The organism is Sphaerisporangium rhizosphaerae (assembly GCF_042665155.1).
GTDB lineage: Bacteria > Actinomycetota > Actinomycetes > Streptosporangiales > Streptosporangiaceae > Sphaerisporangium > Sphaerisporangium rhizosphaerae.
Genome location: NZ_JBHTCG010000001.1, coordinates 225,606 through 456,291, shown reverse-complemented (window position 1 = coordinate 456,291; position 230,686 = coordinate 225,606). Strand labels below are relative to the sequence as shown.

At 70.2% G+C, this 230,686-nt stretch carries 203 protein-coding genes (1 of these 203 running past the window's edge); 94 read left to right on the top strand and 109 right to left on the bottom strand.

The window, feature by feature from the left end; translation table 11 throughout:
* The 3 genes from recA to ACFQSB_RS01980 form a co-directional block, all read left to right on the top strand.
* Positions 1-540, top strand: the end of a protein-coding gene (gene recA, locus ACFQSB_RS01990; RefSeq protein ID WP_380823935.1) for a recombinase RecA. 552 nt of this gene lie to the left of the window's left edge; only the last 540 of its 1,092 coding nucleotides appear in the window; its start codon lies off the left edge, out of view; the stop codon is at positions 538-540.
* Between the two features lie 105 nt (positions 541-645).
* Positions 646-1,521 carry a recombination regulator RecX gene (recX, locus tag ACFQSB_RS01985; protein ID WP_380823934.1) on the top strand — a complete coding sequence of 292 codons (876 nt, stop codon included), beginning with the start codon at positions 646-648 and terminating at the stop codon, positions 1,519-1,521.
* Between the two features lie 79 nt (positions 1,522-1,600).
* Complete coding sequence (locus ACFQSB_RS01980; protein WP_380823933.1) at positions 1,601-2,206, top strand: Uma2 family endonuclease; 606 nt, start codon at positions 1,601-1,603, stop codon at positions 2,204-2,206.
* On the opposite strand, the gene ACFQSB_RS01975 is transcribed toward ACFQSB_RS01980, so the two are convergent.
* Entirely contained in the window at positions 2,199-3,167 is a 969-nt protein-coding gene (locus tag ACFQSB_RS01975; protein WP_380823932.1) for a TIGR03557 family F420-dependent LLM class oxidoreductase, read from the bottom strand. The two genes, ACFQSB_RS01980 and ACFQSB_RS01975, sit on opposite strands and share 8 nt — an antisense overlap.
* Before the next feature lie 455 nt (positions 3,168-3,622).
* On the opposite strand from ACFQSB_RS01975, the gene rny reads away from it, so the two are divergent.
* Positions 3,623-5,242: a ribonuclease Y gene (rny, locus tag ACFQSB_RS01970; RefSeq protein WP_354835143.1), complete on the top strand. Its 1,620-nt coding sequence runs from the start codon at positions 3,623-3,625 to the stop codon at positions 5,240-5,242.
* A 157-nt stretch (positions 5,243-5,399) separates the two neighbouring features.
* On the opposite strand, the gene ACFQSB_RS01965 is transcribed toward rny, so the two are convergent.
* The 5 genes from ACFQSB_RS01965 to ACFQSB_RS01945 form a co-directional block, all read right to left on the bottom strand.
* A complete protein-coding gene (locus ACFQSB_RS01965) occupies positions 5,400-7,304 on the bottom strand; it encodes a S9 family peptidase (protein ID WP_380823931.1) in 1,905 nt (634 codons plus the stop codon).
* 174 nt (positions 7,305-7,478) lie between these two features.
* Entirely contained in the window at positions 7,479-8,357 is an 879-nt protein-coding gene (locus tag ACFQSB_RS01960) for an amino acid ABC transporter permease (protein WP_380823930.1), read from the bottom strand.
* Complete coding sequence (locus ACFQSB_RS01955; protein ID WP_354915475.1) at positions 8,354-9,037, bottom strand: amino acid ABC transporter permease; 684 nt, start codon at positions 9,035-9,037, stop codon at positions 8,354-8,356. The genes ACFQSB_RS01960 and ACFQSB_RS01955 overlap by 4 nt, the downstream gene beginning before the upstream one ends.
* Before the next feature lie 61 nt (positions 9,038-9,098).
* A complete protein-coding gene (locus tag ACFQSB_RS01950; RefSeq protein ID WP_380823929.1) occupies positions 9,099-9,956 on the bottom strand; it encodes a glutamate ABC transporter substrate-binding protein in 858 nt (285 codons plus the stop codon).
* A gap of 326 nt (positions 9,957-10,282) precedes the next feature.
* Complete coding sequence (locus ACFQSB_RS01945) at positions 10,283-11,038, bottom strand: amino acid ABC transporter ATP-binding protein (protein WP_354835133.1); 756 nt, start codon at positions 11,036-11,038, stop codon at positions 10,283-10,285.
* Positions 11,039-11,232: 194 nt separating this feature from the next.
* On the opposite strand from ACFQSB_RS01945, the gene miaB reads away from it, so the two are divergent.
* Positions 11,233-12,729 (top strand): tRNA (N6-isopentenyl adenosine(37)-C2)-methylthiotransferase MiaB, encoded by a 1,497-nt coding sequence (gene miaB / locus ACFQSB_RS01940; RefSeq protein WP_380823928.1) that lies wholly within the window; start codon positions 11,233-11,235, stop codon positions 12,727-12,729.
* A gap of 10 nt (positions 12,730-12,739) precedes the next feature.
* On the opposite strand, the gene ACFQSB_RS01935 is transcribed toward miaB, so the two are convergent.
* The gene (locus tag ACFQSB_RS01935) at positions 12,740-13,003 is read right to left on the bottom strand and encodes a hypothetical protein (RefSeq protein ID WP_380823927.1); all 264 of its coding nucleotides are present in this window, start codon (positions 13,001-13,003) and stop codon (positions 12,740-12,742) included.
* An 891-nt stretch (positions 13,004-13,894) separates the two neighbouring features.
* On the opposite strand from ACFQSB_RS01935, the gene ACFQSB_RS01930 reads away from it, so the two are divergent.
* From ACFQSB_RS01930 to ACFQSB_RS01900, 7 genes are all read left to right on the top strand, one after another.
* Complete coding sequence (locus tag ACFQSB_RS01930; RefSeq protein WP_380823926.1) at positions 13,895-15,070, top strand: CAP domain-containing protein; 1,176 nt, start codon at positions 13,895-13,897, stop codon at positions 15,068-15,070.
* Between the two features lie 230 nt (positions 15,071-15,300).
* Positions 15,301-15,999, top strand: a complete 699-nt coding sequence (locus ACFQSB_RS01925; protein ID WP_380823925.1) for a class III extradiol ring-cleavage dioxygenase family protein — start codon at positions 15,301-15,303, stop codon at positions 15,997-15,999.
* Between the two features lie 106 nt (positions 16,000-16,105).
* Positions 16,106-16,633 (top strand): methylated-DNA--[protein]-cysteine S-methyltransferase, encoded by a 528-nt coding sequence (locus ACFQSB_RS01920; RefSeq protein WP_380823924.1) that lies wholly within the window; start codon positions 16,106-16,108, stop codon positions 16,631-16,633.
* Entirely contained in the window at positions 16,633-17,556 is a 924-nt protein-coding gene (miaA, locus tag ACFQSB_RS01915; protein WP_380823923.1) for a tRNA (adenosine(37)-N6)-dimethylallyltransferase MiaA, read from the top strand. Before ACFQSB_RS01920 ends, miaA begins: the two co-directional genes overlap by 1 nt.
* A gap of 11 nt (positions 17,557-17,567) precedes the next feature.
* Positions 17,568-18,416, top strand: coding sequence for a diaminopimelate epimerase (dapF, locus tag ACFQSB_RS01910; protein WP_354915461.1), 849 nt, complete (start codon positions 17,568-17,570; stop codon positions 18,414-18,416).
* A 97-nt stretch (positions 18,417-18,513) separates the two neighbouring features.
* The gene (locus ACFQSB_RS01905) at positions 18,514-20,802 is read left to right on the top strand and encodes a tetratricopeptide repeat protein (RefSeq protein ID WP_380823922.1); all 2,289 of its coding nucleotides are present in this window, start codon (positions 18,514-18,516) and stop codon (positions 20,800-20,802) included.
* 571 nt (positions 20,803-21,373) lie between these two features.
* Positions 21,374-22,090 (top strand): HNH endonuclease family protein, encoded by a 717-nt coding sequence (locus ACFQSB_RS01900; RefSeq protein ID WP_380823921.1) that lies wholly within the window; start codon positions 21,374-21,376, stop codon positions 22,088-22,090.
* Positions 22,091-22,369: 279 nt separating this feature from the next.
* On the opposite strand, the gene ACFQSB_RS01895 is transcribed toward ACFQSB_RS01900, so the two are convergent.
* The 3 genes from ACFQSB_RS01895 to ACFQSB_RS01885 form a co-directional block, all read right to left on the bottom strand.
* The gene (locus ACFQSB_RS01895; protein ID WP_380823920.1) at positions 22,370-22,828 is read right to left on the bottom strand and encodes a PepSY domain-containing protein; all 459 of its coding nucleotides are present in this window, start codon (positions 22,826-22,828) and stop codon (positions 22,370-22,372) included.
* A 201-nt stretch (positions 22,829-23,029) separates the two neighbouring features.
* Positions 23,030-24,325 carry a sensor histidine kinase gene (locus tag ACFQSB_RS01890; RefSeq protein WP_380823919.1) on the bottom strand — a complete coding sequence of 432 codons (1,296 nt, stop codon included), beginning with the start codon at positions 24,323-24,325 and terminating at the stop codon, positions 23,030-23,032.
* Complete coding sequence (locus tag ACFQSB_RS01885) at positions 24,322-25,002, bottom strand: response regulator transcription factor (RefSeq protein WP_354835111.1); 681 nt, start codon at positions 25,000-25,002, stop codon at positions 24,322-24,324. The genes ACFQSB_RS01890 and ACFQSB_RS01885 overlap by 4 nt, the downstream gene beginning before the upstream one ends.
* Before the next feature lie 176 nt (positions 25,003-25,178).
* On the opposite strand from ACFQSB_RS01885, the gene ACFQSB_RS01880 reads away from it, so the two are divergent.
* From ACFQSB_RS01880 to ACFQSB_RS01850, 7 genes are all read left to right on the top strand, one after another.
* Positions 25,179-25,775, top strand: coding sequence for a hypothetical protein (locus ACFQSB_RS01880; RefSeq protein ID WP_380823918.1), 597 nt, complete (start codon positions 25,179-25,181; stop codon positions 25,773-25,775).
* 150 nt (positions 25,776-25,925) lie between these two features.
* Positions 25,926-26,876 (top strand): SPFH domain-containing protein, encoded by a 951-nt coding sequence (locus tag ACFQSB_RS01875; RefSeq protein ID WP_380823917.1) that lies wholly within the window; start codon positions 25,926-25,928, stop codon positions 26,874-26,876.
* A 135-nt stretch (positions 26,877-27,011) separates the two neighbouring features.
* Complete coding sequence (locus ACFQSB_RS01870) at positions 27,012-27,824, top strand: VOC family protein (protein WP_380823916.1); 813 nt, start codon at positions 27,012-27,014, stop codon at positions 27,822-27,824.
* Positions 27,825-28,535: 711 nt separating this feature from the next.
* Complete coding sequence (locus ACFQSB_RS01865; RefSeq protein WP_380823915.1) at positions 28,536-29,129, top strand: CHRD domain-containing protein; 594 nt, start codon at positions 28,536-28,538, stop codon at positions 29,127-29,129.
* Positions 29,130-29,559: 430 nt separating this feature from the next.
* Positions 29,560-30,099, top strand: a complete 540-nt coding sequence (locus ACFQSB_RS01860) for a QcrA and Rieske domain-containing protein (RefSeq protein WP_380823914.1) — start codon at positions 29,560-29,562, stop codon at positions 30,097-30,099.
* A gap of 243 nt (positions 30,100-30,342) precedes the next feature.
* The gene (locus ACFQSB_RS01855; protein WP_380823913.1) at positions 30,343-31,212 is read left to right on the top strand and encodes an RNA polymerase sigma factor; all 870 of its coding nucleotides are present in this window, start codon (positions 30,343-30,345) and stop codon (positions 31,210-31,212) included.
* A gap of 71 nt (positions 31,213-31,283) precedes the next feature.
* The gene (locus ACFQSB_RS01850) at positions 31,284-31,973 is read left to right on the top strand and encodes an IS3 family transposase (RefSeq protein ID WP_380823912.1); all 690 of its coding nucleotides are present in this window, start codon (positions 31,284-31,286) and stop codon (positions 31,971-31,973) included.
* 43 nt (positions 31,974-32,016) lie between these two features.
* On the opposite strand, the gene ACFQSB_RS01845 is transcribed toward ACFQSB_RS01850, so the two are convergent.
* Genes ACFQSB_RS01845 through aceB form a run of 5 tightly spaced genes read right to left on the bottom strand, consistent with a single transcriptional unit; the run spans position 32,017 to position 38,377 of the window.
* Positions 32,017-32,757 (bottom strand): IclR family transcriptional regulator, encoded by a 741-nt coding sequence (locus ACFQSB_RS01845; protein ID WP_354915424.1) that lies wholly within the window; start codon positions 32,755-32,757, stop codon positions 32,017-32,019.
* Complete coding sequence (locus tag ACFQSB_RS01840; RefSeq protein WP_354835093.1) at positions 32,754-34,013, bottom strand: (Fe-S)-binding protein; 1,260 nt, start codon at positions 34,011-34,013, stop codon at positions 32,754-32,756. The genes ACFQSB_RS01845 and ACFQSB_RS01840 overlap by 4 nt, the downstream gene beginning before the upstream one ends.
* Positions 34,014-34,026: 13 nt before the next feature.
* Positions 34,027-35,310 carry an FAD-binding oxidoreductase gene (locus tag ACFQSB_RS01835; RefSeq protein ID WP_380823911.1) on the bottom strand — a complete coding sequence of 428 codons (1,284 nt, stop codon included), beginning with the start codon at positions 35,308-35,310 and terminating at the stop codon, positions 34,027-34,029.
* Positions 35,310-36,785 (bottom strand): FAD-linked oxidase C-terminal domain-containing protein, encoded by a 1,476-nt coding sequence (locus ACFQSB_RS01830; protein WP_380823910.1) that lies wholly within the window; start codon positions 36,783-36,785, stop codon positions 35,310-35,312. Before ACFQSB_RS01830 ends, ACFQSB_RS01835 begins: the two co-directional genes overlap by 1 nt.
* Complete coding sequence (gene aceB, locus ACFQSB_RS01825) at positions 36,782-38,377, bottom strand: malate synthase A (RefSeq protein ID WP_380823909.1); 1,596 nt, start codon at positions 38,375-38,377, stop codon at positions 36,782-36,784. The genes ACFQSB_RS01830 and aceB overlap by 4 nt, the downstream gene beginning before the upstream one ends.
* Before the next feature lie 158 nt (positions 38,378-38,535).
* Here aceB and ACFQSB_RS01820 point away from each other — a divergent pair, with 158 nt between their 5' ends.
* From ACFQSB_RS01820 to ACFQSB_RS01780, 9 genes are all read left to right on the top strand, one after another.
* On the top strand, positions 38,536-39,291 hold the full coding sequence (locus tag ACFQSB_RS01820) for a DUF4097 family beta strand repeat-containing protein (protein WP_380823908.1): 756 nt from the start codon (positions 38,536-38,538) through the stop codon (positions 39,289-39,291).
* Between the two features lie 178 nt (positions 39,292-39,469).
* The gene (gene hflX / locus ACFQSB_RS01815) at positions 39,470-40,876 is read left to right on the top strand and encodes a GTPase HflX (protein WP_354915410.1); all 1,407 of its coding nucleotides are present in this window, start codon (positions 39,470-39,472) and stop codon (positions 40,874-40,876) included.
* Between the two features lie 816 nt (positions 40,877-41,692).
* Positions 41,693-42,901, top strand: coding sequence for an amidohydrolase family protein (locus tag ACFQSB_RS01810; protein ID WP_354915407.1), 1,209 nt, complete (start codon positions 41,693-41,695; stop codon positions 42,899-42,901).
* Between the two features lie 383 nt (positions 42,902-43,284).
* Complete coding sequence (locus ACFQSB_RS01805) at positions 43,285-44,139, top strand: DegV family protein (RefSeq protein WP_380823907.1); 855 nt, start codon at positions 43,285-43,287, stop codon at positions 44,137-44,139.
* 191 nt (positions 44,140-44,330) lie between these two features.
* Positions 44,331-44,936 carry a TIGR03086 family metal-binding protein gene (locus ACFQSB_RS01800; protein ID WP_380823906.1) on the top strand — a complete coding sequence of 202 codons (606 nt, stop codon included), beginning with the start codon at positions 44,331-44,333 and terminating at the stop codon, positions 44,934-44,936.
* A 457-nt stretch (positions 44,937-45,393) separates the two neighbouring features.
* Positions 45,394-46,518, top strand: a complete 1,125-nt coding sequence (locus tag ACFQSB_RS01795) for a helix-hairpin-helix domain-containing protein (protein WP_380823905.1) — start codon at positions 45,394-45,396, stop codon at positions 46,516-46,518.
* A gap of 345 nt (positions 46,519-46,863) precedes the next feature.
* Positions 46,864-48,966, top strand: coding sequence for a ComEC/Rec2 family competence protein (locus ACFQSB_RS01790; protein ID WP_380823904.1), 2,103 nt, complete (start codon positions 46,864-46,866; stop codon positions 48,964-48,966).
* A gap of 83 nt (positions 48,967-49,049) precedes the next feature.
* A complete protein-coding gene (locus ACFQSB_RS01785) occupies positions 49,050-50,153 on the top strand; it encodes a DUF2637 domain-containing protein (RefSeq protein ID WP_380823903.1) in 1,104 nt (367 codons plus the stop codon).
* A gap of 284 nt (positions 50,154-50,437) precedes the next feature.
* Entirely contained in the window at positions 50,438-50,740 is a 303-nt protein-coding gene (locus tag ACFQSB_RS01780; protein WP_380823902.1) for a hypothetical protein, read from the top strand.
* A gap of 59 nt (positions 50,741-50,799) precedes the next feature.
* Here ACFQSB_RS01780 and ACFQSB_RS01775 read toward each other — a convergent pair whose 3' ends face one another.
* Entirely contained in the window at positions 50,800-50,958 is a 159-nt protein-coding gene (locus ACFQSB_RS01775) for a hypothetical protein (protein ID WP_380823901.1), read from the bottom strand.
* Positions 50,959-51,368: 410 nt separating this feature from the next.
* Here ACFQSB_RS01775 and ACFQSB_RS01770 point away from each other — a divergent pair, with 410 nt between their 5' ends.
* A complete protein-coding gene (locus ACFQSB_RS01770) occupies positions 51,369-51,704 on the top strand; it encodes a helix-turn-helix transcriptional regulator (RefSeq protein ID WP_380823900.1) in 336 nt (111 codons plus the stop codon).
* A complete protein-coding gene (locus ACFQSB_RS01765; protein ID WP_380823899.1) occupies positions 51,701-52,810 on the top strand; it encodes a hypothetical protein in 1,110 nt (369 codons plus the stop codon). The genes ACFQSB_RS01770 and ACFQSB_RS01765 overlap by 4 nt, the downstream gene beginning before the upstream one ends.
* Before the next feature lie 875 nt (positions 52,811-53,685).
* Here the strand turns inward: ACFQSB_RS01765 and ACFQSB_RS01760 are convergent.
* The 7 genes from ACFQSB_RS01760 to ACFQSB_RS01730 all read right to left on the bottom strand — a co-directional run bounded on the left by ACFQSB_RS01760 (position 53,686) and on the right by ACFQSB_RS01730 (position 57,992).
* Positions 53,686-54,651 (bottom strand): hypothetical protein, encoded by a 966-nt coding sequence (locus tag ACFQSB_RS01760; protein ID WP_380823898.1) that lies wholly within the window; start codon positions 54,649-54,651, stop codon positions 53,686-53,688.
* A 36-nt stretch (positions 54,652-54,687) separates the two neighbouring features.
* Positions 54,688-55,470: a hypothetical protein gene (locus ACFQSB_RS01755; RefSeq protein WP_380823897.1), complete on the bottom strand. Its 783-nt coding sequence runs from the start codon at positions 55,468-55,470 to the stop codon at positions 54,688-54,690.
* 86 nt (positions 55,471-55,556) lie between these two features.
* On the bottom strand, positions 55,557-55,739 hold the full coding sequence (locus ACFQSB_RS01750; RefSeq protein WP_380823896.1) for a hypothetical protein: 183 nt from the start codon (positions 55,737-55,739) through the stop codon (positions 55,557-55,559).
* Positions 55,740-56,037: 298 nt separating this feature from the next.
* Positions 56,038-56,286, bottom strand: a complete 249-nt coding sequence (locus ACFQSB_RS01745) for a hypothetical protein (protein ID WP_380823895.1) — start codon at positions 56,284-56,286, stop codon at positions 56,038-56,040.
* 117 nt (positions 56,287-56,403) lie between these two features.
* Positions 56,404-57,252, bottom strand: a complete 849-nt coding sequence (locus ACFQSB_RS01740; RefSeq protein WP_380823894.1) for a helix-turn-helix domain-containing protein — start codon at positions 57,250-57,252, stop codon at positions 56,404-56,406.
* A complete protein-coding gene (locus ACFQSB_RS01735; protein WP_380823893.1) occupies positions 57,249-57,773 on the bottom strand; it encodes a DUF6879 family protein in 525 nt (174 codons plus the stop codon). Before ACFQSB_RS01735 ends, ACFQSB_RS01740 begins: the two co-directional genes overlap by 4 nt.
* A 3-nt stretch (positions 57,774-57,776) precedes the next feature.
* A complete protein-coding gene (locus tag ACFQSB_RS01730; protein ID WP_380823892.1) occupies positions 57,777-57,992 on the bottom strand; it encodes a hypothetical protein in 216 nt (71 codons plus the stop codon).
* Positions 57,993-58,260: 268 nt separating this feature from the next.
* Here ACFQSB_RS01730 and ACFQSB_RS01725 point away from each other — a divergent pair, with 268 nt between their 5' ends.
* From ACFQSB_RS01725 to ACFQSB_RS01710, 4 genes are all read left to right on the top strand, one after another.
* Positions 58,261-59,070, top strand: coding sequence for a hypothetical protein (locus ACFQSB_RS01725; RefSeq protein ID WP_380823891.1), 810 nt, complete (start codon positions 58,261-58,263; stop codon positions 59,068-59,070).
* 122 nt (positions 59,071-59,192) lie between these two features.
* Positions 59,193-59,504 (top strand): hypothetical protein, encoded by a 312-nt coding sequence (locus tag ACFQSB_RS01720; RefSeq protein WP_380823890.1) that lies wholly within the window; start codon positions 59,193-59,195, stop codon positions 59,502-59,504.
* 83 nt (positions 59,505-59,587) lie between these two features.
* Positions 59,588-60,202, top strand: coding sequence for a hypothetical protein (locus ACFQSB_RS01715; RefSeq protein WP_380823889.1), 615 nt, complete (start codon positions 59,588-59,590; stop codon positions 60,200-60,202).
* Positions 60,203-60,553: 351 nt separating this feature from the next.
* A complete protein-coding gene (locus ACFQSB_RS01710; protein ID WP_380823888.1) occupies positions 60,554-61,195 on the top strand; it encodes a hypothetical protein in 642 nt (213 codons plus the stop codon).
* Here the strand turns inward: ACFQSB_RS01710 and ACFQSB_RS01705 are convergent.
* From ACFQSB_RS01705 to ACFQSB_RS01620, 18 genes are all read right to left on the bottom strand, one after another.
* Positions 61,173-61,496 carry a hypothetical protein gene (locus ACFQSB_RS01705; protein ID WP_380823887.1) on the bottom strand — a complete coding sequence of 108 codons (324 nt, stop codon included), beginning with the start codon at positions 61,494-61,496 and terminating at the stop codon, positions 61,173-61,175. The two genes, ACFQSB_RS01710 and ACFQSB_RS01705, sit on opposite strands and share 23 nt — an antisense overlap.
* A 34-nt stretch (positions 61,497-61,530) precedes the next feature.
* Positions 61,531-61,998 carry a hypothetical protein gene (locus tag ACFQSB_RS01700; protein WP_380823886.1) on the bottom strand — a complete coding sequence of 156 codons (468 nt, stop codon included), beginning with the start codon at positions 61,996-61,998 and terminating at the stop codon, positions 61,531-61,533.
* Entirely contained in the window at positions 61,995-62,453 is a 459-nt protein-coding gene (locus ACFQSB_RS01695; protein ID WP_380823885.1) for a hypothetical protein, read from the bottom strand. Before ACFQSB_RS01695 ends, ACFQSB_RS01700 begins: the two co-directional genes overlap by 4 nt.
* Positions 62,450-62,896 carry a hypothetical protein gene (locus ACFQSB_RS01690; protein ID WP_380823884.1) on the bottom strand — a complete coding sequence of 149 codons (447 nt, stop codon included), beginning with the start codon at positions 62,894-62,896 and terminating at the stop codon, positions 62,450-62,452. The genes ACFQSB_RS01695 and ACFQSB_RS01690 overlap by 4 nt, the downstream gene beginning before the upstream one ends.
* Positions 62,897-62,906: 10 nt before the next feature.
* A complete protein-coding gene (locus tag ACFQSB_RS01685) occupies positions 62,907-65,003 on the bottom strand; it encodes a hypothetical protein (RefSeq protein ID WP_380823883.1) in 2,097 nt (698 codons plus the stop codon).
* Positions 65,004-65,005: 2 nt separating this feature from the next.
* Entirely contained in the window at positions 65,006-67,891 is a 2,886-nt protein-coding gene (locus ACFQSB_RS01680) for a phage tail protein (RefSeq protein ID WP_380823882.1), read from the bottom strand.
* Between the two features lie 192 nt (positions 67,892-68,083).
* Positions 68,084-68,506 carry a hypothetical protein gene (locus tag ACFQSB_RS01675; RefSeq protein WP_380823881.1) on the bottom strand — a complete coding sequence of 141 codons (423 nt, stop codon included), beginning with the start codon at positions 68,504-68,506 and terminating at the stop codon, positions 68,084-68,086.
* A gap of 21 nt (positions 68,507-68,527) precedes the next feature.
* Positions 68,528-69,025: a hypothetical protein gene (locus ACFQSB_RS01670; RefSeq protein ID WP_380823880.1), complete on the bottom strand. Its 498-nt coding sequence runs from the start codon at positions 69,023-69,025 to the stop codon at positions 68,528-68,530.
* The gene (locus ACFQSB_RS01665; RefSeq protein WP_380823879.1) at positions 69,025-69,441 is read right to left on the bottom strand and encodes a hypothetical protein; all 417 of its coding nucleotides are present in this window, start codon (positions 69,439-69,441) and stop codon (positions 69,025-69,027) included. The genes ACFQSB_RS01670 and ACFQSB_RS01665 overlap by 1 nt, the downstream gene beginning before the upstream one ends.
* A 13-nt stretch (positions 69,442-69,454) precedes the next feature.
* Positions 69,455-70,219, bottom strand: a complete 765-nt coding sequence (locus tag ACFQSB_RS01660) for a hypothetical protein (RefSeq protein ID WP_380823878.1) — start codon at positions 70,217-70,219, stop codon at positions 69,455-69,457.
* A 2-nt stretch (positions 70,220-70,221) separates the two neighbouring features.
* Entirely contained in the window at positions 70,222-70,650 is a 429-nt protein-coding gene (locus tag ACFQSB_RS01655; protein WP_380823877.1) for a hypothetical protein, read from the bottom strand.
* Complete coding sequence (locus ACFQSB_RS01650; RefSeq protein ID WP_380823876.1) at positions 70,650-71,261, bottom strand: phage head-tail connector protein; 612 nt, start codon at positions 71,259-71,261, stop codon at positions 70,650-70,652. Before ACFQSB_RS01650 ends, ACFQSB_RS01655 begins: the two co-directional genes overlap by 1 nt.
* 9 nt (positions 71,262-71,270) lie before the next feature.
* Complete coding sequence (locus ACFQSB_RS01645) at positions 71,271-71,510, bottom strand: hypothetical protein (RefSeq protein WP_380823875.1); 240 nt, start codon at positions 71,508-71,510, stop codon at positions 71,271-71,273.
* 72 nt (positions 71,511-71,582) lie between these two features.
* Positions 71,583-72,989: a phage major capsid protein gene (locus tag ACFQSB_RS01640; protein ID WP_380823874.1), complete on the bottom strand. Its 1,407-nt coding sequence runs from the start codon at positions 72,987-72,989 to the stop codon at positions 71,583-71,585.
* The gene (locus tag ACFQSB_RS01635) at positions 72,986-73,780 is read right to left on the bottom strand and encodes an HK97 family phage prohead protease (RefSeq protein ID WP_380823873.1); all 795 of its coding nucleotides are present in this window, start codon (positions 73,778-73,780) and stop codon (positions 72,986-72,988) included. Before ACFQSB_RS01635 ends, ACFQSB_RS01640 begins: the two co-directional genes overlap by 4 nt.
* Complete coding sequence (locus ACFQSB_RS01630) at positions 73,780-74,943, bottom strand: phage portal protein (protein WP_380823872.1); 1,164 nt, start codon at positions 74,941-74,943, stop codon at positions 73,780-73,782. Before ACFQSB_RS01630 ends, ACFQSB_RS01635 begins: the two co-directional genes overlap by 1 nt.
* Positions 74,943-75,125: a hypothetical protein gene (locus ACFQSB_RS01625; protein ID WP_380823871.1), complete on the bottom strand. Its 183-nt coding sequence runs from the start codon at positions 75,123-75,125 to the stop codon at positions 74,943-74,945. Before ACFQSB_RS01625 ends, ACFQSB_RS01630 begins: the two co-directional genes overlap by 1 nt.
* 10 nt (positions 75,126-75,135) lie before the next feature.
* The gene (locus ACFQSB_RS01620) at positions 75,136-76,635 is read right to left on the bottom strand and encodes a hypothetical protein (protein ID WP_380823870.1); all 1,500 of its coding nucleotides are present in this window, start codon (positions 76,633-76,635) and stop codon (positions 75,136-75,138) included.
* 435 nt (positions 76,636-77,070) lie between these two features.
* On the opposite strand from ACFQSB_RS01620, the gene ACFQSB_RS01615 reads away from it, so the two are divergent.
* The 3 genes from ACFQSB_RS01615 (at position 77,071) to ACFQSB_RS01605 (ending at position 79,055) form a co-directional block, all read left to right on the top strand.
* Positions 77,071-77,604, top strand: a complete 534-nt coding sequence (locus tag ACFQSB_RS01615) for a hypothetical protein (RefSeq protein WP_380823869.1) — start codon at positions 77,071-77,073, stop codon at positions 77,602-77,604.
* Between the two features lie 813 nt (positions 77,605-78,417).
* Positions 78,418-78,714, top strand: a complete 297-nt coding sequence (locus tag ACFQSB_RS01610) for a hypothetical protein (RefSeq protein ID WP_380823868.1) — start codon at positions 78,418-78,420, stop codon at positions 78,712-78,714.
* Between the two features lie 119 nt (positions 78,715-78,833).
* Entirely contained in the window at positions 78,834-79,055 is a 222-nt protein-coding gene (locus ACFQSB_RS01605) for a hypothetical protein (protein WP_380823867.1), read from the top strand.
* Positions 79,056-79,134: 79 nt separating this feature from the next.
* On the opposite strand, the gene ACFQSB_RS01600 is transcribed toward ACFQSB_RS01605, so the two are convergent.
* The 5 genes from ACFQSB_RS01600 to ACFQSB_RS01580 are packed head-to-tail and all read right to left on the bottom strand — an operon-like array spanning position 79,135 to position 81,246.
* Complete coding sequence (locus tag ACFQSB_RS01600) at positions 79,135-79,338, bottom strand: helix-turn-helix domain-containing protein (RefSeq protein WP_380823866.1); 204 nt, start codon at positions 79,336-79,338, stop codon at positions 79,135-79,137.
* The gene (locus ACFQSB_RS01595) at positions 79,335-80,009 is read right to left on the bottom strand and encodes a hypothetical protein (protein WP_380823865.1); all 675 of its coding nucleotides are present in this window, start codon (positions 80,007-80,009) and stop codon (positions 79,335-79,337) included. The genes ACFQSB_RS01600 and ACFQSB_RS01595 overlap by 4 nt, the downstream gene beginning before the upstream one ends.
* Complete coding sequence (locus ACFQSB_RS01590) at positions 80,006-80,182, bottom strand: hypothetical protein (RefSeq protein WP_380823864.1); 177 nt, start codon at positions 80,180-80,182, stop codon at positions 80,006-80,008. The genes ACFQSB_RS01595 and ACFQSB_RS01590 overlap by 4 nt, the downstream gene beginning before the upstream one ends.
* A gap of 15 nt (positions 80,183-80,197) precedes the next feature.
* Positions 80,198-80,701 carry a bifunctional DNA primase/polymerase gene (locus tag ACFQSB_RS01585; RefSeq protein ID WP_380823863.1) on the bottom strand — a complete coding sequence of 168 codons (504 nt, stop codon included), beginning with the start codon at positions 80,699-80,701 and terminating at the stop codon, positions 80,198-80,200.
* Positions 80,702-80,721: 20 nt separating this feature from the next.
* Positions 80,722-81,246: an HNH endonuclease signature motif containing protein gene (locus tag ACFQSB_RS01580; RefSeq protein WP_380823862.1), complete on the bottom strand. Its 525-nt coding sequence runs from the start codon at positions 81,244-81,246 to the stop codon at positions 80,722-80,724.
* A 1,048-nt stretch (positions 81,247-82,294) separates the two neighbouring features.
* Here ACFQSB_RS01580 and ACFQSB_RS01575 point away from each other — a divergent pair.
* The 4 genes from ACFQSB_RS01575 to ACFQSB_RS01560 all read left to right on the top strand — a co-directional run bounded on the left by ACFQSB_RS01575 (position 82,295) and on the right by ACFQSB_RS01560 (position 84,635).
* Entirely contained in the window at positions 82,295-83,368 is a 1,074-nt protein-coding gene (locus ACFQSB_RS01575; RefSeq protein WP_380823861.1) for a hypothetical protein, read from the top strand.
* Between the two features lie 495 nt (positions 83,369-83,863).
* Positions 83,864-84,097 carry a hypothetical protein gene (locus ACFQSB_RS01570; protein ID WP_380823860.1) on the top strand — a complete coding sequence of 78 codons (234 nt, stop codon included), beginning with the start codon at positions 83,864-83,866 and terminating at the stop codon, positions 84,095-84,097.
* Between the two features lie 41 nt (positions 84,098-84,138).
* Entirely contained in the window at positions 84,139-84,327 is a 189-nt protein-coding gene (locus tag ACFQSB_RS01565; protein WP_380823859.1) for a hypothetical protein, read from the top strand.
* Positions 84,328-84,446: 119 nt separating this feature from the next.
* Entirely contained in the window at positions 84,447-84,635 is a 189-nt protein-coding gene (locus ACFQSB_RS01560; RefSeq protein WP_380823858.1) for a hypothetical protein, read from the top strand.
* Here ACFQSB_RS01560 and ACFQSB_RS01555 read toward each other — a convergent pair.
* Positions 84,614-86,089, bottom strand: a complete 1,476-nt coding sequence (locus ACFQSB_RS01555; RefSeq protein ID WP_380823857.1) for a recombinase family protein — start codon at positions 86,087-86,089, stop codon at positions 84,614-84,616. The two genes, ACFQSB_RS01560 and ACFQSB_RS01555, sit on opposite strands and share 22 nt — an antisense overlap.
* Before the next feature lie 113 nt (positions 86,090-86,202).
* On the opposite strand from ACFQSB_RS01555, the gene ACFQSB_RS01550 reads away from it, so the two are divergent.
* Entirely contained in the window at positions 86,203-86,364 is a 162-nt protein-coding gene (locus ACFQSB_RS01550) for a hypothetical protein (protein WP_380823856.1), read from the top strand.
* A 779-nt stretch (positions 86,365-87,143) separates the two neighbouring features.
* On the opposite strand, the gene ACFQSB_RS01545 is transcribed toward ACFQSB_RS01550, so the two are convergent.
* Positions 87,144-87,875: a hypothetical protein gene (locus ACFQSB_RS01545; protein ID WP_380823855.1), complete on the bottom strand. Its 732-nt coding sequence runs from the start codon at positions 87,873-87,875 to the stop codon at positions 87,144-87,146.
* Positions 87,876-88,203: 328 nt separating this feature from the next.
* Between ACFQSB_RS01545 and holA the strand changes: the two genes are divergently transcribed.
* Complete coding sequence (holA, locus tag ACFQSB_RS01540) at positions 88,204-89,172, top strand: DNA polymerase III subunit delta (RefSeq protein WP_380823854.1); 969 nt, start codon at positions 88,204-88,206, stop codon at positions 89,170-89,172.
* A 22-nt stretch (positions 89,173-89,194) separates the two neighbouring features.
* On the opposite strand, the gene ACFQSB_RS01535 is transcribed toward holA, so the two are convergent.
* The 5 genes from ACFQSB_RS01535 to rpsT form a co-directional block, all read right to left on the bottom strand.
* The gene (locus ACFQSB_RS01535) at positions 89,195-90,247 is read right to left on the bottom strand and encodes an ABC transporter ATP-binding protein (RefSeq protein ID WP_380823853.1); all 1,053 of its coding nucleotides are present in this window, start codon (positions 90,245-90,247) and stop codon (positions 89,195-89,197) included.
* Entirely contained in the window at positions 90,244-91,224 is a 981-nt protein-coding gene (locus ACFQSB_RS01530; RefSeq protein WP_354915385.1) for an ABC transporter ATP-binding protein, read from the bottom strand. The genes ACFQSB_RS01535 and ACFQSB_RS01530 overlap by 4 nt, the downstream gene beginning before the upstream one ends.
* A gap of 34 nt (positions 91,225-91,258) precedes the next feature.
* On the bottom strand, positions 91,259-93,958 hold the full coding sequence (locus tag ACFQSB_RS01525; protein WP_380823852.1) for an FtsX-like permease family protein: 2,700 nt from the start codon (positions 93,956-93,958) through the stop codon (positions 91,259-91,261).
* A complete protein-coding gene (locus ACFQSB_RS01520) occupies positions 93,955-97,275 on the bottom strand; it encodes an ABC transporter permease (protein WP_380823851.1) in 3,321 nt (1,106 codons plus the stop codon). Before ACFQSB_RS01520 ends, ACFQSB_RS01525 begins: the two co-directional genes overlap by 4 nt.
* A gap of 315 nt (positions 97,276-97,590) precedes the next feature.
* Entirely contained in the window at positions 97,591-97,863 is a 273-nt protein-coding gene (gene rpsT / locus ACFQSB_RS01515) for a 30S ribosomal protein S20 (protein ID WP_380823850.1), read from the bottom strand.
* Between the two features lie 369 nt (positions 97,864-98,232).
* Here rpsT and lepA point away from each other — a divergent pair, with 369 nt between their 5' ends.
* Together lepA and hemW are read left to right on the top strand one after the other, a co-directional pair.
* Positions 98,233-100,065: a translation elongation factor 4 gene (gene lepA / locus ACFQSB_RS01510; protein ID WP_380823849.1), complete on the top strand. Its 1,833-nt coding sequence runs from the start codon at positions 98,233-98,235 to the stop codon at positions 100,063-100,065.
* Between the two features lie 174 nt (positions 100,066-100,239).
* Positions 100,240-101,457, top strand: coding sequence for a radical SAM family heme chaperone HemW (gene hemW / locus ACFQSB_RS01505; RefSeq protein WP_380823848.1), 1,218 nt, complete (start codon positions 100,240-100,242; stop codon positions 101,455-101,457).
* Positions 101,458-101,528: 71 nt separating this feature from the next.
* Here the strand turns inward: hemW and ACFQSB_RS01500 are convergent, their stop codons facing one another.
* The 3 genes from ACFQSB_RS01500 to ACFQSB_RS01490 are packed head-to-tail and all read right to left on the bottom strand — an operon-like array spanning position 101,529 to position 104,314.
* Positions 101,529-102,461, bottom strand: coding sequence for a DUF4870 domain-containing protein (locus tag ACFQSB_RS01500; protein WP_380823847.1), 933 nt, complete (start codon positions 102,459-102,461; stop codon positions 101,529-101,531).
* On the bottom strand, positions 102,458-103,282 hold the full coding sequence (locus tag ACFQSB_RS01495; RefSeq protein WP_380823846.1) for a DUF3097 domain-containing protein: 825 nt from the start codon (positions 103,280-103,282) through the stop codon (positions 102,458-102,460). Before ACFQSB_RS01495 ends, ACFQSB_RS01500 begins: the two co-directional genes overlap by 4 nt.
* A 21-nt stretch (positions 103,283-103,303) precedes the next feature.
* Entirely contained in the window at positions 103,304-104,314 is a 1,011-nt protein-coding gene (locus tag ACFQSB_RS01490; RefSeq protein ID WP_380823845.1) for a hypothetical protein, read from the bottom strand.
* A 275-nt stretch (positions 104,315-104,589) separates the two neighbouring features.
* Between ACFQSB_RS01490 and hrcA the strand changes: the two genes are divergently transcribed.
* Genes hrcA through ACFQSB_RS01475 form a run of 3 tightly spaced genes read left to right on the top strand, consistent with a single transcriptional unit; the run spans position 104,590 to position 107,462 of the window.
* Positions 104,590-105,600 carry a heat-inducible transcriptional repressor HrcA gene (gene hrcA, locus ACFQSB_RS01485; protein WP_354835049.1) on the top strand — a complete coding sequence of 337 codons (1,011 nt, stop codon included), beginning with the start codon at positions 104,590-104,592 and terminating at the stop codon, positions 105,598-105,600.
* A complete protein-coding gene (dnaJ, locus tag ACFQSB_RS01480; RefSeq protein ID WP_354835047.1) occupies positions 105,601-106,740 on the top strand; it encodes a molecular chaperone DnaJ in 1,140 nt (379 codons plus the stop codon). It begins immediately after the preceding gene.
* Entirely contained in the window at positions 106,737-107,462 is a 726-nt protein-coding gene (locus ACFQSB_RS01475) for a 16S rRNA (uracil(1498)-N(3))-methyltransferase (RefSeq protein WP_380823844.1), read from the top strand. Before dnaJ ends, ACFQSB_RS01475 begins: the two co-directional genes overlap by 4 nt.
* A gap of 191 nt (positions 107,463-107,653) precedes the next feature.
* Here the strand turns inward: ACFQSB_RS01475 and ACFQSB_RS01470 are convergent, their stop codons facing one another.
* Both ACFQSB_RS01470 and ACFQSB_RS01465 read right to left on the bottom strand, forming a co-directional pair.
* Complete coding sequence (locus ACFQSB_RS01470; RefSeq protein WP_380823843.1) at positions 107,654-108,379, bottom strand: hypothetical protein; 726 nt, start codon at positions 108,377-108,379, stop codon at positions 107,654-107,656.
* Entirely contained in the window at positions 108,376-108,855 is a 480-nt protein-coding gene (locus ACFQSB_RS01465; protein ID WP_354835444.1) for a SigE family RNA polymerase sigma factor, read from the bottom strand. Before ACFQSB_RS01465 ends, ACFQSB_RS01470 begins: the two co-directional genes overlap by 4 nt.
* A 273-nt stretch (positions 108,856-109,128) precedes the next feature.
* Here ACFQSB_RS01465 and ACFQSB_RS01460 point away from each other — a divergent pair, with 273 nt between their 5' ends.
* From ACFQSB_RS01460 to ACFQSB_RS01445, 4 genes are all read left to right on the top strand, one after another.
* The gene (locus tag ACFQSB_RS01460) at positions 109,129-109,473 is read left to right on the top strand and encodes a histidine triad nucleotide-binding protein (RefSeq protein ID WP_354915359.1); all 345 of its coding nucleotides are present in this window, start codon (positions 109,129-109,131) and stop codon (positions 109,471-109,473) included.
* Positions 109,474-109,596: 123 nt separating this feature from the next.
* Positions 109,597-110,673 (top strand): PhoH family protein, encoded by a 1,077-nt coding sequence (locus ACFQSB_RS01455; protein ID WP_380823842.1) that lies wholly within the window; start codon positions 109,597-109,599, stop codon positions 110,671-110,673.
* Between the two features lie 8 nt (positions 110,674-110,681).
* Positions 110,682-111,161, top strand: coding sequence for an rRNA maturation RNase YbeY (gene ybeY, locus ACFQSB_RS01450; protein WP_354835039.1), 480 nt, complete (start codon positions 110,682-110,684; stop codon positions 111,159-111,161).
* On the top strand, positions 111,158-112,474 hold the full coding sequence (locus tag ACFQSB_RS01445; RefSeq protein WP_380823841.1) for a hemolysin family protein: 1,317 nt from the start codon (positions 111,158-111,160) through the stop codon (positions 112,472-112,474). The genes ybeY and ACFQSB_RS01445 overlap by 4 nt, the downstream gene beginning before the upstream one ends.
* A gap of 210 nt (positions 112,475-112,684) precedes the next feature.
* On the opposite strand, the gene ACFQSB_RS01440 is transcribed toward ACFQSB_RS01445, so the two are convergent.
* Positions 112,685-115,975, bottom strand: a complete 3,291-nt coding sequence (locus tag ACFQSB_RS01440) for an AfsR/SARP family transcriptional regulator (RefSeq protein WP_380823840.1) — start codon at positions 115,973-115,975, stop codon at positions 112,685-112,687.
* A gap of 119 nt (positions 115,976-116,094) precedes the next feature.
* Here ACFQSB_RS01440 and ACFQSB_RS01435 point away from each other — a divergent pair, with 119 nt between their 5' ends.
* The 4 genes from ACFQSB_RS01435 (at position 116,095) to ACFQSB_RS01420 (ending at position 119,297) form a co-directional block, all read left to right on the top strand.
* On the top strand, positions 116,095-116,268 hold the full coding sequence (locus ACFQSB_RS01435; RefSeq protein WP_354835033.1) for a hypothetical protein: 174 nt from the start codon (positions 116,095-116,097) through the stop codon (positions 116,266-116,268).
* A 169-nt stretch (positions 116,269-116,437) separates the two neighbouring features.
* Positions 116,438-116,917 (top strand): TlpA disulfide reductase family protein, encoded by a 480-nt coding sequence (locus ACFQSB_RS01430; protein ID WP_380824050.1) that lies wholly within the window; start codon positions 116,438-116,440, stop codon positions 116,915-116,917.
* Complete coding sequence (locus ACFQSB_RS01425) at positions 116,914-118,881, top strand: ABC transporter ATP-binding protein (protein ID WP_380823839.1); 1,968 nt, start codon at positions 116,914-116,916, stop codon at positions 118,879-118,881. The genes ACFQSB_RS01430 and ACFQSB_RS01425 overlap by 4 nt, the downstream gene beginning before the upstream one ends.
* Complete coding sequence (locus ACFQSB_RS01420; protein ID WP_380823838.1) at positions 118,878-119,297, top strand: S26 family signal peptidase; 420 nt, start codon at positions 118,878-118,880, stop codon at positions 119,295-119,297. The genes ACFQSB_RS01425 and ACFQSB_RS01420 overlap by 4 nt, the downstream gene beginning before the upstream one ends.
* A gap of 396 nt (positions 119,298-119,693) precedes the next feature.
* On the opposite strand, the gene ACFQSB_RS01415 is transcribed toward ACFQSB_RS01420, so the two are convergent.
* The 5 genes from ACFQSB_RS01415 to eccB form a co-directional block, all read right to left on the bottom strand.
* On the bottom strand, positions 119,694-121,085 hold the full coding sequence (locus tag ACFQSB_RS01415) for a WXG100 family type VII secretion target (protein ID WP_380823837.1): 1,392 nt from the start codon (positions 121,083-121,085) through the stop codon (positions 119,694-119,696).
* 25 nt (positions 121,086-121,110) lie between these two features.
* The gene (locus ACFQSB_RS01410; protein ID WP_354915340.1) at positions 121,111-121,497 is read right to left on the bottom strand and encodes a substrate-binding domain-containing protein; all 387 of its coding nucleotides are present in this window, start codon (positions 121,495-121,497) and stop codon (positions 121,111-121,113) included.
* Between the two features lie 95 nt (positions 121,498-121,592).
* Positions 121,593-121,907, bottom strand: a complete 315-nt coding sequence (locus ACFQSB_RS01405; RefSeq protein WP_380823836.1) for a WXG100 family type VII secretion target — start codon at positions 121,905-121,907, stop codon at positions 121,593-121,595.
* Between the two features lie 30 nt (positions 121,908-121,937).
* Entirely contained in the window at positions 121,938-122,267 is a 330-nt protein-coding gene (locus ACFQSB_RS01400; protein WP_380823835.1) for a WXG100 family type VII secretion target, read from the bottom strand.
* A gap of 195 nt (positions 122,268-122,462) precedes the next feature.
* Complete coding sequence (eccB, locus tag ACFQSB_RS01395; RefSeq protein ID WP_380823834.1) at positions 122,463-123,899, bottom strand: type VII secretion protein EccB; 1,437 nt, start codon at positions 123,897-123,899, stop codon at positions 122,463-122,465.
* A gap of 197 nt (positions 123,900-124,096) precedes the next feature.
* Between eccB and ACFQSB_RS01390 the strand changes: the two genes are divergently transcribed.
* Together ACFQSB_RS01390 and ACFQSB_RS01385 are read left to right on the top strand one after the other, a co-directional pair.
* Positions 124,097-125,644 carry a hypothetical protein gene (locus ACFQSB_RS01390; protein ID WP_380823833.1) on the top strand — a complete coding sequence of 516 codons (1,548 nt, stop codon included), beginning with the start codon at positions 124,097-124,099 and terminating at the stop codon, positions 125,642-125,644.
* Complete coding sequence (locus ACFQSB_RS01385) at positions 125,641-126,396, top strand: hypothetical protein (protein ID WP_380823832.1); 756 nt, start codon at positions 125,641-125,643, stop codon at positions 126,394-126,396. Before ACFQSB_RS01390 ends, ACFQSB_RS01385 begins: the two co-directional genes overlap by 4 nt.
* A 113-nt stretch (positions 126,397-126,509) precedes the next feature.
* Here ACFQSB_RS01385 and ACFQSB_RS01380 read toward each other — a convergent pair whose 3' ends face one another.
* Positions 126,510-126,950, bottom strand: coding sequence for a YbaB/EbfC family nucleoid-associated protein (locus ACFQSB_RS01380; protein ID WP_354835011.1), 441 nt, complete (start codon positions 126,948-126,950; stop codon positions 126,510-126,512).
* A 205-nt stretch (positions 126,951-127,155) separates the two neighbouring features.
* Between ACFQSB_RS01380 and ACFQSB_RS01375 the strand changes: the two genes are divergently transcribed.
* The 5 genes from ACFQSB_RS01375 to ACFQSB_RS01355 all read left to right on the top strand — a co-directional run bounded on the left by ACFQSB_RS01375 (position 127,156) and on the right by ACFQSB_RS01355 (position 130,286).
* On the top strand, positions 127,156-127,458 hold the full coding sequence (locus ACFQSB_RS01375; protein ID WP_354835009.1) for a hypothetical protein: 303 nt from the start codon (positions 127,156-127,158) through the stop codon (positions 127,456-127,458).
* A 70-nt stretch (positions 127,459-127,528) separates the two neighbouring features.
* Positions 127,529-128,320 (top strand): hypothetical protein, encoded by a 792-nt coding sequence (locus ACFQSB_RS01370; protein WP_380823831.1) that lies wholly within the window; start codon positions 127,529-127,531, stop codon positions 128,318-128,320.
* 115 nt (positions 128,321-128,435) lie between these two features.
* A complete protein-coding gene (locus ACFQSB_RS01365; protein ID WP_354915326.1) occupies positions 128,436-128,837 on the top strand; it encodes a YbaB/EbfC family nucleoid-associated protein in 402 nt (133 codons plus the stop codon).
* 136 nt (positions 128,838-128,973) lie between these two features.
* Positions 128,974-129,357 (top strand): hypothetical protein, encoded by a 384-nt coding sequence (locus ACFQSB_RS01360; protein ID WP_354835003.1) that lies wholly within the window; start codon positions 128,974-128,976, stop codon positions 129,355-129,357.
* The gene (locus tag ACFQSB_RS01355; RefSeq protein ID WP_380823830.1) at positions 129,354-130,286 is read left to right on the top strand and encodes a WXG100-like domain-containing protein; all 933 of its coding nucleotides are present in this window, start codon (positions 129,354-129,356) and stop codon (positions 130,284-130,286) included. Before ACFQSB_RS01360 ends, ACFQSB_RS01355 begins: the two co-directional genes overlap by 4 nt.
* A gap of 510 nt (positions 130,287-130,796) precedes the next feature.
* Here ACFQSB_RS01355 and eccD read toward each other — a convergent pair.
* A complete protein-coding gene (gene eccD, locus ACFQSB_RS01350; RefSeq protein WP_380823829.1) occupies positions 130,797-132,299 on the bottom strand; it encodes a type VII secretion integral membrane protein EccD in 1,503 nt (500 codons plus the stop codon).
* A gap of 225 nt (positions 132,300-132,524) precedes the next feature.
* Between eccD and eccCa the strand changes: the two genes are divergently transcribed.
* The 6 genes from eccCa (at position 132,525) to ACFQSB_RS01320 (ending at position 140,801) form a co-directional block, all read left to right on the top strand.
* A complete protein-coding gene (eccCa, locus tag ACFQSB_RS01345) occupies positions 132,525-136,511 on the top strand; it encodes a type VII secretion protein EccCa (protein WP_380823828.1) in 3,987 nt (1,328 codons plus the stop codon).
* Positions 136,512-136,651: 140 nt separating this feature from the next.
* A complete protein-coding gene (locus ACFQSB_RS01340; RefSeq protein ID WP_354915317.1) occupies positions 136,652-136,957 on the top strand; it encodes a hypothetical protein in 306 nt (101 codons plus the stop codon).
* Positions 136,954-138,078 (top strand): bifunctional WXG100 family type VII secretion target/C40 family peptidase, encoded by a 1,125-nt coding sequence (locus ACFQSB_RS01335; protein ID WP_380823827.1) that lies wholly within the window; start codon positions 136,954-136,956, stop codon positions 138,076-138,078. Before ACFQSB_RS01340 ends, ACFQSB_RS01335 begins: the two co-directional genes overlap by 4 nt.
* A gap of 25 nt (positions 138,079-138,103) precedes the next feature.
* Positions 138,104-139,195: a transglycosylase SLT domain-containing protein gene (locus ACFQSB_RS01330; protein WP_380823826.1), complete on the top strand. Its 1,092-nt coding sequence runs from the start codon at positions 138,104-138,106 to the stop codon at positions 139,193-139,195.
* A 212-nt stretch (positions 139,196-139,407) separates the two neighbouring features.
* The gene (locus ACFQSB_RS01325) at positions 139,408-139,818 is read left to right on the top strand and encodes a hypothetical protein (RefSeq protein ID WP_380823825.1); all 411 of its coding nucleotides are present in this window, start codon (positions 139,408-139,410) and stop codon (positions 139,816-139,818) included.
* Entirely contained in the window at positions 139,815-140,801 is a 987-nt protein-coding gene (locus ACFQSB_RS01320) for a WXG100-like domain-containing protein (protein WP_380823824.1), read from the top strand. Before ACFQSB_RS01325 ends, ACFQSB_RS01320 begins: the two co-directional genes overlap by 4 nt.
* 218 nt (positions 140,802-141,019) lie before the next feature.
* Here the strand turns inward: ACFQSB_RS01320 and ACFQSB_RS01315 are convergent, their stop codons facing one another.
* The 10 genes from ACFQSB_RS01315 to mycP form a co-directional block, all read right to left on the bottom strand.
* Positions 141,020-141,622 (bottom strand): hypothetical protein, encoded by a 603-nt coding sequence (locus tag ACFQSB_RS01315; RefSeq protein ID WP_380823823.1) that lies wholly within the window; start codon positions 141,620-141,622, stop codon positions 141,020-141,022.
* 81 nt (positions 141,623-141,703) lie between these two features.
* Entirely contained in the window at positions 141,704-142,222 is a 519-nt protein-coding gene (locus ACFQSB_RS01310) for a hypothetical protein (protein ID WP_380823822.1), read from the bottom strand.
* Positions 142,219-153,651: a WXG100-like domain-containing protein gene (locus tag ACFQSB_RS01305; RefSeq protein WP_380823821.1), complete on the bottom strand. Its 11,433-nt coding sequence runs from the start codon at positions 153,649-153,651 to the stop codon at positions 142,219-142,221. The genes ACFQSB_RS01310 and ACFQSB_RS01305 overlap by 4 nt, the downstream gene beginning before the upstream one ends.
* 24 nt (positions 153,652-153,675) lie before the next feature.
* On the bottom strand, positions 153,676-153,999 hold the full coding sequence (locus ACFQSB_RS01300) for a hypothetical protein (RefSeq protein WP_354834975.1): 324 nt from the start codon (positions 153,997-153,999) through the stop codon (positions 153,676-153,678).
* 6 nt (positions 154,000-154,005) lie between these two features.
* Complete coding sequence (locus tag ACFQSB_RS01295) at positions 154,006-154,410, bottom strand: YbaB/EbfC family nucleoid-associated protein (protein ID WP_354834973.1); 405 nt, start codon at positions 154,408-154,410, stop codon at positions 154,006-154,008.
* A 231-nt stretch (positions 154,411-154,641) separates the two neighbouring features.
* Positions 154,642-155,031 (bottom strand): hypothetical protein, encoded by a 390-nt coding sequence (locus ACFQSB_RS01290; RefSeq protein WP_380823820.1) that lies wholly within the window; start codon positions 155,029-155,031, stop codon positions 154,642-154,644.
* The gene (locus ACFQSB_RS01285) at positions 155,028-156,074 is read right to left on the bottom strand and encodes an SseB family protein (protein WP_380823819.1); all 1,047 of its coding nucleotides are present in this window, start codon (positions 156,072-156,074) and stop codon (positions 155,028-155,030) included. Before ACFQSB_RS01285 ends, ACFQSB_RS01290 begins: the two co-directional genes overlap by 4 nt.
* A 34-nt stretch (positions 156,075-156,108) precedes the next feature.
* Complete coding sequence (locus tag ACFQSB_RS01280; RefSeq protein WP_354834967.1) at positions 156,109-156,462, bottom strand: YbaB/EbfC family nucleoid-associated protein; 354 nt, start codon at positions 156,460-156,462, stop codon at positions 156,109-156,111.
* Between the two features lie 86 nt (positions 156,463-156,548).
* Positions 156,549-158,969 carry a serine/threonine protein kinase gene (locus ACFQSB_RS01275; protein WP_380823818.1) on the bottom strand — a complete coding sequence of 807 codons (2,421 nt, stop codon included), beginning with the start codon at positions 158,967-158,969 and terminating at the stop codon, positions 156,549-156,551.
* Between the two features lie 293 nt (positions 158,970-159,262).
* Entirely contained in the window at positions 159,263-160,441 is a 1,179-nt protein-coding gene (mycP, locus tag ACFQSB_RS01270; RefSeq protein WP_380823817.1) for a type VII secretion-associated serine protease mycosin, read from the bottom strand.
* Positions 160,442-160,803: 362 nt separating this feature from the next.
* Here mycP and ACFQSB_RS01265 point away from each other — a divergent pair, with 362 nt between their 5' ends.
* Both ACFQSB_RS01265 and era read left to right on the top strand, forming a co-directional pair.
* Entirely contained in the window at positions 160,804-161,142 is a 339-nt protein-coding gene (locus tag ACFQSB_RS01265) for a cytidine deaminase (protein WP_380823816.1), read from the top strand.
* A 137-nt stretch (positions 161,143-161,279) separates the two neighbouring features.
* The gene (gene era, locus ACFQSB_RS01260) at positions 161,280-162,200 is read left to right on the top strand and encodes a GTPase Era (protein ID WP_380823815.1); all 921 of its coding nucleotides are present in this window, start codon (positions 161,280-161,282) and stop codon (positions 162,198-162,200) included.
* 67 nt (positions 162,201-162,267) lie between these two features.
* On the opposite strand, the gene ACFQSB_RS01255 is transcribed toward era, so the two are convergent.
* Genes ACFQSB_RS01255 through ACFQSB_RS01230 form a run of 6 tightly spaced genes read right to left on the bottom strand, consistent with a single transcriptional unit; the run spans position 162,268 to position 167,218 of the window.
* Positions 162,268-163,326 carry an urease accessory protein UreD gene (locus ACFQSB_RS01255; RefSeq protein ID WP_380823814.1) on the bottom strand — a complete coding sequence of 353 codons (1,059 nt, stop codon included), beginning with the start codon at positions 163,324-163,326 and terminating at the stop codon, positions 162,268-162,270.
* An 11-nt stretch (positions 163,327-163,337) separates the two neighbouring features.
* Complete coding sequence (gene ureG, locus ACFQSB_RS01250) at positions 163,338-164,036, bottom strand: urease accessory protein UreG (protein ID WP_354834955.1); 699 nt, start codon at positions 164,034-164,036, stop codon at positions 163,338-163,340.
* On the bottom strand, positions 164,026-164,757 hold the full coding sequence (locus ACFQSB_RS01245; protein WP_380823813.1) for an urease accessory protein UreF: 732 nt from the start codon (positions 164,755-164,757) through the stop codon (positions 164,026-164,028). Before ACFQSB_RS01245 ends, ureG begins: the two co-directional genes overlap by 11 nt.
* Positions 164,758-164,770: 13 nt before the next feature.
* Positions 164,771-166,501: an urease subunit alpha gene (locus ACFQSB_RS01240; RefSeq protein WP_354834951.1), complete on the bottom strand. Its 1,731-nt coding sequence runs from the start codon at positions 166,499-166,501 to the stop codon at positions 164,771-164,773.
* Positions 166,494-166,904: an urease subunit beta gene (locus ACFQSB_RS01235; protein WP_380823812.1), complete on the bottom strand. Its 411-nt coding sequence runs from the start codon at positions 166,902-166,904 to the stop codon at positions 166,494-166,496. Before ACFQSB_RS01235 ends, ACFQSB_RS01240 begins: the two co-directional genes overlap by 8 nt.
* A gap of 11 nt (positions 166,905-166,915) precedes the next feature.
* Positions 166,916-167,218, bottom strand: a complete 303-nt coding sequence (locus ACFQSB_RS01230) for an urease subunit gamma (protein ID WP_380823811.1) — start codon at positions 167,216-167,218, stop codon at positions 166,916-166,918.
* Between the two features lie 327 nt (positions 167,219-167,545).
* On the opposite strand from ACFQSB_RS01230, the gene urtA reads away from it, so the two are divergent.
* From urtA to urtE, 5 genes are all read left to right on the top strand, one after another.
* On the top strand, positions 167,546-168,775 hold the full coding sequence (gene urtA / locus ACFQSB_RS01225) for an urea ABC transporter substrate-binding protein (protein ID WP_354915269.1): 1,230 nt from the start codon (positions 167,546-167,548) through the stop codon (positions 168,773-168,775).
* Positions 168,776-168,961: 186 nt separating this feature from the next.
* Positions 168,962-169,828 (top strand): urea ABC transporter permease subunit UrtB, encoded by an 867-nt coding sequence (gene urtB / locus ACFQSB_RS01220; protein ID WP_380823810.1) that lies wholly within the window; start codon positions 168,962-168,964, stop codon positions 169,826-169,828.
* Between the two features lie 70 nt (positions 169,829-169,898).
* On the top strand, positions 169,899-171,086 hold the full coding sequence (gene urtC / locus ACFQSB_RS01215; RefSeq protein ID WP_380823809.1) for an urea ABC transporter permease subunit UrtC: 1,188 nt from the start codon (positions 169,899-169,901) through the stop codon (positions 171,084-171,086).
* Positions 171,083-171,865 (top strand): urea ABC transporter ATP-binding protein UrtD, encoded by a 783-nt coding sequence (gene urtD, locus ACFQSB_RS01210; protein WP_380823808.1) that lies wholly within the window; start codon positions 171,083-171,085, stop codon positions 171,863-171,865. Before urtC ends, urtD begins: the two co-directional genes overlap by 4 nt.
* On the top strand, positions 171,865-172,557 hold the full coding sequence (urtE, locus tag ACFQSB_RS01205) for an urea ABC transporter ATP-binding subunit UrtE (RefSeq protein WP_380823807.1): 693 nt from the start codon (positions 171,865-171,867) through the stop codon (positions 172,555-172,557). Before urtD ends, urtE begins: the two co-directional genes overlap by 1 nt.
* A gap of 32 nt (positions 172,558-172,589) precedes the next feature.
* Here urtE and ctaD read toward each other — a convergent pair whose 3' ends face one another.
* The 3 genes from ctaD to ACFQSB_RS01190 form a co-directional block, all read right to left on the bottom strand.
* Entirely contained in the window at positions 172,590-174,218 is a 1,629-nt protein-coding gene (gene ctaD, locus ACFQSB_RS01200; protein WP_380824048.1) for an aa3-type cytochrome oxidase subunit I, read from the bottom strand.
* A 334-nt stretch (positions 174,219-174,552) separates the two neighbouring features.
* A complete protein-coding gene (locus ACFQSB_RS01195) occupies positions 174,553-174,798 on the bottom strand; it encodes a DUF2630 family protein (RefSeq protein ID WP_354915251.1) in 246 nt (81 codons plus the stop codon).
* Between the two features lie 30 nt (positions 174,799-174,828).
* The gene (locus ACFQSB_RS01190; RefSeq protein ID WP_380823806.1) at positions 174,829-175,827 is read right to left on the bottom strand and encodes an ArsR/SmtB family transcription factor; all 999 of its coding nucleotides are present in this window, start codon (positions 175,825-175,827) and stop codon (positions 174,829-174,831) included.
* Between the two features lie 272 nt (positions 175,828-176,099).
* On the opposite strand from ACFQSB_RS01190, the gene ACFQSB_RS01185 reads away from it, so the two are divergent.
* The 4 genes from ACFQSB_RS01185 to leuA all read left to right on the top strand — a co-directional run bounded on the left by ACFQSB_RS01185 (position 176,100) and on the right by leuA (position 189,118).
* Positions 176,100-179,567 (top strand): LamG-like jellyroll fold domain-containing protein, encoded by a 3,468-nt coding sequence (locus ACFQSB_RS01185; RefSeq protein ID WP_380823805.1) that lies wholly within the window; start codon positions 176,100-176,102, stop codon positions 179,565-179,567.
* A gap of 114 nt (positions 179,568-179,681) precedes the next feature.
* On the top strand, positions 179,682-186,749 hold the full coding sequence (locus ACFQSB_RS01180; protein ID WP_380823804.1) for a polymorphic toxin type 30 domain-containing protein: 7,068 nt from the start codon (positions 179,682-179,684) through the stop codon (positions 186,747-186,749).
* Complete coding sequence (locus ACFQSB_RS01175) at positions 186,749-187,081, top strand: hypothetical protein (protein WP_380823803.1); 333 nt, start codon at positions 186,749-186,751, stop codon at positions 187,079-187,081. The genes ACFQSB_RS01180 and ACFQSB_RS01175 overlap by 1 nt, the downstream gene beginning before the upstream one ends.
* 324 nt (positions 187,082-187,405) lie before the next feature.
* Entirely contained in the window at positions 187,406-189,118 is a 1,713-nt protein-coding gene (gene leuA, locus ACFQSB_RS01170; RefSeq protein ID WP_380823802.1) for a 2-isopropylmalate synthase, read from the top strand.
* A 177-nt stretch (positions 189,119-189,295) separates the two neighbouring features.
* Here leuA and ACFQSB_RS01165 read toward each other — a convergent pair whose 3' ends face one another.
* Positions 189,296-189,706: a hypothetical protein gene (locus ACFQSB_RS01165; protein ID WP_380823801.1), complete on the bottom strand. Its 411-nt coding sequence runs from the start codon at positions 189,704-189,706 to the stop codon at positions 189,296-189,298.
* A gap of 97 nt (positions 189,707-189,803) precedes the next feature.
* Here ACFQSB_RS01165 and ACFQSB_RS01160 point away from each other — a divergent pair, with 97 nt between their 5' ends.
* On the top strand, positions 189,804-190,817 hold the full coding sequence (locus ACFQSB_RS01160) for a GlxA family transcriptional regulator (RefSeq protein ID WP_380823800.1): 1,014 nt from the start codon (positions 189,804-189,806) through the stop codon (positions 190,815-190,817).
* Positions 190,818-190,844: 27 nt separating this feature from the next.
* Here ACFQSB_RS01160 and bla read toward each other — a convergent pair whose 3' ends face one another.
* Positions 190,845-191,819 (bottom strand): class A beta-lactamase, encoded by a 975-nt coding sequence (gene bla / locus ACFQSB_RS01155; protein ID WP_380823799.1) that lies wholly within the window; start codon positions 191,817-191,819, stop codon positions 190,845-190,847.
* A gap of 340 nt (positions 191,820-192,159) precedes the next feature.
* Between bla and ACFQSB_RS01150 the strand changes: the two genes are divergently transcribed.
* Positions 192,160-192,933 carry a hemerythrin domain-containing protein gene (locus ACFQSB_RS01150; RefSeq protein WP_380823798.1) on the top strand — a complete coding sequence of 258 codons (774 nt, stop codon included), beginning with the start codon at positions 192,160-192,162 and terminating at the stop codon, positions 192,931-192,933.
* Between the two features lie 230 nt (positions 192,934-193,163).
* On the opposite strand, the gene ACFQSB_RS01145 is transcribed toward ACFQSB_RS01150, so the two are convergent.
* Entirely contained in the window at positions 193,164-194,168 is a 1,005-nt protein-coding gene (locus ACFQSB_RS01145) for a sigma-70 family RNA polymerase sigma factor (protein WP_380823797.1), read from the bottom strand.
* Positions 194,169-194,307: 139 nt separating this feature from the next.
* Here ACFQSB_RS01145 and ACFQSB_RS01140 point away from each other — a divergent pair, with 139 nt between their 5' ends.
* Complete coding sequence (locus tag ACFQSB_RS01140; protein WP_380823796.1) at positions 194,308-194,931, top strand: maleylpyruvate isomerase family mycothiol-dependent enzyme; 624 nt, start codon at positions 194,308-194,310, stop codon at positions 194,929-194,931.
* Positions 194,932-195,072: 141 nt separating this feature from the next.
* Here the strand turns inward: ACFQSB_RS01140 and ACFQSB_RS01135 are convergent, their stop codons facing one another.
* The 5 genes from ACFQSB_RS01135 to ACFQSB_RS01115 form a co-directional block, all read right to left on the bottom strand.
* Positions 195,073-196,116: a hypothetical protein gene (locus ACFQSB_RS01135; RefSeq protein ID WP_380823795.1), complete on the bottom strand. Its 1,044-nt coding sequence runs from the start codon at positions 196,114-196,116 to the stop codon at positions 195,073-195,075.
* On the bottom strand, positions 196,113-196,946 hold the full coding sequence (locus tag ACFQSB_RS01130; protein WP_380823794.1) for a hypothetical protein: 834 nt from the start codon (positions 196,944-196,946) through the stop codon (positions 196,113-196,115). Before ACFQSB_RS01130 ends, ACFQSB_RS01135 begins: the two co-directional genes overlap by 4 nt.
* Before the next feature lie 633 nt (positions 196,947-197,579).
* On the bottom strand, positions 197,580-198,293 hold the full coding sequence (locus tag ACFQSB_RS01125; RefSeq protein ID WP_380823793.1) for a TetR/AcrR family transcriptional regulator: 714 nt from the start codon (positions 198,291-198,293) through the stop codon (positions 197,580-197,582).
* Positions 198,294-198,617: 324 nt separating this feature from the next.
* Positions 198,618-199,031: a VOC family protein gene (locus ACFQSB_RS01120; RefSeq protein ID WP_380823792.1), complete on the bottom strand. Its 414-nt coding sequence runs from the start codon at positions 199,029-199,031 to the stop codon at positions 198,618-198,620.
* A gap of 129 nt (positions 199,032-199,160) precedes the next feature.
* Positions 199,161-199,742 carry a TIGR03086 family metal-binding protein gene (locus ACFQSB_RS01115; protein WP_380823791.1) on the bottom strand — a complete coding sequence of 194 codons (582 nt, stop codon included), beginning with the start codon at positions 199,740-199,742 and terminating at the stop codon, positions 199,161-199,163.
* 99 nt (positions 199,743-199,841) lie between these two features.
* On the opposite strand from ACFQSB_RS01115, the gene ACFQSB_RS01110 reads away from it, so the two are divergent.
* Positions 199,842-200,279 carry a MarR family winged helix-turn-helix transcriptional regulator gene (locus tag ACFQSB_RS01110; RefSeq protein ID WP_354915199.1) on the top strand — a complete coding sequence of 146 codons (438 nt, stop codon included), beginning with the start codon at positions 199,842-199,844 and terminating at the stop codon, positions 200,277-200,279.
* Positions 200,280-200,399: 120 nt separating this feature from the next.
* On the top strand, positions 200,400-200,852 hold the full coding sequence (locus ACFQSB_RS01105) for a MarR family winged helix-turn-helix transcriptional regulator (protein ID WP_380823790.1): 453 nt from the start codon (positions 200,400-200,402) through the stop codon (positions 200,850-200,852).
* A gap of 116 nt (positions 200,853-200,968) precedes the next feature.
* Here ACFQSB_RS01105 and ACFQSB_RS01100 read toward each other — a convergent pair whose 3' ends face one another.
* Both ACFQSB_RS01100 and ACFQSB_RS01095 read right to left on the bottom strand, forming a co-directional pair.
* The gene (locus ACFQSB_RS01100; protein WP_380823789.1) at positions 200,969-201,874 is read right to left on the bottom strand and encodes an NAD(P)H-binding protein; all 906 of its coding nucleotides are present in this window, start codon (positions 201,872-201,874) and stop codon (positions 200,969-200,971) included.
* A gap of 371 nt (positions 201,875-202,245) precedes the next feature.
* Positions 202,246-203,073, bottom strand: coding sequence for a DUF6597 domain-containing transcriptional factor (locus ACFQSB_RS01095; protein ID WP_380823788.1), 828 nt, complete (start codon positions 203,071-203,073; stop codon positions 202,246-202,248).
* Here ACFQSB_RS01095 and ACFQSB_RS01090 point away from each other — a divergent pair.
* Positions 203,072-203,611 (top strand): TIGR03086 family metal-binding protein, encoded by a 540-nt coding sequence (locus ACFQSB_RS01090; protein WP_380823787.1) that lies wholly within the window; start codon positions 203,072-203,074, stop codon positions 203,609-203,611. The genes ACFQSB_RS01095 and ACFQSB_RS01090 overlap by 2 nt on opposite strands.
* 83 nt (positions 203,612-203,694) lie before the next feature.
* Here the strand turns inward: ACFQSB_RS01090 and ACFQSB_RS01085 are convergent, their stop codons facing one another.
* The 10 genes from ACFQSB_RS01085 to ACFQSB_RS01040 form a co-directional block, all read right to left on the bottom strand.
* The gene (locus ACFQSB_RS01085) at positions 203,695-204,171 is read right to left on the bottom strand and encodes a DUF5980 family protein (RefSeq protein WP_380823786.1); all 477 of its coding nucleotides are present in this window, start codon (positions 204,169-204,171) and stop codon (positions 203,695-203,697) included.
* A 207-nt stretch (positions 204,172-204,378) separates the two neighbouring features.
* Positions 204,379-205,416, bottom strand: a complete 1,038-nt coding sequence (locus ACFQSB_RS01080) for an acyltransferase domain-containing protein (protein ID WP_380823785.1) — start codon at positions 205,414-205,416, stop codon at positions 204,379-204,381.
* Positions 205,413-206,138: a malonate decarboxylase holo-ACP synthase gene (locus tag ACFQSB_RS01075; RefSeq protein ID WP_380823784.1), complete on the bottom strand. Its 726-nt coding sequence runs from the start codon at positions 206,136-206,138 to the stop codon at positions 205,413-205,415. Before ACFQSB_RS01075 ends, ACFQSB_RS01080 begins: the two co-directional genes overlap by 4 nt.
* Complete coding sequence (locus ACFQSB_RS01070) at positions 206,135-208,039, bottom strand: biotin-independent malonate decarboxylase subunit beta (protein WP_380823783.1); 1,905 nt, start codon at positions 208,037-208,039, stop codon at positions 206,135-206,137. Before ACFQSB_RS01070 ends, ACFQSB_RS01075 begins: the two co-directional genes overlap by 4 nt.
* Complete coding sequence (locus tag ACFQSB_RS01065) at positions 208,036-208,329, bottom strand: malonate decarboxylase subunit delta (protein ID WP_354834869.1); 294 nt, start codon at positions 208,327-208,329, stop codon at positions 208,036-208,038. Before ACFQSB_RS01065 ends, ACFQSB_RS01070 begins: the two co-directional genes overlap by 4 nt.
* Positions 208,317-209,318 (bottom strand): triphosphoribosyl-dephospho-CoA synthase, encoded by a 1,002-nt coding sequence (locus ACFQSB_RS01060; RefSeq protein WP_380823782.1) that lies wholly within the window; start codon positions 209,316-209,318, stop codon positions 208,317-208,319. Before ACFQSB_RS01060 ends, ACFQSB_RS01065 begins: the two co-directional genes overlap by 13 nt.
* 6 nt (positions 209,319-209,324) lie before the next feature.
* Positions 209,325-211,001, bottom strand: coding sequence for a malonate decarboxylase subunit alpha (gene mdcA / locus ACFQSB_RS01055; protein WP_380823781.1), 1,677 nt, complete (start codon positions 210,999-211,001; stop codon positions 209,325-209,327).
* 35 nt (positions 211,002-211,036) lie between these two features.
* The gene (locus tag ACFQSB_RS01050; protein ID WP_380823780.1) at positions 211,037-211,261 is read right to left on the bottom strand and encodes a DUF397 domain-containing protein; all 225 of its coding nucleotides are present in this window, start codon (positions 211,259-211,261) and stop codon (positions 211,037-211,039) included.
* Positions 211,258-211,494, bottom strand: a complete 237-nt coding sequence (locus ACFQSB_RS01045; protein ID WP_380823779.1) for a DUF397 domain-containing protein — start codon at positions 211,492-211,494, stop codon at positions 211,258-211,260. The genes ACFQSB_RS01050 and ACFQSB_RS01045 overlap by 4 nt, the downstream gene beginning before the upstream one ends.
* Positions 211,482-212,390 carry a helix-turn-helix domain-containing protein gene (locus ACFQSB_RS01040; RefSeq protein WP_380823778.1) on the bottom strand — a complete coding sequence of 303 codons (909 nt, stop codon included), beginning with the start codon at positions 212,388-212,390 and terminating at the stop codon, positions 211,482-211,484. The genes ACFQSB_RS01045 and ACFQSB_RS01040 overlap by 13 nt, the downstream gene beginning before the upstream one ends.
* Positions 212,391-212,459: 69 nt before the next feature.
* Here ACFQSB_RS01040 and ACFQSB_RS01035 point away from each other — a divergent pair, with 69 nt between their 5' ends.
* Positions 212,460-212,915: an ATP-binding protein gene (locus ACFQSB_RS01035; protein ID WP_380824047.1), complete on the top strand. Its 456-nt coding sequence runs from the start codon at positions 212,460-212,462 to the stop codon at positions 212,913-212,915.
* Here ACFQSB_RS01035 and ACFQSB_RS01030 read toward each other — a convergent pair.
* Both ACFQSB_RS01030 and ACFQSB_RS01025 read right to left on the bottom strand, forming a co-directional pair.
* Positions 212,878-219,159 (bottom strand): trypsin-like peptidase domain-containing protein, encoded by a 6,282-nt coding sequence (locus tag ACFQSB_RS01030; RefSeq protein WP_380823777.1) that lies wholly within the window; start codon positions 219,157-219,159, stop codon positions 212,878-212,880. The two genes, ACFQSB_RS01035 and ACFQSB_RS01030, sit on opposite strands and share 38 nt — an antisense overlap.
* 1 nt (position 219,160) lies before the next feature.
* Entirely contained in the window at positions 219,161-219,481 is a 321-nt protein-coding gene (locus ACFQSB_RS01025) for a CU044_2847 family protein (protein WP_380823776.1), read from the bottom strand.
* Positions 219,482-219,982: 501 nt separating this feature from the next.
* Between ACFQSB_RS01025 and ACFQSB_RS01020 the strand changes: the two genes are divergently transcribed.
* The 6 genes from ACFQSB_RS01020 (at position 219,983) to ACFQSB_RS00995 (ending at position 228,718) form a co-directional block, all read left to right on the top strand.
* Positions 219,983-223,654 (top strand): S8 family serine peptidase, encoded by a 3,672-nt coding sequence (locus ACFQSB_RS01020; protein ID WP_380823775.1) that lies wholly within the window; start codon positions 219,983-219,985, stop codon positions 223,652-223,654.
* Between the two features lie 186 nt (positions 223,655-223,840).
* On the top strand, positions 223,841-224,317 hold the full coding sequence (locus ACFQSB_RS01015; protein ID WP_380823774.1) for a hypothetical protein: 477 nt from the start codon (positions 223,841-223,843) through the stop codon (positions 224,315-224,317).
* Complete coding sequence (locus ACFQSB_RS01010; protein WP_380823773.1) at positions 224,314-225,657, top strand: KGGVGR-motif variant AAA ATPase; 1,344 nt, start codon at positions 224,314-224,316, stop codon at positions 225,655-225,657. The genes ACFQSB_RS01015 and ACFQSB_RS01010 overlap by 4 nt, the downstream gene beginning before the upstream one ends.
* 86 nt (positions 225,658-225,743) lie before the next feature.
* Positions 225,744-227,111, top strand: a complete 1,368-nt coding sequence (locus ACFQSB_RS01005) for a hypothetical protein (protein ID WP_380823772.1) — start codon at positions 225,744-225,746, stop codon at positions 227,109-227,111.
* A gap of 294 nt (positions 227,112-227,405) precedes the next feature.
* Positions 227,406-227,750, top strand: a complete 345-nt coding sequence (locus ACFQSB_RS01000) for a YrdB family protein (RefSeq protein WP_380823771.1) — start codon at positions 227,406-227,408, stop codon at positions 227,748-227,750.
* A 38-nt stretch (positions 227,751-227,788) separates the two neighbouring features.
* A complete protein-coding gene (locus ACFQSB_RS00995) occupies positions 227,789-228,718 on the top strand; it encodes an NAD-dependent epimerase/dehydratase family protein (RefSeq protein ID WP_380823770.1) in 930 nt (309 codons plus the stop codon).
* Positions 228,719-228,725: 7 nt separating this feature from the next.
* Here the strand turns inward: ACFQSB_RS00995 and ACFQSB_RS00990 are convergent, their stop codons facing one another.
* Both ACFQSB_RS00990 and ACFQSB_RS00985 read right to left on the bottom strand, forming a co-directional pair.
* Entirely contained in the window at positions 228,726-229,589 is an 864-nt protein-coding gene (locus ACFQSB_RS00990) for a hypothetical protein (RefSeq protein WP_380823769.1), read from the bottom strand.
* Positions 229,586-229,924 (bottom strand): PadR family transcriptional regulator, encoded by a 339-nt coding sequence (locus ACFQSB_RS00985; protein ID WP_380823768.1) that lies wholly within the window; start codon positions 229,922-229,924, stop codon positions 229,586-229,588. Before ACFQSB_RS00985 ends, ACFQSB_RS00990 begins: the two co-directional genes overlap by 4 nt.
* A 125-nt stretch (positions 229,925-230,049) precedes the next feature.
* Between ACFQSB_RS00985 and ACFQSB_RS00980 the strand changes: the two genes are divergently transcribed.
* Positions 230,050-230,562 (top strand): GNAT family N-acetyltransferase, encoded by a 513-nt coding sequence (locus tag ACFQSB_RS00980; RefSeq protein ID WP_380823767.1) that lies wholly within the window; start codon positions 230,050-230,052, stop codon positions 230,560-230,562.
* The last annotated feature ends 124 nt before the right edge of the window (positions 230,563-230,686 follow it).

Below are 230,686 nucleotides of genomic sequence, written 5' to 3'. Positions count from 1 at the left end.
ACCAGCACGACCGCCATCTTCATCAACCAGCTCCGCGAGAAGATCGGCGTCATGTTCGGCTCGCCCGAGACCACGACCGGCGGCAAGGCGCTGAAGTTCTACGCCTCCATCCGCCTGGACGTCCGCCGCATCGAGACGCTCAAGGACGGCACCGAGCCGGTCGGCAACCGCACCCGGGTCAAGGTCGTCAAGAACAAGATGGCCCCGCCCTTCCGGGTGGCCGACTTCGACATCCTCTACGGCTTCGGCGTCTCCCGCGAGGGCGGCCTGATCGACATGGGCGTCGAGCACGGCTTCGTCCGCAAGGCCGGCGCCTGGTACACCTACGAGGGCGACCAGCTCGGCCAGGGCAAGGAGAACGCCCGCAACTTCCTGAAGAACAACCCCGACATCGCCAACGAGATCGAGAAGAAGATCAAGGAGAAGCTCGGCGTCGGTCCTCGCCTCGACACCCCGGTCGAGCCCGCGGCGCCTCCGGCCCCCGCCGCTGCCGCCCCGTCCGGGCGCGGCTCCAAGGCGCCCAAGCCGGGCGACGTCTGATCGAGCCGATCCGCCATGCCGATGCCTGATCCGAACCGTCTTGCCATGCCAATGCCTGTTTCGAGCCGATCCGCCACGTCGATGTTCGATCCGAGCTGATCCGCCATGCCCGAGCGCGACGACGAACCCGGCCGGCTACGGCCGGGAGACTGGGGTGCCTGGGTCGAAGACGAGGCGGCCGGCAAGCCCGCCCGCCGTCGCCGCCGAGGCGGCCGAGGCGACCAAGGCGACTTCCCGGCCGGTGACACCGGCGCCCCCCTCTGGGCGCCGGATCCCCACGACGGCTTCCCGTCTCACGGGGGTACCGGTCTCCATGACGGTTCTTCGTCCCATGGGGCACCGGAGAGTGAGGTGTTCGGCGGCCGTCCGGGTGGGCGTTCGGCCCGGGGGCGGGAGGGCTTACGGCGGGACAGGGGGTCGGCTCGGTGGAAGGGGTTCGACGGGCCGGTCGAGGGGTCGCCGGCCGCTGAGGGGCCGGCGGCGGATCCGCAGGCGGTTGCCCGGGCGGTCTGTCTGCGGCTGCTGACGCTGGCGCCCCGCACACGCGCTCAACTCGCCGACGCGCTGCGCAAGCGCGACATTCCCGACGAGGCGGCTGAGGCCGTCCTCGCCCGCTTCTCCGACGTCGGCCTGATCGACGACGAGGCGTTCGCGGAGGCGTGGGTCACCTCACGGCATGCCGGGCGGGGGCTGGCCCGGCGAGCGCTCGCCGCCGAGCTGCGCACCCGGGGCGTGGACGAAGAGACCGTGCGTGACGCCGTCGACCAGCTCGACCCCGACCAGGAGCTGGAGACCGCGCGCCGGCTCGTCGCCCGCAAGCTCTCCGGCACCCGTCACCTCGAACCGGCCGCGCGGGTGCGGCGGCTCGCCGGCATGCTCGCCCGCAAGGGCTATTCCGGCGGCCTCGCCTACCGCGTCGTCCGTGAGGCCCTTGAAGGGGAAGGCCACCCCACGGACGACCTCCCCGACGCCTTCGAGTGACCCGCTGTGGCGGCGGGTGACCTCTCGGGTGTCTTCGAGTGACCCGCTGTCACGATCCGTGGCAGGATGGTAGTGCCACGTGATCGCGCAGGTGGGGAGGAACCAGATGTCGACGGCGCTTCCCGACTGGTTCTATCCGGGGCCGCCCGGCGGCTGGACGGCCGACATGCTCGATCATCTTCCTCCCGGCGCGCCCCGGCACGTCGAACTGATCGATGGATCACTCATCATGATGTCGCCGCAGAGCGCCTTCCACATGCTCATGCTCCGGCTTCTCGAGCGTGAGCTCGACCCGCCCGACGATCTGGTCGTGGCCCGGGAGATGAGCGTGACCCTTGGTCTCCGGCAACGTCCGGAGCCTGACATCCTCCTGGTCAAGCGCACGGCGATGACGAGCCTCGCGACGACGTCGTTCAGGCCGGAGGACGTTCACCTGGTGGTCGAGGTGGTGTCGCCGGAGTCCGCCGAGCGAGACCGCACGACCAAACCGATCAAATACTCCAACGCCGGCATCCGCTTCCTCTGGCGGATCGAGCAGGAAGATGAGGCGCCGGTCGTCTACACCTTCGAGCTGGAGCCGGCCGTGCGGGCTTATGTCCCGACGGGTATCCATCGCAAGCGGCTGCGGACCTCTATCGGGTTCGAGGTGGATGTCGACCTCGATCTCGGGCGGGTGATCAGCTGAGGTCGCGGAGGGCTGGGAGGAGTTCTTTCTCGGCCCAGGCGAGGAACTCGTGCTGGTGGTCCGCGCCGATCTGCACCAGGGCCACGTGGGTGAAGCCGGCGTCGGTGAACTCCTTGACGGCGCGGACGACCGCGTCGACGTCGGAGCCGCACGGGACGTTCTTGGTCACGTCCTCCGGGCGGACGAACTGCGCATAGGCCTCGAAATTCACCGGACCGGGCAGCTCTGACAGCACTTTCCACCCGGCTGAGAACCACTTCCAGAGCCGGTGGGCCCGTTCGGTGGCGGCCTGGACGTCGGTGTCGTAGGAGACCGCGAGCTGGCCGTACACGGGCTTGCCGGCGCCGCCGGTGGCGTGGAAGCGGGACACCAGGTCGGCGTCGGGCTGGACGGCGATGAGCGCGTCGCCGTACTCGGCCGCGAGGTCCACCGACTGCGCCCCCGAGGCGGCGATGCCGACGGGCACCGGCTCGGCGGGCAGGTCGTACAGCTTGGCGGAGTCGATCGTGAAGTGGTCGCCGCGGTAGCTGACGTACTCGCCGCCGAACAGGGCCTGGATGATCTCGATGGCCTCGCCGAACATCTCGTGGCGGATGTTGACCGGCGGCCAGCCCCGCCCGACGACGTGCTCGTTGAGGTGCTCGCCCGCGCCGAGGCCGAGGGTGAACCGCTCGTCCGACAGCGCGCCCATCGTCGCGGCCTTCTGTGCCACCACGGCGGGGTGGTAGCGCATGATCGGGCAGGTGACGTAGGTCATGAAGGGGATGTGCTCGGTGGCGTTCGCCACCGCTCCCAGCACCGACCAGGCGTAAGGGGAGTGGCCCATGTCCTCCAGCCACGGGAAGTAGTGGTCGGAGATGGTCTCGTAGTCGAACCCCGCGCGCTCGGCGGCGACGGCGTCCTCGACGAGCCGCTTGGGCGGTGTCTGCTCGCACATCAGCGAGTAACCGATCTGTACCATGGCCGCCCCATACCCCGGCGTCCCCGGATCGTGCCGGACGCCCGGAAAATCTCCCGAATCGGGTCGAGGACCAGACGGACCACCAAGGAGACCTCCGTCACTCGACAGAAGATCGTTTTCACAACTTACCGCTGCATATCGGGATAAATCCGGCGCAGCGCCGTCGAGCGCCCGTTCCTGTGAGAGGACAAAACTGGCTTGACGGGCGGACTTTGCTTGCTCGTTACCTCTCTGACGCTTAATCTCGACCACAGTGAGGAGTTACTCCGCGCAGTGCGGATTGCCATAACGGTGCACGACGGACGATCAAGACCGATCACACCCAGCGGACCGGCGCCTTGGCGCCGACGCGTTGGACATATTCGTCTGACCAGGATCGCCCGGTCGGGCTGGTCCGTGCTGTGCGTGTAACCCTCGCGTGCTGAAGCTCGCGACGCGAGGAGGGGTGGGCGCGCATGGGTTCGACAGTCGTGATCATGCTGGCGATAGCCGTTGTCCTGCTGGCGCTTGTCGCGATTGTCACGCTCGTCGTGCTGATACGCCGCACCGGTGCCGGCCGGTCCGGCACGCGGGGGCCCACCGCCGAGGAGATCGCCGACGTCCAGTCCGAGCTGGAGCAGGCCCGCCGCGAAGGCGTCGAGATCCGTGTGAAGGCCGAGTCGGACGCCGGGGAGATGCTCCGCCGGGCCGAGGCCGCCGCCGAGGGCGCCCTGCGGATGCGCAAGGAGGTCGAAGATGAGACCCGTTCCCTCAAGCACGAGCTGAAGGAGCTCAGGTCCGACCTCGAGCGCCGCGAGAACCGCCTGGCCGAGCGCGAGCAGCGTCTGGACGAGGAGGCCCGCAGGCAGGCCGAGCGCGGCAGGGAGCTCGCCGAGACCGAGTCCCAGCTCGCCGACCGCCGCGCCGAGCTCGACCACGTCGAGGACAAGCGCCGCGAGGTGCTCGAGCGGGTCGCCGGGCTGACCGCCGATCAGGCCAAGGCCGAGCTGGTGATGACCATCGAGAACCAGGCCAAGCGCGAGGCGGCGCTGATCGTCCGAGAGATCGAGGGCGAGGCCCGCAAAGAGGGCGAGAAGCGCGCCTGCAAGATCGTCACGTTGGCCGTGCAGCGGGTGGCCACCGAGCAGACCGCCGAGTCGGTGGTCAGCGTGCTGCACCTGCCCGGCGACGAGATGAAGGGCCGCATCATCGGCCGCGAGGGTCGCAACATCCGGGCCTTCGAGTCCACCACCGGCGTCAACCTGATCATCGACGACACTCCCGAGGCCGTGCTGCTGTCCTGCTTCGACCCGGTGCGGCGCGAGACGGCGCGGCTCACGCTGGAGAAGCTCGTCCTGGACGGCCGCATCCATCCCCAGCGCATCGAGGAGGCCTACGAGCGCAGCAAGGAGGAGGTCAAGGACCTGTGCGTCCGGGCCGGCGAGGACGCGCTGGTCGAGCTCGGCATCACCGACATGCATCCCGAGCTCATCACCTTGCTCGGCCAGCTCCGCTACCGCACCTCCTACGGGCAGAACGTCCTCAAGCACCTCATCGAGTCGGCGCACATCGCCGGCATCATGGCCTCCGAGCTGCGTCTGGACCCGATGCTGCTCAAGCGGTGCACGGTGCTGCACGACATCGGCAAGGCGCTCACCCACGAGGTCGAGGGCAGCCACGCCCTCATCGGCGCCGAGATCGCCCGGCGCTACGGCGAGCACGAGGACGTCGTGCACGCCATCGAGGCGCACCACAACGAGGTCGAGGTCCGCACGGTCGAGGCGGTGCTGACCCAGGCCGCCGACGCGATCAGCGGCAGCCGTCCCGGCGCGCGCAGGGAGTCGCTGGAGGCCTACGTCAAGCGCCTGGAGCGCCTGGAGGAGATCGCGCAGTCCTACGACGGGGTCGAGAAGGTCTTCGCGATGCAGGCCGGCCGCGAGATCAGGGTCATGGTGCGCCCGGAGGCCATCGACGACATCCAGGCGCAGGTGATCGCCCGCGACGTCGCCAAGCAGGTGGAGGAGGAGCTGACCTACCCGGGTCAGATCCGCATCACCGTCGTCCGCGAGTCGCGCGCCACCGAGTTCGCCCGCTGACCTCGACCGCGCCGGCCTCGACCGCGCCGGCTTTCGCCCGCCGGCCGGGCCGCGGTGATCTGGGCAGTGCCGGCCTCGTGCCCGCTGGCTCCGTGCCCGCCGAACCGGCTCCGCTCACGTGGAGGCCCTGAGACGGGGACGGGCACCGCCGGGAAGGTCAGAGGCGGAACAGGCGCTGATAGAAGGACAGCTCGGCGGCGAGCGCGGCGCTCTTGGTCTCGGCTCTGCGGAACTCGTGCCCCTCGCCCTCGAAGGCCAGGTAGACGCACGGTACCCCGCGCTCGTTCAGCGCGGCCACGAACGCCTCCGACTGCGCCGGCGGCACCACGGGGTCGTCCTGGCCCTGCAGCAGCAGCATCGGGCAGTCGATCTGACCGCTCCGTGCCAGCGGCTCGCGCGAGGCGTAGAGCAGAGGGTCCGCCGGGCCGACGAGCCACTCGGTGTACCGCGACTCGAAGTCGTGCGTCGAGGCGGACAGCGGCCCCAGGGTGCTGACGCCGGCGATCGCCACGCCGCCGCAGAACAGCCCGGAGGAGCAGCAGGCCGCCATGGTGGTCCAGCCGCCCGCGCCGACGCCCCTGACGGCGATGCGGGCCGGGTCGGCGTGCCCGTCCGACAGGAGCCACTCGGCGGCGGCGATGGTGTCCTCCACGTCGATGACGCCCCAGTGGCCCCGCAGCCGGTCGCGGTAGGCGCGGCCGTACCCGGTGGAGCCGCCGTGGTTGACGTCGATGATGCCGATGCCCCTGCTGGTGAAGAACGCCTTGCGCAGGTCCAGGGCCGAGGTGGCGTGGGAGGCGGGGCCCGCGTGGACGAACACCACGTACGGCGGCGCGGCCTCCCCGGCGCTCACCGTGGGGTTGGCGGGCGGGTACACGTAGGCGTGCACCCGCCGTCCCGAACGGCCGCGGATCTCCACCGGCCGGCAGGACGGCAGGTAGGCGGGGTCGGGAAGCGCGCCGGTGTCGCTGCGCACGCTCTCGGCGCGGCCCGTGGCGGTGTCGACCCGCACCACCGACCGGGGCACCCGAGCCCCGTAGGCGACGCCGCACACGGTGGCGCCGTCGGCGCTGAGGCACGGCACCCAGCCGTCGTAGGGCAGGTCGAGGTCGGTGAGGACGCCGCTGCGCGGGTCGAGCACACCGAGCCGCAGGTCGGGCCTGCCGTGTAGAACGGCGAGCCTGCCGTCGGCCAGCACGGCGTACGGGGCGCCGCCGAGCTCGGCGGGCGCCCACGCGAACTCCTCCTCGGCCGGGTAGAGCGGGCGCGGCGCGCCGCCGCCGATCTCGTACAGGTTCCACCACCCCGACCGGTCGGACAGGGCGTACAGCGTGGAGGCGTCCTTCCAGCGGGGGGCGAGCACGGACTCCGCGGCGCCGCCCATGATCTGACGCGAGGCGCCGTCGGCGAGCCGGGTGACCCGCAGCTCGGTGCCGGTCCAGGGCATGCGGGGGTGGTCCCAGCAGATGTAGGCGAGGTGCTCGCCGTCGGGCGAGATGGAGGGAGAGGCGTAGAAGTCGCTGCCCGTGACGCGCTGCCGGGGCTCACCGCCGTCGCGCAGGGGGATCGAGACGATGGACCGCACGACCTTCCCGCCGCCGGCGTGGCGCTCCTGGACGCACCACACCTCGTCGCCGTGCACGGTGAGGTCGGCGTAGCGCAGGGCGGCGGGCGCGTCCGGCTCGGGGGTGATCGCCACCGGCCCGCGCGCCGGCCCGGACTCGTCGTCGCGGACCAGGTAGAGCCGCTGGTCGGCGTGGCCGGCGAACACGACGCCGACCCCGGGCGCCACGGCGTAGGAACGTCCGCCGTACTCGTGGACGCGGGTGCGGGCGTCCCAGGGAGGGCTGAGCAGCTCGCGCCGGGCGCCGCCCGCCGCGTGGTGGACCAGGGTGCGCCGCCCGCCTTCTGTGGGGCGGTCCTCCTCCCACCAGATCTGTCCGGAGTGCGCGGTGGGGTATCCGGGACGCAGTCCGTAGCGGACGACGTCGGCGGTGGAGATCGGCGAGGGCCAGGCACCGAACGGCGACCGCGGGTGCCCGGACGTGCGATCGGGGGGCATAGCCGCATCCTGCCGGAAAACCCCGCTCCGCGTGGCGGCTACGCCACTGATCGTGTTTCACGTATCACCGCAAAGCACGCCGAGGCGGGATGTTTTCCTCCTCCGACGTACCTGGGGCGGAGGAACGCGAACGGCCGGGGTCCGCAGGGGACCCCGGCCGTCGGCGAAGGCGGGTCAGACTCCGGTCTCGACCCCGACGCCGACCGCCGCCGGAGCGGTGACGACGCCCGCGCTCGTACGGCGGCTACGCCTGCTGCGCCGCTCGAGCACGTTGGCGAGGTAGCTCAGCGCCAGGTTGATCGCGATGTACACCAGCGAGATGACGATCGCGCTCGGGATGAGGTTGCCGAAGTTGGCCGGGATCTGCTTGAGCCCGAAGTTGAGCAGTTCCTCGTAGGCGATCACCCAGCCGAGCGCGGTGTCCTTGAGCAGGACGACCATCTGGCTGACGATGGCCGGCATCATCGCCGTGGTGGCCTGCGGCAGCAGGATGAGCCGCATGACGCCGCCCTTGCGCAGCCCGAGGGCGTACCCGGCCTCCGACTGGCCCTTCGGCACGGCCTGGATGCCCGCGCGGAACACCTCGGCCAGCACCGACCCGTTGTACAGCGTCAGGCCGACGACCACGGCGGCGAACGCCGGCACGCTGAGGGTGTAGCCGCTCATGGTCGCCGGCCCGGCCTGGGCGAAGAAGATGAGCAGCAGCAGCGGGATGGCGCGGAAGAACTCCACGACCGCGCCCGCCGGCCTGCGGATCCAGGCATGGTCGGACAGCCTGCCGAGCCCGAAGACGACGCCGAAGACCAGCGCGAGCACGGCCGAGACGATCGCGGCCTGGAGCGTGGCGAGCAGGCCGGGGAGGATCTGCCCGGTCCACACGTCCAGTCGCAGGAACGGCTCCCACAGCCGCCCGGCGAACTGTCCCTTGTCGGCCAGTCCCTTGATCAGCAGGTGAGCGATGCCGAGCACCACGACGGCCGACAGGAGGGTCAGGACGTTGTTGCGCAGCCGGGCCCGGGGGCCGGGGACGTCGAACAGGACGCTCGTGCTCATCGGGCCACCGCCATCCGCTTGGCCAGCCAGCCGAAGAAGAACCCGGTGGGCAGGGTGAGGACCATGTACCCGGCGGCGAACCCGAGGAAGATCGGCAGCGTGCCCCCGTAGTCGTCGAACATCTGCTTCATGACCGCCGACGCCTCGATGTAGCCGGCGACGATCACGATGGTGGTGTTCTTGGTGAGCGCGATCAGGATGCTGCCGAGCGGCGCGATCACCGAGCGGAACGCCTGCGGGAGCACGACCATGCGCAGCGACTGGGTGAAGGTCAGCCCGATGGCGCGGGCGGCCTCCGCCTGGCCGGAGGGCACGGTGTTGATGCCGGCCCGCAGCGCCTCGCAGACGAAAGCGGCGGTGTAGGCCGACAGGCCGAGCGTCGCCCACCAGTAGTAGTTGGTGGCCGAGTCACCCGACAGCGACAGTTGCAGGGTGTCGCTCAGGCCGAGCGCGCACAGCAGCAGCACCAGCGTGAGAGGGGTGTTGCGCAGGGTGTTGACGTAGATCGTCCCGGCGGCGCGGAGCACGGGCGTGGGGGACACCCGCATCGCGACCAGGACCGTGCCGAGGATCAGCGCCAAAATCGCGCTCATCAGGGTCAGGCGGATCGTCGACCAGAAACCGGTGAGGATCGTGCCGAACTGTTCGACGAGGGGGCTGAAGTCGAGAATCGATTCCATCGGGCTCCACCGGAGACGGGGAGCGCCGGTGAGGTGACCTCACCGGCGCGTGGACAGGGGATCAGCTGCAGCCCTCGGCAGGCGGCGCGCCGGTCGCGGTGAACTTCAGACCGGTGCCCGAGAAGTGCTTGTCGAACAGCTTCTGGATCGTCCCGTCGGAGTACATCTCGGTGATGGCTTTGTTGACGGCCTCGCAGGTCTCCTTGTCGCCCTTCTTCAGGCCGACGCCGTACTTCTCGTCGGTGAACGGGGCGCCGGTGACCTTGAGCGAGGAGCCCTCGCGCTTGGCGTAGCCGGCGAGGATCATGTCGTCGGTGGTCACCGCGTCGATCGCGTTGCCCTTGAGCTTGGTGATGCACTCGTCGTAGGCGCCGGCCGGGACGAGCTGGACGTCGACCTTCTTGTTCTCCTTGTTGGTGCCCTCGGCGATGTTCTTCCAGGAGTTGGAGCCGCTGACCTGGCAGATGCGCTTGCCCTTGAGGGTGTCCAGGGAGTTGATCGAGGAGTCGTCGGCGCGCACCAGCGTGTCCTGGTGGGCGACGTAGAACGGGCCGGCGAAGGTCACCTTGGGCTTGCGCGCCTCGGTGATCGAGTAGGTGGCGACGATCAGGTCGACCTGGCCCTGCTGCAGGAAGGTCTCGCGGTTGGCCGAACGCGCCTCCTTCCAGGTGATGCCCTCCGGCGGGACGCCGAGCTTGCCGGCCAGGTAGGTGGCCACGTCGACGTCGAAGCCCTCGACCGTGCCGTCCGGCTTCTTCAGGCCCATGCCCGGCTGGTCGTACTTGACGCCGATGGTGAGCTTCTTGTCGTCCTTGGCCTTCTGGAGAGCCGTCGTCGGGCCGCTGTTGCCGCAGGCGGCGAGGCTGCCGGCCAGTGCCGCGGCGGACAGGAGCAGGGCCCCGAACCGTCGTGAACGCATATGCGTGTACCTCAGCTTTCTTGGTGACGTGCGTAACAGCGTGACGAGCGCGACGTGCGACGTGCGACGTGCGTGACCTGCGAAGAGCGTGACGTGCGAACAGCGTGACCTGCGGTGTTCCAGGTGCGGAACGGCGTGACCGGCGGTGCGTGCGGACGAGCGGTTCTCGCACGGGCGACGTGCGGACGGACGGCCTTCCTCGCCCCACCTTGCCGACCCGTGATCGCGAGACGTTAGGTGCTCGCTCGGGCGATCTTGGAGTGCGGCGGCGCGGCGGCCCCGTGCCGCCTGCCGTTCGGGCCGCCCGTGCGCGTCCACGGCCCAGGTCAGTGTGTCAGGATCTTGGACAGGAAGTCCTTGGCCCTGTCCGTGCGGGCATTAGTGAAGAACTCGTCGGGGGTGTTCTCCTCCACGATCTGGCCCTCGGCCATGAACACGACGCGGTTGGCGGCCCGGCGGGCGAAGCCCATCTCGTGGGTGACCACCACCATCGTCATGCCCTCGCGCGCGAGCTCGATCATGACGTCGAGCACCTCCTGGACCATCTCGGGGTCCAGGGCGGAGGTGGGCTCGTCGAACAGGATCATCTTGGGGTCCATCGCCAGCGCGCGGGCGATGGCCACCCGCTGCTGCTGGCCGCCCGAGAGCTGGGCGGGGTACTTGCCCGCCTGGCTGGCGATGCCCACCCGTTCGAGCAGTTCCATGCCGCGCTTCTCGGCCTGCTCGCGCGGCACGCCCCTGACCTTGACCGGGCCGAGGGTGACGTTCTCGAGGATCGTCTTGTGCGCGAACAGGTTGAAGGACTGGAACACCATCCCGACGTCGGATCTCAGCCGGGCCAGCGCCTTCCCCTCGGAGGGCAGCGGCTGCCCGTCGAAGACGATCGTGCCCGAGTCGATGGTCTCCAGCCTGTTGATGGCGCGGCACAGCGTCGACTTCCCGCCCCCGGAAGGGCCGATCACCACGACGACCTCCCCCCGGGAGACCGTCAGGTTGATGTCCCTGAGCACGTGCAGGGCACCGAAGTTCTTGTTGACGTTCTCGACTCTGACGAGAGGAGTCGCGTCCCCGTTGTCCTCCATGGTGGACAACGTAAGTGGTCCGGGGCACTGGTCACTAACCAGGCGGTACCGATCGCATCACGGCCTGGTCACGACGGGACGCCCCGGCGGATGGAACGATTCATCAGGCACGGGGACGCCGGCCGCCTGCGAGGCGGCGCCGGGGCGCTCCGCGTGCGCGCGGCCGCGAGGAGCGCCTACCCTTGTCTGTTGAGATGACTGTCACCGAGGAGCGCACCCGCACGTACGAGGTCATCACGTACGGGTGCCAGATGAACGTCCACGACTCAGAGCGGCTCTCCGGCCTGCTGGAGGACGCCGGGTACGTCCGCCCGGGCGAGGGCGAGACGGCCGACGTGGTCGTGTTCAACACCTGCGCCGTGCGCGAGAACGCCGACAACCGGCTGTACGGCAACCTCGGCCATCTGCGGCCGGCCAAGATGCGCAACCCGGGCATGCAGATCGCCGTGGGAGGCTGCCTGGCGCAGAAGGACCAGGGCGAGATCGTCCGCAAGGCCCCGTGGGTCGACGTGGTCTTCGGCACCCATAACATCGGTTCGCTGCCGGTGCTGCTCGAACGGGCCCGCATCGCGCAGGAGGCCCAGGTCGAGATCAAGGAGTCGCTCGAGGTCTTCCCGAGCACCCTGCCGACCAAGCGCGAGTCGCCCTACGCCGCGTGGGTGTCCGTCTCGGTCGGGTGCAACAACACCTGCACTTTCTGCATCGTCCCGGCGCTGCGCGGCAAGGAGAAGGACCGCCGCCCCGGCGACGTCCTCGGCGAGGTGCGCTCCCTGGTCGACCTCGGCGTCCTTGAGGTCACGCTCCTCGGGCAGAACGTCAACACCTACGGGGTGGAGTTCGGCGACCGGCTCGCCTTCGGCAAGCTGCTGCGCGCCTGCGGCGACGTCGAGGGCCTGGAGCGGGTGCGCTTCACCTCCCCGCACCCTGCGGCCTTCACCGACGACGTCATCGCCGCCATGGCCGAGACGCCGAACGTCATGCACCAGCTCCACATGCCGCTGCAGTCGGGCTCCGACCGCGTGCTGAAGGCCATGCGCCGCTCCTACCGGGCCGAGCGCTACCTCGGCATCATCGAGCGGGTGCGCGCCGCCATGCCGGACGCCGCGATCTCCACCGACATCATCGTCGGCTTCCCCGGCGAGACCGAGGAGGACTTCCAGGCCACCCTGGACGTCGTCCGCGCCTCGCGCTTCGCCAACGCCTTCACCTTCCAGTACTCCATCCGGCCGGGCACCCCTGCGGCCACCATGGACGGCCAGGTGCCCAAGGAGGTCGTCCAGGAGCGCTACGAGCGGCTGGTCGCCCTGCAGAACGACATCTCGTGGGCCGAGAACAAGGCCCAGGTGGGGCGCACCCTGGAGGTGCTGGTCGCCGAGGGCGAGGGCCGCAAGGACGAGGCGACGCAGCGCATGTCCGGCCGCGCGCCCGACAACCGCCTGGTGCACTTCGTGCCCACCCTGCGTGACGGTGGCGCCGACGCCGCTCCGCCGCGGCCGGGGGACATGGTCACCGTCGAGGTCACCTACGCCGCGCCGCACCACCTGGTGGCCGACGGCCCCGCGCTGGGGCTGAGGCGCACGCGCGCCGGCGACGCGTGGGAGGCCAGAGAGAGCGCGGCCTGCGGCACCGGCGGCGGCGCGAGCGGCCCGGGCACGGTGTCGCTCGGCATGCCCTCACTCCGCCGCGCCTGACCGAGCCCGTTCACCCCACCTCCACGACGATCAACACCGCGTCCTCGCCGGTCCCCGGCACGCGCTCCGCGGGCACGTCGGCGCCTTCCCCGCCTTGCGTGAGCGCCTCGGCGCCGTTCTCGCGTTGTGTGGGTACGCCGCCGTACTCGCCTTGTGTGGGTACGCCGGCGCCTCGCATGTCCTCTGTGGGCGTCGCGGTGTTCCGTGTGCCTTCCTCGGGCGCCGGGGCGTCGTCCGCCCGTGCCTGAGTTGACGGGCCGGCCGTGCCGGCCATGCCGTGGATGAGGCGTTCGCAGTAGTCCCTGCGGAAGTCGGTGAAGGTGGCGCAGGGGTTCGGCGTCCGGCGGGCGGGCCCGCCGGGCTTCTCGGGTCCGCCGGGACGGCGGGGCGGAGGCGCCGGCGCCGGGGTGGGCGCGGGGCGGGCTCGTGAGTCCGTGGGCGGTTCTGGCTGGTCGCGGTGCTCGGGGGGTGCGCTCGGGCGCCGGGACGCGGGCGGCGCGGGCGGCGCGGGGCGGGGAGGTCGCCGGGCCCCCGGTGGAGGTTTGGGACGGTCCACGAGCTCCAGGGGGCCGGGGCGCCGGTCGGGGAGCCGCCCTCCGTCCGTCACCGGGCGCCCGCGACGGCGCCCGCCATGCCTTCCCGACGGGCCGCCCTCAGCCCGGGCTCCGTCGCCGCGCCGGCTCGTCTCGGGGGCGCGCCCGTCTTCGGCCGCCGGCGGCCGTCCGGGGGGCGGCATCGCCTCGGTCCATCCGCGCTCGGGCGCGCTCGGCCGCGGTCCGGGGGAGACGGACGGCGGCTGACCTCGTCTTTCCCGGTGTTCGAATAATCCGCCGAGCGCGGCGCGCTCACCCGGACCCGTCCCGGAGCCCGGACGGGGTGTCGGGACGGCCTGCGCGCGCACTGACCGGGAAGCCGGATCAGGCGGTGCCGCCGAGGATCCCGGCGCGCAGGCGCCGGTACCGAGGATCACGCCGAGCCCCAGCAATCCGAAGATCACCGCCACGCCGCCGCGCGGCGTCACAGTTCGACATGAGATCGGTCCAAGTGATGACAAGTCGTGATTCTTCCGTGATTGAGGTGCGGTAATTCGTCCTATGGGGCTAGTGTGACGACCGCCCGCGGAAGCCGGAGTGCTTTCCCCCCGATAGGCCGCAGGAGTCACCACATGGATCGGCACGACCATCCGTCGCCGGGCCGCTACAACGAGTCCAGCTCTGCACTGCCCCCCGAGTACCTCTCGTCCGAGCCCCCCTCCCCATCGGGCTCCCGGAAGCGCACCCTCGCCATCTGCGCCGCGGCGGCCGTGCTCGCCGCCGCCGTCACCGCCGGAGGGGTCATCACGCTGACCGGCGGGTCCGAGCCGGTGAGCCAGCGCTCGTCCGAGCAGGGACCGGGCTCCGGCGACGTCGCGGCTGCCGGGGACGACGCTGCGGACGACTCGGCGGACGACGCCACCTCGGACGACGCGTCCGACGGCGACGCCTCCTCGGGCGACGGCGGTTCGCCGGGTTCGACCGGTTCGGGCGGCGGTGCCGACGGCTCCGCCGGCTCCGGACAGGCCGACGAGGGCGGCACGCAGTCCGCGCCGCACGCCGACCAGGCCGAGCCGGTCGGAAAGGTCGAGACCAAGCAGAAGATGACCGGCCAGACCGGCACGAAGACCGATCAGCAGGCCGAAGGCCAGAGCGGCGGCCCCGGCCCGGACGGTCCGGCGGGCTACGTCGAGCCCTACCCGCAGCAGCCAGGACGGTCAGCGGGGCTCGGCGACGACCCCGGTCCCGGGCCGTCCGCGTCGCCGTCGGCCAAGCCTTCGGCGTCGCCGTCCGCGAAGCCCTCGTCCAAGCCCTCGACCAAGCCGTCCCCCCGGCCCTCTCCCCGGCCCCCCGCCAAGCCGTCTCCCCGGCCGACGCCGAAGCCGTCGAAGAGCCCGACCAAGTCGACGGGCGGGTCCTCGTCGGTCGTGGCCGCCGAGAACGAGGTGGCGCGCCTGACGAACGCCGCCAGGCAGGAGCAGGGCTGCGGCCCGCTGCGCATCGACGAGCACCTGCGGGCGGCCGCCCGCGGCCACTCCGACGACATGGCGGCCAAGGGGTACTTCGACCACACCTCGGCCGACGGGCGCTCTCCGTGGGACCGCATCAAGGCGGCCGGCTACAGCTCCAACATGTTCGCCGAGAACATCGCGCGCGGCCAGGCCACGCCGGCGGCCGTGGTGCAGGGCTGGCTGAACAGCCCCGGTCACCGCGCCAACATCATGAACTGCAAGCTCAAGGCCATCGGCGTGGGCGTGCACTTCGGCAGTGGCGGCCCCTGGTGGACCCAGGACTTCGGCGGCACCTGATCCCCGGCCGCCGACGCCCGTGACGGGCCGGCCGGGTTCCCCACGGACCCGGCCGGCCCGTCCGTGTTCTCCCGCGCGACGCCGGCCCGTCCTCGGCCTGCTGTGATCCCGCCGGGCGTGACCGGCCCGTCCGCGTCGCGTGTCAGGGCCGGTCCGGATCCCCGACGGACCTGCCGGCCCGTGTGTGCCCCGGCGCTCGCTCGGTGGACGGGCGGGGCTAGCCTGATCTTGTGCTCGTCGCCGCGGCCGTGTGCCCGCATCCTCCGCTGATCGCGCCCGAACTCGCGGGCGCGGCCGCGCCGGAGCTGGACGGGCTCCGGGAGGCGTGCGTGTCGGCGCTCCGGTCGCTCGCCGAGGCGGCGCCGGACGTGCTCATCGCCGTCGGCGCCGCCGAGGAGATCGCCGAGCCGGTCGCGTACGGCCCGGACGCCGCGGGAAGCCTCGCCCCCTGGGGCGCCGACGTCCGCACCGGCGCCGGGACGCCCGTCCTGCCGCTGTCGCTGACCGTCGGCCGGCTGCTCGCCGACCTGGCCGGCGCCGGCCCGGTGGCCGGGTACCAGGCGGTGCCCTCCGGATCCTCGCCGCAGGAGTGCCTGCGCGCGGGCGCGGAGCTGGCGGGACGGGCCGGGCGGGTGGGCCTGCTGGTCATGGGCGACGGCTCGGCCAAGCTGACCGTCAAGTCCCCGGGCTACCATGATCCACGCGCCGAGGCCTACGACGAGGCGCTCGCGCGGGCACTCTGCGGCGCGGACGCCCGGGCCCTGGCCGCGCTGGACGCCGCCGAGGCGGCCGAGCTGTGGGTGGCGGGGCGGGCGGCGTTCCAGGTGCTCGCCGGTGCGGCCGGGGAGGCCCGGCCGCGCGGGGAGCTGCTCTACCACGACGCCCCCTACGGCGTCGGATACCTGGTGGCCCGCTGGAGCCTCGGGTAGGCCGTCCCTCCGATCGGGACGAGGGCGCCTCCGAGTGTGGTTACGGTGAAGACAGGGGGACGGCGAGGGCCGTTCCCGCGACCGACGCGCGGATGGACATGATCGAATGGTAGACGTCGCCTTCGGCAGCGTGCCGACACCGCTCGGTGACGTGCTGGCGGCCCTCACCTCGGACGGCGTGGCGGCCACGGCCTTCCAGGACGGCGACCGGGTCCGCCGTGAGATCCTCGACCGGCTCGGCGCCCGCGCGGTGGACGACCCCGGCCGCACCGCCCTTGCCCGCGAGGAGCTGGCCGCCTACTTCGCCGGGCGGCTCACCGGGTTCACGGTTCCGGTCGACTGGCGCCTGATGTCCGCGCTCCAGCGGCGCGTGCTCGGCACGCTGTACCAGAGCGTCGCCTACGGGAAGGTGACGACGTACGGCGAGCTGGCGGTGAGCAGCGGCGCGGGCGTCCCGGCCCGCGCCATCGGGTCGGTCATGGGAAGCAACCCCATCCCGATCATCGTGCCGTGCCATCGCGTCGTCGCGGGCAACGGCCTGGGCGGGTTCAGCGGCGGTGACGGCGTCGACTCCAAGCGCTGGCTGCTGACCCTCGAAGGCCATCTCCCGCCCACCCTCGACTGGGAGCTGTGATGAACGGCGAGCGGCGGCGCGGGCGTCCTCCGGTGGTGGCGGTCGTCGGGCCGACCGCGGCGGGCAAGTCCGACCTGGCCGTGGACCTGGCCCTGCGCCTGGGCGGCGAGGCGGTCAACGCCGACTCCATGCAGCTCTACCGCGGCATGGACATCGGGACGGCCAAGCTCACCCTCGCCGAGCGGCGCGGCGTCCCGCACCACCTGCTGGACGTCTGGGACATCACCGAGACGGCCAGCGTGGCCGAGTACCAGAGCATGGCCCGCCCGCTGATCGACGCCATGGTGGCCAGGGGCACGGTGCCGGTCCTGGTGGGCGGCTCCGGGCTGTACGTGCGGGCGGCCCTGGACGACCTGCGCTTCCCCGGCACCGACCCGGGCATCCGCGCCAGGCTGGAGGCCGAGCTGGCCGAGGCCGGCCCTGAGGCGCTCCACCAGCGACTGAAAGAACGCGACCCGGTCGCCGCCGAGGCCGTGCTCGCGAGCAACGGCCGGCGCATCGTGCGCGCCCTTGAGGTCATCGAGCTGTCCGGGCAGCCGTTCTCGGCCACGATGCCCTCCTACGACGCGGTGTACGAAAGCGTGCAGATCGGGGTCGAGGTGCCGCGGCCGGTGCTGGACGAGCGCATCGCGCTCCGCGTGGACCGCATGTGGGCGGCCGGGCTGGTCGAGGAGGTCAGGACGCTGGCCGCGCGGGGGCTCCCCGAGTGCCGTACGGCCGGCCGTGCCCTCGGCTACGCGCAGGTGCTGCGGTTCCTCGACGGAGAGTGGACCGAGGAGCAGGCCCGCGAGGAGACCGTCAGGGCCACCCGGCGGTTCGCCCGGCGCCAGCAGTCGTGGTTCCGGCGCGACCCCCGCGTCGTCTGGCTGCCCTTCGACGCCCCGGACCTGCTGGAACGATCGCTGGCCCTCGTCGGGGCGTAGGATGTGGTGACATGCGCTTCGTCAAGGGCCACGGCACCCAGAACGACTTCGTCATCCTCCCCGACCGTGACGGCGGGCTCGATCTGCACGCCCCGTTGATCGCCGAGCTGTGCGACCGGCGGGCCGGCATCGGCGGCGGCGACGGCGTCCTGCGGGTGGTGCCGGTCAAGCTGAGCCCCGAGGCCGTGCAGATCGCCGAGCGCGCCCGCGAGGCCGGCGCCCCCACCACCGCCGAGTGGTTCATGGACTACCGCAACGCCGACGGCAGCATGGCCGAGATGTGCGGCAACGGCCTGCGGGTCTTCGCGCGCTACCTCGTGGACGCCGGCCTGGCCGATCCGGGCGAGTTCGACGTCGTCACCCGGGCGGGCGTGCGCCGCGTAAGGCTCGACCGCGAGGGCGACGTCACCGTCGACATGGGCATGCCCAAGGTGCTCGGCGAGAGCAAGGCCGGCATCGGCCTCAAGGAGTACGACGGGCTCGTCATCGACATGGGCAACCCCCATCTGGCCTGCGTCACCGGCGAGCCGGTCACCCAGCTCGACCTGTCGGCCCCGCCGGCGTTCGACCCGGCGGTGTTCCCCCAGGGCGTCAACGTCGAACTGCTCAACGCGGTGGGGGAGCGCCGGGTCGTCATGCGGGTCTACGAGCGCGGCTCCGGCGAGACGCCGTCCTGCGGCACCGGCGCGGTGGCGGCGGCGGTCGCGGCGGCCCGGCTCGGCGGCGACCCGCTGGGCACCTGGGCGGTCGAGGTTCCCGGCGGCCTGCTGTCGGTGACGCTCACAGAGAACACCAGCCTGCTGACCGGCCCGGCCGTCCTGGTGGCCTCCGGCGACATCCCCGCCGCTCACCTCCTCTGACACCGGCCGCCCGCCCGGCGGGGCGCGCGGCGAGTTATCCCCACCGCACCGCCCGCATGTTTGGGACATGCTCTGTGAACTGGCAGACTGACCTGCCATGGACGTGGACATCTGGGCCTGGGTCGCAGACACCCAGCGGCAACTGCACGAAGCGGGGAACACCGGGCTGGCGATCGCGCTGGGTGACCTGCCCGCGCAGGCTTTCGAGGGCCGGTACGCCCAGCTCGACGTGATGGCGCCGGCGGTGGCCCAGCAGGCGGAGACGCTGGAGTTGCCCTGGCTGGAGCTGTTCGCCCGCCACTGGCACCTGGTGAGCCGCATCGGCGACCGCGCCCAGGGCGCGGCCGCCCTCGGCGACGCCGAGGCGCTGGTCGAGTTCGCGCACCGTGAGGACACCAAAGAGTGTCCCTCCGTTCCGGCCGCCATCGAGGCGCTGGCCGTCGCCCAGGCCAACACCGACGGCCCCGGGTACGCCGCCGAGCGCCTGGCCGCGCTGGGCGCCGCGCTCGACGGCCTGCGGCCCGACTCCCCGGCCTATTGCGGGCTGGTCACCCAGTACATCGCGGCGCTGGCCGACAAGGGCGAGGTCGAGCAGGCCGTCACCTACTACGAGTCCGCCGTTGCCGGGCGCAGGAGCGCCGACGGGCAGGTGAGCTGGGAGCTCGCGGCCGCGGGTGTGCGGGCCCTGCTCGCCGCCGGCCGCACCATGGAGGCGCTCACCGAGCTCGACGCCGCCAAGGAGTTCCCGGCGGACGACCCGGTGGCGAAGGACCACCGCGAGGGGGTGCTGCGCGCGCTGGTGCTGGCCTCGGCGGGCCGCAAGGCCGAGGGGCTGGAGGCCCTTCCCGACCTGGACGTGGTCGGCGAGCACCCGCGCGACTGGGTCGAGTGGGCCAGGGCCGTCCGCCTGCTCGACGGGGTGATCAGCAACACCTGGCAGCTCGGCCGGGTGCTGCGTCAGTGGATGTCCTACTTCGAGGCGATGGGCGTGCACCGCGGGCGGGTCGAGCTGGCGCTCATCGCCGGAGAACTGGCCGTGGCCCGTCAGGGCGTCTGGCAGGTCCGCGCGCTCGCCGACCTCGCCGAGGCGTGGCTGGGCGACCTGCGCGTCACCGAAGGGCTGCCCGAGCGGGTGGCCGCTCTGCGCTCCGCGGCCGACGCCGCCGTGCCGCCCCCGCCGCCGGGCCCGCAGCCCGAGCTGGTCGCCTACTTCGACGCCGCCGACGGCCACAACGCCGACCCCGAGCGCTGGGTCGGCTGGCTGTGGCCGCTGTCCGGCACCGACCTGGAGGCCACCCGCCGGCACACCACCACCCTCGGCTTCCTCGGGTACGCGCCGCTGGGCGCCGACATCCTGTGGAAGACGATCGTCGATGACGCCGACCCGGCCGCCGCGGACGACGAGGACGTCGCCTACCTCACCGGTGTGCTGATCGAGGCCGAGCAGGACGAGCGGCTCGAGCGCTTCGCGGCCATGCTGCCCCCGGCCTCGTCCCACCTGGCGCTTTCCCGTCTGCACCGGGCGCGCGAGCGCTGGGCCGAGACCGCGGCGGAGGCCGAGCAGTCGCTCTCCTCCGGCGCGCAGGGCGCGGTCGCGCTGGAGGCCCGCCGGCTGCTCGCCGGGGCCGCCCAGCAGCTCGGGGACAACGTCAAGGGCGCGGCCATCCTGCGCGAGCTGGTCGAGTCCGACGCCGGCGAGGAGGAGGACGTCTGGCGCATGATCGTCATGGCGACCGCCTCGGAAGACTGGGCGCTCGTGCGCGAGGGCGCGGCCAAGCTCGGCATGCCGATCGAGTCCGCCGAGGGCCCCATCGAGGAAGAGTGGCACCTGGTCCGGGTCGTCCTGCCCGTCTCCGACGGCAGCCGCCGCGAGGTGCTCTCGGTGCGCACCGGTCCGGCCACCGCACGGCTGCTCATCCCGCAGCCCCGCGGCATGGACTACAACGCCGGCGACATCGTGGTCATCGACCCGCGCCCGCTGGAGCCGGTGCCCGACAACGCCGAGGAGCAGGAGAACTACGTCATCCCGTTCGCCGGCGTGTCGATGCTGCGCCCGGGCGGCTACACCAGCTGGTTCTTCGACGGCGCCGCCCCGAGCGAGGAAGACTGGACCGAGTTCAACGAGGTCCTGGCCGAGCGCGGCTGGCCCATGTGGGTCTACAGCGACGAGAACTACTCGGTCACCCACCCCTCCAGCGGCGAGCGCCTCCAGGGCGTCTACGGCTGGATCGCCGTGCCGCCGGGGGTCGAGGCGGTCGAGCTCGACGCCCTGCTCGACGACGCCACCGAGCGCTGGAGCCACCCTCTGGCCTGGCTCGACCTGGCCAGGAGCGCCGGCATCGAGGTCGAGCGCCACGAGCGCATCACCAAGGAGTACGGGCTCTGACCCATCGCGGCGCCGGACCTGCGGTGGCGTTCGTTCCATCGCGGCGTCCGACCTGCGGTGGCGTCTGATCCACGGTGGCGTCGGACCTGCGGTGGCGTTCGTTCCACCGGGGCTTTCGCCGCACCGCGGCGTCTGATCCAGAACGGGCTCTGATCCTTCGCGGCGTCTGAGTCCAGTGCGGAATGCGATCCACCGCGGCGCCCCTGAGCACCTCAGGGGCGCCGGCCGGCCCCCGGCCGAGCGTCACGCTCGCCGGGGGCCGCTTCGTCCTCCCCGCGTCGCCGGCGCGGTTCCGGCTCGACGGGTGGTTCCGCCGGTGGCCGGGGGCCTGGTCGCCCCATGAGGCCCGCGATCGTCCTGAGCTCCTCCGGCGCGGCACGCTTGATCGTTTCGGAGGTCGGTAGTGACGTCGGGGTGGCCCGCCGGTCGGCGGATCTTGCTGTCGCGGTTTGCCGTAATCGCTACTTTCGTGGGTACTTGCTATACCTAGGCATTACTTCTCGTTTACCTGGGGGTGGCAGTGCGCCTGCGTGGATCTCGCGCGATCGTTGCCGGAGCGGCGGCGGCCGTCATGCTCACGGCATGTGGTTCCATCGATGCCGGCAACGCGGGGATCGGGGCCGACGGCGGGCCGGGCGGAGACGGCGGCGGCGGCTCGACCGGTGTCAGCCCGCTCGACAATCCCAAAGGCACCGAGCGCGGCCTCGGGACGATCAAGTCCGCCAAGGACCGCGCCGCCGCAGTGGCGATCATCGAGAAGGTGCCGACCAAGGGACGCGGCCCCAAGACCGGCTACAGCCGCGACGAGTTCGGGTATGCCTGGGCGGACAACGCCGAGTCCATCCCGTTCGCGCACAACGGCTGCGACACCAGGAACGACGTCCTGGCGCGCGACGGCGAGGAGCTGAAGTACCGCTCCGGCTCCAAGTGCGTCCTGACCTCGATGACCCTGCACGACCCCTACACCGACAAGACGATCGAGTGGAGCAAGCAGGACGCCGCCGAGGTGCAGATCGACCACGTCATGCCCCTCTCGTACGACTGGCAGATGGGCGCGTCGCGGTGGAGCAAGTCCCAGCGCGTCCAGATCGCCAACGATCCGCTGAACCTGCTGCCGGTGGACGGCTCGACCAACTCCTCCAAGGGCGACTCCGGGCCCGCCACGTGGCTTCCCCCGTCCAAGAGCATCCGGTGCTCCTACGCCGTCCGCTTCGCCCAGGTGGCCCTGAAGTACGACCTCCCCGTCACCGCCCCCGACAAAGACGCCATGCTCACCCAGTGCCGCTGACCCGGAGACCGGGCCACCGTCGCCGACCCGGGACGCGGTCGGCTGCGGTCGGCCGCGGATGCCCAGAGGCCGGACCACCGTCGCCGACCGGGACGCGGGCCGTTGCGGGTGCCCCAGAGGCCGGACCCCACCGCCGGCCTGGGGACGCGGTCGGCTGCGGCGGGCTCAGGGGCGGGAACGGCCGCCGGCCTGGTCGTGTCCGCCGGCCGTGGTGCGGATCTCCTCCATCCCGTGCCCCGCGGCGGTCGTCCGCCGCGGGGGTAGGGGACGGATGCGGGATCAGTCGTCGTCGTGCTTCTGGCGGAACTTGACGATCGCGCCGGTCCTGACGGAGACGTAGACGCGGTACTCGACGCCGCGCTTGTGCAACTCGACCTTCCAGACCCGCCGGCCGTGCTCCCATTCCCGCTCGACCTTGCCGACCCGGGCGCCGGGGACGCGCTTCTTGGCGATCCTGATCGCCTGCCGGTAGCTGATCGACGAGCCGGTGACCCGGCCCGCGGCCGTCGTCCCGGTCGCCGTCGAGACGGTCGAGCCCGTGGAGCCCGTCGAGGCGGTCGAGGCGGTCCTCCCGCCGGTCCCGGCGGAGGTCAGGGCGCCGGTGGAGGTCCTCCCTGAGGAGATTCCCAGGGCCGACGCGGCCGAGGCGGCGACGGCTCCGGTGCCGAGGACGGCGACGATCCCGGCGCCGGCGATGGCGAGTCTGGCGGTCCTGCCGAAGTGGTGTGTGTTCGTCATGGGCCAAGGCTCCCGCCGGCCGCCCTAACCCCGCGCTGCGACGACGTTAAGGCCCCCCCTAAGAGCGACGCGCCGGGCTCTTGTCCGAGGGGCCGGGCGGCGGGGCGGGAAGACGGCGGATCCGGCGCCGCTGTGCGGCGGGGAGACGGCGGTTTCGGCGCCGCCGTGCGGGGGAATCGGTGGGCGTTCGCGGTCGCGGCGTCAGGTGACCGGTGAGGTGGGAGCGGCCAGGTGGAGGGTGATCCGGGCGCCGCCGGTGGGGGCGGATCCCAGGGACAGAGAACCGCCGGACGCCTCGGCGGTGCGCCGGGCGATGTCCAGGCCAAGGCCCGTCGAGCCGGCGCCGCTCCTGCCCCGCTCCAGGAGATGCCCGTCTTCCACGGCGAGACGGAGACCCGGCCCGGAGTCGGCGATCTCCAGCCGCGCGCCGCCGCCCTCGGCGGGCGCCAGCCGCACGGAGAAGGCCGCGCCTTCGGGGGTGTGGGCGAAGACGTTGCCGAGCAGCGCGTCCACGCAGGCCGACAGCTCCGCCGCGCTCACGGCCACCGTGAGCGGCCCCGGCGGCACGTCCACCTCCGTGGTCCGTCCCTGGTCCTCGGCCAGCACCGACCAGAACCTCACCCGCTCGGCCACCACCTGGGCCGCGTCGCAGCTCGCCTGCTCGCGCGAGCGGCGGCGCACGTCCGTGATGACCGAGGTCACGGCGCGCTCCAGCGCGTCCACGCGGACGCCGAGCCGCGCCGCCTCCTCAGGATCGGCCAGCGATTCGGCCTCCAGCCGAAGCCCGGTGAGGGGGGTGCGCAGCCGGTGGGAGATGTCGGCGGCCGTCTCCCGCTCCTCCGCCAGCAGGTCGCTGATGCGTCCCGCGAGATGGTCCAGGGCCAGTCCCACCGCGCGCACCTCGGCGGGCCCGCCGGGGGTGGTCCGCGCCGTGAGGTCCCCCGCGGCCAGGCGGTGCGACACACGGGCCAGCCCGCTCATGGGGCGGGTCAGCGCCAGGGCCAGGCGGTCGGCCACCAGGATGCCGACGCCGATCAGCGCGAGCCCGAGCAGCAGCATGCCCAGCCACACCTCGCGGACGCCGCGGTGCAGGTCGTCCTCGCCGAGGAACGCCCGGACCACCGCCGTGCCGCCGGGCACTCCCTGCACCGCGACCAGCACCTCCAGCCCCGCCGGGGTCTCGGCCGTCAGGCTCTGCCCGCGCGCGGCCAGCTCCACGGCGGCCGACCGCGGCGCCGGCGCCCCTGCGAGCCGCCCGTCCGGCAGGAACACGGTGATCGCGTGCCCGCTCGCGGCGGAGGTGCGCTCGGCGGTCAGCGTGAGTCCCGCGAGGTCCGCCGTCCCGACCGCCGCCGCGACCGACTGCGCCTCGGCGGTCGCCTGGGTGACCGCGCTGCTCTCGGCCAGCGCCCGGACCAGCAGCGCGAGCGGCACCAGCAGCGCGATGAGCACCAGTGAGGTGGTGGCCGCGACCAGCAGGGCGAGCCAGCGCCTCATGACGGCTCGACCAGTTTCACTCCGACGCCGCGCACGGTCTGCAGGTAGCGGGGTTCCTGGGCGGTTTCTCCAAGTTTGCGGCGCAGCCACGACAGATGGACGTCGACGGTCTTGTCCGCCCCGCCGTAGGGCACCTGCCACACCTCGGTGAGCAGCTCCCGCTTGGTGACCACCTGGCCCGAGCGGACCGCGAGGTAGTGCAGCAGGTCGAACTCGCGCGGCGTGAGGTCCAGGGGGGTTCCGGCGAGGACGGCCTCGCGGCTGCGGGGGTCCAGTCGCAGGTGGCCCACCGTCACCGAGGTGTCGGTGCGGCTCTCGGCGGTGCGCCGGAGGACCGCGCGGACGCGGGCGTCGAGCTGGGCCGCGCTGAAAGGCTTCACCACATAGTCGTCGGCCCCCGCGTCGAGCAGGCGGACCATCTCGGCGTCGCCGTCCCGGGCGGTCGCGACGATCACCGGCACCCGGCTGACCGCCCGGAGCATGCGCAGCATCTCGGTCCCGTCCAGGTCGGGCAGGCCGAGGTCCAGGACGACCAGGTCGGGACGCTCGGCGACGGCCATGCGCAGCCCCTCCAGCGCGGTCGGGGCGGAGGACACGGCGTGACCGCGGTCACGCAGACCTCGCATGAGGGCGGTGCGGATCGTCGCGTCATCCTCGACGAGCAGGACAGTGGCCATGGGCGGTTACGCTAACCGGTCCGGCTCACAGGTATGAACCGTGTTATGTCGCTTTTAACCCGGCCTTAGGCTTCGGCCAGGGAACATCGGCCGTATGAGTCCACGACCACGGAGGCACACGTGAACGGCCGCGAGGACACCTCCACGGGCGTGGGTGGCCTGAGGGGGCGGTCGGCGTGAACCGGCGGCCGCTTCTGGTGGTGGGGGGATGGCTGGTCACCGCGGCCGTGGCCACCGGCGCCGGCGTCGTCGTGACCACCTTCCTCGGGGACGCCGTCACGGGCTCGGCCACCAGGGCGCTCTCGCCCGCCGACGTGCGGCGCTCCCTGGACGCCGCGGCACCACTCTCTGGGGGCTCGCCGCCGTCCGACGGCCCTGCCGCGGCCCCGTCCTCTTCCGCGGCCCAGGCCGCCTCTTCGCCCGACGCCGCTTCGTCCCCCAGGTCAGGGGCCGCCTCAGCAGCGCCCACCGCCACCCCGCTGGCCACCCTGCTGGCCACCCCGTCCGCCTCGCCGTCCGGCCCGGTCGCCTCGCCGTCGACGCCGGCGGGGACCAGCAAGGTCATCGCGGCGCGAGGGGGAGTGGTGGTGGCTCGCTGTGAGGACGGCCTGGTGAGGCTGCTGTCGTGGACGCCGGCCCAGGGCTACGAGGTCAAGGACGCCGAGCGCGGACCTCGGGACAAGGTGCGGGTGCGGTTCGAGGGGGAGTCCAGGACCGAGATCGAGGTCCACTGTTCCGGCGGCAGGCCCGTCTCCCGGGTGAAGATCGACTGAGGCCGCCTCTCCGCGCTCCGGGCCGCTCGTCCACAGGCGCCGGGCGGCAGGAGGCGCTTGTCCACAGGGGTTGGAGAGGTGGCTCCGCCGCTCGGGCCCGGTGTTCTAGGATCGGCCGACCGTAAAGCCTGAGTAAGGATTGGGTGGCCGATGAACGCACGTAAGAGCACCGGTGACGCCGCGCAGGGCGGGAGGCGCGGGCGGTTACTGCTGCGGGGCGTCCTGCTCGCGGTGATCGCCATCGTGGTCCTGGGGTTCCTCGCCACAGGGTGCACCAAGGTGAGCACGGCGCCCGACGAGGTGCGACTGCACTACGCCGGGGGCCCCTTCGAGGCGATCAAGTTCGTGAAGTGCATCAACCCCTCCAGCGGCGCCGTCTATCTCGGCCCGGGCGACACCTCCTACTCCTATCCGTTCGGGCAGCGCACCTTCGACTTCTCCGGCTCGCCGGACGCCGAGTCCAAGCCGATCACCATCGTCTCCAAGGACAACGTGGAGATGGAGGTCGCCGGGTCGGCGACGTTCACGCTCAACACCTCGTGTGAGACCCTGCGCCGCTTCCACGAGAAGATCGGGCTGAAGTACGGGTCGTACTTCGAGGGCTCCGAGTCCTCCGACGGCTGGCGGCGCATGCTGAACTTCTACTTCAAGCAGCCCCTCGACCGCGCGATGGACGCCGCCTCGCAGGAGTTCGAGTGGAAGAAGCTGTTCAACGATCCCGACGCCAAGCAGCAGTGGGAGCAGCGGGTCGGCCAGTTGGCCCGGCAGTTCATCAAGGAGACCGCCGGCGCCGACTACTTCTGCCAGCCCAACTTCGGGGGCTCGGGTGACTGCGGGGATGTCGTGCTGACCATCCAGAAGCCCGAGCCGCCGCAGACGCTCATCGATGCCCTCGCCGCCGAGCAGGCGGCCAAGCAGCAGAACCTCGCTCAGCAGCAGATCAACACCAAGGTCAAGACCGAGCTCGAGTCCATCAAGGACCTGGTCAAGGTGCTCGGCCCGCAGGGCGCCATCCTCTGGAAGGCCATCCAGGACGGCAGGGTGCAGGTGGTGCCGGTGCCGCAGAACGGCTCCATCAACATCACCCCCCAGTCACGCTGACCCCACGGCATATGCGTTGATTTGAGGGGGTATGTCCAGATAGTGGCAAGCCTGGGGGTCCGGCGCGAGCACGGTCCGGCGTGGATGGAAGTATGCCCCTGAGGGCATGGCACCGTCTCTGGGGGGAGATCTGTGATGTCGGAGCGCTGGCGCTACCCGGACGGCGCGCCCTGCTGGCCGGAGCTCACCACGCACGACGTCCCGCGAGCCGCCCGCTTCTACGCGGACGTCTTCGGGTGGACCTGCCGCGATCTCGGTCCCCAGGTCTGGCACTACACGATGTGCCTGGTCAACGACATGCCGGTGGCCGCCATCACCCCGCCGGCGGTCGGTCTGCAGAACGTGGACCCGGCCTGGAACACCTACCTCGCGACCTCCGATGTCGAGGCCTCGGCCGTGCGGGTCGAGGCCAACGACGGCAAGCTGGTCATACTCCCCACCACCCTGCCCGGAGAGGGGCGGTTCGCCCAGGCCGCCGACCCTGAAGGCACGCTGTTCGGGCTGTGGCAGCCGGGCACCCACATCGGGTCGCGCCTGTACGGGGATGTCGGCGCCATGTGCTGGAACGAGGTCAACGCCAGGAACGCCCGGGTGACCGATGACTTCTACCGCTCGATCTTCGGGTACAGCCAGTACCAGGTCGGCGACGGGGTCGACTACGACTACGTCATCTGGAAGGTCCGGGAGGTGCCGGTCTGCGGTCGGTTGCGCGTCCCGTACGAGTATGAGTGGGTGCCCCGCCACTGGATGCTGTACCTGCGGGTGAACGACTGCGCCGAGGCGGTCGCCCGCGTCGTCCGGGCGGGCGGGTCGGTGCACATCCCCGAGTACGAGTCGCGCAGCGGGCCGGTCGCCGTCGTGTCCGATCCCTTCGGCGCCGACTTCGCCCTGTGCCAGCACCCCTTCGGCGCCCATCCCGTCGGCACCATGCCCTTCTCCTCCTGCTGACCCGCCCGTCCCGCAGCGGGGTCCGGCCGTTCCCGCCCGGCCGCCCGGCAACGCATCGGGACGTCCGGGCGGCCCGGGCATGATCTTCCCCCCGCGGCACGGACATCTGAGCTGAGGTCACCTCGCGGTGCCGAGCGGACGGACCGGTCGTTTCGCCAGAGTCAGGACAGTGCTCCCCCTGCTGGAGTTTCGCCCGCACGGGTGGACACGGCGATCTCTGTGGACGACGACCTCGGCCCGTTCATCCCGAGGTTGTCCAGGTACAGGCCCGAATCAATTCGAGCCGGTTTGTTATCTCCTGTAGTGAACGCTTTTCCGTCGGCCGTTCACCGGGCCGGAAAAGCGCGCACCCCGGTCTCGCGCATCCTTGCCGAAATGGCCTCAGGGTGGGTGTCCGGAGAAACGGGGGATATTCTCGCGCCGCCCACCCTTGCGCGGAGAAAGGCGTCCTTCCGCGAGACCGGCGGAGATGGGGCGAATTGAAGATCATCCTATGGTAATTGTTCATAATGATCATCATCAACGATGTTCTCCCAGGTCAAAGGCATCGATGATTGATGATGACGGTGTGGGTCTCCCTCCGCAATGGTCTTATGGTGAGCCGTGCGGCGTCGATCGCGTGTCTTGTGCAAAGAAGTACCGCTATTGTCTTCCCTGCTGTCGACGGCGACAAAATAGACTCACGGTGCAGTGGAGAGGATTATGGTCAACATGGGTGAGCAGTTCGGCAACAAGCGCATTTCGTGGCGACGACTCATGGTCGGAGCGACGGCCGGGACGGTCGCGGCGATGGCCGCCGGCACGGTGATCGCCGCGCCCGCCGGCGCAGCGCCCCAGTCGGCCGCGCACACTCTCGCGGCCACGGCCCACACGGCCCACACGGCCCACACGGCCCACACGGCGACGTCCGCTTCGTCAAGGAAGTACTACTTCGAGGCTGGGCTTCTGGGCCGCAACGAGGTGCCTGAGCCGGGCAAGAAGGTCAATGACCGTGACGGCAGGGCGGTGGCCCGCTTCCGCATCAGCGGTAAGCGGATCTACTACATCGTCCAGTGGAGCAGGACCGGCAGGCCGACGGCCTTCCACATCCACCGGGGCAAGGCGGGCGTGAACGGTCCCGTGGTCATCAACCTGCTGTCCAGGGGCGACATCCGCGGCAACATCGCGCGCGGCTCCGCCGTGGCCAGCAGCAGCCTGCTCAGGGACATCAAGAACCACCCGACGAAGTGGTACGCCAACCTGCACACCGCCCAGTTCCCCGACGGCGCGGTGCGTGGCCAGCTGCACACGGGCAGGCGCTGGTAGTCCGCTTCCCGGACCTCCGGGCCACGTACGCGGGCTCCGGCCACGGCGTGTCGCGGATGCACACGGCGGATGCCGGGGCAGGGGAGGACTTCCGATGATTGGGTGACTCCCGCCGCGCGTGGAGAGCTCGGGGCGGCGCCGGCAAGCCCGGTCGCCGCCCCGTCGCGACTCCCCGCCTCCGTCATCGCGCCCAGGCAGGTGACGGCTTTTCGGACAGTCCGGTAAGTGTGGAAAAGTACGTGGTCACCTTCACGGGGACTCCGGCAAGCTCCTCAGTGTTCCGCTCGACGTTCCGCTCAGGAGCCGCCGTTCAGGCGCGATGACCTCGGACGAGAGTCGAACGACCATCCGACACACCCCCGGCCGTCACGGGACGCCGCTCCGGCACGCGTCACGACCGACGGAGGGGAAGCACCTGGAGGACCACCGTATGTGCACGAAGTCTGGTCAGGAATGCCAGGCGCTCAGCGCCGTGACCGACGACCAGCGAGAGGTACCGTCCCCGGCGGATGCCGCGGCGGGCGCCTCCCGCCGGGCCGCCATCGTGGGCGTGGGAGGCGCCGGCCTGGCGACCGTCCTGGCCGCCTGCGCCGGAAAAGGCGCGATCAGCGCCGACATCGGCTCCTCCTCTTCCGGTGCCTCCGCACCCAGCGGGGGCGCCACCCCACCCACCGCCACGACGAGCGGTACCAGCCTCGCCAAGACCTCCGACATCCCGAAGGACGGCGGCAAGGTCTTCCCGGACCACAAGATCGTCATCGTCCAGCCCGCCGCGGGCAAGTTCCGGGCTTTCAGCGCCGTCTGCACACATCGAGGGTGCCTGGTGGACGACGTCTCCTCCGGGATGATCAACTGCCCGTGCCACGGCAGCATGTTCTGGCTCGACGGTAAGGTCATGGGCGGTCCGGCCACCAGACCCCTGACCGAGATTCCGATCAAGGTCGACGGCGACACCATCTCGCTCGCCTGAACCTGGCGGGCCGCCGTCCGTCGCGGTGGACGCGGCACGGCCGCCGGTCATAGTGATCCGGCACCCCATGTGAGCACCGCGGCCGTGTCCATGTCCCGGTCTCGACCCATGAGGCGAGATCGGCGGGCGTTCGGCACAGTGTCGCGGTGTCACCGACCTGACCGATATGGAGGGACCGTCACGTTCGCCGACGCAGATCTCGTTCGCGAGGCCCAATCCGGCGACGCCTGCTCGCTCGGCCTGTTGCTGGCCAGGCACCAGGCGGACATGCGGGCGGTGGCACTGAGCATCCTCGGACACGGTCCCGATGCCGAGGACGCCGTCCAGGAAGCCGTCCTGATCGCGTTGCGCCGTATCGGGGATCTTCGTGATCCCGATGCCCTGGGGCCGTGGCTGCGGGCGATCGTCCGCAACGTCTGCCGGATGCACCTGCGCGCCACCAGAGCGATGCCCGTCGAGGCGGTGGAGAGGCTGGTCCTCCCACGCGAGGAGCCCGATCCGGCGGAACTGCTGGAACGGCACGTCCAGCGGGACTGGGTCTGGCACGCCCTCGACGAGCTTTCGCCGCGCCTGCGGCTGGTGACGATGTTGCGGTACTTCACCCAGGTCACCGCCTATGAGCACATCGCGGAAGTGTGCGGCATCCCCGTCGGGACGGTACGGAGCCGGCTCAGCCAGGCGCGGGCCAAGCTGTCGCAGGCACTGCTGGCGACGGCGAGCCTGGCCCACGACGACGTGGCCGCCCAGGAGACCAGGCGCCGCAGGCAGGCCGAGGAGACGCTGCGGGCGGCCGGAAGCGGTTCGTTCGCGGAGGCGCTGACGGATCTCTGCTCGCCCGCGGTGGAGATCACCACGGTGAAGGGCGAGACCACGCCGGGTTTCGGGTGGCTGCTGGGGGCGATGAACCGTGATCTCGAGGCCGGTGTGCAGCAGCGCCTGGGCGACCTCGTGGTCGGCCGTGACGTGGTCATCTGGGAGAACGACCTCATCAACCCGCCCGACGATCCCTTCCACTGCCCGCCCACCGTTGTCTGGGTGAACTTCCTGCACGCGGGCCGGGTCCGGAAGATCCGGCTCGTCCATCCGCGTCCCGCCGGGAACTCCGCACGTTGACCGATCCGGAAATCGAACTCTCCGCGTGAGCGACGCATCTTGTCTGTGTCAGATGACCGGGGGATGCACGCGTGCGCGCCCTGGGACGCCCCGCAGGCACTCAGCAGAAGAAGATCACATCGCCCATGCCCCCTCCGCACCCCCCCGAGTTGCGCCGCCGTGCGGTCGAACTCGCGCGCCGAGGTGACATATCGCTCCTGAGGCTCGCGAAAGAGCTCGGCATCAGCCGCTCGTGTCTTCGGACATGGCTGAAACGGGACGCCGCCGAGGCGAGGTCCGGCGCCGGGGATCGGCCGGCCCGCGAAGTCGGGAAGGAGCTCGCCGAGCTCCGCGGCCGGAACAGGCGGCTGGAGACGGAGAACGACGTTCTCAGGCGGGCGGTCGAACTGGCCCTGGGAGAGCGTTCCCCCAAGGTGGTCTACTCGCTGATCCGTAAGCTCGCCGACGGCCGTGTTCCGGTCGCGGTGGCCTGCCGGCTGCTCCGGGTGTCGACATCGGGCTATTACGACTGGCTCGGGCGTCCGGAGCCGCCGCGCGCCCTCCGGGACAAAGAACTCACCGAGATGATCCGGCGGATACACGCCGACTCCGACGGCACCTACGGCTCGCCGCGCGTCTACGCCAAACTACGGTCGGATCTGGGCGAAGAGGTCAGCCGCAAGCGCGTCGAACGGCTCATGCGCGAAGCCGGCCTGCGGGGCGCCCACGGCTCGCCCTCGTCCGCGGCCCGCGCCCGTCCCGGGCCCCGCCCCTCAGCATGAGGCGCCAGGCGCCCCGGACGACCGGGCCCCGGACGGCCCGGTGTCAGTGGGCAGGGAAGATCTCGCGCCCGAAGTCCGCGGCGATCTCGCGCATGCCTTCGGCCAGCTCCTCGCGATCCAGCGCCTCGATGCGCTCCACCGGTCCCGAGATCGACATGCCCGCGATCACCCGGCTCCCGTCCCGCACCGGCACCGCCAGGCAGTGGACGCCGAGCTCCTCCTCGCCGAAGTCCATCGCGTACCCCCGCGACCGCACGGCGTCCAGCTCGGCCAGCACCGCCTCGACCGTCGTGATCGTGTGCTCGGTCCGGCGGGGCAGGCCCGTGCGCGCAAGGATGCCGGCCGCGTCCGGCCGGTCGGCGAGCAGCACCTTGCCGACGGCGGTGCTGTGCGGCAGGACCCGCCTGCCCACCTCGGCGAACATCCGCAGCCGCCGCGGGGAGGCCGCCTGGGCCACGTACACCACGAAGTCGCCCTCCAGCACCGCGAGGTTGGCCGTCTCGCCGGACAGCGCCACCAGCTTGGAGAGGTACGGCTGCGCCCACACGCCGACCATGCGCTCGGCCGCTCCGCCCAGCCGCATCAGCGCGCCGCCCAGGGCGTACCGGCGGTCGGACTCCTGCCGGACGTATCCCCGGCTCAGCAGCGCCTGCAGCAACCGGTGGATCGTCCCGTAGGGCAGCCCCGTGCGGGCCGCGATCTCCGACAGCCCCGCCTCCCCGCCCTGGTCGGCCAGCGCCTCCAGCACGTCCAGGGCCCGGTCGACGCTCTGGACCGTGCTCATCGCGCCCGGCCGAGGGTCACGGGGGACAGGGCGCGCAGGGAGGCGTCGAGGAGTTCGGCGGTGTGGGCGACACGGATGTGCTCGCCTCGCCGGCGGGCGGCGGCGGCGATCTGCATGGTGCAGCCGGGATTGGCCGAGACCAGCAGGTCGGCCCCGACGCCGAGCACCCGCGCGGCCTTGCGGTCGCCCAGCTCGCGCGCCGCGACCGGCTGGAACAGGTTGTAGGTTCCGGCGGAGCCGCAGCACATCGCCGCGTCCGGGATCTCCCGCAGCCGCAGCCCCGGGACGGCCGCCAGCAGCGCCCTGGGCTGCGCGCGGATGCCCTGGGCGTGCGCCAGATGGCAGGCGTCGTGGTAGGCGACCGTGATCGGCAGCGGGTGCCGTTCGGCGATCGGGCCGAGCTCGGCCAGGTACTCGGCCAGGTCGGCGAACCGCAGGGCCCGCGCCCGCGCGGCCCACGCGGGATCGTCGGCGAGCAGGTCGGCGTACTCCTTGGTGCTGGACCCGCACCCGGCGGCGTTGACGACGACCGTGCCGACGCCCGCCCGCTCGAAGGTCTCGATCGTCCGGCGGGCGAACCTCGCCGCCTCCTCGGGACGGCCGGAGTGCACCGACAGCGCGCCACAGCACCCCTGACCTCGCGGGATGACCACGTCACAGCCCTCCATCGCCAGGACACGCGCCGTGGCGGCGTTGACGCCGGGGAAGAACTCGCCCTGGACGCATCCGGTGAGCAGTCCGACGGTCGCCCGGCGCTCGCCGCGCGCGGCCACCCGTCGCGGCAGCCGTGCCCGGTGGCGCGGGACGGGCGGCGCGAGCTCGGCCATGGCGGCCAGCCGGGGGTCGACCCGTTCGAGCAGGGGGCGCAGCCGCGGCGTGAGGCTCCGGCTCAGCCGAAGCGGCAGGCGCAGCGCCCGCAGCCGCCGCGGGTAGGGGAACAGGGCGAACACGAGCGCGCGGAACGCCCGCTCGGCCGGCGGGCGGTGGTGCGCCCGCTCCACCTCGGCCCGCGTGGACTCGATCAGCCGGTCGTACTTGACCCCCGAGGGGCAGGCGGTGACGCACGCCATGCACCCCAGGCACGCGTCGAAGTGGCCGGCCATCTCGGGGGTGATCGGGGTGCCCTCGACGTGCTGCTTCATCAGGTGGATGCGTCCACGCGGGGAGTCCATCTCCTCGCCCCACAGCTCGTAGGTGGGGCAGGTGGGCAGGCAGAACCCGCAGTGCACACAGTCGTTGATCAACTCGGGGTTCATCACCGTCGGCTCCTCACGCGCGTTCCCCGCTCCCGGCCTCGGGCGGCGGCCCGCCGGTGGGCAGGCGGCCCGGTGACAGGCGGCCGCCGGGGTCGAAGCGTTCCTTGACCCGGCGCATGAGCGTGGCGGCCCCGGCCGGGCCCCAGCGGTCGAGCCGGTCGGCCGCGTCCGCCGGTGCGGTCCACACCACCAGTCTGCCGCCGTGCGCGGCCAGGTCGGAACGCAGAACCGACACGAACGTCCCCGCGCGGGCGGGGGCGGCGTCGGAAGGCAGGGCGAGGTGGAGGACGGCGGAGGCGGCCGACCCGCGCACGCGCACCGGCAGGTCGCCGGCCTCCCGGGCCGCGCGGGCCACCGCGGCCAGCGCGGGAACGGCGAACGCGGGCCGGACGCGCAGCTCCAGCAGGAACTCCTCCCCGGGCAGCCGGCCCCACCAGGGGGGCGGCTCGGAGGCGACCGGGGCGCCGCCCAGCAGCTCGCCGGCGGCCTTGGCGCGCTCGCCGGCCGCGACGCCCTCGAACAGCGCGGCGACGGTCAGCGGGCCGTCCGCGCAGGGCCGGTCGATCTCCACGGCGCTCGGCTCGGTCTGGGACCCGGCGAGGGCCGCGAGGTCGGGGAGCGCGTCCAGCCCGGGGACGGTGACGCCGATCCAGGCGCGCGCGGCCGGCAGCGGGTGGAGGCGGACGGTGGCCTCGGTGATGACGCCCAGCGTGCCCAGGGAGCCGGTGAACAGCTTGCCCAGGTCGTAGCCCGCGACGTTCTTGACGACCTTGCCGCCCGAGTGGGCGACGGTGCCGTCGGCCAGCACGACGGTGATGCCGATCAGCAGGTCGCGCGCGGTGCCGTACCGCAGGCGGCGGGGGCCGGCGGTGGCGGCGGCGAGCGTGCCGCCGACGGTGGCCCCTTCGACGGGGACGTCCAGGGCGAGCTCCTGGCCCGAGGAGGCCAGCGCGCCGGCGAGCGCCTCGGTGGGCACGCCGGCCTGCACCCGCGCCACCAGGTCGCCCGCGGCGTGTTCCAGGACGCGGTCCATGCGGCGGGTGCACAGCAGCAGGTCGCACCGGTCGGGGGGCGCCCCCCAGCCGAGCTTGGTGCCCCCGCCCGTGGCGACGACGGCGAGTCCGTGCTCGGCGGCGGCCCGCATGAGCGTGGCCACCTGGCCGGTGGACTCCGGCAGGGCGACCCAGCGGGGGGTGAGCCGGCCGAGGCCGGGCGCGCGGGCGGCCGCGTCGTCAGGGGCGGCGGCGCGGACCTCCGCGCCGCTCGCGGCCAGGGCCTCCTCGGGGGGAAGGGGCATCAGAACAGCTCCGCCTCTCCGGAGGCCACCAGGGGATGCACGCCCCTGCGCACGCCCGGGGCCTCGCCGCACAGCCGTGGGGTGGGGAAGATCTTGCCGGGGTTGGACAGGTTCTTCGGGTCGAAGGCGCAGCGGACGAGCTGCATGGTGTCCAGATCGTCCGCCGTGAACATCTTCGGCATGTACCGGGATTTGTCCACCCCGACGCCGTGTTCCCCGGTGATCGACCCGCCGTGCTCGATGCACAGGTCGAGGATCTCGCCCGACACCAGCTCGGCCCGCTCGCCCGCGCCCTCCTCGGCGTCGTCGAACAGCACCAGCGGGTGCAGGTTGCCGTCCCCGGCGTGGAAGACGTTGGCGACCCGGATGCCGTGCCGCCGCGACAGCCGCTCGATGCCCGCGAGCACCTCGGGCAGGGCGGTGCGCGGCACGACCCCGTCCTGCACCAGGTAGGCGGGGCTGATGCGCCCCACGGCGGCGAACGCCGACCTGCGTCCCCGCCAGATGGCGGCGCGCTCGGCCGGGTCGTCGGCGACGCGCAGCTCGAAGGCGCCGGTGTCGCGGCAGATGGCCTCCACCTGCGCGAACTGGTGGGAGACCTCCGGGGCGGGGCCGTCCAGCTCGACGATGAGCACCGCGCCCGCCCCCGCGGGGTAGTCGCACCGCACCGCCGCCTCGGCGGCCTCGATGGCCAGGGCGTCCATCATCTCGATGGCCGCGGGGACGATGCCGGCGCCGATGATGGACGACACCGCCCGGCCGCCCTCCTCGACGGTGGCGAAGGCGGCCAGCAGCGTGGTCACCGTCTCGGGGACCCGCGACAGCCGTACGGTGATCTTGGTAGCGATGCCCAGCGTGCCCTCGGAGCCGATGAAGGCCCCGAGCAGGTCGTAGCCGGGGTCCATCGCGTCCAGCTCCACGATCTCGCCGTCCGGGGCGACCAGCTCGACCGCCAGGACGTGGTTGACCGTGAAGCCGTACTTCAGGCAGTGCGCGCCGCCGGAGTTCTCCGCGACGTTGCCGCCGATCGAGCACACCTGCTGGCTGGAGGGGTCGGGCGCGTAGTAGTAGCCGTACGGGCGTGCCGCCTCGCTGATGGCCAGGTTGGTCACGCCCGGCTCCACCACGGCCAGGCGGTTCTCGATGTCGATCTCGATGATGCGGCGCATGCGGGAGGTCACGATGAGCACGCCGTCGGCGCGCGGCAGAGCCCCGCCGGACAGTCCGGTGCCCGAGCCGCGCGCCACGAACGGGGTGCCGGTGCGGTCGCAGAGCCCGACCACCGCCGCCACCTGCTCGGCCGTCTCGGGCAGCACGACGACGGCCGGGGTCGCGCGGTGGTAGGTCAGCCCGTCGCACTCGTAGGTGCGCAGCCGCACGGGATCGGTGATCACCCCGCCGGGCCCGAGGACGGAGGTGAGGCGGTCCACCAGGGCGCTGAGTCGGCCGGACGGCCCGGCCGGTGCCGGTGTCATGGCATCCGAGCGTACGCCGGGAGCGTGAGGAACTCGGCGAAGTCGTCGTCCAGGGCGACCTCGGTGAACAGCTCCGCCGCCTGCCCGTACAGGGCCTGGTCGAAACCGGGCTCCTGGCGGATCCTGTCCAGTTCCTCGGAGATGACCCGCTCGACCAGTTCCTTGGTCACCACCTCACCGGTGTCGGCCAGCTCGATGTCGTTGTGCACCCACTGCCAGATCTGCGAGCGGGAGATCTCGGCCGTCGCGGCGTCCTCCATCAGGTTGTGGATGGCCACCGCGCCGCTGCCGGCCATCCAGGCGGCCAGGTAGCGCAGGGCCACGTCGACGTTGTTGCGCAGGCCCGCCTCGGTGATGTCGCCGGGCGTCTTGTACACCGACAGCAGATCGGCGGCCGGCACCACGACGTCCTCGCGGAGCCGGTCGAGCTGGTTCGGCCGCTCACCCAGGACGGAGTCGAAGACCTCCTGGCAGATCGGCACCAGGTCGGGATGGGCGACCCACGACCCGTCGAACCCGTCGCCCGACTCGCGGGTCTTGTCGGCGCGGACCTTCTCCAAGGCGACCTTGTTCACTTCGGGGTCGCGCCGGGAGGGGATGAAGGCGGCCATTCCCCCGATCGCGTGCGCGCCGCGCCGGTGGCAGGTGCGCACCAGCAGCTCGGTGTAGGCGCGCATGAACGGCGCCGTCATGGTCACCGCGTTGCGCTCGGGCAGCAGGAACTCACGGCCGCGGGTGCGGAACTTCTTGATCACGCTGAACAGGTAGTCCCAGCGCCCGGCGTTCAGCCCCGCCGAATGGTCGCGCAGCTCGTAGAGGATCTCCTCCATCTCGAAGGCGGCCGGATAGGTCTCGATGAGGACGGTCGCCCTGATGGTGCCGTGCGGGACGCCGAGCAGCTCCTGCGCGCGGGTGAACACGTCGTTCCAGAGCCGGGCCTCCAGGTGGGACTCCATCTTGGGCAGGTAGAAGTACGGGCCCTTGCCCTTGTCGATCTGCCGCTGCGCGCAGTGGAAGAAGTAGAGACCGAAGTCGAACAGCGAGGCCGAGAACGGCTCGCCGTCCACCAGCACGTGCTTCTCGGTCAGGTGCCAGCCGCGCGGCCGCACGACGACCGTGGCGAGCTCCTCGTCGGGCCGCAGGGCGTACCGCTTGCCGCCCGACTCGAAGTCGATGGCGCGGTCGAGCGCGTCGCGCAGGTTGAGCTGGCCGTTGACGACGTTCTCCCAGAGCGGGGAGTTGGCGTCCTCGAAGTCGGCGAGCCAGACCTTGGCGCCGGAGTTGAGGGCGTTGATGGTCATCTTCCGGTCGACCGGGCCGGTGATCTCGACGCGGCGGTCGACCAGGCCGGGGGCGGGCTCGGCCACGCGCCAGGATTCGTCCTCGCGGACGGCCTTGGTCTCGGGCAGGAAGTCCAGGGTGCCGCCCGCGGACAACTCGGCCTGGCGGGCCCGCCGGGCCTCCAGCAGCTCGCGCCGGCGGCCCTCGAACTCGCGCTGGAGGGCGGCCACGAAGCGCAGTGCCTCGGGGGTGAGGATCTGGTCGAAGCGGTCCAGCGAGGGGCCGTTGATCTCAATGCCTTCCATGGCCATCCTTTCCATGATGCGGAAAAACAGTTCTAGATTGTGGAATCGACGCTACCGGGTGCCCGTCTCGGGGGTCAACGCCCGGCAACCCTGAGGGATCGCCAAGGGTTGTCTCCGGGCCTTCCCCGATGGGCCCGCACGCCCGCGGCCAGCAGTCTTGGACCATGAAGAATCCGACCTCCCCCACCGACACCTCCCCCCGTACCCGCCCCGCACTCCTGCCGGCGAGGGCGGGACGCGTCCTGGCCGCCGGGGCCGTGCTCGGCGCCGGGCTGCTGCTCACCGGGTGCGGCGTGACCGACCTGGCCTCGCCCACCAAGAACCAGACCAACTCCTACGACGTGACCGGCAAGGCCCCCGTGCTCCGCGTCGACAGCGGCGCCGGGGACATCGAGGTGACCGAGTCCGACCGCGCCGGGTACCACGTGACCGAGAAGCTCTACTGGAAGGGCGACAAGCCCGTCACGCGGCACCCCGTCGAAGGGGACACCCTCACCCTCGACTACACCTGCAGCTCCGGGTGGAGCTGCGGCGTGGACTACCTCATCGAGGTCCCGCGCGGGGTCGAGGTCAAGGTCAAGGCCGGGTCGGGCGACATCACGCTGCGCTCGCTGTCCGGAGTCGTCACCGCCGACACCGGGTCCGGCACCGTCGACGCCAACGAGCTGGGCGCCAAGCAGGCGGCCGCCAAGACCGGCTCGGGGGACGTCGAGCTGCGCTTCGCCGCCACGCCGGACAAGGTCGACGTCCAGACCGGCTCCGGCACCGGCACCGTGCGCGTGCCCAAGGGCGCCTACAACGTCACCGCGAGCACCGGCTCCGGCGACAAGAAGATCGACGTCACCGACGACGACTCCTCGCCGCGCACCATCGTCGTCAAGACCGGGTCGGGCGACGCCAAGGTTCTCGCCACCACCTGAGCCGCCTGCGCACGGGGAAGAGGGCGGGGCGATAACCAGGTGAACCGCCGGGACCGGCGTGGCACCATCGGGGGAAGACAGCAGAGGGGTCCCCGTGTTGAATTAAGCGGAGCGGTCGACCGCGAGCGGTGACCCACGAGCGCTGAGGAGCGCGACCATAGCCACAGAGAAGACGTATATGTATAACGAGTCCGACGAAGATCTCGTCAACGGTGACTACGACCTCGAAGAGCGGCAGGCCCTGCGGCGTGTCGCCGGCCTCTCGACCGAGCTCGAGGACATCACCGAAGTCGAATACCGCCAGCTTCGCCTCGAGCGGGTCGTCCTGGTCGGAGTATGGACCGGCGGCACCGTCGTCGACGCCGAGAACTCCCTGGCCGAGCTGAAGCTGCTGGCCGAGACCGCCGGGTCGCAGGTCCTGGAAGGGCTCATCCAGCGGCGCCAGCGTCCCGACTCCGCCACCTACATCGGCTCGGGCAAGGCGGTCGAGCTGCGCGACATCGTGGCCTCCACCGGCGCCGACACCGTGATCTGCGACGGCGAACTGACCCCTGGTCAGCTCCGCCAGCTCGAAGAGGTCGTCAAGGTCAAGGTCATCGACCGCACGGCCCTGATCCTGGACATCTTCGCCCAGCACGCCAAGAGCCGCGAGGGCAAGGCCCAGGTCGAGCTGGCCCAGCTCAGCTACCTGCTGCCGCGCCTGCGAGGCTGGGGTGGCAACCTGTCCCGCCAGGTCGGCGGCCGGGCGGCCGGAGGCGTCGGCATCGGCGGCCGCGGCCCCGGTGAGACCAAGATCGAGCTGGACCGCCGCCGCATCCGCGAGCGCATGGCCAAGCTGCGCCGGCAGATCAGCGGCATGTCGACGGCCCGCGAGACCATGCGTTCACGCAGGTCGCGGCGCGAGGTGCCGGCGGTGGCGATCGCCGGGTACACCAACGCCGGCAAGTCGTCACTGCTCAACCGGCTCACCGGCGCGGGGGTGCTGGTGGAGGACGCCCTGTTCGCCACGCTCGACCCCACGGTCCGGCGCGCCCGCACGCCCGACGGCAGGCTGTTCACGCTGGCCGACACCGTCGGGTTCGTCCGGCACCTGCCGCACCAGCTCGTCGAGGCATTCCGGTCCACGCTGGAGGAGGTCGGCGACGCCGATCTGATCCTGCACGTCGTGGACGGCTCGCACCCCGATCCGGAGTCCCAGATCGCCGCGGTGCGCGAGGTCCTCGCCGACATCGACGGGGTGGGCGACATCCCCGAGATCGTGGTGGTCAACAAGTCCGACGCCGCCGACCCGGTGGTGCTGGCCCGGCTGGCCACGCGAGAGCGCCACAGCGTGGTCGTCTCCGCCCGCACCGGCGCCGGCATGGACGAGCTGATGGCCGTGATCGAGCGCGAGCTGCCCCGGCTCGACCACGAGGTGCACGTGCTGGTGCCCTACGAGCGCGGCGACCTCATCGCCCGCGCCCACAAGGAGGGCGAGGTGCACTCGGTCCACCACACGGGGGACGGCACCATCCTGCACGCCCACGTGCCGGCCGGCCTGCACGCCGAGCTCGAGCGCACCGCCAAGCCGGTCGAAACCGTCTGATCTCGGCCGGGGCTCTGTCCCCGGCCGGGATTCCCGGCCGCAGGTCGGGCGTGGAATGGGAGCGGCCCGGCCCGCTGCGCGCGGTGGCCGGCTCGGTCCGTTCTCGCGCGATTCCGCCCGGTGCGGAGATCGTGCTGCTATTCTGTTGAAAGGTCAACGATAGCCGTGAACGGCTCTCGGCGGCCTGCGACGGAGGCTCGATGAGCCGGGTCGGCGTGCCGGGGAGGGCTTGGCGCGGCGTTCGCTCGGAGCCTTCGCGCGGCGATCGCAGATCGTCCCGTCGTCCGGGGGGAGACGGGAGTCCCGGCTTGATGTCGTGATGAAGTATCCGAAAAGGTACAGAAGCGCGACGCGGGAGAGAAACTTCGCAAAGGCGCAGGAAGGTGCCTGTGGCCCGCGGGGCTTGATTATTGCTACGATATGGGCACCCTGACAAGACATTCTGGCGCTGGTTTCGCATGATGACGCGTGTGACTGCTGCTACAGCAGGGGCTAGGTCGGCACCAGGCGTTCCCGGGGACGGATTACTGACATGCCGGGGTGCAGAGGGCCTCGACGCGCCGCAGGGGAGACGAACCGCCGTTCTTCTCAATAACCCTGTACAGCGAGCCGACCTGTGAAATAACGTAACTGAACTGAAATCGCCCGGCCAAGATCCGGACGATACCGTCATCGCACACCAGTGCGGATGAGATCAGGAGACCCCCCAATGACGTCCGGAAACGGAGCGGACCCAGCGGGCGTGGCGCCCGGCACCACCTGGGCTCCGGCGGCGTTCCCGGATGCTTCCACGGCCCTGGGCCGGGCGGTGATGCCATGACGGTCAGGCTTCTCACGAACATCGGTCGGCTCTGGACCGGCAACGACGTCTGCAGCAACGCCGCGATCCTCGTTCACAACGACCGCATCGCGTGGGTCGGCCGTGCCGCCGATCTGCCGCAGAGCGTGCCCGGTGTCGTGGACGACATCACGGACGTCGATCACGTCGAGAACCTCGGCGGATCCCTGGTGACGCCAGGGCTCATCGACGCGCACACCCACCCGGTGTACGCGGGCAACCGCTACGCCGAGCTGGCCATGCGCTCGGGCGGCTCCACGCCGAGCGCGATCACCGCGGCGGGCGGCGGCATCGGTTCCACGGTGACCGTGACCCGCGGCACCGACCCGTGGACACTCTGCAACGGCGTCCGCGAGCGCCTGCGCGACTGGATCCTGAACGGCACCACCACCGTCGAGGCCAAGACCGGCTACCACCTCACCCGCGACGGCGAACTGGCCGACGTGCGGCTGCTGCGCGAGCTCGAGAAAGAGCCGATGATGCCGCGGGTGCACGTCACCTTCCTCGCGGCCCACGTGGTGCCGCCCGAGTACTTCGGCCGCCAGCGCGACTACGTCGAGGCCGTCGGCTCCTGGTGCGCCGACGCCGCGGCGGCGGGCGCCGACAGCGTCGACGTCTACTGCGACGACGGCCACTTCACCACCGACGAGGCCCGCTGGGTGCTCGCCTCCGGCCGCAACGTCGGCCTGCTGCCGCGCATCCACGCCGGCGCCCACAAGCGCCGCGGCGCCGTCCAGCTCGCCGCCGAACTCGGCTGCGCGTCGGCCGACCTGCTGCACAACACCACCGACGAGGACATCGCGCTTCTCGCGCGCTACGGCGTCCCCGCGGTCGTGTGCCCCGGAACGGCACTCCAGCAGGGCAACCTGCCTCCGGTCCGCCGGATGCTCGCCCAGGGTGTCACGGTGGCCCTCGGCAGCGACCACAACCCCGGCCACTGCGGCATCACCTCGATGTCGCTGGTGATCAGCCTGGCGGTGGCCGCGTTCGGCATCAGCGTCGGCGACGCCCTCCGCGCCGCCACGCTCGGCGGCGCGACCGTCCTGGGCGCTCCCGACCGCGGCGTGCTCACCCCGGGCCGCCTGGCCGACATCGTCCAGTGGGACGCCGACCACGAGGGCGCCTTCGCCTGGGGCTTCGGCCTCAAACCTCGCCGCGTCTGGCGCGGCGGCACCCCCGTCCAGTAGCCCCGACCCACGGGCCCCGGCCCGGCGCCCCAGGTCGTAGTGGGACGACCGCCACCGGCGGTGACACCCCCCAGCCGTCGCAGAGGCCGTCCAACGACGCTACGGCGCATGGGCCCATCGCAGGGTCCTCTGTCGCCCGCCTGGCGTACCCAGCCGTCACGGGGGGCGTCCAGCGGCGGTACGGCGGATCAGGCCATCGCAGGGTCCTCTCTTGCCGGCCTGACGGTCTGGCGTACCCAGCCGTCACGGGGGGCGTCCAGCGGCGGTACGGCGGGCGCATCCGGCCCGTCGCGGGGTGTCCTCTCCGGACGGCCTGGAGGGCCGGTCGCCGCAAGGTGGCCTCCACCGGCGGCGAGTGATGTGGTGGCGGGTAACCTTCGGTCATGTCGCAAGCGGTCACCGTGGTCACCGATTCCACGGCCTACCTCGACGCCGAGGAGATCCGGCGCTTCGGCGTCACCGTGATCCCGCTTCAGGTGGTCGTGGGAGGCCGCGCACTCGACGACGTGGCCGAGATCGACGCCGAGGGCGTCGCCGGAGCGCTCCGCCAGTGGTCGCCGGTCTCGACGTCCCGCCCGGCACCGCAACGCTTCGCCGACGCGTACGAACTGGCCGCGGCCCAGGGCACGACCGGCGTGGTGTCGGTCCACCTTTCCGCTGAGATGTCCGGCACGGTGGAGTCGGCCCGCATCGCGGCCGCCGACGCCATTATCCCGGTCGAGGTCGTGGACAGCGGGTCGCTCGCCATGGGGCTCGGCTTCCCGGTGCTCGCCGCGGCGTGGAAGGCCCGCCAGGGCGGCACGCGCACCGAGGTCGCGCAGGCCGCCAGGGCGTGCGCCGAGGCCACCAAGAGCTTCTTCTACGTTGACACCCTCGAACACCTGCGCCGGGGAGGCCGCATCGGTGCCGCCGCCAACCTCCTCGGCTCCGCCCTGTCGATCAAGCCGCTGCTGCACATCACCCAGGGCACCATCGCCCCCCTCGAGAAGGTGCGCACCTCCGGCAGGGCCATCGCGCGACTCGAGGATCTGGCCGTCCGCGCCGCGGGCGACGATCCGGTGGACGTGGCCGTCCACCACCTCGTCGCCGCGGGCCGCGCCGGCACGCTCGCCGACCACCTCGCCAAACGCATCCCGGCCCTCGGTCGGTTGCGGGTGGTGGAGGTGGGCGCGGCCGTCGGCGTCCACGTCGGCCCCGGCATGCTCGGCATCACCATAGCCCCCGCCCTCACCACCTGACCCCCACGACCTGCCCTCCGGGGTTCACCCTCCACGGCCGCACCGCTACGGGCGGCGGAAATGCCGGCATTCGATCAGCATGTCGCTGGTGGCGCCGGCGGTGAAAGTCGAATGGTCAAAGCCCAGGGTCCCGCGCTGCGAGGTCTGATTCCTGCCAGCGTCGGTTCCGGCGCGTCAGCAGACTCGTCCCTGTGAACCACGCATTCGACGGGATCATCGACCGTTTCGTCCTGGCCAGTGCGGAGTTCGAGCGGAGGTTGCGGGCGGTACGGCCTGAGCAGTGGCGCCTGCCCACGCCCTGCACCGACTGGAGTGTCCGTCAGCTCGTCGCTCACATGGCGGGGGGCAACCTCAACTATGTGGGCCTGTTGCGGGGCGGCACGAAGGAGGAGTTCCTGCGGCTGCGTGAAGCCGATGTCCTGGGTGACGATCCGGTCGCCGCCTACATCCGGTCGGTGGGGGAGTGCGCGGGGGCGTTCGCCCGGCAGGGCGCCCTCGACCGGGTGCTCGACTACCCGCTGGGGCAGGTGACCGGCGGACAGGCGCTCGCCGTACGCACGGCGGACACCGTGATCCACACCTGGGATCTCGCTCGCTCCGTCGAGACGGACGACGTCCTGGACGCCGGCCTCGTGGCGTGGGTCGATGACCATCTCGCCGAGATCTACGCCGGTCTGGCCGAAACTCCCGTCAGTGACCACACGACCCACCGGTTCTTCGCCGCTCCCGATGGCGCGCCCGACCCCACCGCGTCGCGGCAGGCCCGGCTGCTGAACATCATGGGCCGACGCCCCTGACCTCGCCGCCGGCATTCTGACCTGCGGTTCGCCGCACCTTTCAGCGCTCTTTCGTGTTGTGCCGCACAGACTCCGGTCTGCGGAAATTGTGTGCTGACGTTTCTTTGACCTGCTCGTTGGTCTCTCGTTCGAACCACGCGATGGCCGTGCTCATTTAACGACGCCACGCCGACCACCAGCGGAAACGCATCCACCACCTCCGTGGACGTAACCCGCACCTACGTGGACGCGAGCCTGCTCGGCTCTCTCCAGTGGGCCAGCTGCACCTAATATGCGGCTTCATCCACCTCATCAGATCTATCTGCGGTCGTGGCGGCGGCCTTGCTCCCAGCGCATCTTCGTGTCCTGCCTTAACTCGTGTTGTCTGTGACTCGCTCCCGGGCATTTCCCGAGGCTCTATCCACAGAATGCCGTTCGCGTCGGATGGCCGGCCGCAGGGCGGCCTAACGTCGCCCACGTGAGATCAGCGGACCGGTTCCTGCGCAGCGACGTCGGCGAGTCGCGCCTGCATGCTCTCAGCCCCCTCGGCCGGCGATGCCCCCACCCGTCCCCGCCGTCTCACGACGACCATGCCGAGCCCGATCAGTACGACGCCCCCGGAAGGAGCAGCGTGAGCCCGCCGCCCCACATCGGTGAATCCCCGCACGGCGCGGCTCCGCACGGCGCGGCCGCGCAGGGTGAGGCCGCTCCGGCCGGGCGCGTGCGCTCCGAGCCGTTGCCGGCTCTGACGTCGCGCGCCCGGCTGGCCGGGCTGGTCACCGAGTACGGGGCGCGGTTCGACCTCGGCCGTCCGGGCGTCCGGGTGCTGCTCGTGCTCGGCCTTCTGGCGGCCCTGGTCGCAGGCGTCTACGCATGGCGTTCCCGCCCGCAGGTCGAGCCGCTCAGCCCTCCGATGCCATCCGGCGCCCTGCCGGCCGTCGACTCCATGTCCGGCGCCCCTCCGGCCGTGACGGCCGCGTCCGGTCTTCGGCCTGCGGGAGGCTCCAAGCCCGGTGCCCCGCTTACCGGAGTTCCCGTGCCCGGCGCGTCCTCAGCAGCAGGCCCCATGTCGGGTGCATCGTCCGCCGGGAGTTCCGCGTCCGGCGCTCTCCCCGCTCTGACGTCCACGTCCGGTGCGGCGCTGGGTGGTCCACCTACAGGGGCCGGGGCGGCCGTCCAGGTGCTCGTCCATGTGATCGGGAAGGTGCGCAAGCCCGGCGTCGTCGCCCTTCCCAGCGGTTCCCGGGTGGCCGATGCCCTCGCGGCGGCGGGAGGCGTCCGGGCCGGCTCCACGACGGGTGAGCTCAACCTCGCCCGCAGGCTCGTGGACGGAGAGCAGATCGTGGTCGGCCGTCCCCACGGCGCCGGGGGCCTTCCCGCCCAGCCCGTCGATCCCGCCACCGTTCCCGGCATGCCGGTGGACCTCAACACCGCGACCGCCGGCCAGTTGGAAGACCTGCCAGGAGTCGGGGAGGTCCTCGCCGGCCGCATCATCGACTTCCGGCAGAGCCATGCCGGCTTCCAGAGCATCGACCAGCTCCGTCAGATCACCGGCATCGGCGACCGCAAGTTCGCCGAACTGCGCGACAAGGTGCGCGTATGACCGCCTTCCGCCGCTGCGCGGAACCACGCGAGATGGTGTCCGCTCCCGCAGAGCCACGCGAGCACGAGAGTTCGGCTGACCATCGGAAGGCACGGTCGGTGGTACGGGCGTGGCAGGCCTGGAACTCCGCGCCGTGGGGGGCGCGTGAGCACGAGAGTTCGGTCGGTCGTAAGGGGGTGGCGGTCGGTGGTGTGGGGGTGGGCGGCGTGGGGCTCAGAGCTGCGAGGGGTGCCTGGGGATGAGAGGTCGGCTGGGCAGGGGGAGTGGCGGTTGGCGGTGCCGGCGTTGGCGGCGTGGGGGACCGCTTGCGTTCTTCTGCGATGTCCGGCCTTGGTCGGTCTCGGCGTGGCCTGCGCTGCCCTGATCCTGCTGCTGGTGGTGGTCATCGTCGCCGGTCGTCGCCCGTCCGCAGCCCTGCGCGCTGCGGCCGGCAGAGGCGGTGAGACGCCGGGGCGGGGCAGGCGGCGCAGATGGAGGTACACGCTCCTCGGCGTGCTCGGGTGCGTGGCCGCCGTCTCGGGGTCGGTCGCCCTCCGGGTCCATGCGGTGACCTCCGGGCCGGTCGCCGATCTCGCCAGGAAGCGGGCGGTGGTCACGGTCGAGATGTCGCTGACGGCCGACCCCCGCGTCCTGCCCGGCCGGCGAGGACTGGTACGCCGCGAACGGGTCATCATCGAGGGCTCCGTCGAGCGGGTGGAAGCCTTCGGCATGCGCCTCACCACGTCGGCGCCGGTGGTGGTGTTCGCTGAGGGATCGGCGCAGTGGGCGTCCCTGTTGCCGAGTCAGCGGGTCCGCGTCCACGGCAGGCTCGGTCCCGCCGACGACGAGGCGTTGACGGCCGCCGTCATCCTCGCCGGCAGGCCGCCGGAGCTGCTCAGCGGCCCGTCGCCGCCGCAGCGAGCCGCAGCGGCTCTTCGTGACGGACTGAGGCAGGCTTGCGCCGTCCTGCCCCCGGCCGAGCGCGGACTCCTCCCGGGATTGGTCGTCGGCGATGTGTCCCTCCTGGACCAGCAGGTGAGGCACGATCTCAAGACGGCTGGCCTGAGCCACCTGACGGCCGTCTCCGGAGCCAACCTGGCCATCGTGGCGGGGATGGTGCTCGCGTTCGGGCGCGTCGCCGGGCTGCCGCTGGCCGTGAGGGCGGTGCTCACCATCGTCGCCATGGTCGGCTTCGCCGTGGTCGCCCGCCCTTCGCCGAGCGTGCTGCGGGCGCTGGTCATGGGTTCGGTGGCCGCCGTCGCGCTCGGCACCGGACGCGCCGGAGACGGTGTCACCGCGCTGTCGGCGGCCGTGCTCGGGCTGGTCATGTTCGACCCGGCGCTCGCCGCCGAGTACGGCTTCGCGCTGTCGGTCCTCGCCACCGGGGGCATCCTGACGCTCGCGCCCCGATGGCGCGAGCGCATGTCCCGGCGGATGCCACGCTGGGCGGCCGAGGCGATAGCGGTGCCCTGCGCGGCTCAGGCCGCGGTCACTCCGCTGCTGGTGCTGATGGCGGGGGAGCTCGAACCGGTCGCCATCCCGGCCAACCTGCTCGCCGGGCCGGCGGTGGCCCCGGCGACGGTCCTGGGGTTCGCGGCGTCCCTCGTGGCGCCCGTCCACCTGGAGACCGCGCGATGGCTCGTCCGCCCAGCGGGGTACGCCGTCGGCTGGATCATCCTGGTGGCCCGCCAGGTGGCCGGCGCCCCGGCGGCCGCCATTCCGTGGCCCGGCGGGGTGATCGGCCTGCTCCTGCTCGTCGTCCTGGCCGTGGTGGGGTGGGTGGTGCTGCGCCGGGCGGCTCTGCGGCTGGTGGCGTGCGCCGTCGCCGGGGGCCTGGCGGTCGCCTTGATCTTCGTCCGTCCGGCCGTCGCGCCCTGGCCGCCGCGGGGGTGGCTCATGGTGAGCTGCGACATCGGCCAGGGAGACGCACTCGTGCTGTCGGCGGGGGCCGGCAGGGCCGTGGTGGTGGACGCCGGGCCCGACCCGGTCACCGTCGACCATTGCCTGCGCACGCTGGGCGTCGAACAGGTGCCCTTGGTGATCCTCACCCATCCGCACCTCGACCACGTGGGAGGGCTCGACGGGGTGTTCCGCGGCAGAGGGGTCGGTGCCGTGGTCGTCAGTCCGGGACATGAGCCTCGGCAGGAGAGCGCGCGGGTGTCCGCCGACCTCGGCCGTCGGCACGTGCCCGAGTGGGTGGCCTCGCCGGGCATGAGCTGGCGTCTCGGGCCGGTCGAGTTGCGCATCGTCGGACCGGCGCCGGAGGCGATGTCGGCGGGCCCCGGCGAGGGCTCGACGGCCAACAACGCCAGCATCGTCGTCCACGCGCGATGGGCGTCCGGGTCGGCCCTGCTGTCCGGGGACGTCGAGATCGAGGCGCAGGCCGAGTTGTTACGCCAGGGCCTGCCCAGGGTCGACATCCTCAAGGTGCCCCACCACGGCTTGTCTGAAACACATCAAACCGCATAGCCAAAAATCGGCCCCGAGCTGGTGCTGGAACACCTGCTCAGGGCCTTGGTCAATCCGCCTGACTAGACCAGGGAGATCTACCTATGTCCCAGCGTAGCCACGACGAGGAGACAGGAGCAAAGATCGCCAACAGCCTCGTTGGCGCGTCAGCGTCCTCAGCAGCGCCTCGTGACCTCACTCGCGGAGAGTTCGCCGCCTCGGCCATCGTCGCCGTGGCCACAGCCGTCCTCGGCCTCATCGGCTTCATCAACAGCTTCCAGAAGGTGGCCGAAGCCGCCGTCCCCTCGTTCGGATGGTTCTCCTGGACCGTCCCGCTCGGGATCGACCTCGGCATCGCCGTCTTCTCCGTGCTCGACATCGTCCTCGCGCGCATCGGCATGCGCATCAAGCTCTTGCGCCTGATCCCCGTCCTGTTGACCGTCTCGACCATCTACTTGAACACCGTGGAGGAGAGCGACCCGTTCGGCATCGTGGCGCACGCGATCCTGCCCATGCTGTGGGTGCTCGCCGTGGAGGTGGGCGCGCACGTCATGCGCAAGCGCGCCGGCCTCCTCTCCGACACGCGCATGGACATCATCCGGAAGTCGCGCTGGTTTCTCTCGCCCTTCACGACGTTCTCCCTCTGGCGCCGCATGGTGCTCTGGGAGGTCCGCAGCTATCCTCTGGCGCTTCATCGTGAGCGTGGCCGAGTCCTGGCCAAGACCGACCTACAGGACCGGTACGGGCGCTTGTGGCGCTGGAAGGCGACCCGCAGGGAGCGTGCTCTATACAAGCTCGGAGAGCTGGTCCCCCTGGGGACGGACGTCTCGGTCCCCGTCCTGAGCACCGTCCCCGAGGACGAAGTTGCGTTGGTCCCCGTCCCCGAGACTCCGTCCCCGTCCCCTCGTTCGCCCTCTACTCGTCCCCGCGCATTGAAGGGGACGAAGAGGGGGACCGTCCCCGTTAGGCAGAGGACCGTCCCCAACGTGGATGATCTGCTTCCGGCGGGACGGCAGGTCGCCAAGGAGCTGCTTGCTGAGGGCCGTCCCTTGACGAGGGACAACCTGCTGGCCGCGATCCGGCAGAAGGTCCAGCCCGTGTCGACCGGGCGCGCCACTGAGCTGCTGAGAGTCCTCAAGACCGAAATTTCGGCAGGTCAGATGCCTGGTGTGGTCGACGCCGAGACGTCGATGCCCGGGGCTGCGTAACGATCAATGTGCTCGTCCCCTGGAGTGGACGGCCCTATCATCATCCAGTCCTATCCGGGACGGTCCTCTCTCGGCCGGACATGGCATAGACTCGTCCCCACGTCCCTCGGGACACATGACATAGAGCTGATAAAGATCATTAAAACTAAGACAAGATCACTTAAGACAAAATCATTTAAGCGTCTGAGAAAAAGATCACTTAATTCTGTCCTTTAGTTATTGATCTTTAGTGCAGTTCCCGCCCTGTCTGGGCCGTCGGTCATGCGTTTACCCAGGGAATCTTTATGATCTTGACCGTGCTGCTGTGTGCAGCAATACCGGCCACGCTGAATCTGTGGTGGCTTGCAGCCATCATTCGTGCGTTTGCCGCTTCTCCATCGGTACTGACGAACCAAGCGATGAGCGATCCGCTAGGTACAGTCACGCTCGGTATCTCCCTCGTGCTAGTCGCTATGCTGATCGTGATCTCTTGCGTAGCGGCGTTCTCCAGAAGCCACAGTGATCGAGCGCTCAAGGTGCTGGCGTTGTGGCTGCGACGAGATGAGATTGAACCGCCCGATGAGGGACGTGGCGCTTCACCTGATTGATCGTGTGTGGCCTCGTAGGGCCGAACCAAGAGGCTCGGCCCTACGGGCTGCGACTCGCGTCAGGAGTCCTTGTCGTCGCCCAACATGGTGCTAGTCCACTTCACGAAGCAATCAAGCACTTCGAGGACCCAGTCCCGTCGGTCGCCCGGCAAAAACGGCCAGAAGACCAGTGCTGGCGAAACCGCCAGGACGAGCACCAGCAAGGGCAGAGCGATCAAGGCCGCCACGATGACGCGCAGCCACTAGGGAACCCTTTCGCGTTGGTCCTTTACCTCGTTGATCAACCGTGGCCGTGGACGCAGCGACGGGTGTTCCTCTTGGCAAGGCGTGATGCGGGTTGGGTTGTCTACCAGGAGCCACCTGGGTCGAGGTGGCCGTGAGGTGGAGCAACGCCACGGAACGAGGACGAGAAGCGGCTACCTCGGTTAGATGTCTCATAGCGCTACTGAGACAGCTTGGATGCCTATCTCCCCCGCCGTCACAGCATGGGCACAGTGATAGTCATACCTCCCCGGTAACCAGCAGCGGAGAAGCAGGCGAGTAGCTTGCCACGAAAATCGGCGCTTCTCGAAGCTCATGAGTGACGTATTGTTCTTGATACAGGCTCTCTGCTCGTGCGAGGTGAACCGTGACGGCACCGCCGCCCAAGATTCGCTTGACGAAACCTGTCCGAATTGTCCTTGATCTGCTACTTGCTGCTGATCCGTCTGATCCGCATTGGGGCTTTCGCATCACAGAATTGACTGGCATGGGCCCAGGGACTGTGTACCCCACCCTAGAACGTCTGGAGCGGGCTGGCTGGATAACTGGCACCTGGCAGAGTGAACAGCCTGACGACTGGCCGCAGCGGCGTTTCTATAGCATGTCGGGGACCGGTCGACGCCAGTACATTGCCGCGCAAGCCAATCGGCAAGGGCGCAGGCGGTCTGCGACTTCGGTGCAGTCCGAAAGCGGTGGCGCATGATGGTTACCGAGGAGCCGGTTATCTCCAGGTCGAAGCAAGTTAAATTCGCGGAGTTGGCTCAGCGTGTATACGTGCGTAATGGGACTGAAGTGCAGCAGGCCGAGAGTGCAGAGTTACGTGCAGGTCCACTACGCAGAGGGTCATCTCGTAACCGCCTGGCATTCGTTGGGGTTGCTTGGATAGTTACGCATATCTATTATCTTGTATTTCTTCAGGATCAAAATTACTACACATATGATTTCATGGGTAGCGCATTACTCTCGCTCTGTGCAATTCTTGCCGGTTCGCTAACGTGTATGCTCTGTGCAACGCGGCGGGGTCGGCCTTTGACTGACCCCGCTATCTGCGGCACGTACATATTAATTTTTGAGATTGTTTTTTTGGTGGTGAACCTCGCTTATGCATTGCTTGATGGGGAAGGGCTGGCGTACGTCGAGACGCTGCCCTTTTTTCTCCTTTTGGCGTTACTGCCAGCGTTAACTAGTCTTCTTGTTAGTGGCATCATCGGTGTTCCCGGGAGATGCTCTGTCCTGCAATGTGTGCTGACTGCTATCGGCGTCACCATCGCACTTTTTCTTTGTGATCATAATCGGGTCTTTTATGACCAACTTTTCGTTCCTACTTTAGATGCCACGATGGCTCTCATCGTGACTGTTGAGATTTTCATTAGAGTTATCCCCTCAGGGATTGCGGGCCGGCAGATGGTTGGCACTTTTGTTGTCGACGTTATATTGAGGATGGCGTCGGCGGTTGGCGGCTCGGCGCGAAAATGGCGTGCGATAGAATGGTCTGCTGATCTTATTGAAAGCCCTAAGCCTACTCGTTACGCTTTTGGTATTCTACGTGCCGCAATGCGAATGCGGCTCTCGGACTTAGCCGATATGCTCCGCCGAGCAGTCTGCTGGATGCTCGCTACTGAGACGCGGACGTGGACGCCGCTTACGATTCTTCTTCTATGGGGCGGGCTCGAAACGAGTGAGGACACCGGCCTTGGAGCCGCGATCTTGGCCGTCGTAGGTGCTGGAGCCGTGTTCCAACAGGGCGTGAGGTGGCTGCGCGGCTACCTTGGCGTGCAGGTCGAAAAGCGCAAGAAAAAGCCTGAGTAGTTGAGGGGGCATGTCCCGGGCGAGATGGGGGCGGACCCCTGCTTCGCGATGAGGGTGCGGGCTGTGTACCGGCGTGGCATGATATTGCACAGCATCTGGATGTGAGCGGCACGTCTTGGTGCTCACGTCCTAGACCACGCTTCTTAGTGGTCTAGTGCGGGGAAGACGCCTTCGCAGTCCCACCCAGACTGCCACGCAAGGTGAATGTTGTCTTGGGTTACAGGACCCCTTGATGGCATGGCCGGTAGTGGAAATCCCGAAAGGAACACCGCAGAGCGCACTGCCTGTAGCGAGTAAGGCTGTCTTCAGATAATCAGGATGTTTGGCACCGCAAGTTGTTTTATTTACTGCTACCTGGCCACTTTCCATTATCAACTACTAGTTGGATAAGGGGCTCTCGATGGCGCCATCCAAGATCGACCGGACTCGGGGCTAGGCTAACCCGCCATGCCATGGGCCGCACTGGGAGCTTGGCTCTCGGGTGTGGGTCCATGGGGGGTGCTTGTCGCGCTGGTGGTCTGCCGAATTCTCGCTGTCCTGTGGACTCGCCTTGTTTTGGCATCAGTCCGCGAGAACGAGCAGAACCTACGCGACGCGCGCCTAACTATGTGGGGTGCCTATCTACACCTGGGTCAAGAACAGAAGAACGAAGATGATTCAGGAACTCCGGAGCTGGAGCCGCCAGAGGTGGCACCGAAGCCGGTGACGCGAGCGGTGGAGCACACTCCACGCAGCAAGCGAAGAGGCAGGCAGCGGTCGGAAGGTGGGAGTAGAAGCCCGTAGGAAAGTAGCCGGCACGCACAAAGCGAAATCGGCCCCCTCGCCAATGTCGGCGAAGGGGGTTTTCCTTATGTTGATCGCGAGTAGAGGCGCATCTATCTGTTGGCCAAACCTGACCAGTCGGCAATATGATCACCGGTAGTCTCTGAAGGCGGTATGGTCGCGTCGAACGCGATAGATAGATTGTTTCCGGCGGGACGAAGCCTTACGTGCATCTCGATTGAGCCAAGTCCGTGCAAATGCGCGGCTGTGGCGAACCCCTTCCCGCGCACCTGGAAAAATCCTGGTCCCTCAAGAATTATCTGGTCTTCCCCGTTGAACACGGTTGGTTTCAGAACTTCCCTCTTAGGGAACCTTGGGTCCAATCTCCTGCCAACTCGTAGTGTCACATCAAGGTCAATCAACTCAGATGAATCTCCGATGCGGATGAATCCCTGAGCTTGATGATTCGGGAGTACTGTCGAATAGCCCATTGGCAGTGCGGCGTAAACGACAAGAGTTGCGTCGAGATTTGGAAAGGGGTCCGTATCCTTTGAAAGCTCTGCGGAGCCATGAATGACTTCAATGGATGGTATGGCCTCGATAGGCAGTAGGAGGCGGATGAGATCGGCTCGCGTTGCACTTCGTATTGAAGTACCGTCCCGCCATGGAACCTCCCGCTCTACGGGACCAGCTCCCTGCTTCCCGTACACGGAGTTGCGCACGACAAACGGTGCTCTATCTGTCTCGAAGGCGAGGGCCAGGACATCTCGACCGTCGATGTCCATGCCGATGTCTTGCAGCGTCGGAGCCTGACCATCGAACTGAGATTTTACTTTGGCCCACCAAGGGGCCGTATCTTGGTTACTTGCGCCGATAACTCCGGCATCCTCATCTAAGCCGATGATCCACAGGACTGTGTCACCTGCGCTCGCGTTGCAGTGGCCTGCGATACGCCTGGCAGCCTTAGTCGGATCAGGCCAGTCTCGTTTCAGCTCTACACGGCTATCTTCGACTGCCCCGCCTCGGGTGACCCGTTCGGCGACGCGCCTAGCCCAGTCTTCGATTTCGATCGCACGCACTATTTCCTACTGCGCTTTCTTGGGTCCGATAAGTTGCTATGAGCTACGCAGACGCTTCAGAAACGCGCGCACGAGCTGGTCCAGCTCGGCATCCTGGCTAGTCTCCTCGACCAGAATCCTTTCGATGTGGATGATCCCGCTGTTTCGCCAGTGACGATCTCGCGTAGCGTCGGCGCCTAGCCGGCCACGGTGGTGAGGGCCATCGACTTCAATCAGTCCGACCTTCCCGTCACGGGTGATCAGGAAATCGGGCGTCCAGGAGTTGCCAATCCCGGCACGTCCAAGCGGTAGAGGAAATATGGCAATGGTGGAGTCTGCCGCGAGTACAGCCTGAGCACGCTTCAGGGCTTCGTATACTCGAACCTCTGCAAGAGATTCGAAAGTGAAACCGTCACGCCGCAGGTGTGGGTCCGGACTCGTAATGCGAGCGGCATGATTGGTTACTGTATCGGCAGACAGTGTTGCACGGAGGTTTTGTCGCCAAGATGCATTGATATCGGGCAGTGCTGGACCCACAAATAGTTTGGTTATCGGCATGCCATGTCGCTCGGCTACCTGATCCAGTACCATCCTGATGCGTTCGATGACTTCGGCTGTGAAGTTTGATTGCAGCCAGCCGGGTATGTGTAGCTGGCCGTTGTACCAGTCGCCGAAGTCGTTACCTGGAATAAAGTCGAAGCTTTCCGTGTCCAGTATCAGCGCTGCAAGGTCATCGTCGCCTTGCTCATGCAGGTAGTACGCCGTCTGTGCGAGGATCTGCTCCTCGGTCGATAGCGACTCGTCGCCTGTGTTGGATGAGGTCTGTGTCTCGGGGGCCACGAGGCAACTGTAGATGAACACGCCGACACAACGGATTGTGTCGGCGCGGTTTGTCTGGAGTTGTACTAGTAAGGCTTCTTTGGCCTCTATCGAGGGAGCCACTCAGACTTGAGCCATCGTTCGAACGCTGTCACTAGGATGCTCATCCGGAGCTTTGCTGCGGTCACAGGATCTTTCGGTACCACATCTTCTGGCAGTTGGAAGGCTTCAAGGTTGCCGGAGACCAGCGCCTTCATCGCGTCATCGAGTACATCGTCCCAGCGGCTCATGGACCGTCTCCAGGCCCTCCGGGCGCGTACCGTACCTGATGAGCGATCTCGTCCTGTACTGCCAGTCTCATCACCAAGTCCGCGGCGTCTGCACTGTCGATGCTGGGGACGAGCCCGGTAGCACGCTGCGCGTCCGTGAGGTCAGCGTGTCTCGTGGCGGTCCACCCTCCGGGTGTTCCGTCTGCCTTCCACACTCTGCGGATCTGCCAAGCAGGGTAGGTCTGTTCGAGCGCGTCGATTTGTTGAGCAACGAGGCCGGCGATTAGATCCAGCACGGTGGGCCGTTCAAAGCGTTCGTTCACTGAGCGCTCGATGACACGTCGGTCGGGTTGGCGCTGTCTCCCAGCGTGGCCAAGCTCTCCTGTTCCGCGATGGCCGAACACAAGGTGGTTAGGTCGTCGGCGTCGACCGTACGCCAGGCACCGGCCTTCTCCGCGGCCTTGTCGTACTGCACTTCGCGCGTCGCCCACAGGCGTCCGGTGTCGCTTTTGAAGATCCTCCAGCCGGGGATCGTCTCGATTGCCTGAGTGGCCCTACTCTGTGCCATGGGTCGGACCTCCGTTGTCCGATCAAGGGTCCGTCTGGTCGTCACCAGCGCCAGGCGGACCCGCCGTATCGAGTCCGATACTCGGCAGGCAGAGTCACTTCGCTCAACGAGATTTCTTCAGATTTCCTCTTGATCATCTATGGCGTCGGAGATCAGCGCCTTAGCGGCTTCACCATGAACTGCCAGGGCTGACAGTCGGTCGAACGCCTTCTCGTAGGTACTCACCTCGTGGCTTTGGCTCAGACTCAGCTCGGCCGTGTACGTGGCCACGGTGACAAGCCGGCCGTCATAGATGGTGAAAGCGTTGTTTCGCGGGACGGTGTAGGCAGCCGCCAAGGGAACGATCCCGATGCTGACACGAGGTTGCCGCATCGCCTCTAAGAGGCGGCGGAGCTGCTCGCACATCACCTGCTGGTCGCTGACATGGGTGTGGAGGGCGGCCTGTCCAATCAGGATGAGGAACCTGCGGTCGCCATGCGTCAGGACTCGCTGCGCATCCATCCGCGCCTGGACGCCGTCCTCGATATCGTCCGGTATGCCATGGAAGTCGACGACCGTCTTGAGGATGCCGCGGGCGTAGGCCGGGACTTGGAGCAGACCGGGGACCACCGAGTGCTCCCAGATCCTGAACAGCCTCGTCTTCTCGTAGGCGGAGACGTTGGCCTTCTGGCGTTGCTTGGTGCCGCCCTTCAGGGACCGTCGCCAATCCATGTACTGGGCGTCGATGGACCTGACGGCCGCCACCAAATCGGCAATCTCGCTGGGGAACCCGCAGGCAATGCACCACTCGCTGACGTCGGACTCTGATGGTGTTTGCTTGCCGTACTCGATCTTGCTGATCTTCGATGGGGCCCAACCGCAGGCTTCGGCGAGCTGTCGTCCGGTCAGCCCTGCGTCACGTCTGAGGTCTCGCAGCCGTATCCCGAGCGCCTGGACGGCCTGCTTGCCGAGGACAGGTTGGTTCACCGAACGCTGGCGACAAAGTCTTCGAGCGGCTGTGCGTGCTGCAAGGCCAGCTCGCGCCACTTCAGGTGCTGTGTCAGTACGCCGTCGTCGGTGACAATTTCTGCGCCACGGAAGGTGTCGTCGTCGTTGAACAGCAGGTGCACGACCTGGCATGAGTCGAAGATCCAAGCGTCCAGCGGAGCAAGCCCAAGGTCTTCGGCTACATCGCGGCGAAGGTAGCGGATGTCCTCGCCGGCCTCGACACTCAGGCGCGCAACCTCGATGCCGTACCTGGAGTAGTCCGACAAGGGCACGGAGACGATCCGTATGCGCTGCCACAGTCGCCCTTGGGTGCAATCCAGCGCGATTCGCTCCATCCACGACCGGTGCCAGGCGTAGTCGTCGGGCTCTCCAGCAAGGAACCGGCGGAAGGGCTCCTGGCCCACGGTACTGCTGTAACGCTCACGGATCTCGAACCTGAACGCGCTCGCGGAGAACCCGGAGAGTAGGTCTCCGAGCTGGTTCTCGGTCAGAAGGCCCAACGGTCACTCCGTCTTGAGGAAGCGTGCGAGCGCCTTGGGGATCTCGACCACTGTCTCGTCGGGCGCGAGGTTCACGAGGTCTCCTAGCGCGTCCGGGTCAGTGATGAGTTTCCCCTGGACAACGTAGGTATCCCGGTCCGTCTCGTAGACGGTCGGACAGGTCCCCTGCTCGCTGTCTGTGCCGAGGAATCGTAGGCGCATGATCTTCCCATCGTCCAAGGGGATTGCTTGGGATTTCTCGATCGCATAGCGATCGTCTCTGTCGAAGGAGTGGTAGTCAAGGTTGGATGTCCTTACCTCACAGGTCAGTGAGCATGCGAGGGATTTGGTTGGAATTAGCCCGATATGCCCGTATAGACGTGCGCGTTGGCGTCTCCGGCGTACGGAGCCATCATGTACCGATACGAACAGTCGTATTGCCATGCCAAGGAAATCGGACACCGCGAGAGCGGAGCGCTATATTGGCCGAGGGAGGCAGGTGGGGAAAATGCTCTACGAGCGCGTGATCGCCGGCGTCTTCCGGATGTGGGCTAGCTGGCGGCATCGGATGGGAGCCTGGTCTCGCATGATCGCCAAAGCACCCTTCCCTATATCGGGTTCCGGGCGAACCGGAATTCAGGATCGCACTGGTTACCTAGATGCACTATCACGACTGGAGACCGAAGAGGCGCCTAAGCTATTGCCACTCGCCTTCGCGTCTTCCGGTGAACTTATTTCTATGCTGACCGGCATTCTTGGAAGAGTATCACCGCCGGCTTTGGATCTACTATTTTCACATGTTTCACCTGCTGTTCTTATGGCGGCTCTAGCATCTCGTGATGCCAAAGAAGTGGCCCGTATTCTCCACTTCTCTCCGGCGCGCGACTTCATTGAATACTGGCCCGAATTGCCCTATGAAGGTAAGCTGCAGATATTAGAGCCTCTTATGTCGATGAATCCTCAGATGAGGCGTAAGATCACTCCACACCTGGCGTCATCGGAAGGTGTTGTCTATATATCGCAATTAAAAGCAGCTACCGATTCTCACCATATCTGGCATCTGTCAACGTATTCACCTGGCGTTATGTATTGGAGAGATACGTTAAATGCTCTCCGATCCCTGAATCCCGATGATGGTGATCAGCGCGATCCGCGGATTGACCTAATGAATGTCAGCGAGGCGGAGGACAGCGCCAGTGGCTCTGCTGTCCTTGCAGATGGCTTAGATCAACTATTTCGGCGGCTTGGACCGCCCCCCGACCATCTTCACAATGAGCGCAGCCCTCTTCTGCACGGAGGCGGGGGAACGGCAAAATGAATCCTCAGCAGCAGCCTACGGGCCTGGACATAGCCCTTGAGTGGGGAAAGCTACCCCCCGACCACCTTCGTGCCGCGCTGAGGGCCCTGGAGCCTCAGTTAGCCAGGGATCATGACTTTCGTATGGCACTTCTCAAGGCCGAGATGCAAGAGAAGAAGGATCGCCGTAAGCACATCCTGCAAATGGCCGGACTCTTCTCGGGGCTTGTTACTGCTACTGCGTTGCTCGTCGCTGCCGTTATAGTTGGTATCGCTGGCGAGGTCGGGCTGGCACTCGCATTCTGCGGGCCAAGCATGATAACGCTGGTTGCGATATTCGTCTTGCGTCGCTTGGATTCTACGAATGTTAAAGCGGCAAGTATGGCGCAGTCGACTGTACTTCCCGTGGCGCCCTCTCAAGCGGTGACGGAGGCGGGAAACGCTCCGCTGGTGTGATGACGGCTGTGGTTGCCTGCGCTGGTTAACAGATTGTTAGCTGTGCAAGGAAACGGTTTCTGCACCTAGGGCGTCGTATGTCCATGGACTTCAGCCCCATCCTTCCCAGTCTCACCGGCGGCCTCCTAACGCTCGGAGGAGTCTGGATCACACAGCACTTCACAGGCAAGCGCGACAAGCGGCAGCTTGCGCAGCAGCGCCTGCTCTCCACCCTTCAAGCTCGACGTGAGGCATATGTCTCCTTTATGCGAGCGTGCGACCTGATGGCACGTCACGAGCGCCAGATCATCTGGTTTCTGGACCGGAAAACTGGAGGGCGGAAAGCCAGCGAGCCGGAGCAAAAGATCTTGGATCAGTCCAACGATCTAGTCGCCGACGTAGTGACCGCTCTCGCCGCAGTGCAGGTACACGGCTCGGAGCTGGTGAAGCCGGCTGCTCGTGCGCTCCATGCTGCTCATACCGCCTTCGAGCCGATTTTCGGAGACGCCTACACGGGAGGTGCGTTCACCGGGGAGGGCTGGAACGGCGATAAGGCGAAGGCTGCGCTCGAAACGGTGGACGAGGCAACGAAGTCCTACCTCTTCGCCTGTCGACAGGACCTGGACGTAGATCTCATCGATCATGACGAGCTGGCCGTACAAGCCTGGATCAGAAGCGAGATCGGCGGTTCGGCTGCCCCGAAGCAGATAGGTAGGTGACGCGTACCGCAGACAAGAGGAACCGGAGGGGCGGCGCACTACGCGGCGCCATCCTCCACACCAGTCGGGGACTGTCGGCTGGGCGGCACGGGAGCTCAGTACCAGGCCAGTAGTGCGTACTGTGCGGTGGGTCGCACTGCCGAAACTGTACATCCAACCCACAACTTCCCTTAATGGTGCATTTGGCGCATATCAAAAACGGCGAATTACGTAACCTGAATGTTCTTCACGTGTACGATCCCGCACGTGCTTCCTGAATCATCCGAGGTTGCTCCGGAGGAGCCGGTTCGTAGTACGCCTACGAGTGTGGCAGGAAGGGACCCTCAAGTACGGTCCGCTTTCGTCCAAGGGATGTTCGGCATCGGTGTAGCAGTCATAGGTCTTGTAAGTGCCCTACTCACGGGCATCCTGCAATACACGGGTCCAGGCGGGGCGCCGGCCCCGACGGCAACTGTGACTAAGACCGAGACGATCACAGCTACCGCCACGATCACAGCTCAGCCTGTGATGCCGGATACGACGTTGACGCCGTACGCGACGCCGTCGCCCGTGACTGGTACCCCTCCTGCTGATATCTCGCGAGAGGGCGATCCTCTTCCGAGCACTCCACTTGACGGCGATGCTGTTTTCGATAGGGAGAAAGTGGAGGTGAACGGCGTCGAGCGAAAGAATGCCAGAGGAGCGCTGATCGATATCTGTGATGGTGAAACCTATGAGGATGTTTTTGGCCTGCGCAAGAAGTACAGGGCACTCAAAGTGTATGTTGCTGTCGGAGAGGATGGCTCGGATACTGGCGCGGAAGTGGAGTTCAGTTTTAGTGTAGACGGCAGAGAGCCCTACACCTATACCGCCACGTTTAGCCGGGATCCTCTGTATATCGAAATTCCACTTATCAGTGGACAAGACAAAGCTCTTCGGCTGTCGATTTGGGCAAAGTCTATCGGCTGTAAAGATGTCAATGCGGTTCTGATCAGTCCAACGCTTGTGCCTTGAAGCTGATCTCCGTCTGCTTGATATGCTCGGAGAAGTTGTCACGCAGCTCATTGAGTCCGCTTTCCACGCGGTCAGCCACATCGCGAAGAGACGAGCCATGGTTGTTCTGAAGCTCGGCCTCGATGTTCCGCAGACGCTGCATGACACCAGGACGACCAGGGACGCCCGGCCTGTCAGGCTCTCCGTTCCAGTCATCCACGAAGTTCCCTAGCTTCTTCAGGGAAGAGAGGACTTTCAACAGGACAGCGGCGCCGCCGGCTAACGTGGCCAGCCCAGCGCATATGGCAAGAATCTCGGTCAAAGGGATCTCCACACACTGGATCGGATAGGCGGTGTCAGGTGGCCGGTGCCACGGTGATGTCGCGGCAGGCGATGTCTGCGGTACTGGCCCCGGAGTCCGATGTCGCTACGGCGTACATCACCCTGGCGTAATACTGCTTGCCAGGGATCAGGCCGCTGAGCAGGGTTCGCCTACTCGCGTAGTGAAAGGTGCTCGCGCCCTGGTGGCCCGAAAATCCGCGGGTGATGACCGACGGAGCCAGTACGACGGCACCGCTGGAGTTGGTCTCGCGTACCTCGGGGGACAGGAAGATGCGGTCGGCTCCGGTGCTGTTGCCGACGCCGCCTCCGACGATGAGCCAGACGCGACCCGATGTAGGGGCGATGAACGTGACGCCGACCTCGGGCGTCCCAGCGACGTACGACGCGTTGGTGGGATTGTCGATCTGGGTTGTGTCGGAGGCGTAGACGGCCGGAGGGAAATCCAAGGCATTGACCTTGGTACCTGCTAGAAGGTCGCTCATGTCGTTGGCTCCACGGTGATCTGCCGGTACGCGATCTGAGAGGTGTTTCCGCCCGAGACCTTGTAGGCAACGACGGCGTAGTAGGTGGTGCCGGGAGTGAGGCCGCTGTACAGAGTCGTCCTGGAGTAGTAGATGAAGCCGGCCGACTCGGCGGGGCTGCCGACGCCACGGCTAGTCACGTCAGCAGCCAGGATCCGGGTTCCGAGGGCGTTGGTCCCGATATAGATCTCGGGGGCGATGTGGACACGGTTGAGCTGCGATCCGTCTCGCATGCCTCCGGCGACCGTGAGCAGGATGCGCCCAGAGGTAGGGGCGACGAAGGTGGTGCCGACTTCCGGCGTACCGCGGGCGTACGTGGTGTTCGCCAGTGCAGTGAGCGTCGTGCCGTCACCGGCTGACATCGAGGCCGGGAAGTCCGCCGCCTTGATCTTCGCGCCTACGAGGATGTCGGTCATGCTGGCCCCACGATGATTTCTCGGCCCTGAATGTCGGTGCCTGGTGATGCGGGCGCCGAGGACATCGCGTAGACGATCCGCGCGTAATAGACGTTGCCTGGAGTCAGGCCAGACAGCAGCGACGTGCGGCTGACGTACATGAACTCTTTGGTCTCGTGCAGCGATCCGACGCCGCGTGGTCCGACGCTCGGCGCGAGCACTTCGGTGCCAGAGGAGTTCTCAGCGAACACCTGAGGGGCCATCCATATGCGCACGGTGTTGGCGCTGTTGTCACGCATACCGCCGCCAACGGTGATCGCTACACGACCAGAAGTCGGTGCCACGAAGGTGACGCCAACCTCAGGCGATCCGGGCAGGTACGTAGTCGAGGCGACGTTGGTGATGAGCGTGTCGTCGTAGTTAGCGACCGTCGGAGGCACGTCGAGAGACTTGACGTTGGTCACGTCGACCTCCTCACAGTGCTCTAATGGCGGGCTTGAACAGGCAAACGGACTCACCAGCGCTGTGTGATTTCACGACGCCATTGATCGACCTGGTTACGGTGAACGTCTGCGTCGTGCCCGTACCTGATACGCCGGCCACGGTCATACGTTCGCCCCCGATCATGATGTCCAGCGGGAAGTCGCCAGCAGCGATCGTCCACTTCGGGCCGGTATTCGTGGTCACCGAGAACGACGTCGCCGAGCTGGTGATAGAGGACGTCAGCGTGCTGTAGTCCGTGCCGTACCGGTCGGTGTCATAGACGGCGACCTGCCAAGGCGACTCGGGAGCGCAGTTGGCCGTGATCTCCCATCCGAACGGCTCAAGCGTCTCGCTGTATCCCCACGCGAGCAGGGAGATGAGGCCAGGCGGGAGCCACGCCGGCTGGTTGGAGATGGTGATCCGGTCACCGATGTCCAGCGCGACGATGGACGCCGTCAGAGGCGCGTTCGACGACAGTGCAGGACTGGTCAGATTCATCGTGACGGTCGGATACCTGGCCTCGTCCACCGTGCCAACGTGGAGCCGCCAGGAGGCGTGGTCGAGGAGGTGTGCGTCGTACTGGTTGTTAATGGTGACCGACTCGTCGTACCTGCCAACACCAGCCGGAGGGTCCGCGGCCGACAGGGGGCCGGCTTCCTGAGTGACGCGAGCGGACGAGCCGTTGTAGCGCGACACCGTGATGTCGTTCCGCGTTGCCTGGTCGTCGTCGACCGGCTCCAGTGGCGGAGAAAGCTGCTTCGCCGCGTAGTTGAGCGCTACGTCAACCGGCTGGTTGTACAGGCTCTCCCTGGTGCGGTAGGCGAGTCCGAGCACCGTCCTCGGCTCGTACAAGATCCCCATGTCGGTCTCGGCCGCATCAGTCAGCAGCTCCAGGAGCGTCGTGGATCTCTGCGGACCCATGGCGATCGTGTTGTCGAGGTTGTCGGTGGAGACGAACGGGATACCTTCCTCGGCGCACAAGCGCTCGATCCGGCGCCCGGCCTTCTCCGCGTTCCACGCGGCCATCTGGCCTGCCAAGTCGAACAGCGATGAGATCGAGTTCTGCACGGACACATGGCCCACAGCGACGTCGCTGAGACCACCCTGCGGTGATATGACGATCTTCGTCGCCTGGCCGACAGTCTGGCCGTTCAATGTCCCATTGAACTGGAGACCGCTCGGTTGACCGACCTCCAGCGTGAGCATGTTCCAGTTGACGTTCGCCCCGCTCTGTCCAAGTTCGATGGACACCCGCAGGAGCTTGCCGTTGATGTTGAATGTGACGGCTCCGGAGTCCAGGACACCACCGTTGTCGGCGAACGCCTGAAGCTGGAGGGCTCCGCCTGACTTGTAGTTCAGGTGCCAGAGCTGCGCCGTGCCAGTAGTGCGGATCCGGCAGATCGTCTGACCGTCGGTAGCACCGCTCTGCGGGACGGCGAGCAGGAACCGGACTTGCGTCTGACCCGTCACCGTGTAGGTCGGTACGTCTCCCGTGAACTCCGCGTTGTTCATCAGCGGGATCGGCTCGGAGGCGATGAAGTTCGTGTAGGCCCCGATTTTCGGCGATCCCACGATCTTCATTGGAGGACCACCGATACCGGACGCCAGAGAGGTAGCGCCTGGAGCGTCCTCACACGGCCAGTACGCAACCGGAGGGGACGTCGCCTCCGGGTACGTCATGCCGCGATACAAGGTCGACTTCAGCGCTGTCGACCCCTGACCGAGACGCCTGAGAATCCCAGCCGCCTCGATGGGCACCCAGACGTCCTGCCCAGTGATGTCCCACCGAGACGGCCAAGAGGAGACCTCGCCGACGAATCGAATGTCCGTACCGACCGAGACTCTGATCGGGGTGTTCCGGCCGATGAGTCCGTAGTACGGCGAGTTAGGGTTGCGAGGGCTGTATTTCCCGTTGATGTTTCGGATGCTCAGCGAGCACTTCGACGGGTCGGTGCGTGTGCCCTCGTCTCGCAGGCCGCGCGTGATCGTGATGCCAGATCTCACCAGAGCGTCGGCGGTGATGTCGGTCCAGGCGCCGTCGACGAACAGTTCGACCTTGAGCGCCAGGGGAGTGCTCGGGAAAGCCACGGTCACCCCTTCCCGAAAGCGAGCTGCGCGGAGCCGCGGCCTTCGACACGGACCATCTTCCGAATCATGCGGAGCATCTCCGAGTCGGAACCCCTGACGTCGATGACGACACGGACCTCTTCACCAGCCCGATTTCCACCTGAAGCCGTCGCGTAGGGCGACGTGACTGGAGTTGGGCGAGGCGAGGAGACAGCGCCGGCGAGACGGTCACCCGCCGCAGACGCGCTGCTGATCATGGACTGGACGCCGTTAACGAAGCCCTGACCGCTCATCGAGCCGATCGCATCCATCACCTTTGACGGAGAGTGGATCTTCAACGCCTTGCGGATCCTGGTCACCAGTGAGGTAGCCAGCTTGTCCACGGCGGCGTTGATCGCCTTCTCCTGGGCCATGAGTCCAGCGAGGAATCCCTTGCCAGCCTGTCGGCCCGAGTCGTACAGCGCATCTGCGCTGAACAGGCCCAAGTCGCTGGACGCCTTGTCGATCTGGCGCTGAGCCGTGTTGATCGCGTTGAACGTCGTGGTGTCGGAGCGCAGCAGCGCCTCGCCGAGTTCGAGCCCTTCGTCCGGGCCGGCCTGGATGACCTGCTGGAGTAGGCCCTTGTTCACGCCACGTGCAGCGAGCTGCTTGACCACTGAGGCGAAGCGGGTGATTCTGCTGAGCTTGTTCGACAAGGCTGAGCGTACGCTTCCACCGTTGACGTTGCCTTCGAGACCAAGACTGCTCAGGGACGCGAAGGTTTTGGCGTTGCCACTGACATCCGCGGCGAACTTCTTGGCGTCGTCGATGCGCTTCAGCAGGCTTTCGCGCTGGGTTGCCAGGGACTGGAGCTTCGTGTTGTCCCGATCGATGACCGTCAGCAGAGAACTGGCGAAGTTCGTCGAGATCCGCTTCTGCTTCCAGGCGGACATGACGGTGTCGGCCAGCTTCTTCGAGGTCGACTTCACCTCAGTGAGACCGCCCATGAGACCCTTGATCAGGCCCTTCGTGGTCATGTTGCCGATCCAGGTGAAGACCTTGGAAGGTGACGCGATCCCGAGCAGGCTCTTGGCGGCATTGATCGCGCCGGACACGACACCCTTGGCCGCGTCGACCACGGCACCAGCCATGTTCTTCACGCCGTTGATCAAGCCTTGGACCAGGTCACGGCCAGCGCTGAGGAGTAGCGTGCCGAGACGGCCGAGCCCAGACAAGATTCTCGAAGGCAGCCCCTTGATCCAGGTGACCATCTCGGTGAACTTGTTCACGGCAGCGGTCTTCGCGCCACCGATCCAGGCGCCGATCTTTCCGGGTAGTTGCCCGAACCAGCCGATGATTCCGCTGATGCCGTTGATCGCCGTCTTGATCGCGTTCTTGACCCACTCCCAGGCGGCAGGCACCGCAGAGACCAGCCACGAGATCGCGCCAGCGAGCGCTTCAACGATGATCGAGGCTAGGCCGGCTATCCAGCCGATCACTGTCGACAGGACAGGGACCAGCTTGCCGAGCAGCCATCCGACGAGCTGAGCGACCAGCGTGATCAACGGAGTGAGCGCAACGACTACCTGGACGATCGGAGGAAGGATCGGCAGCAGGGCGGTGAGGAGCTGCCCGAAGGCCGTGACAATCTGCCCCAGCACCGGAGCCAGCGCGGACACGATGGCCACCAGCGGAGGCAGAAGCGCCTGCACAAGCTGACCAAGGATAGGAAAGACAGGAGCCAGGGCGGGGAAGAGGCCGGCGAACGCAGAGACCACCGGCATGATCACCGGAGCGAGCTGCGTCAGGGCGGACAGCAGTGCCGTGCCGACCGTCTGAACGAGCTGACTGATCACGGGAAGGAGCGGTGTGATTGCTCCTATGAGGATCAGCAGGGCTTGGCCGAGGATGCCGCCCATCACTCCGGCGATTTGACCGACGATCGGAATCAGCGGCTGGATCGCTGGAAGCAGGGCTCCGAGAAACGTGGTCGCGACCTGGCTGATCACCGGAATCAAAGGAGTGATCGCAGGCACGAGGCTGGACACCAGCGTCGAGACGAGCTGAGCGACGGGAACAAGCAGGGGAGCCACGGCCGCCATGAGCTGACCGAAGGCAGCAGCCAGGGGCGACAAGGCCGTGACCATGTTGCCCAAAATCGGTCCGAGCTGGCCGAGTACAGGGCCAAGAGCGCCAGACAGGCTTCCTACGAGCTGGGCGATAAGTCCGACGAGCGGGCCGATGATTGGGCCACCGAGCTGGATCAGGCCGGTCAGTAGAGGACCGAGAGCGGTGACGAGTTGTCCGATCGCGCTGAACATCTGCTGGAGCTGTGGAGCGAACTGACCGGCGGTCACTGCGACCTGCGTGAGGATGCTTGCCAGAGCGGCGAGTACAGGCTGAAGTCCAGAACCGATGGCAGCGATCAGCGGAACGACTGCTTCGGCGATCGGCCCGATAGCACCGATGAGGGGCTGTAGACCGGTGGCCAGGGACGACGTCAGCGACGTCAGGGCTGGAGCCAGCGCAGTGAACGCCTGTCCGAGGGAAGCGCCGAGCGGAGTGAGAAGGCCGCGAGCTTGCGCTGCCACATTGGCCAGGACCGGAATGAGGGGAGCGGCGGCGTTCGAGAGCATCGACTTCGCCTCAGTCGCCAGCCCGGTGAAGGCCGTCTTGACGATGGCACTCTGAGCGGCGGCGACGATCCCCAGACCGGCGATGCCAAGCCCAAGCCCAGCGACACCGGTGGCCAGGCTGGCGAAAACACCTGCACCGACGACGCCAAGAGCGCTCAGAGCACCAGTCGCACCGATAGCGATCGAGGCAGATCCGCCAGCGGCTTCCTTGAGCGTGTTGCTGAACGCCTTGACGGTCAGCGCGTCCCGGCCAAGAACACGCGACAGATTGCTCCTGGCCAGGATGTTGAACACCAGAGACGTGTCTGACAAGGAGATTCACCCCCTTGGCAGAGCCGTCAGATGTTCAGTTGTTGTGGGCCTGCTCGGCCTTCCGGTTCAGTTCGTCGATGTAGTCGCAGGCCGCGTTGAGTTCGTCGACAGTGAGCAGCTCACGCTGTTCCCACGGCCGGATGTTGAGGACTTCGCTGATGACGAGCGAGTACTTCAGGCGACGCTCTTCGAGCGCGCTTTTCCCGCAGGCTCCGACACCTGCTCGCGCTCCATGGCGCTGGCGATCTCGCCGTCCAGCGCAGACAGAATCTGATCAACCTGGTCTGCGGGCAGCTTCGCCTTGGTGACCCTGTCCCTGATCTCCGTCAGTTCCGCGACGGAGTGCTCGACCATCAGCTCAGACGCATAGAAGTCCGGCACATCCTCCCAGCGGAACGTAGGGTGGTCGACAGTCAGTAGGTGCCACAGGAGCACGCGCCTCGCGCGCATGTTGCCGGACTGCAAAGAAGCCAGCCAGGCGTCCCAGTTCTCGCCGGCCCGCTTCTCGATCATCTCAGCCTTCGAGGCGCGGACGCGCTTGGGGTTGAACTCCCAGCGCTGCTCATCGCCGTCCTCGGGCTTGTAAGTGACGAACATAAAAGACACCTCTCCTAGTTGTTAGAGCTTGATCCGGTAGCCGATGCGGCGTGCCGTACTGTCCATCGCTTCAATCACGGCCCGGCGGAACTCCGCCTTGCGCCCTTCGAGTGGCTCGTCGAAGTAGCGCGGCTTGCCGATCTGCTGGACCCAGCGGTCGCTGCCGAACACCGGGTGACGCCAGCCCTTTGGCGAGTTCAGGCGCTTAGGTGCGTTGCGGAATCCGCGGACTGCCTCTGTCTTCCTGGCGCGTACACGGACTCCTACTGCGTAACCGGACAACTTGGCCTCGGCCCGAATTTTGCGAGCTACGGCAGCTCGAAGCGGCTCGCCACCGTGTGAGAGTCCGCCCGAGGCCATGGACATGACCCCGGACTTGATCTCCGTGACAGCCGGTTGCAGCGGCTGCTTCAGTTGACGGATCAGGTCTTTACGAATTGCCTTGCCGTCCGTCTCCGCGCGCAGCGCCCGGCCAAGCTCCTTCAGGGCCTGCTGCTCGACCGTCAGCGTGACCGCCATTAGGTCGTCGCCCTGGATACCGCCCCAGACGTCGGGAACGACACCTCGACCTCGGCAACGTCACCGACGGAACCCGTGATGGGCTTCCACTCCTTGATGAGAACGTTGCCGGTGTACTTCGGGTTGGACGTGCCAACGGCGCCGTTGTCGGCGCGGACCTCGAACGTCTGCGGTGTGCGAGTCAGGAACAGCGGCCACATGGTGGCGTCAACATTCGACGCCGCATAGTCCTGCTTGAAGGTTAGGCCGAGGGTGCCGGAGGCCAGGCCACCGACAACTTCCTTCCAGCCCTGGGACGCGAACGTGGTCACGTCCTTGTCCTCGACCTCGGCCGCCAGCTCGATCTTCGAGCAGCGGTTGGAGAGGTCGTTTCCACCGATACTGACGTACGACGCGGTCAAAACCATCTTCGCCATGAAGATCGGCCTCCTATGCGATACCTAGCGCGGAAGTGAAAAGAAATGACGGCGTGGTACCGGAGACCGTCCACGCCAGCCGCCACCAGGCGTCCGTGATCGGACCGGTAACGTTGACGAACTGGCCACGCGAGGCAGTGTCTGCCTGCGTGCTGGCCGAGAAGGTTGCCCGAGTGGTGGGCGAACCGAAGATGTTGTCCGCCGACGACTCGACGCGAACAGTGATGGTCGGCGTCGAGGTGCCGGACAAGGACAGGACGTGCAGGCTGGCGTACAGCCGTTGGGTCGAGGACAGTGCACCGAGGTTGATGCCAGTTCCAGTGCCGTTCGCGGTCCTGGCTGTCGCTGGCGGATGAGCGATGACTCCGCGCAGGAGCAGGGACGAGCCGGTAGCCTCTCCCTCCCATGGCGCGACCTCGCCGACAGCGTCACCGATCTTGTATGTGGTCCGCAGTGCCTTGGTGAAGTAGGCCAGGTCGCCGACCGCGGTGGTCTCCGGAGCGATCGTCCAGGGCTGCTGTCGGAGTGCTGTGAGGTTGTCCCACGTCGTAGGGTCGATGCTCTGCGCGTTGGTGGTGGCTTCCCACTGCCCCGAGGCCGAGATTTTGGTGGACGCCAACCCTCCGATGAGGTCCTTCCATCCGCCTGAGCCAGCGGCTTGAAAGGCGGTGACGTCTTTCTCCTCCACCTCGGACGACATCTCGACCTGATTGGAGTTTCCGGTGAGGTCGGCCGCTCCGGCGAAGATTCTGGTGTTGAGCAATACCAGCTTGGCCATGCTCATCCCCTTCCGATGATGCGGACGACGATCTCCGCGCCGTAGTAGGTCCTGTCGCCGACCAGGTATTGGCGGTACGCCTGGACCCGCTGGACATGGAGGTCATCGGCGAGACCCCCGAGAGCAGACTGGCCGGGCGCACCGCGTCCGGTTTCGATCGCCTGCTTGATGGAGTCCGGTCCGGAACCGGCGAGGTACTTGTCCAGTGCCTCTTGGCCAGATCGGTCATCGGCGCGAGAGACGAGCAGGCGGCATGTCACCGCGATCTCGTCCATCCCACGGCCGAAGGTCTTATCGAAGTCGATCTCGACTTCCCCGGAGTAGAAGCACGGTTCCGGCACGTCGTCCGGCACGTACCCGAAGCAGTTAAGTGACGGGATCTCGTCGCGGACGACGTCGGCCAAAGCCTTTCGGATGGCTCCAACATCCATCAGGAACCACCCCCGAACCCTGAGAGCCGGTACGGTTCGATCAGCGCCTTGACGTCAGGGTCGATGTGCGAGACGCGGATGATGCCCCATTCAGCGGAACCGGCTGTCCCGTCGGGAGAGTCCTTACGCTTGTACAGCCGCATCGCCTGGAGTAGCGCAGCTTGCTTGACGGAGTCGGGGACAGCCGGCCATCCCCAGACAGCCGTGACGCGGACTCGCCGAAACATGCTCCATGAGGCGGTCAGCCGTAGAAGCCCCGTGATGGGCCGGTTTTTCGCCAGTGCGTTGTCCGGGGTGGGTTCGTACGCGGTGCTACTGACGATGACCCAATCCGCGCCGTTGCTACTGACCTCGACGACCAGGCCGTCGGTGTCGGCAATGTCATCTACCAGCAGGAGTTCAGCGCCGTAGCCTTCGTCGTCCGGCCGTACGGTACGGCCCTTGGTGCGGAACACCCGAGTTGTTGCCGAGCCTGAGCGGGTGAACGAACGGCCGGTGCGCTCGTCGATGGAAAGGCACGCTGCGGCGATGGCCTGCTCAAGGATGGCGTCACGCTCGGTGTCGGTGATCCCCAGCGCGGACTTCACCGTCGTTAGGTCGATGTAGGCCATGGCGCCCTCCTATGAAGTTCGGCGCTTGGCCTGGCTCTTCTCGCCGGGCGCGGAGGTGGTTCGCTGCACCGGGGCCTCGCTTGCCGGGCGCTCCTGGCGGCCACGGACGAAGGTCGGCTCGGCAGAGAACAGGTCGGATCGCTCCTTGACCAGCGGCGCCTCGGAGTCCCACACATCGCCCAGGGCTAGCGGGGTCATGCCCTGCGTCCAGGACACAACGCAGTCGTTCTTGGCGTAGACAACGCCCATGAGAATCACTCCTCACACGAGAGCAGCGCCCGACCGCGATGGCCGGACGCTGCTGCTATGTCGGTCGATGGACTAGCTGGTCTTGTTCTGAAGCAGCCGGAAGCTAGCGTCATTGATGGAGTCGGCGCCCACGCGCGCGCACGCGAACCAGGCACGCTGGCCGGTCGGGCGGTTGTTGGTGGTGTCGAACAGGTGGGGGACCAGCTCGATCGACATACCGGCACGCTGGGCGATCAGGTAGTTGGTCCAGTCGCCGACGACCAGGAGGTCACCGGCCGTGGTCCCCGAAGGCATCGCATCGAAGTAGTCGTTGACGTACGCCTTGCGCCCCTTCAGGACGGTCACGCCCTCGTCGGTGAAGTTCACCGTGAAGGCCGACGCGTTGTTGCTCGCGCCGAGCTGCTGAACGATGTTGTTTACATCGGTGTGGCTCATCCACGCGGCGTTGGCGTTGCGGTACTTGATCGGCAGCGCTGCCCAGACCTTGTTGACGTCCGAGGCGGTCAGCGTGCCCGCAGTGGCGGTCGCCATCGCGGAGCCGGTGCCGTTCAGCGCGGTGATGATGCCGGTCGGTTCGTTGGTGCCAGAACCGTTGGTGAGCTTGTCCACCAGGAGTTCGCTGTACCCGGAGGCGAGCAGGCGGGACATCTCGGCGGCGAAGCCGGGGTAGTCCTGCTCGACTTCGTAGGAGTAGGGAATGTACCCGTCGGCCCGGTAGGTCGGGACGGTCGGCTGCGCCAGGGTCGGGCTGTTGTCCGTCGCTGGAGCGGCCTCGGCCTTGAACGACCAAGAGACACCGGCCGAAGAGACGCCCTTCCACTGGTTGGTGGTGATGGTCTCCACGCGGGCCAGGTCGAAGAAGTGGTTCGGCGAGCCCTGACCGGTCAGGATGATGGTGGGGTCGATCATGACCGGAACGCCATAGCCACCAGCCGAGCCGGTGCCGACGGACAGAGCGCGGTACTCCTCGTACTGGCTGATCGCCCGACTCTCCTCAGGGTTGAGGACGGCGTTCGGACGGGTCGCGAGCTTCATGAACGCGGACCGGTACTCCGGGGTCTCGGTGACGAGCAGACGCCGGGCGAGGTCGCCACCATCCACGTTGTCGTTCCGAGTCTGGAGCAGGCGGTCCAGGTGGGCGCGCTGCTTGGTGTCGAGGTCGGAGGCACGCTCGTCAGCCACAATGGACCGAGCGTGGTCAGAAGCTTCTCGATGGGTCATGCGCGCCACGTCGGTGCGGTCTGAGGCACTGACCTTGGTGCCAATCTGCACGGACTGCCACTTGGAGCGGGACTCGGCGACACGCTCCCGACGCTCGGCCTCCTCGACCTGCGAGCGGACGTCGGCCTCCTCGGTATCCAGGTCATCCCAGCGGGTCTGGGCGTCCTCGGACAGCGCGGAGTCGCCAGCCGCGATATCAATGCTGCGGCGCTCGGCCTCGATCTCGCCAAGACGCGCCTTCAGTTCCTGCACGGTCATCGTGCGGATCCTTCCTTCAGATAGGGATACCGCTGCCAGCGGCGCTGACGCGGTGTAAGTCCGCCCGAGTGACGTGCAGTCGGCTCGTCGGAACCATAAGGTGCGGCTCCGCGGTCACCGTCAGTGCCGAGAGGCGGCTGACCGATGAGCGGAGTGCGGAGTTGGGCTACGCGCTGCTCAAGCTGCTCGACCCGACGCGGGTCCAGCTCTCGAAGGCGGGCGTAGAAGTCGTCGGTACCGGAACGCACACCAGCGGTGGCTGCCGGATTCGCCGGCCACGTGACCGGACCGAACTCCAGGAGGCGAACCTCTTTGATGGTCCGCTCAGGGATGCCGTCCGGGTTGTGCTCGGAGCGCTCCGGCTCGTCGTTCCATTCGTCCTTGATGACGCGGAACATGAATGAGGAGCCGTACCCACCGGCTTCGATTCCGGGAAGGAGGTCGCGGTTGTAAGAGGTGTCGAACAGCCGAACGTCACCGGCGGCCGCGTCAGGATCCTCGCGCAGATCCTGAGCAACACCGAGGATCTTCTGGCCGATTTGAGGGTCCATGCCGTGGTTGAACAGGACCTTCACTCGGGGGCCGTTTTCGGTGATCGTCTTTGCGAACGATCCGCGTTCGGTGCGCTCCAGAAACCGGCCCTCCCAGACCGAGTTGATCTCGTACCAGGAGCCGAACGGGGAGAACCGGACAACCATCGTCGGCATTGCTGCCGGGTCGCTCTCGGCTCTGGTCAGGACTGCTGGGCGGGTGTACTCACGGACGAGGTCCAGCTCCCGCAGCGTCTCCATCAAATACCTCCGGAGGTGGTTGGGGGCTTGGAGAAGCCCGTGGGCGTGTCACCCCAAGAGACCGGAGGCATGTCCTCGACCTCGCGAATCTCGTTGATGGTCGCCCACTCGTTGCGGAGGGCGATTTCATGTGCCTGGAAGCGAGTCAGAGTCGTCGACTGGAGTAGCGCGTCGCGGTTGAACTTCACGTACTGGCCGCGAGGCAGCATCCTCGTCATCACACGCTCGGCCCTGTTGAGCCAGCGGTTCATTGAGTACACGAGCAGGTGCGTGGAGCGGGACTCAACGTTGGCGTACGTCATGGAACCGCCTGTGTCGTATCCGAGGACCTCGGCCACTCCAGGGCCGAAAATTCGAGCGCACTCGGCGGCGGTGAACTTGTTCGTCTCTAGGAACTGTGACTCTTCAGGAGCGATCTGGATCTGCTGGTACTGCCAGCCCTTGCCGAGCACCAGCGGCTCGCGGGTTCCACGCAGCGAAGCCATGAACCGCTGCTTGGCCGTCTGCGCCGTGTCTGGGGTCAGCTCGACTTCGGAGTTCGTGAGCATGCCGCCTGGATGTGCACCATCGGTGAACCACTGCTGGCCGAACCGGGTGACGGCGATGCCGAGGCCGATAGTCGCGGCGTGGTGCTCGATCGGTGACATCCCGAGCACGTGTCCGGCCATCGGGTAGGCCCTTGAGTGGAATCGGTCGGCCGCTTCGATCTGCTCTCCCATGTACGAGAAGACCGGACCGTCCTTGCTCATCCACACGTTCATGTGGTCGGGGTGCAGCAGCTCGATCGCCGTAGGGAAGGCGTCGCCTCGCGATGAACGGTCACGGACAATGCCGTAGGCGTTACCACGGAGAAACCAGGACGAATAGAGCTGGTACAGCCAGTCCTGGACGCCGTGTCCGTCGGCCGCAGGATCCTGGAGCCACGGAGGGATCGGCAGTTCGACCTTGTTGGCCCCGTAGCCTCGGTACACGTCGAACGGCAACTCGCTGCCCAGCGACCCAAGCAGGTCGATCGAGGACCATACGGCGACCTTCTGGAGCGAGGTCTCGGCTCGGCTCAGGTCGACAGAGTCGAAGGACGAAGTGGCGGCGAACATCGGAGGCGGTACAAATGACCGCTTCTCCATGTCATTGGCGGCCCGTGGGCCGAAGAGCATGCCCATCACGGCCTCCGGTAGTCGATGATCAGGAGAAATACGCCTGCGGCAATGACGCCGAGCGGCGGGAAGACCATGCCGAGCCCGACCGAGACACACGTCGCTCCGGCAAGGCCGGGAAGAGCACCGCGTGCGTTACGAATGACAGCTCCGGCCAGCTCAGCGAGCTTCAGCCAGCGTTGGTGCATTCCTTCCTCCTCACCAGATGTTCGCGAGCGCGTCATACGGCTTCGTGACGATGTGCGCTCTGGTCTCGTACGCCCAGCGGGCCAACGTCGCGGCCACCAAAGGCGAGATGTCTACGGAAGAGATGCGCCGGCCCCAGCCCCAGGCGTCACCGAGAGGACGAGTCTTGGCGCCGCGGATTGCCTCAGTGAGCCGATCCTGTCCGATGTGCTTGAGCATCTTCTGGTTGACCGCATCGGCGAACTGGCCACACGCTGCTCCGATTTCTTGTGCGGTTGGGATCGCAAGGTCGCCATAGAGCGGCTGGTCAGCATCGTTAGGCAGGATGACTCCGGCCTTCTCCAGGTCTAGGAGTAGAGAACCAGCGGGGCCCTTGATGTCTAGACCGATGGCTACGGGGTTCCATCGCTCTTTGAGTTGCACGAGTCGCTCGACGATCCACTCAGTGCCACGGCGCTGGTCGATCACCTCGACGTGGCCAACACCGTCGGCGCGGAGACCGTACATCGCGATGCTGGCCATGTCGCGATTTGGGGTGATGTCCAACGCGAACGCGACGTCGCCGACGACCTGTGATTCCGCATCCGCCTGCGTTTCCCAGGTGGCGAGATCCAGCACCTTGGGGCCATCGGACGCTCGTGGCGGCCACACCCCGAGACGCTCGATCGGGAACCGCTCGCCGAGTCCAGAAGGCTTCGCCTCATCTGTGACGAACTCTTCCTGGATACGTCGGCCAAGGGCCGGGTTGCAGGCGTACCAGAGGTCGACGTCCGCCAGGGCGCGACGCCGGTCATCGGCGTTCGTCAGGTCAAGATCGGCGCCCCAGTCGAAGTGGGCCATGCGCTGCGTTCCCGACTCGCCGTCGTCGCGCAGACCATACGCCCAAGCCGCGGGGTCATCAGGCGGCGTGCCGAAGAACCAGATCTGTGGGTTCGGCCTTGCTGACATGGTCGGCAGAAGCGCCGCCATCTGCTCGGCCGTGAGTGCCTGGGCTTCGTCGAGGATGTTCAGGTCTCCGCTGAAGCCACGTCCGGACCCTCTACTGCGAGCGATGAAGCGTAGACGGCCGCCACCAGCCGATTTCTTCAGCTCGATTCCTTGCTCGCCGTTCGCTGACCAGTAGCGGTTGACGCGCTTGTCGAGGTCGGGTGTCTGCTCGATCAGGCCGCGGATCCGGAGGAACGCTTCCTGGGCAGTCTTGTACTCGTGGGCCGAGTGCAGGATGAGCTGTTCACCGAACAGGAACAGTCCACCCAGCTCGCGGGCCTCGATGATGCCGCCCTTGCCGTTCTGGCGCGGTACCCAGCAGGAGACCTTGAACGAGGCCCACTTGCCGTCGGCCTGTTCGCCGAGGCCATGTGTGAGTACGAGCTGCTGCCACGGGTCGAGGATCAGACCGGCGGAGGCCGCCAGGTCGATGACCTCCGACGCGGCACTCGATACATACTCAGGCCACCGGCCCACCCTGGGCGTCTGCGCGCCGAGCCGCACGTCTTGCAGCGAGATCGTCAACGGTCGACTCCTCTCGCCCATCAGGGAGGTTTTCGAGGTCCTCTAGGACCGAGCGGAGTTCCTTGGCGATCGGAGCCGTGTCTCGTGAGCCGGCGTTCTCTAGACGCTCGGCCAATCTGTCGCGTAGCGCTTCAAGCTGCGTGCGCCTGTCACCGGTCTTGATCGCATCTACAAACCCATCCGCCATGACCACCCCCGATGACGCCGAACTTGGGCTCTATGACGCGGAGAGAGACGCGGAAAGGGGGGGGCGTGGGGTCGTCCAGTGGCATGTATAAAAAACGAGACAGTAGCTGGGCGGCGTCCGGAGGACGACCCTTGGGATTACCAGCGGCAGCACTGCGCCTCGCCTCCGTCGATGCTGGATGTGCGATCGAAGTTAGCGATTTGATTACAACCACCTAGTAGCAGACATCGCTGCGATTCAATAGAGTGGTGGATCGTAGACGCAGACGGCGAAAAGTCATTCTATTGCTGCTCGCTGGGTTTCTGGTTTTCCAAGGCGTATATGTGTGGGCTGCAACTAGTCTGCCGTGGGGCTGGACTAGGACGATCGTTGCTGCTGCTGCCGCTTTTATCAGCATGTCGTTCAGCTACGTGTCTCTCGAATTCAGGCGTCGGGAACGACTCAAGCAGGCGGCTGATGCGCCAGATGTTCGACTTAAGCGGCGGATTGAATCTGTCAATGCGGCGTTCACCGAGGCTGCGAAGCTCATGGATGATCTACGACGGGATCTCGCAGCTCAACAAGCAGCTCGTGATGCAATCCTCGCCCAAGCGGCGGAGCAACATCAGCTCCTTGAGGTCAATCGGGAGCAGGCTGAGAAAATTCGGAAGATCCTCGTAGGGGAGACCAAAGCGACGATTCGGGCCGAGCGCCGTCGCGAGTGGGGGTTCTTCCTTGCTGGCTTGCTAGCGTCCGCTATGATTTCTATACCTATCGGTATATGGGTCAACCATATTAGCTAGTTATCGTCGGGCCGATTTTTGTGATCACCAGACACGCGATGTCCGCAGCGGTGTCGGTACCGACTTCTTGCCACGCTCCTGGTTGCAGCACCTCGGCCTGCCGTCCGTCGAGGGACACATCATGCAAGGTGTGCTTGATCCATGCGCCGGCCGCATGCCAAAGGGGCTGACGGGTTGATCGGCGTCGATCGCGACGGGAACCAGATGATCAGCCTCACCTGCTCCGCTATGTCCACATATGTGGCAAACGTCCCCGTACATCTGGAACATCTGACGACGTGCTCTTAGGTAGGGTCTTCCTGAGCGGTGCCGAGTCTCACTCACAATTCACCGCCAAGTTGTAACGATCATTTAATGCCTGACGATGATCCGTAGGGCGATCTGATTGCGATGCGCGGGAGTTGTGCCTTGGAAAGAGAGCGGATCTCGAAAGTTGGACCTACGTCTAGTGCCGCGAAGCACCATATGACTTATATATCAGCCCGGGAGTTACTTCCGCATGTCGCACGCCACTTAGAGATGCGCCGAGACGAGAGCGCGCTCGTCAGCATTCTTTTCGCGCTTCCGAATAGTCGCGTTATCGATGATCTTCGGACGAACCATGAGTATCTAGACCTGAGATCTGGCCCAAGATGGGACCTTTATATCGCCGGATACAATAGAAAGCGATCCGGAAAGCTAGGCTTTAGCCCCGAAGTCTTCTCGGCGTACCGTGACTGGGTCCAGAGTAATCATCGCCGGGAAGCCACGTTTGGGTCGAATTCTGAGGTTGAGCCTTGGCGATTTTCAGGTACCGCCGACCTCGTAAGCTTCATGGCCTACAGCGGTACCTCTGCGCTTGTCGACTGGGCATCATTGCGTTCTGTGCAACTTCTAGATGCCGATGGCAGCTATCGGACTCACAACCTCGGACAGGTGGTCGAAACTCTTACCGACTGGCGTGAATTTGATGGGCCGGACCTTCGAGACCTCGCTCCTGGGGAGCCTCCAGTCCCAGCGTCGCTGATCCCTATGGCGCCTGCGCTCGCCGGGATGGCGGCTGGACTCGCAGGTGGCCTCACCGTCAACGCGATCTACGACATGCTCAAGAAGGTCGCCGGCGTGGGATGAGACAAATGTTCTAGTCCGACACGCCGTATCCGACATGCCCGAAATCGGTGTGTCGGATCTACGATCCCGCTCTAGACAGGCCACAACGAGGTGGTCTCGGTAAGTGAGGGGGAACGAAGGTGCAGGTCAGCAACGACTGGTACCTCAATGAGGAGCTGGTGAAGCTCCGGCGTGAGTGGATCAAGGCAGAGGAGGCGGCCTCGGGGGCGGTCGAGGCGAGTGGGGGATCGTCTGAGGGGCTGTCCGCCGAGGGGCAGGAGCTGGTCCGCCGGGCGGTCGAGGCCCACGATGCCTACGTCGCTCTGTCCATCAAGCTCCGCGGGTACGCCAACGCGGAGTAGCGCATAATGAGAGCCCGGTCACTTGGTGGCCGGGCTTTCGGGCACAGATATCCCTATGCGTTTTATCTGTCACTAATGATCATACCACATTGGCCGATTTTCTATGGGCGCGCGATCGGCTACTCTCGCACGCGAAGACGTCACCCAGTCTGAAGAGCTTGTATCGGCCCCGCTTTTCCGCCGAATTCAGGTAACCGCGCCGGACCCAGTTGTAGATGGTCGCCGTCTCCACTCCGACTTCTGCTGCGGCCTCTTCGGCGGTGAACAGTTCCCCGCCCGTCATGCTGCGTCCCTCTCAGTCATGTAGTCGGAGAGGTCCTCCCACTGGCCGAAAAACCATCGGTGGCTCCGTGAGGGCTCTCCGTGGCACTGGCAGTCGTCGTCGTCGCACCTGCAGGCCGAATTTACGCACGCTACGATCTCCCGCTCCGGGAAGGCACGTAGGGAGAGGCAGTCGCAGATCGGGCAGCGCCCCTTCAGCCGATACACCGGCTCGGCGTCACCAAGCGCCCTTCTCGCTAGCCTGCCCATCCGAGCGACCTCGGTGAGCGCGTGATCGGCAAGTTCGGTGTCCATGACGATCCGGCTGATCAGGGAGATGATTCTCGTAACCCGTTCAGTCGTACGTGCGCTGGCCAGGGGGGTGAGTCCGAGCCGATCGCACACCGACTCCTCAAGGCCCTGTACCGAGGCATTCAGATCTACCTGAGTGTCCAGCACGTCGAGCCGGAGAGGTGCCTTGCCGTCGCCGAGAACCTTGATCCCCCGGGCCGCGTTCTCTGCGCGGTAGTACCTGTCGATGCGAGCCTCGGCGTCCTGCCGGAGCCGGCCAGCTTCCGTCAGTTCTCGCTCGGTCCAACGCTGCGGTGTGCCAGGTACAAGAGCCTCGGCAAGCAGAGGTACCAGCTTCCGTACCTCGGATAGCCCCTCATAGAGGCGTTCGCTGGTCGTCACTGGTCGGCCTCCTCAGCGTGCTTGTCGATGGAGCGGACCTTCTGTACAGCCTGCTCGGCACTTTCCAGAGCGGCTGACATACGCGTGTTGACGTCGTCCAATGCCAGCTTCGCCTGGTCGAGCAGTTCGCAGTTGTTGGGCTTGGCCCTGAAGGCGGGAGGTATGAGATTCATGATGTGTTTCCTCTCTCAGGCAGCCAGTGCCTGGTCACGCAGAGCCGAGAGGATCCTCGGGTGCAGGGGAGTGGAGGGCCGCTGCGGCTTGCCGCTAGTCCACTTGAGTTGAAAGCCGTTGTTCCGGTTCCGCGACGGCGGGAGCTGGATATGACCGCCATCGGCCTGGACGTGGACTCCCGGGCCGAGCAGGTTGGCGCCGGAAGGAACGAAGACGCCAGGGTGGGCGTACAGGAGGTAGCCGCCCCCTCCACCGGTCAGGATCGTCACGGTGTCGGGCAGCAGGCCGGCTCGGGCCAAAATTTCGGCGGTACGAAGTCCGGCAGGGCCGGAGATTTCGATGACCACTGTTCCCGAAGGAGCGCCCGTCCTAAGGCACAGCAGACCACGGGTGACTTCACCCAACGAGGTCTCGATCTGACCGATGAACGTCGTCGCCTCTTGCAGGCCGCCCTCGGTGTAGCTCTGGACGAAGAGCGGCCAGCCCAGCCGGATGCACGCTCTAGCAGCTCGAAGCATCAGCGTCCTGTACGAGGCCATTACGCAGCCGCCAGTCGAGCGGCGTCCCAAGCCTGCTTGTAGGCACGCTCACAACGGGTGCAGATACGGAACCCGCGCTTGGACACCTTGTCGTAGCGGTGCCCAGCCGGGCAGGTGGACTTCCGGCTGTTCACTGCGCTGGCACCTACGCCGCGGAGGGTGTTCTCCCTGGGAGTGACCGGCCTCAGATGCAAGGGGTTGCAGCACCGCGGACCGATGCAGCCCTCCTCCGGATACCGGTAGTGGTCTAGGACCAGGCCGTCAGTGACCGGGCCGTTGAGCATCTCCCAGATCCAACGATGCGTGACCCAGTATTTTCCATCGCGGTAGAAACGGCCGTAGTCGCCGCCCTTGTTCCTGTTATGGCTAGCGTTCCATCGCCAGCAGCCGTTTTCTAGGACGTCGATCTTGGCGAAAAATCTGTTGGCGTCAGCGACGCTCGCGGAGCCGTTCTCAACGAGGAAGTCGCGGACCTCATCGATAGAAATCTCGGCAGCGATCGTAATTGTGATAAAGTCGGTCATGCTCTTCTCCTAGGAGTTGGACTAGGAGGAAGGCCAAGCGCTCGGGAGTTACTGCTCTCGGGCGCTTTTGTGATCCGACTTATCTTCGAGTGGGCCGTCCTGTTTTCGTGCTACTTTTATTGGAGCACACTCCGGAACGAGAATGTTAGTGAGCGAACTGCTGGCGGCTCGGCTATTTACAGCACGCGAGTTGTTGCCCCGGAACGGGGCTGAGAGGCTCTGAGGCGGCCTGTAGATCGTTAGGGGATATGCCTAGACTGATTCGCGGTGATTGGGCCGGAGAATCGGCCTGAAGGCCACGCAGGATGGTTCGAGGCTGATGAGCTAGCAATCTGAAGCGTGATACGAAGGAAGCTCTCATTCGGCCTGTAGGCCGCTGTCAGATCCAAACCTATACTTCCCGTCGGATTCTTAGCCATAGAGCCTCAGAATCGATCTGAGAGCCTCGTAGAGGCATTCAGGGCTGTGTCGCTGGATTCTGGTCTGAGAAGTCGGCTAGGAGATCCTGTTGAGAGGCCGGCCGAAGGCCGATGAGCCTACTGAGTGACTACTAGGGAATCTAGGTAGGTTACTTGGCCGAAATTCCCTCGTAGTTGCCTCTCTTGCTCTTCGTATCTAAGCACTATATACAGAGACTATCTTGAAAGACTCTCTAGAAGACTCTCTTTATACAGGAACTGTGTGACCCCATCCGAGAGGAACTGGATGAGCCGATAGGAGGAACTGTATGAACCGATCGAGAGGAACTGGATGACCCCATTCCAATGTTTTCGCAGGTCAGAGGGGTCGCTAGGATCGGCCCACCACATCTCTCAGCTATCTGCCCGAAACGCTCGCCACGAGCTACTCATCGACTACAGAAAGTGGTGTCAACCCCGGCGGAATATCTCTGACGCCAGTAGTGTTGGCCAGCTTCGAACCAGGTACAGATTTGCCGGATATAAGCTCGCCTAGCCTTTCTGCTACTTTGGGTATACAGCCAAATAAAAAGGCCCGGCTCCTGTGCGAGAGGAACCGGACCGGTCGATGAAGGAAAGGACTTCATCTGATGACAAGAATAGCAGATGGCGACGTCAAAGACACATTCGCCCAGGTGCCAGAGCACTACGTCTTCTCGGACTTCATATCCGATCGAGGACTCCAGGTCATAGCCTTCCTGTTCTCCGTGAAGTACACCACGAAGACCGGAGAACTCCTCTGTAACGCAATGCCGGCAGAGACGATCGCCAAGGCACTTCACACCAGCGCTAGCAGTGTCAAGCGTGAGCTGGCCGATTTGAAGAAGCTCGGGATCATCAAAACAACCAAGACCAGGCAGGGGAACACCTTCCAGATCACCATCCTCCACATTGATGGTGACACGTTCCGTGGCAGGAACATGCGGCCCAGTCAAAGGTTCGCTCGCGTGCAGTACTCAGTGATCACCTCCGGGGTGTCCCCCGAGGCTCTGAGGCTGTGGATGATACTCGCGAGGATCGGCGGACCAAGGGCATGGTTCGGAGTTTTCCAGGAGACTCTCGCCGGGTATCTCAAGGTCTCGGATAGGCACATCAGGAACTTGATCAGCGAACTGAAGGCGCTCGGTCTTCTCGAATTCAAGCGTCACGATAAGTTCGGCTCTAACGACTACAAGCTGTACGAGCACCTTAACGGGTTTTTCCTAATCCATGGTTTTCCTGGAGAAGTCTACGAGCTATCTACCGAAACTTCTTGTGAAGATGCCGACCTGTCGGTGGACACCGAGCCGACCGCTGAGGTGATTCGTCACGCTGCTTGGGAAGCCGTCTCATGGTGGGTAAACGGCGTACTGGGTGGCGGTGCTTGGGTCTGGTCGAAGCAGAACAAGGACAGAGCAGAAAGGCTCACTGACTACGTATTCGGCCTCATGAAGAATTTCGGCGTAGAGAGAGTGACCGACACTGTAGAGCAGTTGAGCGAAGAGTATGGATCTGGTTGCGAGCCCGAATTTTTGTTCAAGCTTCTCGATGATCACTACGGACTAACCATCCCTCCGGATAATTTCGATTACGAGACTAAACAACAGCGGATGGTGCCGACAACCTTGCAGTCGCCTGGGTACATCCTGAACTTGAAAGCAGCGGGTCGGCTGCGTAGCACCTGACCTCCCCTCGTTGGGCCGTGGCCAGCAAGAACGGTCGGGGCTCTAGCCATGCCTGGATCATGCCTACCAGACATTCGGCGCAAATCTCCACAAAGGGAGTAACTCCTTGTAATTTCACTTTGGCTCACCATGAGCTTCTGTGCCATGGTCAACTAGTGGTGACGATGTGGATACAGATCGTTGAGGATGTCCAAATCAAGGCGATCACGGGGATGGCCGGCCATGAGATCACGTAAGCGTCGCCCCCACTGGGCATCGCGCAACAGTCCGGCCGCATGGTTGGCCGACCGACGTCCAGAGCGTGAGGCCGCAGCCGTCAAGGCAATGGAAGGGCTCCTGGGGCGTGGGCCGGAGAGCGAGGAAGCGGCACCATCACAGACGGTTGAGGAGCGGCTGAAGGGAATAGTCGAGCGCGCGTACGCGCGGAATGTTGCGCCGGAGCCATCTCGGGCCGTAGCGCCCGCGGGGACACCTTCTGCGCCTTCAGTGCCATCCGTGGCAGCGGTTGATCCGTTGTGGGATGTCAAGCAGATCGCTGACTTCCTGGGCAAGGGCGAGCAGTGGGTCTACCGTTCCGCCCGCGAGTACGGCCTGGACCTGTTCGACATCGGAGGCAACAACCTCCGGTCGCCGAGGTCCGAGGTGCTGCGCTTCGCCTTCCGGAACAGCGCCGACCCTCTGAGGCACATCAAGGCTTACCTGGACAAGGAGCGTTCGAAGAGGCGCTGAACCGTCAGCGAGGAACCAGGTCCAAGGCGCGGAGGAGCAGTTTGACGAGATACAAGCGTCCCGAAGAGATGACCGGCCAGGAGCGCTGGGATGCGTTCAGCGACCTCCTGGGCGTCGCTCTTGCCGAAGCCTGGCTCGAAGGTCGGTACGACCCAAAGGGTGCCTCGCCGGAGCCACTGGTCAGCAGTGATGGCGAGGTCGGGCAAGCGTCCCCGATGACGCTCTTCTAGCGCGCATACCAGACGACGTGCCGTAAATTCCACAAGGGGAGTTACTCCTTAAAGTGTGATGCTTCACACGCAGGGGGGTAACTCACACTTTCGCCCCGAATGTCCGTATTCTCTTGATCGTGACCGATGAAGAGAAGAGGGCTGAACCCGAACGCTTTGCGCGTGCGAACTGGTCTCCAGCAGTCAAGCGAGAAGCGGCGAAGATGATAGACGACCTTTTGGCGAGCCAGCCTCCCCTTACGCCGGAGGAGGCCACGCAAGTGGCGAGGCTCTTCGCTCGGACAGCCTACCGCCGCAGGGCTGCTTGACCCCTCGGCATGATCTGCACTCTAGAATGATCGAATCGACCGCGCACTGTCGTTGGGTGGATGATGACCATGTCGATGAACATGGCAGTCACCTTGCGTTTATGCTCGACCGGCATGTCTCTCCAACGCTTGTCCAAGTCGGTCATATCGATGCCGACTAGTGAAACAGCGCCGGTGATGATGGCAAGCCTGTCTCTGTTCTCCTGAATCCGGGCTTCCAGTCGCTTCACGGATTTGACGATGGTGGAGAGATCTTCCTCGTCGCCGTCCACTAGCTGATCTTGCAGTATGGTCAGGCGGCGCTCGTCCTTTTCTATCGCCTCGATTATGGCGTTGGACTCGCTTTCCGCCGACTCTTCAAGAGCGACTAGTTCCTTGAGTGCGTGTGGGTCCCTAGCTCGCCCGAAAACATAGTCCTCTACCAGTATTTCCAGGTCGGACATCATGATTACGCGACCGCCGCACCCGTCCTCGACCTTCGGCTGACATGCGTACTTCAGCTTGCCGTGACCGATGACGACCCGCATCTTCTTTGGTCTCTGCTCGTCGCATGAGCAGCGGACGATGCCAGTCAGGTAGTGCTTCCGTGGCCCATGACCGGGCTGTCGTCCCTTGCTGGCCAGCATCGATCGGAGCAGCTCGTGCTCCTCGGGGTCGATAATTTTCGGCCAAGATGCCGGTCCGATGACGACTCCGTTGTGCTCCTTCAGTCCGGCGATCCGACCGGACATCAGCATCGTCCTGAGACCTTGGATGGACCATGAGCCACCTGTGGTGGTCTTGATGCCACGTTGGTTGAGGCTGGCCACGATCGACCGCTTTGATTCGCCGGCAAGAGTGCGATCTACACACTCACGGACGATCGCCGCTTCCTCTTCGTTGATCTCGTCTCTAAGGATCTTCCGACGCGGGCCTTCGCCTGAGTAGATCCGGGTGTATCCGAAGGGACGTGGGCCACCGTTGTGGACCTTGCCCGCCTGCACCAGCTCGGCGATCTTTCCCTTGATGCGCTTAGCCTTATGGCCTGACTCCTGCTCGGCCCAGGCTCCATAGGTGATGGCCATGGCCCGGCCTGTAGGCGACGACAGGTCCAGCGAGCCGGCCTGCACGGTCTGCACCATGAACGGCCTGTCGGGATGCTGCTCGTCTCGCTCTTTGACGACGTCCAGGAAGTCCAGGAGCTGTCGTACGTTGCGGTGCAGGCGGTCGGTGTGCCAACAGAGCAAGGCGTCGATGTGCCTGGTCTCGATGGCGGCCACAAGCTGCTCGTAGCCTTCCCTGGTCTTGTTCTTGAAGGCGCTGAGGTCGTTGTCCACGAACACGGCCACAACGTCCCAGCCGAGCGACTCGGCCCTGCGTCGACAGTCGGCTTCCTGTCGGGCCACGCCCAGGCCGCTGCCTTCTCGGTCGTCGGAGATCCTGACGTAGATCGCGACCCTGATGCGATCGGCCATGGGCAGTCTCTCCTACCGGTCTCGACCTATGATGTGTTTTACTTAACTTACCGCACCACGGGTCGGCACGCCAAGATCCCGCCTTCCTCGCCGCCACGGGCGCCCGGGCGGCGTTGATCAGCGTCGGCGCGGACAACGACTACGGACACCCCGCGCCGGTGACGATGCGCCGCCTGCACGACCTCGGCATGCGCGTCTACCGCACCGACCAGCACGGCGACGTGGCGGTGATCTCCGACGCCGGACACCTGGCGATCGTCACCCACGGCCGTTGAGACGATCGTCTTTCGCTGTCGTTCAGACCCGATCGTCATCCGCGGCCGTTTGTCCGCGGCCATCTGAAGGTGGCGCGCCAGGCTTCTTCGCGGCCGGGCGCGGTGTCGGCGAGCGGAGCCTGGGTGGTCATCGGGCGTCTTCGACGACCGCTGCTGGAATGGCGGTCAGCGGAGTGCGGTGGTGTGTTCGGTGTGGAACTCGGTGTCGAGGTCGGCGGCATACACCGAACGACGGCAGGGAGCGCAGCGGTACAGGATGGGACCCTCGTCGAGCATCGCTCCGCAGCGAGGACAGCTGTGACGGCGCTTGTTCATGGTGGAATTCACCTCCTCTTCCGTTGTCCGTTGCTACCAACTTGCCCGACACTACCTGCAGTTGGATTGCTGATGACTTGCAGCGTTACCGGTGGTACAGCCGTGAGTCGTGGGATCCAGGCTTTGCCGGAACATGGGAAATCGCCGGTTGGACGTCTTGCTCGTGCGTGGTGGCCCACCCCTCCGGCGATCCTTCTCCCTATCGTGGGACCGGTGGCGCCGGTTCACGCCGATCGAGCAGGGCGTTACGCGGCCTTAGGCGTATTCCACATCGTGGGCGCCGGCGCCGGCTCGCGTCAGCTCGAGCAGGGCGTTACGCGGGCCGCGGCGTATTCCGCGTCGTGGGACCGGTGGCGTCGGCTCGTGTCAGTTCGAGCAAGGTGTTACGCGGGGTCAGGCGCATTTCGCGTCGTGGGACCGGTGGTGTCGGCTCGCATCAGTTCGAGGGGGGCGTTACGCCGGGCTCAGGCGTATTCCGCGCGCGGTGTCGGCTGCTGACTCCGCCTCAGCCGGGCCGCGCCGAGGACGTTCAGGCCCACGCCCCAGATCAGCAGGACCGCGACCCACTGCGTCCATGTCAGCGGGTTCATGTGGCCGGAGAGCAGGTTGCGAAGGGTGGCGTACGGGGTGAACGCCTGGGCGGGGCGGAGGAAGTCGACGGCGCCCAGCACCCACCACAGGCCCATCGGTGCGAGGGTGGCGAGGCAAGCGATCACGGGCGAGCGCACCAGCAGGCCCAGCCCGGTGCCCACCAGCTGGCCGACGATCTGCACCAGAACGCTCCCCGCGGTGACGGTGCCGGCGTTGAGCCACGGATCCGCGGCAGAACCGGACGAAGCGACCGCGAGCGCCAGGGCGCAGACCACCAGGCCGAACACACCGACGGCGGCGGCCAGCAGTGTCGCCGCCAGCAAGGACGGCAGGGGGCGGGCCGTACCAGGCGCCTTCCACAGGTCGCCGGCCAGCAGCACGCCGAGGAACGGCACCGTGACCGACATCAGGCTCTGCACCGGCTCGATGATCGTGGCGAACGTCCGATCCGCGGGAGGCAGTGTCATGCTCAGCCCCACGGCGGCCAGCAGGCCCACGACCAGGGTGATCGCGAGCAACCACCGTCGGGGCCGTGTTCCGGCGGAGCGCCGGAGCGCGGTGCCGATCGTCTCGCCTAAGCCGGTGTACGTACTCTCACCGTTCACGGACCGCCCTCCAAGGTTCGCCTTTCCTGGTCGTCTCTTTCACATGATTTCCTGCGTGATCGCTGAAGTCACTAGTTGACCCGGCGGGGCAGTGCAGCCTGAAGCTGAACTCGATGACGCACGCCGATTCTGTGCCGGCCGCTCCGATCGGCGCGGCGGACATTCCCGTCTGATCCTTCTTTTCCGCCGTTCGCAGACACTTGGACGGGCAGGTTTCCAGGCCGCCGTCATCGGCCGGAAGGTCTTGGTCCGGTCGCTCGTGCGGGGTCCGGCCGGGTGGACTCCGGTCGGTTGCCGCTGGGGCTCGCGGGCGTGGGATGCTGCTCGCATGGCGACGCAACCAGCACTCGTGACCCTCGTCGTCGGAGACGAGGAGCTGCTCGCCGACCGGGCCGTGGCGTCGGTCGTCGCGGCCGCGCGGGCGGACGACCCCGAGACCAAGGTCCACGACCTGTTCGGCGGCAAGGTCGAGCCGGGGGAGCTGACCAGGCTCACCTCCCCGTCCCTGTTCGGCGACCGGGCCGTCGTCGTGTTCCGATCCGCGCAGGATCTGGGCAAGGACGTCATCGCCGAGATCGTCACCTACGCCAAGAACCCGTCCGAGGACGCCGTGGTCGTCCTGGTGCATCCAGGCGGGGTGAAGGGGAAGGCCCTGGTCGAAGGGGTCAAGAAGGCCGGTGCGGCCGTCGTCACGGTCACCAAGATCACCAAGCCCGGCGAGCGGCTCGACTTCGTCAAGAACGAGATCAGGAACGCCGGACGCACCATCAGCGCCGACGCCGCCCAGGCGCTGCTCGACGCGGTGGGCAACGACCTGCGCGAGCTCGCCGCGGCCTGCGGGCAGCTCGCGTTCGACACCCCCGGCAAGGCGATCGACGAGGCGGCCGTCGCGCGGTACCACCGGGGGCGGGCCGAGGTCAGCGGTTTCACGGTCGCCGACAAGGCGGTCGAGGGGCGGCTGGGCGAGGCGTTGGAACAGCTTCGGTGGGCGCTCGCCACCGGAGTGGCCCCCGTGCTGATCGTCAGCGCGCTGGCCGGCGGGGTGCGGTCGCTGGCCAAGGTGGGCGGCGCTCCGCGCAACCTGCGCGGCGGGCAGCTGGCGAGCCATCTCGGCATGCCCCCCTGGAAGATCGACCGCGTGAAGCGCCAGCTCAACGGGTGGGGCCCGGAGGGGCTCGCCCGCGCCGTACAGGCCGTCGCCACCGCGGACGAACAGGTGAAAGGCGGCGGCACCGACCCCGCCTACGCGCTGGAGCGAACGGTGCAGCTCATCGTCGCCAGCCGCACCGGCCGCTGACCCACCACGGCCCCTGGGAGGTTCAGGCCGGGATGGGGGTGGGGGCGGTGAAGGCGCCGTCGTGGAGGTGGAGGACTCGGTCGGCGAGGGTGATGAGGGCCGGGTCGTGCGTGGCGACCAGAGCTGTCACTCCTTCGCTGCGGACCAGGGCGCGCAGCAGTTGCATGATCTGGCGGCCGGTCTGCGAGTCGAGCTGGCCGGTCGGCTCGTCGGCGATCAGCAGCTTGGGACGGTTCGCCAGCGCCCGCGCGATCGCCACGCGCTGCTGCTGACCGCCGGACAGCTCGTAGGGCCGCTGGTTCCGGTGCTTCTCGAGCCCGACCAGCGACAGCAGCATGCGCACCCGCTCGTCGCGTTCGGCGGCCGGGACGCGGGACAGCCGCATGGGCACGCCGACGTTCTCCGCCGCCGACAGGACGGGGATCAGGCCGAACGACTGGAACACGAAGCCGATGACGTCCCGGCGCAGCTCCAGCAGTCCTGGTTCGGCCAGTTCGGTGACGGTGCGCCCGGCGACGACGACGCGGCCGCCGTCGGGGCGGTCCAGGCCGCCGATCTGGTTGAGCAGAGTCGTCTTGCCCGATCCGGAGCGTCCCCTGATCGCGATCAGCTCGCCCGGGTAGGCCTCGAAGGAGACCTCGTCCAGGGCCACGACCTCCTTGGGGCCGCTGTTGTAGACCTTGCGCAGCCCTCGGACGAGGACGAGCGCCTCCCCCGTGCGGCCATCGGGCGCCGCCTCGCCCCTGCCGCCGCTCGGTGCCTCGTCCGTGCCGTGGCTCGCCGCCTCGTCCGTGCGGTTGCTGGGTGTCTCGCTCGGGTGGCCGTCGAGTGCTTCGCCCGTGTGGCCGCTGGGCGGGTGGTCTGTGTGGGGGGCGGTGTGCTGGGCCGGTGGCGCCTCGGCGGCGGGGGCGGGTTCGGCGGCGGGTTCCGGCGAGGTGTGGTCGCCGCTGCCGTGGGCGCCGGACTCGTGGAGGGGCGCGCCGCCTTCGTGGAGGGGTGCGCCCGTGTCGTGGCGGGGGGCCCGGCCGCCGGGGGTGGCGTCGTGGGGGGTGGGGTCGTTCGGCTGGGTGGTCATTCGGAGTCCCCCGGTTGTGGCTTGTCCGGCCATACGCCGATGTGGTCGCGTTCGAGTTCCAGGCGTACGCGGCGCTCCATGTCCAGGGCGTTGGTGAAGTCCCTGGGGAGCTGCAGGCGCCCCACCCGGTCGAGCACCGCGTACTCCTCGGCGATGATCTTTCCGTCCGAGGAGGCGCGGCGGAGCGTCTCGCTGCTGGTCCGCCCGTCGCGGATGCCCACCGTCCGGTCGACCTGCTCCGACACCAGCGCGTCGTGGGTGACGATGACGGCGGTGACGCCGAGCTCCCGGTTGGCCCGGCGCAGCGCGGCGAAGACCTGTTCGGAGTTCTCGGTGTCCAGCTCGCCGGTAGGTTCGTCGGCCAGGATGACCTGCGGGGAGTTGGACAGGGCGACGGCGATGGCCACCCGCTGCTGCTCTCCTCCGGACATCTCCGTCGGCTTGCGGTCGGCGCAGTAGGCCACGCCGAGCAGTTCGAGCAGTTCGTCGGCGCGCGCCGCGCCCGCGCGCCTGCCGGCCAGCCGCATGGGCAGCCGCACGTTCTCCCGGGCGGTCAGGTAGGGCAGCAGGTTGCGCGCCGTCTGCTGCCAGATGAAGCCGACGATCTCTCGCCGGTAGCGCAGGCGGTCCTTGGCGGTCATGGACAGCAGGTCGGTGCCGGCGACCCGTGCGACGCCCGCGGTGGGGACGTCCAGCCCGGACAGCACGTTGAGCAGCGTGGACTTGCCCGAGCCGGACGCGCCCACGATGGCGATCAGCTCGCCCTGCTCGATGAGCAGGTCGAGCCCCTGCAGGGCGACCACCTCGACGCCCTCGGTCTTGTAGATGCGCACGAGGTTGTCGCACAGGATGTGCGCGTGCTCGCCGAACGCGGGGCCGGCCTTGCCGGCCTGTTCCTCCAGCTCCGACAGCGTCGGGGTGTCCATCGTGCCGGCGCTGTCCATGCTGCCGGTGTTCACTGCGCCCGGTGTGTTCACTGTGCCTCCCCGGTGGGCGGTGTCGGTGTGGCGGTCATTCGCCCACTCGCAGGGCCGAGCCGAGGGAGCGGTGGGCGCCGAACCTCGCGTGCAGGAACGCGCCCAGCACGGACACGGCGGCCAGTCCGGCGGCGAGCAGGACGGGTGTGGTGGGGCTGAGCCGGTAGTCGCCGACGGTCAGGGCGCCGGCGTAGGCGCTGAGGTCGATGGCCGGCCCGAGCGCGGAGGGCAGCGCGAGGCCGAGCAGCAGCCCGGCGCATGCGGTGAGCAGGATCAACGGGGTGATCTCCAGGACGGTCAGGGCGGACGCCTGGCGTTCGGACAGGCCGAGGGTGCGCAGGTAGGAAAGGGCGCGGGCCCGCTCGGCGGCGCCGATCACCAGCGCGATGATGACGGTGAGCAGCGCGTACACGGCCAGGGCGGCGGTCACGACGCGGAAGCTGGTCATGATCGTGCCGGCGAGCGGCGTCGCGGTGACCTTGCGCAGCGACTCGTCGAAGGTGGACACCAGGATGTCGCGACGGTTGCCCGTGGCCGCTTTCAGCTTGGCGCCGTCGATGTCCTGGCCGGCGATGAGCAGCATGGTGGTGAAGGTGCGGAACCCGGCCCGCTTCGAGGCGTCGTAGGGCACCACGATCAGGTTGTTCACCGTGAAGCTCACGCCGGGGAGCCCTTCGCGGATGACGCCCGCCTTGGTGAGCTTCATGCGGACATGCCAGCCGATCTCGAAGGAGCTCATGCCGGCCAGGTCGGGTGAGACGAGGGCGGGGATGGTGGCGCCGGGCAGGCCGGGCGCGGCGTGCGGGGGGTCCAGCGGGCTCCCGGCCAGGATGCGCCGGTAGGCGTCGAGGTCGACGGCCACGACGGTCGCCGTCCTGCCGCCGAGGCCGACCTGGGCGATGCCCTTGTCCGCGGGGAGGATCTCCTTAACGCCGGGCACGCGGCGGACCCGTTCGACGACGTCGGCGGGCAGTTCGGCGGACGCCTCCACCCGGGCGGCGGCCCCGGTGGCCTGCCAGGCGGCCAGCCGCTGCGTCTGCTCCAGCGCGCCGCCGACGACCGCTCCGTACACCGAGACGGTCAGCGCGGGCAGCAGGATCAGCACGGGCAGCGAGGTGACCGATCTGGCGCGGGCCGCCAGGGTCAGCCCGACGAACGGGACGGCGGAGCGCGCGCGGGCGGCGGCCCAGACGATCAGCCGTAGTGGGTAGGGGTAGCAGCGCAGCGTGATGAGGGCGGCGGCGACGGTGAGCGCGGCGGGCACGAGCATGAGGAACGGGTCGGCGCCCTGCCGCAGCGTCTGGGTGGTGAGCCCGCGGGTGCGCAGCAGGTAGGCGCCGGCCAGGGCGAGCACGACCACCACGACCTCGAGGGCGATCCGGCGCGGGGACGGGCGGCGCGCGACCACGTCGTCGCGGCGGTCCTCGATCGGACTGCGGTGGCCGGCGGCCAGGCGGGCGGCGGTGAACGCGATCGTGACCAGGGTGATCAGCAGCGGGCCGAGGTGCACGATCGGCGTGGCGGGACCGGGGAAGGCGAACGTCAGGCAGTAGCCGGCCAGCACCGAGGGGACCAGCGCCAGGCTGACGGCGCCGGTGCCGGTGAGGACGATCTGGCGCAGCGACGCGCCGCGGGCCCGGGCCAGGGTGAGGCCGCTCCGCATGCGTTCGGCCAGCAGTTGCACGGCCAGGGCCAGAACGCCGACGGCCACCGTGATCAGGCCGCCCAGGATGAGGAACATGAGCGTCTGCGCGGTGCTGAGCCGGTCGAGGAACTTTCCGAGGACCTGCGGCAGCGCAGTGTCCAGGTCGTAGGGGGCGATGCGGATCTGCGGGTCGTAGGCGATGGGCCCGTTGGCGTCGGTGACGATCGTCCGCAGGTACGCGCCGATGCCGTCGATCACCGGAGCGGCGTTGCGGGCGGTGAGCGCCCTGTTCTGGACGCCGAGGACCCACAGGTACCTCAGCGCCCGGGCCTCGCCGCTCAGCTTGGCCAGCGACTGCGGGCTGGTCAGGCCGGTGATGTAGAGCTCTTCGGCGTCCAAGTTGGGCTGGCGCAGGACGGTCACGGTCAGCAGGTCGTTGTTGTGCTGCCAGTAGCGGTCGCGGGGGTTCAGGGCCTGGTACAGCCCGGTGACCCGTGCCAGCGAGGGACGGCTGTTGCCCAGGATGAGCGTGGCGCCGATCGGGATGCCCATCTTGTCGGAGGCCTGCTTGGACAGGGCGATCTCGAAGAGCGTGACGTCGGTGAGCTCCGGGCGGCCGGGGACGCGGGCGAGGGTGACCGGGGCCCCGGGCGGCGCGCCCGCCACGTACCGGATCCGCCGGTCGGCGCCGGACAGCCAGGCCATGTCGACGTACTGGTACGGGCGTGCACCGCCTTCGAGGCGGCCCGCGACCGGGGTGCCGATGGTCTTGGCCCCGTAGTGGCTGTCGGCGCCGGGCCCGTGGTCCATGACCTGCGCCACCGGGGCGGGCAGCAGGCCGCGGAAGTGCCGGTCGCCCGCGGCGAAGGCGTTTTCGGTGCCGAGCGCGCTGGTGCTGGGCGCCCGCACCTCGACGGTGACGTCGGTGAGGCTGGCCGCGGTGTCGTCCAGGACGCCGTGCAGGGCGTCGTCGTAGGACCGCTCGAACGCCCGGGGCAGCGCGCACACCAGCAGCGTCGCGCTCAGCGCCAGCAGCGCCAGTACGGTCGCGGCGCCCCGGTGGACCCTGAGGAGAAGCAGCGGGTTCATCGGTCCTCTCCGATCCGCAGTGCCCGGCCGAGACCCTGCCGGCGGAGCGAGCGGGCGAGACCGCCCACGATGGCGAACAGCAGCGCGGCGACCACGGCGAGCAGGGCGGCGGTGGCCGGCCAGGGGATGTCGAGCAGCACCGACGGGGTCACCGAGACCGCCTGCCCGGTCAGCACGATGTGCGGGACGACCAGGCTCGCGACGGCGATGGCCAGCACCGTGCCGCCCGCGAGCGACAGCCCGATGAGGAAGGTCTGCTCGACGGCCAGCAGGCCGAAGATCTGCCGGAAGCTCATGCCGAGGGCGCGCAGGATCGCGAACTCGGCCGTCCGCTCCCGCGCCGCCACGGCGGCGTTGACCAGGAAGCCGAGCACGGCGAAGATCAGCGCGGCGACGAAGCCGAGGATGAGGGCGCCTTGCAGGCCGCTGGCGAGCGGGTCGTCCCTCAGCCGCTGGGTCAGCGAGCCGAGGTCCACCACGGTCTGGTCCCATTCGGGGTGGTGGGCCAGTTGGGTCGCCGCCGCGGCGGTGTCGCCGTCTCGGGTGGCCATCCACCACTCTCCGGCCGCGCGCGGCACCCGGGCGGCGAAGACGTCCCTGGTGAGCATGGTCGGCAGGTCGGCGAGGATGGCGGGCGTCCCCGCCGGCGTGCCCGGCATCGACGCGACGATGGCCGCCACCTGGACCTTCAGCTGCTCGCCCTCCATGTTGATGGTGGCGGTCCTGCCTTCGGTGAGGTTCTGGGCGGAGGCGAGGTCGGCGGTGAGCACGACCGGGACCGGCCGGAAGATCGCTCCTGCGGAGCCGTCCAGGTGCGGGGCCAGGTCGGCGGCGGGTAGCGCGGCGGGCGCGGCGACGACGGCCAGGTGCTCGGGGTCGCTCTGCCGGGGTGGCTTCTGCGCCTTGGGCGCGGGGACGGCGAGCGAGAGCAGCGCCGGGCCGCCGGTGGCGGTGATCTTGGAGGCGTCGACGTGGCCTTCCCCGCGTAGGACGGGGCCCCACCGCAGCGCCTCGGGCAGGATCACCGGGGCGCCGGTGTCGGTCCGCGCGCCCGAGAGCGTCAGCGTGAGCCCGCTGCCGCTTGCGGGCACCGGCACGTCCATGAGGAAACCGCGCAGGTGCAGCGGGTAACTGAGAGCGCCCGTCCGCCCGGCCAGGGCGGCGAGGTCGACGGTGACGGGGTGGGAACGGCCGTCGGCGGGCAGCGGCCCGATCTGGACCTCGCGGTGGGCGCCGAGCGCGTCCGACAGCAGCACCTGGATCCGCAGCCCGTCGTACCCGGCCCGGTCGGCGGGCACGTCCACGCCGAACCGCGCGGTCATCGACAGGCTTTTGGGCGTGCCGGGCAGCGGCAGGCCGGGCGCCGCGGGCCGTCCGGCGGTCAGGCGCGCGGCGATCGTCCGTACGGAGGCGGAGGACAGGTCGGGACGCAGCATGAGCAGGCGTTCCAGCTTGGCCGCGTCGGCGGCGAGCAGCGTGGGGTTGGCGCCGGAGAAGGAGGTGACCCCCCGGTACACCGGGCTGATGGCCCTCACCCCGGCCAGCCCGCCGTAGGTGGCCCCGCGGCCGAGCGGCCCGAGCTCGGGGGCCTCCACCGGGCCGGACACGCGCAGGTCCGCGGCGGCCTGGTGGCGGGCCTGGTCCCGCTGGGAGGTCCGCCAGGTGGCGGCGGTGGCCATCGAGACCACGCCGATCGCCACCGCCATGGTCAGCAGCAGGGCGGGCCCGGAGTAGCGCAGCGGACGGCGGCTCACCTGCCAGGCGCCGAGCGCGGGCGCCAGACCGGGACGCCGCGAGGTGAACCGTTCGGCGAGCCGGGAGACGCGCGGCACCAGCCGCAGGCCGAGCATCCCGCCGCACAGCAGGGCCAGCGCCGGGCCGGTGACGATCAGCGGGTCGATGCCGAGGTCGCCGCCGGTGGTGGCGGTCACCGGGGCGCCGTAGTGCTGGAGCTGCCAGATCGCGAGCGCGGCGATCGCGAGCAGCGCGATGTCGCCGCCGGCCCGCTCCAGCAGTCCCTGCCGCTCGCCCCGGCCGCGTACCGCCTGCTCCTCGACGTAGGTCCGGCGGGCGCCGCGCAGTGCGGGAAGGGCGAGCAGCACGGCGCAGGCCAGCGCGACGCCGGCCGCGATCGCGAAGGTGGCGGCGTCCGGCCGGGGGGTGATGCGCACCCCGGCCGCCTGGATCCACGGGATCGCGTTGACCAGGCTCAGCAGCGCGGGCGCGAGGAACGGCGCGACGACGGCGCAGGGGACGGCGACCAGCAGTGCCTCGGCGCCGGTGAGGACGGTCAGGCGCAGGCTGCCCGCGCCGCGCGAGCGCAGCAGCGCCATCTCCATGCGCCGGTGGTCGGCCAGCAGCCGCGCGGTCAGCACCAGCGCGTACGCGGCGAGCAGGAGCAGTTGCAGCACCGGCACGAGCATGGTCGAGCGGGCGACCAGCGCGGCCTGGTCGAGCTGGGTGAGCATGTCGGGCAGCCGGGTGAAGGTCGTGCAGGCCCGGCAGTCCCGCTGGAGGTCCTCGCCGACGGCGGACACCGAGGCGGCGAACGGCCGCAGGCGCTCGGGCGGCAGCCGGCGCAGGTCGGGCACCGAGGTCCAGGTGGCGGCGATGCTGGTGGCGGTGAACCTGGCCAGGAAGGTCGCACGCGGGACCATCAGGGGGCCGTAGGTCGTGTAGTTGCCCCGGTCGGTGCCCTTGCGGAGCAGGTCCTCGCCGTTCCAGCGGTCGGAGTAGGGGTCCTGGAGCTGGAAGACCCCGGTCACCTTCGCGCGCACGGGCTTGTGGTCCAGCCGGCCGACGACGGTGAACCCGCTTCCGGCGGTCAGGTTCATCGCCTGGGCGGCGGGCTCGGACAGCGCGACCTCCACCGTCCCGGTCTCCGAGGGACGAGGCCAGGCGCCGGTGACCAGCCGGGCGGACCGTTCGATGCCGTCGTAGACGCCGAACCGGGTCAGATCGGGCTGCCGGCGCCGCTCCTGCCCGGGCATGGCGTAGGAGTCGGAGCGGGCGCTGAAGGTCAGGCGCTGCGGGACCTCGGCGCCGCCGTCCCGCACGCGCGCGGCCAGCCGGTCGCGCACCGACCGGTCGATCCGCTGGTAGGTCGCCTGCTGGACGGGCGCGGTGACGCGGATCGCGGTGAGGTCAGGGGAGGCCGTCTCCATCGCCCGGCGCACGCCGACCTGCGCGATGGAGGAGGCGTACATGGTGAGCGCGACCAGCGTGGTGGTGGCCAGCAGGATCGAGCCGAACGCCGCCAGCAACAGGAGCGGCTCACTGAAGGCACGCCGCAGCACCAAAGGTGTCCGCCCCCGCATGAAGCCCGCCTTCCACCTGCGCCGTTCGCGTCTTATGCACCTTACGAGCGGTTTTGTGGGGTAAGGGCTATGGGGAAGGGAAGGTGACGGACCCGATATCACCTGGCAACGGCCGTGTTATACCGAAATCGGGACAATCCCAGGTGTAACGCTGGCGGACGGCGGTTGGCCCGTGCCGCGGGCGGCGTACACCTAGGAGGTACACGCACGGCGGAGGGCGGGCATGCCAAAACGCCGCGTCCTATCTGGACACGGCGTTGTGGGATGCCCGTACGTGCGGGACTGCCTGATCGCTCGGGCGGACGCCCGAGCGGATCACTCGGCGGTCTGCAGAGCGGCGACGCGCTTGGCGATGGCGGACTTGCGGTTGGCCGCCTGGTTCTTGTGGATGACGCCCTTGCTGACAGCCTTGTCGAGCTGACGCGAGGCGGCGCGCATGAGGACGAGCGCGTCCTCGGCTTTGCCCTGCTCGGCGGCCTCGCGGAACTTGCGGACCGCCGTCTTCAGGGAGGACTTGACGGCCTTGTTGCGCAGCCGGGCCTTCTCGTTCTGCCGGTTGCGCTTGATCTGGGACTTGATGTTCGCCACGAAGAAGCCTCGGTGAAAGTCGGTGGATGGGGCGCGCGGGCAGAGAGGGCGCGCCACACGCAGGTGAACAGGTTACCAACATGCCGTGGCCGCCCTCAAATCGACAGACCATGGCATACGCCTGCGCCGTCATCCTAGCGCAGTGACGAGCTCGACGGTCTTGGTGCCCGGTAAACTGGAGGGCGAAGCGCGGCACCGACACGCCCGCGTGGCCGGCGGGCCCATTCGGCCGGCGGCTCCGGGCGTGTGTTGCCGCGCATCTGCTGTCCGGGTGACGCTGCCTGGGTGACCACCCGGGCGTGCCACCATGGGTGGCGGCTGGCCCGCCAGCCTCCCGATCCATCGTCAATCCTGCCGAAACGGACCCCGGTGCGCATCCACCCTGGCCAGACCGACCCCGCGTTGATCCGCAACTTCTGCATCATCGCGCACATCGACCATGGCAAGTCGACGCTTGCCGACCGGATGCTGCAGCTGACCGGTGTGGTCGACGCCCGGCAGATGCGCGCGCAGTACCTCGACCGCATGGACATCGAGCGCGAGCGCGGCATCACCATCAAGTCGCAGGCCGTCCGGCTGCCCTGGGACGGGCACGTGCTCAACATGATCGACACGCCCGGCCACGTCGACTTCACCTACGAGGTGTCGCGGTCGCTGGAGGCGTGCGAGGGGGCGGTGCTGCTGGTCGACGCCGCGCAGGGCATCGAGGCCCAGACGCTGGCCAACCTCTACCTGGCGATGAACGCCGACCTGCACATCATCCCGGTGCTCAACAAGATCGACCTGCCGGCCGCCCAGCCGGACAAGTACGCAGAGGAGCTGGCGGGCCTCATCGGCTGCGACCCCTCGGACGTGCTGCGGGTGTCGGGCAAGACCGGCGAGGGCGTCCGCGAGCTGCTCGACCACGTCGTCGCGCACGTGCCGGCCCCCGTCGGCGACGCCGCCGCCCCGGCCCGGGCGCTGATCTTCGACTCGGTGTACGACACCTACCGCGGCGTGGTCACCTACGTCCGGGTCATCGACGGGCAGCTCTCCAAGCGCGAGCGCACGATCATGATGTCCACCGGGGCGGCGCACGAGACGCTGGAGATCGGCGTCATCTCGCCCGAGCCGGTGCCCTCCACGTCGCTCGGCGTCGGCGAGGTCGGCTACCTGATCACCGGCGTGAAGGACGTCCGGCAGGCCCGCGTCGGCGACACCGTCACCACCACCGCGCGCCCGGCGCAGGAGGCCCTCGGCGGGTACGAGCACCCGAGGCCCATGGTGTACTCCGGTCTTTACCCCATCGACGGCGACGACTACCCCGAGCTGCGCGAGGCCCTGGACAAGCTGCGGCTCAACGACGCGGCGCTGGTGTACGAGCCCGAGACCTCCGCGGCCCTGGGCTTCGGGTTCCGCTGCGGCTTCCTCGGCCTGCTCCACATGGAGATCGTCCGCGAGCGGCTGGAGCGCGAGTTCAACCTCTCGCTGATCTCCACCGCCCCCAACGTCATCTACCGGGTGATCATGGAGGACGGCAAGGAGAACGTCGTCACCAACCCCTCCGAGTTCCCGGCCGGCAAGATCGCCGAGATCTACGAGCCGGTGGTGAAGGCCACGCTGCTCTCGCCCGCCGACCACATCGGCGCGATCATGGAGCTCTGCCAGAGCCGCCGCGGATCCCTGCTCGGCATGGACTACCTCTCGGAGGACCGCGTCGAGATCCGCTACACCCTGCCGCTCGGCGAGATCATCTTCGACTTCTTCGACCAGCTCAAGTCGCGCACCCGCGGATACGCCTCGCTCGACTACGAGCCCTCCGGCGAGCAGGAGGCCGACCTGGTCAAGGTCGACATCCTGCTCCAGGGCGAGGCGGTCGACGCCTTCAGCGCCATCGTCCACCGCGAGAAGGCCTACGCCTACGGCGTCGAGATGGCCAAGAAGCTCAAGGACCTCATCCCGCGCCAGCAGTTCGAGGTGCCCATCCAGGCCGCGATCGGCGCCCGCGTGATCGCCCGTGAGAACATCCGCGCCATCCGCAAGGACGTTCTCGCCAAGTGCTACGGCGGTGACATCAGCCGTAAGCGCAAGCTGCTGGAGAAGCAGAAGGAAGGCAAGAAGCGCATGAAGATGGTGGGCCGCGTCGAGGTCCCCCAGGAAGCGTTCGTCGCCGCCCTTTCCACCGAGAGCGGCAGCGCCGCCGACAAGGCCGCCAAGAAGTGACCTCCGCCCCGCCGCCCACCGCGAGGGGCGACGGGGCGGCCTTTTCCCAGAGCCCCGCGGTTGTCCACAGGCAGCGGCCGGCAGGCCGGACATCGGGGACATCTCCCCTGCGTCGTCCGTGACCTGTCCACAGGCGGTGCGGGGGCACGCCTCCGCGGGCGGCAGACTGGGGGCGTGCCTTCCGTACCTCTCGACGGCGACGCCGTTCCCACCTCGGGTGAGCTGCCCGCCGAAGCCCTGAAGGGCCTCGGCTCGCGGCCCTTCGGCTTCTACGTCCACGTGCCGTTCTGCGCCACCCGCTGCGGCTACTGCGACTTCAACACCTACACCGCGGCCGAGCTCGGCCCAGGGGCCTCGCGCGCCGACTACGCGGCCACCGCGATCGAGGAGATCCGGCTGGCCCGCAGGGTCCTGGGTGAGGCCGAGCTCGCGGTGGAGACCGTCTTCTTCGGCGGCGGCACGCCGACGTTGCTGCCCGCCCGCGATCTCACCGAGATCCTCCGGGTGATCGACGGCGAGTTCGGGCTGGCGCCGGGCGCCGAGGTCACCACCGAGGCCAACCCCGAGTCGGTCGATCCCGCCTCCCTCGAGCGGCTGCGCGCCGGCGGGTTCACCCGCGTCAGCTTCGGCATGCAGAGCGCGGCCGAGCACGTGCTCACCGTCCTGGACCGGCGGCACACCCCCGGCCGCCCGGCCCAGGCCGTGCGCGAGGCCCGCGACGCCGGGTTCGCGCACGTCAACCTCGACCTCATCTACAGCACGCCGGGCGAGAGCGACGACGACTGGCGCGCGTCCCTGGCCGCGGCCATCGAGGCGCGGCCCGACCACGTCTCGGCGTACTCGCTGATCGTCGAGGACGGCACCCGCCTGGCCGCGCGCATCCGCAGGGGCGAACTGCCCATGCCCGATGACGACGTGGCCGCCGACCGTTACGTCATCGCCGACGAGATGCTGTCGCAGGCCGGCTTCTCGTGGTACGAGGTGTCCAACTGGGCCGCTTCCGAGCAGGCGCGCTGCCGCCACAACCTCCTCTACTGGACCGGCGGCGACTGGTGGGGTGTGGGTCCCGGCGCGCATGGTCACGTGGGCGGCACGCGCTGGTGGAACGTCAAACACCCGGCGGCCTACGCCTCCCGGCTGGCGGCGGGCGCATCGCCGGGTCACGCGCGCGAGGTGCTGTCACAGGACGACCAGAAGGTCGAGCGGCTGATGCTCGAACTGCGCCTCGACTCCGGCTTCCCCCTCGCCGAGATCGCGCCGCCCGCCCGCCCGGCCGTCGCCCGCGCCCTGGCGGACGGCCTGCTGCAACCCGGGCCCTTCACCCGCGGCCGAGCCGTGCTCACCCTCAAGGGCCGCCTGCTGGCCGACGCCCTCATCCGAGACCTCACCTGACCGGCGAGGGGCAGGCATGTGCACTGAAGGGCGACTCGGGGCCCAGCGGGCGATCAGCGGTTCGGTAGGAGTCAGCTGATGAAGCGGATGTTGACGGGGTAACGGTAGTTCTCGCCGCGGTTGGCCGCCACCGCCGCCATGATCATCAAGATCAGCGAGCCGATGCCGACGACGATCATCAGCAGTATTCCGATGATCACCAGAACCAGGACGGCGGAGACCGCGTAGGCGATGAAGAGCGTGATCTGGAAGTTCAGCGCCTCGGCCGCCTGGTCGCGGACGTAGGGCGACTCATCCTTCTTGACCAGGTACAGAATGAGCGGGCCGAGGAAGGAGGTCAGCAGGCCGAGCAGGTGGGCGAGCATCGCCAGGGTCGTGTCGTCCGACCCCGGGCGCGGCCCGAACCTGCCAGGGACGTGCGGCCCGCCCGGGTACCCCGCCGGCCCGTACCCCGGCTGTCCGTAGCCGGGCTGTCCGTAGCCGGCCTGCCCGTAACCAGGCTGTCCGTAACCGGACTGTCCGTAGCCGTGTTGCTCGTAACCGGATTGCTCGTATGCCGGCGCCTGGTAGGGCGGGGGTGGCGCGTACCCGTGCTCGGCGGCGCCGGCGTCCCGGTGCTCCGCGCCGTACCCGGCGGGCTCGTCGCGAGGGCGGTCGGCCGGCGTGGCGGAGGACACGATTCCAGACTCCTGGACGGGCGTGGCGGGCGGTTCGAAGGTGGGGGCTTCGGCGGGGGCGCCGGGAGCTTCGGACTCGCGGTCCTTGGCCGGTGGGGCGGTGGAGGACACCTCGCCGGCCTGGTCGGCGGGGGGCTCGAAGCCGGGTTGCCGGGGCGCGTCGGCGTCCGACGGGGCATCGGCGTGCCGGACGGTGGGCGGCTCGGGGTCCGGGTGGGGGGCCGGGGTGGTGGGGAGTTCGGAGTCGAGGGGGTCGGCCGGTGTGGTGGGGGGATCGGAGCGGGGGTGAGGGGCGTTGGTCTCGGGGTCGTTCGGAGGGTGGCTCATGGCGTCTCCTCGGTCGACACGAAGTCGATCAGCTCCTCTACCCGGCCCAGAAGCTCCGGCTCGAGGTCAGTGTAAGTCCGGACAGCGCCGAGAATGCGGCGCCAGGCCTCCGCCGGTTCCAGCCGCCAGCCCAGGGCCTCGATCACGCCTTCCTTCCACGGGATCCCGCGCGGGACCTCCGGCCAGGCGCGGATGCCGACGGCGGACGGCTTGACGGCGGCCCAGATGTCCACGAAGGGGTGCCCGACGACGAGCACGTGCGGAGAGGAGACCTGGGCGGCGATGCGGCTCTCCTTGGACCCGGGGACCAGATGGTCGACCAGCACGCCGAGGCGCCGTCCCGGGCCGGGCTCGAACTCGGCCACGATGGCGGGCAGGTCGTCCACGCCCTCGAGGTACTCGACGACGACGCCCTCCACCCGCAGGTCGTGGCCCCAGATCTTCTCCACGAGGGACGCGTCGTGCACGCCTTCGACGTAGATGCGGCTCTCGCGGGCGACACGCGCCCGCAGCCCCTCGACGGCGATCGACCCGGACGCGCTGCGGCCGGGCCCCGTGGACGCGGCCTCCGGCGCCGGGCGCACCAGCGTCACCGGCCTGCCCTCCAGCAGGAACGCGGCGGGCGCCAGCGGGAACACCCGCCGCCGCCCGAAGCGGTCCTCCAGGGTGACGGCCTCCTTGTCACAGGCCACCACGGCGCCGCAGAAGCCCCCCTCGGCGTCCTCCACCACGAGGTCGAGCTCGGCCGGGACCTTGGGGATCTTGCCGCGCAGCGGCCTCCGCCAGTCTCCGGCCAGCACGTCCCGTCCGTAGTCCCGCATACCTGGGCACGCTAGCAAAGATCATGCCTGTGGCGGTGCGCCCTGCGGCCACGCGCCGCCGTAGGGGGCTGCGGCCGCCGCCCGCCGCTTGCGGTTCCGGCCGCGCCGCACCAGGACGACGATCGTGGTGACGACCGCGAGCAGGAACCCGGCCAGCGGGATCAGGAACAGCGAGGCCACGCCTCCGGCGAGGGCGCCGGTGTCGGCGGTCAGCGACTTGCCGACCCCGAACAGCACCTGCTTGCCGGCCTCGGCCTGGCAGCTCACCTTGTAGGTGCCCGCGGCGGGCACGCCGATGTCGAACACGGCCTCCCACACCCGGCCGTCGGCGGACACCGTCTGGGACGCCTTGGGCGAGGTGAGATCGACCTTCTTGCCGGCGCCGTCCACGGCGAGGCAGTTGATGTCGGTGGGCCCGGACGCGGAGGCGTACAGGATGGGCTTGTCCGCGGGGTCCATGGGGACCGACACGCTGCCGCCGCTCTGGAAGGTCTGCGTGGGCGCCGCGTCGGTGATGGTCTTGAACAGGCCGCCGGCGAAACCCACGATGCCCACGACGCCGCAGATCACCGCGACGAGCCAGGCGAGCACGATCCACAGCACCCGCGGCCGCACCGGTCCGGGCGCGGCGGGCGCGGGGGAGGCGTAGAGCGGGTGCGCCGCCTCGGACGCGGGCCCGCCATAGGAGGGGCCCCCGTACGAAGGCGAAGGCCCGCCATAGGACGTCCCGCCGTAGGGAGGCCCGCCATGGGAGGGCCCGCCGTGCGAAGGACCGCCGTGCGAGGGGCCGCCTGGGACGCCGTACGGCCCGCCGGCGGGCGCGCCGTGGGGCGATGAGCCGGCGGGCGCGCCGTAGGGTGAGGGCCCGGCGGGAGCGCCGTACGGCGGGCCGCCGGAGGCGGGGCCGTGCGGGCCGGGGCCCGAGCCGGGCGGAGCGCTCTGCGGCGGGGGAGGCGTGACCTGCGGACCCGAAGAGTCCGGACGCGGCGGTCGCCTCGTCGCGTCGGTCAGGCGGGGATCGTTCTCGCTCATGAACCGAGTCTGGATCAGATGACTTGCCGGCGAATAGCAACCCACTTGTCACCGCCCGGGCATCCGGCCGCCCGGGCACGTGCTCCATTCGTCCGGTGGTGGAAAGAAGTCGGCGGATGGGCGGAGTGGGGCCGATTCGCGGGAGAGTGGGGAGGGTGGTGCGGTCTGAGTTATCGCACCCTGAGGCCCGTGGCCGTACACTTGGCACTCGGGAACACTGAGTGCCAGACCAGGCGTTTACGCAGGCACGAACGCGAGGCAGGGAGGTGAGCACGTTGCTCGATGAACGCAAGCTGGCCGTTCTGCGCGCCGTTGTCGAGGATTTCGTGTCCACCAACGAGCCGGTCGGGTCGAAGGCATTGGCGGAGCGTCACAATCTGGGGGTCTCGCCCGCCACCGTGCGCAACGACATGGCCGTGCTCGAGGAGCAGGGCTACATCACACAACCCCACACCAGCGCGGGGCGGGTCCCCACCGACAAGGGCTACCGGTTGTTCGTCGACCGGCTGTCCCAGATCAAGCCGCTGTCGGCCGCCGAGCGCCGTGCGATCGAGACGTTCCTGGCGGGCGCCGTCGATCTCGACGACGTCGTGACCCGCACCGTGCGGCTGCTGGCGCAGCTGACCCGCCAGGTGGCCGTGGTGCAGTACCCGTCGCTCATCCGCTCGACGGTCCGGCACGTCGAGCTGGTGCCGCTGGCCGAGCGGCGCATCATGCTCGTGGTGATCACCAACACCGGCCGTGTCGAGCAGCGGGTCGTCGACCTGCCGGACGTGGTGGCCGACGACCAGGTCGCCCACCTGCGGGCGTTGCTGAACGCCTGCCTCGACGGGTGCAGGCTCGGCCGGGTGGCCGAGACGGTCGCCGACCTTCCCGAACGGCTGCCCGAGGGCGACCGGCCGATGGCGACGACGATCCTGTCGGTCCTGCTGGAGACCCTGGTCGAGCGGCACGACGAGAAGATCGTCTTCGCCGGCGCGGCGAATCTCGCGGGCGACTTCAGCGTCGGCCTGCGCGAGGTGCTCGAGGCGCTGGAGGAGCAGGTCGTGCTCATGCGCCTGCTCGGCGAGGCGAACGACCACTCCGCCCTGACCGTGCGCATCGGCTCGGAGAACCCCTACTCCGGGCTTCACGGCACCTCGATCGTCGCCGCCGGGTACGGTTCGGGCGACAATGAACTGGCCCGGCTCGGAGTGCTGGGCCCGACGCGAATGGACTACCCGGTGACGATGGGAGCGGTGCGCGCAGTGGCACGCTATGTCGGCCAGATCCTGGCGGGATCCTAAGTGGCCCGCGACTATTACGGCATCCTCGGGGTGCGCCGTGACGCCACTCAGGACGAGATCAAGAAGGCGTATCGCCGCCTCGCACGTGAGCTCCACCCTGACATCAACCCCGATCCCGAGACGCAGGAGCGCTTCAAGGAGATCAATCAGGCGTACGAGGTCCTGTCGGACCCGAGCAAGCGCCAGATGTTCGATCTCGGCGCCGATCCCTTCGGCGGCGCCGGAGCGGCCGGCCCCGGCGCGGCGGGCTTCGGCGCGGGGTTCCCGTTCAGCGACATCATGGACGCCTTCTTCGGCGGCGGAGGCGGCGCGCGCGGCCCCCGTTCGCGGGCCAGGCGCGGGCGCAACGCCACCATCCGGGTCGAGCTCGACCTGGCCGAGTCGGCGTTCGGCACCACGCGCGAGCTGGTCGTGGACACCGCCGTGCTGTGCGAGGTGTGCCAGGGGTCGGGCGCGGCGGCCGGCACCCATCCCGACACCTGCGACATGTGCCACGGCCGCGGCGAGATCTCCCAGGTCACCCGGTCGTTCCTCGGCCAGGTGATGACCGCCAGGCCCTGCCCCCAGTGCGGCGGGTTCGGCTCGGTCATCCACCACCCGTGCCAGGAGTGCTCCGGCGACGGGCGGGTGCGCACCCGGCGCACGATCAAGGTCCGCATCCCGGCCGGCGTCGAGGACGGCACCCACATCCAGCTCGCCGGCGAGGGCGAGGTCGGCCCCGGCGGCGGCCCGCCCGGCGACCTGTTCCTCGAGATCGTCGAGCGCCCGCACGACACGTTCGAGCGGCGCGGCGACGACCTGCACTGCACGGTGCAGATCCCGATGACCGCGGCGGCGCTCGGCACGATCCTCACCGTGCAGACGCTCGACGGGGCCGAAGAGCTGGACGTGCGCCCCGGCACCCAGTCGGGTCAGGTCATCCCGCTGTACGGGCGGGGCATCCAGCGGCTCAACGAGACCGGCAGGGGCGACCTGCTGATCCACGTGAACGTCGAGACCCCCACCAAGCTGGACGCCGCCCAGGAGGAGCTGCTCAAGGAGCTGTCCAAGCTGCGTGGCGAAGAGCGCCCGCCGGGCAAGTTCGCGCCCGGCCAGCAGGGCTTCTTCTCACGCCTCCGGGACGCTTTTAACGGCCGATGAGCGTCCCGGTTTTCCTGGCCGACGACCTGTCCGGTGACGAGATCGTCCTCGGCGGCCCCGAGGGGCGGCACGCCGCCACCGTGCGGCGGCTGAGGGCGGGTGAAAGGGTTGATCTGACCGACGGCGCGGGCGCGGTGGCCGAGTGCGCCGTGCGCGACGCCGGGAAGGACTTTCTGCGGCTGGAGGTCGTCGGCCGCCGCGTGGTGCCCGCGCCCGACCCGCGCCTGGTCGTCGTCCAGGGGCTGCCGAAGGGCGATCGGGGCGAGCTGGCGGTCGAGATGATGACCGAGGCGGGCGTGGACGTCATCGTCCCGTGGGCCGCTGCCCGGTGCGTCACCCAGTGGAAGGGCGAGCGCGCCGCCAAGTCGCTGGCGCGCTGGCGCTCCACGGCCCGCGAGGCCGCCAAGCAGGCCCGGCGGTTCCACCTGCCCGAGGTCGCCGAGCAGGCGAGCACGGCCGAGGTGGCGGCACTGCTGCGCGGCGCCGCCGCGGCGGCCGTCCTGCACGAGGAGGCCGTCGTGCCGCTGTCGCGCCTGGAGCCGCCGGCGAGCGGCGACATGGTGGTGGTGGTCGGCCCCGAGGGCGGCATCACCGACGAGGAGATCAAGCGGTTCCAGGAGGTCGGCGCCGCCCCTGCCCTGCTCGGCCCGACCGTGCTGCGCACCTCGACCGCCGGCGTCGCCGCCGCGGCCGTCCTGCTCACCCGCTCAGGCCGCTGGTGAACTCTCCCGGACGCCGCCCCCGCTGACACCGCCCCCGCCGGCGAGAAGCACCCGCCCACAGGCGGCGCGGGCTCATCGAAAGCCCGGCTCGTCGAAAGCCCGGCTCACCAGAAGAGCCCTGCTCGTGAGGGCGTCGGCCTTGGACCGGCGCCGGGCCGGGAGGAGCCGCCGTGCCCTGGTCGGGACGGCGGCTACTCCTGGGAGGTGTTCGTGCTGCTGTCGGCCTCGGTGGTCATCAAGGGGGTGGCCGTGGGCGCCGGGGGGTCGCTGGGGGCCTGGGAGGCGGTCGGGGTCGGCTGCTCCACCGTCGGCCTCGGAGACGGCTTGGGGGTGGCCGAGGCGGTCCGCGTGGGCGTGGGCGTCGTGCTCTGGCGGCTCGGCGTGGGCCGCGGCTCGGTCGTCCGGTCGGGCTGCGACTCGGTGGCCGTGGGCTCCGCACAGGGCTGCGGCGAGTCCGACGCGTCCGGCTCCACGGCGGTGGGCGCGGCGGTGGCGCAGTCGTTGCCCGGCGACGCCGTCACCGAGGGCGAGGGGACCGCCGGCGCCGTCCCGCTGGGCGAGGCGGCCGGCCGCGACGTCGGCGAGCCGACGACCGCCGACGACGAGTGGACGCCGTTCGGCGGGCGTTGCGTGCTCGACTCGTCGGGAGGTGAGGTGTCGTACTGCACCTGGATGATGTGCTGGCCGGTGCCGATCTGGACCTTCAGGCCCGGCACGAACATCACCACGGCGGCGGCCACCAGGACGGCGCCGAACGCCGAGGCGGCGGCTCGCCACCAAAAGATGCCCCGCACGCCGCGCTGCTCGATGCGGGTGCGGATGATCTGCAATCCTTCCGCGGAGGGCACGACAGAATCCGCCTCCGCGCGCAAGACACGGCGCAGGACCTCGCCGTACTCGTCGGGGGACTCGGTCATGACAATTGCTCCAGTGTCGTGCGTAGTGCGGCCATGCCGCGGGCGGTGTGGCTCTTCACCGCGCCCTTGCTGATGCCCATGGCGTGCGCGATCTCGGCCTCGGAGAGGTCGCCGTAGTAACGCAGCACCAAGGCCTCGCGCTGCCTGGTCGGAAGACCGCGCAGTGCCTCGATCACGGCGGACCGCTCGAGCTCTCCTATGGCTCCGTTCTCCGCGCTCGGCGCGTCGGGCAGCCCCTTGGGGGCGTACTTCTCCACGACGGCACGGTGGCGGAGCACTGAGCGCGATCGGTTGACGACCGACTGGCGCAGGTAGGCGAGTGCCTTGTCGGTGTCGCGCAGGCGGCGCCACGCCCCATGGAGGGCGACGAACGCGTCCTGCACGACTTCCTCCGCGGTCGCGGTATCGCGCACCAACAGCATGGCGAGACGCACAAGAGACCGATAGTGGGCGCTGTAAAGCGCCGTCACGGCCATGTCGGCGTCCCATCCGACGGGCACCGCCCCCAGCGACCTTTCGGCCACGAGGGTCTCGGTGGTCACATCTGTTGGACGCACGGCCTTTCCAGAGGGTTTACGCTCTGGCGATTCTTTAGGGGGCATGACCCAGTTGTGTCCTCGCCGATGGCCTGGCCGACACTGACCGCTGTCTGACGCTGAAGTGTCGCACACCAACCCTAGCCGCGCGGATCTTTCCGCGGGACCTCCTCGGTATTACCGATTGGCAACAGAGGTGACTACCATGCGGGCGTGACAGACTGCCTGTTCTGCAAGATCGTGGCCAAGGAGATCCCCGCCGCGGTCGTCCACGAGACCGAGCGCACGCTGGCCTTCAGGGACGTCAATCCCCAGGCGCCGACGCACGTCCTGGTGATCCCCAAGGGGCATTACGAGAACGCCGCGGCGCTGGCCGCCGCCGACGACGGCTTGGCCGACGCGGTGCTGAAGGCCGCGCACGACGTCGCCGTGCAGGAGGGCGTGGCCGACACCGGGTACCGCCTGGTGTTCAACACCGGGCCACAGGCCGGTCAGACGGTGTTCCACGTGCACGGACACGTGCTGGGCGGCCGCGGCCTCCAGTGGCCACCGGGCTGAGCCCGGCCCGGATACCATGGGGTAATCAACCGCGCGGTCGGGACGCAGCACCGGGCCGAAAGCCGCACGAGCGCGACCGACGACGCACAAGACCGGGAGGCGAGCAGGCCGCAAGGGCCGCCCATGTCCGAGTCATACGAACCCCGCAGCGCGCCCAACGGCGCGCGGACCACAAGCGAACCGCCTCGAACCAAGGGCCCGTCGCGCACGCAGGCCAAGGTGGTGATCCCCGACGAGCACCCGATGGTGACCATCCTCGGTTCCCGCGACGAGCTGCTGCGGGTCATCGAGGCCGCGTTCCGCGCGGACGTCCACGTCCGCGGCAACGAGATCACGATCAGCGGAAGCCCTGAGGAGAGCGGCCTGGTCGTCCGCCTCTTCGAGGAGCTGGTCGAGCTGGCGCGATCGGGAGCGCAGCTCACCGCCGACGCCGTCGAGCGCAGCATCGCCATGCTGCGCATGAGCTCCGGCCGCCCCGCCGACGTCCTGTCGCTGGACATCCTGTCCTCGCGCGGGCGCACGATCCGGCCGAAGACCGTGAACCAGAAGCGGTACGTCGACGCGATCGACAAGCACACCGTCGTGTTCGGCATCGGGCCCGCGGGCACCGGCAAGACCTATCTGGCCATGGCCAAAGCGGTGAAGGCGCTGCAGAACAAGGACGTCAACCGCATCATCCTCACCCGGCCGGCGGTCGAGGCGGGCGAGCGGCTGGGCTTCCTGCCGGGCACGCTCTACGAGAAGATCGACCCCTACCTGCGCCCGCTCTACGACGCGCTGCACGACATGCTCGACCCCGACTCCATCCCGCGCCTGATGGCCGCGGGCACGATCGAGGTCGCCCCGCTCGCCTACATGCGCGGGCGCACGCTCAACGACGCGTTCATCATCCTGGACGAGGCGCAGAACACCTCGCCGGAGCAGATGAAGATGTTCCTCACCCGCCTGGGCTTCGGCGCCAAGATCGTCGTCACCGGCGACGTCACGCAGATCGACCTGCCCGGCGGGCAACAGAGCGGCCTGAAGGTCGTCCAGGATATCCTCGAAGGTATCCCGGACATCCATTTCTGCAGGCTGACGAGCGCGGACGTCGTGCGGCACAAGCTGGTGAGCGACATCATCGACGCCTACAGCCGCTACGACGAGGCCACCGCCGAGCCGGCCGACATCAAGGGCGCCAAGCGCCCGCGGGGGAGATAACGAACACCATGAGTATCGAGGTGGCCAACGAGTCGGGCGTCGAGGTCGACGAGTCCTCGCTCGTCGAGCTGGCCGGTCACGTGCTCGGCCGCATGGGCATCCATCCGCTGGCCGAGCTGTCCATCCTGGTCGTGGACGAGGCGGCGATGTCGCAGCTCCACGAGCAGTGGATGGGAGAGCCCGGGCCGACGGACGTCCTGGCGTTCCCGATGGACGAGCTTCGGCCGAACCCCGGCGGCTCGCGTCAGGACGTCGACGCCCCGCTCGACCCGGCGCTGCTGGGCGACGTGGTGCTGTGCCCGCAGGTCGCGGCCAAGCAGGCCGCGGACGCCGGTCACAGCACCCGTGAGGAGCTCGAGCTGCTCTGCACGCACGGCATCCTGCACCTTCTCGGGTACGACCACGCCGAGCCCGAGGAGCACGCCGAGATGTTCGGGCTCCAGGGCGAGTTGCTCGACGCGTGGCGGGAGGTGCGGCGGGAGCCGTGAGTTCCCCCAGCGGATGGCTGTTGTCGGCCATCCTTCTGATCTTCCTCGGTGGCCTGCTGGCCAGCGCGGAGACCGCTCTGGCGCGCATCTCGCGGGTGCGCGCTGAAGAGTTCGCGCGCAAGGGCCGCCGGGGGGCGCAGCGCCTTCAGGCGATCGTCGCCGACCCGCCCCGCTACCTCAACCTGCTGCTGCTGCTCCGGCTGAGCTGCGAGCTGATCGCCACGGTGATCGTGACGCTGCTGTGCATCGACTGGCTCGGCGACAAGGGCCAGGCGTACGCCGTGGCGGCCGGGGTCATGATCGTGATCAGCTACGTCATCGTGGGCGTCTCGCCGCGCACCCTCGGCCGGCAGCACGCCGAGCCGGTGGCGCTGGCGAGCGCGCCGATCGTGTACGGGCTGACGCGCATCTTCGGGCCGCTGCCCAAACTGCTGATCATGCTGGGCAACGCCCTCACCCCCGGAAAGGGCTTCCGCGAGGGCCCGTTCACCTCCGAGGCCGAGCTGCGCGACCTGGTCGACCTGGCCGAGGAGCGCCGGGTGATCGAGCCGGACGAGCGCCAGATGATCCACTCGGTGTTCGAGCTGGGGGACACCCTGGTCCGCGAGGTGATGGTGCCGCGCACCGACATGGTGTTCATCGAGCGCGGCAAGACCCTCGGCCAGGCCCTGTCGCTGGCGCTGCGCAGCGGCTTCTCACGCATCCCGGTGGTCGGCGAGAACGAGGACGACGTCGTCGGCATCGCCTACCTCAAGGACGTCGTCCGGCGGGTGCACGAGGCTTCGGCGGACGGCGACGCCGAGGGCGAGAAGATCGGCTCGCTGATGCGCCCGGCGACCTACGTGCCCGAGAGCAAGCCGATCGACGAGCTGATGCGCGAGATGCAGGCGCGCCAGATCCACCTGGCCATCGTGATCGACGAGTACGGCGGCACGGCCGGCCTGGTCACCATCGAGGACGTCCTGGAGGAGATCGTCGGTGAGATCGCCGACGAGTACGACCAGGAGGCGCCCCGGGTGGAGTGGCTGGAGGACGGCAGCGCCCGGGTGACGGCGCGGCTGCCGGTGGACGAGCTCGGCGAGCTGTTCGACATCGAGCTGGAGGCCGAGGACGTCGACACGGTGGGCGGCCTGCTGGCCCACGCCCTGGGCCGGGTGCCCATCGCCGGTTCGCAGGCGACGGTGGACGGGTTGAGCCTGACCGCCGAGAGCACGGCCGGCCGCCGCAACCGCATCAGCACGGTGGTCGTGCGCCGCGTGGTCCCCGTCGAGGGGGACCAGCCCGTCCCGGCCTCCGCCGACCACGAGTCCTGACCCGCGGCCCCGGTACGGCGCGGGCGCCGTACCGGGGCCGCGCGGCGGCGCACCGTGACACGTCCCCGGCCGGGCTGCCGTCCCACCTACCCGGCAGGGCACGCGGGGCGTACCGCCCGAGACGCCGAGGACAAGCGCACGGCCCGGGTTCCAGCGGCGCGCCCTGGCACGCGTCCGGTGCGGCGCGTGCGCCGGCGTGGTCGGCGGGGGTCAGAGAGGGGCCTCGATGCTCTCCCAGAGCAGGGCGCTGAGGCGTGCGGCCTCCTTCTCGTCGCCGAGGTCGCGGTACTGCCGGCACGCGGCGATCAGGGTGCGGCGCGCGGCGGGCAGGTCGCCGTTCCTGGTGTAGGCCTCGCTGAGCGCCGCCGTCGTGCGCGCCTTGCCGTAGGCGTGCTGGAGGCGCTCCCAGAGCGCGGCGGCGGCGTGCAGCCGGTCGATGCCCTGATCAGGACGCCCTTCCGCGGTCTCCAGCCGGCCGAGCCCGTGCAGGGCGATCGCGCGGCCGAAGTCGTAGTGGCAGGCGGCGCTGCGGGCCAGGCCGCGTTCCAGCGTCGCGCGGGCGTCGGGATGGCCGTGGTCGGCGTACAGCTGCCCGAGGTGGGCGAGCACCATGGCCTCCAGCAACGGGTCCGCGGAGGCCTGCGCCTTGGCGACGGCGACGCGCAGCTGCTCGCCGCCCTCGGCGAACCGGCCGCACCGCTTGTGGATCACGCCGAGCAGCGCCCGGGCGACGGACTCGTCGCGGGGGCTGGCGAGCCGCCGCGCGATGGCCATGGCCTGCTCGGCATGGGCCCGCGCCTCCTCGAAGCGGCTGCGCTCGTTGTCGATGATGGCGAACTGCTGCAGCACGTGCAATTCGCCGAGGGGATAGCCGCAGGCCCGGGCGATGGCGAGGCTCTCGCGCAGCCGGGACAGGGCCAGGTCGTGGTCGCCGCGCATCCGGTGGGCGTCGCCGCAGAGGTACAGGGCGTCGGCCTCGCCGCGCCGCTCGCCGAGCTCCCGGAAGATCTCCGTGGCGGCGCCGGCCGATTCCAGCTTGTCGCCGGGGGCGGTTCCGGACTTGCCGGAGTGCAGGTCGGCGAGGTTGCGCAGCATGACGGCCTCGCCCAGGCGGTCCCCGGCCCGCCGGCAGGCGGCCAGCGCCAGCCGGTGCGTCCAGGTGCCCTCGGGGGTGTCGCGCAGCTCGTAGAACCCCTGGGCGGCCGCCGCCAGACCCCATGCGTACGGCGTCTCGCCGAGGGCGGCCGCCTGCCGCACCGCGGCGGCGATCGCCCGCCGCTCCGCCTCGAACCAGGTGAACGGATCGCCCACCATGGCCTCGACGCCGTCCGCGCCGTCAGGGCGATGGGCGTGATCCGCGCCGTCGAGGCGATGGACCCCGTGCGCGTGATCCGCGCCGTCGAGGTGATGGGCGCGGTCCGTGCCGTCCGCGCCGTCAGGGTGATCGAGGCGGCGCCCGCCGTCGCCGCCGTCGGGGTCGTCGGCCGCGTCCGGTCGCCAGCGGGACGCGGCCGGGCGTAACTCGGCCACCGTCCGCGCGGGAAGGCGCGAATCGGCCTCCTCGGCGAGCAGCAGCCAGCCGCCCAGTGCGCGCGTCAGTGCCGCGCGCCGGGTGGCGGCGTCGTCCTCGGTCTCGGCCCGGTGGCGGGCGAAGATGCGGATCAGGTCGTGCAGGCGGAAACGCGCCCGCCCGGCCGCGTCGGGGCCGACCTCGTCCACCAGCCGGGCCTCGGCCAGGGCGTACAGCCGGTCCTGCGCGAGCCGCTGCGGGGCGCCGGTCAGCGCGGCGGCGGCCCACTGGGGGAAGTCGGGGGCGTCGAGCAGCCCGAGCAGCCGGAACAACCGGCGGTGCGGCTCGTCCAGGCCCGCGTAGGAGGCGCCGATGGCCGCCTTGACGTCCAGATCACCCGCTTTGAGCCGGTCAAGCCGTGAGGTCTCGTCGCGGAGTTCGGCCGCGAACGCCGAGAGCGGCCAGGACGGGCGGGCCGTCGCGCGGGCGCCCGCGATGCGCACGGCGAGCGGCAGCCGGCCGCACAGCTCGGCGATCTCCAGCGCGGCGGCGGGCTCCCGCTGGACCCGGCCGTCGGTCACGATCTTGGAGAGCAGGTCCATGGCGGCGTCGGGGCCGAGGACGTCCAGGTCGACGAAGGACGCCGACGCGAGGCCCAGCAGCCGTCTGCGGCTGGTCGCCACGACCGCGCAGCCGGCCGACCCCGGCTGGAGCGCCCGGATCTGCGGCTCGGCGTCGGCGTTGTCCACCAGCACCAGGACCCGCCGGCCCGCGAGCAGGCTGCGGTAGAGCAGGACGCGCTCGTCGAGCGGCTCGGGGACCGACGGGCCGGGCACGCCGAGCGAACGCAGGATCTGCCCGAGGACGGTGACGGGCGCGACGTCGCCGGAGAAGTCCGCCCATAACTGGCCGTCGGGGTAGTCGTCCCTGAGCCGGTGCGCCAGGTGCACGGCCAGAGTCGTCTTCCCGACCCCCGCCCGGCCGGAGATCGCGAGGGTCCGCAGCGCCCGGGGGCCGTCCGCGGCCAGCGCCGCCGTCCAGCGTTCGACGAGCTCCTCGCGCCCGGTGAAGTCGGCAGGACAGGCCGGGGTCTGCATCGGAACCCCGGCCCCCTGCGGCCCCTCCCCGCTCACCGGCCCCTCGTCCCGCGGCGCGTCCGCCCCGCGGCCGGCGGGCGCGCCCGGGCGGGGCCGGGCGGTGCCGGGCACCGGCGGCCGTCCAGGGAGGCGGGGCCGTTCGTCGAGCAGGATCTCCTCGTGCGCCCGGCGCAGTTCGGGGCCGGGGCCGACGCCGAGATCCTCCCGCAGCCGCCGCTGGTGGCCGGCGAAGAAGCGCAGCGCCTCCGGACGCCGTCCCGACAGGTGCAGGGCGCGCATGAGCTGGACCGCGAGCCCTTCGCGGAACGGCTGCTCGGCCACCAGGCTCACCAGCTCCTCGACCAGGCCCTCGGCCCGGCCGCCGCGAAGATCGCCCTCGATGCGCCATTCGAGGGCCGTCAGCCGGCGTTCGCCCAGGATGTCGGCGTAGGTGGCCACCGACGAGGTGACCGGCACGTCCTCCATCACCGGGCCCCGCCACAGCGACAGAGCCTGCTCCACCACCTGGTGCGCCCGCCCGAGCTCGCCGCGGGCGCGCAGTCGCCCGGCCTCGTCGCACAGGTCCTCGAAGCAGGCCGCGTCGATGGCCTTGCGCCCGGCGTTGAGCCGGTAGCCGCCGTTGCGGTACTGGATGACCTCGGCGCCGCGGTCGCCGAGCAGCCGCCGGAGCGCGAGGACGTAGCCGCGGACCAGCGTGCGGCACGAGGCCGGGGGCGTGTCGCCCCACAGGTCCTGCACCAGGTGATCCGCCGGAGTATGCCGTCCCGCCCTGACGATCAGGGCGGCGAGCGCCGCCCGGGCCTTGCCGCCGCTCGGGGACGCCCAGCGTTCGCCGTCCCACACCTCCAGCGGCCCAAGGCAGCGAAACCTCATCGGCGCCAAGCGGATCTCCATCCGGACGTGGTCCTTGAACAGAATGTCTACGCCTCTTCTACTCCACCCCTACGGCGGCGCTCAACAATCGCTCGTGACCGTGAATTCGGTTTCGGTCTTCACAGAAGGGGTGAACGATCGTGAGAAAAATCGGTTCCCTGGCCGACCGGCTCCTGGGCGTCATGGTTCCCAAGGGTCGGGCGGAGGCCGCGTCCTGCTGGTACGAGCAGTGCGGCGGCCGGCACTCCCGATACTGCTGCTACTACCCCGACAGCAACGTGGTCATCTGTGACGCCTGCCTCTACCGCCCGTAGGTGTCCGACCCCGTCCTTCTCCGCTGATCCCTGCCCGTAGTCCGAGAATCCGCCTCCGCCGGCCGGGTCCGCCCGGCCGGCGGAACACCTTCAGAGAGGACCGGATGCAGTGCCCTATTTGACCGCGGTCGCGATCGTGCTGAGCATCCTCTGCGGGCTGAATCTTCTGATGACGCTCGCTTTGGTGCGGCGAATAAGGGAACACACGAAAAGGCTTGATGACTTGTCCGGAATGGGGCCCGCCGGACGGTTGCCCGCGCCGGGTTCGCCCATCGGAGATTTCACCGCCGGCACCGTCCACCATGAGCCGGTGTCCCGGGCCATGCTGGACGCCGGCGCGGTCGTCGGATTCTTCTCGCCCGGTTGCGAGCCGTGCCGCGCCGCCCTGCCGGGGTTCCTCGCCCACGCCGGGGCGCTGCGCGGCGGACGGGACCGGGTGCTGGCCGTGGTGGCCGGCGCCGAGGAGTCCGACCCCATGGTCCTCGCGCTCGCCGAGGTGACCCGCGTGGTCGTGGAGGACCACGAAGGACCGGTGGCCTCGGCCTTCGGAGTGCGGGCCTTCCCCACGTTCTGCCTGGTGGGCCCGGAGGCGTCCATCGCGGCGGCGCGCTTCGACCTGTCCGCCCTGACCGCGCCGATCACGGTATGACCGGCGGGGAGCAAGGCGTCCGGTCCCGCGCGCGAGAGCTCGGCGCGGCGCTGCGGCTGAGCTGGGAGGCCGGGCCGCTGCTGCTGACGGGCCACGTGGCCGTCTCCCTGCTCGCCGCGGCCGTCCCCGTCGCGGCCGCCTGGCTGACCAAGATCGTCCTGGACGGGCTCGCCGGCGACCGGTCCGCGGTGCTGCCCGCGGCCGTCGCCCTGGTGACCCTCGGGGCGCTGACGCTCACGCTGCCGCAGACCCGGCGGTACCTGCGCGACGAGCTGAAACGCTCCACCGCCCTGCGGGCGCAGGACCGGCTGTACACGAAGGTCAACGGGTTCACCGGGCTGGCCAGGTTCGAGGACCCGGTCTTCCTGGACCGGCTGCGCATGGCCGACCAGGCCGCCCGCCACACCTCCGGCCAGATCGCCGACGGGGCGCTCGGCATCGCGCAGGGCGCCGTGATGGTGCTCGGATTCGTCGTCTCTCTGGCGGTGATCAGTCCGGTCGCCACCGTGGCCGTCCTGGGCGCCGCCCTGCCCACGCTGATCGCGGAGCTGTCCCTCAGCCGCCGGCGCGCCCAGGTGATGTGGCAGATCAGCCCCATCGAACGCAGAGAGATGTTCTACGGGCGGCTGCTCACCGACGTGCAGGCCGCCAAGGAGATCAGGCTCTTCGGGCTCGGACCCTTCCTGCAGGGGCGGATGAGGACCGAGCGCGTGCGGGCGAACGCGGAGCACCGCAGGCTCGACCGCCGCGAACTGGTCACGCAGTCGGCGCTGAGCCTCGCCGGCGCGGTCGCGGCCGGTCTCGGGCTGATCCTGGCGATCAACGCGGCGCTGAACGGCGACGGCACGGTGGGCGACGTGTCCATGTTCGTGGTCGCGGTGGCCGCCGTGCAGACGGCGGTGGGCTCGCTGGCCGAGCAGGCCGCCTACACCCACCAGGAACTGCTCATGTTCGGCCACTATCTGACCCTGGAGCGGATGGGGCCCGACCTGCCCCGGCCGGCGCGTCCCAGGCCGGCCCCGAGGGGCGGCGACATCGAACTGCGCGACGTATGGTTCCGCTACAGCGACGACCATCCGTGGATCCTGCGCGGCGTGGACCTCACCATCCCGCACGGGTCGTGTGTGGCCCTGGTGGGTCTCAACGGCGCGGGCAAGAGCACGCTGGTGAAGCTGCTGTGCCGCTTCTACGAGCCGACGTCGGGCTCCATCCTCTGGGACGGCGTCGACCTGCGCGACATGGAGCCCGCGGACCTCAGGGAACGGCTGGGCGCGGTCTTCCAGGACTACATGTCCTGGGACTTCACCGCCGCCGAGAACATCGGGCTCGGCGACCTGCCCGCCATGGGGGACAGGGAACGCGTCGTGGCCGCCGCGGGCCGGGCGGGGGTGGACGAGGTCGTGCGCGACCTGCCGCGCGGCTACGACACCATGCTCAGCCGCTCCTTCTTCGGCGAGATGGACAAGGACGACCCCACAACCGGAGTGGTCCTGTCCGGCGGGCAGTGGCAGCGCCTGGCGCTCGCCCGGGCGCTGTTCCGCGAGGGCTGCGAGGTGATGATCCTGGACGAGCCGAGCGCGGGGCTGGACGCCCGGGCCGAGCACGAGATCCACCGGCGGCTGCGGAGCCTCCGGGCCGGCCGCACCAGCCTGCTCATCTCCCACCGGCTCGGCGCGGTGCGCGACGCCGACCTCATCGTGGTGCTGGAAGAGGGCCGGGTCGCCGAACGCGGCACCCACGAGGACCTGATGCTCGCCGGCGGCGCGTACGCCAAGCTCTTCACCCTCCAGGCCGAGGGCTACCGCGACGGGCTCCCCGTCCAGGCGGAGGGTCGTGCGGCGGCTTCGGCGCCCGAGGAACGCCGCGACGCGGCCCTCCTGGAGCTCGGGGAGTACCGCGACGCAGCCCCCGTCCAGCCGGAGGGTCACCACGACGCGGCCGCTCTCACCGGGAGGGAGTCGTGACGGGACTGATCTCGACGGCCGCACTGGTGGCGCTGGCGCTGGCCGCGATGTGGGCGTGGCTGCGGCGCCGCTTCCTGGTGGTGACGATCCACGGCCAGAGCATGGAGCCCACCTACCGGGCGGGCGAGCGCGTGCTGGTCCGCAGGACGCCGCTGTCCGCGGTGCGCCCGGGCCAGGTCGTGGTCATGACGGACCCGGTGCCGCCCGGACAGTGGATCATCAAGCGGGCGGTGGCCGTCCCCGGCGACCCGGTTCCCGAGGTGATGGACGCCTCCGCCGGTTTCGGCGCGCGGGTCCCCGAGGACTGCCTGGTGCTGCTGGGCGACAACCCCGCCGTCAGCGTCGACTCGCGCAGGTTCGGCTACTTCTCCGGCAGGCGGCTGCTGGGAGTGGTGTCGCGCCGCCTGCGGGCCTAGGAGCGCGCCGTGGACCACGCCGTCGTCGCGTGCGGGTCGCTGGTCGGGATCGTCTTCCCGGCGCGGTGCCGGGGGCCCGAGTCGTCTATGTGGTGCTTGGTGGCATATGTGTCAAGCGGGCTTTAAGTGACTTGCAAGCGGCGCGTGGAACCTTGATGCCAGGCGCCCAACGGCTCGGGGCGTCGGCAAGGGGAGGGCCGGTGTACCGGGGAGGGGTTCACGGGACACCGGCAGAGCCGGGGGGACACGTGGCGGCCCTGGCCGGGCGAACGGCCGGGGCACGGCACGCCGAAAAGGGTGCCCCCGCCCACGCTGGGCGGGCGGGGGCACCCTTTTCGACATCTCGACTTCGCATGGTGGGCGGTCGATGGGCCGCCCACCGGGGGGTGAGCGGGGTCAGCAGATGACGGTGGGGGCCACCTGCTGGTTGGTGCACCAGTCGTCTTCGTCGCCGGTGAGCCAGGTGGAGCGCTCGCGCTCCTGGTTCTCGCCGCCCGCGGGGGAGCCGCCCATCGGCATGAGCGGCATGCCGCCCATCCCGCCGGGGCCCGTGCCCACGCCCATGCCGCGCGCCGCGTTCTGGGCGGCTCCGAGCGCGGAGCCCGCCCCGTAGCCGGTGCCGCCGTTCAGTCCGGCGGCGCCGCCGACGCCGTTGACACCCGAGCCGATCGGGACGGACCCCACGCCCGTGGGGCTGGTGAAGGTCGTCCCGTTCACGCCGGTCGGGAGGTTCGTCCCGATTCCGTTGAGCCCCGGGTTGTTCAGCGCCGGGTTGTTGAGCGCGGGGTTGTTGAGGGCGGGATTGTTGAGCGGGTTGTTCAGCGCGGGGTTGGTGCGCGGGTCGAACCCGGCCAGGTTGGTGGTGCGGGGGTCGTTCGGGTTGGTGCCCGCGCCCCCGTTGCCCCCGGCGCCGTTCTGACCGGACGGGTCGTTGATGCCGCCCGGGAGGTTCGTCCCGTTGCCGTTCCCCGTGCCGTTGCCGTTCCCGGTGCCGTTCCCGTTGCCGTTGCCGTTCCCCGAGCCATTCCCGGTGCCGGTGCCTGTCCCGGTCCCGTCACCCGTGCCCGTGCCGTCGCCGGGGATGACGGTCGAGCCGTCGCCGGTGCCGTTCCCCGTGCCGGTCGGGTCGAAGCCGGACCCCGGGTAGGTCGTCGAGTTGGACCCCGGGTACTTGCCGTAGGGACCGCTGCCCCCGTTGTAGGGGTCGGTCCCGTCGTAGTTCACGGGGATGACCGGCGGCGTGATCGCGCCGGTCGGCGACGGGAGCACCGTCGTGACCGTCTCGGGCAGGCTCTGGTACACCGAGGTGATCTTGTTGTTGAGCTCCTCGATGTGCCGGCGGGCCTGCTCGTTCTCCGAGCCGTCCCCGCCGTTGGTCAGCCAGCCGTACCAGTCGTCGTCGAAGCTGAACATGCCGCTCTCGGGCAGGTCCGCCTTGGCCTTGGTGAGCTCTTCGGCGTAGGTGTTGTGGGCCGTGCCGACCTGGCGCGCCCGCTCCGCCACCTCGCGCGCCGAGCCGTGCAGGAGCTGCAGTGCCTTCTGCGCCTCGGCGGAGAAGGAGTCCTGCCAGTCCTTGGACAGCTTGTCGGCGGCCGTCCGGAGATTGGTGACCAGGCCGTCGAGCACCCCTGCGGCCAGGATGTAGGCGTTGCCCGCCTCCGACACCCCGCCGGGGTCGGTGTTGTTCAGCAGCTTCCTGACGTGCTCGACGCTGCCGTAGGAGTCCGCGTCCCCCTGGGGGGCGGCCGTGCCCGCCCGGACCGGCTGGATATCGCTGATGCGCGCCATTTGGACCCATCGCCTCGCTGTTTGACTAGACCAGCTTGACCTGGTCGACCGTACTGGCCGTCTCGGCGTTCTTGAGATTGCCGTACGCCGTCCTGATCGTCTCGATCGCCGCCTCGTACTGGGCGATGAGCTTCTCGTAGCTGGCGGTGACCGCCGTGTGCCCCTGGCCGAGGACGGTGCCGAGCTGCTGCGCCGCGTCCCACTCGCCGAGGTGCGTGGGGGAGACCTTCCCGAACGCCCGAAGATGGGACAGCGAGCCGGACTTGACGCCCTTCAGCTGCTCGACGTCCGTCAGAAGGTCTCTGAGGAGGTTCTCGACGTTGGTGTGGTGGACGTCGGTCTTACCCTTGGCGTCGGTTCCCGGCCAGTCACCGTCGAGGTGAAAATCCTGGTAGCCGTCGTTTCCGGCCATGTTTGCCCCCTAAGCCGTCAGGCCGCCCCGCGGACGCCGGCCGCGTCGCCAGGGCGGTCCGCTCCCGGAGTTACGGATTCGGTCCGCGGCGGCCGTCAACGGCCGTCGAACATCGCGACGTTGGCCTTCTCGGTGAGGTGGAAGTTCTCGTGACCCTGCTGGATGACCGCGCCGAGCTGCTGCAGCAGAGCCGCCATGCGGCCGGAGGCGGCGTCCCACTGCGCCCGCGCGGCCCAGTAAGCGGCGCGCGCGTCGCCCTCCCACTCGCCGAGCAGGCGGTCGAGGTTGCCCTCCAGCTCCTGCAGCGTGCCTTCCATCGCCTGCCACTGGCGGGCGAAGTCCTGGGCGCCGGTGGTCATCGACCCGAAGTTGACCAGCGTGCGGTCGATGTCGTTGTTGATACCAGCCATGATCTTCTCCGTTGTCCGGGGAGGGTGGGGTCAGGCGTTGATGTTGCCGCTGAGCGCGCCACCGATGACACGGTGCGCCGCCGCGGTCTGGTCGACTTCGGTGTTGCGGTAACGCGCCTCCACCTGGTGGAGCTTCACCGCGAGACCCTGGAGCTCGCCGAGCACCTTGGACAGCTCGCCGTTCCACTCGTTGTAGACGGCCTCGAACGCCATGCCCGACTGGCCGCCCCAGCCCGCGCGGAGCTCGGAGACGTGCCCCTGCAGCTGGGTCTGGATGCTGCCGATGAGGCCGTGGGCCGTCTCGGTCTTCTTCGCGGACTCGACGATCTGAGGAAGCTGTGCTGAGGTCTGCTGGCTCACGGATACCTCCAAGGAGTGTGGCCTGGCCGTGAACGCGTGATGGCCCACACTGCGAAACGCATCGTGTGCCCCCGCGATGCTGATCACTCAAACCCTAGGATCAATCACCACAACATGGCCATACGTCACATTGCGAGTCAGTAACGGTTTTTCGTACCAGTGGCTATGGCTGACATCACGGCTTCATGGCCGGGATCACGGCTTCACGGTCGTCGTCTGGGTGATCGGAACCGGTGTCCGGGCCGCCGCGGGGTCCAGCGCGGGCCCTTCGGGGATCAGGTGCCAGATGCCCGCCGGGAGCGGCGCCACCTCCGCGGCGTCGTACCCGAGGTTCGGCAGCAGATCGCCGGAGGACAGGGCGAACTTGCGCCCCTGGTCGGTGACGAGCGCGAAGTTCTGGATCGAGCCGAGCTGGCCCTCGCCCGGGAGCAGCCCGGCCAGCACCGCGCCGCCCGGCGGCAGCAGCACCTGGTCGAAGTGCTCCTGGTCGGCCCCCGCGTTCGGCGGAACCGGGATGCGCATGCGCCCGCCGATCGTCAGCCGCGCGCGGGTGGAGCCCCTGCCGGTGTCGGAGTAGACGGTGCACAGCGGGGACGCCGGATCGGGCGTCGCGACCTTCGGCATCGTCGCGGGCATTCCGGTCACGGCCATCGACGTCCTGGACTGCGGGAAGGCGTTCGCCCTGGCCGCGTCCACCTCGATCGGCCGCACCGGCAGCCGGCCGTAGGCCGCCTTGCTCGCCGGATCCTGCAGCAGCAGGGTGGCCTGCGTCTGGGAGATGGTCGCGAGGCCGTCGCCGAGCAGCACGTACCAGCGGACCTCGCCGCCCGCCATCGCCGGCACGGTGTAGACCCGGCCCACGGCGGAGGCGCGGCCGTCCGGGCCGCGCAGCCGGTGCCCCAGACCGGCGATGCGAGGGCCGCGGAAGTCAGGGCCGATGGGCAGGGCGTTGAGCCAGGTCGCCGGGATCTGACGAGGCGCGGCGGCCGACAGCGCGCGCGCTCCGGCGTCGGAGACCCGCATGCGGCGGTCGGCGAGGATGACCCAGGACTGCTGGCCGTCGTCGGCGATCATGGCCTCGGAGCCGAACGGCCGGCCCCCGACGTCCATGCCGCCCACCAGCGAGACGTACGGCCGGCGCGTGCCGCCCGGGTCCACGGTCTCGGCCACGCACGCCGACCAGGGGCCGCGCACCAGCTTCTCGCGCGCGGGCAGCGACTCCGGCGCGCCGGGGATGCCCACCAGGGTGCCGCGGGTGAAGCCGGCGAGCGACGCCGACGACACCGTGCGCACCGTCACCTGCGGGGTGTCGAGGATCAGGCGGGCCGAGGTGTAGTTGGCGACCGGGATGAGCCGGGCCTCCTGCTGGCTGTAGACGAAGGTGGCTCCGGTCTCCTGTTCGACGATCAGCGTGCCGGGCGCGGTCAGCGAGGTGGCGCCGCCGGGCTTGAGCAGGCCGTAGATGCCGAAGCAGGCCGCCACGAGCACCGCCACCAGCACACCGCAGAACATGGCGACGTTGTGCCTGCGCATGGGCGACTCGGGGATGTCCGGCTCGCCCTGCAGCAGGGCCATGCCCAGGCGCTGCATCATCAGCCGGTGGGCCTGGTAAAGATCACGACGGGTCTGCATGCCACCTCAGCCTTGCCTGGCGGGTCGTCGCCGACAGCATAGAAGCGCGCCCGCGAACCGGGATGCTCGTGTCGAGATGGATATGTGCCGTGCTATGACCGGCTGAGCGCTTTCTGTACGGTCCGGCGGGCACTGGGTTAGTCTGCCGTCTCACAGGCTGATCAAGACCCTGGCGGCCGGAGACGGGGGGACGCAAGGTGAGCGAGCAACGCGGTTTCGACGCCCTGCTGAACGCGGGAGGCCCATCCTCGGCCGCGCCGGGTGGCGCCGGCGAGGCGATGCAGGGCGGCTCGGTCGCGGGCGGGCCGTACACGGTCTCGGGCGGCGGGCCCGGGGACGGGCAGAGCGGCGGGTCCGACGGCTCCGCCTTCGTCCACCAGAACTTCGCCGGGCCGGGAGGGCAGGACGCCCAGGGCGGCGCCGGGCAGCCGTTCACCTCGGGTGACCCGATGGGCGCGAACCCCATCTCCACGGGCGACCCCGGTCAGCCGTTCAGCGTGAATTCCATGGGCAACGGCGACCCGGGTCAGCCGTTCAGCGTGAACTCCATAGGCGGCGGCGATCCGGGTCAGCCGTTCAGCGTGAATCCGGTGGGGCCGGGGGACCCCGGCCAGTTGTTCTCACCGGGGCAGCCGTTCGGCGCCGATCCGGTGGGCGGTGGTGACCCCGGTCAGCCGTTCAGCGTGAACCCGGTGGGGTCAGGCGACCCGGGACAGCCGTTCTCGCCCGGTAACCCCTTCGGCGCCGATCCGGTGGGCACGGGCGATCCCGGTCAGCCGTTCAGCGTGAACCCGCTGGGGAGCGGTGACCCCGGTCAGCCGTTCAGTGTGAACCCGATCGGTACGGGTGACCCCGGTCAGCCGTTCTCGCCGGGGAACCCGTTCACCGCCGATCCGGTGGGAACCGGGGATCCCGTGGGAACCGGTGATCCAGGGCAGCCGTTCACGGTGGACCCGATCGGCACGGGTGACCCTGGTCAGCCGTTCTCGCCCGGCGATCCGACCACCTCGGTGCCGCTCGACCCGGTCAACACCGGCCCCGGCGACCCCACCAACTCCCTCCCGGGCATCCCGCCGATCCCCGACCAGGGAATTCCCGGCCTGCCCAACGTGAACGATCCCGTCGGTCAGAACCCGGGCGACCCCAACGGGCAGGACCCGGGCATCCCGGCCATCCCGAACGTGCCGGTGGGGCAGAACCCGAGCCTCACCGACCCCCTCGGGACCGGAACGGGGCCGGCGGGCGACCCCACCGGCGGTCTGAACCTGCCCGGAGGGCCGGGCGGCGGCCCCGGAGGCAACGGCACGGGCGGCGGCGGCATGCCGCAGATCCCCGGCCTGCCGGACACCGGGGGTGGCGGTGGCTTTCCCCGCATGCCCAACACAACCGGGAACGGATACACAGGCACGGCCCCCGCCAATGCGTCGCAGACGCGCAAGGTGAAGCACCAGGCGGTCATCGACCTCGGCAAGAACATCGAAAGGGACGTCGGCGGCCGCGCGGACGAGGTCAAGCGCAAGCCGCAGGACAACCACATCGGCTGGATGGACTGCGGCATGGTCGGTATGCCCATCTCCGGCAAGCACGGCGAGATGGCCCACACCTCGGTGACCTACATCGAGACGGTCCGCAAGCAGATGGAACTCTGGCGGGACGACCTGAAGCTGTCCGGTGACCGGTGGCGGCTCCAGGAGGAGGACATGGCCGCGCAGGCCGAGGCGCTCAAAAAGGGGATGAACCAATGAGCTACGAGGGCTGGGAGTACGGGTACGTCGCCGGAGTCGCCGGCGCCCTGCTCTACTGTGTGGTGAACCCGGTCCGCGGGCAGATGATCGGCCTGGCCATCGGCGGGGTGGCCTCCAAGCCGAGCAGCCTGCACGGCGCGGGCGACAAGTGGGCCGAGACGGGCAACGGCATCCAGAACATGAGCAACGACCTCAGCAAGCACGTGAAGGACGTGCCCCCGGAGCACTGGACCGCCGAGGACTACAGCGCCGTCCAGGGCGCCGCGCGCCTCATGACCACCAACTTCACCGACGCCAAGAGCGCGCACGACGACGCCGCGAAGATCATGCACGGCATGGGGAAGCTCTCCTTCTACGGCGCGCTGGCGTCGGGCACGGCGGGAGCGGTGCTCACGGCGCTGACGATCTACACGCTGGCCACGCGCGGCATCCCGGGCGTCAACGTGGCGACGCAGGCGTCGTCGGAGGTGGCGGCGACCGGCACGCAGGCGGTCATCACCAGGCTGGTCTCCAAGTACGGCATGGCCGCGACCGCCGGCATGGTGGCGTTCTCGATGGTCACGAGCAAGCAGGCGCAGCTCGAGGGCCAGATCGCGGCCATGAACGCGCAGAAGGACGGCGCCAAGCAGGTGCGCATCCCGCTGACCAACCTCTCCGACGTCGGGACGACGGGATACACCGGGACGGGCTACACCGGGCAGAACGGCGCCAACCCCAACGGCACCGGGCTGCCGCCCACCACCAGTATCTGACCTTCGGCCGATGACGCCGGTGCTCCCGGCGTCATCGAACGGCGTCACGGCCGAGGCGGCGTCCGGGCGACCGCCGGCGGGGCGCCGATCGCGGGTGCGCGGCCGCCCGGCCGTCACTGCAGGCGGCGGCGGATCTGGTCCAGGTCGGCCATGACCTCTTCGAACGTGCGGTCGTAGGCGGCCTCGGCCTGCTTGACCTGCGCGAGCGCGGCCTCGGGGTCGCGCAGGAGCCGCATGGGGTTGTCCTCCGCGCCGAACAGCTCTTCCATCAACTCGTTGGTCTGGCGCTCCAGGTCACGCCCGGCGTCGTGGACCACCGTCTTGATGAGCGCGGCCAGGTCGGCGGAGGGCAGGCGCATCGCGCGCGGGTTGAGTTCGAGCTCCTGCAGCCCCTGTCCGGTGTACTCGACGGTCACGTGGCCGTCCTTGTCCGTGGCGCGGCCGACCAGCTCGGCGGTGCGCCGCTGGAGCTCCTCTACCTGGGCGAGCTGCCGCTGCGCCCCGGTCAGCAGCTTGTCGATGTCGATGCTCGCGAAGTCGCCGAACTCGGTCACGTGCCCTCCATCCTTCCTCGCCCGTACCGGCATGGCCCGGCCCGAGGCACCCTACAGCCGCCGCCGTCCCGTCGTGGGGGCGTGAACAGTGATCATCGTCGATGTTTCCATCGTCTACGACTGGATGAACAAATGTGACAGGGCGCCCGATTGATCCAGAACTGCTGATAGACATCATCCGCGACATTCGGATCATGGAGGCGGCATGGTGCAGGAAAGGTACGTCACCTCGGAGGCGATCCAGAGCATCATCAACGAGATCAACGAAGACGTGATCCCGGCCATCAAGGAATGGCGCGCGATGGTGGACAGCACCGAGATCGGCTTCCCCGGCTGGGGGGCGCTCGGCGAGGTGGTGATCGGCCTGCGCTACGACCACCTCCAGGACGACGTGCGCGCCAAGCTCTCCGAGGCGGTCTCCGTCCTTGAGACCTGGACCCACCAACTGGACACCGCGCGGAGCAACTGGCGTACCGCCGAGGAGCGCTCCACAGCCGTGTACGTGTGACACCAGCCGTCCACGTGTGACGACAGCCGTCCATGTGTGACAACCGAGCGACGCGAAGGAGCTCCGCACCATGCCCGCTGGGTCGTACGCGCCGTCCTTCAGGCTCGCGGGCGGCAGCGCGCTCTCGGTCCTGAACGATCTGCGCAAGGCCGCCCTGTTGTCCCGGCCGCTGGTCGTGGGCAGCGCCATCGCCGCCACCGCGGTCGCGAACGTGCCCGGCATGGCCGACGCCTACAACAACTGGGAGTCGATCCACTCCCGCCTGGACACGGCGATCAAGAGCTACATCCGCAACCTCGGCGACAAGGGCAAGGACGGCTGGATCGCCCTGGACCACGACGCGTACGTGGACGCCGTCGAGCGCTTCCAGGAGGCCATGGAGAGCCTGCGCGGGTACGTGAAGAACATCGCGGGCATCGTGGACGAACTGGGTGACGCCTACCGGGCCTACTGGGTGTCCCTGGGCCGGGTCGTGGTGGTGCTCGGCGCGGCCCTGCCGATCGCCGCCGCGATGCTCGCGACGCCGTACGCGGCCGCCGGGTACGCACGGCTGGAGGCGTTGGGGGCCATGGCCACCAGCACCATCGCGATGGCGACCAGCCTGCTGGCCAAGGTGGTCTCCTCGGTGGCGGGCGGCATGTCGGTGTACTTCGCCGGCAAGGCGCTGGCCCAGATGTTCAACCTGGAGCCCACGGGAGCCGCGAAGATCGACTTCAGGAAGGCGGTCATCGACACCCACGGCCTGCCGCCGTTCCAGCAGCCGCCGGCGGCGCCCGCCGGGCAGCCGGCGCAGCTGCCCCCCTCCGCCGGGTTCGAGTGGCGCGAGCCCAAGCAGAACCGGCCCGAGCCCTACCACCCCTGACCCGTCGCCCCCCACCCGGACCGCACCACCCCGAGCAGTACCCGCACCCCGCACCACCCCCCCGCCGTACCTCCGAGCCCCCAAGGGTTCGCGAACCCAGCGAAGGAGCTGTGCCGTGTTCCGACCGGACGACTTCCGGCTCGAGGACCTCGAACGCGTCACGCGGCAGAGCGAGGAGGCCGTCCAGCGCCTCAGCGGCGTGTTCGGCGAGCTGCGGGCCGTCAAGGGCGAGGGCGCGGCGGCCGGCGGGCTGGTCGCGGCCGTGGTGGACGGCGGCGGCCAGATCGTGGAGGTGACACTGGACCCCCGCGTCATGCGGCTGGACAGCGCCTCGATCGCGCAGGCCGTGACCGAAGCGGTGCGCGGCGCCCAGGCCGACGCGCACCGCAAGAACGCCGAACTGCTGCGCGAGGCCACCGGAGGCGAGCCGCCTTCCCTGGACCCGGCCGACGTCGACACCTGGCTACGAGACGTGGCCAACGCCATGGGCGCCCCCTGGCCCGACGACCACGCCTGAGTTTGCCCCTTGACCGATAGGTTGGGGGTGTATTGTCGATCATGTCGGTTGGTGCGACTCGAACATGTGTGCCATTCGGTCGGTAGTGTTGGACCGGCGGCGCGTGGCTGGCCGCCCATCACGACACGGGGGCGTCATGTCGCATCAACCTCTCGAAGACCCGGTGCCGGGGCCGCCCGGAGGGCCGGGGCAGGTGCTGGACGTGTCCCCGTCGGGGCTCGGGGACATCGGCAGGCTCTTCGGCGGCCAGGGTGAGGACATCGCCGGCGCGGTCCGCGAGGCGACGCGCCGGCTGATGGACATCGGCGACTTCTGGGGCCGCGACGACGCCGGGCGCGCCTTCCACGACGGCGGGGACGGCAAGGCCGGGTACGGCGCCCGCGCCGCCGACCTGGAGCACGAGCTGCACGCGCTGGCCACGGTCTACGCCGTCATCGGCGACAGGCTGGTCCTGATGGGAAGGAACGTCGCCGTCGCCGACTGGGCCTCGGTCGCCCGCCTGCTGGAGGGCGACAGGTGAGCCCGTCCCGCTGGATGCTCTATCCCGCCGGCGGGGCGGGCATCGTCGGGTTCGTCGCCTGGACGATCCTGTCCGAGTGGCCCGAAGGGGACCCGGACGGGGCGCGGGAGGCGGCCACGGTGTGGCGTTCGCTCGCCGGCAAGATCGATGCCAACACCACCGTGACCGGCGGTCTGGCCCAGAGGGTGTGGACGCAGCACCCGAGCCAGGGGTCGGAGGCCTTCCGCGCGTTCTGGACCCAGGCCGGGACGGTCAAGACGCCGGGCGGCGTCGCGGCCGTCCCACCGGCGATGTCGGCCTACTGCCGCCGCATGGCCGAGGCGTGCGAGGGGTACGCCGAGGCGCTGGAGAAGACGCGCGACGCCCTGCGGGTGATGGCGCTGACCAGTTACGCCCAGCTCATGCTCGCCGCCTCCTGGCCGTGGGTCGGCGCGCAGGCGGCGGCGTTGTCGCGGTGGCTGATCGACCGGCTGTACAAGAAGGTCCAGGCGCAGGTCCTGCTGAAGCTCCTGGAGCACGCGATCATGAAGGTCGCCGTCGAGAAGCTCGTGGGGTACTCCGTCGGCAGCGCCGTCTTCGCGCTCGGAGACGAGGCGCTGGCGCTCGGCGCGCGGGCGGCCTTCGGCCAGGATCTCGGCTCCTTCTCCGACAACTCCATGGCCACGCTGAAGGACTTCGCCGCCTGCCTGGCCTTCTTCGGCGTGTGGGACCTCACCAAGCTGGGGCCGATGGGCAAGGTGTTCCGGAACAACGACGCGGGCGACTTCGCCTCCTTCTACGTCGGGTCGAGCGCCTACACCGTCGCCTACAACCTGGAGGACGGCAAGTCGGGCGCCGGCGTGCTGCCGACGCCGAGCCAGCTGATCGCCAAGCTGCTCATCGGCACCTCGCAGCGCGGCAAGGACCCCGGCTATTCGGCCGCCCCCTAGCCGGCGCGCTGTCCGTGACCGTTCACCGGCTCGGGCGCCGTAGCAGGCGCCGGCATCGCCGTACCACGACCCGCCGACCCGGCGCCGATCACTGCGGCACGTGGCCGGGGATGGAGAGCCGCGCCCGGTGAACGTACGTGGTCACCGCACTGACCGGGCGGCCGCTCGCGCCGTAGCGGGGCCGGAATGCCCCCCGCGTGGTGGGGGTCGGGGTGCGGCTCGCGCCGTAGCGGGGCCGGAATGCCCCCCGCGTGGTGGGGGTCGGGGTGCGGCTCGTGCCGTGGTGGGGCCGGATTCTGCCCGCCGTGTGGTGGGGGTCGGGGTGCGGCTCGTGCCGTGGTGGGGCCGGATTCTGCCCGCCGTGTGGTGGGGGTCGGGGTGCGGCTCGTGCCGTGGTGGGGCCGGATTCTGCCCGCCGTGTGGTGGGGGTCGGGGTGCGGCTCGTGCTGTAGTGGGGCCGGCACCTTCCCGCGCCGGTGTGGGCGGCCGGTGTTCCGGCCGGCGGCAGGGTCAGCCGGCCAGGCCGCGGATCCAGGTGTAGACGTCGAGGACGCCCAGGGCCAGTGGGAACAGCGCGGTGATCAGGGCGAACTCCAGCATGTCGCCGGCCCTGCCCCAGAAGGGGGTGGGGCGGCGCTGCGGGAGGAACAGGCCCATGCCGGCGGCGACCGCGGCCACGCCCAGCAGGCCGGGGACGACGAGCAGGGCGGTGCCCGGTCTGGTGAGCGCGGCCCCCACCAGGACGGTGAGCAGCCCGGCGGCGCCGGTGCCGGTCAGCCACACGCGCTGGCCGACGCCGTGGAAGACGCGGGCGCGGAGCATCAGCGCCAGGGCGAGCACGACCAGCATGGCCCTGCCCGTCCAGCCGCCGGTGCCGAGCAGCAGGAGCTCGGCGCTCAGCGCGACCAGGGCGACGCCCGCGGCGAGGCCGGTGGCGAACCGTTCGGCCTCCACGGCGCGGCGCTTGACGTCCGGGCCGTCCAGTTCCTGGTTGTCGGCGCGCAGTTCCTCGGCGTTCTTCGGCGCGGCGGGCAGGGGGAGCCGGGCCAGGCGGAAGGACAGGGTGGGGATCAGCGGCGTGCAGGCCAGCACGATGGCGACCAGCAGCGCGGCCACGCCGGGGGCGGGCGGATGCCAGACCATGACGATGGCGGCGCCGGCGGCGCCGGCCATCGAGGCGACCATGACGCCGAAGAAGTTGGGCAGCCCTTCGGCGATCGCCCAGCCCGCGACGGTGGCCGTCAGCGCGGTCATGGCGAAGGCCGCGAGCAGGTTGGGCGCGCCGAACCACAGCATGCCGACGTCCTTGGCGGGGGCGAGCAGCCCGGCCAGGAAGGCGTACGGCAGGGCGGTGTACCCGATGACCGCGCCGGCCGCGCTGTCGCCGAGGGCGCGGGACAGCGCGGCGCCCGCCCCGACGAGCAGGAAGGCCAGCAGGCCCGTGACGACCGTCGGGAGCGTCCAGGGAGGCCCCGACACGGTGAGCGCGAGGGCGCCGGAGACGAGGAAGGCGACGGCGACGCCGAGGCCGGTGGCGCGCGTGTGCCGCGGCAGCCATCGCCCCGACCGTTCCTTGATGCCGGTGGCGATGGTGTCGGCCACGTCGTCGAAGACGGCCTCGGGCAGCTCGGACGGGCGGGGCAGCAGGTAGAGGACCTCGCCGTCGCGCACGCCGAGGGCGGTCATGCTGGCGTCCAGCGGAAGGGCCCGGCCGCCGACCCGCTGGATCACCCATCCGGTGGTCGACAGCACGCTCTCGTCGCCGTTCTCGCCGACGACGCCCAGCAGGTTGGGCAGGACGTGCGCGAGGGGCAGGTCGGAGGGGATGGCGAGGTCGATCCGTTTGCGCGGCGTCACGATCGTGACGCGGGTCATCGCGACGGCCGATCCCGGCGCCCGCAGGACGGCCGGCTTGGGCTGGCCGTTCATGACGTCCAGGGCGCCGGGCGTCCCAGGCCCGCCGGGGCCGCCCGGGACGCGCAGGGGAGGGCCGCCCGTCGGGTTGAGCGTCACACCGACTCCATTGAGATCACGCGAATACCGTATCGGGCTGCCATGCGGCGCGAGGGCGGACATATGCATGTTTTGCGGGATGCGCCAGGTTTGCCGGTCGGGGGCGGCCCGGTGATCGGAGTTCGCTACCGTTGGCTCCGGTACGACCCATCCCTGCCCTCACGGGGCGCGCGGCCCTCCGGTACGCCGGCTCCCCGGGGCAGGTCCATCCGAACATGGAGCGACGTGGGCATAGTCGTCATCCGGCGACCCGAGCGCCGTCCGCCTCCGGCACCGCCGCGAGGCGAGATCCTGCTGGAGTCGCCGCCGGAGATCCCCGAGACCATGTCCGGCGGGTTCATGCAGATCCTCACCTTCCTGCCGATGGCCGCCGGCGGCGCCGCCATGGCGCTGATGTTCACCGGGGGCGGCGGCGGGAGCCCCATCATGTACGTCGCCAGCGGCATGTTCGCCCTGTCCATGGTGGGCATGAGCATGAGCCAGCTCGGCCGCGCCTCCGGCGAGCGCAAGATGCGGCTGAACGGCCTGCGGCGCGACTACTTCCGCTACCTGTCGCAGACCCGCGCCAAGGTGCGCAGGGCCGTGCGCCAGCAGCGCGAGGCGCTCGACTGGAACGGCCCCGAGCCCGGCACGCTGTGGGCGGTCGCCATGGGACCGCGCCTGTGGGAGCGGCGGCCCCGCGACGGCGACTTCGCCGCCGTCCGGGTCGGCACCGGCACCCAGCGCCTCGCGGTGCAGCTCATCGCGCCGGACGCCAAGCCGGTGGAGGACCTCGACGCCATGTCGGCCGGGGCGCTGCGCCGCTTCATCAGGGCCCACTCCACCGTGGACGACCTGCCGATCGCGATGGCGCTGCACTCCTTCGCCCGCATCCTGCCCGCCGGCGACCCCGCCGCCGTCCGCGACCTGGTGCGCTCGCTGATCGCGCAGCTCGCGGTGTTCCACTCCCCGGACGACATGCGGGTGGCCGTGTGCGCCAGCAAGGAGTGGATGGCCCAGTGGGAGTGGGTCAAGTGGCTGCCGCACGCCCTGCACCCGGAGGAGTTCGACGCCGCGGGGCCGGTCAGGCTCATGGCCGACGACCTGCGCGAGCTCGACCGGCTGCTCGGCGGCGAGCTGAAGGACCGCGGCCGGTTCAAGCAGGGCCTGTCGCCGGAGTCGCTGCCCTACCACGTGGTGATCGTCGACGGCGGGCACATCCCGCAGGACTCCCAGCTCGGCGCGGACGCCATCCAGGGCGTCACCGTCATCGACCTGAGCGGCTCCACCTCGCTGGTCGAGGAGGGGGTCACCCTGCGCCTTGAGGTGCTGGCCGACCGCTTCAACCGCGTCCAGCTCGACCACGCGGGCAAGGAGATCGTCACCGGGCTCGGCCGCCCCGACCGGCTGTCGTTCCTGCAGGCCGACGGGCTGGCCCGCCAGCTCGCGCCGCTGCGCGTCTCCACGGCCAAGAGCGGCGACAGCCAGGACGTCCTGTCCTCCAACATGACCCTCGCCGACCTGCTCGGCGTGGCCGACCCGCGCCGGCTGGACATCGCGACGCTGTGGCGGCCCCGGGCGCCCCGCAACCGCTTCCGGGTGCCGATCGGGCTCGGCGCCGACGGCCGCATGGTCGAGCTGGACATCAAGGAGTCGGCCCAGGGCGGCATGGGGCCGCACGGGCTGGTCATCGGCGCGACCGGCTCGGGCAAGAGCGAACTGGTGCGCACCCTGGTGCTCGGGCTGGCCTCGACCCACTCCTCCGAGATCCTCAACTTCGTCCTGGTCGACTTCAAGGGCGGCGCCACCTTCCTCGGCATGGAGTCGCTGCCGCACGTCTCCGCGGTGATCACCAACCTGGAGGACGAGCTTCCGCTGGTCGACCGCATGTACGACGCCCTGCACGGCGAGATGGTGCGCCGCCAGGAACTGCTGCGCTCGGCGGGCAACTACGCCTCCCTGCGCGACTACGAGCGCGCCAGGGAACAGGGCGTCGACCTGCGGCCGCTGCCCACGCTGTTCGTCGTGCTGGACGAGTTCAGCGAGCTGCTCTCGGCCAAGCCCGACTTCATCGACCTGTTCGTCATGATCGGCCGGCTCGGCCGTTCGCTCGGCGTGCACCTGCTGCTCGCCTCGCAGCGGCTGGAGGAGGGCCGGCTGCGCGGCCTGGACACCCACCTGTCCTACCGCATCGGCCTGCGCACCTTCTCGGCCATGGAGAGCCGGGTCGTGCTGGGCGTCGCCGACGCCTACGAGCTGCCCTCGGCGCCGGGCAACGGGTACCTGAAGTTCGACACCACCGGCATGACCCGCTTCAAGGCCGCCTACGTGTCCGGCCCCTACGCCGAGGAGGCGCGCCAGGAGCGGCGCGGCGCCGCCGAGCAGCGGCAGGTGGTGCTGTACGGCCCGGCCTACATCCCGCCGCCCGTCGCCCCCGCGCAGCCCGAGCCCGAGCCGGAGCCCTCCGTCGTCGGCAGGGACAGCCTGCTGGACATCATGGTCCGCCAGTTCGACGGGTACGGGCCGCCGGCGCACCGCATCTGGCTGCCGCCGCTGGCCGAGCCGCTGACGCTGAGCCACCTGCTCCCGCCGCTGAGCATCACCCCCGACTACGGCCTGACCACCGCCGGATGGGCCGGCCGCGGCAGGCTGCGCGCCGTGCTCGGCATCGTGGACCGGCCGTTCGAGCAGCGGCGCGACCCGCTCGCCGTCGACCTGGCCGGCGCGGCCGGCCACCTGGCCGTCGTCGGCTCGCCGCAGAGCGGCAAGAGCACGATCCTGCGCACGCTGATCGCCGGGCTGTCGCTCACCCACACCCCGCGCGAGGTGCAGTTCTACTGCCTGGACTTCGGCGGCGGCACGCTGGGCTCGCTGGAGGGGCTGCCGCACGTGGGCGGCGTCGCCAACCGCCTCGACGGCGACCGGGTGCGCCGCACCGTCGCCGAGGTCACCGGCCTGCTGCAACAGCGCGAGCGCGAGTTCGCCGAGCGGGGCATCGACTCGATCGCCACCTACCGGCGCCAGATCGCCGAGGGCCAGATCGCCGACAACGAGTTCGGCGATGTGTTCCTCGTCGTGGACGGCTGGCTCACCGTGCGGCAGGAGTTCGACTCGCTGGAGCCGACCATCACCGACCTGGCCGCCCGGGGCCTCGGCTACGGCATCCACATCGTCGCCGCCACCAACAAGTGGTCGGAGTTCCGGCCCGGCATCCGCGACCTGTTCGGCTCCCGGCTGGAGCTCAAGCTCGGCGACGCCTACGAGTCGGAGGTCAACCGCAAGACCGCGCTCGCGGTGCCCGAGGGGGTGCCCGGCCGCGGCCTGACCCGCGACGGCCTGCACTTCCTCAGCGCGCTGCCGCGCATCGACGGCGTGCGTACGGCCGACGACCTGACCGTGGGCGTCCGCGCCCTGGTGGACGGCGTCCGGGAGGCCTGGCGCGGCCGGCCGGCCCCGCGCGTGCGGCTGCTGCCGTCGGTGCTGCCGGTGGAGGCGCTGCCGAGCGTCGAGGAGACCGGGGCGCGCATCCCCCTCGGCATCGACGAGGCCACGCTGTCGCCGGTGCTGGCGGAGTTCGACGTCGACCCGCACCTGACGGTGATCGGCGACACCGAGAGCGGCAAGTCCAACCTGCTGCGGCTGGTCGCCGAGGGCATCGTCGCCCGGCACGCCCCCGCCGGGGCGCGGCTCATCGTCATCGACTACCGCCGCTCGCTGCTGGACGCCGCCTACACCGAGCACCGCATCGGGTACGCGGCCTCCAGCACCACGGCCGCCGACATGGTCGCCGAGGCGCGCGAGGCGCTGGTCAAGCGGCTGCCGCCCGCCGACCTCACCCCCGACCAGCTCCGCGCGCGCAACTGGTGGAAGGGCGCCGACCTGTACTTCGTCGTGGACGACTACGACCTGGTGGCCACCGGCGCCAACCCGCTCGCGCCGCTGCTGGACCTGCTGCCGCAGGCCAGGGACATCGGCCTGCACCTGGTGCTGTCCCGCGCGATGGGCGGGGCGGGGCGCGGCATGTTCGACCCGGTCATGCAGCGCCTGAAGGACATGGCGAGCCCGGCGGTGATCCTGTCGGGCGACAAGGACGAGGGCGTGCTGTTCGGCGTGCGCCCGCACCCGCTGCCGCCGGGCCGCGCCTACTACGTGGACCGCCGGTACGGCTCCCGGCTGATCCAGACCGCCTTCCTGCCGCCGTCCGCGCCGACGACGCCGACGACGAGGGAATGACCTTTTCGGGGTGATTCATGGCCCATGATCGCCCTAGCCGGATATGATCGCTCGTTGGCGGTTCCGGGCGCACGGTGGGCGTCCTGCCCGGGACCGAGCCGCTGGATGGTCCTGGCCGACGACGGAGGGAGCCGGCCCCGGTGAGTCTCGACGTGAACTACGACGCGCTGGCCAAGCTCCGCGTCGCCGTCAACACCCAGGCAGGCAAGCTCGCCTCCATCGGCGACGACTTCCCCGCCAAGAACGCCGCCACCTCCTCGATGTTCGGCACGCTGACCGGGGCCGCCGAGCTGGTGACGGCCATCGGCTCGGTGGAGAGCCACGCGGACGAGGAGCTCGGCACGGTCAAGACCCGCCTCGACGGGGTCGAACGCGCGCTGGACACCGTCGAGACCAACGTCAAGAGCGCCGAGCACGGCACCGAGAAGAATCTGCCGAAGGTATGACGGACGCCGACGCGGTGGCCGCGCTGCCCGAAGGCCAGGAACTGGCCGCTCTGCTGAAGAAGACCGACGGCGACCCCGCGGCGGTCGAGGCGATCGCCAAGCGCTGGCGCACGGCGGCCTCCGGCTCGGTCGAGAAGCTGCGCGCCCTCGGCACGGCGCTGCGGACCATGGACGACGCTTGGGAGGGCGACTCGGCCGACGCCTTCGTCGCCTACATGAACCGCTACGGCCGCGCGGGGGACTCCCTGCGCGAGGTGCTGGTGAACTGCGCGGGCTGCCTGGACTCGGCGGCGGGCGCGGTGCGCACGGCCAGGAAGAACGTCGTCCAGACGTGCGACGACCTGCTGGCGTGGGTCGCCGAGTACCGCCGCCTCAACCCGCACGCCACCGAGGACCAGCTCAAGCCGGGCATCACCCGCGAGGTGCGGCTCGCCGTCCACAAGGCGAAGGAGCAGGTCGAGACGGCCGAGACGGCGCTGTCCACCGCGCGCACCGACATCGGCAAGCACGTCGGGCAGGCGTACCCCACCTTCGCCTCCATCCCGGCGGCCGACCGGCAGGCGTTCGTCCCCGGGCCGGGTCACACCACCGAGTGGCGGCCGACGCCGCTGGACCCCAAGCGCACCACCACGCTCGCCGGCACCGACACGCCGCCCGGCGCCACACCGGTCACCTACGGCGGCGATTCGGGGGGCGGTTCCGGCGGCGGACAGGGTGGTGGGCAGGGCGGGGGCGCGGTGCCGCGTGCCATCCCGTTCGAGGTGACCGGCAACGGCACCGGCGCCGACATCGTGGCCGCCGCCCGCAGCCACCTGGGCAAGCCCTACGTCTGGGGCGCGGACGGGCCGGACGCCTTCGACTGCAGCGGGCTGGTGCACGCCTCACTGAACGAGGCGGGCATCAAGATCGGCGATGCCACCGCCGCCGGCTACTGGGCCAGCGGCAAGCCGATCACCGGGCCGCCGCAGCCGGGCGACATCGTGTTCTTCGGCGAGCCGCCGACCCACTGCGCCGTCTACATGGGCGACGGCAAGATGATCGCCGCGCCGCACTCCGGGGACGTCGTCAAGATCCAGGACGTCGCCGGCCGGCAGCCCATCTCCTTCCGGCGGTTCACGTGAGCGTCGGGGAGAAGGACCCGCGACGTTGACGGACATCGACGCCGTGGCGGGGTTGCCGGGCGGCCAGGAGCTGGCCGCGCTGGCGCGCAAGGTGCAGGGCGACCCGGCGGCGATCCGGGAGCTCGCCAAGCGCTGGCGCACGGCGGGCGGCCACACCGTCGAGCGGCTCAACACGCTCGGGAAGGCCCTGTCCCGGGTGGACGCCGCCTGGAAGGGCGCCTCGGCCGACGCGTTCGTGACCTACATGGCCCGGTACGGGCGCGCGGGCGACTCCCTGCACGGCGCGCTCGCGTCCTGCGCCGACTGCCTGGACACGGTGGCGGGCGCGGTGGAGACCGCGAAGCGCAACGTCAACGGCGCGTGCGACGACCTGCTGGCCTGGACCGCCGAGTACCGCCGGCTGAACCCGCACGCCACCGAGGACGACCTCAAGGCGGGCATCACCAAGGAGGCCGGACAGTACACCGCCCTGGCGCGGACCTACGTCGGCACGGCCGAGAGCGCGCTGACCACCGCCCGCGGCGACATCGCCAAGCACCTCAAGGAGGCGACGCCCGCGTTCGCCGACATCCCCGCCGCCGGGGACCAGTCGTTCGTCCCGGGGCCCGGCCGCGTCACCGAGTGGGTTCCGGTGCCGAAGAGCGAGTACGACCAGTACTTCGGCCGCGGATCCTACGGCGACTCCGGGGGCGGGAGCGGGGGGTTCGGCGGGTACGGTTCCAGCGGCCCGCCGCCGCCGGGGGGCGGGCCCGCGCCCAAGGGCCAGGTGGCCGAGTGGATCCAGCAGGCGATCGAGATCCTGCGCGCCGCCGGCTACCCCGTGGACAAGATGAACCCGAGCGACATCTGGATGATCATCCAGCACGAGTCGGGCGGCAACCCGAACGCGATCAACAACTGGGACTCCAACGCGGCGGCGGGCACTCCGTCCAAAGGCCTGATGCAGACCATCGACCCGACCTTCGACCGGTGGTCGCTTCCCGGGCACCGCGACATCTACAACCCGGTGGACAACATCATCGCCGGCGTGCGGTACGCCATCGAGCGGTACGGATCGGTCTCCAACGTCCCCGGAGTGGTCGGCACGAAGAACGGCACGGGCTACCGCGGCTACTGACGGCCGCCGCCGCGCCATTCCGCGCTGACTCGCCCAGGTCGCGGAGCCGGTGGTTCGCGACACGGCCGGTGCGCCGCGCGAGGGCGATTTCCACGGTGTGTCGTGGTGCTCACTTCGGCGACATCCGGGAAGATCGGCTTCTGCAAATATGGCGAAACCCGGCTTTTCTACCATTCTGGGAGGTCGGGTGATCACAGGATGCGGAGGCGCCGGTGGCGGGAACGGACGTGTACGGGGACGGCCGGCCGGGCGTCGTGACGGACGTCGTGCCCGCCGTCCTGACCCGGCGCCAGGACGACTTCCACCTCCAGCGCGACCACCTGGGCACGGCGCTCAAGGCCGCGATGGCCGCACTCTCGGGGCTCGGCCACTTCTGGGGCGACGACGAGCACGGTCACGTCTTCTACGAGGGCGCCGAGGGGCGCAAGGGCTTCCGGGCGGCCACCGAGGAGATCGCCCGGCACGCCGGGAACATCACGGCCGCCTACGACCGCATCGGCGACAACCTCGCGCAGGCCGGAGCCAACCTCGAGACCGCCGACTGGGCCACCGTGGGCCGGCTCGCGCAGGCGGTCGACGCCCAGGGGTTCGCCGTCCCGGTCACCAAGGCGGAGGTGAGGTGAGCCCGTCCTTCGCCATGCTCAGAGCGCCGCTGGCGGCCTTCGGCAGGACGGCCGGAAAGCATCCCGCCGGCACCACCCTCACCGTCGCCACGGCGGCGCACGGGGCGTTCGTCTCGGCGATGCTGGGCGTCCAGTGGCCCGAGGGCGACCCCGACGGCCTGCGGACCGCCGCCGGCACCCTGGAGGGGCTGGCCAAGAGCATCGACGACGAGATCATCGCCGCCGACGAGGCGGCCAGGCAGGTGTGGACCGGCAACTCCGGGCCGGGCGTCGAGGCGTTCAGGTCCATGTGGCAGGGCTCGCCGACGCCGCTGACCGCCTTCCGGCCGGACGGTTTCTCCGGGTACCCGCCCGACGTCGCGGACTACTGCCGCCGGGCCGCCGCGGCGTGCCGCGCCTACGCCCAGTACATCGACACCACGCGGCACCTGCTGGTCGTCATGGCGGTGCAGGCGTGGGCGAACATGCTGTTCACCACCATGTACGCCTGGCCGACCGCGGGGATGGCGAGGTTCGCCGAGCAGGCGGTGCAGAAGTACTTCACCTCGCTGGCGCGCAGCCAGCTGAAGATCTTCAACATCGGCGTCTCCAAGATCGTCCAGAACGCCTTCTACTACACGATCGACAGCGTCGCCTACGCCGGGGGCCAGCAGGTGATCCAGGCCGGCATCTACGCCGCCTCGGGAGTGCGCAAGGACGCCGACGGCCGCGACGTGCTGTCGCTGCGCACCAACGCCGTCGAGTTCGGCCAGGCGTTCGTGGCGAACCTCGCCTTCGACGCCGCCGCCGACTCGGTCGCGCTGGTGCCCTTCCTCCCGGGCGGGCGCTGGGGGAGCTTCGCCGCCCGGATGACCGGCTCGGCGACCTACAGCATCGTGGGCAACCTGGAGCAGGACCCGACCTCCAACCCCGTCCCGACCGACTGGGAGACATGGGTCACCAAGCTCCTCATCCACGGCACCCGCTCGATCAAACCGGCCTGACCGCGCCCCCGTGAGCCGCGCCCCCGTGAGCCGCGCTCCTGTTGAGTGGCGCCTCCTTGAGCCTGCTTGAGCCGCGTCCGTCGGGAGGGAGAAGGGTGTGCCGGTCCTGTAAAGCACGTCCTTTCCTTGTCTCGAGGGTCACAGGGTGGGACGAGCCACGGCCTTACGATCGCGGCGTTTCGGACTTTCGCCGGCCGGTGAGCCTGTCGTCGTGAGCGTCAGGCGTCGCGGCCGGTGTTGGTCACGATGAAGTCGTCCAGGGTCTCCTGGTAGGCGGCGATGTCGTCCTCCAGGGACGCGCGGGTGAAGCGCTGCGGCGCCTCGCGGTGGATCGCCGCGCCGTGGCCGGTCCAGAACGCCGAGGCGGGCACTGCGGCGGCGCCCGGCGGCAGGAACCTGGCCGCCTCGGCGGTCGCGTCGCGGGCCCACTCCCAGGCGCGCACCACGCCCTGAAAGCGCTCAGGGTCATCGGGGGAGGCGGCGAACAGCAGGTCCTCGCGCATGGCCCGCCGCGCGTAGGCGGCGCCGAGCACCCGCCACTGGCCGGCGTCGATCAGCTCCGAGCGCCCGGACCCGAAACGCAGCCGGTCGCGGCGGGCCTCGGCCTCCGCCTCGTACGGCACCACGACCTCGACGCCCAGTGCCAGGCCGAGCGCCTGCCCGTCGAACCGCAACGTCCACCCGTCCCGGCCCTCGGTCAGCGTCGTGTGAGCCTCGTAGTCGCGCTCGGGCTCGGCGGCGCGGCCGGGGTCGTCCCGGCTCGCGGTGAGCGTGATGTAGAGGTGCGCCTCGGTGAGCGTTCTGGCGCGAAGCGGTGACATGCCGTCCCTTCCTCTGCGGCCGGCCCGGGGCCTTCGACCATATCGGCAGCGGGGCGAGCGCCGGTGGCGGTCGTCCTGTCGTCACCCGGCGAGGCGGCGGTAGGCGTCGCGCACGACGAGCAGGCGGTCTACTTGGAACCGGCCGGGCTCCGCGCCGCGCACCTGCCGGCCGAGGTCGGTCCAGAACGCCCGCTCGGGCACCTGCTCCTCGCCCGGCGGCACGAACTTCACCACCTCCTCGACCGCCGCCACCGCGATGGCGAGCGCCTGCCGCGCCGCGTCCGGGTCATCGGCCGGGACGTTGCCCGCCGTCAGGTCGGCCACCCACAGCCACTCGCCGGCGTCCAGGAGCTGCGAGGGCTCGGAGCCGCCGAACGTGGGGAACGGCCCGGCGCCCACCTCGCGCTCCGGCAGCCCGAACAGGTGCCGTCGCTCGGCGCCGCAGCCCGCGCACGCGCCGGCGTAGCGCGCCGCCAGGCCCTCCGGCGCGGCGACCAGCGCGTGCTCCCACGTCGTCTCGACCGACCCGCACCGCTCGCACGGGTGCAGGTCCAGGTACAGGTGGGCCTCGTCCCTGGTGCGGGCCACTGGGAGCGTCATACCTTGCTTCCTCGTTTCGGCGGCGTCAGCGTCTGCCCGGGCGTCAGCAGGTCGGGGTCGTCCCCGATCAGGTCCCGGTTCGCCTGGTACCAGTCCCGTGCAGCCAGCGCCACCTCGCCGTTGGTGGCGCCCGGCCCGAGCCAGCGGCGCGCGATGGTCGTCAGAGTGTCGTCGTGCCGTACCTTGACCGGCCGCCCCGCCGGTTCGCCCAGCTCGGCGGCCGAGGCGAACGGCGACGGCGGCCGTGCCGGGGCCGAGGCCGAGGCCGGGCCCGAGGGCGTCGGTGCCGGTCGCCGAAGGGAGTCCTCCTCCGGCGGGATCCAGCCGGTGGTGTTGCTCATACGCCGCATCCGCGCCCAGAACTCCTGCCGCGACTCGCCCGCCGCCGGTGTCCCGCCGCCCACCGGGCCGTTCCCCGCGCCGTTGCCCGCGGAAGGCGTCGCGGCGGTCCCGTTTCCTGCGGGAGGCCCTGCGGTGGTGCCGTTTCCTGCGGGAGGCCCTGCGGTGGTGCCGTTCCCCGCGGGAGGCCCTGCGGTGGTGCCGTTCCCCGCGGAAGGGCCTGCGGTGGTGCCGCTCCCCATGGAGGGCGCTCCAGAGGTCGCGCTACCGGCGGGTGGTGCTCCACTGGTCGCGTTCGCGGTGGGTGGTGCTCCGGTGGTGGCGTTCGCGGTGGGTGATGCACCGGTCGTGCCGTTCGCGGCGGGAAGCGGTCCGGTGGTGCCGTTCGCCGGGGCATTGGCGGGGCCGGTGGCCGCGGGAGGAGGGCCGGCGGCGGGACCGGGGGGCGTGGAGGCGTTGAGCAGGCTGCCGATGCTCGGCCGCTGGCGCGGCACCGACGGCGGGGGGCCCGACCACGGCGGCGTCGGGGGAGTGAGCCCGCGGCCCTCCACCAGCCGGGCCAGCCCTTCGATCTGCGCGCGCAGCCCCGGCCGCCGGTCCGCCGGAGCCTGCGTCCACTTGCGTGAAAGGTAGCGGTACTCGTCCACCCGCGCCTCGGCGCACGCGTCGGTCGTCGGCACGGGCGCGCCCGCCGGGCTCGCCGCGGCCAGGGACGGCCGCAGCACGCCCTGCGGGGCGCCGCCCGCGCGCGCGGCCAGCTCGCGGATCGCGTGGCCCACCTCGTGGACCAGCGTCCGCGCGACCAGGTGGGCCGGGGTGTCAGGGTCGATGCGCACGACGTACGGGGAGCCGGAGTCCAGGTCCGTGCTCGCCATCCGGTCGGCCGGGACCCCGGCCACCTCGGGGCGGAAGCGCACCTCGCCGAGCGGCCCCCCGGTGGTGACGGTCAGCACCGGGTCGCCGTCCGGCCACGCCGAGGCGCGGACGTCCACGCCGAGGTCGTCGGCCTGGACGTCCTGCCAGGCGGTGCGCAGCTCGGCCTCGTCGAGCGGCCCGGACTCCGGCGCCCTGCCCCTGACGAAGCCCGACCCCGGGTCCACCGGGGCGCGGACGCCCAGGCTGCCCAGCATGGTGTTGGCGCTCTCCTCCGGGCCCGGACCCCACAGCGGGCGCGGGAAGATCGGCGCCGGGCGCTGGGGCACGCTCGCCCCGAGGGTTTCGAGCTCGGCGGTGACCTGTTCGGCGAAGTCGCCGCGCACGGCGGTCCGGTTGAACAGCGGGCGCAGGTCCAGCCCGTGGGCCACCGCCGTGGCGGCCACCTCGGCCGGCAGCGTGGCGAGCGCCGCCGCGAACCCGCCGTCGGGGATGTCGGCCGCCAACCGGCCCTTCGCGTCCGACGTGTAGCCGCGGACCAGCCCGCCGGGCTCCTGGACGTCGATGCGCACGTCGGTGCGCAGCTCGCGGGCGAGCAGCCGCGCCCAGGCGAGCGGGATGGGCAGGTCGGCCGGTCGCGCGGAGGTGCTGAGGGTCAGCGTCTCGCCCGAGCCGGGACGCGGCAGGCGTCCGCGCAGTTCCTCGGCCACCGCGCGGATCGGGGCGGTGGCGAACTCCGGCCGGCTCCGCGCCGCGTCCACCACCTGGTCCAGCGTCGCGGGCCCGCGCCCGGCGGAGGTCCACGGCGCGCGTGCGGCGAGCGGGCGCCGGCGGCGCGGACGGCGCTCGGCGGAGGAGCCGTCCTCGTCGAACGACCAGCCCCTGCCCGGCTCGTGCCGCCGGCGCCGCAGCATGGCCTCGTAGTCGCGGGTGGCCATCATCACCACGGCGTGCCCGGTGACCGACCCGGGCAGCTCGACCACCCTGCCCGGGCGCTCGCCGCCGTCGTTCCGCACGGTGGACACCCTGAAGGACACCGCCAGGTCCAGGCGGGTGCTCAGCGTCACCGCCGGGCCCTTCTCGAAGCCGCTCTTCTCCTTGCGCGCGCCGCCGGAGGAGGAGACCCGCTGGCCCGCCTGGTCGCCGGTGGACACGCCCTGGCCGGTGCCCCAGCCGTCCTGCGCGCCCTCCACGCCGCGGCTCGCCGGCGACAGACGATTGCGCTCCGAGGCCGTCCCGTACGTCTCCTGGCGGCGCTTGACCTGGCGGTTCTCGATGTTCTCCCGCTCGCCGACGACCATCTCCTCCTCGGAGGGCGTGGCGTGGATCCACACGTCCACCACCTTGTTCCCGTGCAGGGGGACGCGCAGGACGGGGTGGCCGTCGGGTGAGGTGATCAACTCCAGGTTGGCGTTCAGCGCCATCCGCGACAGCGCGTGGGCGATGCGGGTCCACTGCTCCTGCACGCCCACCGGCCCGAGCAGGTCCGGGCGCGCGAGCCGGGCGCGCACCGCGTCGATGAGCCCGTCGGCGACCGTCTCCACCGGGAAGATCGCCTCCGGCAGCTCCAGCGGGCGCGGGTCGGGGACGCGCGGCGTCGGCGCCGGCACCTGGTCGGCCGGCACGGTGAGGCCGTCCTCCACCAGCCGCATGGCCGTGCCGGTCAGCACCAGCGGCGCGGGATCGGCCAGGATCGGCGCCACCGGCCGCACCCAGGGCAGCACTCCGGCCACCGCCCGCGCGCCCCGCGCGACGCCCCGGTACACCGCGCTTCCGGTGCGCTGGAACAACGAGCGCACCGGCTGGGTCAGCCGGTTGCCGGACCGCCCCGGGGGCATCGGCACCACTTTCGCGCTGACGGCGACGGTCACGGGGTGGCTGACCAGGTCGCCGCCGTCGAAGGAGGCCACGCCGTACAGCTGGGTGAGCTGCACGCCCCTGGAGGTGGACCGCGTGTGGCCGCGATGGCTGCCGGCCGTCGCCTTCCCGCCGTTGCCGCCTCCCGACACGCCGCCGTTCACGCCTGCGCCGAACGACGATCCGGCCGAGGCCGACTCCTCGACGCTCTCGTAGCCGTACTTCTGGCGGATGAAGACCTTGGCGTCGTTGCGCCCCTCGCGCTCGACCGTGTCGCCGTCGAACCCGCTCCGCAGGGTGATTCGCACGAGCTTGGTCTTGTGCCGGCCGACCCGCACCGGCATCTCCCACTCGAAGCCGTGCGGCGACAGCTGGTTCTCGATGGTGCCCCACCAGTTGTCGCCGGCGAACATGCCGACCAGGGCGCGGATCATCACCGGGTCGGTGAGCCGGGCGTCCGGGACCGCGGCCAGGACCTGGTCGACCACCGCGTCCAGCATCTCCACCGCACGGCCGTCGGCCGTGCGCAGCCTGATCGACTGGACGGCCGTCGTGCCCAGCCGGTCGCGGGAGTACGCGGGCATCGCCACCTTGACCTTCTGGGCGGTGCGCGCCGGGTCGAGCAGATCGTCGAGGTCGGCGGCCGGCTTGTTCAGCTCCTTGAGCAGGCGGGCGCTGATGCCCTCGAACAGCGCCTCGGGGGTGTGCTTGGCCAGCAGCGGGATGTCCGGCGGGTTCGGGTCGGCCAGAGCGGCCTGCCGGTCCTTGACGTACTGACGGGCCAGCCGCATCGCCATGGGCGCGTCGAACTTCAGGTGGCCGTTGAGGAAGCGCTCCATCGCGTCGGCCACCGCGTGCAGCGGCAGCGGCATCTCGCCGTGCCCGTACAGCGTGAGGGCGTCCTGTTCCGGCAGGTCGTACATGATGCTGCCGTTCGGGACCACCTCGGGCGGCCGCGTCTCCGAGCCCTCCATGCCCCCGGTCACGTAGACCGTCACCGGGACGCGGTAGCCGTACTGCTTGCCGGTGTCCACGATGATCGGCTCGTCGCCGGCGATGAGGGTGCGGCCGGTGGAGTGACCGGCGTTCCTGGTCGCCGACCCGTTGACGCCGCCGCCCAGATCGGCCGCCAGGCGCCCCGCCGCGCCGGCCGAGGCGTTCACCGCGTTGCTGTGGGAGCCGCCGGAGTTCGCCGAGGTGCTGCTCAGCGCGAGGTGGATGTCGGCGGTGGTCAGGTTGTTGACCGCCACCCACTCCGACTCGCCCAGCTCCACGCGCACGGCCACCCAGCCGCGCCGCGGCCGGGCGCCCTCCGCCCGCACGAGGAAGTCGGCGCGCTGCTCGCCGCCCAGCCACGAGGTGTCGGAGATGATCGTGCGGACGTTGGCCAGCGCCGCCAGCATGTGCCGGGTCTCCGCGTCCGCGCGCGCCGCCTCGGGGACGACGTTGAGCATCGCGGGCAGGACGTCGCGCAGGTCCATGTTCAGCAGGATCGAGCGCCGGATGAGCTCCGGGGTGGTCGGGTGCGGCGCCACCGGGCTGCTCACCGCCTGCCGCTGGGCGAGCAGGTCGGCCGGTACCAGCATCCGCGCGGACACCGGCGCGGCCAGCGACTCCGGCGACAGCAGCGAGCGGGTCCGCCCCTTCTCCACCAGGTCGGCCCGCATCGTGTAGGCGCGCCGGAACTCCGCCACCGGCGTTCCCTCGATCAGCGTCACCTCGTTCAGGGTGTAGCCGGAGCCCCAGCCGGTGGAGCGGCTCATGCCGCCCTCCCAGCCGAACTCGGCGCCGGTCCAGTGCTTGCCGAGCTTCGCGGCCAGCTTGACCAGCGGCTTGAAGGCGAAGGACAGGGAGGCGATCCATGTCTTGGACCTGCTCCTGGACCGCACGGTGGTGTTGGAGCTGATGTTCAGCGCCACGTGGCCCTCGGCCTCCGACCACCCCGCGTAGTCCGAGCGGCCGGTGTCGACCAGGCTCACCCGCAGCGTGTAGTGCCGGATGCTCTCTCCCAGGCGCGCGCGCACCAGGTCCAGGTGGACGCCGTCCTGCGCGGCCTGGTCGATGCGGGTCTGCAGGGCGTTCACCGAGAACTGCTCGGTCACCTCGCGCAGGTTGGCGAGTTGGGCGTCCCGCTCCAGGGGGTCCACCGACGGCTTGGGCAGCCCGTCCGGCCCGATCCCGGGCAGCAGGCCGGCCGCGCGCAGGTTCCGCATGACCTCATCGCGCCTGCGGTGCACCTCGGCCGCGTCCAGGTACACCGTGGACGGACCGGCGCCGCGCATCTGGTCCGCGTTGCTCCCCATCCAAACCGGGGCGTCGGTGGTCCGGCCCGGCGGCGGCGCGGGATCGGGGTCGTCGCGGAACCTCGGCGAGCCGTCGGCGTTCGCGCGCTGCTCGCCCGCCTCGTCCCTGGACGGGGCGTCCGCGTCGACCGCCCACCCCGCGCGGCCCGCGTCCGGCTCGGGCACCTGCAGCAGCATCCGCGTGTCGCCGGAGACCTCCGGCCGGGGGCCGCCCTCGTCGAAGAAGTAGACCGTGACGTCGTGGCGCAGCGTCACGTCCTGCAGGTTGGTGCGCCCCATCCAGCGGCGCACGAGCGGGTAGATGGACACCCCGCCGGCCGACACGCCGTCCGAGCGCGACCACGCCCGCCGGAAGCCGGCGTTCAGCCGCACCCCCAGGCCGTGCCACCCGTTCGAGGGGGCGGTGTCGTCGGTGAGCCCGACGCCTCCGGTCGTGCCGAGCCCCGAGGAACGACCGGCCGACATGGCGCCGGTGGCGCCGGAGAAGCTGACGCCGAGCCACTCCTGGAACTGCTTCCATCCCGGGCGGGACGCCATCGACTCCGACACCACCCGCGACCTCACGCGCAGCACGCCGCTGCGCCCGCCGTCGGTGATGATCCGGACGAACCCCTGCTCGTCGTCGACCGCCTCGGTGAGATGGCCCGGGAGCTCCTGGGTGATGATCGCGCGCACCTGGTCGCGGGTCGCGCGCCGCAGCGGCCTGCCGTCCGTGCCCTCCGTGGCCACCGCCCGGTCGGCCAGCCCCTCCAGACCCTCGGTATGCAAGGGGACGTACCGGGGGAACCGGGCGTCGCCTACCTGGTCTGCGGGCAACCTGAACGGCGCGTCGGGCGGGTGCTCGGTGTGGGCGTGCGAGAGCCACAGGTCAAGGCCGGTCTTGTCGTTGCCCGCGCCCTCGGTGACCCGGGCCGCCGCCGTCCACTCCGGGCTCCCGCCGCGACCGCCCGGGACGCGCGCGTCGACCGTGTAGGCGACCGGTACGTGGAACAGCGTGGCGTCGCCCCGGTTGTCGGCGACCTGACCGGGCAGGACGTACTCGGCGTGCGACCCCGTCGTGCTGGAGGAGCGGCCGACGTTGTGGCGCACGCTCAGCCCGACGTACTTGGCCAGGCCGCCGAGCAGGCCCACCAGCCCGCCGCCGGGCGTCGCCAGCGCGGCGACCGTCGCCAGGTTCAGGCCGAAGGACGCGCTGAGCATGCGCACCACGGTCGCCGCCATCCAGCTCCCGCCCTGGGGCAGCAGGCCCTGCATCATCTCCGAGGACACGCGGCCGGGGTCGGGCACCTCGACCGGCTCGCCCATCTCCAGACGGATCCGCACCTCGCCCGCCGTCCCGTGCCCGACGCGCAGCACCACGCCGTCGGGCGAGGCGAGCTGCTGGAAGTCCGCGCGCAGCGTCCACACCAGCTCGGCAGGGCGGACCCTCTCGTCGACGCCCCGGTCGGCGAGCACCTGGTTCACCGCGTTCGTCAGCCGCGTCAGGTACGGCAGCCGGCCGCTCGGGATGCCCACCGGCAGCACGGCGTCCGGAGGCCGGGCGGCCTTCACCGCCTCCCGGTAGCGCTCGAACGCGGCGTCGGCCTCCCGGACCTGCTCCGCGACCCGCGCGACCAGCTCAGAAACGGAAGAGGCCGACGCCTGCGCGGAAGAGGCCGACGCGTGGGTTGGAGAGGCCGATGGCTGTGCGGGAGTGGCCGAGGTCTGAGTGGGAGAGGTCGATGCCTGTGCCGGAGAGGTCGACGCGTGGGTTGGAGAGGCCGACGTCTGGGTGGGAGTGGTCGATGCCTGGGCCGGGGATGCCGATGTCTGGGTGGCGGCGAGCCGCTCCAGCGTCTCCGCCACCCTCGCGTAGGCGGCGGCCACCTCCTGCGCCCGGACGGCGGCCTCGCCGTAGGCGTCGGCGATGCGGCCGTAGTGCTTGGCGGCGATCTCCTCCAGTCGCTTGGTGGAGCGGGCGTCGCGTGCCCGGTCGACGTGCCAGGCGTCCTCCTCGGCGTCGGCCTTCTCCGCGTTGTCGTGGGCCGTGCCGGCCCGCTCGGCGGCGTCATCGGCCCTCTTCCGGTTCGCGGCCTCCCGCGCCCGCTGCCCGTCCTCGACCTGCCGAAGCGACTCGCGCATCCGCTCGACCCGCGCCACCAGTTCGACCAGCGGCCCCGGCAGCGCCACCCCCGCCTGCGTCCCCTGAGCCGGGGTTGCCGAGGGCTGCGTCCCCTGCGTTTGGGTTCCCTGGGCTGGGGTTGCCGAGGGCTGCGTCCCCTGCGCCTGGGTTCCTTGGGCCGGGTTTCCCTGAGACAGGGCCCCCTGGCCTTGGCTCCCCGCCGGCGTCCCCTGGGCCGGGGTCGCCTGGGTCAGGGTCGCCTGGACCGGCTGGGTCTGGGCGATCGTGGTGGGGACGACGGTGTGAAGGCGCCCGGTGTCCCACGGCGGCACCGGCGCGGGGCGTCCTTGGTCCGACAGCCGGGTGATGAGCGTCCTGATCTGGCGTTCGTAGTGGTCTCGCTGATCGGGCGCGGCGTGCGACCAGCGCTCGGCCAGGTGCCGGTACTCCGCGTACCGCGCCTCCACGTCCGGTGCCAGAGCCCCGCCCCTCGACGGGAACGGGTTCAGCGCGGCCCCCAGGAACCGCCGGACGACCCCTTGCGCGGGCCGCGTCTCCCCGCCGCCTGGGACGACCTGCCCCAGGTTCGCGTTCGGCCGGGCCTGCGCGGTCGTGGACGGCCCGCCGGTCGTCGCGACGGCGGACGGGGCGTTCGTCCCGGCCGCAGCGGGAGCCGCCTGCGGACCGGTGCTCGTCCCGGTCGTCCCGGTCGACGCGGGAGCGGCTTGCGAACCGGTAGGGGTGCTCGTACCTGTGGGCGCAGCGGCGGATCGCGTGGCGGGGGCGACGGGGGTCGGGGCGGTGCCCGCCGGGGCCGGGGTGGCCTGCGTGGTCGTGCCGGTGCCCGCACCTGTTCCCGTGGGGGTGGTCTGCGCGGCGGTGGCGGCGGCTGGGGCGGCGAGGTCGTCGGCGAGGGTCGCGGCGCGCTCGGAGACGGCCTTCCGCTGCTCGTCCAGCGGACCGGTGCGCATCACGTCGTAGTCCGACGACTCCTCCGGCAGGCCGCCGTTCGCCTCCTTCACCACCCGGTGCGCGGCCTCGGTGAGGTCGGTGGCGCGCAGACGGCCCCAGCGGTCGCCGACGACCTCGCGGGCCACGTCGGCGAGGACGTCCAGCGCGCCGGGGGAGGCGTCGGCGAGCCGGCCGAGCGCGTTCAGCGAGCCCGCCATCGGCGGCAGGCCGGCGGACCGCGATATGGCCGCGCCGAGCCGGGCCGCCGCCTCGGCCCGCAGTCGCTGGTCCTGGACGCCGTCCATGACCCGCACGCCCAGATTCCGGGTGATGCGGCGGACGGCATCGGCGCGGACCAGGTGGGGTCGCCCGTCGGGGCCCGTCACCCGGAGGGAACCGTCGTCCAGCGGCAGCGCGTCCGGGTCGACCAGCGGCAGCATGTCGCTGAGCACGGCGGTGACGGTGTGCGCCGGGTCGGGCGAGGCGGCGCCGGCGGCGGAAGTGCCCCCGCCCGAGACGGGCGGCACCCCACCCGCCCCGACCTGGGGCGGCGTCCCGGCGGGCGTGGTCTGCACGGACGGGGCCGCGCCCGGCGCGACCTGGGGAGGCGTCCCGGCGGGGGTCGTCCGCACGGACGGGGCTCCGCCGGCCGCGGCCTGGGGAGCCGTCCCGGCGGGGGGCGTCCGGGGCGGCATTCCGGAAGGGGTGACGTGGGAAGGCGTTGCCGCGGGTGTCACCTGGACGGAGGGCATGCCTGGCATGAACAGCGGCGCCGGACCCGCGGCGGCCACGACCGGACCGGGGCCGCCCGCCGGAACCACCCCCGTGGCCGGAACTACCCCCGTGGCCGGAACTACCCCCGTGGCCGGGGCCACTCCTGCGGCCGGGGTGGCGCCCGAGGTCGCGGGCACGCCCGTTCCCGCCGGAGCGGGCGACGGTGACCCCTGCGGCGCCGACGCGTTCGGCGCGCCGGGGACGGGAGCGGAAGCGTTCGGCGTGCCGGGACCGGGAACGTTCGGGGTGCCGGGGACGGGGCCGGCGGCGCTCGTCCCCGCGCCGGGCGGTGTCGTGCCGGACGCCGCGGCCGTGGTGGGCGGGGGCGCCTGCTGGGGGGACGCCTGGGCATGCGGATCGGGCCCCTGAGGCGAGGGCGCCGAGGTGGCCGGCCCACCGCCGGACGGAGCACCCGTAGACGTGGACGACTGCCCACCTCCGGCACCGGTGGGGCCGGTTCCGGGCGTGCCGGTGCCGGCCGGGTCGGTGCCCGGAGCGGCGGGGCCGCCGGTCGTGGAGGACGCGGTCTGTCCGGTGCCGGGTGGCGGGGGGCTGCCTGGTCCGGTCTGGTTGGACTGGCTCGCGGCGCTGCTCTGGGTGGAGTGACCAGTGCCCCCGGTCTGGTTGGGCTGGCCTGTCCCTCCGGTCTGGTTGGGCTGGCCCGTGCCGCCGGACTGCGTGGCCTGGCCTGTTCCTCCGGTTTGGGCAGGCTGGCCCGTCCCTCCGGTTTGGGTGGATTGGCCGGTGCCGCTGGTCTGGGCGGGCTGGGCTGTGCCGGACGGAGGGGGGCTGCCGGTGGAGAGGGTGGCCGGAGGGGCGGCGCCGCCGGGGGGTGCGGGGCTCTGGCCGGAGGATCCCGTGAGGGGCTGGCCGGTGCCGGTGCCGGTGCCGGTGGAGCCTGCGGGGCCGGAGTTGGAGGAGGCCGCGGGGCCGGAGGATGCGGGGTTGGAGGCCGCGGGGTTCGAGACGGAGGGCGGGGCGGCGCCGGGGGCGGGGGAGGGATTGGTCGCCGGGCCGGTGCTGGAGAGGGTGGTGGCGCGGGCCTGGGCGTCGGCCGTGGTGGCGGCGTGCAGGGTCTGCGCCGGGTGGGTGACCGCGTGGAAGACGTCCGGGTTGAACGGGCTGATCGTCCGCGTGCGGCCGGCGCCGCCCATGAAGGCGCCCGCGAGGGCGTCGGGGCCGAGCGCGGTGAGCGGGTTCCACTCGTTGTAGACCACCCCGTTGGCCAGGAAGCTGCCGGCGGGCGAGGCGACCATGTTGTTCAGCCCGGTCTGCATGGCGTCGCGCCCGAACCCGGCCAGCCTGCTGGAGGCACCCGACCCGTTGCGCGCCAGGTCGTCCAGCCGGTTCAGCACCGGGACGCGCCCGCCGTACCGCGACAGCAGCGGGGCGGCCACCTTCATGCCGGCCACCGCGCCGCCGCCCGCGCCGATCGCCGAGGCGGAGGTCTTGCTCCAGTCCCAGCTCGTGCGGGTGCCCATCTCCATCTGCTTGTGCTGGCTGTAGGCGTCGATGAAGACCTCTTCGCCGATCTCCTCGATGATCTCCCGTCCGAGGTGGCTGGCGAGCATCGTGCGGGCGAGGCCGTGGGCGCCGGTCTGGGCCAGCCGGCCCGCCGCGAGCCGCGCGGTGACGCCGGCGCCGAGGTCGCGCCCGGCGACCGCCGCGAGCCGCTGGAGGATCCGCCAGATGGCCGCGCGGGTGGAGGCGGCGATCGGGCCGAGCAGCGGCACGCCGGCGCCCATGCTGAGCAGCGCGATGGCGGCGGCCGTGACCCCCACCCAGAAGGCCACGTTGATCGAGATCTTGGAGTACTGCGTCTCGCGCGCGAAGTCGTCGACCTGCAGCGCCTTGGCCTGGTGCGCGAGCGCCAGCCCCAGCACGCCTCCGTCGCCCTTGAGCACCTGGTTGGCCTGCTCGACGTACAGCGGAGTGGCGGGCACCTGCCATCCGGCAAGGACGGCCCTGCCGGCGGCGATGCCGGGGTCCACCGACTCCTGCAGCCCGCCGCCGAGCGCCTGGTGCTCCTTGGCGAGCTCCCACAGCAGGCTCTCGCTCGCCTTGGGCCAGCTCTGCCCCGCCGCGATCATGGCGATGAAGGTGTCCACCCAGCCGGGGAGCGACTCGCCCCAGGCGGGGGTGACGTCGGTGGAGGAGGTGCCGCCGATGCCGGGGGACGCCTGCCCGCCGGGGGTGTTGGGGTTGACGTTGGGGTTGCCGCCGTGCGCCACGTCATTCCCGTCCGGTCGCCGGGGTCAAATGCTCAGGGTGGTGCCGGCCTGGGCCTTGTCCGTGCGGCGCGTGTTACCGACGGCCGTGCGGACCTTGCCGCCCACCTCCTCGACGTCCTGCATGACCATCTCGCCGATGCGGGCGAGCATCTCGGGACTGGCGTCCTTGATGTAGGCCGTGTGGAACGACGCGCCGGCGGAGTCGTCGCCCCAGGGCGCCGCCGCGACGAGCCGCTGGATGCGCGCCTGGCCCTCCTTCAACGCGCGGGTGATGCCGCTGGTGGCGGCGTCCCACTGGGCCAGCGCCTGGACGGCGGTGGGGGCGTGGACGTCGACGTTCTCCGGCATCGCGGGTCACCGCCTTCCGAGCATCTGCTGGGCCATCTGCTCCAGCACGCTGTCGAGGTCTCCGTCGAGGTGGGCTCTCATCTGCTCGCGGGGGACCAGCGGCGCGAACAGCTCGATGACCTCCGCCTGCGCCTTCGCGGCGGCCCGCCGCACCGTCGCGGTGATGGAGTCGGCGAGCTCGCGGGAGTCGGGCCGCCGGTAGATACGCGGGTCGATGTCGAGGCGGATGAGGTCGCCGCGCGCTCCGACCGTGGCGGCGATCAGCCCGTCCTCGGACTTCTCCGTGACCTGTACGGCGCGGGCCCTGCGGTGCGTCTCGGGCGCCTGTTCCTGAAGGCGCATGAAGGCGGCGCGGAGCTCCTCGGCATAAGCCCGCATCTCGGCCGCGTCCCCACCGGCGAATCCCTCCACATGACCTCCCCGAGCACCTGTCCCCACGGTGCCAGGTGCTTAACGGCACCGTAACCGTGCCCTAACTCCAGGGAAACAGTCGCTTGATCGGACATTGTGACATTCCAGGATTTAACTCGGCAAGCGTTGTGCGTCGAATCCGGCTTTTCTTCCGCATTGCCGGTTATGCGAGTATTCCGGTCTGCCGTATGACCAGAAAACGGACACGGCGTTCCCCCGCCGCCGCCGAGGTCACAGGTCCAGGAGAACGGCCTGCTCATGAAGGTCGGCGACCTCGTCCCGGGACACCCAGGCCCGGTGCACGCCCCGCTCGACCCGCTCGAACCCGAGCGCCCGCGCCACCGGCAGCAGCCCCCCGGTGTACTCGACCAGCAGCTCGCCCTCGCGCTCGGCGCGCACCTGGCAGGGCGCCCCGCGCCACAGGCAGGCCGTCGTCACGAAGACGACCTGCTCGCACTCGCCCGCCGGCACCGGCCGCACGTGACGACCGGGAGCGACCGGCTCGAAGCCGTCCACCGGCCCGGCGGCGCGCAGCCGCATCCACAGCCCGTCCGGACGCGGGTCGGGGGCGGCCTCGTACTCCTCACCCCGCCAGTGGACGCGGTAGCCGTGCCACCTCACCGCGCCCGCCCCTCGCCGGGACCGCCGGGACCACCGGGACCACGGGGAGCGCCGGGAGCGCTCCACTCCTCCTCCGGCAGGCCTTCTTCCTCCCTGGGAAGGCTCTCCTCCTCAGCGAGGAGGCCCCACTCCTCGCCTGGAGGGGCGGCGGTCGGCGGCGCGGCCTGGACCAGCAGCCAGCGCTCCAGGTCGCCGTCGTACACCGCGCGGCGGTGCTGCACCCCGGCGTCGGTCAGCTCCCAGATCTCGGCCCCGTGCGGCAGGCCGACGCCGTCCACCTTGTACTCGCGGATCACCTGGTCGACGTTCGGCGCCAGCCCGAGGCCGACGAACGGCGGCTCCTCGATGAGCAGGCCCTCCACGGCCGCCCTGCTCTCCTCGTCCACGCCGCCGTAGGGCGTGCGGTAGAGGTTCAGCCCCACGGCCGCCCACCGCAGCAGGTTCACCGAGCCCTCGTCGGTGAGCACCCCGTCCACCTCGGCCATGCCGAGCGCGTCGGCCAGCACGGCGGGGGTCGCGATGTGCGCCACGTCCAGCGCGCGGTGGCAGTACCCCGACACCCGGGTCTCCCCTTCGGCCAGGTACGCGTACAGGTCGCGGGGCGTCAGCGGCTTCTGCACGACCGGCAGGCCCGCGCCGGGGTCGGCGAGGCGCTCCTCGGCCAGGGAGGGGACGGCGAGCCTGGCCACCGTGCCGGACCGCAGGAAGAAGTGCACGGGGAGCCCGGGGTTGACCGCCAGCCCCCAGCGCGGGTCGGGCCAGCCCGCTGCCAGCTCGGGCAGCGTGACGACGCGGTGGTGCGCGGTGACCTCGCCGATGCCGGCCCGCATGGCCCGCGCGGAGGTGTAGGCGAGGATCCAGGTGCCCTCGGCGTCCGACGCGGTGGGCCAGGCCACCGGCTCGAGCCCGGCGGCGGCCGCCGGGCTGACCGGCAGGGCGAGCTGTGCCAGGCGGAGCAGGCCGAGGCACAGGGCCAGGTCTCCGGCCGCGAACGCCGAGCCGAGGCCCTCTTCGAACGCACCCGCCGGCTTCCACCCCTCCACGGCGATCACTCTAGTGCGGCGCGCGTCCCCGGGATCAGTCGTGCGGCAGAGCGCCCGCGGGCGGGGGCTCCGCGACCAGGGGGGCCATCAGCGACTCGGCCCGGTCGGCGGCGTCGGCCTCGGCTCGCCTGGCGGCCACCAGGATCGCCTCGGCCAGCGCCTCGGACCCGAGCCGCATGGCGCGCGGGTCGATGCGCAGGGCCACCAGGGAACCGCCGGGAAGCGCCTCCACGATCACGCGGCCGTCCTCGGCCTCGCCCCGTCCGCGCGTCTCCGACAGCCGGCGCCCGACCGCCTCGAACCTCGCCGACTGCGCCGCGAGCGCCTCCAGCACCTCGTCCACCTCGGGGTCGCCGGTGGGGGAGTACGGTCCGCCGTTGGTCGTCATACGCGCATCCTTCGCTTCGCGGTACGAGACGAGGCCCGGCCGCCGGTGCGGGCCGAGCCTCGTCGGGGATGGACGATCGGGGTGGGTCAGCCGCAGTTGCCGAACGGCGCCGCGGTGGAGCCGCTGCCCGCGCTGCCGCTGAAGCGCACGCACTTGCCCTTGCCCTGCATGACCACCGGCCCGGCGTAGTACTTGAACGACCCGCTCTCGCTGACCGGGGCGGAGCCCTGCACCTCCAGCGTCGCCGACACCGGGCTGAGCACGCCGATGTTCTGCGTCTTCATGGTGACCACGCAGTTGAAGCCGGTGGCGAGGTTGTAGAGCTGGTAGGTGACACCGCCGGTGAACGCGCTCTGCCGCTGGACGGCGAAGCCGGTGCCCTTGCCCGACCCGTTGCACACCTGCTGCGGGGTGAAGGGGTTGGTGGCCGGCTTGGGAGCCGGCGTCGCCGTGGCGGTACGGGTGACGGTCGGCCTCGGGGCCGGCGTCCGGGTGCCCGTCGGCCTGGCCGACACGCTGGGCCGCGGGCTCCACACGTGCGGGGGCCGCGGCGTGAACGACCTGGACACGCTCGGCGTGGGCCGCGGCGACGGGGAGCTCGGGTGCGGGGACGCCGGGCCGGAGGTGGTGGGCGTCGGGCTCGGCGTGGGCGTGGGTGTGGGCACCAGGCTCAGTGGCCCGCTCGGCGACGGCGAAGGCGTCGGGCTGCCCGGGCCCGAGGGGTCCGGGGTGGGGGTGACCGACGGCTGCGGCGACTGGTCGGGCCCGGACGGGCTGGGCGTGGGGGTCGGCTCCGCGGACGGGCTGACCACCGGGCTCGGCGTCATGGTGACGGTGACCGTCGGGACCGGGGTCGGCGACGACCGTGTGGGCGTCGGCGGGGCCGACGGGATCGGCGGCGGGGTGAACTGCGGGCCGGGCGAGAAGTTCGGGATGTTCGCCGCGGGGCTCGACGTCGTCAGCTGCATCGGATAGACGCCGGTCTGCTGCGGAGCGGGGGAGCCGGCCCACGGCACGGTGACCTGCGGGCGCGGCGCGGTGCTCTCGCCGACGCCGGCGACGTCGCCCAGGCCGCCGGACGGCTCGGGGACGTTCGTGCCGCCGGCCTGTCCCTCGGCCGCGACCCGGCCGATCTGCTGGCTGCTGCCCGCGTAGTGGCCGGCGCCCCACAGACCGAGGCCGGACAGGCCGATCACGACGCCGACGCCCGCGGCCAGGCCGACGGGGAAGTGGGCGCCGGTCCTCTTACGCACCGGCGCGGCGGGCGGCGCCTCGCCTCCGGCGGCGGCCGGCAACTCGGGCCGCGCGGGCTCCTCCGACGGGAGGGCGGGAGCGCCCCACACCGGCGGGGCCGGCGGCTGCGGCTCGGCCGCGTACACCGTCGGGGGCAGACTCTCCGTGCCCTGCGGGACGACGGCCGGAGGCGGCGCGACCGAGCCGCCCGCCTCCATCAACGTGTGCTGCGGCGGGTCACCGGCGGGTCCCGCCGGACCGGGCCGACCCGCGGGCCCGGCCTGGCCGGCCGGGACGGTCGGCGTGCTGGAGGAGGACGCGCCGGGGACGCCCGGGACGGGGATGCCGACCAGGGGCGCGCCGGGGACGGGCGCGGCCGGGATCGCCGGGGCGGGCGGGGCCGCCTTCTCCTCGCCGAGCAGCCACAGCATCGCGCCCTGGGCGGTGGGCCGCTCGGCGGGCACCTTGGCCAGGCAGGAGCCCACGACGTCACGCAGCGGCGCGGGAAGGCCGCCGAGGTCGGCGCGGGCCGTGGCGATCGCCTCGGCGTCCTCGCCGAACGGCTCGGCGCCGGTCGCGGCGAACACCATCGTGCTCGCCCAGGCGAACAGGTCGGCGGCGGGGCCGGTGGGCTCGCCGCGCACCTGCTCGGGGGAGCGGTAGGCCGTCTCGCCGAGGCCGAAGTCGCAGACGCGGGGCCCGTCGGCGGACAGCAGGACGTTGTCGGGGGTGAGGCCGCGGTGGGCGATGCCGGCCAGGTGGACGGCGGTGAGCGCCGTCAGCGTGCCGACGGCGACGCGCTCGAGGGCGTCGCCGGTCAGCGGGCCGTCCAGTTCGACGGCCTCGCGGAGCGAGCGGCCTTCGACGTGCTCGCGGACCACGTAGGCGCGGTCGTCGATCCAGCCGGCGTCGACGCTGCGCACCGCGTAGGCGCTGGACACGCGCTGGGCGGCGGACAGGTCGTCGACCACCCGCGCGCGGGCCTCGTCGCCGGCCTCCGGCCACGGGGGCAGCAGCTTGACGACGAACAGCCGGCCGGGCTCGCCCGTGGCGGGGGAGGGGGCGGACTCGGCGGGCGTTCCGGTCGCGGCGGCGCTCTCGCCCTGGGTGCCGGCCTCGGCGGGGGCCTCGGCCTCGGCGGCCGTGGGCGCTGCGATCGGCGCTTCACCGGAGAGGCGGCCAAGGTAGACGACGCCCCGGGTTCCCTCACCCAGTCGCCCGAGAAGCGTGTACGCGCCCACCTGCTTGGGGTCATCCGGCAGCAACGACTGCATGTCCTTTATCGCCTTCCCCTGTGGATCATCTCAAGCCCCTGGAGATCTCAAGCATCATGACACCACATGTTTGAGTCGCACTTAACGTAATTTGTCACGTCTGCATCACATGTTACGGTTTCGTTGATCTTGGGGGCGGGGAAACGGATAGGGCGATTCATCTCATCCCGTACAAGCGCTTCCGTCCCGCCACTTCACCCGGGCTTTCCACCCCTCGCGCCGTGTCGCCCGCCTCTCGCGCCGGGTCACGCCGCTCACTCGCCGGATCGCCGCTCACTCGCCGGGCCGGACGCTCACTCGCCCGGGGTCACCGCGCGGCCCGGCCGCCATCCGCGGCGGCGTCCCATGGGGATGACGACGCCCACGGCCGCCACCAGCCCCGCCGCGAGCACCGCGATCACCGCCACCGCGGCGGAGACGTTGATCGCCTCCTGGTCCGGAGGCCGCGGCCTGGTCACGATCGTCGAGGGAAGCGCCTGGGCCGGGCGGGGCGCGATGGCCACCACCTCGGACGGCAGGATCTCCGACACCGCCATCAGCGGGTTCACCATGCCCGCGCCGGTCCCCGTGCCCGACGCGCCGTCGGCGGTGATCTCGATGCGCCGCCGCACCCGCACGTTGTCCAGTTCCGGATGCCGCGCGCGCACCAGGGCCGCCACCCCGGCCACGTACGGCGCGGCGTAGCTGGTGCCCTCCAGGTCCTGGCGGTAGGCGCCGCCCGGCCAGGTGCTGGTGATGTCCTGACCCGGCGCGATCACCGAGACCGGCGTCACGGAGTTGGAGAAGTCGTTGCGCCTGCCGTCCGGGCCGGCCGAGCCGACCGACAGCACGCCCGGGTAGGAGGCCGGGTAGACGGCGGCGGGGGTGCCGTCCTCCTTCCTGATGTTCCCGGCGGCGGCCACGATGACGACGTCCTTGGCCAGCGCGTACTCGACGGCCGCCTTCAGGTCGGGCTGGTCGCTGGTCTGGACGGAGATGTTGATGACCTGGGCGCCCAGGTCGGCCGCCTGCTTGATGCCCTGGGCCAGCAGCGCCACGTCCCCGCGCTCGCTGTTGGTCTGCTTGATGGAGATGAGCCGCGCCTTGGGCGCCACGCCCGCGAACGGGATCTCCTTCATGTCGGCTCCGGCGATGATCCCGGCCACCGCCGTGCCGTGGCCGACGCAGTCGAGCGGGCCGGTGCCGGTCAGGTCGACCGACCGGGCGACCCGGACCTGAGGATGGCGCGTGTCCACCCCGCTGTCGATCAGCGCCACGGTCACGCCCTCGCCCTTGGTGAGCGGCCAGACCCCGGTGAACGCCAGCCGGCGCTGCGCCCACGACTCGCCGACCTGGGTGCCGCCGTGCGGCGGCGAGCACTGCTCCGGCGCGCGCAGGGCCATCGTGGGCGCCGTGAGCGCCGACGCCGCCGCGTCCGGTCCGGTGGCGAGCGCGAGCGCCAGCGCGCCGGCGAGGATCCCCCGAGCGACCATGCATCAGCTCCATCTCCCGGCGAGGCGACCCCGGCCGCCTCCCGCGGGGCGACCGCCGGCGTCCGGCGCGCCTGTCCGAGTACGACGGAGAAGCCTAGCCAATGGCAGGTCACCGATTGCCGGATATATCGAGCGACGACCGCTTTTCCGGCCTTGATCACCCTGCGCACAGGAAAGGTGTCCTTGCGTATTGAATGGACCGTGCTAATCACCGGAAATGCCATTTCCCGGCCTGCCCTGGCCCTGCCTGGGCCAAGAGGCCAGGGGGTGGGGGCGCCCGACCGGAGAAGGAGCGATCGCGACGCATGACGGACCCGTACCACGGGCCGGTGACCGCGGAGCCGCCCAGTAGCCTGATGCCCGTGACCGACACCATCCTCGGCGCCGAGGACAGCAAGATCATCACATTGGCCCGCGCCGCCCGCGCCCGCAACGGGACGGCCCAGGGCGCCGCCGTCCGCGACGAGACCGGGCGCACCTACACCGCGACCAACGTGGACCTGCCCTCGCTGCGGCTGTCCGCCATCCAGGTCGCCGTGGCCATGGCCGCCTCCAGCGGAGCGGTCTCCCTGGAGGCCGCCGCCCTGGTCACCGACGAGGAGGAGCCCGGCGACCAGGACATGGCGGTCGTCCAGGACCTCGGCGACGCCATCCTCTTCCTCGCCGCCCCCGACGGCGCCCTCAAGGGCCGCTACCGCTGACCCGCCCGGCCCGGCTCGCGAGGGGGCCCGCCCGGCCCGTGAGGGGGACCCGCCCGCCCGGTGAAGGGCCCCGCCCGGCCCGTGACGGGGCCCGTCGTCCCGGTGGCGGGGAGGGGCGGTCGCTCTGATCGGGGACAATGGGTGGCGTGAGTTCCTCAGCCGCTGAGTTCCGTGCCGGGTTCGCCTGCTTCGTCGGCAGGCCCAACGTCGGCAAGTCGACGCTGATGAATGCGCTGGTCGGCGCGAAGGTGGCGATCACCTCCTCCAAGCCGCAGACGACCCGCCGCGCCATCCGCGGCATCGTCAACCGGCCCGCCGCCCAGCTCGTCATCGTCGACACGCCGGGCCTGCACCGGCCCCGCACCCTGCTCGGCGAGCGGCTCGACAGCCTCGTGCTGTCCACCCTGACCGAGGTCGACGTCATCGGCTTCTGCGTGCCCGCCAACGAGGAGATCGGCAAGGGCGACCGGTTCATCGCCGAGAAGCTCGCGGCCGTCAAGAAGACCCCCGTGGTCGCCGTGGTCACCAAGTGCGACCTGGCCTCCCGCGAGCAGGTCGCCTCCCGTCTGCTCGACGTCTCGCGCCTGGCGGACTTCGCCGAGATCGTCCCGGTGTCCGCCCGGTCGGGGGAGCAGCTCGACGTGCTGGGCGACCTGCTGATCGAGCGCCTCCCGCACTCCCCGCCGCTCTACATGGACGGTCAGCTGACCGACGAGCCCGAGCAGGTGCTGGTCGGCGAGCTGATCCGCGAGGCGGCTCTCGAAGGCGTCCGCGACGAGCTTCCCCACTCGATCGCCGTCGTCGTCGAGGAGATGACTCCGCGGGAGGGCCGCGACGACCTGCTCGACGTGTACGCCCACATGTTCGTCGAGCGCCCGTCCCAGAAGGCCATCGTCATCGGCCCCAAGGGCGCCCGGCTCAAGGACGTCGGCACCCGCGCCCGCAAGCAGATCGAAGCGCTCCTCGGCACCCACGTCTACCTCGACCTGCGCATCAAGGTGGCCAAAGACTGGCAACGCGACCCCAAACAGCTCCGCCGCCTGGGCTTCTACGACTGATCCTCGCCCAAGACGCCCGATGTCCCTTCCCGGGGCCCGGGGCCCGGGGCCTGGTCGGACGCGTCCGTCAGTCACCGTCCTCGAAGGGCGCGGTCGCCTGCGCGGCGCCCCAGGTGAGGCGGGAGCGCAGGGTGGGGGCGTCGGGGGCGAGGGCGGAGATCAGCGTCCCGGGCCCGGCGAGGGGGAGGACGGCGCAGCCTTCGGCGAGCACGGCGCCGCTCCGCTCCGCGCCGGACGAGGACGAGGCCGCACCGGCGGCCGGCGGGGTGAGGGCCGGTTCGCCCGGCCGCGAGGCGGTCGCGGCCTGCGGGCGGGCGAAGGCCGGGCCGGTGAGCAGGACGTTGCCGACGCAGCGGGCGTCGCCGTACACCGCGGGGCTGCCGTCCGCGGCGGGGTCCCCGACCACGAAGTCCTGACGGAGCAGAGGCACGCCGTCGATGGTCGCGTCGAAGCGGGCGTGGCAGCGGCCCGGCGGCTCGCCGTACCGGCCGAAGGCGATCTCCTCGCGCCACGACACCGACGCGCCCTCCGCCAGGGTCAGGCGGACGATCATGCGATGGTCGCATCCGGCCGCCAGGACCGTCGGTTCCGGGGCGTACACCAGCGTCGCCCCCGCGCCGACCCGGGCCCGCACCACCATGACCGACTCTCCGTCCCCCGGCAGGACGAGCGTGCTCGCCACCGAGGCGATGGTGAGGCGCGTTCCCGGGGCGACGTCGATCTCCAGCGTGAGACGGTCGCCGCCGAGCGGCCCGGCGGCGGTCGAGACCAGGTGAACCGTGTCCGGCCCGGTCTGCCGCAGGGTCAGCGGCGGGTCCGAGCGCAGCGTCCCGAGCACGGTGCGCCCACCGGAGGACTCGGTGCCCACCGCCGCCCGCGCCTCGAACCCGCGCCGCCCGGCGGTCGCCCGGGCGCCGGGCGGCCGCCGGTGACCGGTGACCGGCGGCCGCGCGTCCTGCTCCGGCCGATCGGCGGCCGGTGGCCGCGCGTCCGGTCCTGGCCGGTCGGCGGCCGGGGTCGGCGGCGCGGGCCGCTGCCGCCCGGCGTCGGGTGGCCGGGCGCCCGGGTCGTGGTGGCCGGTGCCCGGGGGCTGTGGGCGCAGGACGGGGTGGGTGGTCTCGTGCATGGGCGGGTGGGTCAGGCGTTCGGAGCGGGGACGGCGGGGCCGTGGGGGTGGGAGCGGGCGTGCGACCACGACTGGACCACCCCGTGCACCCATTCGGCCACGGCGTACACCTCCGGCACCTCCCTGATCGAGGTGAACAGCACCGGTTTGCCGTCGCGGACGGCCGCCGCGTCCCTGGACATCACGGTCAGATCGGCTCCCACGTGTTTCGCCAGGTCGGTCTTGTTGACCACCAGCAGGTCGGCCGAGGTGACGCCGGGGCCGCCTTTGCGCGGCACCTTGTCCCCGCCCGACACGTCGAGCACGAAGATCTGCTGGTCGGCGAGTCCCCGGCTGAAGGTGGCGGTCAGATTGTCGCCGCCGCTCTCGACGATCACCAGGTCCAGCGGTCCGTGGCGTTCCTCCAGGGTCTCGACGGCGTCGATGTTGGCGGCGATGTCGTCGCGGATCGCGGTGTGCGGGCAGCAGCCGGTCTGCACGGCCACGATGCGCTCGGGGTCCAGGACGCCGGCCCTGCGCAGGAAGTCGGCGTCCTCGGTGGTGTAGATGTCGTTGGTGACCACGCCCAGCCGCAGCACCGGGCCGAGCGTGCGGCACAGCGCGGCGACCAGCGCCGTCTTGCCGCTTCCTACCGGGCCGCCGACGCCGAGGCGCAGCGCCCTTCCGTGGGGGTCAGAGGACGGGTGACGGTCCTCGTGGTTAGCTGACAAAGAGCCGTACCTCCGTGCGTAGGTGCTGTTCGGCCAGCAGGTCGAGTGCGGGAGCGGCGTGCGCGGGAAGGCCTTCCCACGCGGTGCGGGAGACGGCCTCGCCGGCCGGGCCCGGGGCGTGCGCCGGGGCCGCCTGTGCGGCGGCCGTGCGGGCGACGCCGGACAGGTCCGGCACGAGGCCGGCGAGCACCCGGTGCACGACGACGGGGTCGAGCCCGAGCAGCCGGACGGCCGCGGTGGCCGGTCCGGTGATCGAGGTGTACGCGGCGGCCAGCGCCGCGTCGTGGGGCGAGCAGCCGGCGGCGGCGGCCACCGCGCCGAGCGCGATCGGGTGGTGGGCGCCGTCGGGGACGGCGCGCGCGAGGGTGTCCAGGACGGCGGAGGGCCAGATGCGGCGGGCGCTTCGCAGCAGCAGCCTGCCCTGGGTGCGCGCCGCGTTGCGCTGCGCGGGCGAGGCCGTACGGGCGTCGGCCTCCGCGTCCAGCTCCCGCCACGCCCGCTCGTCGTCGGCGACGTCGGTCGGGGTCGCGAGGGCGCAGGCGGCGGCGGAGAGAGCGGCGGCCACCAGGCCCGAGGTGGCGAGCCGGCCACGGAGGAACCGCGCCAGTTCCTCCGGGCCGGTGATCGCCCCGATACGTACCGCCTGCTCCGCGCCCCCGGAGTGGCCGTGGCCACCGGCCGGGAGCCGGGAGTCGGCGAGAAGCAGCAGCGCCGCGTCCATGACCAGAGCCCGGTCAGAACAGGAAGTAGCGCTGGGCCATGGGAAGCTCCACGGCCGGGGCCGGCTCGATGAGCTCCCCCTCGACGCGGACCGCGAAGGTGTCGGGGTCCACCTCGATGTCGGGGAGCGCGTCGTTCAGCGGCATGGACTCCTTTCGGCGCGTGCGCACGTCGGCGACCGGCGCCAGCCGCCGGTTCACCCGCAGCCGGTCCGCCAGGCCGCCCTCGATGGCGAGCGGCGCGACGAAGTGCAGGGACGTGGCCGCGGCGGTGACCGGTGCGGCGCCGAACATCGGCCGCGGCATGACGGGCTGGGGGGTGGGGATGGAGGCGTTGGCGTCGCCCATCTGCGCGTAGGCGATGACGCCGCCCTTGACGACGAGCTGCGGCTTGACCCCGAAGAACGCCGGCTCCCACAGCACCAGGTCGGCGAGCTTGCCGACCTCGACCGAGCCGACGTGCGCGTCCAGCCCGTGGGCGATGGCCGGGCAGATCGTATATTTCGCCACATAGCGCTGAGCGCGCAGGTTGTCGGCACGGCCGTCGCCGGGCAGCGGCCCCCTGCGCCGCTTCATCACGTGCGCGGTCTGCCAGGTACGGATGATCGTCTCGCCCACCCGTCCCATCGCCTGCGAGTCGGACCCGATCATGGAGATGGCCCCGATGTCGTGCAGGACGTCCTCGGCGGCCATCGTCGTCGGCCGGATGCGCGACTCGGCGAAGGCAAGGTCCTCCGGCACGGACGGGTTGAGATGGTGGCAGACCATGAGCATGTCGAGGTGCTCGTCGAGGGTGTTGACGGTGTGCGGGCGCGTCGGGTTCGTCGAGGACGGCAGCACGTTCGCGTGCGCCGCGACGCGGATGATGTCGGGCGCGTGCCCGCCGCCCGCGCCCTCGGTGTGGTAGGCGTGGATCCCGCGGCCGCCGATCGCGCCCAGCGTCGACTCCACGAACCCGGCCTCGTTCAGCGTGTCGGTGTGGATGGCGACCTGCACGCCGGTGGCGTCCGCGACCCGCAGGCACGCGTCGATGGCCGACGGCGTCGTCCCCCAGTCTTCGTGCAGCTTGAACCCCGAGGCGCCGGCCCTGAGCTGTTCCAGCAGCCCTTCCTCGCTGACGGTGTTGCCCTTGCCGAGCAGCGCCACGTTGACCGGCATGCCGTCCATCGACTCCAGCATCCGGGCCAGGTACCACGTGCCGGTGACGGTGGTCGCCTTGGTGCCCTCGGCCGGACCGGTGCCGCCGCCGATGACGGTGGTCACCCCGGCGGCGAGCGCCTCGTCCACGATCTGCGGGCAGATGAGGTGGACGTGCGAGTCGACCGCCCCGGCGGTGATGATCCTGCCGTTGCCCGCCAGGATCTCGGTGGAGGGGCCGATCACCAGGTCGGGGTGGACGCCGTCCATGGTGTCGGGGTTCCCCGCCTTGCCGATGGCGACGATGCGCCCGTCCCTGACCCCGATGTCGGCCTTGACCACGCCCCAGTGGTCCAGGATGACCGCCCCGGTGATCACCAGGTCGGGGGCGCCCTCGGCGCGTGTCGTCCTGGCCTGGCCCATGGACTCGCGGATCACCTTGCCGCCGCCGAAGACCACCTCGTCGCCGGCGCCCTGGCGTCCCTGGGACAGGTCGTCGGAGATCTCGACGAACAGGTCGGTGTCCGCCAGCCGGATGCGGTCGCCGGTCGTCGGGCCGTACAGCGCGGAGTACCGGGAGCGCTCGATTGAGGGCCGCGGCTCAGTCATCGGACTCTCCCTCGCTCGTGCGGGCGCCCGGCTCGGACGGGCCTTGGCGGCCCGTGCCGGCGTCCGGGTGCGCCGTGCGGGCGTCCAGCGGGCCGGCCCACTCGGGGCGCAGACCCGGGACGACGCGCCGCCCGGCGATCGGCACGAGCGTCACGTCCCGCTCGATGCCCGGCTCGAACCTGACCGCGGTGCCGGCGGGCACGTCCAGCCGCATCCCCCAGGCCGCCTCCCGGTCGAAGCCGAGACCGGGGTTGGCGGCGGCGAAGTGGTAGTGCGACCCCACCTGGACCGGCCGGTCGGCGGTGTTCACCACGCGCAGCACCAGACGCTCGCGCCCGGGGTTGAGCGGGATGGGCTCCTCGGCGTGGACGATCTCTCCGGGCGTCATCTCTCCGGGCGTCATCGGGCCGGGCGTCACAGGATCGGCCGGTGGACGGTGACGAGCTTGGTGCCGTCGGGGAAGGTCGCCTCGATCTGGACCGATTCGAGCATCTCGGGGATCCCTTCCATGACGTCCTCGCGGCGCAGCACCTTGCGGCCCGCATCCATCAGGTCGGCGACGGTGCGGCCGTCCCGCGCGCCCTCGAGCAGGAACGAGGCGATGATCGCGGTGGCCTCGGGATGGTTCAGGCGCAGACCCCGGGCCTGACGGTCGCGCGCGACGCCCGCCGCGACGTGGATGAGCAGGCGTTCCTGTTCGTGTGGGGTGAGCCGCATGGCCGGACCCTAGGCAACCGTCGTTTCGGTGACGTGTCGCCCGCATTTCCGGTCCGTGTCGGACGCGACGGCGCCCGCGTATTCACCCGTCCGGCGATTCAGAAGCCCATTTCACGGCGAAGAGGGTCGGCCACGGCGTACCCATCCGACCCTAAACGGCCGGCACCGGAACGGCCAATACGGCCGCGCCTTACAGTCCCTTCGCGTTGACCCGGTGAAGAGCCGGTAAACGGCAATTAACAATCGCGACGTTCACGGGAAACGTGACTCGATCACCTTGGCGGCAGACGGGTCGGTGCGGGGGCCGGTATCGGCAAGGAGGAGTAATTGCGGAATTCAGCTTGGCGCATCGGGGCCGCCGCGGCGGTCCTGGCAACCGGGCTCGCGGCCTGCGGTGGTCAGCCATCGACGACCACGGGCGGCACCGCCGCGTCGGGCGGGAGCGACACCATCAAGGTGGGCCTCCTGCACTCGCTCAGCGGCACCATGGCGATCAGCGAGGTCACCGTCCGTGACTCCGAGCTGCTGGCCGTCGAGGAGATCAACAAGGCCGGCGGCGTACTGGGCAAGCAGTTGGTGCCCGTCGTCGAGGACGGCGCGTCCGACTGGCCGACCTTCGCCGAGAAGGCCACCAAGCTGATCGCGCAGGACAAGGTCGCCACCGTGTTCGGCGGCTGGACCTCGGCCAGCCGCAAGGCCATGCTCCCCGTTTTCGAAAAGCGCAAGGCCCTGCTGTGGTATCCCGTGCAGTACGAGGGGCTGGAGAGCTCGCCGTACATCTTCTACACCGGCGCCACCACCAACCAGCAGATCGTCCCGGGCCTTGACTACCTCAAGGAAAAGGGAAAGAAGAAGATCTTCCTGGTCGGCAGCGACTACGTTTTCCCGCGCACCGCGAACAAGATTATCAAGGCGTACGCGGCGGCGAACGGAATGCAGGTCCTCGGCGAGGAGTACACCCCGCTTGGGCACACCGAATACAGCACGCTCGTGAACAAGGTCGTCCAGGCGAAGCCGGACGCGGTGTTCAACACGCTGAACGGCGACAGCAACGTCGCCTTCTTCAAGCAGCTGAAGAGCGCCGGGGTGGGCGCCGACGCCATGCCCGTCATGTCGGTCAGCGTCGCCGAGGAGGAGGTCAAGGGCATCGGCGTGGACAACATCGCCGGCCACCTCGTCGCCTGGAACTACTACCAGACCACCGACAACCCGGCCAACGCCAAGTTCGTGGCGGCGTTCAAGGCCAAGTACGGCGCCGACCGGGTGACCTCCGACCCGATGGAGGCCGGCTACAACTCGGTCTACCTGTGGGCCGAGGCGGTCAAGAAGGCCGGGACGACCGAGGTCGAGGCCGTGAAGAAGGCCGCGGGCGGCATCACGCTGGACCGGCCCGAGGGCGCGGTCACCATCGACGGCGAGAACCAGCACATGTACAAGACGGCGCGCATCGGCGTCGTGGAGCCGGACGGCCAGATCAAGGAGGTCTGGAACTCCGGCAAGCCGATCAAGCCCGACCCGTATCTGAAGACCTACTCCTGGGCCGGCGGCCTCACCTGATCGCCATGGACGGCACGGCCGGGCGGGGAGCGGTCCCCGCCCGGCCCCCGACGGGACACCGGGCCAGGTGCCCGTGACCGGACACGCCAAGGACACGGCTGTGCGAGGAGCACCCATCAGTGACAGCGAGACGGCCGCTCGGCGGCACGCGGAACCGGCGGGGAAGGCAAGGGAGGTGAGCCCCGGATGGAGGCCATAGTCAACCAGCTGCCCATCGGCCTGTCGATCGCGGCCGTGCTGCTGCTCATCGCACTCGGCCTGACGTTCACGTTCGGCCAGATGGGCGTCATCAACATGGCGCACGGCGAGTTCATCATGGCGGGCGCGTACACCGCCTACCTTCTGCAGGACTGGGCGGGACGGCAGGCGGTGCTGGTCGCGCTGCCGGTCGCGTTCGCCGTGGCCGGGGTCATGGGCCTGATCCTGGAGCGGCTGGCCATCAGGCACTTCTACGGCCGCCCCCTGGACACCCTGCTGCTGACCTGGGGCGTCAGCCTGGTCCTGCAGCAGCTCGCCCGCGACCTGTTCGGCGCGCCCAACGTCCAGGTGCAGGCGCCGGCGTGGCTGCAGGGCGGCATCGGCATCCTGCCCTACAACCGGCTGTTCATCTTCGCCCTGGCCGTCGGCAGCGTCGTGGCGATCTGGGCGTACATGAACCGCACCTCGCAGGGGCGGCGCATGCAGGCGGTCATGCAGAACCGGCAGCTCGCCGCGGTGAGCGGCATCAACACCGGGCGGGTGGACCAGCGCACGTTCTTCATCGGCTCCGGCCTGGCGGGCATCGCCGGGGTGGCGCTCACGCTGATCGGCCCGGTCGGCCCGGCGCTCGGGACCTACTACATCGTGGACGCGTTCCTCGTCGTGGTCGCCGGCGGCCTCGGGCAGCTGCGCGGCGCGGTGATCGCGGCCGTCGCCCTGGGCCTGCTGAACTCCTACGCCGAGTTCTGGACCAACGCGAGCCTGGCCAAGGTCATCGTCCTGGTGGTGATCATCGGGTTCCTGCAGGTGCGCCCGCAGGGACTGTTCGTGCTGAGAGCGAGGGCGCTCACATGACGGCTGCCACCCCGCGCAGACCAGGGACGTCCCCCCGGACGGGCGTCCGGCGGATTCGGAGGGCGCTCACATGACGGCGACCGCGCGGAACGTCGTGCCGCTCGCGCCGCCCGGCCGCGGCGGGTCGTGGCGCGACCGGCTCCGGGGCCCGGCGGTGTTCACGCTGGTCGCCGTGCTGGCCCTGGTGGTCGCTCCGATGCTGCTGGAGCCGTTCCGCTTGGGGCTGCTGGCCAAGTACCTCTGCTTCGGCATCGTCGCGCTCGGCATCGGCCTGGCCTGGGGGCAGGGCGGCATGCTCACCCTGGGCCAGGGGGTGTTCTTCGGGCTCGGCGGCTACGCGATGGGCATGTACCTCAAGCTGCACGACGCGGGCGGCGACCTGCCGGACTTCATGGTGTGGAGCGGGGTGGAGAAGCTGCCCGCGTTGTGGGCGCCGTTCGAGAACCCGCTGTTCGCCATCGCCTTCGCCGTCGCCGGGCCGGTGCTGCTGGCCGTGCTGCTCGGCGCGCTGGTGTTCCGGCAGCGGGTCCGCGGCGCCTACTTCGCGATCCTGACGCAGGCGCTGGCCGCCGCCACGGTGATCCTGCTGGTCGGGCAGCAGGGGCTGACCGGCGGCACCAACGGCCTGACCAACTTCTTCGACCTGTTCGGCCAGGACCTGGCGGCCGACCAGACGCAGCGCGGGCTGTACCTGGTGGTGGCGGCGGTCCTCGGCGTGCTGTACCTGCTGGCCTGGCAACTCGTGCGCAGCCGGTTCGGCCGGCTGCTGGTCGCGGTCAGGGACGGCGAGGACCGCGTGCGGTTCCTCGGCTACAACCCCGCCACCGTCAAGACCGTCACCTTCGCGGTGTCGGCGGGCATGGCGGGGCTGGCCGGGGCGCTGTTCGTGCCGGTCGTCGGCATCATCTCGCCCGCCCTGCTCGGCGTGGTGCCCTCGCTGGAGCTGGTGGTCGCCGTGGCGGTCGGCGGCCGGTTCTCCCTGGCCGGGGCGGTGCTGGGCGCGGTGCTGATGGGATACGCCAAGACGGCCTTCAGCGAGGAGTTCGCCGACGGCTGGCTCTACCTGCAGGGAGCGCTGTTCATCCTGGTGATCAGCCTGGCGCCCAAGGGCGTGTTCGGCCTGGCCGCCTCCGCGCGGACCCTGCTGGCCGCCCGGTTGCCGCGCCGGACCGTGCCGGACGGCGGCCCGCCGGGCGCGACCGCCGCGAAACACGACGTCAGCACGCCGTTGATCGAGGTACCGGAGCCGAGGGCATGAGCGGGGCACTGCTGGAGGTGCGCGGGCTGTCGGTGGTCTTCGACGGGTTCCGCGCGCTGGACGGGGTCGACCTGACCGTCGAGCAGGGGGAGCTGCGCTTCCTCATCGGCCCGAACGGGGCGGGCAAGACCACGCTGGTCGACGTCATCACCGGCCTGACCAGGCCCGCCTCGGGCTCGGTGCGGTTCGAGGGCGCCGACCTGGTCGGCCGCAAGGAGCACGAGATCGTCCGGTCGGGCGTCGGGCGCACCTTCCAGACCTCGGTGGTGTTCGAGGAGCTGACGGTGGTGGAGAACCTCGACCTGGCGGCGTCGTTCCGCAGGCCGCTGTGGTCGCTGGCCCGCCGCAGGCGCGGGGTGAGCGAGGCGGTGGCCGCGGCGATGGAGACCACCGGGCTCGACCTGCTCGCCGACCGCCCCGCCGGGGTGCTGTCGCACGGCCAGCGGCAGTGGCTGGAGATCGGCATGCTCATCGCCCAGCGGCCCCGGCTGCTGCTGCTGGACGAGCCGGTCGCCGGCATGTCGGCGGAGGAGCGCCTGCGCACCGGCGAGCTGCTCACCGAGATCGCCAGGGACCACACGGTGGTCGTGATCGAGCACGACATGGACTTCCTGCGGCGGTACGCCTCCCAGGTGACCGTCCTGCACGAGGGCAAGGTGCTCGTCGAGGGCTCGGTCGACCAGGTGAGGGCCGATCCCCGTGTACAGGAGGTCTATCTGGGCAGGGCCGAGGAGAGATCCACGGGCGCGGCCGCCGCCACCGCCGGAGAGGTGAAGTGATGCTGTCGGTACAGGGCTTGTCAGCGGGCTACGGCAGGGCGCGGGTGCTGTTCGAGGTGTCCTTCGAGGTGGAGCCCGGCCGCCTGGTGTGCGTCATGGGCCGCAACGGGGTGGGCAAGACCACCCTGCTCAACACCGTCATGGGCGTTCTGCCCGCCACCGCGGGGACGGTCACCTTCGAGGGGCGGGACGTCACCCGGCTGCGGCCGGACGAGCGGGTGCGGCTCGGCCTCGGTTACGTCCCGCAGGGGCACGAGACCTTCCCGCAGCTCAGCGTGCTGGGCAACCTGATGGTGACGGTGGAGGCGTCCACGCACAGGGACCCGGGGGCGATCGAGGAGGCCCTCGAGGTCTTCCCCCGGTTGAAGCCGTTGCTGAAGAAGCGGGCGGGCTTCCTGTCCGGCGGCCAGCAGCAGCAGCTCGCGATGGCGCGGGCGCTGGTGACCCGGCCCAAGCTGCTGATCCTGGACGAGCCGACCGAGGGCATCCAGCCGTCCATCATCCTGGAGATCGAGGAGGCCATCGAGGGGCTGCACCGGTCGGGGCTGGCGGTGCTGCTCGTCGAGCAGTACCTGGACCTCGCGCTGCGGCTGGCCGACCGCTTCCTCATCCTGGACGCCGGGCACGTCGTGCGCGCGGGGACGGCCGAGGAGCTCCGCGAGGAGGAGGTGCACCGCCTCCTGGCCGTGTGAGCCGTGTGAGCCGTGGGCCGGGTGAGGGCCGCTCACTCCTGCGATCGGCCCGCCCGCTGGATCTTCAGCGGCAGGTGGGAGTAGTGGATGTCGAACGCCGGGCGTTCGGAGCGTATCGGCGGGATGCTGGTGAAGTTGTGCCGCGGCGGCGGGCAGGAGGTCGCCCACTCCAGCGAGTTGCCGAAGCCCCACGGGTCATCGACGGTGACCTTCTCGCCGTGCCGCCAGGTGTACCAGATGTTGAACAGGAAGGGCAGCGTCGAGGCGCCCAGCAGGAACGCGCCGAGCGAGGAGATCATGTTGCCCACCTCGAAGCCCTCGGTCCTGGCGTAGTCGGCGTACCGGCGCGGCATGCCCTGCGCGCCGAGCCAGTGCTGCACGAGGAAGGTGGTGTGGAAGCCGATGAACAGCGTCCAGAAGTGCCACTTGCCGAGGGTGTCGTTGAGCATCCTCCCGGTGAACTTCGGCCACCAGAAGTAGAACCCGGCGAACATCGCGAAGACCACCGTGCCGAAGACCACGTAGTGGAAGTGGGCGACCACGAAGTAGGTGTCGCTCACCTGGAAGTCCAGCGGGGGTGAGGCGAGGATGACCCCGGTCAGGCCGCCGAACAGGAATGTCACCAGGAATCCGACGGCGAACATCATCGGCGTCGGGAAGGTGAGATGGCCGCGCCACATCGTGCCCACCCAGTTGAAGAACTTCACGCCGGTCGGCACCGCGATGAGGAAGCTCATGAACGAGAAGAACGGCAGCAGGACGCGGCCGGTGACGAACATGTGGTGCGCCCACACCGTCATCGACAGGCCCGCGATGGCGATGGTCGCCCCGACCAGGCCGATATAGCCGAACACCGGCTTGCGGCTGAACACCGGCAGCACCTCGGTGATGATGCCGAAGAACGGCAGCGCGATGATGTACACCTCGGGATGGCCGAAGAACCAGAACAGGTGCTGCCACAGCAGCACGCCGCCGGTCTCGGGGTCGAAGATGTGACTGCCCAGACTGCGGTCGGCCTCCAGGGCCAGCAGCGCGGCGGCCAGCACCGGGAAGGCCATCAGCACCAGCATGCTGGTCAGCAGGGTGTTCCAGGTGAAGATCGGCATCCGGAACATGGTCATGCCGGGGGCGCGCATGCAGATGATGGTGGTGATGAAGTTGACCGCGCCGAGGATGGTCCCGAGGCCGGACATCACCAGCCCCATCACCCACAGGTCCTTGCCCACGTCGGGCGAGTAGGTCGAGCGCGACAGCGGCGTGTAGGCCGTCCAGCCGAAGTCCGCCGCGCCGCTCGCGGTGAAGAACCCGGCGGTCACGATCAGCCCGCCGAACAGGAACAGCCAGAAGCTGAACATGTTGAGCCGGGGGAAGGCCACGTCCGGCGCGCCGATCTGCAGCGGCATGACGGCGTTGGCGAAGCCGGCGAACAGGGGAGTGGCGAACAGCAGCAGCATCAGCGTGCCGTGCATCGTGAACATCTCGTTGTACTGCTTGTTGGTGACGAACTGCATGCCGGGCCGGGCCAGCTCGGCCCGGATGACCATGGCCATGATCCCGGCGAGGACGAAGAACCCGAACGACGCGATGAGGTACATGTTGCCGATCACCTTGTGATCGGTGGAGGTGGCCCAGCCGAGAAGCAGCCGGCCCTTGCGGGCCACCTTGCTCGCCGGAGCCGGGGCTTCCCGTGTGTAGATCACCAGCCCGCCTCCTCGCCGCACGGTCCCTGCGATCGTCCTTCCGAAGTCGTCCCGTAGTCCGATTACAGCGTGCAAAAGGGACTCAGTGTCGAAAATGCGAGCAAAAAGCCCCGAGGCTACGACCAGGCTTTCTTTGCCGACCTCGGCGCCGGCCGTACGCACGCCGACCGGCGGCCGTACCCGCCTGTGGTGAGTCGGGCCGTCGCACGCGCCCACGAGAAGCGGGCCGTGCGCGCCCAAGGGCCGGCGCGCGGCCGCCACGAGATGAGACCGTGGCGGCGCGCTCACGGCCGGGCTACTGCTGGTAGTTCTCCACCTCGCTGACCGGGCGCGGGCTGGAGAAGTCCGGGTCCTCGCCGAACTCCCTGCGCGCCTTGCGCTGGCGCAGCAGGTCCCAGCACTGGTCCAGGGCCGCCTCAAGCTCGCGGACCCGGCCGTGCTCCTCGTCGGAGGAGACCTCTCCGGTGCTCACCCGCGAGCGCAGATCGTGCTCCTCCGCGATAAGACCCTTGATCTTCGCGAGGATCTCGCCATCCTGCATCTTCTGTTCCTCCTGTCGTCACCAGCGAGCTTACGGCGACGGCGCGGACGACCTGCCGGCGAGCAGGCTCACACCGAGCGGCGTGAGGGCGTGGATGACGGCCTGGTGGTGGCGCCGCGTGGTGATCAGGCCGGCGTCGCGGAGGATGGCCGCCTGGCGGCTGGCGGTGGGCGGCGGCATGCGCAGGCGCAGGGCCAGTTCGGTGGTCGTGCACTCGCCCTCGGCCACGGCCCGCAGCACGCCGGCCCTGGTGCGCCCGAGCAGTGCGGGCAGAGCGAGATCACGCGCGGGCTCGAGGCCGCCGCCCGCCCAGCCGAGCTGGTGCTCGATCGGGTACACCAGCCGCGGCGGCAGGCTGGTGTCCAGCAGGGTCGTGGGGGGTCCCCAGCAGAAGAACGCCGGTTGCAGCAGCAGCCCGCGCCCGCCCAGGTGGATGTCGTGGTCGGCGGGGAAGTCCAGTTCGAGCACCGGGTAGCTCCAGCGCGCCGACGGATGCAGCGTGGCGAAGACCGACTCCCAGCCTTCCGCGGCCAGCGTGCGCGACCTGCGGACGCGGTCGTGGTCGACCTGGGCCCGGACGTGCGCCCAGTACGGGCCGAGGGAGACCTCGAAGTACCGGTCGATGGCGTCGGCCACCCTGGCGAGCTCCCCGGCCGCGCCGTCCGCCAGCCCCTTCATCCACGCGCGCAAGGGACGCCCCGGGTGGCGCCGGGCCAGTTCGGCGATGTCGTCGCGTAATCGGGCGCGCGGGGTGCTCCGCACCGCCTCCACGCCGTCCCTGATGGAGGTCATGTGCCGGGTGGGGGTCATGAAATCGGCGGAGTACCCCTTCGGGGGCGCCAGGTCGGACAGCAGATGGGTCGAGGCGGGAAGGTTCGGCCGCACCTGCCTGCGCCATTCCGAGAAGAACACCCCGCCGCCGGAGTTGCGCAACCGGTAAAGGCTGAGCAGCGCCTCCCACAAGGGGTCGGGGCCCGGCGCGATCGTCGTGCGAGCCAGGTCCTCGCTGGTGAAATGGATCCTCAGCACTCGCGCCACCTCCGCTTTTCCAGGCAGATGGAAAGGTGGTTCTCCAGCCGCCGGAACCCGAGGACACTCGGAGGCCGACGGGGGGCCTGATCATCACCGGCGTCTCTCCGTCGGTGATGCGCGCACCGGGGACGGCCGTCTCCTGTGCGTTCATTCGTGAAACGAATTCGGCAGCCGATCATAACCGGCTCGGTGCCGCCTCTCCGAGACGGCACCCCCTTGTTTTTCAGAGCTTCCTGTGAACGCGGTCAAGGCGATTGTCTGGAGACTTGATGCGCCGCTTCCCCCACGCGATCGTCCTGGCCGTGGCCGTGTCGCTGACGACCGGATCGCTGGTGGCCGGCGGAGCCGTCCACGCCGCGGCGCCCGCGGCGGCGGCCACCGCCGACCCGCCCGCCTGGACCGAGCAGGACGCGCTGACGCGGGCGCGGAGCGACGGCAGGCGCGTCGAGGCGCTCGCCGCGCGCACGGAGACCCGCCAGGTTTTCGCCAACCCGGACGGCACGTTCACCTCCGAGACCTCGGCCCTGCCCGAGCGGGTACGCCGGGGCGGAGGCTGGGCGGAGGTCGACACGACCTTGACCTTCGCCGCCGACGGCACCGTGCGCACCACGGCGACCCCGCTGGACCTGGCCTTCTCCGGTGGCGGGACGGCTCCGCTGGCCTCCATCGGCCAGGACGGCCGCTCGGTCGCCATGACCTGGCCGGGGAGGTTACCGAAGCCGGTGCTCCAGGGGGACACCGCGACGTACGGCTCCGTGCTCCCCGGCGTGGACCTGAAGGTCACCGCGTCGGTGCTGGGGTTCTCCGAGGTCCTGGTGGTCAAGAACAGGGAGGCCGCGGCCGACCCGGGTCTGGCCAAGATCGCCTTCGGGATGCGGGCGAAGGGCCTGGCGGTGCGCGGGACCGCGAGCGGCGGCCTCAGCGCCGTGACCGACGCGGGCACGGAGGTCTTCCACTCGCCCGCGCCGCGGATGTGGGACTCCTCGGGCGCGACCCTGCGGCCGACGCTCGCGCTGGGGCCGGAACGCCAGAACAGGCAGGCCGTGATGGGCGTCGAGGTCGCCGCGGACCGCGTCGCCCTCACACCGGACCGCGCCCTGCTGACCGGCCCCGGCACGACCTACCCGGTGTACATCGACCCGCAGTGGTCGGGCGGCAAGCAGCACTGGACCTACGTCGACAAGTCCTACCCGTCCCAGTCGTACTGGGACTCCACCCACAGCCCGGAGGTCGGCTACTACGGCAGCGGGGTCAAGCGGTCGTTCTTCCGGATGGACTCCGACAACGTCAACGGCAAGCACATCCTGAAGGGGACCTTCCGCATCACCCAGAACAAGTCGTGGGGATGCACCTCCGATCCCCAGGTCGTGCAGTTGTGGCTGACCGGCTCGATCTCCACGTCCACGACGTGGAGCCACCAGCCGTCCTGGAAGGACCACCTGGGCAGCGTGGCCTCCGACGCCGGCTACAGCTCCTCCTGCCCGGACAAGGGCATCGAGTTCGACGTCACGAGCACGGTCGTCGCGGCGGCCAAGGGCGGCTGGGCGAACACCACGTTCGGGCTGAGGGACTACGACGACGGCGCCGGCAGCGTGTGGGGCTGGAAGGGCTTCAGCGCCTCGCCGAAGCTGGTCATCGACTACAACACCCCGCCGTCCGTGCCCACGGGAGTGAGCACCTACCCCGCCGCGCCGTGCGTCACGGGGGCGAGCCGCCCCTACCTCAACGGCGGCGACCCCCAGCACCCGATCAAGCTCATCGCGAGGATCTACGACCCGGACAAGGCCAACGACGGCGTCCGCGCCGAGTTCGAGATGAACCACTACAACTCCGGGACCGCGGCCTGGGAGAGCATCACCGCCTCGCTGCCCGGCGGCGGCAGGACCGCCTACGCCTACACCACGCAGGCGACCGACCACTCGGTCGTCCTCACCGGCCTGGCCGACGGCGAGACCTACTCCTACAAGGTGCGGGCCTACGACGGCACGGACGGCAGCGCGTGGAGCCCCTGGTGCGAGTTCACGGTCGACAACGTGCGGCCCGAGCAGTTGCCGAAGGTCACCTCGGCCGACTACCCGGCCGGCACCACCGACGACTGGCGGGGCGGGGTCGGCCTGGCGGGCGCCTTCACCTTCGCGCCCGGCGACGGCGAGACCGACGTGAGCGGCTTCCGGTACGCCCTGGACGACGCGAGCACCGGCACCGCCGCGACCCAGGTCAACCTGCCGGCCGGGCAGACCTCGGTGCAGGTGTCCATCGCCCCCCGGCACAACTGGGTGAACACCCTGTGGGTGTGGCCGGTGGACAAGGCCGGCAACGTCGGCACCACTCCGGCCGCCTACACCTTCTACGTCAACGCGGGCGCGGACTCCGTCGGGCGGTGGGCCCTGGACGAGACCTCCGGCGCCACGGCCGCCGACTCCGGCACCGCCCCGCACGGGGTGGCTCTGGGCGGCGGCGCCGGCTGGACGGGCGGCCGGGTGCGGGGAGCCCTGCGCCTCGACGGGACGAGCGGCTACGGCGCGACGAGCGGGCCCGTGGTGCGCACCGACCGGGGATTCAGCGTCTCGGCGTGGGCCCGCCTGACCTCCACCGCCAAGAACGCCACGGTGGTGAGCCAGTCCGGCCTGCGCGCCTCCGGTTTCTCGCTCTACTACTCCTCCTCCTACAAGCGGTGGATCTTCAACAGGCACGACACCGACGGGGACGATCCCACGATCACCCGGGCCGTCGGTGACGCCGAGCCGCAACTGGGCGTCTGGACCCACCTCGTCGGGGTGTACGACGCTCCGGCCAGGCAGCTCCGGCTGTACGTCAACGGCACCCGCCAGTCCGCCCCCGGCGCGTACACCGCGACGCCGTGGGACGCCGGCGGCCCGCTGCAGATCGGGCGGGTGAAGTGGAACGGCAACCTCACCGAGTACTTCCCCGGCGACCTCGACGAGGTGCGCGTCTGGGACCGCATCCTGTCCGACGACCCGCAGACCGCCACCGACCTCGACCTCGGCAACGAGATCGCCGCCATGGCCAAGCGGCCCCCGGTCGAGGCGGGCCGGTGGAACCTCGACGAGGGGACCGGCGCCACGGCCGCCGACGCCTCCGGCAACGGCAGGACCGCGACGCTCAAGGGCGGCGCCGGCTGGTCCGACGACGGACTCGACGGCTCGGCCGTGCTGAGCCTCAACGGCACCACCGCGTACGCCTCCACCGCCTCGGCCCCCGTGCGCACCGACCACGGCTTCACCGTGGCGGCCCGGGTGCGCCTCAACGGCGACGACACCTGCGCGATGCCCGACCACGTCATGACCGCCGTCGGCCAGGACGGCAGCAGGAACAGCGCCTTCTACCTCAGCTACCGCGTCTACACCGAGAACGGCGTCCAGGTGCCCCGGTGGGGGTTCTCCACCCCGAGCGACGACACCGACGGCGAGAAGATGACGGTCGCCAAGTCCGCCGACCCGGTCGACTGCTCGGCGACCAACTCCTGGACGCATCTGACCGGGGTGTACGACGAGGTCGCCAAGCAGATCCGGCTCTACGTCAACGGGTACCTGTCCGACTTCCGGCCCTCGACCGGCTGGCACGCCGGCGGCGGGCTGCAGATCGGCCGGGTCAAGTACAAGGGCGCCTACGTCGACTACTTCACCGGCGACATCGACGACGTCCGCGTCTACACCGGAGTGCTCACCGGCGCCGAGATCGCCGACCTCGCCCAGGGCCCGCCCGAGGACGGCTGAGCGGCCCGCCCGTCCCCGTGAGCGGCCTGCCCGTTCCCTGACGGCTTGCCCGTCCCCTGAGCGGCCTGCCCGTGCTCGTCCATCGACGTTCACCACGTTCCTCCGGAGGTAGTCGTGCTCGCTGAGTGGCGAGGCTGGGTTCGGGTCGCAGGAGTGCTCGCGGTCGTGGTGCCCGCCACGCTGGCCGTCGCCGCGCCGGACGTGCGGGCGGCCGGCGGCCCGGGGTGGCACCAGGCCCAGGAGCAGTCACCGGTGCCCGGCCGTGAGGGCAAGGCCAGGCCCGCACACGCCGACCCCGGCGCGCGTTACGACCTCAAGGACGCCCCGCCGGTGTCCTGGCCCCGGCCGGGCACGGCGGTGGCCGACCCGGCACGGGCGACCACCGCCGTGGACCGGGCCGCGAACCAGCCCACGGACCAGCCCACGGACCAGGACAGGAGCCGGGCCACGGCGGCGCCGGCCAAGGTGCGGGCCGGGACGCTTCCGGTCTGGATCGGCCCACCGGCCTCCGCCGGCGCCCCGGCCGCGCCCGACGGCCTCTCCGCGGACAAGTCCGACGGCACGTCCGCGCAGAGGTCCGACGGCACGTCCGGGGAGAAGCCCGACGCGGCCGCCGCCGGGAGCGGGAAGCCGTCGCCCACGCCGTCCGCCGGTTCAATCCCCGCCGTCCAGGTGCGGGTGCTGGACGCCCAGGCCGCCGCCCGGTCCCAGATCACCGGCCTGGGCCTGCGACTGACCCCCCAGGCCGCGCCCGCCGGCCGGTCCCGCATGGCGGTGGAGGTCGACTACTCGGGCTTCCGGTACGCCTACGGCGGCGACTGGGGTTCGCGGCTGCGCCTGGTACGCCTGCCCGACTGCGCCGCCACCACCCCCGACCGTCCCGAGTGCCAGACCCGGACGCCGCTGCCGACCCGCAACGACGTCACGACGGGCCGGCTGGCCGCCGACGTGGACCTCTCCTCGGCCTCGACGATGACGCTCGCGGCGGTGGCCGCGCCGTCGGGCTCGGCGGGCACCTACGAGGCGACCTCGCTGTCGCCGTCGGCGACGTGGGACGTCAGCGAGCAGAGCGGCGCGTTCGCCTGGAGCTACCCCCTGCGCCTGCCCCCGACGCCCGGCGGGCCGACCCCGAACCTCGCCTTCGCCTACTCCTCGGGCGGCATCGACGGGCGCACCGTCGCCACCAACAACCAGGCGTCCTGGATCGGCGAGGGCTTCGACTACTGGCCCGGCTTCGTCGAGCGCCGGTACAAGCCGTGCGCCGACGACGGCGTCACGCCCAAGCGCAACGACCAGTGCTGGGGCGACCACAACGCCACCCTGTCGCTGAACGGCCAGGCCACCGAACTCGTCCTGGACGACGCGACCGGAACCTGGCAGCCCAAGGACGACGACGGCACCAAGGTCCAGCGGCTCACCGGCGCCGACAACGGCGACAACGACGGCGAGCACTGGAAGGTCACCACCCCCGACGGCACGCGGTACTACTTCGGCCTGAACCATCTGCCCGGCTGGAGCACCGGCAAGACCGAGACCGACTCGACCTGGACCGTGCCGGTCTACGGCGACGACGACGGCGAGCCCTGCCACAAGGACGGCGGTTTCTCCGACTCCTGGTGCCGCCAGGCATGGCGGTGGAACCTGGACTACGTCGTGGACCCGCACGGCACGGTCAGCACCTTCTGGTACGGCAAGGAGGGCAACTACTACCGGCGCGACGTCACCACGCTCACCGACGGCGTGCCCAACGGCACCCCGACCTCCTACGACCGCGGCGGCTACCTCAGCCGCATCGACTACGGCCAGCGCGCCGACGCGATCTTCTCCTCCTCGGCGCCCGCGCGGGTCTCGTTCAAGGTCGATGAGCGATGCGTCCCGACGTCGACCTTCGACTGCGCGGCCGCCAAGTTCACCAAGGACAACGCCAAGTACTGGCCGGACGTCCCCTACGACCAGAAGTGCGACTCCGGCGAGAAGTGCCTGGACGACTACTCGCCGACCTTCTGGTCGCGCAAGCGGCTGACCTCGGTGACCACGCAGGTCCTGGTCTCGGGCAGCACCTACAAGGACGTCGACGTCTGGACGCTGGACCAGGAGATGCGCCCCCCGGGGGACGGCACCGCCCCCACCCTGTGGCTGGCCGGCATCGAGCACACCGGCAAGGTCGGCGGCTCGGCCGCGCTCCCGTCGGTGCGGTTCGAGGGCGTCCAGAAGCCCAACCGCGTGGACGCCCTCGAGGGACGCCCGCCGCTGACCAAGTGGCGCGTCTCGGCGATCGACAACGAGACGGGCGGCTCCCTGTCGATCGCCTACTCCGACGAGGACTGCGTCGCGAGCGACAAACCCGACATCGGGACCAACACCCGGCGGTGCTACCCCCAGTACTGGTCGCCGGAGGGCGCCACCACTCCCAAGCTCGACTGGTTCCACAAGTACGTCGTCACCCAGGTGCGCGCGATCGACCGCACCGGCGGAGCACCCGACGAGGTGACGAGCTACGAGTACCTCGGCGGCGGCGCCTGGCACCACGATGACGACGACGGCCTCACCAAGGAGAAGTACAAGACCTGGTCGCAGTGGCGCGGCTACGGCAAGGTGCGCGTCACCCACGGCGAGGCCCCCGAACAGCTCTCGCAGTCGGAGACCACCTACTTCCGCGGCATGGACGGCGACGAGCTGCCCGGCGGCGGCACCCGCGACGTGAAGGTCACCGCCTCCGAGGGCCCGCCGCTGGACGACGCTGACGCCCTGCAGGGACGGGTCCGCGAGGAGATCCACTACGACGGCCCCGGCGGCCCCGCCATGAGCGGCACCGTCACCGGCTACTGGGTGAAGCAGACCGCCAAGCGGGTGCGCTCCTGGGGGACGACGACCGCGACCATGGTGCGCGAGAACCAGGAACGCGTCCGCACGGCGCTGGCGTCCGGCGGCTGGCGGTACACCTCGACCGGCACCGCCTACAACGCCGACGGCCTGCCCACCCAGGTGGACGACCTGGGCGATGAGTCCACCGCGGGCGACGACCAGTGCACCCGCACCACCTACACCGCCCGCGACGACGCCAATTGGCTGATCTCCTACGCGTCCCGCGTGGAGTCCGTCGCCAAAGCGTGCGGCGCGACGCCCGACCGGCCCGGCGACGTGCTCTCCGACGTGCGCAAGTACTACGACGGCAAGGCGCTCGGCGCCACGCCCGCCAAGGGCGACGTCACAAGGACCGAGAAGCTCGGCTCCTGGAACGGCGGGCCGCAGTACGTCACCGTCGGCACCAGCACCTTCGACGTCTACGGCCGGCCGCTGGTGGTCACCGACGCCTCCGGCGGCACCACGACCACCGCCTACACCCCGGCGACGGGCCTGGTCACCGTCAAGCAGGAGACCGACCCGGCTCGCCACGTCACCAGGACCGACCTCGAGCCGGCCTGGGGCCTGCCCGTGGCCACCGTCGACGTCAACGGCAAGCGCACCGACCTGGCCTACGACCCGCTGGGCCGGCTCACCGGCGTGTGGCTGCCCGGCCGCGCCCGGTCCTCCTACGCGGCCACCCCGAACATGAGGTTCGGCTACCTGATCCGCACGGACGGGCCGACCTCGGTGTCCACCTCGACCCTCCGCAACGACGGCGCGACCTACACCACCGGCTACGCCCTCTACGACGGCCTGCTGCGCCACCGGCAGACCCAGCAGCCCGCGCCGGGCGGCGGCCGGGTCGTCGAGGACACCCTCTACGACACCCGCGGCCTGGTCGGCAAGAGCAACCACGAGTACTACGCCGAAGGCTCGCCCGGCACCACCCTGTGGACCCCGGCCAGTGACAACGACGTCCCCGGGCAGGACGTCACGCTCTACAACGGCATGGAGTGGCCCACCGCGCAGATCTTCCGCAAGCGCGGCGCCGAGCAGTGGCGCACCACGACCACCTACGGCGGAGACCGGGTGAGCGTCGACCCGCCCAAGGGGTCCACGCCGATCACCCGGATCACCGACGCCGACGGCCGGCTGGTCGAGCTGCGGCAGTACAAGGGAGACGGCCCCAGCGGGGACTACGACGCCACCCGCTACACCTACACCCCGACCGGGCAGCCCGCGACCGTCAAGGACGCCGAAGGCAACACCTGGAGCTACCACTACGACCTGCTCGGCCGCCTCGTCCAGCTCGACGACCCCGACAAGGGCCCCTCCACGCTGGCCTACGACGACCGGACCGACTGGCTGCGAAGCGTCACCGACGCCCGCGGCAAGAGCCTGTCCTTCACCTACGACGCCCTCGGCCGCAAGACCGCCGAGTACGAGGGCACCTCGGCGAGCGGAACCAAGCTCGCCGAGTGGAAGTACGACACTCTGCCGGACGGCACCGTCGTCAAGGGCCAGCCGACGTCCTCGACCCGGTACGTCAAGAACGCCACCACGGGCGCGACGGACCTCTACACCACGGCCGTCACCCGCTTGGACGACGCCTACCGGCCGCTGGAGACCCAGACGACCATCCCCGCAGCCGAGGGCGCCCTGGCCGGCACCTACACCGCCACCAGCGACTACAACCTCGACGGCACCGTCCACCGCACGACGCTGCCCGCGGCCGGCGGGCTGCCCGGGGAGACGATGCTCTACGACTACGACGAGCTCGGCAACCCCACCACCACGCGCGGCCTGACCCCGTACGTCACCGCCAGCACCTATTCCAAGCTCGGCGACCTGCTGGACCTGACGCTGTCCAGCGGCGGCAAGCGGCTGAAGGAGACCAACTTCTACGAGGAGGGCACCGGGCGGCTCACCCGTTCGCTGTTCGAGCGCGAGACCTCCCCGATCTCGGTGGCCGACACCAACTACAAGTACGACGAGTCCGGCAACATCACCAAGATCGCCGACACCCCGTCCGGTCAGACGCCCGACGTGCAGTGCTTCATCCAGGACCACCTGCAGCGCCTGACCGAGGCCTGGACCCAGGCCGGCGACTGCGCGGCGGCGCCGTCGGCCGACGTGATCGGCGGACCCGCTCCGTACTGGCAGTCCTTCGCCTACGACCGGCTCGGCCAGCGCACCAAGGAGGTCGACCACCGGACCGGCGGCGACCTCACCAAGACCTACACCTACGCCGGGACCGGCAAGCCCCGGCCGCACACCCTGACCTCGGTCGCCTACCAGGGCGGGGAACGCGACGGCCAGAGCGACGCCTACGCCTACGACGCCGCCGGCAACACCACCGAACGCGGCTCCGGCCGCACCCTCGAATGGGACGTCGAAGGTTCCCTGGCCAAGTCCATCGACCCGTCGGGCGTCAGCACCTACGTCTACGACGCCGACGGCGAACGGCTGATCCGCCGCGACCCGGCCGCGACCACCCTCTACCTCGGAGACACCGAGATCCGGCTGGACAGGACCACCGGATCCAAGAGCGCGACCCGCTACTACAGCCACGGCGGCCAGGTCGTCGCCGCCCGCACCAACGGCAAGGGCCTCACCTGGCTCGCCGGCGACCACCACGGCACCACCGACGTCTCGGTCTCCGACGACGCCGCCCAGACGCCCACGCGCCGGCGCTTCGACCCCTTCGGCCGCCAGCGCGGCACGCCGCCGTCGTACTGGCCCGGCCAGCGGGGCTTCGTCGGCGGCATCATCGACGAGGCCACCGACCTCACCCACCTCGGCGCCCGCGAGTACGACGCCGAGACCGGCCGGTTCATCTCCGTCGACCCGGTCTTCGACAGCGGCGATCCGCAAAGCTGGAACGGCTACGCCTACGCGGGCAACAACCCCGTCACGATCAGCGACCCCACCGGCCTCGACGGCCCGCTGACCGGAAACCAGGACTGCTACTACGCCGGGAAGAACTGCGGCGGTGGCGGTGGCAAGAGGGATAGCGGCGGTCCGCCGCCGCCGGCACCGAGTGCCCCGCGCCACTGCGGCACCTTCAGCTTCGGCTGCAAGGCGAAGAACTTCTGGGACCAGCACAAGGCCACGATCGTCAACGTCGCCGTCACGGTCGTCGTCACCGTCGGCTGCGAGGTCGCCACGGGCGGGGTCGGGAGCGTCGGCTGCGCGGCCGCGGGCGGAGCCGCGGGAAACCTGGCCGGCTACCTGGTCTCGACCCCCCGGGACCAGTGGAGCGCGGGCGGCGCCTTCAAGGCCGCGGCCGTCGGCGCCATCAGCGGAGCGGCCGGTGGCTTCGCGGGCAAGGCCGCCTCGGCGGCCCTGGGCAAGCTGGCCACCACCGCCGCGGGCAAGGTCGTCGCCGGAGCGGTCGGCAAGGCGGCCGGCAAGGCCCGAGCCGCCCTCGGCAAGGCCGGCGGCGCCGGTGCGGACGCCGCCGAGGGCGCGGCGGGCAAGGCGGCGGCCAAGGCGGGAGGCAGGCCGCGCGCCGGATCCGGATCTCCGCGCGGGTGCAACAGCTTCGTCGCCGGCACGATGGTCAAGCTCGCCGACGGCTCCGCCAAGGCCATCGAGAAGATCAAGCCCGGCGAGAAGGTCCTGGCCACCGACCCGCTGACCGGCAAGACGGCCCACCAGCCCGTCCTGGCCGCCTTCTCCGGCGTCGCCTACCTCGCCCTCGTCCAGATCACCGTCGACACCGACGGCAAGAAGGGCGACCACACCGCCGTCATCCTCGCCACCGAACACCACCTCTTCTGGGACACCAAGGACCAAACCTGGGTCCGCGCCGAAGACCTCACCCCCGCCGACCACCTCAGAACCCCCACCGGCAAGCCTCTGGCCGTCGTCGCCGCCACCCCCCTGCCGACCCACCCCACCGTCCACGACCTCACCATCGCCAACACCCACACGTACTATGTGCTCGCCGGCACCACACCGGTGCTGGTCCATAACTGTGGTGGATACGACCTGAGAGGGAAGGATCCGATGAGCATCGTTCCCGACGATGCTCATATGCGGGAACTGACGCCGCATTCCAACGGTGGGTCACAGTATGGCCTTGAGTTCAAGTGGACGAATGATGCAGGTAAGACGGTTCGTCTTCGGATTCACGGTCCGGACGGAACGGCACCACCTGGATCCAACTCGGCAATGGGCGAGACGTACAGGATACGCATCGGGCATCAGTTTCAGGACGAGGCCGGCAACTTGTTTCATCATCAGGTGCACAATCCGAACAGCCCGAACTTCAATCCGGCCGCGGCGAATGCAACGCACATCCCATGGCCTATAGAGTTCCCGGGGTTGTGATGGCTGTCGGCGCCGAGCACCTTGTCGGGCTGGCCAGGCGAATCTTGGCCGAAGCCCTTGATGAACGAGAGGCCGGCGCTGATAATGCAAGCGACTGGGCGCGTCTCTTCGATCAGGAAGAGGCTGATACGGTCGTTCGATTGCTCGCGATCATGGCTTCGGTCGAGCCGGATGGGCGAGTCCGTGAGGCTCAGCTCAACGCAATTCTCGAAATCTCTGAGTCGGTGGTAGTGGGCATGGAACTGCTTCATCCGTTGCGGCGGTTGACGCCGGAGCTGTTGGATGCCGAACAATTGGGATATCTCGACGCACTCGGCATCGAATTCGAGTGATGAGGGAAGAGGCGTGGGCGACTTGACGAGCTGAAACTCTCTCGGAGCCGAGAGGGCTATGACCCCTTGGGGCCCCTGATCGGGTGATCGTGTTACGGGGATGGGGCGGGGTCTGCTACCGTCGTTCGTATGCTGCGCGGGCTGCTTCTTAGCTGCCGCGGCGAGGGCCTGTAAGAGGCCGGCTCCCTCGCCGCGGAGCGAGCCATGCGCGTCGGCCGCTATGAGGGTTCACCCCGGTGGCGACCACTTTCTGAGGTTTCAGACCAGTTCAGGCGTTGTGTCCTGACGTGTGCCGCCCCGGTTCCGACACGACCAGGAGCACGCATGTATCCCCAGCAGCAGTCCAGCGCCATGCCCGTCAAGCGCTACCAGTCCTTCACGCCCGTACGCCTCACCGACCGCACCTGGCCCGACAAGGTCATCGACCGGGCCCCCCAATGGTGCGCGGTCGACCTGCGCGACGGTAATCAGGCGCTGATCGACCCGATGGACTCCCACCGCAAGCTGCAGATGTTCGACCTGCTGGTCCGCATGGGCTACAAGGAGATCGAGGTCGGGTTCCCCGCCGCCTCGCAGACCGACTTCGACTTCGTCCGGCAGATCATCGAGGAGGGCCGCGTCCCCGACGACGTGGTCATCCAGGTGCTGACCCAGGCCCGTCCCGAGCTGATCGAGCGCACCTTCGAGTCGCTGCACGGCGCGAAGCAGGCCATCGTCCACCTGTACAACTCCACCTCCACGCTGCAGCGTCGCGTCGTGTTCGGCCAGGACAAGGACGGCATCACGGCCATCGCGGTCGAGGGCGCCAAGCTGTGCAAGAAGCTCGCCGAGACCATGGGCGACACCGAGATCTACTTCCAGTACTCGCCGGAGTCCTTCACCGGCACCGAGCTGGAGTACGCCAAGGAGGTCTGCGACGCCGTCAACGACGTCTGGCAGCCCACCCCCGACCGCAAGGTCATCATCAACCTGCCGGCCACCGTCGAGATGGCCACCCCCAACGTCTACGCCGACCAGATCGAGTGGATGCACCGCAACCTGGCCTACCGCGACTCGATCGTCCTGTCCCTGCACCCGCACAACGACCGCGGCACGGCCGTCGCCGCCGCCGAGCTGGGCTACCAGGCCGGCGCCGACCGCATCGAGGGCTGCCTGTTCGGCAACGGCGAGCGCACCGGCAACGTCTGCCTGGTCACCCTGGGCCTGAACCTGTTCTCCCAGGGCATCGACCCGCAGATCGACTTCGGCGACATCGACGAGATCCGCCGCGTCGTCGAATACTGCAACCAGCTCCCGGTCCACCCCCGCCACCCCTACGGCGGCGAGCTGGTCTACACGGCCTTCTCCGGCTCCCACCAGGACGCGATCAAGAAGGGCCTGGAGGCCCTCGAGCGCGACGCCGTGGCCGCAGGGGTTCCGGTCGACGACTTCGCCTGGGCCGTCCCCTACCTGCCGATCGACCCCAAGGACGTCGGCCGGTCCTACGAGGCGGTCATCCGGGTCAACAGCCAGTCCGGCAAGGGCGGCGTCGCCTACATCATGAAGGCCGAGCACGGCTTCGACCTGCCGCGCCGCCTGCAGATCGAGTTCTCCGGCGTCATCCAGTCCCACACCGACGACGAGGGCGGCGAGGTCACCCCGGCGCAGATGTGGGAGGTCTTCAGCGACGAGTTCCTGCCCAACGCCACCAAGCCGTGGGGGCGCTACGGGCTGCTCGCCCACCGCAACGTCTCCCAGGTCGACGAGAAGGACGCCATCAGCGCCGACATCCGCGTCGGCGACGAGATCCGCGAGGTGGAGGGCGTCGGCAACGGCCCCATCTCCGCCTTCGTCGACGCCCTCGGCCGCATCGGGGTCGAGGTCCGCGTCCTGGACTACACCGAGCACGCGATGAGCGCGGGCTCCGACGCCCGGGCCGCCGCCTACGTCGAGTGCCAGATGGGCGACCGCGTCCTGTGGGGCGTCGGCGTCGACGGCAACACCGTCACCGCCTCCCTCAAGGCCATCCTCAGCGCCGTCAACCGCGCCCTGCGCTGACGCTGACGCGCCGCGGGCCCGTCCGGCGGTCGATCCGCCGGACGGGACCCCCGTCCGACAGTGTCCGCCGGACGGGGCCTCGCACCCCGCCTACGCGTCCACCCCGCAGCCCCGCCTGCGCGTACGCTCCGCTGACCAACACCGTGTCGGCTCCGCCTGCCGCGTCCGCCGGGAGTCTCAGGTGTGCGCGGAGCGGTGCAGGAGCATCACGCCGAGCATCAACGGGAGCATGGCCAGGTGCGCGAGCACCATGAGGGCGCCGCCGTCGATCACGCCCAGCCAGAGCAGCGGGAACAGCGGGACGGCCGGGGCGAACATCGCCGCGCACATCTCCAGCGTGTGCCGCCAGGAGTGGCGGCGCATCCGCATCCACACGGCCATGCCGACCGACATGTCGAAGGCCATCAGCAGGTAGCCGAGGTCGGGGTGCCGAGTGTGGGAGACGTCCAGCCCCGCCGCCGACCGCAGGAATCCCAGGACGGCCATTCCGGCGGCCATCGCGATGATCATCTCGACGTAGTGCAGGGTGAACCGGAGCCATCCGCCGCGCGCGTCCGCGGAGGTCGATGTCGTCGTTGTCTGCGTCATGGTCCGACTATGTGAGCCGGGCGCGCCGCGCCCAAGGGACGCCGACGGTGAGGTCCGGAATCTTGGGCATCCGGTCCTTCCGGCCTACAGTCGGGGGATGGACGCGCGAGACTTCGTGATCGTCGGCTACGACGCCGCCGAGTTGCTCGACATCGCCTGCGTCGTGGCGGCCCTCGAATGCGCCAACTGGTACGGCGCGGCCCCCTACTACAAGGTCCGCCTGGCCACCCCGGGCGCGCGGCCCATCGACTGCGGCCCGACCGTGACGCTGCAGCCAGGCGAGATACTCGAACGCATCACCGGCCCGATCGACACGCTGCTCGTGTCCGGCGGGAGCGGCAGCCAGGACGCCGCGGGCAACCGGCTGATCCTCGGGCACGTCCGGCGGCTCGCGGCGGAGAGCCGGCGGGTGGCGTCGGTGTGCACCGGAACGTGGATCCTGGCCGCCGCCGGGCTCCTGAACGGCCGCCGGACCACGACCCACTGGCGCTGGGCGGCCGAGCTGGCCGCCGCCCATCCGGAGGTCCGCGTGGACGCCGATCCCATCTTCATCCGGGACGGCAACGTCTACACCTCCGCCGGCGTGACCAGCGCCCTGGACCTGACGCTCGCCCTCATCGAGGAGGACAACGGCCCCGAGCTGGCGCGCGTCGTGGCCCGGCAGCTCGTCACCTACCTGCAACGCCCGGGCAACCAGGCGCAGATGAGCGTGTTCACCGCCCCGGCGCCCCCCTCCGACGGCCTGGTCAGAAAGGTGGTCGACCACATCACCGCCCACCTTTCCGCCGACCTGGCCGTCGCGACGCTCGCCGCCCACGCGGGCGTGAGCGAGCGTCATCTGACCCGGCTGTTCCTGCGGCACCTGGGGCAGCCGCCGGGCAGGTTCGTGCGGCAGGCCCGCGTGGAGGCCGCGGCCCACCTGCTGACCTCCACCACCCTGCCCATGGCCGCCGTGGCCGGTCGCTGCGGCCTGGGCACCGCCGAGTCCCTCCGCCAAGCGTTCCTCGACCGCTACGGCGTCTCCCCCTCCCACTACCGCCGCACCCAGTCCCGCGCAGCGCCACGGCAACCCGCCCGCCCACCCACCCCCCGAACAAGCCCAAGGCCCTAATCTGGATCCCTCGGTTCCGTTACCCGGTCAGGGGAGCTTGCCGAGGGTGCGGGCGAGGATGGTGGCGGTGTCGGCGACGACCTTGCTGTTGTAGGTCGCCTGGGCGGCCCTGGCGTTGGTGTAGATCGCCATGACGAGCGGCGCGGCCGACGGCGAGGTGCGGATCACGGCGATGTCGTTGGCGCCCCCGTAGGTGCCGGTGCTGCCCGTCTTGTCGCCGATGATCCAATTCTTGGGGAGGCCGGCGCGGATGCGCTCCCCGCCGGTCGTGTTCGCCAGCAGCCAGGCGTTCAGCCGCGCCTCGTCCCGGTCGTCGAGCGCGGAGCCCACCGCCACCCTGCGCAGGTCGCGGGCGATGGACACCGGCGTGGTCGTGTCCCGCCGCTCCTTGGGGCTCCACAGGTTCAGCTCGGTCTCCCAGCGGTCCAGCCGGGAGACCGGGTCCTTCAACGTGCGGAAGTACCGCGTCAGGCCCTTCGGCCCGCCGATCTGCTTGAGGATCATGTTGCCCGCGGTGTTGTCGCTGTAGATGATCGCCGCCCGGCACAGTTCGGAGACGGTCATCCCGTCGTCCACGTGCTTCTCGGTCTCCGGCGAGTTGTCCTTCAGCTCCTCCTTCGTCCAGTGGACGACCCGGTTCATCAGGCCCGGGTCCGACGTGCGCGCCTTCTTCAGCACGGCGGCGCAGGCCATCGCCTTGAAGGTGGAGAGCAGCGGGAAGCGCTCGCCGGACCGGTAGCCGAACGCCTTCCCGGTCGCGGTGTCGACCACGTACGCGCCGATGCGCACGTCGGACGCCTTCTCCAGCTCGCGTAGCTTCCGTCGCGCCTCGGCCGGGGACACATTGCCGGCCGCGTCCGCGCGGGCCGACGGCGTCAGCACCGCCGTCGCCGCGGCGGCCGTGCCGGTCCCGTACCCGCTGACGCCTGCCATGACCGAGACCGCCAGAACACCTGCGCCCGCCGTCGTCCCGACGAACCGGCGCACCCCGAACTTTCGCATTCTCATCCTCACTCGCAGATCGGATCGGAACCGCGAGCAAAGCAGACCTGTTCCGCTGTCGTCCAATATCGAGATCGATGCCGAATCCATCCGCCGATGGATATCGGACCAGCTCAGGACGCCTGCCGCCCGATCACGCACGCCGCGCCGCTCACCCGGCGCAAGCCGTATCCGGTCATGGCCGCGAGGCCACATGGCGCGAGACGGGAGGAGCCGGAGGCAATGCCGCGGATCAAGCATTTACCCACGTGTCGGCGTGGGGCTCGGCGGGACCGGGGACTTTCCGATCACACGCAGGTGCGTGCGGTGAAACCTGAGAACCGGGCAAAACGGAGATATTGTGGAAGATCATCACTCGCTGGCGGTGAGCCGTCGTGACCTGCTGGGCCTGTCCACCGTCGCCCTGGCCGGCGCGGTGCCCCTCGCCGTCTTTCCCGGAGCCGACATCCCGGCGCTCGCGGCGGCGTCCCCGTCGCAGGCCCACGGGCACAAGCCGGGGGTGACGCCTCCGGAGGACCTCATGCGTGAGCACGGGGTGCTGAAGAGGGTCCTGCTGGTGTACCGGGAGGGGATCCGGCGGATCCAGCGCGGCGAGCAGGTGCCCGCCCAGCAGTTGCACGCCGCGGCCCGGATCATCCGCGACTTCATCGAGCGCTACCACGAGTACCTGGAAGAGAAGTACGTCTTCCCGCATCTCCGCGAAGCCGGCAGACTCCGCCACACGGTCGCCGTTCTGTGTCAGCAGCACAGGCGCGGACGCGAGGTGACCGCCCGCATCCTGGCCGCCACCCACCATTCCAGGCTCTCGGCCCACCAGCGCCATGCCTTGGTCTCCGACATGGCCGCCTTCATCCGCATGTACGAGCCTCACGAGGCCCGGGAGGACACTGTGGTCTTCCCCGTCTTCCGCAAGGTGACGCCCGCCAGGGAGTTCGCCCGCCTGGGTGAGGTCTTCGAGGCCGAGGAGCACCGCCGGTTCGGGCAGCGCGGCTTCACCGCCGTGGTCCACCGGGTCACCGACATTGAAAAGGCCCTGCGCATCCACGACCTCTCGCAGTTCACCCCCCGGAAGTCACACCCCCACCCCCAACACGGCCGATCCTCGGCCCGCTGACCGCGGGCATCCTGTCCCGCACCGTCATCGCCCGGCGACCATTGTTCCCGCACGAGAGCGACCGACGTGTCAGCGAAGATGCGACGGATGCGTCAGGCAAACTGCGACGATCGTGTCACAGTGGTGCCGTCCAACATGTCAGCAGGCCGTCCTCTGTGGAATGCTGAGCTCGCTGCCCTTCGGCGAGCGCATGCGCGCCATGCCGGTGAGCGCACTGTGGGAAGCGGCCATCACCTGATGGCGAGCGGGCTCCCCGTGGGCGCCGGCACGGCCGTGACCGGGTCGCCGAAGAGGCGGGTCAGGCGGGCGGCGTCCAGGTAGGTGGTGATGCCGCTGACCAGGCCCTCGGACACGTCGAGCAGGACCAGGGCGAAGGGGACGTGCGCACCGTCGGTACCAGGCCTGGTCTGCCAGAAGGCCGGCGAGCCGTTCGCCGCGACCGGGATGAGGCGCGCCCCCGCGCAGGACGCGTCCGGGTCCAGCAACGCCCGCCTGATCTGGTCGCGGCCGCGGAGCCACCAGGTGAAGGGAGGCATCGACATCGTCGCGTCCTCGCGTAGCAGGGCGACGAGCGCGGTGACGTCATGGCGCTCGAACGCCGTGCAATAGCGGGTGAGCAGCTCACGCTGAGCGGGGTCGGACGGGCGGAAGGGCTCGCCGGACACGACGTCGATCGCCTTCAGCGTCGACCGCGCCCGCTGCAACGCGCTGGTCACCGACGCGGCGGTGGTATCCAGCAGGGTCGCGACCTCCTCGGTCTTCCATCGCAACACCTCGCGCAGGATCAGCACCACTCTCTGCCGGGGCGGCAGGTGCTGCAGCGCGGCGACGAAGGCCAGGCGGATCGTCTCACGCTGCACGGCCAGCTCCTGCGGATCGCCGTCCGCCGGCAGCACCGACGCGTCCGGAACGGGCTGGACGAAGAGCCGCTCCGGCGCCGGCGCACCGACGTTCGGCCCGGGTGTCCCCACCGGGCTGAGATCCATCGCCAGCGCCCGGCGTTGCGGGCTGCGCAGCATGTCGAGGCAGACGTTGGTGGCGATGCTGTAGAGCCAGGTGCGCAGCGAGGCCCGCTGCTCGTCATAGCGGCCGAACGACCGCCAGGCACGCAGCAGCGTCTCCTGCACGGCGTCCTCGGCCTCGAAGCCGGAGCCGAGCAGCCGGTAGCAGTAGCCGGTCAGTTCGGCCCGGAACGGCTCAAGACGGGAGTCTGCGCCGGTCAGCGTCTCCACCATCCCCCGACCATATGCGCCGTCACCGACACATCGCGCGGGCCGTACCGATGACTTTCCGGCGCCGCTCTCGTACCCCCACTGGAACCGACCACGAACGCATGCGCCGGACAGTGCGCACCTGCATGGATAGGAGATCGTGATGACCGAAGACAGCGTTCGGGACGCGGTGGCGGCGGAACGTCGCGAACAGGCCGACCTGCTCGCCGCTCTGCGACCGGAACAGTGGGACGCGCCCACGTTGTGCGACGGCTGGAGGGTACGCGAGGTCGTCGCCCACACGACGATGCCCTTCCGCGCCTCACTCGGCAGGACGATGGTGGAGTTGCTCAAGGCGCGCGGGAACTTCAACCGCATGGCCGACCGCTGCGCGCGCCGCGACGCCGCCGAACTGCCGTCGGAGGCGCTGCTCGCCTCGCTGCGGGCCAACGTCACCCACCCGTGGACGCCCCCCGGCGGCGGCGCCGCCGGAGCGCTCGCGCACGACGTCATCCACGGGCTGGACATCACCGTGGGCCTCGGCCTCGACCGCCGGGTCCCGCCGGAACGAGTCGCCATGGTGCTGGCCGGGATGCGGCCGAAGAACATCGCGTTCTTCGGAACCGACCTCACAGGCGTCAGCCTGCGGGCGACCGACCTCGCCTGGAGCCACGGCACAGGAGAACCGGTCCGGGGTCTGGCCCAGGACCTCCTCCTCGCCATCTGCGGCCGCCGCCTACCCCCCGGCCGCCTCACAGGCGAGCCGGTGAAACGCTTCTCCCGATAACTCGGGGCGAACCACTCTCACGGCCCTTACACCAGGAAGATGCAGTGACCCCAGGCCTGCGTAAATGTCGAGGACACCGGCCAGATGCGGTGCCTGGGGGTCAGCCGCGCTCTTGCCCGTGAGGGTGTCCGCCGGCCTCGGTCAGCAGTGGGCGGGGACGCCGGGGGCGGCGCGGCCGAACTCGACGCGGAGGGCGGCGTCGTCGGCGATCGCGATCACCTTGCGGTCGGCCGGGGTCCAGCCGTCGGGGAGCAAGAAGTACTTGCCGCCGGACCTCTGGAGCAGGCGCAGGCCCGTGTAGCAGAACCCGTAGGCCGAGTTCTCGCCGTCGAACGCCGTGACCTTGACGCCGGGCGCGTGGATCTGCAGGTCCTTGGGGCTGTAGATGGTGACTGAGATGCGGTTGCCGAGGTTACCCGCCACCCGGTCCGCCAGCCCGCGCCCGACCACGCCGGCGTACGCCGACACCTCCCAGAACAGGGCGACGACGACCATCACGCCGACCAGCGCGGTATGCAGCGCCGAGTTCGGCGCCGTGGCGCGCGGACGGCCGTCCTCACGGGCCAGCAGGGCGCGCAGGCGGGCGGCGTACGTCGTGAGCAGGACGCCGAGCGCGACGCCCAAGGGGAACACCAGGTCGTGCAGCTGCGGGACCGCCCACTCGACCAGCAGGGCGGCGAGCGGCACCACCAGCCAGCCGGACGACAGCAGACGGGCCCAGACCCGCAGCCGTGGCCGCCGCTCCCGCACGGCCGCCATCGTCACGGTGCGATGGTGCAGGTGGATGCCCGCCAGGAGCACCGCCGCCCCCACTCCCAGCGGCAGGTACAGCGAGGAGATGCTCCGCATCATGTACTCCTGGACGGACATGTCCAGCGAGGTGGTGTCGATGCCGAGTTCCTGCGCCTGGACCTCGCTGCGCGCCCAGCCGAAGTAGAACAGCAGCGCGGTGGCGACGGTGACCGGCGGCAGGAACTCCGCCGTGGTCTTGAGCACCTGGCCGACGCGTCCCTCCTCGGCCGGAGCGGTGGAGGGCGCGGTGGCGGGGGTCTCCGGCGCGGTGGCAGGTGTGTCCGGGGGCGCCGGAGCAGGGGAGGCCCCGGCGGGTGGCCGGCTCGGGCGGACGATCGGGCGGGCGGGCGCGAGCGGGATCCCGCGGTTCGCGGAACGGCGCGATCTCCTCACGGTCCGGCGACCGTGTCCGAGGCGGTTTCATCCGAGGCGGGCGGGTCGGAGGCCGTCTGGTCCGTCGTCTCGTCCGAAGGTGGCGGGTCGGAGCCGGCGTCGTCCATGGGGGATGCCTCGGAGGTGGCCTCCGCCGACGGGGACGGGTCCGCGCCGGTGTCGTCGGTGGAGGGCGAGTCCGACGCCTCGGGCGATGGCCCGGCCGGCGTGGGGTTGGGGAAGGTCTTGCAGCTTTGGGCGTTGTCGTTGACGACGCAGACCTTCAGCTGCGATGCCTGGGCGGCGGCCCGCAGGTCGACCGTCAGGTACCCGTCCCAGGCGCGTCCGTCGGGCCCGGACAGGTACCCCGCGCTGAGCGGTTCGCCGTTCACCGTGACCCTGGAGTCCTTGACCCACAGACCGGTGCCGTGGATCAGCAGCGTGTGCGCCTCCGGGTCCTCCGCGTCCGAGTCGGCCTCGATGGACGTGACGCCGAAGGGACACGCCTGGCCGCTGCCGCGTACCACCGGGGGAGCGGTCGAGGGCTCGGCGTCGTGGGCGGCCAGCGCCGCGGAGATGAACCGCCGCACGGCCTGGACCAGACACGGGGGAGCGCTGTCACTGGGCTCCGCGCCGAGGTGGTCCTGGTACTTGCGCCGCGCCGCCTCCCAGTGCTCGGCGGCGTTGCCGGTCAGCGCGGTGCACACCTCGGCCGCGCTCTCGAACAGGCTGAAGAAACTCGGCCGGCTCTCTTCGTCGCCGAGGAGGGACGCGCAGTCATGCCGATACAGCGAGCCGTACTTCTTGACCGGGTTCAGCGGGCTCTGAGGATCGGCAGGGCCGAAGGGCACCCACTTCAGCGGCTGCCGTCCGCCACCCCCGTTGCCGGATCCGGACGTCGGCCTCGAGCCGGAACCGGATCCCGAACCCGAACCTGACCCGGAACCGGACCCCGAGCCGTTGCCCAGCCCACCGCCTGAGCCGTCGTTCTTGGTGGCCGGCCCATTCCCGGGGCTGGAACGTTCCTGCGAGCCGCCGGCGCCGCCGTGCCCCTCGGAGGTCGTCAGGTCGTCGGGAAAGGACAGATCGTCGGCCGGGGACGAACAGGCCGGCGCGACCGCCAGGACGAGCGTGGCGACGGCGAGGGCGACGCGCGACCGGCCTGGACGCCGTGAGGCCGCCTTGCGTGGTACCGGTAATCGGATGTGCACAGGAGACCTCCCGGGAACCGTCGGACGCGCGGTACGGCACCCGACCCCCCAGGTGGCGTGCCGGCCGTGGGCCGCTCACCCGTACATCGTTCCAAAGGCCGGGAACCTTACAAGGTCACGATGGCTCTCGCGTCCGGTCAGGTGACGACGGTGATCGCATCCGGTGTGTCTCGGCCGACCGGCGAGTGGGCGTCATCCATCGCGCGGCCGTCCGCATCCGCTCCCCTCTACTACGTGCTTCCGTGGCCGCGTGGTTCCGGCTCCCGGCGGGGGTCAGTTCGGTGCCGGGGCCAGGCCCATGATGTGGGCCTGGGTGAGGGCGGTGTGGTCGAAGGCGGCGGCGCGGTCGCCTTCGATGACGTTTCTGTACATGCCGTACAGCTCGAAGCTGACGTAGCCGTAGATGGAGGTCCAGGCGGCGAGCGCGCGCGCGATGACGTCGTCGGACAGATCGACGAACAGAGCCTCGCGAAGCCCCTGCGCGTCGGAGGCGAAGGACGCGGGGGCGGGCGGCAGGCCCGGCAACGGGGACAGCTCGCCCGCCTCGTGGGCGTCGCGCAGGATGCGCGCCATGACGATGCCGTCGCGCGCGGCGGCCACCGCGGTGTCCTCCGGGGCCACGTAGCCGGGCACGGGGGAGCCGTGGATGAGCGCGTACTCGTGCGGGTGGGCCAGAGCCCAGGTGCGCACGGCCCGGCAGGAGGCCATCCATCGATCGAGGTGGCGGTCGCGGGGGCAGGCGGCCTCGGCCTCCTCGACGGCCGCGCCGACCGCGTCGAACGCCTCGATGATGAGCGCGGTGAGCAGGTCGTCGCGGCTCGGGAAGTAGCGGTAGATGGCCGAGGACACCATGCCCAGCTCTCGGGCGACGGCGCGCAGCGACAGCCCCGCTGCCCCCTGCTCGGCGAGCTGACGCCGCGCGACCTGCTTGATCTCGCCGATCAGCTCGGCTCTGACCCGCTCACGGGCGGTGCGGCTGGCGTTCACCCCGTCGACTGTACCAGAGCACCGCCACGCGCAGAGAGCAGCGCTCTGAACCTGAGCGGTCCTATGCGCCGACGGCGAGGTCGTCCGATGTCCGCTGTGGGCCGGCCGGAGACGGTCAGGGGACCGAGACGGGCACCGTCTTCGCCTGACCGCCTGACCGCCTGACCGCCTGACCGCCTGACCGCCTGACGTCTCACCCGTGTCGTGTGGGCTGCGGACCGGACGGTGCCGCCGGGCGCACGGCCTCGGATGGCGCCGGCGAGGGCCGCGGTCTCGCCGGCGCGGTCCTCCCCGGCGTCGGCCGAGGCTCGCGGTGTGGATGGATCAGGCTTGAGGTGCGACGATGTCGACCATCCAGGAGATGCCGAACCGGTCCACGCAGGCGCCGAACTCGTCGCCCCACACCTGCTTTTCGAGGGGAACGGTCACGGTGCCGCCGTCGCTGAGCGCCTTCCAGTAGGCGCGCAGGTCCTCGGCGTCGTCTCCGCTGAGGCTGATCGAGATGTTGTCCCCCGGGTTGTGCGGCATCCCGGGCGGGGTGTCGGAGGCCATGAGCGTGAAGCCGCTGTCGGTCCTCAGCATGGCGTGCATGATCTGGTCAGGGTCGCCGCCGTGCTGCGCGATCGGCTCGCCGAAGGTGTTCAGCGTCAGGGTGCCGCCGAAGACGCTCTTGTAGAACTCCATGGCCTCCCGCGCCTGGCCGGTGAAGCTGATGTAAGGGTTGAGAACTGAGGTCACAGTAGGCTCCTGGATCGTGACGGAGGGAGGATCTTCCCAGGTCGGATAGATGTCGAGCTCCGACCGTACCCTCCGTCGACGACATTTCCGGCTCGATCCCCAGGGCACTTCAGGAAGCCCCTCGGGGTTTCAGCTTGGGGTGCGGCCGAGCAGGGCGAGGATCTGGTGGAAGCGGGACGCGTCCGCCGGCGCGGGCAGGGCGGGGGTGAACGCGGCGCCCGGGGCCAGGCGCTCCTTCCCGTTGGGGACGGCCAGGGCGATGGGCCAGGCGGCCTCCACCAGGTCCGGCTCGGGGGTGAACGGCCTGCCGAGGGTGCGGGCGACGTCCCAGGCGTGCACCACGTAGTCGATGAAGTGGAACGACATGGCCATAGCGGCGGGGAAACGCGCGTCCGGCCCGAATTCGGGCAGCGAGAACGTGCGGCCCGGCACGTCCTCGCCGGCGAAGGCGGCGATCACCCGCTCGGCCGCCTCGGCGTAGCGGGGGACGGCGTCTTCGCCGGCCGGGTGGACCTTCCAGGCGGTCAGGTCGTCGCCGTTCCCCTCGGCCGCGGCGGCGAAGCCGTGGTGCTGGGCGGTCATGTGGGCGAGCAGGTCGGACAGCGCCCAGCCGGCGCACGGGGTCGGGCGGCGCAGGTCGGCGGGGGTCACCGCGGCCACCACGTCGACGCTCGCGCGCACCGCGCGCCGATCGAGCTCACGTATGTCCATGACGGCTCTCCTTCGAGTGATTCGTAAGCACTAGTAGATAGTATGCAAGTGCTTATGGTCTACGTAGGCATATTATCTGTCAACCCGTATAGTGCTGGCGTGCCCGACCGCCCCGACCTGGCTGCGATGATGAGCCCACTGACCCGGGCGCTGATCGACGCCGAGCTGCCCGTCCTGCGCGAGCACGGCCTGTCCATGTGGGAGTACTCCGTCCTGCTGGCCCTCGGTGAGCGGCCGCTGCGCACCCAGGCCGCGCTCGCCGAGTCCATCGGCGCCGACAAGACGCGCATCATCGGAGTGCTGGACCGCCTCCAGCGAGCAGGACTCATCGAGCGCACTCCCGACCCCGGCGACCGGCGCGCCCGCCTGCTGTCGGTGACCGCTGAGGGCCGCCGCGTACGCGACGCCGCGCAGGCCGCCATCCGGCGTAACGAGGAACGCCTCCTGGCCCGGCTTCCCGAGCAGGACCGCGACGCCTTTCTCCGTGGACTACGCACTCTCGCGGCGCTTCCGCGCGACGAGATCATCGGTACCTAGCACTCCAGCGACGCTTTGGGTTCGGTTCCGCGAACCGGCGCCCCGGGCGGTCGTGGGCGCGCGGCGCCGCAATTGGGAGCATGTGCTCTTATCCTGGACGGAGAAGCTCTGGAGGACACGATGGATCCCGCGCCGGCGAAGCACTACGACTCGTGCAACAACCTGGCATTGCGCAAGGCGGCCCGCTATCTCGGCGCGACCTATGACAAGGCCCTGGCCTCGGCCGGTCTCCGCGCGACGCAGTTCAGCATCCTGCAGAAGCTCAGCGTCCACGGCGAGACGACGATCACCGGGCTGGCCGAAATGATCGCCATGGACCGCACGACGCTGGCCTCGAACCTCAAGCCACTCGTCCGGGAGGGGCTGGTGGCCGTCGAGTCGTCGCCGTCGGACCGTCGTGCGCGGGTCGTCACGATCACACCTGAGGGGCTCTCCCGGCTGGAGGCCGCGCTGCCTCTGTGGCGGGACGTGCAGGCCCGGTTCGAGGAGACCTTCGGAACCGGCGAGGCGGCCCGGCTGCGCGCCTCCCTCGGAGCCGTCCTCCACACCGGCTTCCAGCCCTGGGCCGAGTGAGGCGCGGCTCTGGGAACGCCACCCAGAGCAGCCGGTTCCCGCGGCCACGTACCCCCGCGGCCACGAGTCCCCGGCCACGAGCCCTGTAGGCCCGTGGCGCGGTCGCTCGGGCGGTGTCAGCCCAGGTAGAAGTCCCTCCGGGCGGTCACGAAGGCCTCGATCGTCTGGGCGGGCGCGCCGGTCACGCGTTCGAGGTCGCCGGACGTGCGGTCGTAGCGGTTCTCCCGGTGCAGCCTGGCCATGGTGGCGATGTGCTGTTCGGTGTGCGGCGGCAGGCCCGCCTTCGCGAGCACCTCGGCCCGCCACCGGTCCAAAGGAACGTCGACGTAGGAGACCGGACGTCCCAACGCCCGCGAGAACTCCTCGGCCATCTCGTTCATGTCCACCGCGCGGGGCCCGGTCAGCTCGTAGACGTGCCCGATGTGCGGGGCCGGGTCGCGCAGTACGGTGGCGGCCGCCCGCGCGACGTCCTCCGCCGCGATCGGAGAGGTGCGCCCAGTGCCGAACGGCAGTTCGATGGTGCCGCTCGCCCGGATCGACCGCGCCGCCAGCGTGGTGAACAGCGGGTTGTCCAGGAACGACGTCGGACGGAGGTGCACGACCGGCAGGCCCGACCAGTTCAGCACCTGCTCCGCCAGCCAGTGCAGCCGTTGCTGGTGCGACTCCGCGGTGCTGGTCGCGGTCATCTGCGACACCGTCATCTGGGACAGCCCCACCAGGCCGCTGAGTGCACCGTGCTCTCTCGCCACGGTGGCCACCACGGTCGCCGCCAGCAGGTGGTCCGGCGACACGGGCATCGCGAAGTACATCCGCCCCACGCCCTCCAGCGCGGCCGCCACGGTCTCGGGCCGGGTCAGATCGCCGACGACGACCTCCGCGCCGAGCCCGCGCATCTCGGCGGCACGATCATCGTCGCGGCGGACCATCGCCCGCACCGGCACATCTTGTGCGCGCAACCGGTCGAGGACCATACGGCCCACGCCGCCGGCCCCGGCGATGAGTACAAGGTCACTGGCGACCATCGGTCGATCTCCTTGTCGGTGACCGCATCTGAGTGCGGGTGTGGTCAGGCATGCCATGCCGCGTGAAGGAACGGCGGACCCGCCGCCGAGTCGGCGGAGGGTCGTACCCACAGGACGCCGCGTGGTGTGACGCGACAGTGCGCCCAAGCGCGGGCACAGGACACGGCCGTTCCGGGCCGGGTGCCTGTGTACTGCGATAAGAGCATATGCTCGTATATGAGGGACGGCAAAGCGGCGCGCAGCGTGGCGGCATGCCCGACCGACACGTCCGGCCCTCATCGAAGCCGGAGACGTCGTGCACCGCGCCGCGGGGCAGGGGGCGACCACTCGGCGAGACGGTGGCGTGCGGCGGGTGGAACCGGTGGCATGGGTCAGGGCCGGTTGATGAGCCGGGCGTAGGCGGCAGGGGGCATGCCGACGGCGGCGGTGAAGTCGCGGGTCAGGTGGGCCTGGTCGGTGTATCCGAGTTCGACGGCCAGCGTGGCGAGGTCCAGGCCGTCGTTGATGCGCTCGGCGGCCTCGTGCAACCGGAAGCGGCGGATGACCCACTTGGGGCCGATGCCGACATAGTCCCGGAACAGCCGCTGGAGCGAGCGGACCGACCGTCCTGATCTGGTGGCCAGCTCGTCCACCCTGGTCACGGACACGTCGCTCTCCACCATGCCCACCAGCGCCGCGACCTCCTCGGCGACGGGATCCCGCACCGGCTTGAGGCTCGACAGGAAGGTCTCGATGAGTGCGATGGCGGCCGCGGTGTCGCGCTCGGCCAGGACGTCCTCGACCAAAGCTGCGCCGGCCGGGCCGTACATCTCTCCGATCTCCACGAAACGGCCGGTCAGCTGGGACACCGGGCCGTCGAGGAACGGACGGAAGCCGCCGGGCCGGAAACGGACGCCGAGCACGCGACCGTCGCCTCGCATCGTGTAGGAGAACCCGCCCTTGATGACCCCTGCGATCCGGTGGAAGTCCCGGGTGATCGTCATGTTGACGGTCGGGTGGGAGACGATGCGCTGCTCGTACGGCTCCGCGAGGCCGGTCCAGGTCACCACCCAGAAGTGGTCCACATAGGCCGAGATGTCGGATGACGGCGTCTGGCGGGCGAAGTCGAACGCGGCGAGCCCCGCGTACGGGTTCACCCAGCCGCGCTGTCGCGTTTCTACAAGCCGCGCCTCGGGGGAGCGCGGCAGGATGGCAGCCATGGACGACATGATGCCGGTGATGAGGCGTGCCACCGAACAGACCGCGAACTTGGTGCGCGGAGTACGGGACGAGCAGCTCGGCCTCCCGACGCCATGCGAGAAGTTCGACGTCAAGGACCTGATCAGCCACATCGAGTGGGTGGCGGAGATGTTCGAGTCGCTGGCGCGCAAGGGGCCGAGAACCGTGCAGGGCCCGTACGCCGGCGACTTCCCCGAACGGGCGGAGCGCATGCTGGCCGCCTGGTCGAAGCCCGAGGCGTGGGAGGGCACCAGCGACATGGGCCTGCCGATGGCCACGCTGCCCGAACTGTGGCTCGTCGACATGGTCGTGCATGGTTGGGACCTGGCCACAGCCACTGGCCAGGAGTACGAACCGGACGCCGAGGCCGTCGCGCGGGCGAAGCGCTTCAGCGACCAGATGGTCGAGATGGGCAGGCAACGCGGCGCCTTCGGCCCCCCGGTGGCCGTACCGGACGACGCCCCGCCCTTCGCCCGCCTCCTCGGCCTCATCGGCCGCGACCCGGCCTGGACCCCGTGACCCACCCTCTTCGTTGCGAAGGGTGACGGCAGACCGCCGTCACCCTGGGCTCTGTCGACCGAGACCGCCGTGCTCTCCGGCTTTCAGCAGCTCTCGCGGACGTTGATGATGGCGGGCACGGCCTGGGTCACCGTCCCGTCCGAGGCCCACACCTCTGCGGTGTAGGTTCCGACGGGGGTCGGCGCCACCGTCAGCTGGACGAATCCGCGTATCGTCGAGTCGTACTCCGATCCGGGCAGGATCGGTGTGCCGCCGACGCTGGTCGAACCGGGGGGCAGGTTCCGCAGTCCGGTCGTGAGGGTCGTCGACCAGGTGCCGTAGACCGGAACCAAGAAGTACGTGCCGGGGTGACCGTATTGCGACGTGACGCAGATGCTTTGCCCAATGTCGCGCAGTTCCCACGTCGCCGTCGTGGCGACCGAGGAGGAACTCGCGGCGGTCTTCGTGGCGGCGTCCGTGGCCGCCGTCGTCGCCGAGGCCGGTAAGGCGCCGGACACCGTCAGCGCCAGCCCGATTGTCACGCCGAGCGCCGGCCTGAGGGCACGAAGGGTCGTTCTCACTGGTACCTCCTGGACGTCGAGGTGCAGATGATTACTACCGCGCTGCCATTATTGACTGTTTCAACCACTTTGAGAAGACACGCCTGTTGAGTCTCGACAGACACAGATTTCATCGCTCTGACCGCCGCCGGACACGGCTCTGTCCTCTATGCGGAGGCGCACGTCCGGGGAGGGCATCGACGCCAGAAAAGGCCGCTCGTGGCGGGCTCACGTGCCGATATGGACGCGGTGGCTGAGCAGGGCGGCCTCGGGGATGGGGGTGTCGGAAAGGGTGACGCAGCGGGCGTATGGATGCGCGGCCCGTGCGAAGCCGGCCAGGACGTGCCCCGGCGGTGTCTGGATGAACAATGCCGTGCCGAGTTCGCCGAGCAGCGCGTTCGCGTCACGCCATCTCACCGTCGTGGCGATGCCGTGGGCGAGGTCGGCAAGGACGGTGTCGGTGTCGCGGAGCAGCCGGCCCGCGCCGCCGATGAACGGGACCGTGAGCCGGCGCCGGGGGATCGCGGCCAGATGGTCGGCCATGACCTCGGCGACATGGCCGAGGAGTGGGCAGTGTGAGGGCACGCCGATGTCGAGACGCTGGACGCGGCGGGCGCCGGCGCGGGACGACTCGGCGGACAGGCGCTCCAGCGCGCGGAGGCCACCGGAGACCACGACCATCTGGTCGGTGTCGATGACGGCGACGTAGAGGGGGTCCGCGTCGGTGGCGGCCGACGCGACCACGCGCCGCACCTGCGCGACGCCCAACCCGAGTACGGCCGCCATGCCATACCCGCACGGATAGGCGTCGCGCATCAGTTCGCCGCGGTGGCGCACGGCGATGAGCGCCTCGGCGAAGGTGAGGGCCCCGGCGGCGACGGCGGCGGCGAACGCGCCCGCCGAGTGCCCGGCCACGACGTCCGGAGTCGCGCCCTCCGCGGCGAGTGCCCGGGTCACGGCGACCCCGGCGACGCACAGGGCGACCTGCGTGGTGACGGTGGACCGCAACGCGGGTGCGGAGTCCTGCCGCGACCCGGGCAGGATCCGCTCCGCCTCGGCGAGGGTCGCTATGACGGCCGGGTGATCGGGCAGGTCATGGAGCATCCCCGGTCGCTGGGTCCCCTGGCCCGGATACAGGTACGCGACCCTGAGACGGTCGGCCGTCCATGGGAACGGCCGCTTCACGGCGACGGACGCCGGATCAGGCGCGGGGTTGGGAGAGGCCGTGCCGCCGGATCGTGGGCGGGGCGGGTGGCCGGCGGTCATGCGAGCGCCCAGGGGTCGTCCACCAGTTCCGGGCCGTGGTCGGTTCGCACCATGACCGGGCCGTCCGGGCGTGCCCAGTCGGCGAGGGCGATCCCGCCGAGGGGAGTGTCCAACTGGCAGTCCACCCGGGCGGGCAGGGCGGCGAAGGCGGTCTCCAGGCGCGCGGCCCACGCCCGATCCAGCCGGTTCGGGGTTCGGACCAGCAGGTCCAGGTCGCTTCCGGAATGGGTGACGACGTGCCCGGTGGCCAGTTCGAAGCCGACCGCTCCGGTGGGCCCCCACACCAGGCCGCCGTCTCCGGGTCGTCCTCCCGGTTCGTCTGCGAGCAGTGAGGCGACGGCGGACAGGGTGACGGCGAGCCGGCGATCGGCGGGGCGCCGAGCCCGCAGGTCCTCGGGCGACACGGTGCGGGTGACCGCGTGGGAGGGGACAAGGACGGCATGACGCTGCCACCGGCCGGGGCCGCGTACGCCGATCGGGATGAGGCCGGACGGATGCGGCGCCCGCCGCACGACGCCCCAAGGGCAGACGGCCAGCGAGGCCGAGGCCCACTCCGGCAGCGCCTCTTCCAGCCGGGGTCGGACGGGCAATGCGGGCTGGTTCGGATTGAACGGTGCGTCTTGGAGCGCGGCGCGGGACCAGTCAGGCAGCGCGTCAGCGATCTCCGCGATGTCGGTGATCCGCACCAGGTCGTGCGGGCGCCACCGTTGTCGCCCGGTCATCGCCACTGGGCCGTGAGCGCTTCGTGGATGCGGCGTGAGGCGGCCCGGGTGCGCAGGGCGGCGGGTGAGGTGAGGCGGTCGCTCAGGTCGCGAGGTCCGTGGCGGGCTCGGCCGACGACCGCGGTCAGCGCGGCCCGCACCCGCCCCACGTCCTCGCCGGTCGGCTCGTCGGCATCGCCGACGTCCAGCAGTTCGTCGCACAGGCCGAGCTTCGCCCAGTCGGCGACGTCGTAGGACAGCGGAGGGATGCGCTGGGCCAGTTCCTCCAGCTCGGCGACGGTCCGCCGGGTCACCCGCGCGGCGGCCTGTTCGTGCATGGCGTGGATCACCACCTTCGGGTCATCCAGCGCCAGCATCCGGCCGGCCTGCGAACCGTGGGCGAGGAATCCGCCGGACAGCGCCGTTCCGACGATGAGCGCGATCACGGGATGCCCGGCGGTGCGGGCCGAGGCGTAGGCGTCCACGGCGGTGGCCAGCGCGTGGTGGATGCCCAGCAGTTCCTCGACCCGTCCGTACGCCTGACTGGGGACGTCGACGACCGCGACGATGGGACGGCGTCGCTCCTCGGGCAGCCCGGCGTCCGTGGTGACGACCTCGGTCACCGCCTCGGCGAGCGCCGGCCCCTCGCGGAGCCCGACCTCGCCCGCACGGGCACGGTGGTAGGGGCTGCCCGGGTCGGGCACGACGGCGAGCAGGCGGGCCGAATCGTTCCCGAGGCTCATGTCCGCCGTCACCACAGACGGGACCACGGACCCCACTTCCCCTCCGGCCAGCGCGCGTATCCAGGCCAGTCCCCGCGACGCCGGCGCCGCGTCCCTCGTCCTCATCGGGCGCCCCCCTTCCCCGGGTGCGGCGTTCGCGGGTACTGCGCTTTCCCCAGGTGCGGCGTTCGCGGGCACCGCGGATTCGCCGGGTGCGGTGTTGGCCGGTACTGCCGGTTCGCCGGGTGCGGCGTTCGTCCGTACGGCGCTGCCGACAGGTGCGGCGTTAACCCGTAGGGCGGGCAGGTCGGCCGGGTCCGGAGGGTGCGCCGGGTCGACGGCCTCCAGGAGCGCTCGCAGCTCGCCGATTCGCTGGGAGCGGTGCTCGTCCGGCACGCCGCGTCCCAGGGCCTCGCGTACGGCGGATCGCACCTCCGCCACGTCGTCGGATACGAGCACGTTCGCCAGACCGGTCGCGGTGCGCTGCGTGCCACCATGGATCGACCAGATCAGCGTGTGGTCCGAGGCGTCGAACTCGGCGACGCCCGCCTCGGACTCGATCACTTCGGGACCGTTGAGCCCGAGACGCCCCTCCCTCGTCATGATCAGCTCGGTGCAGAGCGCGGCGGCGATGCTCATGCCGCCGAAACAGCCCAGCGCTCCTGCGATGACGCCGATGACGGGGCTCAGCGCCCGCAGTTCCAGGACCGCCGAGCACACCTCGGCGACCGTGGCCAGGCCGAGGTTCGCCTCCTGGAGGCGTACCCCGCCGGTCTCCAGCAGCAGTATCGCGGCGGTCGGGACGCCGTGCCGATTGTCCTGGGCGGCCAGGGACAGCGCGGCGGTGATCTTGGCCCCGGAGACCTCTCCGATGCCGCCGCCCTGGAACGCCTGCTCGATGGCGACCACGACCACCGGTCGCCGGCCGAGTTCCCCCTTGACCACCACGACGCCGTCGTCGGACTGCGGGACCACCTCCTGGGCCGCCAGCCAGGGGGACTCGATGCGGTCGAAGGGGCCGCACAGCTCGCGGGCGGTGCCGTCGTCGAGCAGCGCGGTGGCGCGCGCCCGGGCGTGCAACTCGATGAAGCTGTCGCGGGCGAGCGGCACCACCCGGTCCGTGGCCGCCGGGTCCGTGGCCGCCGGGTCCGGGGGCGGCTGGTCGGGGGGCGGCTGTCCAGGGAGCGGCCCAGAGGTCATATGCCGCCCTCCTGGATCACCTGCCGCAGGCGCAGGGTGACCACGCCCGGCGTCGCCCCGAAGTCGTTGAGCTCGAAGCTTCCGGCGACACGGTGACGCGCGAAGAACCGCTCCAGCACGGTGCGCCACACCGTGTCGAACCCGTCGACGCTGGTGCGCACGCGTACGCGAGCGCCGCCGGACGCCTCCGGGGTCATGAGGATCTCCAGATCCCCCGACCCCACCACCCCGACGTGCGCCCGCCGGGCGGGCTCCCGATCGGCGGGGAACTCGTAGTTCAGCGTCTGCATGCGGGACGCCTCCCTTGACGTCGGCACGGCCGTGCGTCGGCGGGCGACGGCCACGGGACAGAGTGGAGGAAGAAAGCCGCGGCCAGCAGATCGGCGCTACCGCCGGGCGACAGCCGCCGGGCGGTGAGCCGCTCGTCCAGTTCCAGGAGCGCGTCACGTCCACGCCGCGTACCGGCGCCGCCCTCGGCCAGGACGCGCTCGGCGCCCGACCGCACGACGCGCAGCCCCTCCCGCCCTCCCCGGTACAGGACGCAGGTGTCCTCCAGCAGGCTCATCACCGCCAGCAGGGCGTCCAACCGGGCCGCGTCCTGCTGGAGCCCGGCCGCTCCGGCCAGGCGTAGCCGCGGGAGCGCGACGCCGATGACGTGCGGAAAGGCCGCCACGGCCTGGCCGCGCGCCCCGCTCACCCCGTACCGGCGCCGCGCCCGCTCGCCATGGGAGATCGCCCCCGCCGGGACGTTCCGGTCGGGAAGGCCGGCGAGCCGCGCCGCCACGCGAGCGGCCTCGCGGTCGGTGGCGGCGCCGATGGCGGCGGCGGCGACCAGCAGTCCGAGGGTCCACAGCGCGCCGCGGTGCGTGTTCACCCCTCCGGTGACCCGTGACATGGCCGCCTCACCCGCGCGGCCGATCCGTCCCAGTTCCTCGCGAAGCACGAGCAGCCGTCGAGGTTCGTACTCGTCGCGCGGCCCGAGTCCCCGGCGGCGTTGGAGTTCCTCGCGCAGGTCGAGTTCCCCGCGAGGTCCGGCGCCGGTTGCCGTCCGCCGGGCCGCGTCGGCGAGCGACCGGAACGCGGGCCGCAGCGCCTCGGCGGAGGCCAGCAGGAGCGCCAGGTCCATGTCCCCGTGCGCGCCGGCGCCGCGCCCGTCGACCAGGCCTGGCTTGGGGCTCAACCGCGCCTCCTCGCACAGCGCTCGGACGGCCAGGTTGGCGAGCACGTCCGCCGAGGGCCTCGGTGCTCGTGCCGGACTCCGCTCGCGCGTCGTGGACATCGGCCCTCACCAGGTCCGGAACCGGGCCGGTGGATCGTAGAGGCCGCCCGACCAGGCGACGAGATCCTCGACGCTGCGCGCCGCCAGCAGGCGTCGTTGCGCCTTGCGGACGTCGACCCCGAGGTCTTCGGGCAGGGCGACCAGGCCGTCGCGGCGCAGCTCCTCCACGCGCCGCTCGTCCATGTCGCGGCCGACCGGGGTGGCGCCCGCGACGGCCGCGACCGCCTCGCGCCGTTCGGCCATGCTGGTGGCCTTGAAGAGGTAGGCCACCCCCTCTTCGGTGACCACGTGGCTGATGTCGTCGCCGTAGATCATGATCGGGGGTATGGGCATGCCCGTCTCCTCGCCGACCAGGACGGCGTCCAGGGACTCGACGAACGCCGGAGTGCCGCCGGAACGGAAGGTCTGGGTGACCTGCGCGACGAGCTTGCGTCCTCGGAGCGCGGGGGCTTCACCGGTCAGCAGGCTCAGCCACGCGGGCGAGGCGTGCCTGCGGCCGTGCGGATCGTGTCCCATGTTGGGCGCTCCGCCGAAACCGGCCAGGCGCCCCTCGGTGACCGTCGAGGAGTTCGCGCAGGCGTCGATCTGGAGTGACGAACCGATGAACAGGTCGACGGCGTACTGGCCCGCGAGCTGGCAGAGCACTCTGTTCGACCGCAGCGAGCCGTCGGCGCCGGTGAAGAAGACGTCGGGGCGGGCGGCCACGTAGCGTTCGGTGCCGGGTTCCCCGCCGAAGCAGTGCACCGATTCCACCCAGCCGCTCTCGATGGCGGGGATGAGCGTCGGATGCGGGTTGAGCGTCCAGTGCTTGCAGATCTTGCCGCGCAGGCCGAGCTCCTCACCGTAGGTCGGCAGGATGAGCTCGATCGCGGCGGTGTCGTAGCCGATGCCGTGGTTCAGCGTGGTCACCGAGTGCCGCTCGTAGATGCCGCGCAGCGCCAGCATGGCCATCAGGATCTCCACCTGGCCGATGTGGCGCGGGTCGCGGGTGAACAGCGGCTCCAGCGCGAACGGCCGGGGGCTCCGCACGACCAGGTCCACCCAGCCGCCGGGGATGTCCACCCGGGGGACCTCGTCCACCACTTCGTTGACCTGGACCAGCACCACGCCGTCGTGGAAGGCCGCCGCCTCGGCGATGGTCGGGGTGTCCTCGGTGTTGGCGCCGGTGTACAGGTTGCCCTCGCGGTCCGCCTGCTCGGCGCAGAGCAGTACGACGTCCGGCGCGAGGTCGACGAACATCCGCGCGTACAGCTCGACGTAGGTGTGGATCGCCCCCACCTCGACCTTGCCGTCGGCGAGAAGCTGCGCCATGCGGACGCTCTGCGGGCCCGCGTAGGCGAAGTCGAGGCGGCGGGCCACGCCCCGCTCGAACACGTCCAGATGCTCGCGCAGGCTGATGGAGGAGATCAGCAGATGCAGGTCGTGCACCATGCCCGGATCGCAGCCGGCCAGCGCTTCGGCGAGGAAGTCCGCCTGCTTCTGATTGTCCCCTTCGAGGGCCACCCGGTCGCCAGGGCGGAGCAGCGCCTCCAGGGCCTCGCGCACGTGTCCGGCGTCCAGCACCCGTCCGGAGGCGAATGGCCGCACGGCTTCCAGGCGCTCATGTTTGACGCCCCGCCGCCGCGCCCAGTCTCGGACGCCCGTCTCCCTGAGTCCCACCGTCCAGCCCCCGGTCGCGAACATGGGTGCTGCTCACCATGCCTCCGAACAAGGAGCAACTAACCCATACCCCCGCAAAATGTCCTCCTGGCTCCCTCCTTCAAGCCGTCGATGAACATCTCCCACGCTGACCCTTCGCACACCAGGACAGGCCCGAGGGGGTTCTTGCTGTCGCGCACGCCTCGTCGTCCTCCGGAAAACTGGGCCACTTCGACGCAATTGCCTCCGTCGGGCCCCGACCAGGAGGACTTCCGCCAGGTGACCTCTTCCAGCTCCCGGGTCATTCCGACCTCCGCCTCACCCCATCTTCGATCAGCCCGTGCTTCAGCCCGCGGATGAACGCGTTCCAGGCCGGCCCGTTGCACATCAGGATCGGCCCGAAAGGGCTTTTACTGTCGCGTACGCCACGATGGCTTCCGGAAAGACGCGCGATCTCGACGCAGTTGCCGCCATTGCTTCCTGAGTGGGTCGATTTGATCCACTCGACCTTCCGTAACTCGCGGATCAGCTCGTCCATCGCTGCACCGTCTCCTTGATCAGCTCCAGGGAATCGCGCTGTGACAATGCTTCGGAGCGAATTCCCTCGTATCTGAATGCTAGGGTCCGCACGGTCTCTGTCCAGTCGGTCACTTGGGCATTCGAGGCCGCCTCTACATATGCGGTGTCGGGGGTGCCTTGAGCTTGGGCGATGGCGAAGCCGCCCAGGAGGCCCGTCGTGGAGTAGGCGCGGAAGGGGAGGACCTGGATGATGATCCTCGGGCTCCGGCCTGCTTCGAGGAGGTAGGTGAGCTGCTCCGCCATCACGGCCGGACTGCCGATGCGCCGGTGCAGCACTCCCTCGTCGATGACGACCCAGAGCATGGGGGGTTTGGGGCGTCCGAGGATGGCCTGTCGTTCCATTCGCGCCGACAGGTGTTCCTCGACCTCCTCCGGGCTGACGCCGGGTTCTCCGCTCAACATGGCCTGTGCGTAGCTCTTGGTCTGGAGAAGACCGGGAACGAGGAGAGGTTCCCAGGTCCGAAGGGACTCGGCCGTGGTCTCCACGTCCAGCCAGGGGCGGAACCAGGGGGGAGCGGTGGGGCGGCTGACCATGGGCCAGAGGCGCATGAGGGCGCCTTCGGCTTGTAGTGCCTCGTCGCAGCGGCGGGCGAAGTCCTCGGACGGGGAGCGCCGTGCCGTCTCGATCATGCTGATCGTGCCCACCGAGTAGGGGATCGCGCGGGCGAGGCGGATCTGCGACCATCCGCGGTCTTTCCGGTGTCGTCGCAGCTCGAAACCGAACAGGGCGGTCGGGGATTCGGACGGGTTGAGCTCGCTTTCCTTTGGCATGGGGGGCTCCGGGTGGCCTTTCCTCAGCGTTTCACCGAGGGTTTCAGTCGATGCGTTGATAACTCGTTGAAGTCGATCAAGCACTAAGCGTAGTTGGATTCTGGCACCGTCGGAAGTCCTGCGGATCGGATTTCGGAAACGGACGGTGAAACGATGGAGCCTGCGAATCCGCGGCCGAATGTTCTGGGGAGGGCGGCCCTGCCGGGGGTCCGCGAATCAGTGCCGCTCGCGCGTCGTCAGGTGCGCCGATGGCTGGGCACCGACCACCCGGCGGCCGACGACGTCGTTCTCGCCGTCTCGGAGCTGGTGACCAACGCGATCACGCACGCCGGATGCGGGCGCGACGATTTCATCGCACTGACGCTCGTGGAGGACGACGGCGCGATCTACGTGGAAGTGAACGACCCTGGGGCCCTGCACGGCGCACCGGTGGTGCGCGAGGAACCGGACGCGGAGAACGGCCGAGGGCTGCTGATCATCCGCGAACTGGCCGAGGAGTGGGGCACCCACGCTTCCGGCCCCGGCCTCGGCCGCACCGTCTGGTGCTCCATCCGCTTCGCGCCACCCCTGGTCAGTCCGGCGCGTCACGAGGCGAGAGCGGCCCCTTGACCCGGCCCTTGGCGCCGGCCACGCGGGCGAGGGCCTCGGCCGCGCGGAATCTCGTCCCGCTGTCGGACGAGGAGTCGACCACGAGATCATGCAGGGCGGCCATGGCGGCCTGCCGATACGGCGTCCCCAGTTCGGTGAGATCCCGAGCGATCGTCAGCCGCCGGTCGGCCGGCAAGCCGGGATCGTCCAGCAGTGCTCGGGCGCGGTCACCGGCGGACCTCCGGTACGACGGCCGAAGCTCAGCGAGGGCCATGGCCATGACGGCTCGCTCGTACGGGCTCGCGAGCGGGTCGGTGCTGGACTCCTTCAGGAGCCGGACAGCGGCCTCCCGGCCGCCCGGCCCCGTTCCGGCCAATGCCTGGGCGGCCAGGAGCCGTTCCTCGGGTTCCGCCGAGTCCTCTGTGGCGATCTCGTGGAGGAGTTCGGCGGCCTTGCCCTGGTGTACCAGGTGACGGCGGGTCAGCGCCTCGGCGGCCAGACGACGGAGCGGCGCCGGGGTGGAGGCGTCGGCCCCCTCCCGCGCCAGCGCTTCACCGGCCTCTTCCTGGACGGACGCGTCCGAGGTCATGGCGGCCAGGGAGCCCAGCGCCAGGGCCCGGTGGACGCCCGCGACGGTCATGTCGGCGGACAGGTTCCTGAGCGCCTCGGCCGCCTCACGACGTCGCTCGTCGCCGAGCATCGCCAGCGCGTCCGCCGCCGCTCGCCGCACGCCCGCATCGGCGCTCGTTTCGCCTGCGAGTTCGTGGAGGGTTCGGGCCAGCAGGTCGCGGTCCTCCTCCTGTTCCACCAGGACGGCCAACGCTTCCCATCGTTCGTCGTCTCCGGCTCTCCGGTCGCCGGCCATCGACTGGAGCGCCTTGATGCCCGCGGCACGCGCCTCAGGCCCCAGGCCGAGGAGCATGCCGATGGCGTGACGGCGCTGGTCGCCGGAGACGCCTTGGCCCAGCGCGATGCGCCGCAGGTGGGCGATCGCGCGTTCGCGCTTGTCGGCGGACAGCTCGGCGAGGGCCATCGCGGCTTCCGCCCGCTCCCAGGGGTCGGTGGAGACGTCGTCGGCGATGGCGTCGAGCAGGTCGACGGCCCGCGCACGGCAAGCAGGCCCGTAACGGGCAAGGGCTTCGGCGGCCTGGCGGCGTTCCCATGCTCGGACCGCAGGGTCTTCTGCGATCAGTCCGAGCAGGCGGGTGCCCCGCTTCGCATGAAGGTCGCTGATCTCCAGGAGACCTGTGGCGGCCTGGAGTCGTTCACGACCCGGGCGTGAGGTGTCCTCGGCCAGCCGGGTGAGCAGGTCCACCGCGTCGAAGTGGCAGGCCTCGCTCACGTCCGCCATCGCCGCGACCGCGAGCGCTCGCGGCAGGTCGCCGTCCGGCCCGTCCGCCTCCCCACGGAACGCCCGCACCGCCTCGAAGGCGAGCCGCCGCGCGTCCGGGCCGAGCTTCGCCAGGGACTCGACGGCCCACAGCCGGTTCCAGGGATCCACGTCACCGTCTGCGGCCAGGCGGTGGAGGCCCGCCACGGCGGTCTCCAGCGCTTGCGGGGACAGTAGCCCGCCCAGGAACTCCGCCGCCCAGCGGCGGACCGTGACGTCGGCGCCGGTGTCCGTCGTCAACTCGCCGAGGAGGACCAGGGCGCGGGACTGGGCGACGGGTCCGAGCGTGACGAGCTCTCGCGCTGCTCGCAGGCGCTCCTCCGGATCGTCGGCGAGCTCGACGACCAGCCGGTGCAGGAGCTCCGCGCCCTCGTCGCGCTCGTCGCCGCCCAGACCGGCGAGATCCTGCGCCGCCGCGAGACGTACCGCGGCATCGGCCGACGCATCCGCCGCGAGCCGGCGCAACACCTCGGCTCCTTGGGCCCGTCGCTCGCCGCCCAGCCTGGCGAGGTCCCGGGCGGCCAGGCGGCGATCGTCCAGGTCCGGCTCGCCTGTGTCGGTGGCCAGCCGGTACAGCAGGTCCACCCCGGTGTTCTCCTCCTGTTCACCCAGCTTGATCAGCGAGCCGGCCGCCCTCCGCCGCACCTGTGCGTCGAGGAGGACGTCGAGGCTCATCCGCTTGAGGATCTCCGCGCCGCGCTCGCGCTGTTCGTCACCGAGTCCGGCGAGTTCGGCAGCGGCCTCGCGGGCCGAGTCCGGGAAGACGAGTGGGTCGGTGGCATGCCGGTACAGCGACTCGGCGACGCGCTCGCGCTGGGAGGCGTCGAACTTCGCGATGTCGGCCAGGATCGCCGGCCGATGCCAGACATGGGCGCCTGAAACCTCGGCCATCCGATCGAGGATCGCGCCGCACCGCGCACGATGATCCGGACCGAGGGATGCCAACTCCTGTACGGAGTTCAGGCGAGCCGTCGTAGTGGCGGCCGGATCCGTCACGAGCTGGTGCAAAAGGGCTACGGCCCGACGGTGCCGGTCGGTGCCGTCGCCGTGCACCTGGCGGACGGCGTATCTCCTCTCATCGTGATCGACGATGACGTCGGCGGCAATGCGGTCATAGACGTCGGCACCTAATGAAGGAGACAGGTAGTGGCATTCAAGAAGAAGAAGGGTCTTCTCTCTTGCGTCAATGGAGGGGTCGTCGGTGAGGTCCCGGAAAGCCGCGCTCGCTTCCTCGCGATATCGGGCACCCAGCTCGAGCAGGCGCTCCACCGCGTCTCGGCGGGCTCCGATCGGTGCCGCGTGGTCGTACGCCAGGCGCTTCCACACGTCCGCCGCCTGGTCGAGGTGCCCGGCCCCCAGGTCCACCAGTACCCGGGCGCTGTGCAACCGGGTCTCGGCGGAGGTCGTCGCGGTCATCGCCAGCCGATGGATCAGTGTGGCGGCCAACGGTGTCTCGCCAGGCTTGAGCGTCGTCTGTGTCGCCAACGCCAGGGTGCGTTCGGCCGACGAGGAGAAGGGATGACGGAAGAGCTCGTCGGCGAAGTGCAGGACGTCCGACAGGAAACGCGTCCCTAGATTGGCCAGCGTGCTCGCGGCCCGGAGGCGGCGGGTGAACAGGAGAGTCGGTCCAGCAACCAGCTTCAGCAGAAGGTCGGCGGCCTGCGTCCTATGGCGGTCGTCCAGTTGGGCGAGCTGGACGGCCGTCATGTGGAGCTGCCCGGCCGGAACGGCGGCGTCGAGGCCGATCGCGTAGAAGGCTTCCGCGCCGCTCGGCTGGTGGTCGGTGCCGAGTTTGGTCAGCTCCTCCGCCGCTCTGTAGCGGCTGCCTATCAGGCTCCCGGCATCGGGTCGGCTGGCGAGGTCGAACAGGACCCGCGCAGCGGTCGACCGATGCGCTCCGCCGAGCTCCGCCAGTTCGCCGGCAGCGATGACTCTTGCCCCTCCGCTGAGGCGGAGGTTGACGATCACCCGCAGGAGCGCTTCGACGGCCTCTGGACGACGGGATGGTTCGATCTTCACAAGTGCGGTCAAAGTCAGAGCGTGGTCCAACCGATCACGGCGAAGATCGTGTGCCAGTCGCCCCAGCAGGTGAACGCTCTCATGAACGTGTCGGCCTCCCAGCTTGTGCAGCTTGACGGCGGCCGATTGTCGCTCTGAACTCAAAACAGACCGGTCTATGGCCAGATCGTGCAAGATCTTGGCGGCGCGCGGCCGCTGCTCGTGACCGCATTTGGCCAGTTCCTCGGCCATTTCCACGCGGTGCCAGACATACACCGCCGGGTCGGTGGCCAAACGGTGGAGCAGGTCGGCCGCGTGCGCCCGGTGCCGGCCGCCCAGCCGCGCCAGGCTCTGGGCGGCCGAAAAACGATCGGTGATCTCCGTGTCGCCATCCTGAGCAAGGGCGACGAGCAACCGCGCGGCATCGTCGCGGTGATCGCCACCGAACCTGGACAGGACGGTCGCCGCCTTGCAGCGGATTCCCGCCTCATGCTCGGCGGTGGCGAAAGCTTGCAATAGCGCCGGTCCGTCGCGACGTACTCCGCTCGATCGCTCCCGGAGCAGGTCGATGATGGAAATTCTGGTCGCGGCGCCGAGGGACGCGTCTGCCAGCAGTCCTTCGAGCCGTTCGCGGACGGGGGCGTGGCGGGTGAGGGCGATCACCTCCTCCAGGTCCGTCACCGAACCCGTTCCCACCAAGTTCTCCAGCCGGGACAGGTAGGCCGTGAGCTGGGCGTCCGAGACGGGGGCGCCCTTCTCGACCAGGCCGTCCGCGGCACCACGTTGATTGAGAGTCCCGTGCTGGAGAGTGTCCAGGAGCGCCGCGCCCGGTCCCACGAGGTGCAGGTAGTGCAGGACCACGAGGCCGGCCGCGTCGTCGCCGAGCAGGAGGTCGCTCACCAGCTTCTCCCATGGCGGTTCGCCAGGGTGGAACTTGCCGGGAAGGGTCTTGGCGCGGGCGGTGGCGGCCAGGTGCTCGGCGAAGGTCTGGTGCAGGAACCGCAGGCGGGTGCGGCTCCTCGACAGCACCCCCGTCTGGGACAGCCACTCGGCGAGGGCGCTCTCCCAGTCCAGGGGCATGCGGGCGGGCATCGGGGCATGGTCGGCCAGGAAGCGCCGCGCGACGTCCATGAGCGGGGTCTCGGTGGTGGTGTAGGCGGTGGCCAGCGCTTCCATCAGCGCGACCCGGTGCTCGTACAACCACTCCGCCAGCCGCGGACCGCCCGGGACCTCGTCCAGGGTGGCCAGTGACGAGGCTCCCGCCTCGATCCGGGCCTGGGCGTACCGTCCGATGTACTCCTCGTACAGCTCGTACCGTCCGGCCGGCAACGGGCGGTCGCGGCGGGACTGGTGAAGGTGGGCGGCCACGGTGGCCAGGAGGGGCACGACGAGCACCTCCTCAAGGCCGGCCAGCCGCACCTGCCGCAGGAACTCCTCCGCCGCCGCGTTTCCCGCAGGTGTGTCGTCCGGGTCGAACCAGTTCCGGGTGAACTGCACCAGAGCGTCCTCGTCGAACGGCTGCAGCTCGTAGAAGCCGACCCCCGGACCGCGCAGGCGGTCGATCTCGCCGGGGGACAGCGGACGGGTGGTGACCAGGAACCCGGCCGGGCCGTCGTCGCCCGGGAACCGGGACGCGAGCGCGGTCAGCAGCCGCTCGCGGTCGTCCTGGTCGGGGATCTCGTCCAGGGCGTCCACCACGACCAGCCACCGACGCCCGCTCACCTTCCCGGTGAACAGGGACGCCGCCACTTCGCCGTCGGGCGGCCCGTACTCCGCGGTGACCGAGGCCCGCAGCGCCTCGGGCCAGCCGCCGCGGAGATGAAGGGCCAGCACGCGGGCCGGCAGCATCACGGGTACCAGCAGTGCTTCGCCCTCCTGGGCCTTGCCGTCAAGCAGGGCCTTCGCGAAGTGCCGGACGAGCATCCTGCCGAGGGTGGTCTTGCCGAGACCGGCCGCGCCTTCGATCACCAGGTGGTCGTGCTGCTCGAAGACCTGCTCGAACGGCTGCGCCAGGCCCGCGGACGGCCGCCGGTCCTCCTCCGGGAACTCCTCGCCGTCCTCCTCCCACGGTCTGCGCGGTTCGGGAGCGGCGGCGACGCTCTGCCGTACGTACACCTCCGACAGGGGGAAGCGTCCATGAGCGCCGCGCAGCGGATAGGGCAGGTCATCGGATACCTGGCACATCTGGCGGAGAACGCCGGTGAGCTCCGGGGGGACCGGTGTCATCTCCGAGCGGGCCGACCCGTCCGAGTGAGTAGGCCCGCAGGAGGCGGCTAGGCGCGGCCAGCGGCGGAGCAGGGCCGAGACGGGGAGCATCCAGGCGACCTTGGCGCCGTCGTCGCCGTCCTCGGTGACGGCGATGCCGACGACCTGGCCGGTGTCGTCGCGTTCCACGGCGGCGCCGCTGAACCCGCGCTGGATACGCCTGCCGACGGCGCGTGTGGCGTCGAGTTGGACCCATTCGGGACCGCCGGGGTCGCCGACCTCGTACGACACCGCCCACACGCCCGTGTCGAGTCCTGGGGGATAGCCGTAGGCGCGCACGGCCGTGCCGCGTTCGGCGCGCTCGGTCAGTTCGGCGGGGGCGGTGCCGTCGGGCGGCGTGATGCGGAGCTCCAGGATGGCCACGTCACCGCGTTCGTCGTCCTCGATGGGGAACCAGCCGTCGTCGGTGACCCATGCCCGGAACCGTGCACCGCCTGCGGCGATCGGGAAGTCGAGTTCGACCGGTTCGGCCGGGCGGGACCGTTCGGTGGCATGCCGACCAAGAGCGGCGTTGACCACGTGGGCGCAGGTCAGGACGTGCCGGTCGTCGATCAGCACGCCGGCGCCGCACGTCCCCGAGCCCGCGCGGACGCGAACCGACCAGCGACGCATGTCAGGACTCCGCGACGCGGCGCCAGGTGAGTTTGACGGTCAGGTGTCCTTCGAGGGCGGACTTGGCGATGACGGCGCCTGCCTCGGCGTTGAGCTTGACGCCCAGCTCGATCTCGACCTCGTCCGGACCGGACTTGCGGAAGGTGTCCAGGGCGGCCTCCGCCGCCTCCCTGATCGGCTGAAGGGCCGACTGTAGGGAGTCCACGGCGGCTTCGATCTTGTCCCCGGTGCGTGAAGCCCGCCGGACCGCCGGCTCGTTGTCCGCGATCTCCACGACGACCTGGCCGCCGTCGGCCAGGGGCATGCGCATCAGCTCGCTCACATCGACTCCGGGGGCATGGGAGGACGGAAACCTCCGTAAGGGCTTCAGTAGATCGTATACGCGCGTAATCGGTCGAACACGGAGACTGTGCCGACCGGTCGCCGCCCTCCTGAATGAGACTTCCGCCGGACTCGGCAGGAGGACCTGCCGCGATGATCTAGCAGGACGCGCGACCCTCGGGGACGCGCCGAGCATCGTGGAGGGCGTCCATGGGAGGCCCTCGAAGGCAGATGTCCTGATATGCGGCTTATGTCGGGAAAGTTAACGAAAGGGCAAACTATAGGAAGAAAGTAGTAACTTCAAGTCCTTTACAGGGCCTTGCCAGGGGTGATCGGATTCGTCCGGTTCATCGACTCTGGAGGCTAAGTGAGGCCCTGTTCCCCCCGGAGGGCCGCGGCGTCCGTCGCCGCGGCCCTCGCCGCCGTTGTGATCACCCCAGCGGTGGCGCACAGTGCTTCGCCCGCGGAATCGCCAACGGGAGCGCCGCCCGCGAGCGGCGGCGTGCCCGGCGCGACCACCACGGTGACGCTGATCACCGGCGACAAGGTGAAAGTGACCAAGCGGACCGGCGCCGCCTCCTCTGTGGACGTCGAGCGCGCGCCGGGAGCCACGGGCTCTGTTCGCATCTCCACCGAGAGCGGGGACACCTACGTGTACCCCGACCCGGCCGTCGCCTACATCGCGGCCGGCCGGCTCGACAAGCAGCTCTTCGACGTGACCCGGTTGATCGCGCAGGGCTACGACGACGCGCACAGCAGCGAACTCCCCCTGATCGTCACCCGGGCGCAGGATTCCGCCGCCCGTAAGTCCGGTGCAACGGACGCCCCGGACGGCACCGCGCTGCCGGGTGCCAGGACCACGCTCGGCCTTCCCTCCATCGGCGGTGAGGCGGTCCGGGCCCGCCGGTCGCAGGCCACGGCCTTCTGGTCGGCCCTCACCGGCGCAGCGCAGGAGAACGGGCGTTCGGCGAAGCGGTCCGACGGCACGCCGGACGACCAGGCGGCGCCCCCGTTCGCCGCCGGCATCGACAAGGTCTGGCTGGACGGCAAGGCGAAGGCGGCCCTCGCCGACACCACCGCGCAGATCGGCGCCCCCGCGGCCTGGGCCGCGGGAGGCACGGGCGCGGGCGTCCGGGTCGCCGTCCTGGACACCGGAGTGGACGCCACCCATCCGGACCTCGCCGGCCGCGTCGCGGCGTCCAAGAGCTTCATCCCGGGCCAGGAGGTCACCGACCGCAACGGGCACGGCACCCACACCTCCTCCACCGTGGCCGGGACGGGCGCCGCGTCCGGCGGCAAGGAGCGGGGCGTCGCCCCCGGCGCCGACCTGCTGATCGGCAAGGTGCTCGACGACAACAACTCCGGGCCGATCTCGAGCGTCATCGCGGGCATGGAGTGGGCCACCCGGACCGAGCACGCCAAGGTGGTCAGCATGAGCCTGGGCGTCAGCGGCTGGCACACCCAGGACGATCCGCTGAGCCAGGCGCTGAACCGGCTGAGCGCCGAGACCGGCGCGCTCTTCGTCGTCGCCGCGGGCAACGACGGGCCCGGCGCCTACAGCGTCGCCTCGCCGGGCACCGCGGACGCCGCGCTCACCGTCGGCGCGGTGGACGGCTCCGACCATCTCGCCGACTTCTCCAGCGCCGGGCCGCGCCTGAACGACGACGCGCTCAAGCCGGACCTGACCGCTCCCGGCGTGGACGTGCTGGCGGCGCGCTCGCAGTACATGGAGTGGGGCGAGGGCTACTACCGGACCGACAGCGGCACCTCCATGGCGACGCCGCACGTCGCCGGGGCGGCGGTGCTGCTGGCCCAGAAGCACCCGGAGTGGACGGCGCGGCAGATCAAGGACGCCTTGATGAGCACCAGCGTGCCGACGCCGGACTACAGCCCCTACCAGGCCGGCGCCGGCCGGTTGGACGTGGGCGCCGCCTACGTGAAGGACCAGGTCGTCGCGAGCGGATCGGTGGACGCCGGGCTGTCCCAGTGGTCGTCCGGCGGGCAGTCGCGGCAGCCGATCAAGAAGAAGATCACCTACACCAACACCACGGACGCCCCCGTCACGCTGGACCTGTCCGTCGACCGTGGCGGCTCGCCCGAGAAGGCGTTCACGATCGCCGCCGACCACCTCACCGTGCCCGCGCGCGGGACCTCGGCGGTCGACGTCACGGTGAACCCCGATGGGCTCGCGCCCGGCCGGTACACCGCCCAGGTCAGGGCGCGGCACGCGGCCGGTGAGGTGCACACGGTCGTGGGCGTCTCGGTGGAATCCGAGAAGTACGCCCTCACCGTCCACCTGAAGGACCGCGCCGGCCGGCCCCTGAGCGGCGATGTCGAGATCAAGGGCGCCGACGGCGGCAGCACCTTCATGTGGGTCCCGGACGGCACGCTCACCAGCCGGTGGGCCCCCGGCTCCTACACGGTCCTCGCCATCCCGGACGTGGAAGGCCTGCACGGTTCCAACTCCCTCGGGCTCGCGATGCTGATCGCTCCCGAGGTCGACCTGACGGCCGACCGCAGCGTGGAGCTCGACGCCTCGCGGGCACGCCAGGTGAAGGTGGTCACGCCCAAGCCGACCGCCGTGGTCGACAGCAGGGTCGACATCTTCCGCTCCTTCACCTCCAGCAAGCCCGCGCCCGGCGACAGCGGCGCCCTGCACGAAGTGATCATGACTCCGCCCGCCTACGACAGCCTGTGGGCCCTGCCGAGCAAGAAGAAGGTGCAGAAGGGCAGCTTCGTCTTCACCACCCGGTTCCGCGCGAGGCAGACGCCGCTGAAGATCGGCTACCGGGGCCACGACCTCGATGACGTCCTCGTGCAGCCCGGCTCCGCGGCGATGCCCGATGGCGCCTCGCGCCTGGACGCCGCGTTCGCCGGCAACGGCGCGCAGGGGGACTACGCCGGCCTGTCCGTCCGCGGCAAGGCCGTGGTCGTACGCGCCGGCGCCGTGACCCCCGCCGACCAGGCCGCGGCGGCTCGTGCCGCCGGCGCGGCGATGCTCCTGGTGGTCAACAACGGGCCCGGCCGCAGGAGCGACTGGTACGGCGCCGCCGACGGCTTCTCGACCGGGCCGATCCCGGTCGCCTCGGTCACGCTGGACGAGGGGGAGGAGCTGATCAAGGAGATCGCCGCCGCGGGCAAGGAGGCGCTGCGGCTGGACGTCGAGGCCCACCCGGCGTCCGAGTACCTGTACGACCTGGTCGACTACCACCAGGGCGGGGTGCCCGAGGACCCCTCCGCCAGGACCGGCCCGCGCGACCTCGCCCGCGTCGATCTCCAGTTCACGCCGCACGGCAGGCAGGGCCTGGAGTTCCGGACCGACTACCCGCCATACGAGTGGTACTCGGCTCCCGCCTTCGCCCCGGAGCCGGTCGCCCAGGGAGCGCGCACCGATTGGGTCTCCGCCGGAGAGGGGGTCGTCTGGCAGCAGACCGCCGGTCTGGACGGCTGGGGAAGCGCGCAGACCGACCGGCTGTCCTACCGGCCGGGCAGCGTGCAGAAGGACCGCTGGTTCGGCCCCATCATCCGGCCGCGCATGATCAGCGCCGAAGGCCCGTTCCGCGGCGAGACCGGGCTCAGCGCCACCATCCAGGCGTTCGGTGACGCGGGAGCCGCGCACAGCGGCGGGTCCGGCGTGTCCGGCGTGAAGCAGACGATCACGATGTACCAGGGCGAGAAGCAACTGGCGCTGGTCGAAGGATGGCCCTACCTCAACGTCGGCGACCTGGCGGCGCAGAAGACGCCCTACCGGGTGGTCGTCGAGGCCGAGGTCGACCCCGCGCTCACCCCCTACTCCACCGCCACCCGGACCGAGTGGAGGTTCACCTCCGGCGCCCCGGTGGGGGCCGACGTGGCGACCATCCCCCTGGTCCAGCTCGATTACGGCACGGACCTGGACGCCGAAGGCCGGGCGCGGCGCGCGTCTGAGCTGTCCATCACACCGGTAGTGCTCAACGGTGACGCCATCAAGGATCCGGTCTCCGCGGTCACGCTGGCGGTCTCCTACGATGACGGCGCCACCTGGCAGCGGCAGGACCTGAAGGAGAAGAAGGGCACCTGGCGGGCGTCCCTGCGCGCGCCGCAGCGAGCCGGCTACGTGTCCCTCCGGGTCACCGCCGACCAGCGTGACGGCGGTGTCACCCAGACCATCACCCGGGCCTTCGGCCTGAAGTAGTCCTAGCAGACCGCGGTACCCGTCCGGTCTCCGCATGGGGAGACGGAGACCGGACGGGGAAGCGGTTCCTGCACCGGCACGGCGGAACGTGGCGAAATAGTCGGATCTTGACCTTCTTTGTGGCTCGAACATGCAGAGTCCTGCAACCCGCCTCACCAGCGTACGAGCGCTCAATAGGATCTAGGCGTGTCCAACTTCCCCCCAGAGGATCACTTCGCCCAGGCCGCCCGCCGCCACTATGAAGACGCGGTCTATTTGCACGACGACGAACGGTTGCCCAACGCCGACCATCACTACGGCTTCTCCGTAGAGTGCGCTCTGAAGAGCCTCCTGCTTCGGCACCTGAATGCGACCATGGCACCGTTGAAGCCCGGCGGTAAACCATCGGCCAAGCCGTGGACCCTCGATGCGAACGGCAAGCCTAGGACGCACGGACACCTGCCCGACCTGTGGTCCGACGTGGCGGCTCTCGCCCATGGCCGGTCGGGCGGCACACTGGCCGGTATGTTGAACTCCAGTGCGCCCTTCGCCACCTGGGATGTTACCGACCGCTACCACGGCGCCCCCTCGCTCAGCGCCACGACCATGAACGAACGCAAAGCCGCCGCTGCCCAGATTCTCACAATGCATCAGCAGACGCTCATCACAGGAACATTTCAGTGAATTCTTCCGCCGGTATTGTCCGATTCGACGAGGCGCGGCCCATTGCTCTCATCACCGCACGCGAGGCGGCGGCGAGGGGAATCGACAGTGTCCTGATCCGCGACGTTCTCGGGCGGTTCTGTCTGGCCCTTGATGACCGGCTTGGGGGAGTGCCGGAAGAGACCGTTGCCAAGTGGCGGACCGAGCTACAGAGACGTCTGGGCCCGTACGCTGCCCCCAACCCGGTGCTGCTGGCCGAAAGACTCTTCGCGGCGGAGGCCGTCTTCGATTCGCCACGCGTGGTCGAAGAGCAGGATTCGCGACCGACTCCCGGCCAAGGACGCATACGCTCGCTGGACAATACCGTGGTGGGTGAGGACTGGGCACGTGTCACCACACCATCGCCCGAGGTGGCCGGTGTCCGTACGGCGCGTGTAGCGCTGTACGGCTTTAAAGGCGGGGTCGGCCGGTCCACGGCAACCTTCATGCTCGGTAAACACCTCGCCGAGCAGGGTTGGTGTGTTCTTGTCGTCGACCTGGATCTGGAGTCCCCAGGCTCGGGCCCGCTTCTCCTCGCGGAGGAGGCCACTCCTCGGTACGGTCTGGTGGATCACCTGGTCGAGTCGGCCGTCGGCAATGCCGAAGGACTGGACCTGGTGGAGCGAGCCTCCGGCGTCTCGATTACCGGTAATGGTGAGCTGTGGGTCGCCCCCGCGCGGGGGCGAGGTCAAGATGGTGCGCCCTATGCTTATGTCGAAAAGCTCAACCGTATCTACGCGGATATCCCCGGCAGTACGCACCCTTCCTTCGCGGACCGGCTTGAGCGCGCTGTGTCAGCCTGTGAGAAGGCTGTCGAGGAAAGGAGTCGCCGGCCCGACGTGATCCTCCTTGACAGTCGAGCAGGGATTCACGATATAGCTGCCGTCGCGATATCGCGACTGTGCGATCTCGCCCTGCTCTTCGGCGCCGACAACATCCAGACGTGGCAGGGCTACAGCGATCTGTTTACGGCATGGAGTACGTCGAGCCAGGCCGAGGCGGTCCGCGAGAAACTCCGCATGGTCGCTTCGATGGTGCCCAACAATCGGCGTGCTGATTATCTGGAACTGTTCCGTGATCACGCGTGGACGTGTTTCTCAATGCTCTACGACGACCTGCCGCCAGATGACATGTCAGGGTTCAATCCGAGTCCTGAGGACACCTCGGCTCCGCATTCTCCCATCCCGATCCTGTTCGCCACGGATCTGGTCGGTCTCGATGGAGCGGCCAGCCCTGGTTGGAGCGACACTCCACTCGTACAGGCTGCGTATGATGAGTTCCTGAATACTGCCACGCGCCTTATCATCGAAGGACTGCAATGATCGGGGATCTCGGAGTCGAGGAACTCCGCACGCTGCTCGGAACCTCGCTTCCGAATGCTCAAGACGCGGACACTATTGTGCCGACCGTGAGCACACTCTTCACCCCGGACAGTCACCGTCTCGCACTGAATGTGGACGCGACCGTGGTCAAGGGCGGGCGGGGTGTCGGCAAGACCTTCTGGTTCCGGTCGCTGCTCGACGACCGGCTCAGGATGGTGGCGTCGCGCGAGTACCGCATCGATCGACTTACCCGGGTGACGGTCCATCCCGGATATGGAGCGGACAATGCCCCTGAACGCTATCCCGGACCTGCGGAGCTGCGCAGTCTCGTGGACGGTGGGGCTGCTCCATGGGATCTGTGGAACACCGTGCTGCTCACGGCGCTCGGTGTGCCGGACCTCGTGGGGATGTCGTCGTGGAAGACTCGCATCCAATGGGTGCGCGAACATCCTGCGGAGCGTGATCGGATTATCGCGGAAGCCGATCGCCGGGCCGGGGACCAAGAAACCCTGCTGCTGATACTTTTTGATGCGCTGGAGCATCTGCATCGCGACCGCCGGCAGGCCGACCAACTCGTCGCGGGCATCTTGCAGCTCGCCTTGGAGATGCGGCTCAGCACACGGAACATACGGTTCAAGATTTTCATCAGACCCGACATGTTCGATGGGGCGCTTCTGGCGTTCTCCGATGCGTCAAAGCTAACTGCGAACGCGGCCAACCTGAAATGGTCACCTAGCAATCTGTATGGGCTGCTCTTTCATTATCTCGGGAACAACGACTCTCCTTTTGCTGCACGATTTCGTGCGGAGACTCCCAGTTGGATCGAAGCCACGCCTGGAAGACACCTCCCCCCCCAACGTCTCCTCGGCGACGAACAGCAGCAGGCTGAACTGTTCACGGCGATCGCTGGTCCCTACATGGGGGCCAATTTCCGTAAGGGGCACACCTATACCTGGCTGCCCAACCACTTGATGGACGGTGCCGAGCAGGTCAGTCCTCGTAGTTTTCTCAGTGCCCTGACCAAAGCAGTGGAAGAGACCACGGCTCAGTATGCCGCCCACGACTACGCTATTCACCATGAAGGTATTCGGCGTGGGGTGCAAGCCGCATCGGCGACCCGCGTTGGAGAGATAAAGGAAGACCTACCGTGGGTCCAGGTGGCCATCGAGCCTCTAGCGGGTCAGCAGGTGCCGATTGAAGAGAGCCATGTGATCAGCCTGTGGTCTCAACATCATTTGACCGAGGCTCTGCAGCAGCAGGCATCGTATGTCGTCGAGGACGAGAAGGTGAGAACCGGTCCGCGTTACCCGGATCGGTATCCCGCTCTTATTGAGGAGCTCATAGAACTCGGTGTGATGCGGCGCCGTAGGGACGGTCGCATTGATCTACCCGACGTCTATCGCATCGCCTTCTCCATAGGGCGCAAGGGCGGCGTGCCGAAAGTCGTGTCGTGAAGGCCAGCGTCGAGGTTGAACACTGACCGGCGCGACGGGCTGTTTCGGGGCGCGACACAGGGCGCTGTTCGGCTCTATCGCTCCAGGTGTGCTGAGACCTTCGAATCGCTAGGGAAGGTTTCAGCCCTCTCATAGTCTCGCCTCCCCGTATTGGGTGACCACCGTACAAGTCGGCCAGGGAACGTGGTGGAGCGGGAGAATGAAGCGAGAGCGGTGCTCTTGACGGCGGCGCTCTCCATGCGAGAGCATTGCTCTCGAAAGAGAGCAATGTGTTCGTCGAGATGGGACCGTTCGATGCTGACCGTGATGAAAGGCGCCAACGCGGGCCTGATGTTCCTGCTGGAGCTGGGCGTCTACCTGGCGGTCGGATACTGGGGATTCACGTTCAGCCCGAACTGGGGGCTCAAGCTGCTGCTGGGTATCGGCGGGCCATTGCTGTTCGCGGTGGTCTGGGGGGTCTTCGGGGCGCCGAAGGCGAGCATCCCGGTGCACGGGCTGGGACGGGCGGCCCTTGAGGTCCTCTGGTTCGGCGGTGGCGTCGCGGCCGCGGCGGGGGCCGGCCTCGTCACCACCTCGGTGGTGTTCGCCGCGCTGTTCGTCGTCAACGCCGCGCTGCGGCTCCTCTGGCACCAGGTCTGAGACACCGCCGAAAGCGCGTCATCACAAGGAGGACGAACATGGGGAAGCACGTCATCGTCGGGGCCGGGCAGGTCGGCGGGCAACTCGGGGAGATGCTCGCGGGCTCGGGGCACGAGGTCGTCGTCGTCACCCGCTCGGGGTCGGGGCCGTCGGTTCCGGGGCTCACCCGGGTCGCCGCGGACGCGAGCGACGCCGACCGGCTCGCCGCCATCGCCAAGGGCGCCGACGCCCTCTACAACTGCGCGAACCCGCGCTACCACGAGTGGGCGCGCGACTGGCCGCCGATGGCGGCCGCGCTGCTGACGACGGCCGAGCGCAGCGGGGCGGTGCTGGTCGTCACCGGCAACCTTTACGGGTACGGGCCGGTGGACCGTCCGATGACCGAGGAGATGCCGCTCGCGGCCACCGGGACGAAGGGGAAGGTGCGCGCCACGATGTGGCGCGACGCGCTCGCCGCGCACGAGGCGGGCCGTGTGCGGGCGACCGAGGTGCGCGGCTCCGACTTCTTCGGGCCGGGGATGTCCGGCCAGGCCATCTTCAGCGACCGATTCCTCAAGCCGCTCATGGCGGGCAAGCCGATCCGGGTGCCCGCCGATCCCGACCAGCCGCACAGTCTCACCTACATTCCAGACGTGGTGCGGGCGCTGGCGACGGTCGCCGTGGACGAGCGGGCCTGGGGACGGCCCTGGCACGTGCCCACGCCGCCCGCGACGACCGTCCGGCACTTGGCCGAGCGGATGGCGGAGCTGGCCGGGGCGCCCGCGCCCCGCGTCTCGGCCATCCCGCACGTGGTCATGCGGGCCGCGGGCCTGTTCTCGCCGCTGCTGCGCGAGCTGGAGGAGACGCGCTACCAGTTCGTCCGGCCGTTCGTCGTCGACTCCTCGGCCTTCGAGGAAACGTTCGGCATCGCGCCCACCCCGACGGACGCCGCCCTGAAGCAGACCCTCGACTGGTGGCGCGCCCGGTAGACGCCGCTCACCCCTGGACGGCCTCGCCGCCGGTCGCGGCGTGGCGGCGTGGGTGATCCTTCAGCGCTGATGCGGCCCTGGATGCGATGGCCACGCCGCAGGCCAGGCTCGCCGCCAGGGCGCACAGGAATCGCGCCGACGATCCGGGGAGGCCGAGGACGATGAGCGCGGCACCGGGTAACCACGCCAGGACGATCATGCGGGCGGCGACCGCGCAGCCGATGCCCGCGATCCGCAGGGGCGGGAAGGGCCCCTTTCGCTCGCTCCAGCCGACGTGCACCGGGGCCAGGCACAATGCCAGCGCGATCGGCACGAAGAAGCCGCCGGTGACCGCGCTGCCCAGCGGGCCCATGGGATAGCCCAGGTCGAAGTGGCTCTCGCCGAAGTCGAAGTAGAGGAAGAACGCCATGGGCGGGCCCACGAAGAGTACGCACAGGAAGGTGAGCGGCCGCCGGGTGGCTATCGCTCCGACCAACAGGCAGACGAGCGACAGCGCCGTCAGCGCGGCCGCCGCGTCGAACAGCGTGCCTGCGGCACCGGCGAGCAGTGTGGCGACCTGCCCGTGGTCGGCCGCGGCCCGCCAGGCGGCGTCCAGGCTCTGAGCGTCGCGAATGCCCGGGTTCCACAGGTACACCAGCGCCACCGCGCAGATCGTCAGCACAAGGCCCGCGGGCACCCGTCGGCGTCGCCGGCCGCCGGGGATCAGGTCGCGATGGGCCCAGGCGTCCATGGCGCCTGCGCAGAGGTCGACGACCGTCCGCAGGCCGACCCGACGGGTCATGAGGAGGTCACGAACCTCCTCGTCGTAGCGCTCGCGCCAGAGCCGTGGATAGAGGCGCAGCGCCAGCAGCGCCGCCGCGCGGGCGTTCATGCCGTGCCCCATAACGGGCCAAGCCGCGTGGTCGCCGCTCCGGTGATGCGTCGCAGCGTCGCGAGTTGCTCGGCGAGCGCCTGCCTGCCCGCGTCGGTGATGCGGTAGGGCCTGCGCCGTGACTCGGCGTCGAGAGCCTCGATCCACCCGCGCTCTTCCAGGCGCATCAGCGCTCCGTAGAGCGTTCCCGGCTCCAGCGAGGTGCCGGAGAACTCCTCGATGTCGTGGATCATCCGGTAACCATGTTTGGCGCCGTCGGCAAGGCTGATCAGTACCAGTAGCGCCACATCGGTGAACCGTCCAACTTCCTGCTGACGACGGACCATCGCCACCATCTCCTTCTCCTCTCTATTCAGTTTCACTTACTAAGTTCTGCTGAGCAAGAGGGGGACGCCGATTGTTTCGCCCGGCGGTGCCCGTCCGGGACGGTCTCGTGGCCGGGAATGATTGGATGTCGGCCATGAGTCAGGGCGAAGCGACCTCCGCCGCGCGGCGGGCGGTGGTGGGGGACGCGGGGGCGTTGACGCGGCTGCGGGCTTTGATGCTGGCGGCGATGGGCACCTCCGTCGGTGGTGACGACGCCGAGTGGCGCAAGGCCGCGGAGGCGTGGTTCGCCGAGCGGCTCGCGGACACCGGCGCTTTCGCCGCGTTCGTGATGGAAGATCCGGAGCTGGGCGTGGTGTGCTCGGCGGTGGGCATGATCGAGCGGCGCGCGCCCGGGCCGTCCAACCTCACCGGCACGCAGGGCCGTGTCTTCAACGTCAGCACCGACCCCCGGCGACGACGGCGCGGGTACGCGCGGGCGTGCCTGACCGCGCTGCTGGCCTGGTTCCGCGACGAGACCGAGGCCAAGGTGATCGAACTCAACGCCACTGGAGAGGGCGCCGAGCTGTACCGGGCGGCGGGCTTCGCGGCCCCCCGCTTTCCGGCCCTGCAGCTGAGGATTGCCGAACCGCCGCCGACGCCCCACTGACCCCGTCCACCGACTCCGGCGCACCGACACGCCGGCCCCGAATCCCGCCCCGGCACACCGGCCGTGGATCCGGCGGCCTGAATCCGGTGGTCGGGGACGTGCGGACGCCGGGACGGCGCCCCGT

Coding starts and splice junctions, on each gene's coding strand:
- recX (WP_380823934.1), top strand. CDS start 646: ATGCCCGAGCGCGACGACGAACCCGGCCGGCTACGGCCGGGAGACTGG.
- ACFQSB_RS01975 (WP_380823932.1), bottom strand. CDS start 3,167: ATGGTACAGATCGGTTACTCGCTGATGTGCGAGCAGACACCGCCCAAG.
- rny (WP_354835143.1), top strand. CDS start 3,623: ATGGGTTCGACAGTCGTGATCATGCTGGCGATAGCCGTTGTCCTGCTG.
- ACFQSB_RS01965 (WP_380823931.1), bottom strand. CDS start 7,304: ATGCCCCCCGATCGCACGTCCGGGCACCCGCGGTCGCCGTTCGGTGCC.
- ACFQSB_RS01960 (WP_380823930.1), bottom strand. CDS start 8,357: ATGAGCACGAGCGTCCTGTTCGACGTCCCCGGCCCCCGGGCCCGGCTG.
- ACFQSB_RS01955 (WP_354915475.1), bottom strand. CDS start 9,037: ATGGAATCGATTCTCGACTTCAGCCCCCTCGTCGAACAGTTCGGCACG.
- ACFQSB_RS01950 (WP_380823929.1), bottom strand. CDS start 9,956: ATGCGTTCACGACGGTTCGGGGCCCTGCTCCTGTCCGCCGCGGCACTG.
- ACFQSB_RS01945 (WP_354835133.1), bottom strand. CDS start 11,038: ATGGAGGACAACGGGGACGCGACTCCTCTCGTCAGAGTCGAGAACGTC.
- miaB (WP_380823928.1), top strand. CDS start 11,233: ATGACTGTCACCGAGGAGCGCACCCGCACGTACGAGGTCATCACGTAC.
- ACFQSB_RS01935 (WP_380823927.1), bottom strand. CDS start 13,003: ATGGCCGGCACGGCCGGCCCGTCAACTCAGGCACGGGCGGACGACGCC.
- ACFQSB_RS01930 (WP_380823926.1), top strand. CDS start 13,895: ATGGATCGGCACGACCATCCGTCGCCGGGCCGCTACAACGAGTCCAGC.
- ACFQSB_RS01920 (WP_380823924.1), top strand. CDS start 16,106: ATGGTAGACGTCGCCTTCGGCAGCGTGCCGACACCGCTCGGTGACGTG.
- miaA (WP_380823923.1), top strand. CDS start 16,633: ATGAACGGCGAGCGGCGGCGCGGGCGTCCTCCGGTGGTGGCGGTCGTC.
- dapF (WP_354915461.1), top strand. CDS start 17,568: ATGCGCTTCGTCAAGGGCCACGGCACCCAGAACGACTTCGTCATCCTC.
- ACFQSB_RS01905 (WP_380823922.1), top strand. CDS start 18,514: ATGGACGTGGACATCTGGGCCTGGGTCGCAGACACCCAGCGGCAACTG.
- ACFQSB_RS01900 (WP_380823921.1), top strand. CDS start 21,374: ATGCTCACGGCATGTGGTTCCATCGATGCCGGCAACGCGGGGATCGGG.
- ACFQSB_RS01895 (WP_380823920.1), bottom strand. CDS start 22,828: ATGACGAACACACACCACTTCGGCAGGACCGCCAGACTCGCCATCGCC.
- ACFQSB_RS01890 (WP_380823919.1), bottom strand. CDS start 24,325: ATGAGGCGCTGGCTCGCCCTGCTGGTCGCGGCCACCACCTCACTGGTG.
- ACFQSB_RS01885 (WP_354835111.1), bottom strand. CDS start 25,002: ATGGCCACTGTCCTGCTCGTCGAGGATGACGCGACGATCCGCACCGCC.
- ACFQSB_RS01875 (WP_380823917.1), top strand. CDS start 25,926: ATGAACGCACGTAAGAGCACCGGTGACGCCGCGCAGGGCGGGAGGCGC.
- ACFQSB_RS01870 (WP_380823916.1), top strand. CDS start 27,012: ATGTCGGAGCGCTGGCGCTACCCGGACGGCGCGCCCTGCTGGCCGGAG.
- ACFQSB_RS01865 (WP_380823915.1), top strand. CDS start 28,536: ATGGGTGAGCAGTTCGGCAACAAGCGCATTTCGTGGCGACGACTCATG.
- ACFQSB_RS01860 (WP_380823914.1), top strand. CDS start 29,560: ATGTGCACGAAGTCTGGTCAGGAATGCCAGGCGCTCAGCGCCGTGACC.
- ACFQSB_RS01845 (WP_354915424.1), bottom strand. CDS start 32,757: ATGAGCACGGTCCAGAGCGTCGACCGGGCCCTGGACGTGCTGGAGGCG.
- ACFQSB_RS01840 (WP_354835093.1), bottom strand. CDS start 34,013: ATGAACCCCGAGTTGATCAACGACTGTGTGCACTGCGGGTTCTGCCTG.
- ACFQSB_RS01835 (WP_380823911.1), bottom strand. CDS start 35,310: ATGCCCCTTCCCCCCGAGGAGGCCCTGGCCGCGAGCGGCGCGGAGGTC.
- ACFQSB_RS01830 (WP_380823910.1), bottom strand. CDS start 36,785: ATGACACCGGCACCGGCCGGGCCGTCCGGCCGACTCAGCGCCCTGGTG.
- aceB (WP_380823909.1), bottom strand. CDS start 38,377: ATGGCCATGGAAGGCATTGAGATCAACGGCCCCTCGCTGGACCGCTTC.
- ACFQSB_RS01820 (WP_380823908.1), top strand. CDS start 38,536: ATGAAGAATCCGACCTCCCCCACCGACACCTCCCCCCGTACCCGCCCC.
- hflX (WP_354915410.1), top strand. CDS start 39,470: ATGTATAACGAGTCCGACGAAGATCTCGTCAACGGTGACTACGACCTC.
- ACFQSB_RS01810 (WP_354915407.1), top strand. CDS start 41,693: ATGACGGTCAGGCTTCTCACGAACATCGGTCGGCTCTGGACCGGCAAC.
- ACFQSB_RS01805 (WP_380823907.1), top strand. CDS start 43,285: ATGTCGCAAGCGGTCACCGTGGTCACCGATTCCACGGCCTACCTCGAC.
- ACFQSB_RS01785 (WP_380823903.1), top strand. CDS start 49,050: ATGTCCCAGCGTAGCCACGACGAGGAGACAGGAGCAAAGATCGCCAAC.
- ACFQSB_RS01780 (WP_380823902.1), top strand. CDS start 50,438: ATGATCTTGACCGTGCTGCTGTGTGCAGCAATACCGGCCACGCTGAAT.
- ACFQSB_RS01765 (WP_380823899.1), top strand. CDS start 51,701: ATGATGGTTACCGAGGAGCCGGTTATCTCCAGGTCGAAGCAAGTTAAA.
- ACFQSB_RS01750 (WP_380823896.1), bottom strand. CDS start 55,739: ATGAGCCGCTGGGACGATGTACTCGATGACGCGATGAAGGCGCTGGTC.
- ACFQSB_RS01745 (WP_380823895.1), bottom strand. CDS start 56,286: ATGGCACAGAGTAGGGCCACTCAGGCAATCGAGACGATCCCCGGCTGG.
- ACFQSB_RS01725 (WP_380823891.1), top strand. CDS start 58,261: ATGCTCTACGAGCGCGTGATCGCCGGCGTCTTCCGGATGTGGGCTAGC.
- ACFQSB_RS01720 (WP_380823890.1), top strand. CDS start 59,193: ATGGCACTTCTCAAGGCCGAGATGCAAGAGAAGAAGGATCGCCGTAAG.
- ACFQSB_RS01715 (WP_380823889.1), top strand. CDS start 59,588: ATGGACTTCAGCCCCATCCTTCCCAGTCTCACCGGCGGCCTCCTAACG.
- ACFQSB_RS01710 (WP_380823888.1), top strand. CDS start 60,554: ATGTTCGGCATCGGTGTAGCAGTCATAGGTCTTGTAAGTGCCCTACTC.
- ACFQSB_RS01700 (WP_380823886.1), bottom strand. CDS start 61,998: ATGAGCGACCTTCTAGCAGGTACCAAGGTCAATGCCTTGGATTTCCCT.
- ACFQSB_RS01695 (WP_380823885.1), bottom strand. CDS start 62,453: ATGACCGACATCCTCGTAGGCGCGAAGATCAAGGCGGCGGACTTCCCG.
- ACFQSB_RS01675 (WP_380823881.1), bottom strand. CDS start 68,506: ATGTTCGTCACTTACAAGCCCGAGGACGGCGATGAGCAGCGCTGGGAG.
- ACFQSB_RS01670 (WP_380823880.1), bottom strand. CDS start 69,025: ATGGCGGTCACGCTGACGGTCGAGCAGCAGGCCCTGAAGGAGCTTGGC.
- ACFQSB_RS01665 (WP_380823879.1), bottom strand. CDS start 69,441: ATGGCGAAGATGGTTTTGACCGCGTCGTACGTCAGTATCGGTGGAAAC.
- ACFQSB_RS01660 (WP_380823878.1), bottom strand. CDS start 70,219: ATGGCCAAGCTGGTATTGCTCAACACCAGAATCTTCGCCGGAGCGGCC.
- ACFQSB_RS01655 (WP_380823877.1), bottom strand. CDS start 70,650: ATGGATGTTGGAGCCATCCGAAAGGCTTTGGCCGACGTCGTCCGCGAC.
- ACFQSB_RS01650 (WP_380823876.1), bottom strand. CDS start 71,261: ATGGCCTACATCGACCTAACGACGGTGAAGTCCGCGCTGGGGATCACC.
- ACFQSB_RS01645 (WP_380823875.1), bottom strand. CDS start 71,510: ATGGGCGTTGTCTACGCCAAGAACGACTGCGTTGTGTCCTGGACGCAG.
- ACFQSB_RS01640 (WP_380823874.1), bottom strand. CDS start 72,989: ATGACCGTGCAGGAACTGAAGGCGCGTCTTGGCGAGATCGAGGCCGAG.
- ACFQSB_RS01635 (WP_380823873.1), bottom strand. CDS start 73,780: ATGGAGACGCTGCGGGAGCTGGACCTCGTCCGTGAGTACACCCGCCCA.
- ACFQSB_RS01630 (WP_380823872.1), bottom strand. CDS start 74,943: ATGGGCATGCTCTTCGGCCCACGGGCCGCCAATGACATGGAGAAGCGG.
- ACFQSB_RS01625 (WP_380823871.1), bottom strand. CDS start 75,125: ATGCACCAACGCTGGCTGAAGCTCGCTGAGCTGGCCGGAGCTGTCATT.
- ACFQSB_RS01610 (WP_380823868.1), top strand. CDS start 78,418: ATGGCCTACAGCGGTACCTCTGCGCTTGTCGACTGGGCATCATTGCGT.
- ACFQSB_RS01600 (WP_380823866.1), bottom strand. CDS start 79,338: ATGACGGGCGGGGAACTGTTCACCGCCGAAGAGGCCGCAGCAGAAGTC.
- ACFQSB_RS01590 (WP_380823864.1), bottom strand. CDS start 80,182: ATGAATCTCATACCTCCCGCCTTCAGGGCCAAGCCCAACAACTGCGAA.
- ACFQSB_RS01585 (WP_380823863.1), bottom strand. CDS start 80,701: ATGCTTCGAGCTGCTAGAGCGTGCATCCGGCTGGGCTGGCCGCTCTTC.
- ACFQSB_RS01580 (WP_380823862.1), bottom strand. CDS start 81,246: ATGACCGACTTTATCACAATTACGATCGCTGCCGAGATTTCTATCGAT.
- ACFQSB_RS01575 (WP_380823861.1), top strand. CDS start 82,295: ATGACAAGAATAGCAGATGGCGACGTCAAAGACACATTCGCCCAGGTG.
- ACFQSB_RS01555 (WP_380823857.1), bottom strand. CDS start 86,089: ATGGCCGATCGCATCAGGGTCGCGATCTACGTCAGGATCTCCGACGAC.
- holA (WP_380823854.1), top strand. CDS start 88,204: ATGGCGACGCAACCAGCACTCGTGACCCTCGTCGTCGGAGACGAGGAG.
- ACFQSB_RS01535 (WP_380823853.1), bottom strand. CDS start 90,247: ATGACCACCCAGCCGAACGACCCCACCCCCCACGACGCCACCCCCGGC.
- ACFQSB_RS01525 (WP_380823852.1), bottom strand. CDS start 93,958: ATGAACCCGCTGCTTCTCCTCAGGGTCCACCGGGGCGCCGCGACCGTA.
- ACFQSB_RS01520 (WP_380823851.1), bottom strand. CDS start 97,275: ATGCGGGGGCGGACACCTTTGGTGCTGCGGCGTGCCTTCAGTGAGCCG.
- ACFQSB_RS01500 (WP_380823847.1), bottom strand. CDS start 102,461: ATGAGCCACCCTCCGAACGACCCCGAGACCAACGCCCCTCACCCCCGC.
- ACFQSB_RS01495 (WP_380823846.1), bottom strand. CDS start 103,282: ATGCGGGACTACGGACGGGACGTGCTGGCCGGAGACTGGCGGAGGCCG.
- ACFQSB_RS01490 (WP_380823845.1), bottom strand. CDS start 104,314: ATGAGCGAGAACGATCCCCGCCTGACCGACGCGACGAGGCGACCGCCG.
- ACFQSB_RS01475 (WP_380823844.1), top strand. CDS start 106,737: ATGAGCGTCCCGGTTTTCCTGGCCGACGACCTGTCCGGTGACGAGATC.
- ACFQSB_RS01470 (WP_380823843.1), bottom strand. CDS start 108,379: ATGACCGAGTCCCCCGACGAGTACGGCGAGGTCCTGCGCCGTGTCTTG.
- ACFQSB_RS01465 (WP_354835444.1), bottom strand. CDS start 108,855: ATGGCCGTGACGGCGCTTTACAGCGCCCACTATCGGTCTCTTGTGCGT.
- ACFQSB_RS01455 (WP_380823842.1), top strand. CDS start 109,597: ATGTCCGAGTCATACGAACCCCGCAGCGCGCCCAACGGCGCGCGGACC.
- ybeY (WP_354835039.1), top strand. CDS start 110,682: ATGAGTATCGAGGTGGCCAACGAGTCGGGCGTCGAGGTCGACGAGTCC.
- ACFQSB_RS01440 (WP_380823840.1), bottom strand. CDS start 115,975: ATGGAGATCCGCTTGGCGCCGATGAGGTTTCGCTGCCTTGGGCCGCTG.
- ACFQSB_RS01430 (WP_380824050.1), top strand. CDS start 116,438: ATGACGCTCGCTTTGGTGCGGCGAATAAGGGAACACACGAAAAGGCTT.
- ACFQSB_RS01425 (WP_380823839.1), top strand. CDS start 116,914: ATGACCGGCGGGGAGCAAGGCGTCCGGTCCCGCGCGCGAGAGCTCGGC.
- ACFQSB_RS01415 (WP_380823837.1), bottom strand. CDS start 121,085: ATGGCGCGCATCAGCGATATCCAGCCGGTCCGGGCGGGCACGGCCGCC.
- ACFQSB_RS01410 (WP_354915340.1), bottom strand. CDS start 121,497: ATGGCCGGAAACGACGGCTACCAGGATTTTCACCTCGACGGTGACTGG.
- ACFQSB_RS01405 (WP_380823836.1), bottom strand. CDS start 121,907: ATGGCTGGTATCAACAACGACATCGACCGCACGCTGGTCAACTTCGGG.
- eccB (WP_380823834.1), bottom strand. CDS start 123,899: ATGCAGACCCGTCGTGATCTTTACCAGGCCCACCGGCTGATGATGCAG.
- ACFQSB_RS01385 (WP_380823832.1), top strand. CDS start 125,641: ATGAGCTACGAGGGCTGGGAGTACGGGTACGTCGCCGGAGTCGCCGGC.
- ACFQSB_RS01375 (WP_354835009.1), top strand. CDS start 127,156: ATGGTGCAGGAAAGGTACGTCACCTCGGAGGCGATCCAGAGCATCATC.
- ACFQSB_RS01370 (WP_380823831.1), top strand. CDS start 127,529: ATGCCCGCTGGGTCGTACGCGCCGTCCTTCAGGCTCGCGGGCGGCAGC.
- ACFQSB_RS01360 (WP_354835003.1), top strand. CDS start 128,974: ATGTCGCATCAACCTCTCGAAGACCCGGTGCCGGGGCCGCCCGGAGGG.
- ACFQSB_RS01335 (WP_380823827.1), top strand. CDS start 136,954: ATGACGGACGCCGACGCGGTGGCCGCGCTGCCCGAAGGCCAGGAACTG.
- ACFQSB_RS01315 (WP_380823823.1), bottom strand. CDS start 141,622: ATGTCACCGCTTCGCGCCAGAACGCTCACCGAGGCGCACCTCTACATC.
- ACFQSB_RS01310 (WP_380823822.1), bottom strand. CDS start 142,222: ATGACGCTCCCAGTGGCCCGCACCAGGGACGAGGCCCACCTGTACCTG.
- ACFQSB_RS01300 (WP_354834975.1), bottom strand. CDS start 153,999: ATGCCGGAGAACGTCGACGTCCACGCCCCCACCGCCGTCCAGGCGCTG.
- ACFQSB_RS01280 (WP_354834967.1), bottom strand. CDS start 156,462: ATGACGACCAACGGCGGACCGTACTCCCCCACCGGCGACCCCGAGGTG.
- ACFQSB_RS01275 (WP_380823818.1), bottom strand. CDS start 158,969: ATGCAGTCGTTGCTGCCGGATGACCCCAAGCAGGTGGGCGCGTACACG.
- mycP (WP_380823817.1), bottom strand. CDS start 160,441: ATGGTCGCTCGGGGGATCCTCGCCGGCGCGCTGGCGCTCGCGCTCGCC.
- era (WP_380823815.1), top strand. CDS start 161,280: ATGGGTGGCGTGAGTTCCTCAGCCGCTGAGTTCCGTGCCGGGTTCGCC.
- ACFQSB_RS01255 (WP_380823814.1), bottom strand. CDS start 163,326: ATGCACGAGACCACCCACCCCGTCCTGCGCCCACAGCCCCCGGGCACC.
- ACFQSB_RS01245 (WP_380823813.1), bottom strand. CDS start 164,757: ATGGACGCGGCGCTGCTGCTTCTCGCCGACTCCCGGCTCCCGGCCGGT.
- ACFQSB_RS01240 (WP_354834951.1), bottom strand. CDS start 166,501: ATGACTGAGCCGCGGCCCTCAATCGAGCGCTCCCGGTACTCCGCGCTG.
- ACFQSB_RS01235 (WP_380823812.1), bottom strand. CDS start 166,904: ATGACGCCCGGAGAGATGACGCCCGGAGAGATCGTCCACGCCGAGGAG.
- ACFQSB_RS01230 (WP_380823811.1), bottom strand. CDS start 167,218: ATGCGGCTCACCCCACACGAACAGGAACGCCTGCTCATCCACGTCGCG.
- urtB (WP_380823810.1), top strand. CDS start 168,962: ATGGAGGCCATAGTCAACCAGCTGCCCATCGGCCTGTCGATCGCGGCC.
- urtC (WP_380823809.1), top strand. CDS start 169,899: ATGACGGCGACCGCGCGGAACGTCGTGCCGCTCGCGCCGCCCGGCCGC.
- urtD (WP_380823808.1), top strand. CDS start 171,083: ATGAGCGGGGCACTGCTGGAGGTGCGCGGGCTGTCGGTGGTCTTCGAC.
- urtE (WP_380823807.1), top strand. CDS start 171,865: ATGCTGTCGGTACAGGGCTTGTCAGCGGGCTACGGCAGGGCGCGGGTG.
- ACFQSB_RS01195 (WP_354915251.1), bottom strand. CDS start 174,798: ATGCAGGATGGCGAGATCCTCGCGAAGATCAAGGGTCTTATCGCGGAG.
- ACFQSB_RS01185 (WP_380823805.1), top strand. CDS start 176,100: ATGCGCCGCTTCCCCCACGCGATCGTCCTGGCCGTGGCCGTGTCGCTG.
- ACFQSB_RS01175 (WP_380823803.1), top strand. CDS start 186,749: ATGGCTGTCGGCGCCGAGCACCTTGTCGGGCTGGCCAGGCGAATCTTG.
- leuA (WP_380823802.1), top strand. CDS start 187,406: ATGTATCCCCAGCAGCAGTCCAGCGCCATGCCCGTCAAGCGCTACCAG.
- ACFQSB_RS01165 (WP_380823801.1), bottom strand. CDS start 189,706: ATGACGCAGACAACGACGACATCGACCTCCGCGGACGCGCGCGGCGGA.
- ACFQSB_RS01160 (WP_380823800.1), top strand. CDS start 189,804: ATGGACGCGCGAGACTTCGTGATCGTCGGCTACGACGCCGCCGAGTTG.
- bla (WP_380823799.1), bottom strand. CDS start 191,819: ATGCGAAAGTTCGGGGTGCGCCGGTTCGTCGGGACGACGGCGGGCGCA.
- ACFQSB_RS01145 (WP_380823797.1), bottom strand. CDS start 194,168: ATGGTGGAGACGCTGACCGGCGCAGACTCCCGTCTTGAGCCGTTCCGG.
- ACFQSB_RS01140 (WP_380823796.1), top strand. CDS start 194,308: ATGACCGAAGACAGCGTTCGGGACGCGGTGGCGGCGGAACGTCGCGAA.
- ACFQSB_RS01115 (WP_380823791.1), bottom strand. CDS start 199,742: ATGGACATACGTGAGCTCGATCGGCGCGCGGTGCGCGCGAGCGTCGAC.
- ACFQSB_RS01105 (WP_380823790.1), top strand. CDS start 200,400: ATGGATCCCGCGCCGGCGAAGCACTACGACTCGTGCAACAACCTGGCA.
- ACFQSB_RS01100 (WP_380823789.1), bottom strand. CDS start 201,874: ATGGTCGCCAGTGACCTTGTACTCATCGCCGGGGCCGGCGGCGTGGGC.
- ACFQSB_RS01090 (WP_380823787.1), top strand. CDS start 203,072: ATGGACGACATGATGCCGGTGATGAGGCGTGCCACCGAACAGACCGCG.
- ACFQSB_RS01095 (WP_380823788.1), bottom strand. CDS start 203,073: ATGGCTGCCATCCTGCCGCGCTCCCCCGAGGCGCGGCTTGTAGAAACG.
- ACFQSB_RS01080 (WP_380823785.1), bottom strand. CDS start 205,416: ATGACCGCCGGCCACCCGCCCCGCCCACGATCCGGCGGCACGGCCTCT.
- ACFQSB_RS01075 (WP_380823784.1), bottom strand. CDS start 206,138: ATGACCGGGCGACAACGGTGGCGCCCGCACGACCTGGTGCGGATCACC.
- ACFQSB_RS01070 (WP_380823783.1), bottom strand. CDS start 208,039: ATGACCTCTGGGCCGCTCCCTGGACAGCCGCCCCCCGACCAGCCGCCC.
- ACFQSB_RS01065 (WP_354834869.1), bottom strand. CDS start 208,329: ATGCAGACGCTGAACTACGAGTTCCCCGCCGATCGGGAGCCCGCCCGG.
- ACFQSB_RS01060 (WP_380823782.1), bottom strand. CDS start 209,318: ATGTCCACGACGCGCGAGCGGAGTCCGGCACGAGCACCGAGGCCCTCG.
- mdcA (WP_380823781.1), bottom strand. CDS start 211,001: ATGTTCGCGACCGGGGGCTGGACGGTGGGACTCAGGGAGACGGGCGTC.
- ACFQSB_RS01050 (WP_380823780.1), bottom strand. CDS start 211,261: ATGACCCGGGAGCTGGAAGAGGTCACCTGGCGGAAGTCCTCCTGGTCG.
- ACFQSB_RS01045 (WP_380823779.1), bottom strand. CDS start 211,494: ATGGACGAGCTGATCCGCGAGTTACGGAAGGTCGAGTGGATCAAATCG.
- ACFQSB_RS01035 (WP_380824047.1), top strand. CDS start 212,460: ATGGAGCCTGCGAATCCGCGGCCGAATGTTCTGGGGAGGGCGGCCCTG.
- ACFQSB_RS01030 (WP_380823777.1), bottom strand. CDS start 219,159: ATGCGTCGCTGGTCGGTTCGCGTCCGCGCGGGCTCGGGGACGTGCGGC.
- ACFQSB_RS01000 (WP_380823771.1), top strand. CDS start 227,406: ATGCTGACCGTGATGAAAGGCGCCAACGCGGGCCTGATGTTCCTGCTG.
- ACFQSB_RS00995 (WP_380823770.1), top strand. CDS start 227,789: ATGGGGAAGCACGTCATCGTCGGGGCCGGGCAGGTCGGCGGGCAACTC.
- ACFQSB_RS00990 (WP_380823769.1), bottom strand. CDS start 229,589: ATGAACGCCCGCGCGGCGGCGCTGCTGGCGCTGCGCCTCTATCCACGG.
- ACFQSB_RS00985 (WP_380823768.1), bottom strand. CDS start 229,924: ATGGTGGCGATGGTCCGTCGTCAGCAGGAAGTTGGACGGTTCACCGAT.
- ACFQSB_RS00980 (WP_380823767.1), top strand. CDS start 230,050: ATGAGTCAGGGCGAAGCGACCTCCGCCGCGCGGCGGGCGGTGGTGGGG.